This window comes from Streptomyces sp. NPDC038280 (genome assembly GCF_055600045.1).
The window spans coordinates 1-227,819 of record NZ_JBVJYZ010000007.1; the positions used below are offsets into that span (position 1 = coordinate 1).

201 protein-coding genes, 5 tRNA genes, 3 pseudogenes and 1 riboswitch (1 of these 210 running past the window's edge) are annotated in these 227,819 nt (G+C 70.9%); of the genes and pseudogenes, 60 read left to right on the forward strand and 149 right to left on the reverse strand.

What is annotated here, in order from left to right; all coding sequences use genetic code 11:
• Positions 1–96: 96 nt before the first annotated feature.
• From ACZ7J0_RS16440 to ACZ7J0_RS16465, 6 genes are all read right to left on the reverse strand, one after another.
• On the reverse strand, positions 97–1,515 hold the full coding sequence (locus tag ACZ7J0_RS16440) for an NAD(P)/FAD-dependent oxidoreductase (protein ID WP_470887911.1): 1,419 nt from the start codon (positions 1,513–1,515) through the stop codon (positions 97–99).
• 25 nt (positions 1,516–1,540) lie between these two features.
• Complete coding sequence (locus tag ACZ7J0_RS16445; protein ID WP_470887913.1) at positions 1,541–2,335, reverse strand: ABC transporter permease; 795 nt, start codon at positions 2,333–2,335, stop codon at positions 1,541–1,543.
• Positions 2,335–3,252 (reverse strand): ABC transporter permease, encoded by a 918-nt coding sequence (locus ACZ7J0_RS16450; protein WP_470887915.1) that lies wholly within the window; start codon positions 3,250–3,252, stop codon positions 2,335–2,337. Before ACZ7J0_RS16450 ends, ACZ7J0_RS16445 begins: the two co-directional genes overlap by 1 nt.
• Positions 3,249–4,403: an ABC transporter ATP-binding protein gene (locus ACZ7J0_RS16455; protein ID WP_470887917.1), complete on the reverse strand. Its 1,155-nt coding sequence runs from the start codon at positions 4,401–4,403 to the stop codon at positions 3,249–3,251. Before ACZ7J0_RS16455 ends, ACZ7J0_RS16450 begins: the two co-directional genes overlap by 4 nt.
• Before the next feature lie 80 nt (positions 4,404–4,483).
• Complete coding sequence (locus ACZ7J0_RS16460; RefSeq protein ID WP_468706418.1) at positions 4,484–5,731, reverse strand: polyamine ABC transporter substrate-binding protein; 1,248 nt, start codon at positions 5,729–5,731, stop codon at positions 4,484–4,486.
• Positions 5,732–5,778: 47 nt separating this feature from the next.
• Positions 5,779–7,293 carry a gamma-aminobutyraldehyde dehydrogenase gene (locus tag ACZ7J0_RS16465; RefSeq protein WP_470887920.1) on the reverse strand — a complete coding sequence of 505 codons (1,515 nt, stop codon included), beginning with the start codon at positions 7,291–7,293 and terminating at the stop codon, positions 5,779–5,781.
• Positions 7,294–7,468: 175 nt separating this feature from the next.
• On the opposite strand from ACZ7J0_RS16465, the gene ACZ7J0_RS16470 reads away from it, so the two are divergent.
• Positions 7,469–8,011, forward strand: a complete 543-nt coding sequence (locus ACZ7J0_RS16470; RefSeq protein ID WP_470887922.1) for an NADAR family protein — start codon at positions 7,469–7,471, stop codon at positions 8,009–8,011.
• A gap of 69 nt (positions 8,012–8,080) precedes the next feature.
• On the opposite strand, the gene ACZ7J0_RS16475 is transcribed toward ACZ7J0_RS16470, so the two are convergent.
• Positions 8,081–8,809, reverse strand: coding sequence for a DUF4190 domain-containing protein (locus ACZ7J0_RS16475; protein WP_470887923.1), 729 nt, complete (start codon positions 8,807–8,809; stop codon positions 8,081–8,083).
• An 84-nt stretch (positions 8,810–8,893) separates the two neighbouring features.
• Between ACZ7J0_RS16475 and ACZ7J0_RS16480 the strand changes: the two genes are divergently transcribed.
• The 6 genes from ACZ7J0_RS16480 (at position 8,894) to ACZ7J0_RS16505 (ending at position 14,577) form a co-directional block, all read left to right on the forward strand.
• Positions 8,894–9,919: an adenosine deaminase gene (locus ACZ7J0_RS16480; RefSeq protein WP_470887925.1), complete on the forward strand. Its 1,026-nt coding sequence runs from the start codon at positions 8,894–8,896 to the stop codon at positions 9,917–9,919.
• A gap of 39 nt (positions 9,920–9,958) precedes the next feature.
• The gene (locus tag ACZ7J0_RS16485; RefSeq protein WP_470887927.1) at positions 9,959–10,651 is read left to right on the forward strand and encodes a glycerophosphodiester phosphodiesterase; all 693 of its coding nucleotides are present in this window, start codon (positions 9,959–9,961) and stop codon (positions 10,649–10,651) included.
• Complete coding sequence (locus ACZ7J0_RS16490) at positions 10,648–11,439, forward strand: SAM-dependent methyltransferase (protein ID WP_470887929.1); 792 nt, start codon at positions 10,648–10,650, stop codon at positions 11,437–11,439. The genes ACZ7J0_RS16485 and ACZ7J0_RS16490 overlap by 4 nt, the downstream gene beginning before the upstream one ends.
• A complete protein-coding gene (locus ACZ7J0_RS16495; RefSeq protein WP_470887931.1) occupies positions 11,439–12,602 on the forward strand; it encodes a sensor histidine kinase in 1,164 nt (387 codons plus the stop codon). Before ACZ7J0_RS16490 ends, ACZ7J0_RS16495 begins: the two co-directional genes overlap by 1 nt.
• A complete protein-coding gene (locus tag ACZ7J0_RS16500; RefSeq protein ID WP_470887933.1) occupies positions 12,599–13,306 on the forward strand; it encodes a response regulator in 708 nt (235 codons plus the stop codon). The genes ACZ7J0_RS16495 and ACZ7J0_RS16500 overlap by 4 nt, the downstream gene beginning before the upstream one ends.
• Before the next feature lie 95 nt (positions 13,307–13,401).
• Entirely contained in the window at positions 13,402–14,577 is a 1,176-nt protein-coding gene (locus ACZ7J0_RS16505) for a serine hydrolase domain-containing protein (protein WP_470887935.1), read from the forward strand.
• A gap of 44 nt (positions 14,578–14,621) precedes the next feature.
• On the opposite strand, the gene ACZ7J0_RS16510 is transcribed toward ACZ7J0_RS16505, so the two are convergent.
• Genes ACZ7J0_RS16510 through ACZ7J0_RS16520 form a run of 3 tightly spaced genes read right to left on the reverse strand, consistent with a single transcriptional unit; the run spans position 14,622 to position 16,894 of the window.
• Positions 14,622–15,167, reverse strand: coding sequence for a hypothetical protein (locus tag ACZ7J0_RS16510; protein ID WP_470887937.1), 546 nt, complete (start codon positions 15,165–15,167; stop codon positions 14,622–14,624).
• A gap of 30 nt (positions 15,168–15,197) precedes the next feature.
• The gene (locus ACZ7J0_RS16515; protein ID WP_470887938.1) at positions 15,198–15,719 is read right to left on the reverse strand and encodes an HXXEE domain-containing protein; all 522 of its coding nucleotides are present in this window, start codon (positions 15,717–15,719) and stop codon (positions 15,198–15,200) included.
• An 11-nt stretch (positions 15,720–15,730) separates the two neighbouring features.
• Complete coding sequence (locus ACZ7J0_RS16520) at positions 15,731–16,894, reverse strand: ABC transporter substrate-binding protein (protein WP_470888344.1); 1,164 nt, start codon at positions 16,892–16,894, stop codon at positions 15,731–15,733.
• Positions 16,895–17,076: 182 nt separating this feature from the next.
• On the opposite strand from ACZ7J0_RS16520, the gene ACZ7J0_RS16525 reads away from it, so the two are divergent.
• A complete protein-coding gene (locus ACZ7J0_RS16525; RefSeq protein ID WP_470887940.1) occupies positions 17,077–17,439 on the forward strand; it encodes a DUF1304 domain-containing protein in 363 nt (120 codons plus the stop codon).
• Positions 17,436–18,011, forward strand: coding sequence for a TetR/AcrR family transcriptional regulator (locus ACZ7J0_RS16530; protein ID WP_470887942.1), 576 nt, complete (start codon positions 17,436–17,438; stop codon positions 18,009–18,011). Before ACZ7J0_RS16525 ends, ACZ7J0_RS16530 begins: the two co-directional genes overlap by 4 nt.
• A 143-nt stretch (positions 18,012–18,154) precedes the next feature.
• Here the strand turns inward: ACZ7J0_RS16530 and ACZ7J0_RS16535 are convergent, their stop codons facing one another.
• The gene (locus tag ACZ7J0_RS16535) at positions 18,155–19,591 is read right to left on the reverse strand and encodes a gamma-aminobutyraldehyde dehydrogenase (RefSeq protein WP_470887944.1); all 1,437 of its coding nucleotides are present in this window, start codon (positions 19,589–19,591) and stop codon (positions 18,155–18,157) included.
• A gap of 205 nt (positions 19,592–19,796) precedes the next feature.
• Between ACZ7J0_RS16535 and ACZ7J0_RS16540 the strand changes: the two genes are divergently transcribed.
• The 6 genes from ACZ7J0_RS16540 to ACZ7J0_RS16565 all read left to right on the forward strand — a co-directional run bounded on the left by ACZ7J0_RS16540 (position 19,797) and on the right by ACZ7J0_RS16565 (position 26,565).
• Positions 19,797–20,288 carry an Lrp/AsnC family transcriptional regulator gene (locus ACZ7J0_RS16540; protein WP_468706440.1) on the forward strand — a complete coding sequence of 164 codons (492 nt, stop codon included), beginning with the start codon at positions 19,797–19,799 and terminating at the stop codon, positions 20,286–20,288.
• The gene (locus ACZ7J0_RS16545) at positions 20,273–21,652 is read left to right on the forward strand and encodes an aspartate aminotransferase family protein (protein ID WP_468706443.1); all 1,380 of its coding nucleotides are present in this window, start codon (positions 20,273–20,275) and stop codon (positions 21,650–21,652) included. Before ACZ7J0_RS16540 ends, ACZ7J0_RS16545 begins: the two co-directional genes overlap by 16 nt.
• A 196-nt stretch (positions 21,653–21,848) precedes the next feature.
• Entirely contained in the window at positions 21,849–22,583 is a 735-nt protein-coding gene (locus ACZ7J0_RS16550) for an ABC transporter ATP-binding protein (protein ID WP_470887947.1), read from the forward strand.
• Positions 22,565–23,692, forward strand: coding sequence for a hypothetical protein (locus tag ACZ7J0_RS16555; RefSeq protein ID WP_470887948.1), 1,128 nt, complete (start codon positions 22,565–22,567; stop codon positions 23,690–23,692). The genes ACZ7J0_RS16550 and ACZ7J0_RS16555 overlap by 19 nt, the downstream gene beginning before the upstream one ends.
• A gap of 565 nt (positions 23,693–24,257) precedes the next feature.
• Positions 24,258–25,436, forward strand: coding sequence for an LOG family protein (locus tag ACZ7J0_RS16560; RefSeq protein ID WP_470887950.1), 1,179 nt, complete (start codon positions 24,258–24,260; stop codon positions 25,434–25,436).
• 163 nt (positions 25,437–25,599) lie between these two features.
• Positions 25,600–26,565, forward strand: coding sequence for a hypothetical protein (locus ACZ7J0_RS16565; protein ID WP_470887952.1), 966 nt, complete (start codon positions 25,600–25,602; stop codon positions 26,563–26,565).
• Between the two features lie 31 nt (positions 26,566–26,596).
• On the opposite strand, the gene ACZ7J0_RS16570 is transcribed toward ACZ7J0_RS16565, so the two are convergent.
• From ACZ7J0_RS16570 to rpsB, 10 genes are all read right to left on the reverse strand, one after another.
• Positions 26,597–27,622 (reverse strand): ABC transporter ATP-binding protein, encoded by a 1,026-nt coding sequence (locus ACZ7J0_RS16570; protein WP_470887954.1) that lies wholly within the window; start codon positions 27,620–27,622, stop codon positions 26,597–26,599.
• A complete protein-coding gene (locus ACZ7J0_RS16575) occupies positions 27,622–29,238 on the reverse strand; it encodes an ABC transporter permease (protein WP_470887956.1) in 1,617 nt (538 codons plus the stop codon). Before ACZ7J0_RS16575 ends, ACZ7J0_RS16570 begins: the two co-directional genes overlap by 1 nt.
• A gap of 56 nt (positions 29,239–29,294) precedes the next feature.
• On the reverse strand, positions 29,295–30,392 hold the full coding sequence (locus ACZ7J0_RS16580; protein WP_470887958.1) for a thiamine ABC transporter substrate-binding protein: 1,098 nt from the start codon (positions 30,390–30,392) through the stop codon (positions 29,295–29,297).
• Positions 30,393–30,621: 229 nt separating this feature from the next.
• A complete protein-coding gene (rlmN, locus tag ACZ7J0_RS16585; RefSeq protein ID WP_470887960.1) occupies positions 30,622–31,728 on the reverse strand; it encodes a dual-specificity RNA methyltransferase RlmN in 1,107 nt (368 codons plus the stop codon).
• Positions 31,729–31,930: 202 nt separating this feature from the next.
• Positions 31,931–34,126: a catalase/peroxidase HPI gene (gene katG / locus ACZ7J0_RS16590; RefSeq protein WP_470887962.1), complete on the reverse strand. Its 2,196-nt coding sequence runs from the start codon at positions 34,124–34,126 to the stop codon at positions 31,931–31,933.
• Between the two features lie 357 nt (positions 34,127–34,483).
• Positions 34,484–35,599, reverse strand: a complete 1,116-nt coding sequence (locus ACZ7J0_RS16595) for a phosphatidate cytidylyltransferase (RefSeq protein ID WP_470887964.1) — start codon at positions 35,597–35,599, stop codon at positions 34,484–34,486.
• Positions 35,599–36,156 (reverse strand): ribosome recycling factor, encoded by a 558-nt coding sequence (gene frr / locus ACZ7J0_RS16600; RefSeq protein WP_470887966.1) that lies wholly within the window; start codon positions 36,154–36,156, stop codon positions 35,599–35,601. The genes ACZ7J0_RS16595 and frr overlap by 1 nt, the downstream gene beginning before the upstream one ends.
• A gap of 157 nt (positions 36,157–36,313) precedes the next feature.
• Positions 36,314–37,078 carry a UMP kinase gene (gene pyrH, locus ACZ7J0_RS16605; RefSeq protein ID WP_470887968.1) on the reverse strand — a complete coding sequence of 255 codons (765 nt, stop codon included), beginning with the start codon at positions 37,076–37,078 and terminating at the stop codon, positions 36,314–36,316.
• A gap of 160 nt (positions 37,079–37,238) precedes the next feature.
• On the reverse strand, positions 37,239–38,075 hold the full coding sequence (tsf, locus tag ACZ7J0_RS16610) for a translation elongation factor Ts (protein WP_469119493.1): 837 nt from the start codon (positions 38,073–38,075) through the stop codon (positions 37,239–37,241).
• Between the two features lie 102 nt (positions 38,076–38,177).
• Entirely contained in the window at positions 38,178–39,113 is a 936-nt protein-coding gene (gene rpsB / locus ACZ7J0_RS16615; RefSeq protein WP_470887970.1) for a 30S ribosomal protein S2, read from the reverse strand.
• 255 nt (positions 39,114–39,368) lie between these two features.
• Here rpsB and ACZ7J0_RS16620 point away from each other — a divergent pair, with 255 nt between their 5' ends.
• A complete protein-coding gene (locus tag ACZ7J0_RS16620; RefSeq protein WP_470887972.1) occupies positions 39,369–39,938 on the forward strand; it encodes a peptidoglycan DD-metalloendopeptidase family protein in 570 nt (189 codons plus the stop codon).
• 48 nt (positions 39,939–39,986) lie between these two features.
• Here ACZ7J0_RS16620 and ACZ7J0_RS16625 read toward each other — a convergent pair whose 3' ends face one another.
• From ACZ7J0_RS16625 to ACZ7J0_RS16705, 17 genes are all read right to left on the reverse strand, one after another.
• Complete coding sequence (locus ACZ7J0_RS16625; protein ID WP_470888346.1) at positions 39,987–40,547, reverse strand: TetR/AcrR family transcriptional regulator; 561 nt, start codon at positions 40,545–40,547, stop codon at positions 39,987–39,989.
• A 53-nt stretch (positions 40,548–40,600) separates the two neighbouring features.
• Positions 40,601–41,437: an RNA polymerase sigma factor WhiG gene (gene whiG, locus ACZ7J0_RS16630; protein ID WP_470887974.1), complete on the reverse strand. Its 837-nt coding sequence runs from the start codon at positions 41,435–41,437 to the stop codon at positions 40,601–40,603.
• Positions 41,438–41,679: 242 nt separating this feature from the next.
• Positions 41,680–42,846: a DNA-processing protein DprA gene (gene dprA, locus ACZ7J0_RS16635; protein ID WP_470887976.1), complete on the reverse strand. Its 1,167-nt coding sequence runs from the start codon at positions 42,844–42,846 to the stop codon at positions 41,680–41,682.
• Positions 42,843–44,456 carry a YifB family Mg chelatase-like AAA ATPase gene (locus tag ACZ7J0_RS16640; RefSeq protein WP_470887978.1) on the reverse strand — a complete coding sequence of 538 codons (1,614 nt, stop codon included), beginning with the start codon at positions 44,454–44,456 and terminating at the stop codon, positions 42,843–42,845. Before ACZ7J0_RS16640 ends, dprA begins: the two co-directional genes overlap by 4 nt.
• A complete protein-coding gene (locus ACZ7J0_RS16645) occupies positions 44,456–44,818 on the reverse strand; it encodes a YraN family protein (protein WP_470887980.1) in 363 nt (120 codons plus the stop codon). Before ACZ7J0_RS16645 ends, ACZ7J0_RS16640 begins: the two co-directional genes overlap by 1 nt.
• 136 nt (positions 44,819–44,954) lie before the next feature.
• Positions 44,955–45,263 (reverse strand): DUF2469 domain-containing protein, encoded by a 309-nt coding sequence (locus tag ACZ7J0_RS16650; RefSeq protein WP_005311352.1) that lies wholly within the window; start codon positions 45,261–45,263, stop codon positions 44,955–44,957.
• A gap of 55 nt (positions 45,264–45,318) precedes the next feature.
• Positions 45,319–45,837 carry an NUDIX hydrolase gene (locus ACZ7J0_RS16655; protein ID WP_470887982.1) on the reverse strand — a complete coding sequence of 173 codons (519 nt, stop codon included), beginning with the start codon at positions 45,835–45,837 and terminating at the stop codon, positions 45,319–45,321.
• Entirely contained in the window at positions 45,834–46,574 is a 741-nt protein-coding gene (gene lepB / locus ACZ7J0_RS16660; RefSeq protein ID WP_470887984.1) for a signal peptidase I, read from the reverse strand. Before lepB (ACZ7J0_RS16660) ends, ACZ7J0_RS16655 begins: the two co-directional genes overlap by 4 nt.
• A 116-nt stretch (positions 46,575–46,690) precedes the next feature.
• Entirely contained in the window at positions 46,691–47,617 is a 927-nt protein-coding gene (gene lepB / locus ACZ7J0_RS16665; RefSeq protein WP_470888348.1) for a signal peptidase I, read from the reverse strand.
• Complete coding sequence (lepB, locus tag ACZ7J0_RS16670) at positions 47,523–48,596, reverse strand: signal peptidase I (RefSeq protein WP_470887986.1); 1,074 nt, start codon at positions 48,594–48,596, stop codon at positions 47,523–47,525. Before lepB (ACZ7J0_RS16670) ends, lepB (ACZ7J0_RS16665) begins: the two co-directional genes overlap by 95 nt.
• A complete protein-coding gene (gene lepB / locus ACZ7J0_RS16675) occupies positions 48,589–49,386 on the reverse strand; it encodes a signal peptidase I (RefSeq protein ID WP_470887988.1) in 798 nt (265 codons plus the stop codon). Before lepB (ACZ7J0_RS16675) ends, lepB (ACZ7J0_RS16670) begins: the two co-directional genes overlap by 8 nt.
• A 71-nt stretch (positions 49,387–49,457) precedes the next feature.
• The gene (gene rplS / locus ACZ7J0_RS16680) at positions 49,458–49,808 is read right to left on the reverse strand and encodes a 50S ribosomal protein L19 (protein WP_468706540.1); all 351 of its coding nucleotides are present in this window, start codon (positions 49,806–49,808) and stop codon (positions 49,458–49,460) included.
• A gap of 133 nt (positions 49,809–49,941) precedes the next feature.
• A complete protein-coding gene (gene trmD / locus ACZ7J0_RS16685; RefSeq protein ID WP_470887990.1) occupies positions 49,942–50,763 on the reverse strand; it encodes a tRNA (guanosine(37)-N1)-methyltransferase TrmD in 822 nt (273 codons plus the stop codon).
• A complete protein-coding gene (rimM, locus tag ACZ7J0_RS16690) occupies positions 50,763–51,317 on the reverse strand; it encodes a ribosome maturation factor RimM (protein WP_470887992.1) in 555 nt (184 codons plus the stop codon). The genes trmD and rimM overlap by 1 nt, the downstream gene beginning before the upstream one ends.
• Before the next feature lie 79 nt (positions 51,318–51,396).
• A complete protein-coding gene (locus ACZ7J0_RS16695) occupies positions 51,397–51,636 on the reverse strand; it encodes an RNA-binding protein (protein ID WP_254369541.1) in 240 nt (79 codons plus the stop codon).
• Positions 51,637–51,638: 2 nt separating this feature from the next.
• Complete coding sequence (gene rpsP, locus ACZ7J0_RS16700) at positions 51,639–52,091, reverse strand: 30S ribosomal protein S16 (RefSeq protein ID WP_470887995.1); 453 nt, start codon at positions 52,089–52,091, stop codon at positions 51,639–51,641.
• 154 nt (positions 52,092–52,245) lie between these two features.
• Positions 52,246–52,839: a hypothetical protein gene (locus ACZ7J0_RS16705; protein WP_468706552.1), complete on the reverse strand. Its 594-nt coding sequence runs from the start codon at positions 52,837–52,839 to the stop codon at positions 52,246–52,248.
• A 506-nt stretch (positions 52,840–53,345) separates the two neighbouring features.
• Here ACZ7J0_RS16705 and ACZ7J0_RS16710 point away from each other — a divergent pair.
• Positions 53,346–54,227, forward strand: a complete 882-nt coding sequence (locus ACZ7J0_RS16710) for a methyltransferase domain-containing protein (protein WP_470887997.1) — start codon at positions 53,346–53,348, stop codon at positions 54,225–54,227.
• A gap of 126 nt (positions 54,228–54,353) precedes the next feature.
• Here the strand turns inward: ACZ7J0_RS16710 and ffh are convergent, their stop codons facing one another.
• The 5 genes from ffh to nsdA all read right to left on the reverse strand — a co-directional run bounded on the left by ffh (position 54,354) and on the right by nsdA (position 62,012).
• Positions 54,354–55,904, reverse strand: coding sequence for a signal recognition particle protein (gene ffh, locus ACZ7J0_RS16715; RefSeq protein WP_470887999.1), 1,551 nt, complete (start codon positions 55,902–55,904; stop codon positions 54,354–54,356).
• A gap of 141 nt (positions 55,905–56,045) precedes the next feature.
• On the reverse strand, positions 56,046–58,505 hold the full coding sequence (locus ACZ7J0_RS16720; protein WP_470888001.1) for a [protein-PII] uridylyltransferase: 2,460 nt from the start codon (positions 58,503–58,505) through the stop codon (positions 56,046–56,048).
• A 33-nt stretch (positions 58,506–58,538) separates the two neighbouring features.
• The gene (locus tag ACZ7J0_RS16725) at positions 58,539–58,877 is read right to left on the reverse strand and encodes a P-II family nitrogen regulator (RefSeq protein ID WP_397770036.1); all 339 of its coding nucleotides are present in this window, start codon (positions 58,875–58,877) and stop codon (positions 58,539–58,541) included.
• Complete coding sequence (locus ACZ7J0_RS16730; protein WP_470888003.1) at positions 58,874–60,220, reverse strand: ammonium transporter; 1,347 nt, start codon at positions 60,218–60,220, stop codon at positions 58,874–58,876. The genes ACZ7J0_RS16725 and ACZ7J0_RS16730 overlap by 4 nt, the downstream gene beginning before the upstream one ends.
• A gap of 316 nt (positions 60,221–60,536) precedes the next feature.
• On the reverse strand, positions 60,537–62,012 hold the full coding sequence (nsdA, locus tag ACZ7J0_RS16735) for a transcriptional repressor NsdA (protein WP_470888005.1): 1,476 nt from the start codon (positions 62,010–62,012) through the stop codon (positions 60,537–60,539).
• Between the two features lie 419 nt (positions 62,013–62,431).
• On the opposite strand from nsdA, the gene ACZ7J0_RS16740 reads away from it, so the two are divergent.
• Positions 62,432–63,094 (forward strand): bifunctional DNA primase/polymerase, encoded by a 663-nt coding sequence (locus ACZ7J0_RS16740; RefSeq protein ID WP_470888007.1) that lies wholly within the window; start codon positions 62,432–62,434, stop codon positions 63,092–63,094.
• 74 nt (positions 63,095–63,168) lie between these two features.
• Here the strand turns inward: ACZ7J0_RS16740 and ftsY are convergent, their stop codons facing one another.
• Complete coding sequence (ftsY, locus tag ACZ7J0_RS16745) at positions 63,169–64,398, reverse strand: signal recognition particle-docking protein FtsY (RefSeq protein WP_470888009.1); 1,230 nt, start codon at positions 64,396–64,398, stop codon at positions 63,169–63,171.
• Between the two features lie 251 nt (positions 64,399–64,649).
• Here ftsY and ACZ7J0_RS16750 point away from each other — a divergent pair.
• A pseudogene (locus ACZ7J0_RS16750) lies at positions 64,650–64,745 on the forward strand (hypothetical protein); the annotation flags it as partial.
• A 159-nt stretch (positions 64,746–64,904) separates the two neighbouring features.
• Positions 64,905–65,876, forward strand: coding sequence for an LLM class flavin-dependent oxidoreductase (locus ACZ7J0_RS16755; RefSeq protein ID WP_470888350.1), 972 nt, complete (start codon positions 64,905–64,907; stop codon positions 65,874–65,876).
• A 40-nt stretch (positions 65,877–65,916) separates the two neighbouring features.
• Here ACZ7J0_RS16755 and ACZ7J0_RS16760 read toward each other — a convergent pair whose 3' ends face one another.
• The 4 genes from ACZ7J0_RS16760 to ACZ7J0_RS16775 form a co-directional block, all read right to left on the reverse strand.
• Complete coding sequence (locus ACZ7J0_RS16760) at positions 65,917–67,338, reverse strand: sugar porter family MFS transporter (RefSeq protein ID WP_470888011.1); 1,422 nt, start codon at positions 67,336–67,338, stop codon at positions 65,917–65,919.
• A gap of 212 nt (positions 67,339–67,550) precedes the next feature.
• A complete protein-coding gene (locus ACZ7J0_RS16765) occupies positions 67,551–71,600 on the reverse strand; it encodes an AAA family ATPase (protein ID WP_470888013.1) in 4,050 nt (1,349 codons plus the stop codon).
• A 219-nt stretch (positions 71,601–71,819) separates the two neighbouring features.
• Complete coding sequence (locus ACZ7J0_RS16770) at positions 71,820–72,035, reverse strand: hypothetical protein (RefSeq protein ID WP_468706580.1); 216 nt, start codon at positions 72,033–72,035, stop codon at positions 71,820–71,822.
• A gap of 438 nt (positions 72,036–72,473) precedes the next feature.
• The gene (locus tag ACZ7J0_RS16775) at positions 72,474–72,755 is read right to left on the reverse strand and encodes an acylphosphatase (protein ID WP_470888015.1); all 282 of its coding nucleotides are present in this window, start codon (positions 72,753–72,755) and stop codon (positions 72,474–72,476) included.
• A gap of 145 nt (positions 72,756–72,900) precedes the next feature.
• On the opposite strand from ACZ7J0_RS16775, the gene ACZ7J0_RS16780 reads away from it, so the two are divergent.
• Positions 72,901–73,797, forward strand: a complete 897-nt coding sequence (locus ACZ7J0_RS16780) for a CAP domain-containing protein (protein ID WP_470888017.1) — start codon at positions 72,901–72,903, stop codon at positions 73,795–73,797.
• 138 nt (positions 73,798–73,935) lie between these two features.
• Here ACZ7J0_RS16780 and ACZ7J0_RS16785 read toward each other — a convergent pair whose 3' ends face one another.
• Positions 73,936–74,250, reverse strand: a complete 315-nt coding sequence (locus ACZ7J0_RS16785; RefSeq protein WP_470888019.1) for a hypothetical protein — start codon at positions 74,248–74,250, stop codon at positions 73,936–73,938.
• A 149-nt stretch (positions 74,251–74,399) separates the two neighbouring features.
• Positions 74,400–74,990, reverse strand: a complete 591-nt coding sequence (locus ACZ7J0_RS16790) for a flavodoxin family protein (protein WP_470888021.1) — start codon at positions 74,988–74,990, stop codon at positions 74,400–74,402.
• A 125-nt stretch (positions 74,991–75,115) separates the two neighbouring features.
• Between ACZ7J0_RS16790 and ACZ7J0_RS16795 the strand changes: the two genes are divergently transcribed.
• Positions 75,116–75,511, forward strand: a complete 396-nt coding sequence (locus ACZ7J0_RS16795) for a winged helix-turn-helix transcriptional regulator (RefSeq protein WP_468706591.1) — start codon at positions 75,116–75,118, stop codon at positions 75,509–75,511.
• On the opposite strand, the gene mutM is transcribed toward ACZ7J0_RS16795, so the two are convergent.
• From mutM to ACZ7J0_RS16840, 9 genes are all read right to left on the reverse strand, one after another.
• Positions 75,484–76,344, reverse strand: coding sequence for a bifunctional DNA-formamidopyrimidine glycosylase/DNA-(apurinic or apyrimidinic site) lyase (gene mutM / locus ACZ7J0_RS16800; protein ID WP_470888023.1), 861 nt, complete (start codon positions 76,342–76,344; stop codon positions 75,484–75,486). The genes ACZ7J0_RS16795 and mutM overlap by 28 nt on opposite strands.
• Before the next feature lie 190 nt (positions 76,345–76,534).
• Positions 76,535–77,401 (reverse strand): ribonuclease III, encoded by an 867-nt coding sequence (gene rnc, locus ACZ7J0_RS16805; RefSeq protein ID WP_470888025.1) that lies wholly within the window; start codon positions 77,399–77,401, stop codon positions 76,535–76,537.
• Between the two features lie 19 nt (positions 77,402–77,420).
• Positions 77,421–77,594 carry a 50S ribosomal protein L32 gene (gene rpmF / locus ACZ7J0_RS16810; protein ID WP_003965982.1) on the reverse strand — a complete coding sequence of 58 codons (174 nt, stop codon included), beginning with the start codon at positions 77,592–77,594 and terminating at the stop codon, positions 77,421–77,423.
• A 2-nt stretch (positions 77,595–77,596) separates the two neighbouring features.
• Positions 77,597–78,202 (reverse strand): YceD family protein, encoded by a 606-nt coding sequence (locus ACZ7J0_RS16815; protein ID WP_470888027.1) that lies wholly within the window; start codon positions 78,200–78,202, stop codon positions 77,597–77,599.
• 174 nt (positions 78,203–78,376) lie between these two features.
• On the reverse strand, positions 78,377–79,420 hold the full coding sequence (locus ACZ7J0_RS16820) for an ATP synthase F0 subunit B (protein WP_470888029.1): 1,044 nt from the start codon (positions 79,418–79,420) through the stop codon (positions 78,377–78,379).
• Between the two features lie 98 nt (positions 79,421–79,518).
• On the reverse strand, positions 79,519–79,998 hold the full coding sequence (gene coaD / locus ACZ7J0_RS16825; RefSeq protein ID WP_470888352.1) for a pantetheine-phosphate adenylyltransferase: 480 nt from the start codon (positions 79,996–79,998) through the stop codon (positions 79,519–79,521).
• 26 nt (positions 79,999–80,024) lie between these two features.
• Entirely contained in the window at positions 80,025–80,609 is a 585-nt protein-coding gene (gene rsmD / locus ACZ7J0_RS16830; RefSeq protein WP_470888031.1) for a 16S rRNA (guanine(966)-N(2))-methyltransferase RsmD, read from the reverse strand.
• Between the two features lie 71 nt (positions 80,610–80,680).
• Positions 80,681–82,891 carry an ATP-dependent DNA helicase RecG gene (recG, locus tag ACZ7J0_RS16835; RefSeq protein ID WP_470888032.1) on the reverse strand — a complete coding sequence of 737 codons (2,211 nt, stop codon included), beginning with the start codon at positions 82,889–82,891 and terminating at the stop codon, positions 80,681–80,683.
• A gap of 72 nt (positions 82,892–82,963) precedes the next feature.
• The gene (locus ACZ7J0_RS16840) at positions 82,964–84,610 is read right to left on the reverse strand and encodes a DAK2 domain-containing protein (RefSeq protein ID WP_470888034.1); all 1,647 of its coding nucleotides are present in this window, start codon (positions 84,608–84,610) and stop codon (positions 82,964–82,966) included.
• Positions 84,611–84,870: 260 nt separating this feature from the next.
• On the opposite strand from ACZ7J0_RS16840, the gene rpmB reads away from it, so the two are divergent.
• Positions 84,871–85,056 carry a 50S ribosomal protein L28 gene (rpmB, locus tag ACZ7J0_RS16845; protein WP_003957616.1) on the forward strand — a complete coding sequence of 62 codons (186 nt, stop codon included), beginning with the start codon at positions 84,871–84,873 and terminating at the stop codon, positions 85,054–85,056.
• 81 nt (positions 85,057–85,137) lie between these two features.
• Here rpmB and thiD read toward each other — a convergent pair whose 3' ends face one another.
• Both thiD and ACZ7J0_RS16855 read right to left on the reverse strand, forming a co-directional pair.
• On the reverse strand, positions 85,138–85,953 hold the full coding sequence (gene thiD / locus ACZ7J0_RS16850) for a bifunctional hydroxymethylpyrimidine kinase/phosphomethylpyrimidine kinase (protein WP_470888036.1): 816 nt from the start codon (positions 85,951–85,953) through the stop codon (positions 85,138–85,140).
• Positions 85,950–86,912, reverse strand: coding sequence for a thiamine-phosphate kinase (locus ACZ7J0_RS16855; RefSeq protein WP_468706607.1), 963 nt, complete (start codon positions 86,910–86,912; stop codon positions 85,950–85,952). Before ACZ7J0_RS16855 ends, thiD begins: the two co-directional genes overlap by 4 nt.
• Before the next feature lie 293 nt (positions 86,913–87,205).
• On the opposite strand from ACZ7J0_RS16855, the gene ACZ7J0_RS16860 reads away from it, so the two are divergent.
• Positions 87,206–87,439, forward strand: a complete 234-nt coding sequence (locus ACZ7J0_RS16860; RefSeq protein ID WP_017947604.1) for an Lrp/AsnC family transcriptional regulator — start codon at positions 87,206–87,208, stop codon at positions 87,437–87,439.
• A gap of 20 nt (positions 87,440–87,459) precedes the next feature.
• Entirely contained in the window at positions 87,460–87,951 is a 492-nt protein-coding gene (locus tag ACZ7J0_RS16865) for a DUF3515 domain-containing protein (protein WP_470888038.1), read from the forward strand.
• Positions 87,952–87,972: 21 nt separating this feature from the next.
• Here the strand turns inward: ACZ7J0_RS16865 and ACZ7J0_RS16870 are convergent, their stop codons facing one another.
• From ACZ7J0_RS16870 to ACZ7J0_RS16880, 3 genes are all read right to left on the reverse strand, one after another.
• Positions 87,973–89,121 (reverse strand): D-alanine--D-alanine ligase family protein, encoded by a 1,149-nt coding sequence (locus tag ACZ7J0_RS16870; RefSeq protein ID WP_470888040.1) that lies wholly within the window; start codon positions 89,119–89,121, stop codon positions 87,973–87,975.
• 119 nt (positions 89,122–89,240) lie between these two features.
• The gene (locus ACZ7J0_RS16875; RefSeq protein WP_470888042.1) at positions 89,241–90,251 is read right to left on the reverse strand and encodes an NAD(P)H-dependent glycerol-3-phosphate dehydrogenase; all 1,011 of its coding nucleotides are present in this window, start codon (positions 90,249–90,251) and stop codon (positions 89,241–89,243) included.
• Positions 90,248–91,000, reverse strand: coding sequence for a lysophospholipid acyltransferase family protein (locus ACZ7J0_RS16880; RefSeq protein WP_470888044.1), 753 nt, complete (start codon positions 90,998–91,000; stop codon positions 90,248–90,250). The genes ACZ7J0_RS16875 and ACZ7J0_RS16880 overlap by 4 nt, the downstream gene beginning before the upstream one ends.
• Positions 91,001–91,137: 137 nt before the next feature.
• Here ACZ7J0_RS16880 and cofC point away from each other — a divergent pair, with 137 nt between their 5' ends.
• Entirely contained in the window at positions 91,138–91,785 is a 648-nt protein-coding gene (gene cofC, locus ACZ7J0_RS16885; protein ID WP_470888046.1) for a 2-phospho-L-lactate guanylyltransferase, read from the forward strand.
• A gap of 10 nt (positions 91,786–91,795) precedes the next feature.
• Positions 91,796–91,999 carry a hypothetical protein gene (locus tag ACZ7J0_RS16890; protein ID WP_470888048.1) on the forward strand — a complete coding sequence of 68 codons (204 nt, stop codon included), beginning with the start codon at positions 91,796–91,798 and terminating at the stop codon, positions 91,997–91,999.
• A gap of 77 nt (positions 92,000–92,076) precedes the next feature.
• Here ACZ7J0_RS16890 and ACZ7J0_RS16895 read toward each other — a convergent pair whose 3' ends face one another.
• From ACZ7J0_RS16895 to leuC, 4 genes are all read right to left on the reverse strand, one after another.
• On the reverse strand, positions 92,077–92,751 hold the full coding sequence (locus tag ACZ7J0_RS16895) for an HU family DNA-binding protein (RefSeq protein WP_470888050.1): 675 nt from the start codon (positions 92,749–92,751) through the stop codon (positions 92,077–92,079).
• 144 nt (positions 92,752–92,895) lie between these two features.
• A complete protein-coding gene (locus tag ACZ7J0_RS16900) occupies positions 92,896–93,123 on the reverse strand; it encodes an SCO5555 family protein (RefSeq protein WP_468706625.1) in 228 nt (75 codons plus the stop codon).
• A 104-nt stretch (positions 93,124–93,227) separates the two neighbouring features.
• Entirely contained in the window at positions 93,228–93,821 is a 594-nt protein-coding gene (gene leuD / locus ACZ7J0_RS16905) for a 3-isopropylmalate dehydratase small subunit (RefSeq protein WP_469119451.1), read from the reverse strand.
• 6 nt (positions 93,822–93,827) lie between these two features.
• The gene (leuC, locus tag ACZ7J0_RS16910) at positions 93,828–95,252 is read right to left on the reverse strand and encodes a 3-isopropylmalate dehydratase large subunit (RefSeq protein WP_470888052.1); all 1,425 of its coding nucleotides are present in this window, start codon (positions 95,250–95,252) and stop codon (positions 93,828–93,830) included.
• Between the two features lie 140 nt (positions 95,253–95,392).
• Between leuC and ndgR the strand changes: the two genes are divergently transcribed.
• Positions 95,393–96,109 (forward strand): IclR family transcriptional regulator NdgR, encoded by a 717-nt coding sequence (ndgR, locus tag ACZ7J0_RS16915; protein WP_005311436.1) that lies wholly within the window; start codon positions 95,393–95,395, stop codon positions 96,107–96,109.
• Positions 96,110–96,250: 141 nt separating this feature from the next.
• Here the strand turns inward: ndgR and ACZ7J0_RS16920 are convergent.
• The 6 genes from ACZ7J0_RS16920 to ACZ7J0_RS16945 form a co-directional block, all read right to left on the reverse strand.
• Positions 96,251–96,323, reverse strand: a tRNA-Glu gene (locus ACZ7J0_RS16920).
• Positions 96,324–96,344: 21 nt separating this feature from the next.
• Positions 96,345–96,416: transfer RNA gene (locus ACZ7J0_RS16925), tRNA-Gln, on the reverse strand.
• Between the two features lie 32 nt (positions 96,417–96,448).
• Positions 96,449–96,521: transfer RNA gene (locus ACZ7J0_RS16930), tRNA-Glu, on the reverse strand.
• 89 nt (positions 96,522–96,610) lie between these two features.
• Positions 96,611–96,683: transfer RNA gene (locus tag ACZ7J0_RS16935), tRNA-Glu, on the reverse strand.
• 21 nt (positions 96,684–96,704) lie between these two features.
• Positions 96,705–96,776 (reverse strand) — tRNA-Gln (locus ACZ7J0_RS16940).
• Positions 96,777–96,867: 91 nt separating this feature from the next.
• Positions 96,868–97,587 carry an HAD family hydrolase gene (locus ACZ7J0_RS16945; protein WP_470888054.1) on the reverse strand — a complete coding sequence of 240 codons (720 nt, stop codon included), beginning with the start codon at positions 97,585–97,587 and terminating at the stop codon, positions 96,868–96,870.
• A gap of 154 nt (positions 97,588–97,741) precedes the next feature.
• Here ACZ7J0_RS16945 and ACZ7J0_RS16950 point away from each other — a divergent pair, with 154 nt between their 5' ends.
• Together ACZ7J0_RS16950 and ACZ7J0_RS16955 are read left to right on the forward strand one after the other, a co-directional pair.
• Positions 97,742–98,182, forward strand: coding sequence for a peptidase inhibitor family I36 protein (locus ACZ7J0_RS16950; protein ID WP_470888056.1), 441 nt, complete (start codon positions 97,742–97,744; stop codon positions 98,180–98,182).
• Positions 98,183–98,274: 92 nt separating this feature from the next.
• Positions 98,275–99,153 carry a hypothetical protein gene (locus ACZ7J0_RS16955; RefSeq protein WP_470888058.1) on the forward strand — a complete coding sequence of 293 codons (879 nt, stop codon included), beginning with the start codon at positions 98,275–98,277 and terminating at the stop codon, positions 99,151–99,153.
• A gap of 76 nt (positions 99,154–99,229) precedes the next feature.
• Here the strand turns inward: ACZ7J0_RS16955 and gltX are convergent, their stop codons facing one another.
• The 3 genes from gltX to ACZ7J0_RS16970 form a co-directional block, all read right to left on the reverse strand.
• Complete coding sequence (gltX, locus tag ACZ7J0_RS16960) at positions 99,230–100,705, reverse strand: glutamate--tRNA ligase (RefSeq protein ID WP_470888060.1); 1,476 nt, start codon at positions 100,703–100,705, stop codon at positions 99,230–99,232.
• The gene (locus tag ACZ7J0_RS16965; protein WP_468706649.1) at positions 100,698–101,474 is read right to left on the reverse strand and encodes a fumarylacetoacetate hydrolase family protein; all 777 of its coding nucleotides are present in this window, start codon (positions 101,472–101,474) and stop codon (positions 100,698–100,700) included. Before ACZ7J0_RS16965 ends, gltX begins: the two co-directional genes overlap by 8 nt.
• An 81-nt stretch (positions 101,475–101,555) precedes the next feature.
• Entirely contained in the window at positions 101,556–101,732 is a 177-nt protein-coding gene (locus ACZ7J0_RS16970) for a hypothetical protein (protein WP_470888063.1), read from the reverse strand.
• A gap of 549 nt (positions 101,733–102,281) precedes the next feature.
• Between ACZ7J0_RS16970 and ACZ7J0_RS16975 the strand changes: the two genes are divergently transcribed.
• From ACZ7J0_RS16975 to ACZ7J0_RS17010, 8 genes are all read left to right on the forward strand, one after another.
• Positions 102,282–105,959: a sensor histidine kinase gene (locus tag ACZ7J0_RS16975; RefSeq protein ID WP_470888065.1), complete on the forward strand. Its 3,678-nt coding sequence runs from the start codon at positions 102,282–102,284 to the stop codon at positions 105,957–105,959.
• Positions 105,960–105,968: 9 nt separating this feature from the next.
• On the forward strand, positions 105,969–106,382 hold the full coding sequence (locus ACZ7J0_RS16980) for a roadblock/LC7 domain-containing protein (RefSeq protein ID WP_468707380.1): 414 nt from the start codon (positions 105,969–105,971) through the stop codon (positions 106,380–106,382).
• 141 nt (positions 106,383–106,523) lie between these two features.
• Positions 106,524–106,931 (forward strand): DUF742 domain-containing protein, encoded by a 408-nt coding sequence (locus ACZ7J0_RS16985; protein WP_470888067.1) that lies wholly within the window; start codon positions 106,524–106,526, stop codon positions 106,929–106,931.
• Positions 106,912–107,493 carry a GTP-binding protein gene (locus tag ACZ7J0_RS16990; RefSeq protein WP_468706657.1) on the forward strand — a complete coding sequence of 194 codons (582 nt, stop codon included), beginning with the start codon at positions 106,912–106,914 and terminating at the stop codon, positions 107,491–107,493. The genes ACZ7J0_RS16985 and ACZ7J0_RS16990 overlap by 20 nt, the downstream gene beginning before the upstream one ends.
• A gap of 348 nt (positions 107,494–107,841) precedes the next feature.
• Positions 107,842–111,093, forward strand: coding sequence for a nitrate- and nitrite sensing domain-containing protein (locus ACZ7J0_RS16995; protein WP_470888069.1), 3,252 nt, complete (start codon positions 107,842–107,844; stop codon positions 111,091–111,093).
• 10 nt (positions 111,094–111,103) lie between these two features.
• On the forward strand, positions 111,104–111,517 hold the full coding sequence (locus ACZ7J0_RS17000) for a roadblock/LC7 domain-containing protein (protein ID WP_468707382.1): 414 nt from the start codon (positions 111,104–111,106) through the stop codon (positions 111,515–111,517).
• Between the two features lie 111 nt (positions 111,518–111,628).
• On the forward strand, positions 111,629–112,213 hold the full coding sequence (locus ACZ7J0_RS17005; RefSeq protein WP_470888071.1) for a DUF742 domain-containing protein: 585 nt from the start codon (positions 111,629–111,631) through the stop codon (positions 112,211–112,213).
• Positions 112,194–112,775, forward strand: a complete 582-nt coding sequence (locus tag ACZ7J0_RS17010) for a GTP-binding protein (RefSeq protein ID WP_050791473.1) — start codon at positions 112,194–112,196, stop codon at positions 112,773–112,775. Before ACZ7J0_RS17005 ends, ACZ7J0_RS17010 begins: the two co-directional genes overlap by 20 nt.
• A 185-nt stretch (positions 112,776–112,960) precedes the next feature.
• Here ACZ7J0_RS17010 and ACZ7J0_RS17015 read toward each other — a convergent pair whose 3' ends face one another.
• The 5 genes from ACZ7J0_RS17015 to ACZ7J0_RS17035 all read right to left on the reverse strand — a co-directional run bounded on the left by ACZ7J0_RS17015 (position 112,961) and on the right by ACZ7J0_RS17035 (position 121,923).
• Positions 112,961–113,170, reverse strand: a complete 210-nt coding sequence (locus tag ACZ7J0_RS17015) for an acyl-CoA carboxylase subunit epsilon (RefSeq protein WP_470888073.1) — start codon at positions 113,168–113,170, stop codon at positions 112,961–112,963.
• 12 nt (positions 113,171–113,182) lie between these two features.
• Positions 113,183–114,766 (reverse strand): acyl-CoA carboxylase subunit beta, encoded by a 1,584-nt coding sequence (locus ACZ7J0_RS17020; protein ID WP_468706665.1) that lies wholly within the window; start codon positions 114,764–114,766, stop codon positions 113,183–113,185.
• A 152-nt stretch (positions 114,767–114,918) separates the two neighbouring features.
• Positions 114,919–117,267, reverse strand: coding sequence for a polysaccharide lyase 8 family protein (locus ACZ7J0_RS17025; RefSeq protein ID WP_470888075.1), 2,349 nt, complete (start codon positions 117,265–117,267; stop codon positions 114,919–114,921).
• 124 nt (positions 117,268–117,391) lie between these two features.
• On the reverse strand, positions 117,392–121,270 hold the full coding sequence (locus ACZ7J0_RS17030) for an endo-alpha-N-acetylgalactosaminidase family protein (protein WP_470888077.1): 3,879 nt from the start codon (positions 121,268–121,270) through the stop codon (positions 117,392–117,394).
• Between the two features lie 143 nt (positions 121,271–121,413).
• On the reverse strand, positions 121,414–121,923 hold the full coding sequence (locus tag ACZ7J0_RS17035; protein WP_470888079.1) for a hypothetical protein: 510 nt from the start codon (positions 121,921–121,923) through the stop codon (positions 121,414–121,416).
• A 230-nt stretch (positions 121,924–122,153) separates the two neighbouring features.
• Here ACZ7J0_RS17035 and ACZ7J0_RS17040 point away from each other — a divergent pair, with 230 nt between their 5' ends.
• A complete protein-coding gene (locus ACZ7J0_RS17040) occupies positions 122,154–122,777 on the forward strand; it encodes a YceI family protein (RefSeq protein WP_470888080.1) in 624 nt (207 codons plus the stop codon).
• A 142-nt stretch (positions 122,778–122,919) separates the two neighbouring features.
• Complete coding sequence (dnaN, locus tag ACZ7J0_RS17045; RefSeq protein WP_470888082.1) at positions 122,920–124,017, forward strand: DNA polymerase III subunit beta; 1,098 nt, start codon at positions 122,920–122,922, stop codon at positions 124,015–124,017.
• A gap of 50 nt (positions 124,018–124,067) precedes the next feature.
• On the opposite strand, the gene ACZ7J0_RS17050 is transcribed toward dnaN, so the two are convergent.
• Positions 124,068–125,426, reverse strand: coding sequence for a hypothetical protein (locus ACZ7J0_RS17050; protein ID WP_470888083.1), 1,359 nt, complete (start codon positions 125,424–125,426; stop codon positions 124,068–124,070).
• Between the two features lie 302 nt (positions 125,427–125,728).
• A complete protein-coding gene (gene cimA / locus ACZ7J0_RS17055) occupies positions 125,729–127,327 on the reverse strand; it encodes a citramalate synthase (RefSeq protein WP_470888085.1) in 1,599 nt (532 codons plus the stop codon).
• Positions 127,328–127,648: 321 nt separating this feature from the next.
• Between cimA and ACZ7J0_RS17060 the strand changes: the two genes are divergently transcribed.
• Positions 127,649–128,515, forward strand: coding sequence for a hypothetical protein (locus ACZ7J0_RS17060; RefSeq protein ID WP_470888087.1), 867 nt, complete (start codon positions 127,649–127,651; stop codon positions 128,513–128,515).
• 19 nt (positions 128,516–128,534) lie between these two features.
• Here the strand turns inward: ACZ7J0_RS17060 and ACZ7J0_RS17065 are convergent, their stop codons facing one another.
• The 6 genes from ACZ7J0_RS17065 to ureA form a co-directional block, all read right to left on the reverse strand.
• Positions 128,535–129,863, reverse strand: coding sequence for an MFS transporter (locus tag ACZ7J0_RS17065; protein ID WP_470888089.1), 1,329 nt, complete (start codon positions 129,861–129,863; stop codon positions 128,535–128,537).
• 74 nt (positions 129,864–129,937) lie between these two features.
• The gene (locus ACZ7J0_RS17070) at positions 129,938–130,546 is read right to left on the reverse strand and encodes a TetR/AcrR family transcriptional regulator (protein ID WP_468706683.1); all 609 of its coding nucleotides are present in this window, start codon (positions 130,544–130,546) and stop codon (positions 129,938–129,940) included.
• A gap of 9 nt (positions 130,547–130,555) precedes the next feature.
• On the reverse strand, positions 130,556–131,059 hold the full coding sequence (locus tag ACZ7J0_RS17075; RefSeq protein WP_470888091.1) for a hypothetical protein: 504 nt from the start codon (positions 131,057–131,059) through the stop codon (positions 130,556–130,558).
• Between the two features lie 56 nt (positions 131,060–131,115).
• On the reverse strand, positions 131,116–132,129 hold the full coding sequence (locus tag ACZ7J0_RS17080; RefSeq protein ID WP_470888093.1) for an agmatine deiminase family protein: 1,014 nt from the start codon (positions 132,127–132,129) through the stop codon (positions 131,116–131,118).
• Positions 132,130–132,138: 9 nt separating this feature from the next.
• Positions 132,139–133,821, reverse strand: a complete 1,683-nt coding sequence (locus ACZ7J0_RS17085) for an urease subunit alpha (protein ID WP_470888095.1) — start codon at positions 133,819–133,821, stop codon at positions 132,139–132,141.
• Positions 133,821–134,516 carry an urease subunit gamma gene (gene ureA, locus ACZ7J0_RS17090; RefSeq protein ID WP_470888097.1) on the reverse strand — a complete coding sequence of 232 codons (696 nt, stop codon included), beginning with the start codon at positions 134,514–134,516 and terminating at the stop codon, positions 133,821–133,823. The genes ACZ7J0_RS17085 and ureA overlap by 1 nt, the downstream gene beginning before the upstream one ends.
• Positions 134,517–134,647: 131 nt before the next feature.
• Here ureA and ACZ7J0_RS17095 point away from each other — a divergent pair, with 131 nt between their 5' ends.
• Entirely contained in the window at positions 134,648–136,099 is a 1,452-nt protein-coding gene (locus tag ACZ7J0_RS17095) for a cytosine permease (RefSeq protein ID WP_470888099.1), read from the forward strand.
• Between the two features lie 118 nt (positions 136,100–136,217).
• Here the strand turns inward: ACZ7J0_RS17095 and ACZ7J0_RS17100 are convergent, their stop codons facing one another.
• Entirely contained in the window at positions 136,218–137,327 is a 1,110-nt protein-coding gene (locus tag ACZ7J0_RS17100) for a branched-chain amino acid aminotransferase (RefSeq protein WP_470888101.1), read from the reverse strand.
• Positions 137,328–137,568: 241 nt separating this feature from the next.
• The gene (locus ACZ7J0_RS17105) at positions 137,569–138,609 is read right to left on the reverse strand and encodes a 3-isopropylmalate dehydrogenase (RefSeq protein WP_470888103.1); all 1,041 of its coding nucleotides are present in this window, start codon (positions 138,607–138,609) and stop codon (positions 137,569–137,571) included.
• A 143-nt stretch (positions 138,610–138,752) separates the two neighbouring features.
• Here ACZ7J0_RS17105 and ACZ7J0_RS17110 point away from each other — a divergent pair, with 143 nt between their 5' ends.
• Positions 138,753–140,321 carry a purple acid phosphatase family protein gene (locus ACZ7J0_RS17110; protein ID WP_470888105.1) on the forward strand — a complete coding sequence of 523 codons (1,569 nt, stop codon included), beginning with the start codon at positions 138,753–138,755 and terminating at the stop codon, positions 140,319–140,321.
• A gap of 30 nt (positions 140,322–140,351) precedes the next feature.
• Here the strand turns inward: ACZ7J0_RS17110 and ACZ7J0_RS17115 are convergent, their stop codons facing one another.
• Positions 140,352–140,480 (reverse strand): hypothetical protein, encoded by a 129-nt coding sequence (locus ACZ7J0_RS17115; RefSeq protein WP_468706700.1) that lies wholly within the window; start codon positions 140,478–140,480, stop codon positions 140,352–140,354.
• A 308-nt stretch (positions 140,481–140,788) separates the two neighbouring features.
• Here ACZ7J0_RS17115 and ACZ7J0_RS17120 point away from each other — a divergent pair, with 308 nt between their 5' ends.
• Together ACZ7J0_RS17120 and ACZ7J0_RS17125 are read left to right on the forward strand one after the other, a co-directional pair.
• The gene (locus ACZ7J0_RS17120; protein WP_470888107.1) at positions 140,789–141,127 is read left to right on the forward strand and encodes a PadR family transcriptional regulator; all 339 of its coding nucleotides are present in this window, start codon (positions 140,789–140,791) and stop codon (positions 141,125–141,127) included.
• Positions 141,124–141,867, forward strand: a complete 744-nt coding sequence (locus ACZ7J0_RS17125; RefSeq protein ID WP_470888109.1) for a hypothetical protein — start codon at positions 141,124–141,126, stop codon at positions 141,865–141,867. The genes ACZ7J0_RS17120 and ACZ7J0_RS17125 overlap by 4 nt, the downstream gene beginning before the upstream one ends.
• Positions 141,868–141,909: 42 nt before the next feature.
• Here the strand turns inward: ACZ7J0_RS17125 and ACZ7J0_RS17130 are convergent, their stop codons facing one another.
• Positions 141,910–142,455, reverse strand: coding sequence for a GNAT family N-acetyltransferase (locus ACZ7J0_RS17130; protein ID WP_470888111.1), 546 nt, complete (start codon positions 142,453–142,455; stop codon positions 141,910–141,912).
• 108 nt (positions 142,456–142,563) lie between these two features.
• On the opposite strand from ACZ7J0_RS17130, the gene ACZ7J0_RS17135 reads away from it, so the two are divergent.
• Positions 142,564–143,451, forward strand: coding sequence for an alpha/beta fold hydrolase (locus ACZ7J0_RS17135; protein WP_470888113.1), 888 nt, complete (start codon positions 142,564–142,566; stop codon positions 143,449–143,451).
• A 69-nt stretch (positions 143,452–143,520) separates the two neighbouring features.
• Positions 143,521–144,360, forward strand: coding sequence for a DUF1206 domain-containing protein (locus ACZ7J0_RS17140; protein WP_470888114.1), 840 nt, complete (start codon positions 143,521–143,523; stop codon positions 144,358–144,360).
• Positions 144,361–144,372: 12 nt separating this feature from the next.
• On the opposite strand, the gene ACZ7J0_RS17145 is transcribed toward ACZ7J0_RS17140, so the two are convergent.
• From ACZ7J0_RS17145 to ACZ7J0_RS17155, 3 genes are all read right to left on the reverse strand, one after another.
• Entirely contained in the window at positions 144,373–144,612 is a 240-nt protein-coding gene (locus tag ACZ7J0_RS17145) for a hypothetical protein (RefSeq protein WP_470888116.1), read from the reverse strand.
• Positions 144,613–144,721: 109 nt separating this feature from the next.
• On the reverse strand, positions 144,722–146,353 hold the full coding sequence (pruA, locus tag ACZ7J0_RS17150) for an L-glutamate gamma-semialdehyde dehydrogenase (protein WP_470888118.1): 1,632 nt from the start codon (positions 146,351–146,353) through the stop codon (positions 144,722–144,724).
• Positions 146,354–146,389: 36 nt separating this feature from the next.
• The gene (locus ACZ7J0_RS17155) at positions 146,390–147,370 is read right to left on the reverse strand and encodes a proline dehydrogenase family protein (RefSeq protein WP_470888120.1); all 981 of its coding nucleotides are present in this window, start codon (positions 147,368–147,370) and stop codon (positions 146,390–146,392) included.
• Positions 147,371–147,544: 174 nt separating this feature from the next.
• Here ACZ7J0_RS17155 and ACZ7J0_RS17160 point away from each other — a divergent pair, with 174 nt between their 5' ends.
• Positions 147,545–148,786 carry a PucR family transcriptional regulator gene (locus ACZ7J0_RS17160; RefSeq protein ID WP_470888122.1) on the forward strand — a complete coding sequence of 414 codons (1,242 nt, stop codon included), beginning with the start codon at positions 147,545–147,547 and terminating at the stop codon, positions 148,784–148,786.
• A gap of 54 nt (positions 148,787–148,840) precedes the next feature.
• Here the strand turns inward: ACZ7J0_RS17160 and ACZ7J0_RS17165 are convergent, their stop codons facing one another.
• From ACZ7J0_RS17165 to ACZ7J0_RS17205, 9 genes are all read right to left on the reverse strand, one after another.
• On the reverse strand, positions 148,841–150,784 hold the full coding sequence (locus ACZ7J0_RS17165) for a nucleic acid/nucleotide deaminase domain-containing protein (RefSeq protein ID WP_470888124.1): 1,944 nt from the start codon (positions 150,782–150,784) through the stop codon (positions 148,841–148,843).
• Positions 150,781–151,308 (reverse strand): SUKH-4 family immunity protein, encoded by a 528-nt coding sequence (locus ACZ7J0_RS17170; protein ID WP_470888126.1) that lies wholly within the window; start codon positions 151,306–151,308, stop codon positions 150,781–150,783. The genes ACZ7J0_RS17165 and ACZ7J0_RS17170 overlap by 4 nt, the downstream gene beginning before the upstream one ends.
• Positions 151,309–151,443: 135 nt before the next feature.
• The gene (locus ACZ7J0_RS17175) at positions 151,444–152,019 is read right to left on the reverse strand and encodes a TetR/AcrR family transcriptional regulator (RefSeq protein WP_470888128.1); all 576 of its coding nucleotides are present in this window, start codon (positions 152,017–152,019) and stop codon (positions 151,444–151,446) included.
• A gap of 91 nt (positions 152,020–152,110) precedes the next feature.
• Positions 152,111–153,703: a phosphoglycerate dehydrogenase gene (gene serA, locus ACZ7J0_RS17180; protein ID WP_470888130.1), complete on the reverse strand. Its 1,593-nt coding sequence runs from the start codon at positions 153,701–153,703 to the stop codon at positions 152,111–152,113.
• Between the two features lie 226 nt (positions 153,704–153,929).
• A complete protein-coding gene (ilvC, locus tag ACZ7J0_RS17185) occupies positions 153,930–154,931 on the reverse strand; it encodes a ketol-acid reductoisomerase (RefSeq protein ID WP_468706728.1) in 1,002 nt (333 codons plus the stop codon).
• Between the two features lie 119 nt (positions 154,932–155,050).
• Positions 155,051–155,575 (reverse strand): acetolactate synthase small subunit, encoded by a 525-nt coding sequence (gene ilvN, locus ACZ7J0_RS17190; protein ID WP_469119408.1) that lies wholly within the window; start codon positions 155,573–155,575, stop codon positions 155,051–155,053.
• Between the two features lie 26 nt (positions 155,576–155,601).
• On the reverse strand, positions 155,602–157,482 hold the full coding sequence (locus tag ACZ7J0_RS17195) for an acetolactate synthase large subunit (protein WP_470888133.1): 1,881 nt from the start codon (positions 157,480–157,482) through the stop codon (positions 155,602–155,604).
• Positions 157,483–157,703: 221 nt separating this feature from the next.
• Positions 157,704–160,556: a putative bifunctional diguanylate cyclase/phosphodiesterase gene (locus ACZ7J0_RS17200; protein ID WP_470888355.1), complete on the reverse strand. Its 2,853-nt coding sequence runs from the start codon at positions 160,554–160,556 to the stop codon at positions 157,704–157,706.
• A gap of 414 nt (positions 160,557–160,970) precedes the next feature.
• Positions 160,971–161,921, reverse strand: coding sequence for a 2-hydroxyacid dehydrogenase (locus ACZ7J0_RS17205; RefSeq protein ID WP_470888135.1), 951 nt, complete (start codon positions 161,919–161,921; stop codon positions 160,971–160,973).
• Between the two features lie 47 nt (positions 161,922–161,968).
• On the opposite strand from ACZ7J0_RS17205, the gene ACZ7J0_RS17210 reads away from it, so the two are divergent.
• From ACZ7J0_RS17210 to ACZ7J0_RS17220, 3 genes are all read left to right on the forward strand, one after another.
• Complete coding sequence (locus ACZ7J0_RS17210) at positions 161,969–162,967, forward strand: aldo/keto reductase (protein ID WP_470888137.1); 999 nt, start codon at positions 161,969–161,971, stop codon at positions 162,965–162,967.
• Between the two features lie 129 nt (positions 162,968–163,096).
• Entirely contained in the window at positions 163,097–164,251 is a 1,155-nt protein-coding gene (locus ACZ7J0_RS17215; RefSeq protein WP_470888139.1) for a PQQ-dependent sugar dehydrogenase, read from the forward strand.
• A gap of 310 nt (positions 164,252–164,561) precedes the next feature.
• Positions 164,562–165,644 carry a tetratricopeptide repeat protein gene (locus ACZ7J0_RS17220; RefSeq protein WP_470888141.1) on the forward strand — a complete coding sequence of 361 codons (1,083 nt, stop codon included), beginning with the start codon at positions 164,562–164,564 and terminating at the stop codon, positions 165,642–165,644.
• A gap of 139 nt (positions 165,645–165,783) precedes the next feature.
• On the opposite strand, the gene ACZ7J0_RS17225 is transcribed toward ACZ7J0_RS17220, so the two are convergent.
• From ACZ7J0_RS17225 to mnmA, 18 genes and pseudogenes are all read right to left on the reverse strand, one after another.
• Positions 165,784–169,317 (reverse strand): CHAT domain-containing protein, encoded by a 3,534-nt coding sequence (locus ACZ7J0_RS17225; protein ID WP_470888143.1) that lies wholly within the window; start codon positions 169,315–169,317, stop codon positions 165,784–165,786.
• A 79-nt stretch (positions 169,318–169,396) separates the two neighbouring features.
• Positions 169,397–170,353, reverse strand: a complete 957-nt coding sequence (locus ACZ7J0_RS17230; RefSeq protein WP_470888145.1) for a hypothetical protein — start codon at positions 170,351–170,353, stop codon at positions 169,397–169,399.
• A 7-nt stretch (positions 170,354–170,360) separates the two neighbouring features.
• A complete protein-coding gene (locus tag ACZ7J0_RS17235) occupies positions 170,361–170,753 on the reverse strand; it encodes a hypothetical protein (RefSeq protein WP_470888147.1) in 393 nt (130 codons plus the stop codon).
• Positions 170,754–170,774: 21 nt separating this feature from the next.
• Positions 170,775–173,840 carry a helix-turn-helix transcriptional regulator gene (locus ACZ7J0_RS17240; RefSeq protein WP_470888149.1) on the reverse strand — a complete coding sequence of 1,022 codons (3,066 nt, stop codon included), beginning with the start codon at positions 173,838–173,840 and terminating at the stop codon, positions 170,775–170,777.
• A 58-nt stretch (positions 173,841–173,898) separates the two neighbouring features.
• Positions 173,899–174,072 (reverse strand): hypothetical protein, encoded by a 174-nt coding sequence (locus ACZ7J0_RS17245; protein ID WP_470888151.1) that lies wholly within the window; start codon positions 174,070–174,072, stop codon positions 173,899–173,901.
• Positions 174,073–174,253: 181 nt separating this feature from the next.
• The gene (locus ACZ7J0_RS17250) at positions 174,254–174,802 is read right to left on the reverse strand and encodes a hypothetical protein (protein ID WP_470888153.1); all 549 of its coding nucleotides are present in this window, start codon (positions 174,800–174,802) and stop codon (positions 174,254–174,256) included.
• Positions 174,803–174,919: 117 nt separating this feature from the next.
• Positions 174,920–177,184 (reverse strand): MMPL family transporter, encoded by a 2,265-nt coding sequence (locus tag ACZ7J0_RS17255; protein ID WP_470888155.1) that lies wholly within the window; start codon positions 177,182–177,184, stop codon positions 174,920–174,922.
• A 248-nt stretch (positions 177,185–177,432) separates the two neighbouring features.
• Positions 177,433–177,726: pseudogene (locus tag ACZ7J0_RS17260) on the reverse strand (phospholipase domain-containing protein); the annotation flags it as partial.
• Between the two features lie 150 nt (positions 177,727–177,876).
• Positions 177,877–179,388 carry an Asp-tRNA(Asn)/Glu-tRNA(Gln) amidotransferase subunit GatB gene (gatB, locus tag ACZ7J0_RS17265; protein WP_470888157.1) on the reverse strand — a complete coding sequence of 504 codons (1,512 nt, stop codon included), beginning with the start codon at positions 179,386–179,388 and terminating at the stop codon, positions 177,877–177,879.
• Positions 179,389–179,404: 16 nt separating this feature from the next.
• Complete coding sequence (locus ACZ7J0_RS17270) at positions 179,405–179,638, reverse strand: hypothetical protein (RefSeq protein WP_470888357.1); 234 nt, start codon at positions 179,636–179,638, stop codon at positions 179,405–179,407.
• Between the two features lie 5 nt (positions 179,639–179,643).
• On the reverse strand, positions 179,644–181,140 hold the full coding sequence (gatA, locus tag ACZ7J0_RS17275; protein ID WP_470888159.1) for an Asp-tRNA(Asn)/Glu-tRNA(Gln) amidotransferase subunit GatA: 1,497 nt from the start codon (positions 181,138–181,140) through the stop codon (positions 179,644–179,646).
• Positions 181,141–181,145: 5 nt separating this feature from the next.
• Positions 181,146–181,442: an Asp-tRNA(Asn)/Glu-tRNA(Gln) amidotransferase subunit GatC gene (gene gatC / locus ACZ7J0_RS17280; RefSeq protein WP_126889114.1), complete on the reverse strand. Its 297-nt coding sequence runs from the start codon at positions 181,440–181,442 to the stop codon at positions 181,146–181,148.
• A 186-nt stretch (positions 181,443–181,628) separates the two neighbouring features.
• Positions 181,629–183,743 carry a putative bifunctional diguanylate cyclase/phosphodiesterase gene (locus ACZ7J0_RS17285; protein ID WP_470888161.1) on the reverse strand — a complete coding sequence of 705 codons (2,115 nt, stop codon included), beginning with the start codon at positions 183,741–183,743 and terminating at the stop codon, positions 181,629–181,631.
• Between the two features lie 225 nt (positions 183,744–183,968).
• Positions 183,969–186,152, reverse strand: coding sequence for an NAD-dependent DNA ligase LigA (ligA, locus tag ACZ7J0_RS17290; protein WP_470888163.1), 2,184 nt, complete (start codon positions 186,150–186,152; stop codon positions 183,969–183,971).
• Between the two features lie 43 nt (positions 186,153–186,195).
• A complete protein-coding gene (locus ACZ7J0_RS17295) occupies positions 186,196–187,200 on the reverse strand; it encodes a methionine synthase (protein ID WP_470888165.1) in 1,005 nt (334 codons plus the stop codon).
• A gap of 52 nt (positions 187,201–187,252) precedes the next feature.
• On the reverse strand, positions 187,253–187,942 hold the full coding sequence (locus ACZ7J0_RS17300) for an SDR family oxidoreductase (RefSeq protein ID WP_470888167.1): 690 nt from the start codon (positions 187,940–187,942) through the stop codon (positions 187,253–187,255).
• Positions 187,943–187,957: 15 nt separating this feature from the next.
• Positions 187,958–188,497 (reverse strand): LOG family protein, encoded by a 540-nt coding sequence (locus tag ACZ7J0_RS17305; RefSeq protein WP_470888169.1) that lies wholly within the window; start codon positions 188,495–188,497, stop codon positions 187,958–187,960.
• A gap of 103 nt (positions 188,498–188,600) precedes the next feature.
• Positions 188,601–189,728 (reverse strand): tRNA 2-thiouridine(34) synthase MnmA, encoded by a 1,128-nt coding sequence (gene mnmA / locus ACZ7J0_RS17310; protein WP_469119387.1) that lies wholly within the window; start codon positions 189,726–189,728, stop codon positions 188,601–188,603.
• 61 nt (positions 189,729–189,789) lie between these two features.
• Between mnmA and ACZ7J0_RS17315 the strand changes: the two genes are divergently transcribed.
• Positions 189,790–190,446 (forward strand): N-acetylmuramoyl-L-alanine amidase, encoded by a 657-nt coding sequence (locus tag ACZ7J0_RS17315; protein WP_470888172.1) that lies wholly within the window; start codon positions 189,790–189,792, stop codon positions 190,444–190,446.
• Here ACZ7J0_RS17315 and ACZ7J0_RS17320 read toward each other — a convergent pair.
• From ACZ7J0_RS17320 to ACZ7J0_RS17375, 12 genes and pseudogenes are all read right to left on the reverse strand, one after another.
• Positions 190,439–191,602, reverse strand: a complete 1,164-nt coding sequence (locus ACZ7J0_RS17320) for a cysteine desulfurase family protein (protein ID WP_470888173.1) — start codon at positions 191,600–191,602, stop codon at positions 190,439–190,441. The two genes, ACZ7J0_RS17315 and ACZ7J0_RS17320, sit on opposite strands and share 8 nt — an antisense overlap.
• Before the next feature lie 166 nt (positions 191,603–191,768).
• Positions 191,769–191,963 (reverse strand): annotated as a pseudogene (locus ACZ7J0_RS17325) (HTH domain-containing protein); the annotation flags it as partial.
• 54 nt (positions 191,964–192,017) lie between these two features.
• Positions 192,018–192,872, reverse strand: coding sequence for a thioesterase family protein (locus ACZ7J0_RS17330; RefSeq protein WP_470888175.1), 855 nt, complete (start codon positions 192,870–192,872; stop codon positions 192,018–192,020).
• Between the two features lie 25 nt (positions 192,873–192,897).
• Complete coding sequence (locus ACZ7J0_RS17335) at positions 192,898–193,572, reverse strand: trimeric intracellular cation channel family protein (RefSeq protein ID WP_470888177.1); 675 nt, start codon at positions 193,570–193,572, stop codon at positions 192,898–192,900.
• Between the two features lie 614 nt (positions 193,573–194,186).
• On the reverse strand, positions 194,187–195,314 hold the full coding sequence (locus ACZ7J0_RS17340) for an ABC transporter ATP-binding protein (RefSeq protein ID WP_470888179.1): 1,128 nt from the start codon (positions 195,312–195,314) through the stop codon (positions 194,187–194,189).
• A 5-nt stretch (positions 195,315–195,319) separates the two neighbouring features.
• Positions 195,320–196,420: an ABC transporter ATP-binding protein gene (locus tag ACZ7J0_RS17345; RefSeq protein ID WP_470888359.1), complete on the reverse strand. Its 1,101-nt coding sequence runs from the start codon at positions 196,418–196,420 to the stop codon at positions 195,320–195,322.
• A 29-nt stretch (positions 196,421–196,449) separates the two neighbouring features.
• Entirely contained in the window at positions 196,450–197,460 is a 1,011-nt protein-coding gene (locus ACZ7J0_RS17350) for an ABC transporter permease (protein WP_468706784.1), read from the reverse strand.
• Positions 197,461–197,580: 120 nt separating this feature from the next.
• Entirely contained in the window at positions 197,581–199,332 is a 1,752-nt protein-coding gene (locus tag ACZ7J0_RS17355) for an ABC transporter substrate-binding protein (RefSeq protein WP_470888182.1), read from the reverse strand.
• A gap of 26 nt (positions 199,333–199,358) precedes the next feature.
• A complete protein-coding gene (locus ACZ7J0_RS17360) occupies positions 199,359–200,357 on the reverse strand; it encodes an ABC transporter permease (protein WP_470888184.1) in 999 nt (332 codons plus the stop codon).
• Between the two features lie 366 nt (positions 200,358–200,723).
• On the reverse strand, positions 200,724–201,512 hold the full coding sequence (locus tag ACZ7J0_RS17365) for an enhanced serine sensitivity protein SseB C-terminal domain-containing protein (RefSeq protein WP_470888186.1): 789 nt from the start codon (positions 201,510–201,512) through the stop codon (positions 200,724–200,726).
• Between the two features lie 62 nt (positions 201,513–201,574).
• Entirely contained in the window at positions 201,575–202,315 is a 741-nt protein-coding gene (locus ACZ7J0_RS17370) for an enhanced serine sensitivity protein SseB (RefSeq protein ID WP_470888188.1), read from the reverse strand.
• A gap of 157 nt (positions 202,316–202,472) precedes the next feature.
• Complete coding sequence (locus tag ACZ7J0_RS17375) at positions 202,473–203,135, reverse strand: AAA family ATPase (RefSeq protein WP_470888190.1); 663 nt, start codon at positions 203,133–203,135, stop codon at positions 202,473–202,475.
• Positions 203,136–203,284: 149 nt separating this feature from the next.
• Positions 203,285–203,385: riboswitch (glycine riboswitch) on the forward strand.
• Positions 203,386–203,539: 154 nt separating this feature from the next.
• Between ACZ7J0_RS17375 and gcvT the strand changes: the two genes are divergently transcribed.
• From gcvT to ACZ7J0_RS17395, 4 genes are all read left to right on the forward strand, one after another.
• The gene (gene gcvT, locus ACZ7J0_RS17380) at positions 203,540–204,670 is read left to right on the forward strand and encodes a glycine cleavage system aminomethyltransferase GcvT (RefSeq protein ID WP_470888192.1); all 1,131 of its coding nucleotides are present in this window, start codon (positions 203,540–203,542) and stop codon (positions 204,668–204,670) included.
• A gap of 67 nt (positions 204,671–204,737) precedes the next feature.
• Entirely contained in the window at positions 204,738–205,115 is a 378-nt protein-coding gene (gene gcvH, locus ACZ7J0_RS17385; RefSeq protein ID WP_468706799.1) for a glycine cleavage system protein GcvH, read from the forward strand.
• A gap of 11 nt (positions 205,116–205,126) precedes the next feature.
• Positions 205,127–206,404 carry a serine hydroxymethyltransferase gene (glyA, locus tag ACZ7J0_RS17390; protein ID WP_470888194.1) on the forward strand — a complete coding sequence of 426 codons (1,278 nt, stop codon included), beginning with the start codon at positions 205,127–205,129 and terminating at the stop codon, positions 206,402–206,404.
• A 151-nt stretch (positions 206,405–206,555) separates the two neighbouring features.
• The gene (locus tag ACZ7J0_RS17395; RefSeq protein ID WP_470888196.1) at positions 206,556–207,926 is read left to right on the forward strand and encodes an L-serine ammonia-lyase; all 1,371 of its coding nucleotides are present in this window, start codon (positions 206,556–206,558) and stop codon (positions 207,924–207,926) included.
• Positions 207,927–207,929: 3 nt separating this feature from the next.
• On the opposite strand, the gene ACZ7J0_RS17400 is transcribed toward ACZ7J0_RS17395, so the two are convergent.
• Both ACZ7J0_RS17400 and ACZ7J0_RS17405 read right to left on the reverse strand, forming a co-directional pair.
• On the reverse strand, positions 207,930–208,859 hold the full coding sequence (locus ACZ7J0_RS17400) for a CopD family protein (RefSeq protein ID WP_470888198.1): 930 nt from the start codon (positions 208,857–208,859) through the stop codon (positions 207,930–207,932).
• Positions 208,860–208,947: 88 nt separating this feature from the next.
• Positions 208,948–209,163: an EF-hand domain-containing protein gene (locus ACZ7J0_RS17405; RefSeq protein ID WP_468707401.1), complete on the reverse strand. Its 216-nt coding sequence runs from the start codon at positions 209,161–209,163 to the stop codon at positions 208,948–208,950.
• A gap of 95 nt (positions 209,164–209,258) precedes the next feature.
• On the opposite strand from ACZ7J0_RS17405, the gene ACZ7J0_RS17410 reads away from it, so the two are divergent.
• The gene (locus ACZ7J0_RS17410) at positions 209,259–209,897 is read left to right on the forward strand and encodes a GNAT family N-acetyltransferase (protein ID WP_470888200.1); all 639 of its coding nucleotides are present in this window, start codon (positions 209,259–209,261) and stop codon (positions 209,895–209,897) included.
• 67 nt (positions 209,898–209,964) lie between these two features.
• Here the strand turns inward: ACZ7J0_RS17410 and ACZ7J0_RS17415 are convergent, their stop codons facing one another.
• The 6 genes from ACZ7J0_RS17415 to ACZ7J0_RS17440 all read right to left on the reverse strand — a co-directional run bounded on the left by ACZ7J0_RS17415 (position 209,965) and on the right by ACZ7J0_RS17440 (position 216,623).
• Positions 209,965–211,140, reverse strand: coding sequence for a YncE family protein (locus ACZ7J0_RS17415; protein ID WP_470888202.1), 1,176 nt, complete (start codon positions 211,138–211,140; stop codon positions 209,965–209,967).
• Positions 211,140–211,925: a polysaccharide deacetylase family protein gene (locus ACZ7J0_RS17420; RefSeq protein WP_470888204.1), complete on the reverse strand. Its 786-nt coding sequence runs from the start codon at positions 211,923–211,925 to the stop codon at positions 211,140–211,142. Before ACZ7J0_RS17420 ends, ACZ7J0_RS17415 begins: the two co-directional genes overlap by 1 nt.
• 376 nt (positions 211,926–212,301) lie before the next feature.
• The gene (locus ACZ7J0_RS17425; protein ID WP_470888361.1) at positions 212,302–212,910 is read right to left on the reverse strand and encodes an ATP-binding protein; all 609 of its coding nucleotides are present in this window, start codon (positions 212,908–212,910) and stop codon (positions 212,302–212,304) included.
• Between the two features lie 196 nt (positions 212,911–213,106).
• The gene (locus ACZ7J0_RS17430; RefSeq protein ID WP_470888206.1) at positions 213,107–213,874 is read right to left on the reverse strand and encodes an enoyl-CoA hydratase/isomerase family protein; all 768 of its coding nucleotides are present in this window, start codon (positions 213,872–213,874) and stop codon (positions 213,107–213,109) included.
• Positions 213,875–213,960: 86 nt separating this feature from the next.
• The gene (locus tag ACZ7J0_RS17435) at positions 213,961–215,211 is read right to left on the reverse strand and encodes a L,D-transpeptidase (protein ID WP_470888208.1); all 1,251 of its coding nucleotides are present in this window, start codon (positions 215,209–215,211) and stop codon (positions 213,961–213,963) included.
• 173 nt (positions 215,212–215,384) lie between these two features.
• Positions 215,385–216,623 carry a L,D-transpeptidase gene (locus ACZ7J0_RS17440; RefSeq protein ID WP_470888210.1) on the reverse strand — a complete coding sequence of 413 codons (1,239 nt, stop codon included), beginning with the start codon at positions 216,621–216,623 and terminating at the stop codon, positions 215,385–215,387.
• A gap of 169 nt (positions 216,624–216,792) precedes the next feature.
• On the opposite strand from ACZ7J0_RS17440, the gene glgX reads away from it, so the two are divergent.
• On the forward strand, positions 216,793–219,045 hold the full coding sequence (gene glgX, locus ACZ7J0_RS17445) for a glycogen debranching protein GlgX (protein ID WP_470888211.1): 2,253 nt from the start codon (positions 216,793–216,795) through the stop codon (positions 219,043–219,045).
• A 60-nt stretch (positions 219,046–219,105) separates the two neighbouring features.
• Here glgX and ACZ7J0_RS17450 read toward each other — a convergent pair whose 3' ends face one another.
• From ACZ7J0_RS17450 to ACZ7J0_RS17465, 4 genes are read right to left on the reverse strand one after another with little or no spacing between them, the layout of a single operon-like run.
• Complete coding sequence (locus ACZ7J0_RS17450; protein WP_470888213.1) at positions 219,106–219,750, reverse strand: response regulator; 645 nt, start codon at positions 219,748–219,750, stop codon at positions 219,106–219,108.
• Positions 219,743–220,978 carry a sensor histidine kinase gene (locus ACZ7J0_RS17455; RefSeq protein ID WP_470888215.1) on the reverse strand — a complete coding sequence of 412 codons (1,236 nt, stop codon included), beginning with the start codon at positions 220,976–220,978 and terminating at the stop codon, positions 219,743–219,745. Before ACZ7J0_RS17455 ends, ACZ7J0_RS17450 begins: the two co-directional genes overlap by 8 nt.
• Before the next feature lie 7 nt (positions 220,979–220,985).
• A complete protein-coding gene (locus ACZ7J0_RS17460; RefSeq protein WP_470888217.1) occupies positions 220,986–221,726 on the reverse strand; it encodes an ABC transporter permease in 741 nt (246 codons plus the stop codon).
• The gene (locus ACZ7J0_RS17465; RefSeq protein ID WP_470888219.1) at positions 221,723–222,628 is read right to left on the reverse strand and encodes an ABC transporter ATP-binding protein; all 906 of its coding nucleotides are present in this window, start codon (positions 222,626–222,628) and stop codon (positions 221,723–221,725) included. The genes ACZ7J0_RS17460 and ACZ7J0_RS17465 overlap by 4 nt, the downstream gene beginning before the upstream one ends.
• Before the next feature lie 163 nt (positions 222,629–222,791).
• Between ACZ7J0_RS17465 and ACZ7J0_RS17470 the strand changes: the two genes are divergently transcribed.
• Positions 222,792–224,729, forward strand: a complete 1,938-nt coding sequence (locus ACZ7J0_RS17470) for an ABC transporter ATP-binding protein (protein WP_470888221.1) — start codon at positions 222,792–222,794, stop codon at positions 224,727–224,729.
• The gene (locus ACZ7J0_RS17475; protein WP_470888223.1) at positions 224,726–226,642 is read left to right on the forward strand and encodes an ABC transporter ATP-binding protein; all 1,917 of its coding nucleotides are present in this window, start codon (positions 224,726–224,728) and stop codon (positions 226,640–226,642) included. Before ACZ7J0_RS17470 ends, ACZ7J0_RS17475 begins: the two co-directional genes overlap by 4 nt.
• A gap of 51 nt (positions 226,643–226,693) precedes the next feature.
• On the opposite strand, the gene ACZ7J0_RS17480 is transcribed toward ACZ7J0_RS17475, so the two are convergent.
• A protein-coding gene (locus tag ACZ7J0_RS17480; RefSeq protein ID WP_470888225.1) for an MFS transporter crosses the window boundary here: on the reverse strand, positions 226,694–227,819 show its 3' portion. The gene runs 419 nt beyond the window's last position; 1,126 of the gene's 1,545 nt are visible here — the last part of the coding sequence; the start codon falls outside the window, past its right edge; its stop codon occupies positions 226,694–226,696.

Sequence of the window (227,819 nt, forward strand, 5' to 3'; positions counted from 1 at the left end):
TCCGTGCGTGGTGTGTTCCTAGACAGCTCCACCACACCGGAGGTCTTCGCCATGATCAAGACCCGCGACTGTCAACAACGCTCGTGATCAATACACCTAGCTGTCGAATCCGAGACCGAAGCGGTCCATCGTCCGCAGCCAGAGGTTGCGCCGCCCGCCCCGCTCGTCGGCGCGGGCCAGCGACCACTTGGTGATCCCGATCCCGGCCCAGGCGATCGGCTCGGGCGGGAACGGCAGCGGCTTGGAGCGGACCATCTCCAGGGACGTACGCTCCGTCCGCTCCCCCGACAGCAGATCGAGCATCACATCGGCGCCGAAGCGGGTCGCGCCGACGCCGAGGCCCGTGAAGCCGGCCGCGTACGCCACCTTCCCCGCGTGCGCCGTCCCGAAGAAGGCGGAGAAGCGGGAGCAGGTGTCGATCGCGCCGCCCCAGGCGTGGCTGAAGCGGAGTCCCTCCAGCTGCGGGAAGCAGCGGAAGAAGTGCTCGGCGAGCTTCAGGTACGTCTCCGGGCGGTGGTCGAGTTCCGCGCTGAGACGGCCGCCGAAGGGATAGATCGCGTCGTAGCCGCCCCACAGGATGCGGTGGTCGGCGGTGATGCGGAAGTAGTGGAACTGGTTGGCGCTGTCGCCGAGGCCCTGGCGGTTCTTCCAGCCGATCGACGCGAGCTGCTCGGGACTGAGCGGCTCGGTCATGAGCGCGTAGTCGTAGACCGGGACGGTGTACGCGCGCACCCGCTTGACCAGCGACGGGAAGACGTTCGTGCCGAGCGCGACCCGGCGGGCGAGCACCCGGCCGTAGGGGGTGCGCACGGCCATTCCCGACCCGTTCGCCACGAGGTCGAGGCCGCGGGTGTTCTCGTAGATCCGCACGCCCAGGCCGAGACACGCCTGCTTCAGACCCCAGGCCAGCTTCGCCGGGTCGACCATGGCCACGCCCCGGCGGTCCCACAGCCCCCCGAGGAACGTCGGGGAGTCGACCTCGGCACGTACGGCCGCGGCGTCCAGGAGTTCCAGGCCGTCCGCGAGACCGAGGCGCTCGGCCTCCTCGTACATCTCGCGGAGCTCGTCGACCTGGTGCGGTTCGGTGGCGACGTCGATCTCGCCGGTCCGCTCGAACCCGCAGTCGATGCCGTAGGAAGCGACCGCCGTCTCGATGGCATCGAGATTGCGCGCGCCGAGCTCCTCCAGCTTCGCGAGCTCGCCCGGCCAGCGGGCCAGGCCGTTGCCGAAGCCGTGGGTGAGGGAGGCGGCACAGAAGCCGCCGTTGCGGCCCGAGGCGGCCCAGCCCACCTCGCGCCCCTCGATCAGTACGACGTCCCTCGCGGGGTCGCGCTCCTTGGCGAGGAGCGCGGTCCACAGTCCGCTGTAGCCGCCACCGACGACCAGGAGGTCGCAGCGCTCGGTGGTGGTGAGTGCGGGCAGGGCGCCCGGCTTGCCCGGGTCCTCCAGCCAGAAGGGGACGGGCTGGGCGTCGGAGAGCGATTGTGCAGCAGTACGCATGGCAGCTGGGGCCATGGTTTCCAACTCCTTCAGAACCTACTCAGGGTGTCGCTGTCTTCTTGCGCCGGTTGCCGGCCAGCTGACCGACGACCACCACCAGTACCGCGATGACGAACATCGCCGTACCGATGACGTTGATCTGCACGGGTGTACCGCGCTGCGCCGATCCCCACACGAACATGGGGAAGGTCACGGTCGAGCCCGCGTTGAAGTTGGTGATGATGAAGTCGTCGAACGAGAGCGCGAAGGCGAGCAGCGCACCTGCGGCGATGCCGGGCGCGGCGATGGGCAGGGTGACCCGCAGGAAGGTCTGCACCGGGCCCGCGTAGAGATCGCGCGCGGCCTCCTCCAGACGGGGGTCCATGGACATCACGCGCGCCTTGACGGCGGTGACGACGAAGCTCAGGCAGAACATGATGTGGGCGATCAGGACCGTCCAGAACCCCAGCTCGGCGCCCATGTTGAGGAAGAGCGTCAGCAGCGAGGCGGCCATGACGACCTCGGGCATCGCCATCGGCAGGAAGATGAGCGAGTTGATCGCGCCGCGCGCCCGGAAGCGGTAGCGGACCAGCGCGAAGGCGATCATCGTGCCGAGGAGGGTCGCGCCGACCGTCGCCCATGCGGCGATCTGGAGCGACAGGGTGAGCGAGCCGCACATGTCGGCGACGCCGCAGGGGTCCTTCCAGGCGTCCAGGGAGAACTCCTGCCACGCGTAGTTGAAGCGCCCCTTCGGCTTGTTGAAGGAGAACACCATCACGACGACGTTCGGCACGATCATGTACGCGAGCGTCAGCAGGCCCGCGATGACGACCAGGTTCTTTCGCAGCCAGCGCATCAGACCAGGTCCTCCGTTCCCGCTCGGCGGATGTAGACGGTGACCATGAGCAGCACGATCGCCATGAGGATGAAGGACAGCGCGGCGGCGGTCGGATAGTCCAGGACCCGCAGGAACTGCGACTGGATGACGTTGCCGACCATCTTGGTGTCGGTGGAGCCGAGGAGTTCCGCGTTGACGTAGTCGCCGCTCGCCGGGATGAAGGTGAGCAGCGTGCCCGAGACGACGCCGGGCATGGACAGCGGGAACGTCACCTTGCGGAAGGTGGTCGCGGGCGACGCGTAGAGGTCGCGCGCGGCCTCGTGCAGCCGTCCGTCGATCCGCTCCAGAGAGGTGTAGAGCGGAAGGATCATGAACGGCAGGAAGTTGTACGTCAGACCGCAGACGACCGCCATGGGGGTGGCGAGCACCCGGCTGCCCTCGGTCCATCCGAGCCAGCTGGTGACGTCCAGGATGTGCAGCGTGTCCAGGACGCCGACGACCGCGCCGCCGTCGGCGAGGATCGTCTTCCACGCCAGCGTGCGGATCAGGAAGCTGGTGAAGAACGGCGCGATGACCAGCACCAGGACGAGATTGCGCCAGCGGCCCGCCTTGAAGGCGATCATGTACGCCAGCGGATAGCCGAGGAGCAGACACAGCAGGGTGGCGGTGCCGGCGTACAGCAGGGACCGGATGAACTGCGGGTAGTACTCCTGGAAGGCGTCCCAGTACGTCTGGAAGTGCCAGGTGACCGCGAAGCCCTTCTCCAGGGAGCCGGTCTGCACGGAGGTCGAGGCCTGGTAGATCATCGGCAGCGCGAAGAAGACCAGCAGCCAGAGGATGCCGGGGAGCAGCAGCCAGTACGGAACGAGCCGCTTGCGGGTGGGCGCCTTGCGCACCGCGAGGGCCGCCTCGGGGGGTGTCTCGGTGATCGTCACGCGCCGTCCTCCACCTTTTCCACGCCCGCGTCGATGGCCTGGGCCGCGTCCAGGCCGAAGGTGTGCGTGGGGTTCCAGTGCAGGACCACTTCGGCGCCGGGGGTGAGCCGGGTGTCGCGCTCGATGTTCTGCTCGTACACCTGCAGCCCGCTGCCCGCCGGGCTGTCGACGACGTACTGCGTGGACACTCCGATGAAGGAGGAGTCGACGATCCGGCCGGTGACCCGGTTGCGTCCGTCGGAGATGGCGCTCGCGTCGTCGGCGTGAGCGAGCGAGATCTTCTCCGGGCGGACGCCCACCAGCAGCTTTCCGCCGCTGCGGGTGTCGCTGACCGACGCACATCGCTCGGCGGGCATCCGCAGCTTGCCCCCGCCCGCCGACACGATGACCTCGGCGCCGGCCTCGACGACCTCCGCCTCGATGAGGTTCGAGGTGCCGAGGAAGTTGGCGACGAAGGTGGTCTTCGGGTTCTCGTACAGATCGGCGGGGGCACCGAGCTGCTCGACGCGTCCGCCGTTCATCACCGCGACCGTGTCGGCCATGGTCATGGCCTCCTCCTGGTCGTGGGTGACATGGACGAAGGTGATGCCGACCTCGGTCTGGATGCGCTTGAGTTCCAGCTGCATCTGGCGGCGCAGCTTGAGGTCGAGGGCGCCGAGCGGCTCGTCGAGGAGGAGCACCTGGGGGTGGTTGATCAGCGCGCGGGCGACGGCGACGCGCTGCTGCTGGCCGCCGGAGAGCTGGTGCGGCTTGTTCTTGGCCTTGTCGCCGAGCTGGACGAGGTCGAGCATGTCGCCGACCTGCTTCTGCACCGACTTGACGCCGCGCCGGCGCAGGCCGAACGCGATGTTCTCGTAGATGTCGAGGTGCGGGAAGAGCGCGTACGACTGGAAGACCGTGTTGACCGGGCGCTTGTACGGGGGGAGGTTCGTGACGTCGCGGTCGCCGAGGAAGACGGTGCCGGACGTCGGCTCCTCCAGGCCCGCGATCATGCGCAGCGTGGTGGTCTTGCCGCAGCCGGAGGCGCCGAGCAGCGCGAAGAAGGAACCCTGCGGAACGGTCAGGTCGAGCGGGTGCACGGCGGTGAAGGCGCCGTACGTCTTGCTGATCCCGGTGAGACGGACATCGCCGCCGGTGTTCGTGTCAGTCATGGGTGGTGATCCCAGATTCTTGAAGGGGCTGGCTGGAAGACGGGGGCACCGCCCGCGCGGCTCGCCGCCGCGGGCGAGGCTCAGGCGCCGATGAGCTTGGCGAACTTCTCCTCGTATGCCGTCTCTTCGGCGCTGCTCAGCGAGCGGAAGGCACGGGACTTCGCGGCCATCGCCTTGTCGGGGAGGATCAGCGTGTTGTTCGCGAGTTCGGGATCGATCTTCGCGAGCTCGTCCTTCACGCCGTCCACCGGACAGACGTAGTTGATGTAGGCGGCCAGCTGCGCGGCGACCGGGAGCTCGTAGTAGTAGTCGATGAGCTTCTCCGCGTTGGCCTTGTGCCGGGCCTTGGCGGGGACCAGCAGGTTGTCGCTGGAGGTGATGTAACCGGCCGCGGGGATCGCGTACTTGATGTCCGGGTTGTCGGCCTGCAGCTGGATGACATCACCGGCCCAGGCGAGACAGGCGGCGAGGTCGCCCTTGTCCAGGTCGGAGGTGTAGTCGTTGCCGGTGAAGCGCCGGATCTGCTTCTTGTCGACGCCCTTCTGCAGCCGGCCGAGTGCCGCGTCGAAGTCGGCGTCCTTGAAGGAGCCCGGGTCCTTGCCCATGTCGATCAGCGTCATGCCGACCGAGTCGCGCATCTCGGTCAGGAAGCCGACCCGGCCCTTGAGGGTGGGGTCGTCCAGGAGCTGGCTGACGGAGTCGACCTTCTTGCCGCCGGTCGCCTTGACGTTGTAGGCGATGACCGTGGAGATGCCGGTCCAGGGGTAGGAGTAGGCGCGGCCCGGGTCCCAGTCGGGACGGCGGAACTGGGAGGACAGGTTGGCGAAGGCGTGCGGGAGGTTCGACGGGTCGAGCTTCTGCGCCCAGCCGAGCCTGATCAGGCGGGCCGCCAGCCAGTCCGTGACACAGATGAGGTCGCGTCCGGTGTCCTGGCCCGCCGCGAGCTGAGGCTTGATCTTGCCGAAGAACTCGACGTTGTCGTTGATGTCCTCGGTGTACTTGACCTTGATCCCGGTGCGTTTGGTGAACGCCTCCAGGGTGGGGCGGGACTTCTCGTCCTCGCTGACGTCCATGTACTCGGTCCAGTTGGAGAAGCTGAGCTGCTTCTCCTTGGCCGAGAAGTCCGTCGAGGAGGGGGACTCGCCCTCCCGCTTCGCGGGTGGGATGCCGCAGGCGCTCAGCCCGGCGAGAGAGCCGAGAGTGAGCGCGCCGACGCCGCCGGCACGCAGCACCGAACGGCGGCTGAGGGCGCCCCGGCCGCTCGTCAGGCTGCGCCGCATCGCGGCCAGCTGGGCCGCGGAGAGGCTGTCGGACTCGTACTGCTCCATGCGCTGTGCCCTTTCGGGATGGTTCGCCGTGGTCGGACGGCTGATGACTATCGGTCCCCGAAGATCGTGCGGTGCCAGTCCTTGCGGACCACCGCGGTGTTGTCGTACATCACGTGCTTGACCTGCGTGTACTCCTCGAAGGAGTAGACGGACATGTCCTTTCCGAACCCGGAGGCCTTGGAGCCGCCGTGGGGCATCTCGCTGATGATCGGGATGTGGTCGTTGATCCACACACAGCCCGCCTTGATCTCGCGGGTTGCGCGGTTGGCGCGGTAGACGTCGCGGCTCCAGGCGGAGGCGGCGAGGCCGTAGGGGGTGTCGTTGGCCAGCCGGATCCCCTCCTCGTCGCTGTCGAAGGGCAGCACGACCAGGACCGGCCCGAAGATCTCGGACTGGACGATCTCGCTGTCCTGCGCGGCGCCGGCGACCAGGGTCGGCCGGTAGTAGGCGCCGTTCTTCAGTTCCCCGCCGGGGGCTTCGCCGCCGGTGACGACGGTGGCGTAGGAGCGGGCCCGGTCGACGAAGCCGGCGACCCGGTCGCGCTGGGCGTGGCTGATCAGCGGCCCCAGGTCGGTGGCCGGGTCGAACGGGTCGCCCAGCCGGACGGTCTCCATGAGCGCCGCCACCCGCTCGACGAAGGCGTCGTAGAGCGGGCGCTGGACGTAGGCGCGTGTGGCGGCGGTGCAGTCCTGGCCGGTGTTGATGAGCGAGCCGGCGACGGCGCCGTTCACCGCGGCGTCCAGGTCGGCGTCGTCGAAGACGACGAAGGGCGCCTTGCCGCCCAGCTCCAGGTGGAGGCGCTTGACGGTCGAGGTGGCGATCTCGGCGACGCGCTTGCCGACCGGGGTGGAGCCGGTGAAGGAGGTCATCGCCACGTCCGGGTGCCCGACCAGGTGCTCACCGGCGGTGCGTCCGGCGCCGGTGACGATGTTGACGACGCCGTCGGGGATTCCCGCCTCGGTCGCCGCCTGGGCGAACATCAGCGAGGTGAGCGGCGTCAGTTCGGCGGGCTTGAGCACGATGGTGTTGCCCGCGGCGATCGCCGGGAGGACCTTCCAGGCGGCCATCTGGAGGGGGTAGTTCCAGGGCGCGATGGAGCCGACGACGCCGATGGGCTCGCGGCGGACGTACGAGGTGTGGTCGCCGCTGTACTCGGCCGCCGACTGGCCCTGGAGGTGCCGGGCGGCCCCCGCGAAGAAGGCGGTGTTGTCGACCGTGCCCGGCACGTCGAACTCGGTGGTCAGCTTGATGGGCTTGCCGCACTGGAGCGACTCGGCCCGGGCGAACTCCTCCGCCCGCTCGGCGAGGACCCCCGCGAAGCGGTGCATCGCGTCGGAGCGCTCGCCGGGGGTGGCGCCCGCCCAGTCGGTGAAGGCCTCGCGCGCGGCGGCGACGGCGGCGTCCACGTCGGCGGTGCCGGCGAGCTCGTAGGTGTGGACGCTCTCACCGGTCGCCGGGTCGACGACGCTGTGCTCCTGGCCCGAGGTGCCGGGCCGCAGCCGTCCGGCGATGTACTGCGCGCCGTCCGCGAAGCGGTCCTGCACCTGGAAGCGGTTGCCCATGACGCTCTCCGTTGTTCCGGCTCGAATTGAGTGCCGATCCTGACAGAGCTGGCCGAGTCCAACAAGGGATTCCGTTGTTGCCTTTTGGTTACGCGACGGAATCGGTGGACCATCTGTCGAGGCCGTCCGAATATCTCCGTACGGAGTGTCCGTGGCAGATGCCAGACTCGCGTGTATGGGGACAAGAGACGAGCTGATCGAGCAGGTCAGCAGGGGTAAGACGGTCAAGTATCTGCATTTCTGGGGGCACACGCCACGCAGGGACGGGACGCTCGGAGCGAGCTGTCTGAGCCAGTGGTGGCCGTCGCCGTTCACCGTCGACGGCGTCGTCTACGCGACGGCGGAGCACTGGATGATGGCGTCCAAGGCGCGGCTCTTCGGGGACGCGGACGCCGAGCGGGAGGCCGTCGGTGCGGCGGGCCCGGCGCAGGCCAAGAAGGCGGGGCGCCTGGTGCGCGGCTTCGACGAGACGGTGTGGAAGCGCGAGCGGTTCGCCATCGTCGTCGAGGGCAGCGTGCACAAGTTCGCGTCCCGGCCCGAGCTGCGGGACTTCCTGGTGGGCACGGGCGAGCGGGTCCTGGTGGAGGCGAGCCCGATGGACCGGATCTGGGGCATCGGACTGGCCGCCGACGACCCGCGCGCCGAGGACCCGAGCCGGTGGCGGGGGCTCAATCTGCTCGGGTTCGCGCTGATGGAGGCGAGGGAGAGGCTGAGCTAGCCGGCGCGGTGCCGGGCGGTCCACGCGGACCGGCCGGCCGTGCGGGGGCCGCTCGGCCCCCGCGCCGCGTCAGCCGCGGGCGTTCCCGACCAGTGACGTCGGGTACGCGTCGTTCACGATGCGTGACGTCGAGTACGAGTCGTAGTCGTCGTCGTCGAAGCTGTCATGCTCCACGTCCTGGACGATCGCCCAGACGAGGAACGCGAGGAACGCCGCGCTGAGCACGAAGCCGATCGCGCCCAGAATGATGCCCGCGATGGCCATCCCGCCGTTCGTGGCCTCGCCGCGCTGGACCCGCTTGCGGCCGATGATGCCGAAGATCAGCGCGAGGACGCCGAGGATGACGCCGAGGCCGTACATGCAGAAACCGGCCGTGGCGATGATCCCGAGGACCATCGCCGTGACGCCCATGCCGTTGGCGGGGCTCTGCTGCCAGCCGGTCTGACCGTATCCGGGGTACCCCGGATACCCGGGATAGCCGAAGCCCGGGCCGGGCTGCGCGGCGGCCGGGGGGTAGCCGTACGGGTCGACACCCGGACCGGGCTGGGCGGCGGCCGGGGGGTAGCCGTACGGGCCGGGGTCCGGGCCGCCCGGTGCGATCGGCGGCGGCGGGACGGCGCCGGGGTCCGGAGCGCCGAAGCCGCCCACCATCGTCGGCTGGTCGTGGACCGTCGGCTGCGCCGGCGGCGTCGGGGGCTTGCCCAGCTCGACCCTGTCCTGCGGTGTCCGGCTCTCCGGCGGCGCCCACGGGTCCACGGGCCGATGCCCACCCGGCGGCTGGTCGCTCTGCTCAGACATGTGCCTCCCCCATCGTGTTCCGCCATGCTACGACGTGGTCCCGGGCCCCGGCCTGCCCGCCCCCGCCCGGCCTACGATGATCGGATGACCGATCTCCACTCCTTCATCGCAGGGCTTCCCAAGGCCGAGCTGCATGTCCACCACGTCGGCTCCGCCTCGCCCCGGATCGTCGCCGAGCTGGCCGCCCGACACCCCGACTCGAAGGTCCCCACCGACCCCGAGGCGCTCCGTGACTACTTCACGTTCACCGACTTCGCCCACTTCGTCGAGGTCTACCTCTCGGTCGTCGATCTGGTCCGCACCCCGGAGGACGTCCGGCTGCTGACCTTCGAGGTCGCCCGTGACATGGCGCGGCAGAACATCCGCTACGCGGAGCTGACGATCACCCCGTTCAGCTCGACCCGCCGCGGCATCGACGAGCGGGCCTTCATGGAGGCGATCGAGGACGCCCGCAAGGCGGCCGAGGCCGAGCTCGGGGTCGTTCTCCGCTGGTGCTTCGACATCCCCGGCGAAGCGGGACTGGAGTCCGCCGAGGAGACCGCGCGGCTCGCCGTCGACCTGCGCCCCGAGGGCCTGGTCTCCTTCGGGCTCGGCGGTCCTGAGATCGGCGTCCCGCGTCCCCAGTTCAAGCCGTACTTCGACCGGGCCATCGCCGCCGGGCTGCACAGCGTCCCGCACGCCGGTGAGACGACGGGCCCCCAGACCATCTGGGACGCGCTGACCGATCTGCGGGCCGAGCGCATCGGCCACGGCACCAGCGCCACCCAGGACCCGGAGCTCCTCGCGCACTTGGCCGAGCACCGGATCCCGCTGGAGGTCTGCCCCACCTCCAACATCGCCACCCGCGCCGTCACCGACCTCGACCTGCACCCCATCAAGGAGATGGTGCGCGCCGGCGTCCTGGTGACCATCAACAGCGACGATCCGCCGATGTTCGGCACCGACCTCAACAACGAGTACGCGGTGGCGGCCCGGCTGCTCGACCTCGACGAGCGGGGCCTCGCCGCGCTCGCGAAGAACGCCGTCGAGGCGTCGTTCCTTGACCCGGCGGGCAAGGCGCGGATCGCCGCGGAGATCGACACCTACACCGAGGCCTTCGCGGCGCGGTAAGCACCGCGGCGCGCGCCCCCGGCGGTGACAATGGGGGCCATGCGCACCGTCACTGTCGTAGGCCACCGCGGCGACCCCTACCGGGCCCGCGAGAACACGCTCTTCTCGATCGCCTCCGCGATCGGGAAGGGCGCGGACATCGTCGAGGTCGACGTCCGGCTCACCCGCGACGGCGTGCCCGTGCTGCTGCACGACGCCACGCTCAAGCGACTGTGGGGCCACGACCGTCCGCTGGGCACGCTGACCCACGCCGAGGTGACGGGGCTGACCGGGGGCGGTGTCCCGACGCTGCGCGAGGCGCTGCTCGCCGCCGGTCCGTCGCCCCTGATGCTCGATCTGCCGGGCGCGACGGAGGCGGCGGTCCGGGACATCGTCGGCACGGTCCGCGAGTGCGGCGCCGGCGAGCGTACGTCCTACACGGGCGGCCCCACCGCGATGCTCCAGGTCCGGGCCGCCGATCCCGGCGCCGCGGTGGCGCTCACCTGGGACACCCTGGCGCCGGCGCGTCCCGCGCTGCTCGACGCGGTGAAGCCGCGCTGGCTCAACTACCGCTTCGGGCTGGTGAGTCGGGAGCTGGCCGAGCGGGTGCACCGGGACGGCCTGCTGGTCTCGGCGTGGACCGCGGACACCAAGCGCACCATGCGTAGGCTGATCGCGCACGGGGTGGACGCGATCACGACCAACCGTGTGGAAGCGCTGACCGCCGTACTACGGAAGGGATCGCCGGCGTGACGGATCCGACGAACGGCCGCATCCGCACCGACATCGCGCACAACGCCAGGGTCTGGAACTACTGGCTGGGCGGCAAGGACAACTACCCGGTGGACCGGGCGGTCGGTGACCAGGTCACCGGGATGTATCCGAGCATCGGCGAAGTCGCGCGCGCGGACCGGGCGTTCCTGGGCCGGACGGTGACGCATCTCGCGGGTGAGGCGGGGATCCGGCAGTTCCTGGACATCGGTACGGGGCTTCCCACCGTCGACAACACCCATGAGGTGGCGCAGCGCATCGCCCCCCGGGCGCGTGTCGTCTACGTCGACAACGACCCGATCGTCCTGACGCACGCGCGCGCCCTGCTGACCAGCTCCCCGGAGGGCGTCACCGAGTACCTCGACGCGGACGCCCACCAGCCACGGAAGATCCTCGAGGGGGCCGCGGCGACGCTGGACCTGGAGCAGCCGGTCGCGGTGATAATGCTGGGCATCCTCAACTTCGTCCTGGACACCGGCGAGGCGCGGGCCATCGTGCGGACGCTGATGGACGCGATGCCGTCGGGCAGCCATCTCGTCCTCACCCATCCGACGCTGGAGCCGGAGCTCGGCGGCGAGGGGAACGTGGCGGCGATGGCGTTCTGGAACGAGAACGCGACCCCGCCGATCAGGGCCCGTACCCGCGCCGAGTTCACCTCGTTCCTCGACGGTCTGGAGATCTTGGAGCCAGGCATCGTCTCCTGCGCGCGCTGGCGGTTCGCGTCGGCGTCCGAAGTGGCGCAGTTCGGCGCGGTGGGCCGCAAGCCGTAGTGGACGTCCAGAGAGAGATACGAGGGCGGTGGCGCCGGGTCCGGGCCCTGTCCGGGTCCCATCCGCGAGCCGTGGACACCGGGATCGCGCTGGTGGTGCAGGCGGCGATGACGATGCCGTTCGTGGTGCCGCGCCCGCCCGAGCTGGAGCCGGCGACCTGGCCCGCGTACGGGCTGACCACGCTCACCGTCGTGCCGCTGGTCTGGCGGCGCCGGGCCCCGCTCGCCGTCCTCTTCGCGATCCTGGCGGCGAGCGCGCTATACAAGCTGGCCCTGGAGGGCCCCGGCCAGCCCCTCCCCTACACCGGTCTGGTCATCGTCTACACGATCGCCGAGCTCTCGCCGCCCGCGAAGCGGCTCTTCACGCTGGCCCTGCTCGTGGTGGCGGTGCCCATGTCGGTCTGGCTCAACACCCGGTCGGCGAGGGAGCTGACGTTCTCCCTGTTCGTCTTCGCCGCCGCGTACGTCTTCGGCCGCCTGACCGACACGCGCCGGCGGGCGAACCGGATCGAGGCCGAGCAGGCCGCCGCGCGCGAACGCGCCCGGATCGCCCGGGAGATGCACGACATCCTGTCCCACGCCGTGAGCCTGATGATCGTGCAGGCGGAGGCGGGCCCGGTGGCCGTGCGGACGGCGCCGGATCGGGCGGAGGCCGCCTTCGACGCCATCTCGGAGGCGGGCCGGGACGCCATGGCGCAGTTGCGGCGGATCCTGGGCGTGCTGCGGGACGACCGGGCGAGCGGCGACGCCCCGCGGGCCCCGCAGCCGGACCTCGCCGCCCTGCCCGAGCTGGTGGAGCGGGTGCGGGCGAGCGGACTGCGGGTGGAGTACGACCCCCGGGGCGAGGCGCGCCCGCTGCCCGCGGCGCTGGAGGCGACGGTGCACCGGATCGTCCAGGAGTCACTGACGAACGTGGTGAAGCACGCGGACGCCCGGACCGCCCGCGTCGCTCTCACGTACGGCCCAAGGATCCTGGAGATCTCGGTGACCGACGACGGACGCGGGCCGGGCGGCGCGTCCGGTGGCGGGCACGGGCTGATCGGCGTCCGGGAACGGGCGGCCGCGCACGGCGGCACGGCGGTCACCGGGCCGGGGCCGGACGGCCGCGGGTTCGAGGTACGGGTCCGCATCCCCGTACCCTCCTCGGCGGAGGTGGGGAGTTGACGATCCGTGTGGTGGTGGCCGACGACCAGGAGCTGGTCCGCAGTGGCTTCGCGATGATCCTGGGCGCCCAGCCGGACATCGACGTGGTCGCGGAGGCGGGTGACGGCGCCGAGGCCGTGGAGGCGGTGCGCCGCCACGGTCCCGATGTGGCGCTGCTCGACATCCGGATGCCGCGCGTGGACGGCATCGAGGCCTGCCGCGCGATCAGCGCGACCGGGTGCCGCACTGTGATGCTGACGACCTTCGACTCGGACGAGTACGTCTACGAGGCGCTGCACGCGGGTGCGAGCGGCTTTCTCCTCAAGGACGTCCGCCGGGACGATCTGGTGCACGCGGTGCGGGTGGTGGCGCGGGGGGATTCGCTGCTGGCCCCGTCCGTGGCGCGCCGGCTGATCGAGGAGTACACGAGGCCGGCGCCGCGTACCTCCCGCCCCGACCCCCGGCTGGATGTGCTGACGGGCCGGGAGCGCGAGACGCTGCTGCTGCTCGCGCGGGGGCTGTCGAACGCCGAGATCGCCGTGTCCCTGGTGGTCAGCGAGCACACCGTCAAGACGCATGTGGGTCATGTGCTCGCCAAGCTGGGGTTGCGGGACCGGATCCAGGCGGTCATCTGCGCGTACGAGACGGGGCTGATCGCGGCGGGCTCTCCCCCGGCCGGGGGAGGCGGGGGACCGGCCGCCTCCCCCGCACCGGCGAGGAAGTGACCGCGGAAGACCGCCCGCCGCGGCGATTCGCGCGAAGCCGCTGGTCAACAGGATGGAGTCCGTCAGAACGACGGCTCACGTCCCAGGAGTTGACCATGAACAGCCGTACCCGCGCCCTGATCGCCGCGGCCCTCGTCCTCGGGGTCGCCGCGGGCCCCTCGGTCCTTCCGGCCGCCGCGGACCAGGCGCCGGCGGTCGTGTCCGCGCGGCAGACGGACGCCGCCCTGGAGGCCGCGATCGCCGGGCTGCCGAACGCCGGGGCGACCGCCGCGCTGGTACGGGTCGGGGGCACCGAGGGCGCCTGGCTCGGCAGCTCCGGGGTGCACGATCTGCGCAGCGGCCGGGCGGCGGACCCGCGGGCCCGCTTCCGGGCCGGCTCGGTGACGAAGGTGTTCACGGCGGCAGTGGCGCTGCAGCTGGCGACGGAGGGCAGGCTGGACCTCGACCGGTCGGCCCGCTCGTACCTTCCGGAACTGATCCCGGCGGCCTACGGCAGGGTCACCGTCCGACAGCTGCTCAACCACACGCACGGCATCCCGGCTCCGGACTTCGCCGGGAGCACGGTCGAGGAGTGGTACGCGAACCGTTTCGTCCGGCACGACCCGCGTGACATGGTCCGCTCGGCGACGGCCAAGGGGCCGGAGTTCGCCCCGGGCGAGAAGCAGCATTACCTCAACATCGGCTACACGATCGCGGGGCTGCTGATCGAGCGGGTGACCGGCGACCGGTTCGAGGACCAGGTGGCGCAGCGCGTGCTGCAGCCGCTCGGGCTGCGCGGCACGTCCTTCCCGGGCGCCGATCCCCGGATCCACGGCCCGCACAACCACGGCTACCAGACAATGCGTCTGGAAGACGGCACGACCGGGCTGCGGGACGTGTCGGTGTGGGGGACGACGGACGGCTGGGCGGCGGGTGACATCATCTCCACCACCGCGGACCTGGAGCGGTTCACGACGGCGCTGTTCCGGGGACAGGTGGTGCGCGGCCCGCTCCTCGAGGAGATGTTCACGCTGCCGGGCGCGGGCGTCCGGGACTTCACGTCCGGTGGACCGGCCGCGTTCTCCGCGGGCCTGGCCATGAAGAAGCTGGGCGGGCGGGAGGTGTGGGGCAAGACGGGCGGCCGCTGGGGCTACAACGCGGCCGTGGCGGCCACCCGCGATCTCTCCCGCACCCTCGTCTACAGCGTCAACGCGACGAGCGCGAAGGGGCAGGACACGAACGCCACGGCGCTGAACGTCATGGTGGCCACCTTCGGCAGGCCCACCGTCTGACCCCGGTCACCGGTCCCGCGGTCATGGTCCGCGCCGCCGGTGGGTCAGGCGGCCGCGGGCGCGGGCTGCCCCCCGGCAGCCCGCGTCAGCGTCTCCAGCCGCTTGATCATGCGGCGCACGACGAGCAGCGGGATCACCCCGAAGACCCCGAAGGACATGTCGATGACCGACCACCAGAAGGGGATGCCGCGGATCGGTCCGCAGATCAGGGCGAGCGGGATGATCCCCGCGCAGGCGATCATGCCGAATTCGATCACCCAGATGTTGCGGACGGGGTCGCGGTAGGGGCCGTAGAAGGCGACGGCGATGACGAGGTGCGCGAAGGCGAGCCAGTCGGTGCCGTACAGCAGGAAGGGGTGCTCGGCGTCGGTGACGTCGAGGCCGACCCGGACTCGCTCGATCCACTGCGCGAGACCCGGGAAGGTGTCGGCGGCGGGGGCGGCCCAGGAGCTCAACGCGTCTTCCACCAGCCGCAGTTCGGTGACGAGGGGGAAGGCGGTCAGCCCGCTCAGGACCAGGCAGACGATGAAGACGGCCAACCACACGCGGATGCGCCGCAGGAGGGCTCTCGGCCCGTCGGTCTCGCTCATGTCCGCAGCGTACGCCCCGCATGAACACGTTCAAAAACTGGGGTGTCCGCTGACCTTCCGGGCGATCGCGTGCGAGAACACGGTGGCGCCCGCCGCCACCGCCAGACCCGTCACGACGTCGCGCGCCCGCGCCGGCTTCAGGACGCCCTCGCGCCGCAGGCGGCCCCGCGCCCAGAGGGTGAAGGGGACGACGAGCAGCGGCGAGGTCGCCGATCCGGGGGTGTAGCCGCGGACGGCGGCGGCCTGGGCGAGATGCACCAGACCGTGCAGGCCGAAGCCGTTGAGAGCACCCTGGTAGAAGGCGGACCGGCCCCCGGAGCGGTGGCCGGCGACGGCGGCGGAGGCCACGACCGCTCCCATGACGCCGACCGCGACGGCGAACTCCCGCTCGTCCACGGCCTCCATGGCCTTCCACACCTTCTCGGGGACACCCGGGAACCGCTCGCGCAGGGCGGGGAGGTTCTCCCGCACCCAGCGCGGCCCGAAGGCGAGCTCCTCGGCGTCGTGCAGCGCCCACGCCGCCAAGAGCCCATAGGTGACAGCTGAGTTCATGCCCCGACAACTCACAGACCGGCGATCGAGTTCCATCGCTTCGCGAACCCGGCCCGCTCCTCGGACGTGATGTCCCGGGCGATCGCGAGACGTTGACGCATCGCGCCGTCGGGAAAGATCAGCGGGTCCTCGGCGAGCGCCGCGAGCTCCTTGTCCTTGGAGCCGGCGAGGACGTCGCGGGCGGCCGGGACGGGACAGACGTAGTTGACCCACGCGGCCAGCTCGGCGGCGACCTCGGGCTCGTAGTAGTAGTCCACGAGCTGTTCGGCATTGGCCTTGTGGCGTGCGAGGTTGGGGATCATCAGGCTCTCCGCCCAGAGCTCGGCTCCCTCCTCCGGGACCACGAACTCGATCTCCGGGTTGTCGGCCTGGAGCTGGATGACGTCGCCCGAGTACGCCTGGCAGGCGAGGACGTCCCCGGTCGACAGGTCCTTGATGTAGTCGTTGCCGGTGAAGCGGCGGATGTGCTTGTCGCGCACCAGCCCCTCGATCCGCTCGCACATGTCGTGGAAGTCGTCGGCGGTCCACCGGGTCACGTCGACTCCCTGGCCCTGCATCAGCAGCGCGAAGGACTCGTCGAGCCCGGACAGCAGGGTGACCTTGCCGCGCAGGTCACGGGCCCACAGGTCCTGTGTGGACTTGATCTCCCGGCCGAGCTTCTCGCGGTTGTAGGCGATTCCGGTGATCCCGGACTGCCAGGGCACGCTGTGCGTGCGCCCCCGGTCGAACGCGGGCGAGGCGAGCTGCGGGTCGAGGTACCTGGAGATGTTCGGCTGCCTGGAGCGGTCCATCTCCTGCACCCAGCCGAGGCGTACGAACCGGGCGGCCATCCAGTCGCTGATGACCACGAGATCGCGGCCGGTCTCCTGATGGTTCATCAGAGCCGGGCTGATCTTCCCGAAGAACTCGTCGTTGTCGTTGATCTCCTCGGTGTAGCGGACGGAGATCCCGGTCCGCTCCGTGAAGGCGGCGAGCGTGGGGCGCGCGGAGGTGTCGTCGTCATCGGTGTCGATGTACAGCGGCCAGTTGGCGAAGTCGAGCGCTCCGTCGTGCGCGGAGAGGTCCCGCCCGCCCCGGTCGCCCGGCTCGACGTAGGCGGCCGGCACCCCGCATCCGGCGAGAGCGACTCCGGCAGCCGAGGCGCCGAGGCCGCGCAGGAGGGACCGCCGGGACATGAGTTCATTCGGGATCGCTCGCACCTCGGAAGGATGCCGGGGCCCGTGCGGGCGCGGCAATGGACGCTGCGTCCCGGCGGGGTGCTCCCCGGACGACACCCTGTCGCCCCCTCACCCTCGCCGCGCACTCCTGGACGTGTGTCTATACTTACTGGACACCTGTCCAGAAAGGACGTACCCCGATGAACGTGGCCGCGCATGTACTGGTCGCTCTGGTCGCCGCCCTGCACGTCTACATCCTGGTGCTGGAGATGTTCCTGTGGGAGCGGGCGCCCGGGCGCGGGCTCTCCGGCTTCGACGCGGACATGGCTCGCGCCACCGCTCCCCTCGCCGCCAACCAGGGCCTCTACAACGGCTTTCTCGCCGCGGGTCTGGTCTGGGGCCTCATCGCCGCCGACCCGACCGGGTACCACGTGCGGATCTTCTTCCTCGGCTGTGTGGTGGTCGCCGGGATCTACGGCGGCGCGACCGCCAACCGGCGCATCCTCGTCGCCCAGGCCCTGCCCGGGGCGCTCGCCCTGGCCGCCGTCCTGGCGGCCGGATGAGCGCGGCGGCCGATCCGAGGGCGGCCCGCACCCGCGAGAAGCTGCGGCTCGCCCTGCTGCGGGAGTGCGCCGAACGCCCGCTCGACGAGGTCGGGGTGGCCGCCCTGGTACGCCGCGCCGGCGTCGGCCGGGCCACCTTCTATCTCCACTACCCGGACCTGCGGGCCCTGGCCGTCGACGCCTGCGCCGAGGTCGTCCGCGACGCGGTGGAGGCGCTGCACGCCTGGCGCGGGACGCCCGCCCCGGACGCACCACCGCCGGCGCTGCTCGCCTTCTTCGCCGGCGTCGCGCAGCGCGGGGCCCTCTACCGGGCGCTGCTGCTACCGGGCGGCGGCGGCCCGCTGGGTGAGCTGCTCCACCGCGAGTTGCGGGAACGCAGCCTGCGCGAGCGGCGGTTGGCGGGCTCCCCGAACGCCGAACTGATGGCCTCGGCGGTCGCCGCCACCTTCACGGGACTGCTGGCGGACTGGATCAACGGTCTTCTCGGCGAGCCGGACGGGGGTCCGGAAGACCACGCCCGGGAGATGGCGGGCCAGGTCTGGCGGGTGCTGCTGGCCCTGCACCGCGCCTGAGGCGGGCCTCGCGGGGAATCCCCGACGGCGCACGCAGGGCGGGACATCCCGGCGGGACTCGGTAGGAACGACGGGAGCGGACGGACGGGAGCGGCCCCGGCGGAGGATCGCCGGGGCCGCTTCGTCGTGCGGGTGAGGAACCGTCAGCCGAGCGACGTCATCACGTGCTTGATGCGCGTGTAGTCCTCGAAGCCGTACGCGGACAGGTCCTTGCCGTAGCCGGACTTCTTGTATCCGCCGTGCGGCATCTCGGCGACCAGCGGGATGTGGGTGTTGATCCACACACAGCCGAAGTCCAGCGACTTCGACATCCGCATCGCCCGGGCGTGGTCCTTGGTCCACACCGAGGACGCGAGGGCGAACTCGACGCCGTTCGCGTACTCCAGCGCCTGCTCCTCGTCGCGGAAGGGCTGGACGGTGATGACCGGGCCGAAGACCTCGTTCTGGATGATCTCGTCGTCCTGCTTGAGGCCGGAGACGACGGTCGGGGCGTAGAAGTAGCCCTTGTCGCCGACCCGGTGGCCGCCCGCCTCGACCTTGGCGTGCGCGGGGAGCCGCTCGATGAAGCCGGTCACCTGCGCGAGCTGGTTGGCGTTGTTGAGCGGACCGTAGAGCACGTCCTCGTCGTCCGGCTGACCGGTCTTGGTGTCGGCCGCGGCCTTGGCCAGGGCGGACACGAACTCGTCGTGGATGGACTCGTGGACCAGCACGCGGGTCGCGGCCGTACAGTCCTGGCCCGCGTTGAAGAAGCCCGCCACCGAGATGTCCTCGACGGCCTTGGCGATGTCGGTGTCCTCGAAGACGACGACCGGCGCCTTGCCGCCCAGCTCCAGGTGGACGCGCTTGACGTCCTTGGCCGCCGACTCGGCGACCTGCATGCCCGCCCGTACGGAACCGGTGATGGAGGCCATCGCCGGGGTCGGGTGCTCGACCATCGCGCGGCCCGTCTCGCGGTCGCCGCACAGGACGTTGAAGACGCCCTTGGGGACGATCTGCCCGATGATCTCGGCCATCAGGACGGTCGACGCCGGGGTCGTGTCGGACGGCTTGAGGACGACCGTGTTGCCCGCGGCGAGCGCCGGGGCGAACTTCCACACGGCCATCATCATCGGGTAGTTCCAGGGCGCCACCTGGGCGCAGACGCCGACGGGCTCGCGGCGGATGATGGAGGTCATCCCCTCCATGTACTCGCCGGCCGAACGGCCTTCGAGCATCCGGGCGGCGCCGGCGAAGAAGCGGATCTGGTCCACCATCGGCGGCAGTTCCTCGCTCGCGGTGAGGCCGGCCGGCTTGCCGGTGTTCTCGACCTCGGCGGCGACGAGTTCCTCGGCCCGCTCCTCGAAGGCGTCCGCGATCCTCAGCAGTACCTTCTGGCGCTCGGCCGGGGTGGTGTCCCGCCATGCGGGGAACGCGGCCGCGGCGGCGTCCATCGCGGCGTCGACGTCGGCCTGACCGGACAGCGGCGACGTGGCGTACACCTCGCCCGTGGCCGGGTTGACGACGTCGATCGTCCTCCCGTCGGCGGCGTCCCGGAATTCCCCGTTGATGTAGTTACGCAGCCGGCGCAGCTCGGTGGTCACGTGCCAGCCCTCCTGTCGTTCTGTCCTAGCTCGGATGCCCTCGGAGTGTCCGAGGGATGAGACATCCCACCCTAGTCGCTCAGGGGACGCTTTCGACAGTCCCGACCCCCCACAACTTCGGATTCGGTAAGATCACGATACTTCAACAACGAATTTCATCGGTTTGGGGTTGCGTGACAGACGAGTCTCGGTGCAGAGTGAAGGTGTGGCCAGTCGAAGCGCAGAATCCAGGACCGGAAACGGTTCGTCCCCGACGATCGATGCCGTCTCCCTGGCGATCATCGAACAGCTCCAGGAGGACGGTCGCCGTCCGTACGCCGCCATCGGCAAGGCCGTGGGCCTCTCCGAAGCGGCCGTGCGGCAGCGCGTCCAGAAGCTGCTCGACCAGGGAGTCATGCAGATCGTCGCCGTCACCGACCCGCTCACCGTGGGATTCCGGCGGCAGGCGATGGTCGGCATCAACGTCGAGGGTGATCTGGATCCGGTCGCCGACGCACTGACCGAGATGGCCGAGTGCGAGTACGTGGTGATGACCGCGGGCTCGTTCGACCTGATGGTGGAAATCGTCTGCGAGGACGACGACCACCTGCTGGATGTGATCAACAGGCGCATCCGCACCCTCCCCGGCGTGCGCTCCACCGAGAGCTTCGTCTACCTCAAGCTCAAGAAGCAGACCTATATGTGGGGAACCCGATAGCCGTGAGCAAGGACCTCTCCAAGACCGCCTACGACCACCTGTGGATGCACTTCACCCGCATGTCGTCGTACGAGAACTCGCCTGTCCCCACCATCGTGCGTGGTGAGGGCACCTACATCTTCGACGACAAGGGCAAGCGCTACCTCGACGGTCTGGCCGGCCTGTTCGTGGTCAACGCCGGACACGGCCGCCAGGAGCTTGCCGAGGTCGCGTACAAGCAGGCCCAGGAGCTCGCGTTCTTCCCCGTGTGGTCGTACGCGCACCCCAAGGCCGTCGAGCTCGCCGAGCGTCTGGCGCAGTACGCCCCCGGTGACCTGAACAAGGTCTTCTTCACCACCGGTGGCGGCGAGGCCGTCGAGACCGCCTGGAAGCTCGCCAAGCAGTACTTCAAGCTGCAGGGCAAGCACACCAAGTACAAGGTCATCTCGCGCGCGGTCGCCTACCACGGCACCCCGCAGGGCGCCCTGTCGATCACCGGCCTGCCGGCCCTGAAGGCCCCCTTCGAGCCGCTGGTCCCCGGCGCGCACAAGGTGCCGAACACCAACATCTACCGCGCCCCGATCCACGGCGACGACCCCGAGGCCTTCGGTCGCTGGGCCGCCGACCAGATCGAGCAGCAGATCCTCTTCGAGGGCCCCGAGACCGTCGCGGCCGTCTTCCTGGAGCCGGTGCAGAACGCCGGTGGCTGCTTCCCGCCGCCGCCCGGGTACTTCCAGCGCGTCCGCGAGATCTGCGACCAGTACGACGTGCTGCTCGTCTCGGACGAGACGATCTGCGCCTTCGGCCGCCTGGGCACGATGTTCGCCTGTGACAAGTTCGGCTACGTGCCGGACATGATCACCTGCGCCAAGGGCATGACCTCGGGCTACTCCCCGATCGGTGCATGCATCGTCTCGGACCGCCTCGCCGAGCCGTTCTACAAGGGCGACAACACCTTCCTGCACGGCTACACCTTCGGTGGCCACCCGGTCTCGTCCGCCGTGGCGATCGCCAACCTCGACATCTTCGACAAGGAGGGCCTGAACCAGCACGTGCTGGACCAGGAGGGCAACTTCTTCTCGACGCTGCAGAAGCTGCACGACCTTCCGATCGTCGGCGACGTCCGCGGCAACGGCTTCTTCTACGGCATCGAGCTCGTCAAGGACAAGGTCACCAAGGAGTCCTTCACGGACGAGGAGACCGAGCGCGTGCTCTACGGCTTCCTCTCCAAGGCGCTGTACGAGAACGGTCTGTACTGCCGTGCCGACGACCGTGGCGACCCGGTCATCCAGCTGGCTCCGCCGCTGATCGCGGACCAGTCCACCTTCGACGAGATCGAGCAGATCCTCCGGGCCACCCTCACCGAGGCCTGGACCAAGCTCTGATCTTCACGCCGACCCCCGCGGCGTGACGGCCCGAGTATGCCTCCATCCGAGTGGATGGGGCGTACCCGGGCCGCGTGCTGTCCGTACACCCGGATCTGAATCCTTACGGTGCCCAGTGACCGATCGGCCCGCCCTTCGTTCCCCCGGACGGGGGAAGACAGATCAGATCTGATACCGAGATACCGAGGTGTACGCCATGGTGGCCCCGCCTGACAACGACGTACTCTGGGCGCGTTCCCTGCACTGCTCGCTGAGCGGCTCACCCGCGCTGAGCGGTGTCTCCCTCGGCATCCGCGAGGGAGAGATCCTCGCGGTGACCGGCCCGCGCGGCTCGGGCAAGACCACACTCCTGAAGTGCCTGTCCGGCCGGCTCGTGGCCGAACAGGGCGAAGTCTGGTTCAACAGCAGCCCCGTCCACACGATGAGCCCCCTCCAGCGCGAACGGCTGCGCCGCGAGCGCTTCGGCTGGATCGGCCCGGAGCCCGAGCTCGTCCCCGAACTGAACGCCTGGGAGAACGCCGCCCTGCCCCTGCTGCTGCGCGGCTCCTCGCGGCGCGCCGCCAGGGCGACGGCCATGGAGTGGCTGGAGCGGCTGGACATCGGCGGCTGCGCGGCCAAGCGGCCGCACGCCCTGCTCCAGGCCGAGCGCCAGCGGATCTCCCTGGCCCGGGCGCTGGTCACCACTCCGTCCGTGCTGTACGCGGACGAGCCCACGGCCACGCTCCACCGGGCGGACGGGGCACAGGTCCTGCGCACCCTCACCACCGCCGCGCGCTCGCACCGCATCACCGTGGTCCTCGCCACGCACGACGCGGAGATCGCGACGCTCGGCGACCGGACGGTGGCGCTGCTCGACGGGCGGCGCGTGAACTCCACAGGCGGTCGGCCGACCGGGGCGGAGGGCATCACCGCGTGCTCGCTCTCCGTCTAGCCCGCGGCAGCCACCCCCTCGTCCTGCTGCGGCGGCTCCTGGTCGCCGCCGCCAGCGCGGGGGTCGGCTTCCTGCTGCTGTGCACCCTCGGATACGCCGTGGGCCACCCCACCGACCCGGCGATGTCCTGGGCGCGGCTGCTGTGGTGCATGGTCCCGCTCGCCACCGCCGTGTACTTCGCCGTCGCCGTGGCCCGGACGGACCCCACCACCCAGCCACGGCCGGGCTACTCCGCCGTCGGGCTCGGTCCCGGCCGGCTGACGGCCGTCGCGGCCGCGTCGACGGCCGTCTCCTGCACCCTCGGCTCCGCGGTCGCGCTGCTGTTCTACCTGCATCTGCGGGGGGACATCACCGGCTTCCCCTTCGACGGCGCGGCGGCCGAACTGCTGGCCGCGGACCAGCCCCTGCCGCTGGGCGCTGCGCTGACCCTGTTGGCGCTGGTACCGGTCCTCTCGTCGGTCGCGGCGGCGGTGGCACTGCGGCCCCGCAGGCCGCTGCCGGACGACCGACCGCCGGCCGCTCCGGCGGGCCTGCCGTGGGGCGTGGCGCTGCTGGCGGTGGGCCTGGCGGTGGAGACCTACGCGGGCCGCGACACCGGCAACGCGTCGACGCCGCTGCCCGGCGACTACGACGGCAGCCCGGCCGGCGTCCTCGCGGGGTGGGCCCTCACGGCCCTGGGTCTGGCGGTCGCGGGCCCCGGCGTCACCCACCTGTGCGGCCGCCTCCTCCAGACGATGCGCCCGGGCGCCACCCGCCTCCTCGCGGGCCGCGTCCTGATGACCGAGGCCCGCCGCATCGGCCGCCCGCTGGGCGTGGTGTGCGCGGTCGTCTCCGGCTGCCTCGCCGCGACGACCCTCCACTCCCCCTTCGGCCCCCTGACGGGCCTGGGCGGCTCGCTCGTGCTGGCCTGCACGACGGCGACCCTCCTGACGGCGGCCCTGGAATCCAAACAGGCACGCGCGGAGGCCACCGCCTCCCTCCTCCGCATGGGCGCCCCACCCGCGGCCCTCCGCACGGCGGCGACCATGCGCGCCTGCACCCTCCTTCTGGTCTTTACCCCCTTGACGTGGGCGGTGTCGGCACTGGCGGCGGTTCCTCTGAGGGGCTGAGGGTCCGGGGCGCCTCGGCGGCGCGGGGCGACGGGGACCGCGCCTCATCGGCCGGGCCGCCGCCAGGTGCAGGCCCGCGCCACCACGGGCGACCACGCATCACCGGCGCCGGGCCGCCGCCCGCCCCCGCCGATCCGGACCCACCCCGGCAGCGGACCGGCCAGGCAGGCCGGTCCCGCGTACGGGGGGCTCGAGACAGTCCCTCCCGCAGCACCAAGGCGCCCGGGCACCTGATGGTCCGCGCGACCAGCGCGGCCGCCGGGCCTGCCCCCGCTCGGCACCGCTCGCGGTTCCGCGCCCCAGTGGCGAGGACCCGACCCGCGCACCATGGTCCGGCGCCGAGGCGTCCCACCTCCACGGCCGGCCACGCAGGCCGGTCCCGCGTACGGGCGGGGGGCGCCGCTACCGGTTCCTGCCGCGCCAAGCCGCCCGGGACCGGCTCCCGCGCGGCCACGTCTCAGCGGCGCGAAGCCGGCCCACGCGCGGCCGGCCCGCCGCGCCTCCACAGCCAGAACCCGCACCGCCCCCGCCGAAGGCGGGCCCGGGCAGGGCCTATCGTGGCCGCATGGCGCACCCCTACGAACCCACCGAGCCCGCCACCCCTCACGGTCACGACCGGGAGGTGGAGACGCTGGAAGAGTTCGACGCCGTCGTCCACCGCGGCTCGCTCGTCGGGTACCGGCTGCAGTCGCTCGACCTCACCGACCGCACCTTCGCGCTGCTCTCCCGCGACACCACCGGCGCCGTCTTCCTCGGCTGCCCCATGCAGCCCGAGGCCGCCGCCAAGGTCCGGGCCGACGGCGCGCTCGTCTTCCCGCCCGTGCCGCACGTGCCGTTCGATCCGTACCGCGGGCTTCTGTACTCCCCCGCCGAGCTCTTCGCCGGTCTCGACCCCGAGGGCTACGACGCCACCCCCGACGCCCTCGCCTACGCCTGGTTCCAGCGGACCAAGGCGGACGGCGACATCTTCGCGTCGATGCTCCGCTCGATCCACGACGACGCGATCTCCGACGCCCTCGACGAACTCCTCGTCGGCGCCCGGGTGGTGGGCGTCATGGGCGGCCACGCCATGGCCCGGGGCACCGACGCGTACGCCGGCGCGGCCCGGCTCGGCCGGTCGCTCGCCCGGAGCGGGCTGACCGTCGCCACCGGCGGCGGACCGGGCGCGATGGAGGCCGCGAACCTCGGCGCGTACACCGCCCCGTACCCCGACGACGTCCTGGACGAGGCCCTCGAACTCCTCGCCAAGGCACCCTCGTTCGCCCCCTCCGTCACGGAGTGGGCCCGGGCCGCCCTCGAGGTGCGCGCCCGCTGGCCCAAGGGCGGTGACTCGGTCGGCATCCCCACCTGGTTCTACGGCCACGAGCCGCCGAACGCCTTCGCCGGCCACATCGCCAAGTACTTCGCCAACGCCACCCGCGAGGACGGCCTGCTCGCCCGCTGCAACGCCGGCGTGATCTTCCTTCCGGGCGCGGCCGGCACCGTCCAGGAGATCTTCGACAACAGCACTCCCAACTACTACGAGTCCCGGGGCGAGCCGACCCCCATGGTCCTGGTGAACCGCGCCCACTGGACCGAGCGGCTCCCCGCCTGGCCCCTGCTCCGGGCACTGGCCGCCGAACGCCCGATGGCCGCCCGGATCGCCCTCGTCGACTCGGTGGACGAGGCACCGCACGCCCTGCGGGCCCTGACGCCGAGCACGCCGAGCACACCCAGCACGCCGACCACACCGACCACGCCATGAAGCCGAACCGGCCGGACCTCTGACCCGGTACGCGCCGCTGCCCCGGAACCCCGCTGACCACGGATTTCCGCCACGGAGGCAACGCGCACGCCGAATCCCGCGTCTGCCAGTCGGAACGAACAGGGCGAACCCCTGACCGACCCCGACGTGAACGGAGCTATCGGTGCTCATTGGACTCCTGACGGCTGTCGCGGCCTCGATCTGCTACGGCACGGGATCGGTCCTGCAGGCCGTGGGCTCCCGCAGGTCAGCCCGCCGTGAGGCGGCCTCCTCAGGCGTCACCCAACACGGCGGCCCGAACCTGTCCTCCACCGCCAAAGCCGCGATGACCTGGGAGTTCATCGTCGGGACGATCCTCGACTTCATCGGCTTCGGACTCGGCGCGCTGGCCGCACGGCTGCTCCCGCTGTTCCTGTCGCAGACGGTGATCAGCGCCAACCTGGTGATCACCGCGATGCTGAGCGTGAAGCTGCTGGGGATCCGGCTGACCCGCAAGGAATGGGCGTCGATCGCCGTCGTCTGCTCGGCCCTGGTCCTGCTCGCGAGCGCGGCGGGTGCCGAGGGAAGCGGTCACACCCCGATCGCCACCCACTGGTGGCTGCTGGGGATCTCGTCGCTGCTGATGGCCGGCGGCACCCTCGCCGTACGGCTGCTGGGCGCCCGTGCGGCGATCCTCGCCGGTCTTCTGTCGGGTCTCGGCTTCGGCGCGCTGGGCGTCGGCGTGCGCGTACTGCACGGCGTCGACCCGTTCGACCTCGCCACCCTGCTGGCCGACCCGGCGCTCTACGCGATCCTGGTCGCCGGCATCGGCGGCATGTATCTGCACACGGTCGCTCTGCAACTCGGCTCGGTGAACGGCGCTACGGCGGCGCTGGTGGTCGGCGAGACCGTCCTTCCGGGCATGATCGGCGTGTGGTGGCTGGGCGACGCGTCCCGTCCCGGATTCGCCTGGCCGGCCGTCGCCGGCTTCGTCCTGGCGGTGGCGGGAGCGGTCGCGGTGGCCTGGTTCGGAGCGGCGGAGACCGCCCCGGAAGCAGCACCCGTCCCCGAGGCCCCGGAAGCCCGCGGGGCCCCCGGGTCGCCCGAGCTCACCGATCCGGCGTTCACCACCCCCGTACACCACCGGTAACCCCGGCCGTGAAGGCTCCCGCCGCGCCCCCTCACGCGTCGAGCGCCACGACCTCCTCGGCCTCGAACGTCACGCCCACCACCGCCCCTTCCCGGGGCGCGTCCCTCAGCGCGCACTCCGCCTCCAGCGGCGGCCCGTCGAGAGGACGCAGGAGTACGGCGACGTGGTTGCCCCGGAACGTGCGGGACTCGACCGCGCAGGCCAGCCCCTCCTCCCGGTCCCCCATCCGCACCCCGGCTGGGCGGACGAGGACCTTCCGCTCTCCCTGGGGGGACCCTGGCGGCACCGGGACCTTTCCCCAGACCGTGTCGGCGGCCTCACCGCTCACCGTCGCCTCGACGACATTGTCGAAGCCGAGGAAACGGGCCACGAACTCGCAGGCCGGCCGCTGCCAGACCTCCAGCGGCGACCCGGTCTGCGCGATCCGCCCGTCGCGCATGACCACGACCCGGTCCGCGAGCGCGAAGGCCTCGCCCTGGTCGTGGGTGACGGCGAGCACGGTCGTGCCCAGCCGTCCGAAGAGCTGCCGCAGTTCGACGACCAGCCGTTCGCGCAGGGTGCGGTCGAGCTGGCCGAGCGGCTCGTCGAGCATCAGCAGGGTGGGCCGGGGCGCCAGCGCCCGCGCGAGGGCGACGCGCTGCTGCTCGCCCCCGGACAGCTCGGCGACGGCCCGCCGCCCGGCGCCCGGCAGCCCGACCAGGTCCAGCAGCTCCCGTACACGCTCCGCCCGTTCGGCCCTGCCCAGGCCGCGCATCCGCAGCCCGAAGGCGACATTGCCGGCGACGTCCCGCTGCGGGAACAGCTGATGGTCCTGGAACATCAGCCCGAGCCCGCGCCGGTGGACCGGCACGCCTCGCTGGTCGGCGCCGCCCAGCAGCACCTGTCCGCCGCCCAGCGGCTGGAGCCCGGCGACGGCCCGCAGCAGCGTCGACTTTCCGCTGCCGCTCGGCCCGAGCACGCACACGATCTCGTGCTCGGCGACCTCCAGGTCGACGGCGTCGAGCACGGCCCGGTCCCCGAACCGTACGGTCACGTCCGACACATGAAGCAATGCCATCAGAACTCCCCGGACGTGCGGTCCGTACGCAGGCGCTCCAGGATGAGCAGAGCCACCGCGCACACCAGCATCAGAATGGTCGAAAGAGCCATCGCCTGCCCGTAGTTGAGCTCGCCGGGCCGCCCGATGAGCCGCGCCACGGCCACCGGCAGCGTCGGCCGGTCGGGCCGTGCGATGAAGACGGTGGCGCCGAACTCTCCCAGTGACACGGCGAACGCGAACCCGGCCGCGATCAGCACGGCCCGCCGCACCATGGGCAGGTCCACCTCGCGCCACGCCCGCAGCGGCGACGCGCCGAGCACGGCGGCGGCCTCGCGCAGCCGCCCGTCCACGGCCCGGAGCACCGGCAGCATGGTCCGTACGACGAAGGGGACGCCGACCAGCGCCTGCGCGAGCGGCACCAGGATCCACGTGGCGCGCAGATCGAGAGGCGGCTCGTCCAGCGTGATCAGGAACCCGAAGCCGACGGTGACGGCCGACACCCCGAGCGGCAGCATCAGCAGCGCGTCGAAGCCCCGCACCAGCCGCCCGGCCCTGCTGGTGAGCGCGGTCGCGGCGAGCCCTCCGACGAACACCGCGATGGCGGTGGCGACCAGGGCGTACTGGAGCGAGTTCCAGATCGCCTCCAGCGGTGGTACGAGGAAGGTGCCCCCGCTCTCGTCGACGGACTGCAGCGCCCGGTAGTAGGCGAAGCCGTACCCGTCGGGACCGGCAAGGGACCGCTCGACCAGGACGCCCAGCGGCAGCAGGATCAGCAGACCGACGGAGACCAGGACGCCTCCGAGGAGTGCCCACTGGCCGGCTCCGCGCGGGCGCCGCGCGGTCCGCTCCGGGTCGACGAGCCTCAACACGCTCTCCCGCCGCCGCACGGTCCAGGCGTGCACGCCGAGGATCGCGCCGACCGCGGCGAACTGGACCAGCGTCAGCACGGCCGCCGTGGGCAGGTCCAGCAGCTGCGCGGTCTGCCGATAGATCTCCGCTTCCAGCGTGGAGTACGCGGGTCCCCCGAGGATCTGTACGACGCCGAAGGAGGTGAAGGTGAAGAGGAAGACCATCAGCGAGGCGGCGGCGACGGCCGGGCCGAGCGCCGGCAGCGTGACCTGCCGCCAGGCGGCGAACCGGGAGGCGCCCAGGACCCGCGCGGCCTCCTCCTGGCGCGGATCGAGCTGGGACCATAGGCCGCCGACGGTCCGGACCACCACCGCGTAGTTGAAGAACACATGGGCGAGCAGGATCGCCCACACCCCCGAGTCGAGCCGTACGCCCCACAGCTCGTCGAGGAGTCCACCGCGCCCGGCCAGCGCCAGGAACGCGGTGCCGACCATCACGGTGGGCAGCACGAACGGCACCGTGACCACGGCACGCAGCAGCCGCTTGCCGGGGAAGTCGAAGCGGGCGAAGACATACGCGCCGGGCAGCGCGATCAGCAGGGTCAGCGCGGTGGAGGCGAGGGCCTGCCAGGTGGTGAACCAGAGCACGTCCAGGATGTCCGGGCGGCCGAGCGTCTCACCGGCCCGCCCGAACTGCCACTCACCGCCGCTCTTCAGCCCGCGCCCGACGATCGCGGCGACGGGCCAGGCGAAGAACACCGCGAAGAACGCGACGGGCACGGCCATCAGGCCGAGCCGCGTCGCGCTCCCCTTGGGGGACGCGGCCGAGGCCGGTGCCCTGCCTACTTCAGGACGAGCGAGGACCACGACTGGATCCACTGGTCACGGTTCTTGGCGATCTTCTCGGGGGCCATGGTCTGCGGCTTGTCGATCACCACACCGTGCTTGGTGAACAGCTCGGGCAGCTTCGCGTCCTTGACCACGGGGTTCACGAACATCTGCAGCGGCATGTCCTCCTGGAACTTCTTGCTGATCAGGAAGTCGATGAGCGCCTTGCCGCCGGCCTCGTTCCTGGCGCCGTTCAGCAGACCCGCGAACTCGGTCTGCCGGAAGCAGGTGCCGGTGGAGACGCCGGTCGGGGCGACCGTGGGCTGCGGCTCGGAGTACAGCACCTCGACCGGCGGGCTGGAGGCGTACGAGACGACCAGCGGCCGGTCGCCCTTCGCCTTCTTTCCGCCCGCGGAGCCGGAGAACTCCTGGTTGTAGGCGAGCTCCCAGCTGTCGACGGTCTTGACTCCGTTGTCCTTCAGCTTCTTCCAGTAGTCCTTCCAGCCGGAATCGCCGTACTGGGCGGCCGTGCCGAGCAGGAACCCGAGACCCGGGGAGGACCGTTCCGGGTTCTCGACGACGAGAAGGTTCTTGTACGCGGGCTTCGCGAGGTCGTCGAAGCTCTGCGGCGGGCTGAGCTTCTTGTCGGCGAAGTACTTCTTGTCGTAGTTGACGCAGATGTCGCCGGAGTCGATCGGCGTGACCCGGTGCTTGTCCTTGTCGAGCTGGAGGTCCGCCGGGACCCGGTCCAGGCCCTTGGCCGCGTACGGGACGAAGAGGCCGTTGTCGAGCGCGCGGGACAGCAGGGTGTTGTCGACGCCGAAGAAGACGTCGCCCTGCGGGGAGCCCTTGGTCAGGATCTCCTTGTTGACGGCCTCGCCGGCGTCGCCGCTCTTGAGGACCTTGACCGTGTAGCCGGTCTCCTTGGTGAACTGCGCCAGCACGTCCTTGGACGCGTTGAAGGAGTCGTGGCTGACGAGCGTGACCGTCTTGGACTTCGTACCGCCGGACGCGGCGTCCTTGTCCTTGGACGTGCCGCCGCAGGCGGCGAGCGTCGTGACGCCCAGCGCCGCGGCCAGCGTGCCGACCGCGATCTTCTTGGTGGTGCTCACTGATTCCTCCTGGGTTGACCAGGAAGAGACGCGGCCCTGCCCGCCGGGGGCTCCCGGCGAGCAGGGCGCAACAGCTCGAGTTACGACCGAACTTCCTACCCAGAATGACCTGGGCGAGGTTCAGAGGGTCTGCGGCCACGGTGCTGGTTCAAAAGCGTGTGCCGCACTCTCAGCGCTGTGGCGCTCCCCTGTCGGAATATGCGGGTGTGTTCGAGCCCAGACTACAAGGTCACCGCTCGGAAGCGGCCAGCTGTCCACACGCCCCGTCGATCTCCTGACCACGGGTGTCACGCACGGTGACCGGCACGCCGTGGGCGGCGATGGCCTCGACGAAGGCCTTCTCGTCCTCGGGACGGGACGCCGTCCACTTGGAGCCCGGCGTCGGGTTCAGCGGGATCAGGTTCACATGGACCCGCTTGCCCTTCAGCAGCCTGCCGAGCAGGTCACCCCGCCACGCCTGGTCGTTGATGTCGCGGATCAGCGCGTACTCGATGGAGATCCGGCGCCCCGACTTCTCCGCGTACTCCCAGGCGGCGTCCAGCACCTCCCGGACCTTCCAGCGGGTGTTCACGGGGACCAGGGTGTCGCGCAGCTCGTCGTCGGGGGCGTGCAGCGAGACGGCGAGACGGCACTTGAAGCCCTCGTCGGCGAAGCGCAGCATCGCCGGGACCAGGCCGACCGTGGAGACGGTGATCCCCCGCTGCGAGAGCCCCAGCCCGTCCGGCTCCGGGTCGGTCAGACGCCGGATCGCGCCGACCACGCGCTTGTAGTTGGCGAGCGGCTCACCCATGCCCATGAAGACGATGTTCGACAGCCGCGCCGGCCCGCCGGGCACCTCGCCGTCACGCAGCGCGCGCATCCCGTCGACGATCTGGTGCACGATCTCGGCGGTGGACAGATTGCGGTCGAGCCCGGCCTGGCCGGTGGCGCAGAAGGGACAGTTCATCCCGCAGCCCGCCTGCGAGGAGATGCACATGGTGACCCGGTCCGGGTAGCGCATGAGCACCGACTCGACGAGCGTGCCGTCGTGCAGCCGCCACAGGGTCTTACGGGTGGTGTCCTCGTCGCACGAGATGTGCCGGACCACGGACATCAGGTCGGGCAGCAGCTCCCCGGCGAGCTTCTCGCGGGCCGCGGCGGGAATGTCGGTCCACTCGGCGGGGTCGTGGGCGTACCGCGCGAAGTAGTGCGTCGACAGCTGCTTGGCGCGAAACGGCTTCTCGCCGATGGCGGCGACGGCTTCCTTGCGCTCGGCGGGCGTGAGGTCGGCGAGATGCCGCGGCGGCTTCTTGGCTCCGCGCGGCGCGACGAAAGTGAGTTCTCCGGGCTTGGGCATGGTCCTACCAGTGTCGCAGATCGATTCGCCCCACCCGCGGCCGCTGCGAGCGCCGAGGACGGGCGGCGCCCGCGCCGGACATGGCGGAGCCCTCCCCGGTGTCTCGGGGAGGGCTCCGTCACACGGGCGTCGCGTCCGGCCTCTCGGCCCGAGGCTCGGCCGCCGGCTCGGGCTCGTGGTCGGGCTCGGCCACCGGCTCGGGTCAGGCTCGGGCGAGATCGAACCGGTCGAGGTTCATGACCTTCTCCCACGCCGCCACGAAGTCACGCACGAACTTCCCGCCCGCGTCCTCGGAGGCGTAGACCTCCGAGACCGCTCGGAGCTGGGCGTGCGAACCGAAGACGAGGTCGACGGCGGTGGCCGTCCACTTGATCTCGCCCGTGGTGCGATCCCGGCCTTCGAAGACGTTCTCGGCGGACTCCGACGCCTTCCACTCCATGCCCATGTCGAGCAGGTTGACGAAGAAGTCGTTCGTCAACGTCTCCGGCCGGTGGGTGAAGACGCCGTGCGCGGATCCCCCGAAGCCGGTGTTCAGAGCCCGCATGCCGCCGATCAGAACCGTCATCTCCGGAGCGGTCAGGTTCAGCAGGTTGGCCCGGTCCAGCAGGAGGGTCTCCGGCGACAGCTTCTCTCCCGCCCGGAGGTAGTTGCGGAACCCGTCCGCCCTCGGCTCCAGGACGGCGAACGACTCCACGTCGGTCTGCTCCTGCGAGGCGTCCGTACGTCCCGGCGCGAACGGCACCGTGATGTCGTGCCCGGCCTTCTTCGCGGCCTGCTCGACGGCCGCGGAGCCGCCCAGGACGATCAGGTCGGCCAGCGACACCTTCTTGTCCCCGGACTGGGAGAGGTTGAAGTCCTGCCGGATCTGCTCGAGGGTCTGGATCACCTTGGCCACCTCGGGCTGGTCGTTGACCTCCCAGTCCCGCTGCGGCGCGAGGCGGATCCGCGCCCCGTTGGCCCCGCCGCGCTTGTCGGTGCCGCGGAAGCTCGCCGCCGACGCCCACGCGGTGGTGACCAGCTCGGACAGGGAGAGGCCCGAGGCGAGGATCCGGCCCTTGAGGGCGGCCACGTCCTCGTCGGTGACCAGTTCGTGGTCGACCGCCGGGACGGGGTCCTGCCACAGCTGCGGCTCGGCCACCCACGGGCCGAGGTAGCGCGAGAGGGGTCCCATGTCACGGTGCAACAGCTTGTACCAGGCCCTGGCGAAGGCGTCCGCGAGCTTGTCCGGGTTCTCGTGGAAGCTCTTCGAGATGGGCCCGTACACCGGATCGAGCTTCAGCGCGAGGTCCGTCGTCAGCATCATGGGAGCGTGCCGCCTCGACGGATCATGCGCGTCGGGCACGGTGTCCTTGGCCGAGGCGTCCGTGGGAGTCCACTGCTTCGCGCCGGCGGGGCTCGTCGTCAGCTCCCACTCGTACCGGAATAGGTTGTCCAGGTACCCGTTGTCCCACTTCGTCGGCTCGGAGGTCCACGCCCCCTCGAGCCCACTGGTGAGCGTGTGGGCGCCCTTGCCGGTGCCGTACGTGTTCCTCCAGCCGAGGCCCTGCTGCTCCATGGGGCAGGCCTCGGGCTCCGGACCGATGTACTGGGGATCGACCGCACCATGGCACTTGCCGAACGTGTGGCCGCCGACGATCAGCGCGACCGTCTCCTCGTCGTTCATCGCCATGCGCCCGAACGTCTCGCGAATGTCCCGGGCGGCAGCCAAGGGATCCGGGTTGCCGTTGGGGCCCTCCGGATTCACGTAGATCAGCCCCATCTGCACGGCGCCGAATGGACCGGAGAGTTCCCTGTCGCCGCTGTAGCGCTCATCCCCGAGCCATGTGTCCTCGGGCCCCCAGAAGATCTCCTCGGGTTCCCAGATGTCCTCTCGCCCGAATCCGAACCCGAATGTCTTGAACCCCATGGATTCCATGGCACAGTTGCCGGCGAAGACCAGAAGGTCGGCCCAGGAGATTTTCCGGCCGTACTTCTGCTTGACCGGCCAGAGCAGCCGGCGCGCCTTGTCGAGGCTCGCGTTGTCCGGCCAGCTGTTGAGGGGGGCGAAGCGCTGAGCGCCGCTGCCGCCGCCACCCCGGCCGTCGGCGATGCGGTACGTCCCCGCGGCATGCCAGCTCATCCGGATGAAGAGCGGGCCGTAGTGGCCGTAGTCGGCGGGCCACCAGTCCTGCGACGCCGTCATCACCTCGAAGACGTCCCGCTTCAGCGCGTCGAGATCGAGGGACCTGAACTCTTCCGCGTAGTCGAAGTTCTCGCCCATCGGATTGGCCCGCGGCGAGTGCTGGTGGAGAACCTGCAGATCCAGTTGATTCGGCCACCAGTCCCGGTTCGTCCTCGGCCGAGTCGGCGCGGGCTCCGGGGAGGGAATTACTGGGTTCTCGCTTTCGCTGCCGGACACGTCGGCCCCTTCTTCCTGTCTCGGTGTTCCTTCTGCTGGCTGCTTGCTCTGGACGTCGGCTGCTTTGCTGGTGTCGAACACTGCGACCCGCGGCAGTCAAAGCAGAGCTCGAGATATCCATACTCACGCAGGACACGGATAATCTCGCCAGTGTCGGCGATCTGATGGTCGCGCACCGCCGACCGCGCCGCTACGAGAACACGCAGAGCAACCCGGCGCAACAAGCGATCAAAGCCCCAAGTCGCTTTTGAGACAGATACTTCGACGGGCTGCTGGGAACGCCGAAGGGCCCGCCGTCCGGTGGACGACGAGCCCTTCGACACCACAACGCGCGGGCAGCCCGCGCCGACCGCCAGGTCAGCCGGTTCCCACGAAGAGCACCAGCAGCAGCCACACCACGGGGGCCGTCGGCAGCAGCGAGTCCAGACGGTCCATGATGCCGCCGTGGCCGGGGAGCAGCGTGCCCATGTCCTTGATCCCCAGATCCCGCTTGATCATCGACTCGCCGAGGTCACCGAGCGTCGCACTGGCCGCGACCGCCAGGCCCAGCAGCAGACCCTGCCACCACGTCCCGTCGTCGATCATGAATTCCATGCACAGCGCGCCCGCCGCCATCGCGAACGTCACCGCTCCGACCAGACCCTCACGGGTCTTCCCGGGGCTGATCCGCGGCGCCAGCTTGTGCTTCCCGAAACGCCAGCCGATCGCGTACGCGCCCGTGTCGCTGACCACCGTGAGCACCAGGAAGGTGAGCACCCGCTGCGGCCCGTCGTCGGCCGTGAGCATCAGCGCCACGAACGTCGCCAGGAACGGCACGTAGAACGCCGCGAAGACCCCGGCCGTGACGTCTTTCAGATAGCCCTCGGGCGGCTCGATCATCCGCCACACCAGCACCGCGAGCGCGGTGAGCGCCATCGCCACCCAGGCACCCTCGGCACCCCGCACATAACCGGCCACGACCATCGCGGCGCCACCCACCGCGAGCGGTACGAGAGGCGCCTTGATGCCCTTGCGCTCCTGCAGCCGGGAGGTGAGCTCCCACAGACCGACGACCACGGCGACCGCTATGACACCGACGAACGCCGCCTTCCAGATGAACAGCGAGGCGATGATCACGGCACCCAGCCCGGCACCCACCCCTATGGCCGCGCCCAGATCGCGCCCCGCGCTCTTCTTCTGCGGACGCTCGGGAGGCTGAGGGGACTCCGCAGGCTGCGGGGCCGCCTGCGGCGGGCTTGGCATGGGCTCCTGCGGCTTCTCGTCACGGAACAGGGGACCGCTCAGCCGAGCGGCCCCCCGGTCGTCATCCTGGTCTCCGGCGGCCGGAACGTCGGGCACGATGGGCATGGGCCGAGTCTGCTGTGCGTCATGCCCATCGTATGCGGGACCCGCCGGGGCGGGCCCCTGGTCGGGCGGTCGCCATTCCCCGACGTAGTCGGCTCTCGGCTGGACCCCCCAGGAAGAGTCGTTCATCAGACCTCGAGCAGCTCGGTTTCCTTGTGCTTGAGCAGCTCGTCGACCTGACCGACGTACTTCGCGGTGGTGTCGTCGAGCTCCTTCTCCGCGCGGCGACCCTCGTCCTCGCCGACCTCGCCGTCCTTGACCAGCTTGTCGATGGTCTCCTTCGCCTTGCGGCGCACGGAACGGATGGAGATCTTGGCGTCCTCGCCCTTGGTCTTGGCGACCTTGATGTACTCGCGACGGCGCTCCTCGGTCAGCTCCGGGAACACCACACGGATGATGTTGCCGTCGTTGCTCGGGTTCACACCGAGGTCGGAGTCACGGATCGCCTGCTCGATGTTGCGCAGCGCGCTCTTGTCGAACGGGGTCACCACGGCCATCCGCGGCTCGGGCACCGAGAAGGACGCCAGCTGGTTGATCGGCGTAGTGGCACCGTAGTAGTCGGCCACGATCTTGTTGAACATCGCCGGGTGCGCACGCCCGGTGCGGATCGCGGCGAAGTCATCCTTGGCGACCAGGACGGCCTTCTCCATCTTCTCCTCGGCCTCGAGGAGGGTCTCTTCGATCACCACTTGCTCCTGCGTGTCTTGAGTAGGCCCGTGCAACAGGGCCGCGGAACCTGCGTCGCGTCTTGTCCTGCACGGTGTCCGACCGGCAGGGCTTTGTCCATCCCCTCGCGGGGCGGTCCCCTCGCGGGGCAGTCCCCTTACGGGGCAAGTCCCCGGATCAGGCCCGGGTGCCCTGGTCGCTCACGAGAGTGCCGATCTTCTCACCCTTCACCGCGCGGGCGATATTGCCCTCGGCGAGCAGTTCGAAGACGAGGATCGGAAGGTTGTTGTCACGGCAGAGGGTGATGGCGGTGGCGTCGGCGACCTTGAGATCGCGGGAGATCACCTCGCCGTACTCCAGAGCGTCGAACTTCACCGCGTCCGGGTTGGCCTTCGGGTCGGAGTCGTAGACCCCGTCCACGCCGTTCTTGCCCATCAGCAGGGCCTCGGCGTCGATCTCGAGGGCACGCTGCGCCGCGGTGGTGTCGGTGGAGAAGTACGGCATGCCCATGCCCGCGCCGAAGATGACGACGCGGCCCTTCTCCAGGTGGCGCACCGCACGGAGCGGAATGTACGGCTCCGCGACCTGGCCCATGGTGATGGCGGTCTGGACCCGCGAGTCGATGCCCTCCTTCTCCAGGAAGTCCTGGAGAGCGAGGCAGTTCATGACCGTACCGAGCATGCCCATGTAGTCCGAGCGTGCCCGGTCCATGCCCCGCTGCTGGAGCTCGGCGCCGCGGAAGAAGTTGCCGCCGCCGATCACGACCGCGATCTCCGCCCCGTCGCGTACGACCGCGGCGATCTCGCGAGCGATGGCATGGACGACGTCGGGGTCGACGCCGAGAGCGCCTCCGCCGGCGAACGCCTCGCCCGACAGCTTCAGCATGAAGCGGCCGATCTTTTTGCCGTGGTTGTCTTCGCCGTGTGCGGCGCCCTGATTCATGGAGATCTCCTCGTGCACATACGAAGAAGGCCATTGCCGATGGGTGCTGGTGTCCCTCGCGGCAATGGCCTCCTCGTCAGATCTGCGGCTGTCCGGCACGTGCGCGCCCGACGTCCGCTGGGGAAACCCTAGCGGGCTCCCGTGTCGATCGCGTACCGGCTCAGATGCCGACCTTGATGCGCGAGAAGCGCTTCAGGGTGACACCGGCCTCGTCCAGGATCTGCTGGACGGACTTCTTGTTGTCGAGCGCGTACGGCTGGCCGAGGAGCGTGGCCTCCTTGAAGAAGCCGTTGACGCGACCCTCGACGATCTTCGGGAGCGCAGCCTCGGGCTTGCCCTCGGCGCGCGTGGTCTCCTCGGCGACACGACGCTCGGCCTCGACGACCTCCGCCGGAACGTCCTCGCGGGAGAGGTACTTCGGCGCGAAGGCGGCGATGTGCTGCGCGACGCCCTTGGCGACCTCGGCGTTCTCCTTGTCGAGCTCGACAAGGACACCGATCTGCGGCGGCAGGTCCGGCATCGTGCGGTGCATGTACGCCGTGACGAAACCGTCGGAGAACTGCGCGAAGCGGTCCAGGACGATCTTCTCGCCCAGGTTGGCGTTGGCCTCGTCGACGAACGCCTGGACGGTCTTGCCGGCCTCGATCTCGGAGGCGAGCAGCGCCTGGATGTCGGCCGGGGAGGTCGCGGCGACGTGCGCGGCGAGCTGGTTGGCGACGGTCTGGAACTTCTCACCCTTGGCGACGAAGTCCGTCTCGCACTTCAGCTCGACGATGACACCGGAGGTGTTGTCGTCGGCGATCAGGGAAACGACGGCACCGTTCTCGGCAGAGCGGCCCTCGCGCTTGGCGACGCCCTTCTGGCCCTTGATGCGCAGGGCCTCGACGGCCTTGTCGACGTTGCCGTCGGCCTCGTCGAGCGCCTTCTTGCAGTCCATCATGCCGGCGCCGGTGAGCTCACGGAGCTTCTTGACGTCAGCGGCGGTGTAGTTCGCCATGAGTCTGTATTTCTCTCTCGAAGTCTGAAAGATCTACGAAGATCTACGGGTGAACGGCGGGAGCCTTGTGAGCCCCCGCCGTCAACAACCGAAGTGTGAAGGTCAGGCCTGCTCGGCGTCCGCGGCCGGAGCCTCGGCGGCCGGAGCCTCGGCGGCGGGCGCCTCGGCGGCAACCTCGGCCTCGGCGGCGGGCGCCTCGGCGGCAACCTCGGCCTCGGCCGGCTTCTCGGCGTCGGCGGCCGGAGCCTCGTCAGCCTTCTTCTCGCCCTCGAGCAGGTCGCGCTCCCACTCGGCGAGCGGCTCGCCCGCGGCCTTCTCGCCCGGCTTCGAGTCACCGGTGGCGACGCCGGAACGGGCGATGAGGCCCTCGGCGACGGCGTCGGCGATCACGCGGGTGAGCAGGGTGACGGAGCGGATCGCGTCGTCGTTGCCCGGGATCTTGTAGTCGACCTCGTCGGGGTCACAGTTGGTGTCGAGGATCGCGACGACCGGGATGTGGAGCTTGCGCGCCTCACCGACGGCGATGTGCTCCTTCTTGGTGTCGACGATCCAGACGGCGCTCGGCACCTTCTGCATCTCGCGGATACCACCGAGGGTCTTCTCCAGCTTGGCCTTCTCGCGGGAGAGGACCAGGAGCTCCTTCTTGGTGAGACCGGAGGCGGCCACATCCTCGAAGTCGATCGCCTCAAGCTCCTTCAGACGCTGAAGGCGCTTGTAGACGGTGGAGAAGTTGGTGAGCATGCCGCCCAGCCAACGCTGGTTGACGTACGGCATACCAACGCGCGTCGCCTGCTCGGCGATGGCCTCCTGGGCCTGCTTCTTGGTGCCGACGAACATGATGGAGCCGCCGTGGGCGACGGTCTCCTTGACGAACTCGTAGGCGCGGTCGATGTACGACAGCGACTGGAGCAGGTCGATGATGTAGATGCCGTTGCGCTCGGTGAAGATGAAGCGCTTCATCTTCGGGTTCCAGCGACGGGTCTGGTGACCGAAGTGGACGCCGCTTTCCAGCAGCTCCCGCATCGTGACGACGGCCATGGCCGTATCTCCTTGGTGTTCTCGGTTATGTCCTGACGCCCCGGCGCGCCGTGCCACGAGGGACCGAAAGGCGCTGCCACGACCGATGAGGGTGATGGCGGGGCGTGCGAAGTCGACCCGGTGACCCGGATCGCCAGAAGAAGTGTACGGGACCCGGACAGTCCCGGGTGACGGCGCTGTCCACAAGCGGTGAGTTGTCCACAGATCCGGACCATGATCAGCGAGGCCCGCCCGATCTGCGGCAGCGTGACACCCATGAACCGCTACGCACTGTTCGCACTGGCCCTGACGCTGTTGCCGTGGACCGCACCGGCCCCCGCCCCGGCGGCCGGGCCCGCCGCGACACCGGGCCCAGGGACCCCGGGGCCCGCCGGCCCCCGGGACCGGGCCTGGCCCGTGGGGCCACCACGCCCCGCGGTCGTACGCGGCTGGGAACCACCCTCCACGCCCTACGGCCCCGGCCACCGCGGCATCGACCTCGCCGCCCCACCCGGCACACCCGTACGGGCCGCCGCCCCCGGCCGGGTCTCCTACGCCGGACAGGTCGCCGGACGCGGAGTCCTCAGCATCACCCTCACGGGCACCGGCGACCCGCCCCTGCGCACCACCTACGAACCGGTGACCCCCACCGCCACCGAAGGCGACACCGTCACCGCCGGACAAGTAGTCGCCGTGACCACTGCCCCACCGGCGCACTGCCCCACCGGCTGCCTGCACTGGGGCCTGCGGCGAGCCGACACCTATCTCGACCCGCTCACCCTGCTGCCCCCGTACCTGCTCCGCCGCCCACCGTCCCGGCTCCTGCCGGTCCTGGGCGTGCCCTAGAGCAGGGCGGGACGAGGGGGTGCGTGGCTGGGGGGAGGGGCCCCAGGGTCAGGAAGGCTGGACGCCGTGGAGCGCCATCGCGACCGCCGCCTCCGCGATCACCGCCGGATCCTCGGCCGCGCCGAGTTCGATACGGCGAACCGCCGCGTCCACGACACCCTGCAGGAGCATGGCGCCGAGCCGCGGCTCGGCCTGGCCCAGGTCACGGAGCGCTTCGACGATCATGGCGACGAGGCCGCCGTGCGCGGCGCGGATCTTCTCGCGGGCACCGTCGTCCAGTTCGCTCGCGGAGATGGCGACGACGGCCCGGTGCCGGCGGTCCCCCACGAGCTCCAGCTGCGCCCGGACATAGGCCTCGACCTTGCCGGCGGGCGAGTCGGCGCGCTCCATGGCGGCCTCGACGTCGGCGGCCCAGACGGGGAAGTCGACGGCGCAGAGCTCCTCGACGACCGCGGCGCGGGAGCGGAAGTACTCGTAGACGGAGGACCGGGCGAGGCCGGTTCGCTCGGCGAGGGCGGGGAAGGTCAGTGCTTCCGTTCCGCCTTCGGACAGCAGGGAACGCGCGGCATCCAGGAGGGCGCCGCGCTGCATGGTCCGGTGCTCGGCCACGGAGGCCGCTCGAATCCTGGGCACGGGTCCACTGTACGACCGACGTTCGGGCGTCAGCGTCCTACGTCGGCAAGCTTCGCCCGCAGCTGCAGGACGGATTTGGTGTGGATCTGGCTGACGCGGCTCTCGGTGACGCCGAGGACGTGGCCGATCTCGGCGAGGGTGAGGCCTTCGTAGTAGTAGAGGGTGACGACGGTCTTCTCGCGCTCGGGGAGGGTGTTGATCGCCCGGGCAAGGAGTCTTCGCAGTTCGCGGTCCTCGGCGACCTCGACGGGGTTGTCGGCGGCGGTGTCCTCGAGGGTGTCCATGAGGCTGAGCCGGTCGCCGTTCTCGCCGCCGACGTGCAGCAGCTCTTCGAGGGCGACCACGTTGGCGAGGGACAACTGACTGAAGACGCCGTGCAGTTCCTCGAGGGTGATGTCCATCTCGGCGGCGACTTCGCTCTCTGAGGGGGAGCGGCGCAGCTGGGCTTCGAGGGTGGCGTAGGCGCGTTCGACGGCGCGTGCCTTCTGGCGTACGGAGCGGGGGATCCAGTCCAGGGCCCGCAGTTCGTCGATCATGGCGCCGCGGATGCGGGTGATGGCGTAGGTCTCGAACTTGATCGACCGCTCGACGTCGAATTTCTCGATGGCGTCGATGAGTCCGAAGACACCGGAGGAGACGAAGTCGGCTTGTTCCACATTGGAGGGCAGTCCCACGCTGACGCGCCCCGCGACGTACTTGACCAGCGGCGAGTAGTGCAGGATCAGCTGCTCTCGCAGGCGCTCGTCGCCCGTTGACTTGTACGACCGCCACAGCTCGTCGAGTGACGTGGGCGCGGACGGCCGCGCGGTGCCCCGGGCTGCGGGGGGCACCGCGGTGCGGTCAGACCCGGAGGTGTGCTGGGGCATGCGTTGCCTTGAGCCGTTCTGCTGTGGGATGCGGGGAGGCGTGCGCCTGGGTGGGGGTTCTGGCGAGCGTAGCGTGACTGGACGGTCGCGGTGAGCGAACGTGCGGGGATCGCTCCTGGGTGGGGGGCCTGGGTCGGCCACACGCTCGAACCGTGGCCGTCGCGGTGTGCGTCGGTCGTTCGGGCGGGTCCGGGGGAGGTCCGTGAGTCATCGGGATCACTTTTTCACCCGAATGCTCCTGGTCAAGTACCGCCTCGCCGGGTGTTCGAGGCGCGTCTGGCGTGCCTTGTCAACTGCCAGTGGTCGCCCTGGCGTTGGACGAAGCCGAGGGAGTGGAGTTCGTACAGCTTGGCGAGTGTCTCGTCCGGAGGTGTGGCGGCGTGCTGGGCGATGACGCGGCCGGTGACGGTGCCGTGGCCGGGGAGTGCTTCGAGTACGCGGGTGGCGAGGGGGTCGAGGAGGTCTCTGGGGAGGACGGGGCCGCGGCGGTCGGGGGCGAGTTCGCCGATGTCTCCGATGAGCTCGATGATGTCGGCGGCGTCGGTGACGAGGGTGCCTTCGCCGCGGAGGAGTTCGTGGACGCCTGCCGAGAGGCCGCTGGTGACGGGCCCGGGGACGCCCATGGTGTGGCGGCCGAGTTGGTGGGCGTTGCGGGCGGTGACGAGTGATCCACTGCGGTATTGGGCTTCGACGACGACGGTTCCTCGGGTGAGTGCGGCGATGACGCGGTTCCGGAGGATGAACCGGCTGGGTGTGGGGTGACTGCCGGGCGGTAACTCGCCGATGACGAGGCCTTGTTCGGCGATGCGTCCGATGAGTTCGGTGTGGCCGCGGGGGTAGGCGGTGTCGACGCCGCAGGCGAGTACGGCGATGGTGGCGCCGCTGACGGCGAGGGTGCCTCGGTGTGCGGCGCCGTCGATGCCGAAGGCGGCGCCGGATACGACGACCCAGCCGCGTTCGGCGAGTGCGGAGGCGAGGTCGGCGGCGGTGTGGGCGCCGTAGGGGGTGCAGGCGCGGGCGCCGACGAGGGCGACGGAGCGCAGGGCCCAGGTGCGCAGGTCGCCGGGGCCGCGGATCCAGAGTCCGATGGGTCGGGCGGTGCCGAGGTCGTCGAGTTGGCGTGGCCATTCGGGGTCGCCGGGGATGACGAGGCGGGCGCCTGCGGCGTGGGCGGTGGCGAGGTCGCGCTCGGGGTCGGCGGCGGCTGCTCGGGTGCGCCAGGCGTGGATGCGGCGTTCGCCGGTGTCGCCGAGTGCTCCTGGGTGGTGGGTGGGGGTGGTGAGGCGGGCGAGGAGTTCTTGTGCGCCGTATTGGTGGAGGCATCGTCCGGCGTGTTCGTCGCCGGGTTCGATGGTGCGGGTGAGGGCGGCGCGGGCGAGGCGTTCGGGGTCGGGTGGGGTGGGGGTCATGGCTGTGCTCCGGCGCCGGTGGGTACGCCTCGGGCGATGCCGGTGCGCAGTTGCAGGGCGAGGGCGACGTCCTGGGGCTTCGGGCGGTCGTGGCCGGCGAGGTCGGCGATGGTCCAGGCGACCCGCAGGACGCGGTCGAGGCCGCGGGCGGTGAGCAGGCCGCGTTCCATGTCGCGTTCGGCGGCGGCGAGGGCGCCGGGGGCGACGAGGTAGCGGGTGCGCAGTTCGTGGCCGGGGATGTCGCTGTTGACGGTCCAGGGCGTGCCGTGGAGTCGGGTCGCGGCGCGGTGTCTGGCTTCTTGGACGCGGGCGGCGACGGCTGTGGTGGGTTCGCCTCTGCCGCCTTGGGCGAGGAGGTCGGAGCGGGTGACGGGTTCGACTTCGACGCGGAGGTCGACGCGGTCGAGGAGGGGTCCGGAGAGGCGGGCCTGGTAGCGGCGGATGAGGGAGGCGGGGCATTCGCATCCGGCGCCGTGGAGGGTGTGGCGTCCGCAGGGGCAGGGGTTGGCGGCGAGGGTCATGAGGAAGCGGGCGGGGAGGCGTACGACGCCTGCGCTGCGGGCGACGACGACGTGGCCGGATTCGAGGGGCTGGCGGAGGGCGTCGAGGGCCTTTCCGGAGAATTCGGGGGCTTCGTCGAGGAAGAGGACGCCTCGGTGGGCGAGGGAGACGGCGCCGGGGCGTGGGAGTCCGTTGCCGCCGCCGACGAGGGATTGCATGGTGGCGGAGTGGTGGGGTGCGCAGTAGGGCGGGCGGCGGACGAGGGGTTCGCCGGGCGGGAGGATGCCGGCGACGGAGTGGACGGCGGTGACTTCGAGGGATTCTTTTCTGGTGAGGGGTGGGAGGACGCCGGGGAGTCGTTCGGCGAGCATGGTTTTTCCGGCTCCGGGTGGGCCGGTGAGGAGGAGGTGGTGGCTGCCGGCGGCTGCTACTTCGATGGCGGTGCGGGCCGTGTGTTGTCCGGCGACGTCGGCGAGGTCGGGTCCGTCGGTGGGGTCGGGTGCGAGTCCGGTGCCGATGCCGGCGCCGGGGACGAGGAGGCCGGCGAGCATGGGGTCGGGGCGGCCGGGGTCGGTGGGTTCTTCGTCGGGGACGGGTTCGTCGGTGAGGACGGCGATGAGTTGTCGCAGGCTGCGGATGCCGAGGACGGAGATGCCGGGGACGAGTGAGGCTTCGCCGGCGGTCTGTTCGGGGACGACGACGTGTTGGTAGCCGGCTTCGGCGGCGGCGAGGACCGCGGGGAGTACCCCGCGGACGGGCCGGGCGCGGCCGTCGAGGCCGAGTTCTCCGATGAGGACGAGGTCGGCGATGACGCGGGGGTCGATGCGTTCGGCGGCGCCGAGGACGGCCGCGGCGACGGCGAGGTCGAATCCGCTGCCGCTTTTGGGGACGGATGCGGGGCTGAGTCCGACGGTGAGTTTTTTCTGGGGCCAGTCGGCGCCGGAGTTGACGATGGCGGCGCGGACGCGGTCGCGGCTTTCGGTGAGGCTTTTGTCGGGGAGTCCGACGAGGGTGAAGGCGGGTACGCCGGGTTCGAGGTCGGCCTGGACTTCGACGAGGACGCCTTCGACGCCGAGGAGGGCGACGGAGCAGGTGCGGGCGAATCCCATCAGGCCACCCCCTGGGCGTGGTCGACGACGGGGGCGCCTCGTCGTGGGAGGACGATGCCGATGAGGTCGATGCGCAGGCCGCCGGGTGGTGGTCCGCCGTGGCGGTGGAGCCAGCAGGCGGCGAGCCTTCTGAGGCGGTCGGCTTTGGTGGGTGTGATGGCGGCCATGGGGTGCTCGAAGGCGCCCTCGGTGCGGGTTTTGACTTCGCAGATGACCAGGGTGTCGCCGTGCTGGGCGACGATGTCGATTTCTCCGGTGCGTCCGCAGCGCCAGTTGCGTGCGATGACGGTCATGCCGGTTTCGGTGAGCCGGCGTGCGGCCAGCTCTTCTCCGTAGCGTCCGAGTGCCCCCGTGGCGTTCATCGGTACCACCTCCGGTACCGACTGTGACGGGCCGGCCGGAGGCTTGTGGATCTTGGTGGACAACCGGCCGGTTGTGGATAACTCCGTCACCCGATCGGGTTCTCCTGCCGCCCCGCCCGGGAGGCGGCCGACGGCGTCAGCTGCCGGGGAGCTCCAGATCGCTCTTATTGAGCTCCTCGATGTTCACGTCCTTGAATGTGAGGACGCGCACTTGCTTGACGAACCTCGCGGGCCGATACATGTCCCAGACCCAGGCGTCGGCCATCGAGACCTCGAAGAACACCTCGCCCTGGACCGAGTGGACCTGCATCTCGTAGTCATTGGTGAGGTAGAAGCGCCGCTCGGTTTCGATCACGTATTTGAACAGCCCGACGACGTCGCGGTACTCCCGGTAGAGCTTCAGCTCCATCTCGGTCTCGTACTTCTCGAGGTCCTCGGCGCTCATGGCATGTTCCCCTTCACCCGTGCGTCCCCCCATTGTGCGCCGGTCCCCCGCGCCCCTAGACGATTTCCGGGGCCAGGACCACCGGTGCACTCGGGGGTCCCTCGTCGAGCAGTGCGTGGAGCAGCTCGGCGAGTCTGGTCGGGTACACCGTCTCACGGGCCACCGACAGTTCGGCGGAGGTCCACCACCTCAGACCCGCGATACTGCGCGCTTCCAGCTCGGTGAGACCGCCGGGCAGGGTCGTGGTCTGGGTCGTCCGGGCCAGGTAGTACCACTCGTCCTGGTCCCAGCGGCGCCCGTCGAAGGGGAAGGAGCAGATCCGCTGCCACAGCACGGGTCCGAGTTCGACGTCGGTGATGCCGGTTTCCTCGGCCAGTTCCCGCAGGGCCGCCTCTTCCCGGCTCTCGTCGCCCTCCACGCCGCCGCCGGGGGTGAACCACCAGGTCAGGCTCGGGTCGTCGGGCTCGTAGCCGTGCAGCAGCAGGATGCGGTCGTCCGGGTCGAGCAGCACCACGCGCGCGACCTGCCTGAGCGCCCGCCCGTGGGCGGGGGGTTCCGCGGGTGCGCCGGTCATCGGGGAGCCGTCTGCCGGGCGGGTTGCGGGCGGCGGGTGAGGAGCCGGGCCAGCGGTCCGTACGCGGCTCCGAGGAGGATCAGTACGGCCCCGGTGACCACCGCGCCGAAGACCAGCTTCACCGGGCCCGGCCGGGACACCCCGCCGGGCAGGGAGGCGAAGCTCTCCGGCCGCTCCAGGACGGTCCCGAGGGGCCAGGCGATGGCGTCCACGCGGGCGCTGACGGCCGTACGGGGCACGGAGCCCTGGCCGGCCTCCTGGAGGTGGACACGGGAGTCGAGGGAGTTGCGGCGCTCGTCGCCGAGGAGGAACAGGTTCCCTTCGGGCACCTGGGCCGTGAAGCCCTGACCCGAGGCGGGTCCCTGCGAGTGAAGATACGGTTCCTCGATCACGGTGCCGTTGATGGTGAGGCGGCCGTCGGCATCGCAGCAGGCGACCTTGTCCCCGCCGACGCCGACGACCCGCTTGACCATCGGCATGTCGCCCCAGAGGGGGTCCTTGAAGATCACGACATCGCCGCGGCGCACGTCGCCGCCGTCGATGCGCTGGGCCAGCACACGGTCCCCCACGTTGACCGTGGGGGTCATGGAGTCGCTGGGCACGGTGTACGGCTGGTACAGCACGGCGCCCCAGACGAAGCCGCCGAGGAAGAGCACACAGCCGACGGCCACGGCCAGCCCCGACAGCACACTGCCGAGGCGGCCGCGGCCGCCGTCCGTTCGTACAGTCCCGCTCATCCCAGCGCTCCCCACCTCGGAGATCGACGATCTGGGCGGCACCCTACCCGGGCTTCCCTACTCAGCGGTATGCCGAGCGGAGGGCCCTTCGTCACTTCCTTGCCGCAGTGCCTTGATCAGCGAGCGGTCAGGCGCTTCCTGCGCCACAGCACCAGCGGCACCGCGCCGGCCAGGCCGGCCGCGCCGGGGGCGACGGCCGCGACCGCGCTCAGTCCGGGCTGGTCGAAGGTGTCCGGTACGGGCAGGGTCGCCCAGCGGTTGAGCGGCCAGGCCACCACGACCGCGCGGCCGACGACATCCTCCGTGGGGACCGTGCCGTTGCCGGGGCGGTCCTGGTGGTAGCGCGAGTCCAGCGAGTTCTGCCGGTTGTCGCCCATGACCCAGATGCTGCCCTCGGGCACGGTGATCGGACCGAAGGGGTGGTCGTCGCAGGGCGTCGAGCCGGGGTAGATGTACGCCGTCTCGTCCAGAGCCCTGCCGTTGACGGTGACCCTGCCGCCCTTGCGGCACTGGACGGTGTCGCCGCCGACCGCGATGACCCGCTTGATCAGGTCCTTCTCCTCGGCGGACGGCATCAGGCCGATGAAGCTGAGGAACTCCTGCACCGCGTTGGGCTCGGCCACGGGCTCGCCCTGCAGCCAGCCGTCCGGGTCGTGGAAGACGACGACCTCGCCGCGCTCCGGCTCGGAGCCGAACCACGGGGTCAGCTTGTCGACCAGCACCCGGTCACCGCGCTGCAGGGTGTTCATCATCGAGTCCGAGGGGATCGAGAACGCCTGCACCAGGAAGGTCTTGATCAGCAGGGCCAGGACCAGGGCGATACCGATCAGCAGCGGCAGTTCCTTCCAGAACGACCGCTGCTTCCTGCCCTCGTCATGCCCCTTGTCGCCGTCGCCGTCACCATCGCCGCCGTCACCGCCGCCGCTCCGGGCGTCGCCGTCCGGCCGGCTACCGGAGTCGTCCGTCATGGCTGCGGGTCGCTTGGCGAGCTGCTCGGGCCTCTCCTCGGGTTCGTCGTGTCCGGATCGTGCGCCGACCGCCACATCCCCCACATCCACTCCTCACTCCGTGCAATTGCCTGCTCCAAGCCAGAGACAAGCCCATCACTCCCATAACGAGCGGGAGTTCCGCAGGGGTCGGGAGCTGGATCAATCCGTTGAGATTCCGAGAGGACACACTATGCGACGGGCGGAGCGCCGTGGTCGACGCCGAGTCCCGCGCGTCCGGTACGGAGGCGTAGGTCTCCTGCTCCTCCAGCGTGCTCCAGTGGCTGAAGGGCCAGGCGATGACGACCGCGCGTCCGACGACCTCTTCCTCGGAGACCGTTCCGCGATCCTTCTCGTCGAGATGGAAGCGCGAGTCGGCCGAATTCGACCGATGGTCGCCCATGACGAAGATCCGTCCGACCGGCACCTTCACCTCGAACCTGATCTTCGATGGTTCGTTCCCCGGGTGCAGATACGGTTCGTTGAGCGGGACGCCGTTGACGGTGACCCGTCCCTCGGTGTCGCAGCACTTCACGGTGTCGCCGCCGACCGCGATGACGCGCTTGATCAGGTCCTGCTCGTCCGCGGAGGGCAGCAGGCCGATGAACGTGAGGCCCTCTTTGATCTGTTTGACGACGACGGGGTCGTCGTCCTTGGGTGCCTGTTCCTGCTGGAGCCAGCGGCCGGGGTCCTTGAAGACCACCACGTCACCGCGCTGCGGCTTGGAGCCGAACCACGGGGTCAGCTTGTCGACCAGCACCCGGTCGCTGATCCTGATCGTCTGCTCCATCGACCCGGACGGGATGACGAAGGCCTGGACCAGGAAGGTCTTCAGTACGAGCGCGATGCACAGCGCCACGACGATGAGGAGGGGTATCTCCTTGACGGCGGAGCGGCGCCTGCGGCGTTTGACCTTGCGGGCGAGCTTGCGCCGCTCCGCCCGGCCGGGCAGCGGCCGGGCGCCGTCCGTGGGGCGCGAGCCCGTGGGCAGCCTGGTGTCGGTGCGATGGTGCGCGCGCCTGCCCCGGTTACCCATGGCCCCCACCCGGGTGCGGGGCGGCGGGTGTGTGGTCGAAGGCGTGGGTCTCCTCGACGGCTGACCAGCGTCCGACGGGCCATCCGATCCATTCGGCGCGTCCGATCACCCTGTCGACGGGGACCATGCCTCCGCCCGGTTCGCCGAGATGGTCGCGGGAGTCGCGGGAGTTGGCCCGATGGTCGCCCATGACCCATAGGGTGCCCTCGGGCACGACGATGTCGAAGGGGACCTTCGACGGGGCATCGCCCAGGAAGAGGTACCACTCCTCCACCGGTATGCCGTTCACCTCGACTCTGCCCCCCTTGTCGCAGCAGACCACGCGGTCGCCGCCCACGCCCACCACGCGTTTCACGAAGTCGGTCTCGGCGGGCTCGGCGAGGCCGAGTGCCGCGCCCGCTCCGCGCACCACCCGGGTGACCGGGTTGGTCTCCGGCGCCTGCTGGACGAAGGATCCGGTGCCGTCGAAGACGACGACGTCGCCCCGTCCGGGCTCGGAACCGAAACGGTACGCCAGTTTGTTCACCAGCACCCGGTCCCCGATCCGGAGGGTGGGCTCCATGGAGCCGCTGGGGATCAGGAAGGGCTGCAGGACGAAGTGGCTCAGGAGCAGCAGGAAGACGGTGCAGATGAAGCCGGTCACGCCGGCGCCGCGCCACGAGATCCCGGGACGGCCCGGCCTCCCTGTCCGCCACGGGAGCGTGAAGCCCCCGGACATGCGCGCGGAGCGCGACCGCTCCCCCGTCTCGGAGGAGCGGTCGCGCTCCGTGTGCTGTGCTTCGGTGTCCATCAGGGGCAGAGCCTATCCGGCCGCCCTGTGACTGCCTGAGTCCGAAGTCGAGCGGACCTGTGAGCCGGGGCTCAGCGGTCGCGCTTCTCCTTGATCTTGGCAGCCTTGCCGCGCAGCTCACGCAGGTAGTAGAGCTTCGCGCGACGGACGTCACCGCGGCTGACGAGCTCGATCTTCTCGAAGATCGGGCTGTGCACCGGGAAGGTGCGCTCGACGCCGACGGAGAACGAGACCTTGCGGACCGTGAAGGTCTCGCTGACGCCCGAGCCCTGGCGGCGGATGACGACACCCTTGAACTGCTGGATACGGGAGCGGTTGCCCTCGATCACTCGGACGTGCACGTTGACGGTGTCACCGGGGCGGAAGGCCGGGAGGTCGCTGCGCAGGGTGGCGGCGTTGACGCCATCGAGCAGGTGAGACATGTTCTTCGTCTGCTTTCTTCGCACGACGCCACAGGTCGCCGGGCGGGAGTTCGGTGGAGAATTCGGGTGCTGTGTCACCTCGTCTGCGACGGTCCCCCTGTGGCAGGGGCGCATGCGGGCGTACAGCAGCGGCCTATTCTTCCATGTTCTGGGGCCTGCGCCAAAATCGGCCGCCGGGCTCGGGAGCCCAGCCCAGGATGGAGAGGGTTTCCCGGTCCTTCTTGTCGAAGGCGGACGGGTCGCAGCGTTCGATCAGATCGGGCCGGTTGAGCGCGGTGCGCCGGAAGGCCTCGTCCCGCCGCCAGCGGGCGATCTTGCCGTGGTGGCCGCTGAGCAGCACGTCGGGGATGGCGCGCCCCCGCCACTCGGGGGGTTTGGTGTAGACGGGCCCCTCCAGCAGATTCGCCATGGCGCCCGGGGCGAAGGAGTCGTCGCGGTGGGATTCGGCGTTGCCGAGGACGCCGGGGAGCAGCCGGGCGACGGCCTCGGTGATGACGAGGACCGCGGCCTCGCCGCCGGCGAGTACGTAGTCGCCGATGGAGACCTCGTAGACCGGTACGCGGGTGGCGTACTCGTCCATGACCCGGCGGTCGATGCCTTCGTAGCGCGCGGGCGTGAACACGAGCCAGGGCCGCTCGGACAGTTCGACGGCGAGTTCCTGGGTGAAGGGCCGGCCGCTGGGCGTGGGGACGACGAGTACGGGGTGGTGGGCACCGCTCTCGTAGCCGTCGGCGAGGACGTCGTCGAGGGCGTCGCCCCAGGGCTCGGTCTTCATGACCATGCCGGGACCGCCGCCGTAGGGCGTGTCGTCGACGGTGTTGTGCCGGTCGTAGGTCCACTGCCGCAGGTCGTGCACGCCCACGTCGAGGACGCCGCGCGCGCGGGCCTTGCCGACGAGGGAGACGTTCAGCGGTTCCAGGTACTCGGGGAAGATCGTGACGACGTCGAGGCGCATCAGTGCTCGTCCTCGGCGGCGTCCCGGGCGGAGGCGATCTCGGCGCGGTCGTCGATCAGGCCGGGCGGCGGGTCGATGACGGCCTTCTGCTCGTCGAGGTCGATGTCGGTGACGATCTCCTCGACGAAGGGGATCATCAGCTCGGTGCCGTCGGGGCGCTCGACGATGAAGAGGTCCTGGGACGGGAGATGGGAGATCTCGGTGATGCGGCCGATCTCGGTGCCGTCGGCGAGGACCACGTCGAGGTCGATGAGCTGGTGGTCGTAGTACTCGTCGGGCTCCTCAGGGGTCTCCTGGGGATCGACTTCGGCGATGAGAAGGGTGTTGCGCAGGGCTTCGGCGGCGGTGCGGTCGCGTACGCCCTCGAAGCGCAGCAGCAGCCTGCCGCTGTGCACGCGGCCGGTCTCGATGGTCAGCGGCCCGGTGGACGCCGGGTCGGTGAGCAGGACCGCTCCGGGGCCGAGCCGCAGTTCGGGCTCGTCCGTACGCACCTCGACGGTGACCTCGCCCTTGATCCCATGGGCGCGGCCGATCCGCGCGACTACCAGCTGCACTCTCAACTCTCCTGTCGGACGACGACGGGCCGGGGTGGGCCCGTAAGCCCTCCCCGGCCCGTGCCGGTGTTCATCTTTGTCAGCGAGCCTGGTCCACGTCGACGAGGTCGACGCGGATGCCGCGGCCGCCGATGGCGCCCACGACGGTGCGCAGTGCACGCGCGGTGCGGCCGTTGCGACCGATCACCTTGCCGAGGTCGTCGGGGTGGACCCGGACCTCCAGCACACGGCCGCGGCGCAGGTTGCGCGAGGCGACCTGCACATCGTCCGGGTTGTCGACGATGCCCTTCACGAGGTGCTCGAGAGCCTCCTCGAGCATGCTCAGGCCTCGGTCGACTCAGCGGCGGACGCCGACGAGACAGTCTCGGCCTCGTCCGCCTTCTTGTCGGCCTTCTTCGCCTTCGGGGTGATGGCCTCACCCTTCGACTCGTCGCCCTCGAGGGACTTCGCGAACTCGTCGAACGCGGCGCGCTTGTCGGCCTTCGGCTCGGCGACGAGCAGCGGCGCCGGGGCCGGCAGGCCCTTGTGCTTCTGCCAGTCACCGGTGAGCTTCAGGATCGCGAGAACCGGCTCGGTCGGCTGGGCGCCGACGGACAGCCAGTACTGCGCGCGCTCCGAGTTGACCTCGATGCGCGACGGGTTCTGCACCGGGTGGTACAGACCGATCTCCTCGATGGCCCGGCCGTCACGGCGGGTACGGGAGTCGGCGACGACGATGCGGTAGTGAGGCGAACGGATCTTGCCCAGACGCTTCAGCTTGATCTTGACTGCCACTGGAGTGGTGTCTCCTGGTCTTGACGTGGTTGGGCACATGAGATGCCACGTGGGGTTGCGGTACTCGGGTGCCCGATGGACGCGTCAGCCGGAGGAGAGAGGGGTCCTGTGCGACTGTCGAGTACAGCTAGCCATTGTGCCACACGCCTGGGCGTCAGCTCGCTGCGGCCACCGCTTCCGGGATGCGGAAGGGCTTGCCGCAGCCGCCGCAGACGATCGGTGCCTGGGCGAGGACCGAGGGAACGACCCGGACGTTGCGTCCGCAGTCGCAGACGGCCTTGACCCGGACCCCGCCGCCCGAGGAGCCGTGCCGGGCGGCCGGTCCGCGGAAGGAGCGCTTGGTGTCGGAGGCCGTCGCGACGGTGTGCGCCTTGAGGGCGCGCTGGAGCCGCTCGATCGTCGGACGGTACCGGCGCTTGGCCTCGGGGTTGAGCGTGACCAGGGAGAAGCCGCTGCTGGCGTGCGGCTCCTCGGGGTGGTCGAGGCCCATTTCCTCGGCGATCGCCAGAAATCTGCGGTTGTGATATCGGCCGGCGCGTGAGGTGTCGCGGACTCCTCGGGCGGCGGCGATGCCGTGGACTGCCTCGTGGAGCAGCCGTTCGAAGGAGAGCTCGGCGCCACAGGCGGACGACGACTCTCCGATCAGGGACTCTGGCGCGGCTAGGTCCGGCAGCTCGGGGTGGTGCCGCTGAATGTCGGCCCACGCCTGTGCCAGCTCTGCGGCGAGAACAGGTGGTGTCGTGCTCACGTCGCGTCTAACGAGCCTGGGCGCCCCCGGGTTCCATTCCGGGGCATCCCAAATATTTTGCACGTACCCGTCAGTTGCCCTTGATGCGTCCTGACGAGGGCCAGTGCGCTGATCTGCGGAGAAGGCTCTCAGCTCACACCAAGGTGGTACGTAGTGGTGCGCCGGTGCAGTGGCGCCGCGGGGCACGCTCCCCCGCGCGCGGGTGAACTGCGCGCGCCGGGGAGCCCGTTGCGCGGCAAGGGCGCGTGGCGCCGAACGGCGTCCCGGGACGTGGCCGGTGGGAGCGACAGTACCGGGGGCCCCGGCGGCGGTCCCCACCGCCCCCGAGCGCCCCGGCGGGGATGGGTGTGTACGGCAACGAACGCAAGCGTGGCGCACGACCACTGGACGCCGGGACGGATGGGGAGTTCCCTGGCATACGGGGGGAGAGCGAGCGCACGTACACGGGGGCTGTCAATCAGGGCACGGACGCACAGATGGACTCTCGGCGGATTGGGGCGCATTCCATGACACCTACGCTCGTCCGGCACCAACCTCACCCGGACCCGGCGGCCGCGGTCACGGACGCGCGGGCGCGCGCCCGGGACTGGGCGGAGATCCAGGAACGGATGCTGGTGCCGCTCTACGAGGCGGTGTACGAGCGCCTCGACACCGGCGCCGGGACACGGCTGCTGGGCCTCGGCTGCGGCTCGGGACTCGCCCTGCTGATGGCGGCCTCGCGGGGCGCGCATGTCACGGGCGTCGACACGGATGACGCGCGCGTGGAGCTGGCCCGGGAGCGGCTTCGGACGGCTCTCGCGGCCGCGGAGCGGGAGCCGGGGCCGGACGCGCCGTCCGCGCGGCTTCTCGCGGGCCGCCCGGTGGACGCGGTGGACGGGGCCTCTCCCCCGTACACGATGATCACCGCCTTTCACCCGATCGGCTGTACGGCGGGTGACTCCGAGGAGCTGGCGCCGACGCTGGCCTCCGTCGCGGCGGGGGCGGAGCGGGGCGGGGCGGTGGTGCTGACCGCCTGGGGGCCGCCGGAGCGGTGTGCCACCTCGGCGGTGCTGCGGGTGGCGACCAAGCTGGCCGACCGGATGCGGGCGCGGACGCGTGGTGCGGGCGGCTGGCGGCCGGCGCCGCGGGACGAGCTGGAGGAGATCGCGGGCGAGGCGGGTCTGAAGCCGGACGGTTCGGGGCGGGTGGCGTGCCCGTTCGGGTACGCGGACCTCGACAGCGCGCTGCGCGGGCTGATGTCGACGGGCGTGTTCGACGCGGCGGTGGCGGCGACGGACCAGGCGCAGGTGGAGAAGGAGCTCACGGAGGCGCTGCATCCGCATGTGCGGCGGGACGGCACGGTGTGGATGCCGAATGTGTTCCGGTATCTGATCGCCCGCACGAGGTGAGTCCTCGGGGGTGGGCCGGTCCGCCCCCGCTCATGGACGAGCGGCATCGGGAAGGGCCCGGAGGCGGTCTGCCTCCGGGCCCTTCCCGTACGCCCGTCGTCCGGGCCGTGGACCGTGTGCCGGCCGTCAGCCCATGAACTTCTTGAACTCGTCGGGCAGCTCGAAGTCCTTGCTCGGCTCGCCGGCCGGCAGCCCGAACGCGCCGCCCTGCTGGGCCTGTTCGCGGCGGGCGGCCGCGGCCTGCTCCTCGGCCTTGCGCTTCATCGGGTTGCCGCTCTTGCGCTTGCCCTTGGCCTGCTTGATCTGCTTCTTCTGGCGGCCCGCGCCACCACCCATGCCCGGCATCCCGGGCATCCCCGGCATGCCGCCGCCCTGGGCCATGCGGGACATCATCTTGCGGGCCTCGAAGAACCGCTCGACCAGGGACTTGACGGCGCTGACCTCGACGCCGGAGCCCTTTGCGATGCGGGCGCGGCGGGAGCCGTTGATGATCGTCGGCTCATGGCGCTCGGCCGGGGTCATCGATTTGATGATCGCGGCCGTGCGGTCGACGTCCCGCTCGTCGATGCTGTTGATCTGCTCCTTCATCTGCCCCATGCCGGGCAGCATGCCGAGCAGCTTGGAGATGGAGCCCATCTTGCGGACCTGCTCCATCTGGGCGAGGAAGTCGTCGAGCGTGAAGTCCTTGCCCTTACTGCTCGCCAGCTTGGAGGCCATTTTGGCGGCCTCTTCCTGGCTGAAGGTCTGCTCGGCCTTCTCGATGAGCGAGAGCATGTCGCCCATGCCGAGGATGCGGGACGCCATGCGGTCCGGGTGGAACGCGTCGAACTCGTCCAGCTTCTCGCCGTTGGAGGCGAACATGATCTGGCGGCCGGTGACGTGCGCGATGGAGAGCGCGGCGCCGCCTCGGGCGTCACCGTCGAGCTTGGAGAGGACGACGCCGTCGAAGCCGACGCCGTCGCGGAAGGCCTCGGCGGTGTTGACCGCGTCCTGACCGATCATGGCGTCGACGACGAACAGGACCTCGTCGGGGCTGACGGCGTCGCGGATGTCCGCGGCCTGCTGCATCAGCTCCTGGTCGATGCCGAGGCGGCCGGCGGTGTCGACGATGACGACGTCGTACTGCTTGGTCCGCGCGTACTCGATGGAGTCCTTGGCGACCTGGACCGGGTCGCCGACGCCGTTGCCGGGCTGGGGCGCGTAGACGGAGACGCCCGCGCGGTCGGCGACGACGGAGAGCTGGTTGACGGCGTTGGGGCGCTGGAGGTCGCAGGCGACGAGCAGCGGCGAGTGGCCCTGTCCCTTGAGCCAGAGGCCGAGCTTTCCGGCGAGGGTGGTCTTACCCGCACCCTGGAGACCGGCGAGCATGATCACGGTCGGGGCGGTCTTGGCGAAGCGCAGGCGCCGGGTCTCGCCGCCGAGGATGCCGATGAGCTCCTCGTTGACGATCTTGATGACCTGCTGGGCCGGGTTCAGCGCCTGGGAGACCTCGGAGCCGGCGGCCCGCTCCTTGACCTGCTTGATGAAGGCGCGGACGACGGGCAGAGCGACGTCGGCCTCGAGCAGCGCGATCCGGATCTCGCGGGCGGTGGCGTCGATGTCCGCCTCGGACAGGCGGCCCTTGCCCCGGAGGTTCTTGAAGGTCGCTGCAAGGCGGTCGGAGAGGGTATCGAACACGGCGGTCGCGGATCCTCAGCTGTCGGGGGCGGCGGATGGTCGTCCCCCAGGGTATCCGGCCGCGCGCGATGGGGTCTGCCCCCTCCTGGTACGGGGTGGGCGGGGGCGGCCCAGGGACCCCTGGGGCCGCCCGTGGGGGCGTCAGCCGCGCAGGGCCGTCTCCAGTGCCCCCGCGACCGACGCCGCCTCCTCGGGGCCGAGGGGGGCGCCCGCGGGGTCCGTCACGTAGAAGGCGTCCACGGCGTTCGCGCCGAGCGTCGAGACATGGGCGCTGCGCACCCGTACCGACGCCGATTCGAGCGCGTGGCCGATCCGGTGCAGCAGCCCGGGGGCGTCCTGGGCGCGGACCTCGATGACCGTGGCGAGGCGGGAGTCCGCGGACGCCACGGTGACCCGGGGCGGCGGGGCCTGGACGCCGCGCCTGCGGGGGTAGGCCGCTTCGCGTTCGGCGAGGCGGGAGGTGATGTCGAGGGAGCCGTCGAGCGCGCGGACGAGGTCGACGCGCAGGCGGTTGGCCTGGGGCAGGGAGCCGTAGGCGGCCGCGACGCGCCAGTTGAGGACGAGGACCGTGCCGGTGCCGAGCTCTCCCGGCAGCTCGATCGCGCGCAGGTCGGCCGCGCGGACGGTGAGCCGGTGCAGGGCGAGGACGCCGGCGACGGCCGGGAGGACTCCCGGCCGGTCGGGCAGGGCGATCAGGAGCTCGACCCCGACGGGTTCCGGTTCCGGTTCGGGGTGGGGTCCGGAGTCCGGCTGCGGGGGCTCGGTCTGGGCGTGGAGGGCGAGGACGGGTTCGCCGGTGCGCAGGGCCTCGATGGCGAGGCGTTCCTGTTCGGCGCTGGGGGCGGTGGGTTCGGGCTCGGGGGGCGCCTCCCCGGCGAGGACGCCCGCGACTCGTTTCACCAGGTCGGCGACGAGGGAGCCGCGCCAGGAGGACCAGGCGGCGGGTCCGGTGGCGAGGGCGTCGGCCTCGGTGAGGGCGTGCAGCAGCTCCAGCGTGCCGACCGTACCGACGGCGTCCGCGACGGCCGCGACGGTCGCCGGATCGTCCAGATCGCGCCTGGTCGCCGTCTCGACGAGCAGAAGATGGTGGCGCACCAGGGTGGCGACGACGGTGACGTCGGCGCGGTCGAAGCCGATCCTGGTGGCGACGTCGCGGGCGATGGTCTCGCCGGCCACCGAGTGGTCGCCGGGCCAGCCCTTGCCGATGTCGTGGAGGAGCGCGGCGACGAGCAGCAGGTCGGGGCGGCCGACACGGCGGGTGAGCGAGGAGGCGCGGACCGCGGTCTCGACGAGGTGGCGGTCGACGGTCCAGGTGTGGACGGGGTTGCGCTGGGGGCGGCAGCGGACCCGCTCCCAGTCGGGCAGGAGCCGGGTGATCAGCCCCTCGGCCTCCAGGGCTTCCCAGACGGGGACGGTGGGTTCGCCGGCGCCGAGGAGGGTGACGAGCTCTTCGCGGGCCTCGGCCGGCCAGGGCACGGGCAGCGGTTTGACCGCGGCGGCGAGGCGGCGTACGGCGTGGAGGGAGAGCGGCAGCGCCGACTGGGCGGCCGCGGCGGCGGCCCGCAGCGGCAGCACCGGGTCGCGCTCGGGCCTGGCGGTGCGGGCGAGGACGACCTCGCCGTCCATCTCGACGACGCCCTCGGCGAGCGGGGTGCGCTCGAGGGGCGGCTTGCCGCCGCCCAGGAGGGCGCGCAGCCGGGGGCGTACCGAGCGGGCCTTGAGGACCCGGTTCACCTCGCGCCAGGTCACGTCACCGGCGTACGAGACGGTCCGGGCGGCCTCGTACACCTCGCGCAGCAGGGTGTCGGCGTCCAGGAGCCCCAGCTCCTCGGCGACGGCGTCCTGCTCCTGGAGGGCGAGCCGGTCGGTGGCGCGTCCGGTGGTGAGGTGGAGCGCGTCGCGGGCGTCGAGGAGCCGGCGGCGGGCTTCGGCGAGGCCCGCGCGGGGGGCGTCGGCGAGCCAGGACGCGGCGACGGCGCGCAGGGCGGTCGCGTCGCGCAGTCCGCCGCGGGCCTCCTTGAGGTCGGGTTCGAGGAGGAACTGCAGTTCGCCCTGGCGTTCGGCGCGCTCGCGGCACAGTTCGTCGAGTTCGGGCAGCCGCTTGGGGGCCTGGTTGCGCCAGTCGGCGAGTACGGCCGTGCGGACTCCGGCGGCGAGAGCGTGGTCGCCGGCGACATGGCGGGCGTCCAGCAGCCCGAGCTGCGCCTTGAGGTCCTCGGCCGCTGTCCTGCGGGCTTCGGCGGGGGTGCGTACGGAGTGGTCGAGGGCGAGCCCGAGGTCCCACACCGGATACCAGATCCGGTCGGCGAGGGAGGCGATCTCGCCGGCGGGCGCGCTGCCGTCGTGCAGGAGCAGGAGGTCGAGGTCGCTGCGTGGGGACAGTTCGCCGCGGCCGTATCCGCCGACGGCGACGAGCGCCGTTCCCCGGGGCGGGCGGGCGGCGGTGAACAGCGCGTTCAGCCAGGTGTCGGTGAGCCGGGCCAGCGCCGCACGGCGCGGCGGCCCGGACTGCCCCTTCTCGGTGAGAAGGCGCAGCCGGGCCGCCGCGTAACCGCTGGGTCCCGAGTCTTCCGCTTCGGTACTGACTTCAAGGCTCGTCACCCAGCAGCTCCTGTCTGTTCGGCCGGCGTACGGCTAGAGGGCGTCCGGTCCGCGTTCGCCGGTGCGGACCCGTACGGCCGTGTCGACCGGGACGCTCCACACCTTCCCGTCACCGATCTTGCCGGTCCGGGCGGCCTTGACCACCACGTCGATGAGCTGTTCGGCGTCCTCGTCCTCGACCAGTACCTCGATACGAATCTTGGGTACGAGGTCGACGGTGTACTCGGCGCCCCGGTAGACCTCGGTGTGGCCGCGCTGCCGTCCGTATCCGCTGGCCTCGGTGACCGTGAGTCCATGGACTCCGAAGGCCTGCAGGGCCTCCTTGATCTCGTCGAGCCGGTGCGGCTTCACGACTGCGGTGATGAGCTTCATGCGTCCACCTTCTTGGCGTCCTGGGCGACGGGGGCGGGGGCGGCGGTGCTGCGCGAGGACGTGCCGCCGCCGGCTCCGCTGAAGTCGTACGCGGTCTCGGCGTGCTCGACCTGGTCGATGCCGGAGACCTCGTCGTCCTCGGGGACCCGCATGCCCATCGTCTTGTCGATGAGGAACGCGAGGACCGCCGAGACCACCAGAGAGTAGGCGAGGACCGCGAAGACGCCGATGGCCTGCTTGCCGAGCTGCTCGAGGCCGCCGCCGTAGAAGAGGCCCTTGGCGTCGGACTGGACGCCGCCGGTGGCGAAGAAGCCGACGAGGAGCGACCCGGCGACACCGCCGACGAGGTGGACGCCGACGACGTCGAGGGAGTCGTCGTAGCCGAACTTGTACTTCAGGCCCACGGCCATGGCGCACAGGAGACCGGCGATGGCGCCGATGGCGATCGCGCCGAGCGGGGAGCAGGAGCCGCCGGAGGGGGTGATGGCGACGAGGCCCGCGACCGCGCCGGAGGCGGCGCCGAGGGTGGTGAAGGAGCCGTGGCGGATCTTCTCGTAGGCGAGCCAGGCGAGCATGGCGGCGGCGGTGGCGACCTGGGTGTTGACGAACATCACCGCGCCGACGCCGTCGTCGTTGCCGAGCCACGAGCCGGCGTTGAAGCCGAACCAGCCGAACCAGAGCAGACCGGCGCCGAGCATGACCAGCGGCAGGCTGTGCGGCCGCATCGGGTCCTTCTTGAAGCCGACGCGCTTGCCGATGACGAGGATCACGCCGAGCGCTGCGGCGCCGGCGTTGATGTGGACGGCGGTTCCACCGGCGAAGTCGATCACGCCCATCTCGAAGAGCCAGCCGCCCGCTCCCCAGACCCAGTGGGCGACCGGGAAGTAGACGACGGTGACCCACAGGGCGATGAACAGCGCCCAGGCGGTGAACTTGACCCGGTCGGCGAGAGCGCCGCTGATCAGGGCGGGCGTGATGACCGCGAACATCAGCTGGAAGACCGCGAAGACGTACACCGGGATGGTGTAGCCGTCCCACAGCTCCGTGATGCCGATGCCGCTGAGGCCCACGTAGTCGGAGGACCAGCCGATGATCGACCCCGAGTCGGTGCCGAAGGCCAGGCTGAAGCCGAACAGGACCCACAGGATCGTGACGATCCCGAGGCTGATGAAGCTCATCATCAGCATGTTCAGGGTGGATTTGACGCGGACCATGCCTCCGTAGAAGAAGGCCAGCGCCGGGGTCATCAGCATGACCAGGGCGGAGCAGATGAGCATGAACCCGGTGTTGGCCGCAGACAGCTCGGGGGCGTCTGCGGCAAGGGTCGTGATGCCTGGGGGCATCGGCGTCTCCTCGTCGTCGGTAGGGCCTGTGCGGGGCGGGGCCGGGAATCTGCCGGACCATGAGGGGTGGCCGGTTATCGCCAGAGGTTGTCCCAGCGCCGTTTCCGCCGATGCCGCACGATGTTTCGGGGCAGTGACGAAGAGGTCGGCCGTGTTACGTGGCCATGAACTGCCGGATCACGGGATGGTCACGGTCGTACCCTCTGCTCGCGACGCGGACCGGCCGCGACAGTCACCCGTTGACCTGGCGGGGGGAGCCGAGTCGGGCTGTACGGGATGACTGTCGCGGCCGGAGTCTGGGCGGGCGGGGTGCGTCTCAGACCGCTTCGGCGGTCTCGGGCAGCTGAGCGGTGAGGATGTCGGTGAGACGGACGACCTCGGGTACGTCTCCGAAGTCCCTGGCGGCGGTGTCGACGGTCTTGCGGAGCCGGTTGTTGACCCGCTCGGAGCGGACGCTCCTGGCGACGGTGAGGGCCTTCTCCGCGAGGACCGTGGACTGCTCGGGCTCCCGCTTGAGGAGGTGCACGGTGGCCATGCCGATCAGGTTGAGTGCGTACGACCGCTGGTGCTCCTCGTCCTTGGCGAAGAGGTCCACGGCGCGCTCCATCACCGGCTCGGCGAGCGAGGCGTAGGTGGGGCTGCGGCCGGCGACATAGGCCAGGTCGCGGTAGGAGTGGCCGTTCTCGCCGTTCAGCTCGGCCTCGGAGAAGAAGCGGATCCAGTCGGGCTCCGGCTCGCCGTCGAGTCCGGCGTCGGAGAAGGTGTCCTCGGCCATCCGGACGGCCCGCTTGCACTTGCTGGGCTGCCCCATGTTGGCGTAGGCGCGGGCCTCCATCGCATACAGCATGGCCTGGGTGCGCGGGGTGGCGCAGTCGCGGCTCCCGTATTGCGCGAGGTGGATGAGCTCCAGGGCGTCGTCGGGCCGCCCGAGGTGGATCATCTGGCGGCTCATGGAGGAGAGGATGTACGACCCGAGGGGCTTGTCGCCGGCCTCCTTGGCGGCGTGCAGGGCGAGCACGAAGTACTTCTGCGCGGTGGGCTGAAGTCCCACGTCATAGCTCATCCACCCGGCCAGTTCGGCCAGTTCGGCCGCGCACTTGAACAGCCGCTGGGCGGTGTCGGCGGGCTGGGGCTCCTGGAGGAGGTCGGTGACCTCGTGGAGCTGCCCGACGACGGCCTTGCGGCGCAGTCCGCCGCCGCACTGCGCGTCCCACTGCCGGAACATCGCGGTGGTGGACTCCAGCAGGTCCAGTTCCGGCTTGGAGAGCCGGGTGGCGCGGCGGATCGGGACGGGTGGTTCGGCCCTTCCGGGTTCGGCGGCCGGGGTGGGCACCAGCCAGCGCTGCATCGGTTCGATGAGGGCGGGGCCGGCGGCGAGCGCCAGGGACGTGCCGAGGAAGCCGCGACGGGCGAGCATCAGGTCGCTGCGGGAGAACTCGCTCAGGAGCTCCACGGTCTGGGGACCGGCCCAGGGCAGGTCGACGCCGGACACCGACGGTGACTGGTGAGCGGTGCGCAGGCCGAGGTCCTCGATGGCGACGACGCTGCCGAAACGCTCCGAGAACAGCTCGGACAGGATGCGCGGGATGGGCTCGCGCGGCTGTTCGCCGTCGAGCCAGCGGCGGACCCGTGAGGTGTCCGTGCTGATGTGGTGCGCGCCCATCTGCCGTGCCCGCCGGTTCACTTGCCGCGCGAGCTCGCCCTTCGACCAGCCGCTGCGCACGAACCACGAGCTCAGCTGCTCGTTCGGGCGCTTGCCGGCATTCGTACCGTCTGCGCCACTGCCGCCCACTGGAACGCCCCCATCCGCTGATTCCGCTGCCCCGCGAACCCCTACCAGAATGCCGTGAGTTACGGCCGCCGTCTGGAGGTTGCCACCCTTCAAACAGGAAACCGGCTTGCCCCCGGCATACCCGCGCGTGCACTGCACTCCCGGTGTTCGTGTACCGAAAGTAACCCTACGATCACCGCTCCAGCGAGGGCGTTTCAAGAATCGCCACCATTCGCCACCCCTTCGAATGAACTCGCCTGCCGCTGAACACGATTCACTTGACATGTGACGGATGGAGTAGGCGCAGAGGTGCGTGGGGCGGCGCGCGACGGCCGGCCCGCACCACCTTTCACGCCTCGCCGTGCCGCCGCGGCGTGACGCCGTGTCACGGTTGGGCTCCGATTCGTAACCACCGGCGCGTTCGACCCGTTGGAGGGGGCATGGGCTTCACGATCGGCAGCACTCGCGGGATCAGGGAGATCCGGTCCGGCTCGCGGCGCCGGACCCGCTCGGCGGAGTGCACGGTGGTCGCCGAGTACACCGGACTGTGGGGCTGGGACGTGGTTCCCGGAGCACGCGCCTCCGCCGGCCGCTGCTCGTGCGGTGACCCCGCGTGTACGGCCCCGGGCGCCCACCCGCTCTCGTTCGCCGCCGAGGTCACGGCGGGCGCCGGCCTCGACGACGCGGCCAAGGCCTGGTCGGAGTTCCCCGGTGCGGCACTGATGCTCCCGGTGGGCCGCGCCTTCGACATCCTCGAGGTCGCAGAAGCGGCGGGGCGGCGGGCGCTGGTCCGGCTGGAGCGGATGGGGCTTCCGCTCGGTCCGGTCTGCGTGACCCCCTCGGGGCGGGCGCAGTTCTTCGTCGCCCCCGGGGCGGCGGCGGAGCTGCCGCACCTGCTCTACCGGATGGGCTGGGACGACGCTGCGCTCGACCTGCACTGCCTGGGCGCGGGCAGCCACATCACGGCGCCGCCGTCGGACTGCGGCGGCCTCGGGCCCTCGCGCTGGCTGCGGCCCCCGACCCTGGACACGGCGGGGGCGCCGCCGCAGGCGCGTCTGCTGCTGGGCACTCTGGCGTACATCATCCACCGCTCGGCGGCGTAGGCCTCCGGGTGGGGCGTGGGGTCGAGGCTCCCGCCGCCACCCCCGCCCGCACCCGACCGGCCTGAGCCGCCTGCCTATGCCTCGCCGATGAGCGCGTCCACGAACGCCTCCGGGTCGAACGGCGCCAGATCGTCCGGCCCCTCGCCCAGGCCCACCAGCTTCACCGGGACGCCGAGCTCGCGCTGGACCGCGATGACGATGCCGCCCTTGGCCGTGCCGTCGAGCTTGGTGAGGACGATGCCGGTGATGTCCACGACCTCCGCGAACACCCGGGCCTGGACCAGCCCGTTCTGCCCGGTGGTGGCGTCCAGGACCAGCAGGATCTCGTCCAGCGGCCCGTGCTTCTCGACGACCCGCTTGACCTTGCCGAGCTCGTCCATGAGGCCCGTCTTGGTGTGCAGCCGGCCGGCGGTGTCGATGAGAACGACGTCGGCGCCCTCCGCGATGCCCTCCTTGACCGCGTCGAAGGCGATCGACGCAGGGTCGCCGCCCTCGGGCCCGCGTACGGTACGGGCACCGACCCGCTCTCCCCAGGTCTGGAGCTGGTCGGCCGCGGCGGCACGGAAGGTGTCGGCCGCGCCGAGGACGACCGAGCGGCCGTCGGCGACCAGGACACGGGCCAGCTTGCCGGTGGTGGTGGTCTTCCCGGTGCCGTTGACACCGACGACCATGATCACGCCGGGGGTGTCCAGGCCGCTCTCGGTCTTCACCTCGCGGTCGAAGTCCGTGCCGAGCAGGGTGAGGAGCTCCTCGCGGAGCAGGGTCCGCAGCTCGTCGGGGGTGCGGGTGCCGAGGACCTTCACGCGCTCGCGCAGCCGCTCCACCAGTTCCTGGGTGGGCGCGACACCGACGTCCGCGGTGAGGAGGGTGTCCTCGATCTCCTCCCAGGTGTCCTCGTCGAGGTGCTCGCGGGACAGGAGGGTGAGCAGCCCCTTGCCGAGGGAGTTCTGCGAGCGGGCGAGCCGGGCGCGCAGCCGGACCAGGCGGCCGGCGGTCGGCTCGGGGGTTTCGATCTCGGGCGCGGGCGGCGCGGCGACGACCGGGTCCTCGACGGCGGCCGGTGCCTCGACCGCCTCCTCGGCGGTCGGGAGGCCGACCTCCTCGATCGTGCGGCGTGGTTCTTCCCGCGGTGCCTCCGCCTCGTCGCCGACGTGCGGCTCGGCGGGCGGAGCGGTGATGGTCGGCGTGGTGGACGGCGCCTCGGCCGGCGGCAGCTTCTTCTTCTTGCGACCGCTGATCACGAGCCCGCTGGTCACGGCGACCGCGACGATCAGAGCGATGACTACAGCAAGGATGATTTCCATAACCCGTCCAGTATCGGCCACGAGCCCGCCGAGGGGTCGTCCCCCGGCGGACCGGCGGGCCGGAGTCGTCTATTTGGACCTTTCGGGGATTCCATACGATGCTGGTGCACTTGGTGCGCCTTCGTGCCGCCTCTCCCCCGGAGTCCCCCACCTCTGTACGGCACGATCGCGGCGGGCGGCATCAGCTGGGTCCCCTCGGGCCCTACCTGCTCATCGCCCTGATCGGCATGCTGCTGATCAACTCGATGTCCATGTACTCGACGGACTTCACCGCCCAGACGCTCGGCATCAGGGTCCCGCGCGCGTGGGCGGTGAGTGTGAACGCGGTGATCAGCCTGGTCTTCGGTTTCCTGCCGATGGTGGTGGCGACCAGCTTCATCGGGTCGTTCATCTCTTTCCTGACGCTGCGGTCACCGAGGAGCGGGAGCCCGCACCCCTATCCATCTGACGTCACGTCAGCTACCGTCCCCCTTCGCCGGCTTCCCACCGCGGAGGGGGACGTTCCCATGCCCTTCACAGTCGTACGGTTCAACCTCGTCGATCCCCACGGCACGCCCGAGAGCCTCTCGGACCGCTATCGCGCGGCGCTGGAGATGGCGGCCTACGCCGACGACCGCGGTGTCGACACCGTGCAGACCGAGGAACACCACGGGGCCGCCAACAACTGGCTGCCGTCGCCGTTCACCTTCGCCGCCGCGGTGTTCGGGGCGACCCGCAGGATCGCGGTCACCGTTTCGGCGATCATCGGCCCGCTGCACGATCCGCTGCGGCTGGCGGAGGAGATCGCCGTACTGGACCTGCTGAGCCGGGGCCGGCTGGTGACGGTCGCGGGGATCGGGTACCGGCCGGAGGAGTACGAGGCGTTCGGCGTCGACTGGGGCAGGCGCGGCAAGTTGCAGGACCTGCTCCTGGAGACCCTGCTGAAGGCGTGGACCGGCGAGCCGTTCACGTACGAGGGCCGTACGGTACGGGTCACCCCCCGCCCGTACACGCGGCCGCATCCGCTGCTGCTGGTCGGCGGTTCGTCGCGGGCGGCCGCCCGCCGGGCGGCCCGGCTCGGGCTGCCGTTCTTCCCGAGCGCCCATCTGCCGGAGCTGGAGGCGTACTACACGGGGCTCTGCGCGGAGTACGGCACCGAGGGCTGGACGATGATGCCGGCCGAGAAGACGCCGCTGCTGCATCTGTCCGAGGACCCGGACCGGACGTGGGAGCGCTACGGCGAGCATTTCCTGCACGAGGCGCGGATGTACGCCTCCTGGCAGTCGAAGGACATCCGCTCGGCCGTGCGGTCGACGGCGACGACGGTCGAGGAGCTGCGGGCCGAGGGGGTGTACCGGATCGTCACGCCGGACGAGTGCGTGGCGCTGGGCGCCGAGAGTCTCGTGCTGCATCCGCTGTGCGGCGGGATGCCGGTCGACGAGGCGTGGCGGAGTCTGCATCTGCTGGGTGAAGGCGTACTGCCCCGGCTCAAGGGATGAGCCGGGGCAGTTCCGTGATCGAGGAGAGGGGCAGCGGGGATTAGCCCATCTCCTCCAACGCCTTGCCCTTCGTCTCCTTCACGTACCGCAGTACGAAGGGGATCGAGAGCACGGCGAAGACTGTGTAGATGATGTAGGTGCCGGAGAGGTTCCAGTCGGCGAGGGACGGGAAGCTCGCGGTGATGGCCCAGTTGGCGATCCACTGGGCGGAGGCGGCGACGCCGAGCGCGGCGGCGCGGATCCGGTTGGGGAACATCTCGCCGAGGAAGACCCAGACCACCACGCCCCACGAGAGGGCGAAGAAGAGCACGAAGACATGCGCGGCGATCAGGGCCACGATGCCCTCGGTGTGGGGCAGTTTGCCGCCCACGAGGTCGGCGGAGAAGGCCCAGGCCTCGAAGGCGAGGGCGATCGCCATACCGGCGGAACCGACGAGGGCGAGCGGCCTGCGGCCGACCCGGTCCACCAGCACCATCGCGATCACGGTGCCGACGATGTTGATGATCGACGTGGTGAACGAGTAGAAGAACGAGCCCGCCGGGTCGATGCCGACCGACTGCCACAGCGTCGCGGAGTAGTAGAACGCCACGTTGATGCCGACGAGCTGCTGGAAGACGGAGAGGCCGATGCCGACCCAGACGATCGGCAGGAAGCCGAAGCGGCTGCCGAGCAGGTCCTTGAACGTGGACTTGTGCTCGCGTCGCATGGCCAGCTCGATCTCGGTGACCCGGTGGTCCAGGTCGACCGAGTGGCCCTCGACCTCGGCCAGTACTTCCTTGGCCCGGTCGATCTTGCCCACGGAGATCAGGAAGCGCGGCGACTCGGGGATGGCGAAGGAGAGCAGGCCGTACAGGAGCGCGGGCACGACCATGACGCCGAGCATCCACTGCCAGGCCTCGAGGCCGCCGATCTCGCCGCGCTGGTCGCCGTCGGCGAGCTGGAGGATGCCGTAGTTGACCAGCTGGGAGATGGCGATGCCGATGACGATGGCGGCCTGCTGGAACGAGCCGAGGCGGCCGCGGTAGGCGGCGGGGGCGACTTCGGCGATGTACGCCGGGCCGATCACCGAGGCCATACCGATGGCGAAGCCGCCGATGACCCGCCAGAAGGCGAGGTCCCACAGGGCGAACGGGAGCGCGGAGCCGACGGCGCTGACGGTGAACAGCACCGCGGCGATCTGCATGCAGCGGATGCGGCCGATGCGGTCGGCGATCCGGCCGGCGGTCGCGGCGCCGATGGCGCAGCCGATCAGCGCGATGGCGATGACCTGGGCGAGCGTTCCGGAGCCGATGTCGTAGCGGTCCCGGATCGCCTCGACGGCTCCGTTGATCACGGAGCTGTCGTAGCCGAACAGGAAGCCGCCCATCGCGGCGGAGGCCGTGATGAAGATGACGTGGCCGAGATGGTCCGGGTGCGCCGCCCGTCCCTCGGAGGGCGGCGGCGCCTGCGCGGTGCTGGTCACATGTACTCCTGTGAGCATCCGGCAGCGTCGCCGGAGCGTGGGGGGCGAGCCCTTCAAGTGGCGCACACCTTCCTGCCGCGCACCACTTGAAGGTAAAAGCAACGCTGCAGAGACTATGCGTTCAAGTCCCGAAGTCAATACCTAGCCTCGGGCCGACTTCAAGAAGCGGCGCACCGCCAGGTGTTCAAGTGTTGAAGTGAGTTGTCCCTCACTCAGCGGAGGCGCTGGCTGATGACCTTGGACACTCCGTCGCCCTGCATGGAGACGCCGTAGAGCGCGTCGGCGACCTCCATCGTCCGCTTCTGGTGGGTGATCACGATCAGCTGCGAGGACTCCTGGAGCTCCTGCATGATCCGGATCAACCGCTGCAGATTGGTGTCGTCCAGCGCGGCCTCGACCTCGTCCATCACGTAGAACGGGCTGGGTCTGGCCTTGAAGATCGACACCAGCATCGCCACCGCCGTCAGAGACCGCTCGCCGCCGGAGAGCAGCGAGAGCCGCTTGACCTTTTTGCCCGGAGGCCTGGCCTCGACGTCGACGCCGGTGGTGAGCATGTTGTCCGGGTCGGTCAGGACGAGCCTGCCCTCGCCGCCCGGGAAGAGCCGGGAGAAGACCCCCTCGAACTCGCGGGCGGTGTCCCGGTACGCCTCGGTGAAGACCTGCTCGACACGCTCGTCCACCTCCTTCACGACCTGGAGAAGGTCGGCCCTGGTCTTCTTCAGGTCCTCCAGCTGCTCGGACAGGAACTGGTGACGCTCCTCCAGCGCCGAGAACTCCTCGAGCGCCAGCGGGTTCACCTTCCCGAGCTGCTGATACGCCCGTTCGGCCGACCTCAGTCGCTTTTCCTGTTCCGCGCGAACGAAACGCCGCGGCTGGTTGCGCGGATGCTCGGGGTCCTCGGGCAGCTCCTCGCCCTCCGCGGGCAGGGAGGGCGGTACGAGCTGATGCGGCCCGTACTCGGCGACCAGCGCGGCCGGCTCCACGCCCAGCTCCTCCAGCGCCTTCGTCTCCAGCTGCTCGATCCGCAGCCGTTTCTCGGCGCCCAGGACCTCGCCCCGGTGGACCGAGTCGGTCAGCTTGTCGAGCTCCGCCTTCAGGTCGCGGCCCTCGGCGCGGGCGGCGGTCAGCTCGCGTTCCCGGGCGGCCTTGGCCGCCTCGGCGAGGGCCCGCTCCTGTTCGGCGCGTACGAGGGACACTTCGGCGTGGGCGAGCAACTGGCGGGCGCCGGCGGCGACGGCGGAGGCGACCGCGGCCTCGTGGCGCAGCCGGGCGCGGCGCTGGTCGGCGCGCGCCCGTGCCTCGCGTTCGGCGCGGGCCCCCCGGTCGAGGGAGTCGGCCCGGCCCGCGAGGCCCTTGACCCGCTCCTCGTGGGTACGGACCTGGAGACGCGCCTCCATCTCGGTCTGGCGGGCGTTGGCGCCGTCGGCGGCGAGCCGGTCGCGTACGGACGTGTCGGGCTCCTCCTCGACGGGGGTCTCCTCCGCGACCAGGAGGCGCTCGGCCAACTCCTCGGCGTCCATGGTCGCCTTCTCCAGGGCGTCCTGGGCGCGTGCGGCGGCCGCGGCGGTCCGCTCGGCCTCCCCGGCGGCTCCACGGGCCTGGCCGGCGAGCCGCCCGAGCTGCTGGGCCACCGCCGACTTCTCCCGGTCGGCGGCCCGGCGCCGCTCCCCCAGCTCCTCGACGAGCGCGGTGGCGTCGGCGCGCCGGCCGGTCGCCTCACGCTGCCTGGCGGCGAGCTCCTCGCAGCGGACCGCCAGCTCCGCGAGCTCGGCGGCGGCCTCGTCCACGGACGCCTGCACCTCGAGGAGACTGGGCGCGCCCGCGGACCCGCCGTGCGCGAAGTGGGTGCCGAGGAGGTCTCCTTCGGCGGTGACGGCGGTCAGCTCGGGGTGCGCGTGGACGAGGTCCTCGGCGTCCTCCAGCGTGGAGACCACCACGATGTCCCGTACGAGCCGCCGCACGGCCCCCATCAGCTCCTCCGGGCCCCGCACCAGCTCCCCGACGAATCGGGGCGCGACGGAGGCGGTCCGGCCCATTGGCAGGGCGGCACCGGCCCGCACGGCGCCGTCCTCCCCACCGGATCCGGGCACATGAGCTCCCGCCGGGGCGGCCGGCTCCGTCGAGACGACCTGCCCGACCGCGTCCCCGGAGCTGCCCTGCGGGGCGGGGCCGGTCCCGGGGGCCGGGACGCGGCTGTCGCCGGCGAGCGCAGGTGGGAGGTCCTCCGAACCGACAGGTGTGTCCCACTGCTCGCCCGGGGCACCGCCCCGCGGAGCCGCTTCGCCGTCGCCGGCTGCGGAGAACGGGCCGTCCTCACCGACCGCGTCCACGCAAGCGCCCTGCCGGGCGGCTTCCCCCCCGCCGACCGGGGAAGAGGTCCGACCGGGCTCCCCGACCCGCTCCAGGGCGACAGCGCCCGCGGGGGCCGGGAGCAGCCCCTCCGGCGCCACCCGGCCCGGGGGGCGGCCCCCGGGTGTCGTCGCCCGGTCCGGGCTCGACTCGCCGGCCGGGGCGGGGACACGAGCGGTGTCCGGGGTGGTGGGGGCGCCGCCCAGGAGGAGGGACGCGCGGCCGGCGTCCTGTTTGCGGAGAAGGCGGATCGCCTCGGCGGCCGTGGCCGGGTCGGTCACCGCGACCGCGTTCGCCGCCGCCCCGAGGGCCGCCGCGACGGGGACCTCGAAGCCGGGGGTGACGGTCAGGAGTTCGGCGGCGGGGCCGAGCAGACCGCCGAGACGTTCCTGCGCGGCGAGCAGCGCGCCGGTGCCGTCCTTGCGGCGCAGGCCGAGGGCGAGGGCCTCATGGCGGGCCTGGGTCGCGGCGCGGCGGCGCTCGGCCGCGGTGGCCTCCTCGCGGGCGGCCGACAACGCCGCCTCCGCGGCGGCCAGTTCCCGCCGGGCCGCTTCGTGCCGCTCGCCCAGCGCCGAGTCGTCCGCGTCGAGCCCGTCGACCTCGGCCTTCAGCTGCTCGTACTCCTCCTGCGCGGCGACCGCCCGCCCCTGCGCCTCGTCCCGCGCGGCGGCGAGCCGCCCGATCTCGGCCTGGGCCGACGCCGCCCGCGAGCGGGCCGCGTTGACCTGACCGCTCAGCCGGGCGAGCCCCTCGCGCCGGTCGGCGATGGCGCGGGCGACGTCCTTGAGCCTGCGCTCCTCGACGGCCAGCTCGCGCTCCAGGTCGGCGCGGTGCGCGACGGTGTCCTCCAGGGCGCGCTCGGCCGCCTCCAGCGCGGCCTCCAGCTCCGCCTCCTGTTCGCGGATCCGGGCGGCCTCCCGCTCCATGTCCTCCGGGTCGCGACCGCGCCGCTCCTCGGCGGGCTGGGTGGTGGCGCTCTTCACCCGGGCGTCGGCGAGCGAGACGGTTCCGCGCACCCGCTCGGCCAGCTGGGAGAGTTCGTACCAGGTCTGCTGCGCGCGCTGGAGCCGGGGCGCGAGGCGCCGCACCTCGTCCTCCAGTTCGGTTTCGCGGGCCAGCGCGGCCCGCAGGTCCGCCTCGGCGCTCTCCTTGCGCTGCTTGAGGGCCGCCTCGTCGGCGATCTCGCTCCGCAGCGCCTCACGGAGGCGTACGAGGTCGTCGGAGAGGAGCCGGAGGCGGGCGTCGCGCAGATCGGCCTGGATGACGGCGGCGCGACGGGCCACGGCGGCCTGGCGGCCGAGCGGCTTGAGCTGGCGGCGCAGTTCGTCGGTCAGATCCTGCACGCGCGCGAGGTTGGCCTGCATCGCGTCCAGCTTCCGCAGCGCCTTCTCCTTGCGCTTGCGGTGCTTGAGGACGCCCGCGGCCTCCTCGATGAAGGCCCGCCGTCCCATCGGGTCGGCGTGCAGAACCGAGTCGAGCTGCCCCTGCCCGACGATCACGTGCATTTCCCGGCCGATACCGGAGTCGGAAAGAAGATCTTGAATGTCGAGCAGTCGGCACGTGTCGCCGTTGATCTGGTATTCGCTGCCGCCGTTGCGGAACATGATCCGCGTAATGGTGACCTCGGCGTAGTCGATCGGCAGTGCGCCGTCGGAATTGTCGATCGTCAGCGAGACCTCGGCACGCCCGAGCGGAGGCCGCCCGGTGGTACCGGCGAAGATCACGTCTTCCATCTTGCCGCCGCGCAGCGACTTGGCGCCCTGCTCGCCCATGACCCAGGACAGCGCGTCCACGACATTGGATTTGCCAGAACCGTTGGGCCCCACGACACAGGTGATACCGGGTTCGAACCGCAGCGTCGTGGCTGAGGCGAACGATTTGAACCCGCGGAGGGTCATGGCCTTGAGATGCACGCCCCCGGACTCTACCGGCACCTCCGGTTTCACTCGTGTAGGCGCAGGGCAGATCAGTCGTTAAGGATCGGCCGGCCGGCGAAGGCGACGGTAGGCGCGACGGGGGCGAGGCAGACGAGGCGGGGGCGAAAAGAAAGAAGGGACGCCTAAGCGTCCCTTGCATATCTCTTATCTCATTGAGCGAGAGTGTTTCTCACCTGTCCCCTGCAGGGGCTGACATCAGGTGAGCGCAGGCTCTGCATGCGGTACGTCGAGGTCGATGCCTTCGAGCAGCGAGTCTGCCGGGTGCTGAGCGGCGGCGTTGAGCGCGTCGTTCTCGGACTGGATCCGTACCAGCTCGGACTCGAGGTCCTGGACGCGCTGCTGAAGCCGTCGCATCTCGGCGAGGAGTCGCGGGTCGGAACCGCCGACGTAACCGAGAAGCGCCTTTGCCATGATGGATGGTCCTCCACACTGAGTGACCGACCGAAGCGGTGTGGGTCGTGAGGGATTCGCACCCGCGGTGCTCGGCAGTTGCTTGGTGCCACTGCATTCCTACTGCCAAACAGCTAGGGTGCGCGGGGCTTCCAGAGTCTCACCAAAAAGTTTGACGGTCAACACGATCACACGCCGTATCGACGGGCAGCCATGGGGGTCCGCGACCGCAGATACGTACGGCCGCGCCTCGCGCAGGGTGCCACGGGGGCGTCTGGATCATCCTTACTCGCGCAGCCTGGCACGGCAAGACCTTCTTGGCAACCATGCGGTCACTCAGCGCTAACCCACAGGTCACTCCGGTCATACGTACATCCCGGCGGCTGTCCTGCGGGCCCCTTGCGGGCCCCCCGGAAGACGGTCGGACCGGGAGGGGACGAGCGGTTGCTGACAAGATCGTCAGCGGATCGCGAAGGTCTCGTATCCGCCGCGGGGCTTGTCCCAGATCTCGGTGACTCCCTCGACCCGCCCGGGAGTGTCGTCGGAACGGAGCCAGTCCAGCAGACGGTGGCAATTCTCACTCGGCCCTTCGGCGACGACCTGCACCCTGCCGTCGTCGAGATTGAGGGCGAATCCGGTGAGGCTCCCGATCTCCAAAGCGTTTGCCCTGGTGAACCAGCGGAAGCCCACTCCCTGTACTCGGCCGCGTACCCAGGCGGTGAGCCGCACATCGTCATTCATGCGTGAACGCTAACTGGCCGATTGCTCACACGACACTTCACCCCCTCGCGCCATGGCGTACAGTCCCGACGCAAACCGACTTCACCCTTTCGGGTGTGTCAGGTTGACAGCCGCAGAATGCCGAAAGATCAGGAAGGCAGAGCAGATGGGACGCCATCGACGCTCCGGCGCCGTTCCCGCCGCTGACGCACACGCGGCCGGAACGGAAGAACGCCGGCACCGGGGGGCGCGCCGGAAGCGGGGCGCCCTGCCCCTGCGCACCGGGCTGCTCGGCGCCTCCGCGGCCATGGCAGTGGGCGCCGTAGCGGTCGCCTCCGGCTGGCTGCCGGGCGGGGACACCTACAACACGGTGAGCGGGAGCCGCACCGAGGCCGGCGAGCAGATCCGCACGGAGGGCGCGCCCCAGCTGCGGACGCAGGGCGGTGCGTCCAGCACTCCCTCGCAGCAGCCGTCCGGCTCCGCGAGCACCGCCGGCCGGACTCCGGCCGCTTCGAAGACGCCCTCGGCGACGCCCACGAAGCCCTCCTCGACCCCGTCGAAGAAGACCGAGGCTCCGCAGGCTTCCAAGAAGACGAAGTCCGCGACCCCGACGACCAGGCCGACGCCCACGGCGGAGAAGCCGTCCGAGCGGGTCTCCCGTTCGGTGAGGTCGGCGAGCGACAAGGCGAGCGCCGCCGAGGCGGCGGTGCTGAGCCTGGTGAACGCGGAGCGGGCGAAGGTGGGCTGCAGCGCGGTGAGCGCGAGCGCGCCGCTGGGCGCACTGGCCTCCGACTTCAGCCGGGACATGGCCCAGCGCGACTTCTTCGACCACACGGACCCGGACGGGGACACCCCGTGGGACCGCGCGGACCAGGCCGGCGTGCAGGGTCTGGGCGGCGAGAACATAGCCCGGGGTCAGGCGGACGCCGCCGCGGTGATGAGCGCGTGGATGAACAGCGACGGCCACCGCGCGAACATCCTCAACTGTGACTACAAGACGCTCGGCGTCGGCGTGCACTTCGCCGACGGCGGACCGTGGTGGACGCAGGACTTCGGCTTCTGAGTTTTCAGCTGATCGGCGACTTACGACGTTCGTGGGCCGCCTCGGGGCCGTCATCGGCGACCGGGGCGGCCCACACTGCGTGGTGGCCGAGGTACTCGTCAGGGCCCCCGAACCACCGCCCCACGCCTGAGGGGTGGGTCAGAAGATCGGCGTCTGCGCTTCGATCTCGGCGATACCTTCTTCCATGGTCAGCGACGGCAGCACGCGCACGCGGTTCCAGTGGGGGACACGAGCCTCCATCAGGAAGCGGTCGACATTCTCGACTTTGTCGGACTGTACGACCGTGACGATCGTGTGCTCACGGTTGACGAAGGGACCGGCCACGATGTCGACGCCTGCCTTCTGGGCGAGCTTCGCCATGTCAGGAGCGGTCTTCAACATCAGGTCACGCGTCGTCGCGTTGGCGGTCGGACAGACTGCCGGATCGTGGGTCGCGAGAAGGACGAAATGCATCTCAGGGCTCCCTTCCACTCGAGGACCCTTGATTTCAGGCTAAGCCGCGCGCGGGTGCTCCGCGACAGGTGATCACGGCCCGGCCGTCGGAGGAAGGTTCACGGGAAGGCCCCCGTCGCGGAAGCGACGGGGGCCTCTTTCACGCGTCCTTACGCGGCCGACGCGGCGCGGCCGGCGGCGAAGGTGCGGGCCGTCTCGGCGACCCGGCGGCCGAGGTGCTCGGCGGTGGCTATGTCGGCCTTGTGCACGCCCTCGGGGCCCTGGTCCTGGTGGGTCTGGGCGCCGGCACCGGTGAAGAAGCCGAGGCGGTTGAGGTCGTTCTCGGAGGCCTCGGTGGTGTTCCAGCCGGGCTTGAGGCCGAGGTTGACCCAGTGCATGCCGTGCTGGCCGGCCAGCGTCTGGAAGAACTGCAGGGTGTGCAGCTTGTCGCCGCTCTTGGACGAGGAGTTGGTGAATCCCGCGGCCAGCTTGTTCAGCCACGCGTCGCCGAACCAGCGCTTGGAGGTGTCCTGGGCGAACTGGTGGAAGGCGCCGGACGCGGTGCCCATGTAGGTCGGCGAGCCGAAGACGATCGCGTCGGAGGCGTCGAGCAGCTCCCACTCCGCCTCGGTGATCGTGTCCACCTTGACCAGGTGGACGGTGGCGCCGGTGTCCGCGGCGCCGTTGCGGACGGCCTCGGCGAGCACGGCGGTGTGTCCGTAGCCGGAGTGGTAGGCGATGGAGACGACGGGGGTGGTCACGGCGCGGGGCTCCTCTTGGTGCGGCCGGAGCGGGTGATCCGCTCCCTGGCGATGACCCGAGTGAAGCACTAACTTTTGGAAAGCGCAACCCACAGCACAGCGCTGCGCAGGAGTATGGTGAAGGGATGACTCAGGACATCGGGAACGACCAAGACCTGGCGTTCAACGTGTTCGCCCGGACCTGCCCCTCCCGCGCGACGCTGGAGCATGTCACCGGCCGGTGGGGCAGCCTGACGCTGGGCGCTCTCCACGAGGAGACCCTGCGCTTCAACGAACTCCGGCGTCGCGTGGACGGCGTGAGCGAGAAGATGCTGTCGCAGACCCTGCACGCGCTGGAGCGCGACGGCCTGGTGCACCGCGAGGCCCAGCCGACGAACCCGCCGCGCGTCGACTACCGGCTGACCCCCCTGGGCGAGGACGTGGCGGAGCGACTGCTCGGGCTCATCCAACTGGTCGAGGGGCGGATGCCGGACGTGCTCTCGGCGCGCGCGAGCTACGACGAGGCGCGCGGCGGCCTCTGACAGCGTGGGCAGAAGTAGCTGGAGCGGTTCATCCAGGGCCTGCGGCGCATCGGGGTGCCGCAGCGCCGGCACGGCTCGCCCTCGCGCCCGTACGCGTCCAGCGACCGGTCGAAGTAGCCGGACTCGCCGTTCACGTTGACGTAGAGGCTGTCGAAGCTGGTGCCGCCGGCGGCGAGGGCCGCGTTCATCACGTCCCGTACATGCCCGAGGAGTTCGGCCGAGCGCGGACGGGTCATCGTGCCGGTGGGGCGCTCGTAGTGCAGCTTCGCGCGCCACAGCGCCTCGTCGGCGTAGATGTTGCCGACCCCGCTGATCAGGGACTGGTCGAGCAGCGCCCGCTTGACCGTCGTACGCCGCAGGCGCAGCGCGCGGTGGAAGGCGTCGTCGTCGAAGGCCGGGTCGAGCGGGTCGCGGGCGATGTGCGCGATCACATCGGGCAGCCCGTCGGGTGAGTTGTCGTGCAGCGAGAGCCCACCGAAGGTCCGCTGGTCGACGAAGCGCAGCTCGGTACCCAGCTCGTCCTGGAAGCGCACGCGGATCCGCAGGTGCTTCTCGTCGGGGGCGCCCTCGGGCTGGACGAGCAGCTGACCGCTCATCCCCAGATGTCCGAGCACCGAGGCATCGGTGTCGGCCAGGGGGATCCAGAGGTACTTCCCGCGCCGCTGGGCCACCCCGAACCGGTGTCCCTTGAGCCGCGCCCCGAAGTCCTCCCCGCCCGCGAGGTGACGGCGTACCGCGCGCGGGTGCCGCACCTCGACGTCGGCCACGGTCCGCCCGGCCACCCAGCGCTCGAGTCCACGCCGGACGACTTCGACCTCGGGCAGCTCGGGCACGGGACTCCTCCGGAGAAAGGGGCGGACAGCGGGTGTGGTGAGCGTACCGGGGCCGCCCGCCACACCCCGGAGCGGGAGCCCGGACCCGAAAGCGCCGAAACCCAGAAATGCCGGAACGCGCCCGGAAATGGGGACCGCCCGCCTCCTGCCGGGGCAGGAGACGGGCGGGTGAGCCCGAAGGAAGGGTCGGTCAGACGCCGGGGGCGGCGTCGGCGGGGGTCGGCGTCCCGCCGTCCGGGACGTCGGCCTCGGCATCAGCCGGGGCTTTGACCTCGGCATCGGCCTTGGCGTCGGCCGTCGCCTTGGCCTCTGCCGCCAGGCGCTCGTCCGCCGCCGCGCGGATGGCCCGCCAGGCGGACTCCGCGGCCTGCTGTTCCGCTTCCTTCTTGCTGCGGCCGGTGCCGGTGCCGTACGAGACACCACCGACGCGGGCGGCAGCAGTGAAAGTCTTCTCGTGATCCGGACCGGTCTCGCTGACGAGGTACTCCGGAACGCCGAGACCCTCGGCCGCGGTGAGCTCCTGGAGGCTGGTCTTCCAGTCCAGTCCCGCACCGAGGTTCGAGGACTTCTCGATGAGCGGGTCGAAGAGCCGGTGCACCAGCTCGGACGCCACGTCGAGGCCCTGATCGAGGTAGACCGCGCCGATCACCGCTTCGAGGGTGTCGGCGAGGATGGACGCCTTGTCCCGGCCGCCCGTGCCCTCTTCACCCCGGCCGAGCCGGATGAAGGAGCCGAGGTCGAGCCCGCGGCCCACCTCCGCCAGCGCACGCGAATTGACCACCGCGGCCCGCAGCTTGGCCAGTTGGCCTTCGGGCAGGTCGGGGTGGGTGCGGTACAGCGTGTCCGTGACCACCAGGCCGAGCACGGAGTCCCCGAGGAACTCCAGTCGCTCGTTGGTGGGCAGACCGCCGTTCTCGTACGCGTACGAACGGTGGGTCAGCGCACGCACCAGAAGGGCGGACTCGAGCTGATACCCGAGCCGCCCTTCCAGAAGCGTGTGGGACGAGGCTGTGCTGAGGGTGTCTGCCTGCTTCTTGGCAGGGGACGGTTCAGACATCGTGCCTCTCACCGGCCGCTCAGACCTCGAGGACCTGGCGCTTGTTGTAGGTGCCGCAGCTCGGGCACGCGATGTGCTGCAGCTTCGGCTCCTGGCAACGCTCACACGAAACCAGGGTGGGGACCGCAGCCTTCCACTGCGACCGGCGGTGGCGCGTGTTGCTGCGCGACATCTTCCGCTTCGGAACAGCCACGGCTACTTCTCCTGCTTCTCGTCGACGCCAGCTTCGGCGCCGCTCATGTTGTCCTTCTCGTCGGTCCCGAGTGAACCGGCGAGTCCCTGCAGTGCCGCCCAACGCATGTCGACGGCGTCATGGTGGTGGTCCGGGTTGTCGTTCAGGCTGATCCCACACTGGGGACACAGGCCGGCACAGTCCTCCCGGCACACCGGCTGCATCGGCAGTGCGAGCACCACCGCATCACGCAGCACGGGTTCGAGGTCGAACATGCCGTCCTCGAGGGGGATGACGTCCTCGTCTTCCTCGACTTCATCGGTCGAGGCCGCTTTGCCGCGGCCCCGGTCGTCGGAGTCGGGGTACGAGAACATCTCCTGGAAGTCCGCCACAACGTCTTGGTGCAGCGGCTCCAGACACCTTACGCACTCCCCCTCGGCCGACGCACGGGCGGTGCCTGTGACAAGCACCCCTTCCATGACCGACTCAAGACGGAGATCGAGCTCCACGGGAGCGCCTTGCGGCACTCCGATGACCCCGTCGATGCCCAGGCTGGCCGGGGCTTCGACCGAGCGGGTCAGCCGCTGGAGGGCACCAGGACGCCGACCCAGCTCGTGCGTGTCGAACACGAGGGGGTTGCGGTGGTCGAGGCGCGTACTCAGGGCTTTTCCTGCTTTCGAATCGTGTGTGGGGGCGGCCCGGCATCAGAACGGAGGCCGATGCGGGCACGCGGGATCGCGGACGTACTCGCGACCGAAGAGCCAGGATACTGGACGCTTCGCTCACAGCCCAATCCGGGCCGGTCAGTGCCCCTGCCCGTGACCCTGCTCGTACCGGCGCAGCTGCTCCAGATCGATCATGCTCGTGTCGAAGAAGCTGGTCTCGTCGAGCGCCTGGGCCTGCTGGGGCTGGTACTGCGGCTGTTCCTGGGGCTGCTGATAGGCGTACGGGTCGGGCTGCTGCTGGTGCCCGTAGCCCTGGTCGTAGCCCTGCTGCTGGTAGGCGTACGGGTCCTGCTGGTAGGCGTACGTCTCCTGGGGCTGCGCCTGCGGCTGGTACGCGTACGGGTCCTGCTGCTGGGCGGGGATCTGCGGCTGCTGGGACGCGGCGGGCGCGGGGTCGGCCAGCTCGGCGAGGCCGGCGAGATAGTCCGCGTCGCTGGTGTGCCCCTGCGCTCCCGCGGCGTCCTGGGCGGCCATGTGCTCGCCGAGGGCGTCGCTGGTGGTGCGGCCGTGGAGCTTCTGCCGGCCGCGGCCGACCGCCTCGAGGGTCTTGGAGAGGACGTTCTCGAAGGCGCCCAGCTTGGCGTCGACGTACTCGTCGGCGCGCTGGATGAGGGTCTGGGGGTCCGCGCTGTACTCGGGGGCGTCGTCGTCGGCGTACCCCTGCGCGTCGAGGCCGGGGCCGCGGCCCAGCAGCTTCTCGCGGCCGCGGTCGACGGAGCCGATGGTCTTGTTGAGGACGACCTCGAAGTTGGCGAGCTTGGAGTCGACGTAGTCGTCGGCCTCGGCGCGGATCTCCTCGGCCTCCCGGCGGGCCTCGCTCAGAATCCGGTCCGCCTCGTCCTGGGACTGGCGGGCGACCTGGGTGTCGGAGATCAGCGAGCCGCGTTCGGCGTGGGCGGCCTCGATGATCCGCTCGGCCTCCTGGCGGGCCTGCTCGACCATCTGGGCCCGGCCGCCGATCAGCTCCTGGGCCTGGGCGAGCGAGCCCGGCAGCGCCTGGCGCACTTCCTCCAGCATGGCGAGCAGCTCGGCGCGGTTGACCACGCAGGAGGCCGACATGGGCATGGAGCGGGCGTTCCCGACCGCTTCGACGATCTCGTCGAGCTTCTTCTGCACGTCCACCGTGTGCTCGCCACTCTCTACAGCTGGATGGAGACGGACGGGACGACTGTAAGGGCAGTCGGCGCCCGTCCGACACCGGGTGACGGACTGTCAGCCCGTCACTGCTCGGCGAGACGGCGGGTCAGCTTCTCCAGGACCTGTTCGGGCACCAGGTGCGAGACGTCTCCGCCCCAGGCGGCGACCTCCTTGACCAGGGAGGACGACAGGAAGCTGTACGTGGGGTTGGTCGGGACGAACAGCGTCTCGACGCCCGAGAGCCCGTTGTTCATCTGGGCCATCTGGAGCTCGTAGTCGAAGTCGCTGACCGCCCGCAGGCCCTTCACGATGGCGGGGATGTCGCGCTGCTTGCAGAAGTCGACCAGGAGGCCGTGGAAGGACTCCACCTCGACGTTGCCGAAGTCGGCGGTGACTTCGCGGATCAGCTCGATCCGCTCGTCGACGCTGAACAGTCCCTTCTTGGACTGATTGATCATCACGGCGACGTGTACGACGTCGTACAGCTTGGAGGCGCGGGCAATGATGTCGAGGTGTCCATTGGTGATGGGGTCGAATGACCCCGGACAGACGGCGCGGCGCAACTGAACTCCCTCGCTCTCCGGTCCGGTCATCGTGCGTCTTCGCACGTAGAGGCGGCGCGACCGTACCAAAACGTTCCCTCGCCGTAGCGACGGGCCCGCAGTGGTTCGAATCCCTCCGGCCAGCCGAACTCGCCGCCCCTGGTGCTGCGCTCCACGGTGACGAGCGCATCGTCCGTGAGCCAGCCCTGAGAGCGGAGTGTGAGGAGGATCTCGCGAAGATCGTCGTCGGACACGGCGTACGGCGGATCGAGAAAGACCAGGTCGTACGGGGTGGTGGGGGGCGGGCCCGTGACGATCTGCTCCGCTTTGCCCGCGCGCACCTCGGCGCCGGGCAGAGCGAGGACCCGGACGTTCTCACGGACCGTACGTGCGGCCCGGGCGTCGGCCTCGACCATCAGGGCGTGCGCGGCGCCGCGCGAGAGTGCTTCCAGGCCGACGGCTCCCGATCCCGCGTAGAGGTCGGCGATCCGTATGCCGTCCAGGGTGCCGAGGAGCGACTCCCAGGTGGAGAACAGCCCCTCACGCGCCCGGTCGGACGTGGGGCGGGTGCCGTTGCCCGGCGGCACGGCCAGGCGGCGTCCGCCGGCCACGCCGGCGATCACGCGGGTCATTCGTGCGTCCTTGTCCTCAGGGGGAGACCTGTCGTCACTCCCACGATATGGGCTTGTGGGCGGGGGGCACGTCAGCCCTTCTCCAGGTACTCCTCGCGGTCCTTGTCGAGCAGCGCGTCCAGGGCCGTGCGCAGCTCCGGGAGGTGCTCGAGGTCCGGGTCGGCCCGGACGACCGCGGCCGCCTCCTCCCGGGCGGCGGCGATGACCTCCTCGTCCTCGATCACGGAGAGGACGCGCAGCGAGGAGCGGACGCCCGACTGGGCCTGTCCGAGGACGTCGCCCTCGCGGCGCTGTTCGAGGTCGATCCGGGAGAGCTCGAAGCCGTCGAGGGTGGAGGCGACCGCGGTGAGCCGCTGCCGGGCCGGGCCGGCCTCGGGCATCTCGGTGACGAGCAGGCACAGCCCGGGGGCGGAGCCGCGGCCGACGCGGCCGCGCAGCTGGTGGAGCTGCGAGACGCCGAAGCGGTCCGCGTCCATGATCACCATCGCGGTGGCGTTGGGGACGTTCACGCCGACCTCGATGACGGTGGTGGCGACGAGCACGTCGACGTCGCCCGCGGCGAAGCGGCGCATGACGTCGTCCTTGTCGTCCGGCTGCATCCTGCCGTGCAGGACTTCGACGCGGAGCCCCGCGAGGGGGCCCTTGGAGAGCCCGTCGGCGATCTCCAGCACTGCGAGCGGCGGGCGCTTCTCCGCCAGGTCCTCAGGGGTCGGCGCGGTCTCGGCCGATTTCTTCTTCCCGCCCCTGGGCTCCTCGTCGCCGTCGCCGATGCGCGGGCACACCACGTAGGCCTGGTGTCCCTTCTCCACTTCCTCGCGCACGCGCTCCCAGGCGCGCGTGAGGAAGTGCGGCTTGTCGGCCGCCGGGACGACATGGCTGGCGATGGGCGAGCGGCCGGCCGGCAGCTGGTCCAGGACCGAGGTCTCCAGGTCGCCGAAGACCGTCATGGCGACGGTGCGCGGGATGGGGGTGGCGGTCATGACCAGAAGGTGGGGCGGCTGTTTCCCCTTGCCGCGCAGGGCGTCGCGCTGCTCCACGCCGAAGCGGTGCTGCTCGTCCACGACGACCAGCCCCAGGTCGTGGAACTGCACCTTGTCCTCGATCAGCGCGTGGGTGCCGATGACGAGTCCTGCCTCGCCGGTGACGAGGTCGAGCAGTGCCTGCCGGCGGGCGGCCGTGCCCATGGAGCCGGTGAGCAGGACGACCTTGGTGGCGTTCTCGGCGCCGCCGAGCATTCCGCCCTCGGCGAGTTCGCCCATCATCTCGGTGATCGAGCGGTGGTGCTGCTGGGCGAGGACTTCGGTGGGCGCGAGCATCGCGGCCTGTCCGCCGGCGTCGACGACGGCGAGCATGGCGCGCAGCGCGACCATGGTCTTTCCGGAGCCGACCTCGCCCTGGAGCAGCCGGTGCATCGGGTGTTCGGTCGCCAGGTCGCCGAAGATCTCCTTCGTGACCTGCCGCTGGCCCTCGGTGAGGGTGAAGGGCAGCTTGGCGTCGAAGGCGTCGAGGAGTCCGCCGGGTACGGGTTTCCTTGCCACGGCGGGGAGTTGGGTGTCCGCGTACCGCCGGCGGGCGAGGGCGACCTGGAGGACGAACGCCTCGTCCCACTTCAACCGGTCCCTGGCGTCGGCGATGTCGGACCTGGTGCCGGGGCGGTGGATCCTGAGCAGCGCGTCGGGCAGATCGGTGAGTCCCCGGCCCTCCCGCAGAGAGGGCGGCAGCGGGTCGACCGCGTCCTTGGCGGCGGGCAGTACGGCGTCGACCGCCTTGGCGATCTTCCAGGACTCCAGACCCTTGCAGGCCGGGTAGATGGGGATCAGCGCGCCGGCCCAGGAGTCGACCTCGGTCTCCCCGCTGTCGGTGCCCAGCTTGGCGTACGTGGGGTGGGCGAGCTGGAGCTGCCGGTTGAACACCGACACCTTGCCGGCGAACATCGCGCGGCTGCCCGGCAGGAGTTCCTTGTGCGGCTTGTGGATGCCCCGGCCGAAGAAGACCAGCCTCAGCCGGCCGCTGCCGTCGGTGATGGTGATCTCCAGCCGCTGGCCGCGGCCGCCGTTGAAGGTGTGCACCCGGGCGTCGGCGACCTGGGCGACGACGGTGACGTCCTCGTCCAGCGGCAGCTCGGACAGCTTGGTGAGCTGACCTCGCTCCTCGTAGCGCCGGGGGTAGTGGTGCAGAAGGTCACCGACGGTCTGCAGGCCGAGGTGCTCGTCCATCACCTTCGCGGTGGCGGCTCCGAGCAGCTTCTTCAGGGGTTCGTCGAGCGCTGACACACGACCCATTGCACACCACACCACCGACAGCCGTCGCGTACCCGCGCGTCGTAGCCCGTCGGCGAGCGTCCCGGCCCGGTCTCACTCGACGCCGATCAGCAGGGTCGGCGCGCCCCTTCCCGCCCGGTAGGTCGTGGTGTCGACCGCGAGGTGGCCCTCGCGCACATGCGCCTCCAGGGCGTCCGACAGCTCCTGAGGCACCTCGTCCGCCAGGATCAGCGTGACGAGTTCGCCGCCCGCCGCCAGCATCCGGTCCAGGACGGTCGTCGCCGTCCCGGCCAGGTCGTGGCCGATGACCGCGACGTCGCCGTCGATCAGGCCGAGGACGTCGCCGGCCTGGCACACGCCCGCCGAGGTGAAGGACTGCCGTTCGGCCACGGCGAGTTCGCCATAGCGGGTGGCGCCCGCCGCCGCGGTCATGGCGACGACGTCCTCGTCGAAGCGGCGGTCCGGTTCGTGGACGGCGAGGGCGGCGATGCCCTGGACGGCGGCCCTGGTCGGGACGAGGGCGACGCGGATGCCCTCCGCCCTGGCCTGTTCGGCCGCCGCGGCGGCGGTGTGCCGCAGTTCGGGGTCGTTGGGCAGCAGCACGACCTCGCGGGCGTGTGCCCGCCGGATCGCGTCGAGGAGGGCGCCGCTCTCCGGCGTCTCCCCCGGCCTCGCGAGCACGGTCGTGGCGCCCGCGTCCTCGCACAGGCCCGCCAGGCCCTCTCCGGGCAGCACGGCGACGACGGCGCGCCTGCCCCGCTCCCCCGCCTCCGCGTCGTCCGCGGCAGAGGGGGTGACCACGGTCCCCGGGGCGTTCCCGGGGCCCTGGGCGCCGGCGCCGAAGTGGGTGATCCTGACGCGGTACGGCCTTCCGGCCTCGATGCCGGCCTCCACAGCCGCCCCCGCGTCGTCGACATGGACGTGGACGTTCCACAGGCCGTCGCCGCCCACGACGACGAGCGAGTCCCCCAGGCCGTCGAGGCGGGTCCTCAGCCCCGCGACGGCCTCGTCGTCCGCCTCCAGCAGGTAGATGACCTCGAAGGCCGGTCCGCCCTCCGCGCACGACGGGGGCGCCGCGGGGAGAGGAGCGCTCCTGGTCGCCCGTACGGAACGGGCCGGCGCCTCCCCCGAGAGGGCCTCGACCAGCGCGCCGAGGACGGTCACCAGCCCCCGTCCGCCCGCGTCCACCACACCCGCCCGCTCCAGGACGGCGAGCTGCCCGGGGGTGGCGTCGAGGGCTGCGCGGGCCCCTTCGTACGCGCTGCGGGCCACGGCCGCGAGGTCGTCCCCGGCCGCCTCGGCCGCCGCCGCCGTGGCCACGCTGAGGATCGTCCCCTCGACGGGGTGGGCGACCGCGTCGCGCGCCGAGTGCGCCGCCGTGGACAGGGCCCGTACGAGGTGATGTGCGTCACTGCCGGTCGACAGGACCTCCGCCATGCCGCGCAGCAGCTGCGACAGGATCGTCCCCGAGTTGCCGCGGGCTCCGATCAGGGCGCCGTGGGCCATGGCCCGTACGGCGTCGGCGGCGTCGGGCTCCGCGGGGCCCGTACCGGAGGCGGCGAAGAGCGCCTCGACGGCCTGGGCGGCCGATTCCACGGTCAGGTAGAGATTGGTCCCGGTGTCCCCGTCCGCGACCGGATAGACATTGATCGCGTCGATCTCCTCGCGCTCCCGGCCGAGCGCCTCCAGCGCCAGTGAGCTCCAGGTACGGACCGCTGCGGCGTCGAGGGTCTGCGGCACCTGGCGGGCCTCCTTGATCGGCTTTCGGGGGCGGGCTGCACCGCAGCGTAGACCTCAGGTGCCCCGGTCAGGACATGGGGCCGGGGCGGGAGGCGGGCAAGCCATGGTAGTTTCGTTCCATCGAAGCGGCCGTTGTATGCTGCTTCGGTTGCCCGATGAAAGTCGGGCCATTCCCCCGGCACTGCCACTTCAGTCACTTCGATCTGATTCCGGCACGCCGGATTTCACTGTAAGTGCACCTGAAGTCTTTGGAGTGACCCGTGGCTGCCAACTGCGACGTCTGCGGCAAGGGGCCGGGCTTCGGCAACAACATTTCGCACTCGCACCGCCGTACGTCTCGTCGCTGGAACCCGAACATCCAGCGTGTGCGTGCCGTGGTCGGTCGGACGCCGAAGCGGCTCAACGTCTGCACCTCGTGCATCAAGGCCGGCAAGGTCTCGCGCTAACCGCGACGTTCCGTCGTAGCGCAGCCTCTGCGGTTGCCTTGAAAAGCCGGTCCACCTCGGTGGACCGGCTTTTTGCCGTACCTACGAACGCCATCTCCACGCGTGGTCGACCGGGCCGATGCCGCCCCCCAGGGCGAACCCCGCCGCGATCGCGCCCGTCACGTACTCCTTGGCCGCCGTCACCGCTTCCGGGACCGTGAGCCCCTTCGCCAGCCCGGCCGCGATCGCCGAGGCGAGCGTGCAGCCGGTGCCGTGCGTGTGCCGGTTGTCGAGCCGCGGCGCCCGCAGCCAGTGCTCCTCCGTGCCGTCCGTGAGCAGGTCCACGGCATCGGCTCCGGTGGGCAGATGGCCGCCCTTGATCAGCGCCCAGCGCGGCCCGTACGACAGGACGGCCTCGGCGGCCACCCGCAGGTCGCCCTCGTCCACCACCCGCACACCGGTCAGCTGAGCCACCTCGTCCAGATTGGGTGTGGCCACGGTCGCGGCCGGCAGCAGCTTCGTCCGTACGGAATCGAGCGCGGACGCCGCGAGGAGGGCGTCTCCGTGCTTGGAGACGCCCACCGGATCCACGACCGCCGGGGCGTCGGTGGTGGCGAGCAGTTCGGCCACCGCCTCGACGAGGGCCGCCGACGCCAGCATGCCGGTCTTCACCGCCTGGACGCCGATGTCGTCGACGACGCTGCGGTACTGGGCCCGTACGGCCTCCACCGGGAGTTCCCACGCGCCTTGGACGCCGAGGGAGTTCTGCGCGGTGACGGCGGTGATCACGCTCATGCCGTGGGTGCCGAGCGCGAGCATGGTCTTGAGGTCGGCCTGGACGCCCGCCCCGCCGCCGGAGTCGGATCCGGCGACGGTCAGGACCCGGGGAGGCACCCGGGTCGGCGTACGGGAGGTCATTCGGATTCTCCGAAGTGGTCCCATCCGCCCGTGCTGGTCCAGGGCGCGCCGTCCACGGTCACCTGGGGCAGCGCCGAGGGGTTGAGCACCTCGCCGATGACCTTCCAGCGGGCGGGCAGCTTCACGTCCGGCGGGAAGGTCGCGACGATCGCGTGGTCCTCTCCCCCGGTCAGGACCCACTGCAGCGGGTCGACGCCGACGGCCTGCCCGATGTCGTTCATCTGGGTGGGGATGTCGATCGCGCCGGAACGCAGGTCGATGCGGACCTTGCTGGCCTCCGCGATGTGGCCGAGGTCGGCGATCAGGCCGTCGCTGACGTCGCACATGGCGGTGGCGCCGAGCCCGGCGGCCGCGGGGCCCGCGTGGTAGGGCGGCTCGGGCCGCCGGTGCGCCTCGACGAAGGCGCGGGGCGAGCGGAAGCCGCGGGACAGCACCGCGTAGCCGGCCGCGGACCAGCCGAGCCAGCCGGTGTAGGCGACGACGTCGCCGGGCTGTGCGCCGCCCCGGGTGACCGGGTCGTGGTTGCGCAGGTCCCCGAGTGCGGTGATGGCGACGGTGATGGTGTCGCCGCGTACGACGTCGCCGCCGACCACTGCCGCGCCGGCGACCTGGCATTCGTCGCGCAGGCCGTCCATGAGCTCGGTGGGCCAGGTGACGGGGAGTTCGGCCGGGACGACGAGGCCGAGGAGCAGCGCGGTCGGTACGGCTCCCATCGCGGCGATGTCGGCGAGGTTCTGCGCCGCCGCCTTGCGGCCGACGTCGTACGCCGTGGACCAGTCGCGGCGGAAGTGACGTCCTTCCAGGAGGATGTCCGTGCTGGCCACCACGCGCCGGTCGGGCGCGGACACGACCGCGGCGTCGTCGCCGGGCCCGATCCGTACCGCCGGTGTGGTGGTGAGCCGCGAGGTGAGCTCCCTGATGAGCCCGAACTCCCCCAACTCGCCGACTGTGCCCTTCACCGAGTCTCACCTCTTGTCGTCGTGCCGGCCGATCCGAGTGGTCGGCCGGTCCTGGTGCGCCCGGTGGAACCGGGCTCCCCCTCGTAACCCCGCGTCCCGCGCGCCCCAAGGGTCACGCGGTCGCGGGCCGTCGCCGCCGTGGGTACGGTCGAAGCGACCGTCAACTTCTGTCGTGCGTACGCCACGCTGCGGGCGCCTCCGGGCGCGCGGGTCTCCCCGTGGCCCGCGGCGACGCGGTACCGTGGCGTCCCTTTCTCTCCCCACAAGATCCTCGTGGCCGCCCTGGAGGTTCCGTGGTACAGGCGTACATCCTCATCCAGACCGAGGTGGGCAAGGCGTCGACCGTCGCCGACACCATCTCCAAGATCCCGGGGGTGATCCAGGCAGAGGACGTGACGGGCCCCTACGACGTGATCGTGCGCGCGCAGGCGGACACGGTCGACGAGCTGGGCCGCATGGTGGTCGCCAAGGTCCAGCAGGTGGACGGCATCACGCGAACGCTGACCTGCCCGGTCGTGCATCTGTAGCCCCCGTCTACCCTTGGCCGGTGTTCTCTTCCCACCGGCTCGTCCGCGTGCCCCTCGCCGTCGCCGCTCTGCTGCTGGCCGCTTCGGGGTGCTCCTCCACGGACGCGAAGGCGTCGGTCCCGGTTCCCAGCCCGCCGACGGAGGAGGCCGCCTTCTGCAGCGCGCTGCACAAGGAGCTTCCCGCGACCGTGGCGGGGCTCGACCGGAGCGATCCGGAGCCGGAGTCCGAGTTCACCGCCGGGTGGGGGGACGCGGCGATCGTACTGCGCTGCGGCGTCACGCGACCCGCGAAGATGAGCGATCCCCAGTCCCAGGCGGTCGAGGCGGACGGCGTCAACTGGCTGCTGGAGCGGCGGGAGGGCGACGGGCCGCGCTTCACGACGACCTATCGCAAGGCGTATGTCGAGGTGACGCTGGACAAGCGGTACGCGCATGACGTGGGCCCGCTGGTGGATCTCGCCGCCGCGGTGAAGAAGACGGTTCCCGACAGCCTCGGGGCCCCGGTCTCCTGACCGGGGCCCCGAGGCCGTCCTTCAGCGCAGGCCCGTGGAGCGGCGCAGGGCGGCCTGGATCAGCCGGTCGACCAGCTCGGGGTAGCTGACGCCGCTCTCCTGCCACATCCGCGGGTACATGGAGATCGGCGTGAAGCCGGGCATCGTGTTGATCTCGTTGATCACGAACTCTCCCTCCTCGGTGAGGAAGAAGTCCGCGCGGACCAGGCCCTCGCAGGACGCCGCCTCGAACGCGGCGACGGCGAGCCGCTGCACCTCGGCCGTCGCCTCGTCGCCGAGGGGCGCGGGGACGATCCCGGACGCCGAGTCGATGTACTTGGCCTCGAAGTCGTAGAAGTCGTGGTCCGTGACGGGCGGGATCTCGGCGGGCACGCTGGCGCGCGGTCCGTCCTCGAACTCCAGCACGCCGCACTCGATCTCGCGGCCGCGCAGCAGCGACTCGACCAGGATCTTGGGGTCGTGGCGCCGGGCCTCCTCGATCGCCTCGTCGAGCCCGGCCAGGTCGTCGACCTTGGTGATGCCCATGGAGGACCCGCCGCGGGCGGGCTTCACGAAGAGCGGCCAGCCGTGGTCGGCGGCGAACTCCACGATCTTCTTGCGGGCGGTGGCCGGGTTCGCCTCCCACTCGCGGGGGCGGATGACCACGTAGGGGCCGACGGGCAGGCCGAAGGAGACGAAGACCCGCTTCATGTACTCCTTGTCCTGGCCGACCGCCGAGGCGAGCACGCCCGCGCCGACGTAGGGGACTCCGGAGAGCTCCAGCAGGCCCTGGAGGGTGCCGTCCTCGCCGTAGGGGCCGTGCAGCATCGGGAAGACGACGTCGACGTCGCCGAGCGCTCTGGGGACGGCTCCGGGCTCGCTGTAGACGACATCGCGCCGGGCCGGGTCGACGGGCAGGACGACGCCGCCCTCCGCGGACTCGGCGAGGTCGTCGACGCTGGGCAGTGTGCGGCCGGTGATGGCCATCCGCTCCGGGTCGTCCGCGGTCAGCGCCCAGCGGCCGTCGGTGGTGATGCCGATGGGCAGCACGTCGTACTTGGTCCGGTCGATGGCGCGCAGGACGGCACCGGCCGTGACGACGGAGATGGCGTGCTCGGAGCTGCGTCCGCCGAAGACGACGGCCACGCGCGGCTTACGCCCGGGGCTGGTGGGGATGTTCTCGCTGCTCATATCGGCTTGAGACTACCCGCTCGGGGGGCCGACGGGGATTCCCGCGCCGCCCCCGGTACGGCTTGTTCCGCTTCTTCCTCTTGTTCCGCTTCCGGCCGGGCGGGCCCACCGGACACGACCTAGCGGCGTTCGGCCTTGGCGCTGCGCCCCATCAGCTCCTTGAGGGCCACCACGGGGGGCTTGCCCTCGTGGACGATGTCCACGACGGTCTCCGTGATGGGCATGTCGACGCCGTGGCGGCGCGCCAGATCGCTCACGGATTCACAGGACTTGACGCCCTCGGCGGTCTGCTTGGTGACCGCGATGGTCTCCTGCAGGGTCATGCCCCTGCCCAGGTTGGTGCCGAAGGTGTGGTTGCGGGAGAGCGGCGAGGAGCAGGTCGCGACGAGGTCGCCGAGACCGGCGAGGCCGGAGAAGGTCAGGGGGTCGGCGCCCATCGCGAGGCCGAGCCGGGTGGTTTCGGCGAGACCGCGGGTGATGAGGGAGCCCTTGGCGTTGTCGCCGAGGCCCATGCCGTCCGCGATGCCGACGGCGAGACCGATGACGTTCTTGACCGCGCCGCCGAGTTCGCAGCCGACGACATCGGTGTTGGTGTACGGCCGGAAGTACGGGGTGTGGCAGGCGGCCTGGAGACGCTGGGCGACCGCTTCGTCGCTGCAGGCGACGACGGCGGCGGCCGGCATGCGGCTGGCGATCTCCTTGGCGAGATTGGGTCCGGTGACGACGGCGACACGGTCGGCCGTGACGTCGGCGACCTCCTGGATCACCTCGCTCATCCGCTTGGCGGTGCCGAGTTCGACGCCCTTCATCAGGGACACGAGGACGGTGCCGGGGGCCAGCTCGGGCGCCCAGGCGGCGAGGTTGGCGCGCAGCGTCTGGGACGGCACGGCGAGCACGGTGAAGTCGGCGTCGCGCGCGGCCTCGGAGGGATCCGAGGTGGCGCGCAGATTCGGCGGGAGTTCGATGCCCGGCAGATAGTCGGGGTTGGTGCGGGTGGTGTTGATGGCCTCGGCGAGCTCGGGGCGGCGGCCCCAGAGGGTGACCTCGCAGCCCGCGTCGGCGAGGACCATGCCGAAGGCGGTGCCCCACGAGCCCGATCCGAAGACGGCTGCCTTGACGGGTCGTGTCACTTCATTTCCTCTTCCGCGGCCTTGAGCCGCTGCTGCGCCCGCGCCTTGCGGTGGTCGTACGGCTGGTGGGGGGCCTTCTCGCCCCGTACGCCCTCCAGCTGCACGGTGATCGCGGCCATGATGACCTCGGTGGCCTCGCGCAGTACGTCGGGCGTGGGTTCCCGGTCGTAGAACCGGGAGAGGTCGACGGGCGGCCCGGCCTGCACGATCAGCGTCTTGCGCGGGAACAGGCTGAGCTTGTTCTCCCTCGCGTACGGCGGCATGGCCAGGTTGGCGCCCCACTGGGCGACCGGGATGACGGGGGCCTTGGTGAGCAGGGCGACGCGGGCGGCGCCGGTCTTGCCGGCCATCGGCCACATCGCGGGGTCCCGGGTGAGCGTGCCCTCGGGGTAGAAGGCGACGCATTCGCCCTTCTCGATCGCGGCGACGGCGGCGCGGAAGGCGTCCAGCGCGTTGGTGGTCTCGCGGTAGACGGGGATCTGTCCGGTGCCGCGGAGCATCATGCCGACGAACGCGCCCTTGAAGAGGGCGGCTTTTGCCAGAAAGCGCGGCACGCGTCCGGTGTTGTACTGCCAGTGCGCGTAGGACAGCGGGTCCAGGTACGAGTTGTGGTTGACCGCGGTGATGAATCCGCCGTCGGCCGGAATGTGCTCCATTCCCCGCCAGTCCCGCTTGAACAGAACCACCAACGGCGGTTTTGCGATGACCGCCGCAAGGCGGTACCAGAAGCCGATTCTGCGGCGGGACACTCGGACACCTTCCTCTGGAACTGGCCTGCCGGGGGTCAAGTGTCGCCCCAGGCTCCTGGTCTGTCGAGAACACCGTACGCCCCGCCTCCGGGCCCGGCCGTCCGGGTTGTGGCGCCTCCGGGCCACAATGGGCCGCGATGAACACGGATCCGGACGACGGCTGGTCCCTGGTCGTGCCGCTGAAGCCCCTCGCGCTGGCGAAGAGCAGGCTCGCCGAGGCCGCGGGGGCGCTGCTGCGGCCGCGTCTCGCGCTGGCTTTCGCGCAGGACACGGTGGCGGCGGCGCTCGCTTGTCCGCGCGTGCGGGATGTGGTGGTCGTCACGGACGATTCGGCGGCGTCGGCGGCGCTGGTCGCGCTGGGGGCCCGGATCGTGCCCGACTCCCCGGCCGCCGGTCTCAACGCGGCGCTCGCGCACGGGGCGCGAGCGGTACGGGAGAGGAGGCCGGGCGCCCGGGTCGCGGCGCTCAATGCCGATCTTCCCGCGCTGCGGTCCGCGGAACTGACCCGGGTCCTGGACGTGGCCGGTCAATTTCCGAGGTGCTTTCTGGCTGATGCCGCAGAAATCGGCACAACATTCCTCTCGGCCGCTCCCGGGGTGGAATTGCGGCCCGCATTCGGTGGCTCTTCCCGGCATCGGCATTTGTCCTCGGGCGCGGTGGAAATCCGGCTTGCCCTGGTGGATTCCGTCCGCCGGGACGTGGACACCGGGGAGGATCTGGCCAGAGCCCTGGAACTCGGTGTCGGTCCCTGGACGGCGGCCCGCTGGCAGCGCGCGGCCGGATAGGCTGCCGTTCATGCAGGCGACCGCGTATACGTACGACTCCGAATCCCGCAGCGGAAGTGTGCTGCTCGACGACGGCACACCCGTGGACTTCGGCGCCGAGGCCTTCGACGCCGGCGGCCTGCGGCTGCTGCGGCCGGGGCAGCGGGTGCGCATCGAGACCGAGGGCGAGGGCGCGGCGCTGCGCGTCACGCTGGTGACGCTGCAGACCTTCTGAGACCGGAACGCCGCGGGCCGGGCTCCCCCGAGGGGAGCCCGGCCCGGCGCGTGAGTGGCCCTATGACCTTGTGCCGCTTACTTCTTGCGCGCGGTGGTCTTCTTGGCGGTGGTCGTGCGCGAGGTGGTCTTCTTCGCGGGCGCCTTCTTCGCCGTGGCCTTCTTCGCCGGGGCGGTCTTCTTGGCGGTGGTCTTCTTGGCGGCGCCTGCGGCGGTCTTCTTCGCCGGGGTCGCCTTCTTGGCGGCGGTCGTCGTCTTCTTCGCCGTGGTCTTCTTGGCGGTGGTCTTCTTCGCCGCGGCCGTGGTCTTCTTCGCGGCCGGCGTGGCCTTCTTCGCCGCCGTCTTCTTCGCGGCCGCGGCGGAGGTCTTCTTGGCGGCGGCCTTCTTGCCGGCGGTCTTGGAGATGGTGGGGGGCGGGCCCGAAAGGCTGCCCTTGGGGGCCTTCTTGACGGAGACCTCGCCGCCCTTGGGGAGCTTCTTCGTGCCGCTCACCAGGTCCTTGAAGCCCTGTCCCGCACGGAAGCGGGGGACGGAGGTCTTCTTGACCCGGACGCGCTCACCGGTCTGCGGGTTGCGGGCGTACCGCGCCGGACGGTCGACCTTCTCGAACGAGCCGAACCCGGTGACCGACACCCGGTCGCCGGAGACGGTGGCACGGACGATCGCGTCGAGTACCGCGTCGACAGCGTCCGCGGCCTGCTGACGGCCGCCGAGCTTGTCGGCAATCGCTTCTACGAGCTGCGCCTTGTTCACGTCTTCCCCTTCGGAGACATTGCCAGAACGAAAGTGTTCAAGCTTTTTCGCACGTTAGGCAGATATATACCGCAAATCAAACACGAAACGGTCTAATCACCCTAGTGCCGCAACGATGAGAGCGCGTTGCGGAGTTCCGGGGTGTCAGTCGCCTTCAGGGAATCGGCCCTCGTCGAGGTCCTTCATCAACCGGTCCAGACGCGTGGCCGCGTCCTCGAGATCGTGCTTCGCCGCTGCCGTCACGACCAGCAGCTTCCGGGACAGCGCCATCCTTACGCCCTCCGGGACTTGCAGTGAGCGCACTCTTGTGTGCGCTTCCTTCAATCGGGCGGCGACTGCCTCGTAGAGCTCGAGTTGGCTGTCGCGTTCCATGCACCGATTGTGCCATCTAGGGCGAGTTGTCGCCCGACGGGGTCTCAACAAGCGACTGCGCCCCCCACCGGACGGTGGGGGGCGCAGTCGTGGAAAAGCGCTGCTCAGGCCGTAATTGTACGAGGCTTGAAGGCCGGTCGGGAGGCCTCGTAAGCCGCGATGTCGGCTTCGTTCTGAAGGGTGAGGCTGATGTCGTCCAGCCCGTTCAGCAGTCGCCAGCGGGCGTTCTCGTCCAGCTCGAAGTCCGCGTCGATTCCGGCGGCCAGCACCTTGCGGCGCTCCAAGTCGACGGTGATCTCGGCCGTCGGGTCGGCGTCGGTCAGCTCCCAGAGCGCGTCGACGACTTCCTGCTCCAGCACGACGGTGAGCAGCCCGTTCTTCAGCGAGTTGCCACGGAAGATGTCGGCGAAGCGGCTGGAGATGACGGTCTTGAAGCCGTAGTTCTGCAGCGCCCAGACGGCGTGCTCACGGGACGAGCCGGTGCCGAAGTCGGGGCCGGCGACCAGGACCGTGGCGCCCTGCCGCTCGGGGCGGTTGAGCACGAAGTCGGCGTCCTTGCGCCAGGCCTCGAACAGGCCGTCCTCGAACCCGTCGCGGGTGACCTTCTTCAGCCAGTGGGCGGGGATGATCTGGTCGGTGTCGACGTTGCTGCGGCGCAGCGGAACGGCCCGGCCGGTGTGCGTGGTGAAAGCTTCCATGGTTCCTCAGACCCCCGCGGGCGTAGAGACGTCGGACAGATCGGCCGGGGAGGCCAGATGGCCCAGTACCGCGGTGGCGGCGGCGACCTGGGGCGAGACCAGGTGGGTGCGGCCACCCTTGCCCTGGCGGCCCTCGAAGTTGCGGTTGGAGGTGGACGCGGAACGCTCACCGGGCGCCAGTTGGTCGGGGTTCATTCCCAGGCACATCGAGCAGCCCGCGTGCCGCCATTCGGCGCCGGCCTCCTTGAAGACCTTGTCCAGACCCTCCTCGACCGCCTGCAGGGCCACGCGGACCGAACCGGGGACCACCAGCATCCGTACGCCGTCGGCGACTTTGCGGCCGCCGATGATGCCGGCCACCGCACGCAGGTCCTCGATCCGGCCGTTGGTGCAGGAGCCTACGAAGACGGTGTCGACCTTGATGTCGCGCAGCGGCTGGCCGGCGGCCAACCCCATGTACTCCAGGGCCTTTTCGGCGGCGTTGCGCTCCGAAGCGTCTTCGTACGAAGCCGGGTCGGGGACCGAGGCGGACAGCGGCGCGCCCTGGCCGGGGTTGGTGCCCCAGGTGACGAACGGCGCCAGCGAGGCGGCGTCGATGACGACCTCGGCGTCGAAGACCGCGTCGTCGTCGGAGCGCAGCGTCTTCCAGTACGCGACGGCGGCGTCCCAGTCCTCGCCCTCGGGGGCGTGGGCGCGGCCCTTCAGATAGGCGAAGGTCGTCTCGTCCGGAGCGATCATGCCCGCGCGGGCGCCGGCCTCGATCGACATGTTGCAGATGGTCATCCGGGCCTCCATCGAGAGCTTCTCGATGGCGGAGCCGCGGTACTCCAGGATGTAGCCCTGGCCGCCGCCGGTGCCGATCCTGGCGATGATCGCCAGGATCAGGTCCTTGGCGGTCACGTCCTCGGGCAGTTCGCCGTCGATGGTGATGGCCATGGTCTTGGGGCGGGCCAGCGGCAGCGTCTGGGTGGCCAGGACGTGCTCGACCTGGCTGGTGCCGATACCGAAGGCCAGGGCGCCGAAAGCGCCGTGGGTGGAGGTGTGCGAGTCACCGCAGACGACGGTGGTGCCGGGCTGGGTCAGGCCCAGCTGCGGTCCCACGACGTGGACGACACCCTGCTCGACATCGCCCAGCGGGTGCAGCCGCACGCCGAAGTCGGCGCAGTTCTTGCGCAGCGTCTCCAACTGCGCCCGGGAAACCGGATCCGCGATCGGCTTGTCGATGTCGATCGTGGGGGTGTTGTGGTCCTCGGTCGCGATGGTGAGGTCGAGGCGCCGCACGTGGCGGCCGTTCTGGCGGAGGCCGTCGAAGGCCTGCGGGCTGGTCACCTCGTGCAGCAGGTGCAGATCGATGAAGAGGAGGTCGGGCTCGCCCTCGGCGCGCCGGACGACATGGTCGTCCCAGACCTTCTCCGCGAGTGTCCTACCCATCGCTTTCCCTCCGGCCGGCGTCTACGCCGGCACAACTAGAGACCCGTTTCGCGGGCCGTTGTGCGGCCGCTACTCCAGGGTCGCAAGTTACCGGCGAAATTGAACTTGCGTTTCACAGAGTGAGACGCGAGTATCGTTGCATGGACAACTCTAGCGGCGTCGGCGTTCTCGACAAGGCAGCTCTGGTATTGAGCGCACTGGAGTCCGGTCCGGCCACCCTCGCCGGGCTGGTCGCGGCGACAGGGCTCGCACGACCCACGGCACATCGCCTTGCCGTGGCACTGGAACACCACCGGATGGTGGCGAGGGACATGCAGGGCCGGTTCATCCTCGGACCGCGGCTGGCGGAGCTCGCCGCCGCGGCCGGTGAGGACCGTCTGCTGGCCACGGCGGGACCGGTACTGACCCACCTCCGTGATGTGACCGGCGAGAGCGCGCAGCTCTACCGGCGCCAGGGCGACATGCGCATCTGTGTCGCCGCGGCGGAGCGGCTGTCCGGATTGCGGGACACCGTGCCGGTCGGCTCCACCCTCACGATGAAGGCCGGCTCCTCGGCGCAGATCCTGATGGCCTGGGAGGAGCCCGAGCGGCTCCACCGCGGCCTTCAGGGCGCCCGCTTCACGGCGACGGCCCTGTCGGGCGTACGGCGCCGCGGCTGGGCCCAGTCGATCGGCGAGCGGGAGCCGGGCGTCGCGTCCGTCTCCGCGCCCGTCCGCGGCCCGTCCAACCGCGTGGTGGCCGCCGTGTCGGTGTCGGGCCCGATCGAGCGCCTGACCCGCCACCCTGGCCGCATGCACGCCCAAGCGGTGATCGACGCGGCCGCCCGTCTCTCCGAGGCGCTGCGCCGCAACGGCTGACGTCCGCCGTCACTCCTTCCCCATCCGGTTCACCGCTTCAACGCCGCAGCGGTGGGCCGGAGTTGGACTCACCACGAACCTCGTCACGAACAACGAAAACGAGGAAGCCCTCCCCTGTTGGGGAGGGCTTCCTCGTACGTGTACCCCCGACCGGATTCGAACCGGCGCTACCGCCTTGAGAGGGCGGCGTGCTAGGCCGCTACACAACGGGGGCCTTGCAGATGAGCTCTGCGAGCTGGCCTACCAGGACTCGAACCTAGAATGACGGTACCAGAAACCGTAGTGTTGCCAATTACACCATAGGCCATGGTGGTTTAGACCAATATTGGTTTGAACCAGTACCCCCGACCGGATTCGAACCGGCGCTACCGCCTTGAGAGGGCGGCGTGCTAGGCCGCTACACAACGGGGGCCCTAGCGATCCCACCCGGCACCTGAAGTGCCGGGTGATGTCACCGCATGATCACCGGGTGCGACCCTGGTGTTCCGCAGGATGGATCTGTACCCCCGACCGGATTCGAACCGGCGCTACTGCCTTGAGAGGGCAGCGTGCTAGGCCGCTACACAACGGGGGCTTTGCAGATGAGCTCTGCGAGCTGGCCTACCAGGACTCGAACCTAGACTAACTGAACCAGAATCAGTCGTGCTGCCAATTACACCATAGGCCACCAAAACGCAACCCCCAGTGGGGATTTTCGTTCGGGTTGTGCGCTTCGGATTCTGGGATGGTCTCCCGCTTCCCTCGGCGCAGGAAGAACATTACCCGAAGGTGTCCGGCGCTCCAAAACGGGTTCCCGGCCAGAGCAGGCCGGGAAGCTGCTCCAGGCCCGTGATGCTGGTCAGCTCGGGACGCCCGCCGAGGCCGGCGCGGTCCAGCCAGATTCCGGTGAGGCCGGCCTCGACCGCTCCGCGCGCGTCGATGTCGGGCTGGTCGCCGACGTAGGCGACCTCGTGAGGCTCCAGGGACAGCGCCGTACAGGCCGCGCGGAAGGCTTCCGCGGCCGGCTTGGCGACCCCCAGCTCGGCCGCGCACAGGACGACCTCGAACCGGTCCCAGAGCCCCAGGGCGCGGAGCTTGCGCTCCTGGTTGAGCAGGGACGAATTGGAGAGCACCGCGTGGCGGCAGCCGTCGAGCAGGTCCAGGGCGGGCACCGCGTCCGGGAACAGCTCCCAGGCGGATTCGTAGTGCGCGAGGTAGCGGGTGAACCAGTCGTCTGCCTCGGCGTCGCTCAGCGCGGGCGCGGCCAGGAAGTCGCGCACGCGGTCGCGCCGCTGCTCCTCGAAGAGGACGCCGCCGGCCTCGAAGCGCCGCCAGTGGACGACGGTGAGCTCCTTCCAGCGGACGAGCGCCTCCTCGGCGGTGCCGTACCGCGCCAGCAGGCCCTCGGCGGCGAGATGGGCGCGCATCCCCGTGGTGTCGGCGCGGGCGTAGTCGAAGAGGGTGTCGTCGATGTCCCACAGGACCGCTCTGATGGCCATGCCTCAGACCGTACGCGAAGCCGCGACAGCCTATCCGGAATAAGTCATTCCTATCGGAATTCAGGGCTCCAGTTTATTCGTGTTGACTTATTGACTCGCCATCCGCCTACACTCCGTCCGCCACTCTGGCGATCAAGGTTCCTGGGAGGAATTCATGATTAATATTCGGCGCGCCCTGGCCATAGCCCTTCCCGCCACAGCCGCTCTGGCCTTCGGTGTGACCCCGGCCCAGGCCTCGGTCGGCATTTACTGCACCGGGGACGCCAGCTGCGGAACCTTCTGGTACAACTCCGGCCAGAACGGCTCGCGTACCACTTTCACCGGTACCGGCGGCATCAATGGCAGTGTCAAGGACCTCGCGGGCTACACCTTCCTGGGCGATGGAGCCGGTAAGGGCTCGCCGGTCAAGAATGGCGCTGCCTCTTTCTACAACGGCAGTGGCGCCCCCACCACGATCTTCTACAACAGCGGCTGGAACGGCCCCTGTGACACCATCGCGGCCTACACCGTCGCCAACCAGCTGGTGAACACGTACAACGAGAACGCCTCGTTCGCCTTCGGCGCGTCCGGTTCGAACTGCTACAAGTTCAACTGACGGGCGACCGTTCCCTCTTTGCACGTCAGCCCCGCGTGAAGGCCACGGCCCACGCGGGGCTCCGCAGTGGAAGCAGCCTGATGAGACGTTTGGTGACACCCGCGCTGGCCCTGTTCGCCCTGGTCGGATGCACGGCGCAGGGACCGCAGGGGGATGCCGGGCAGCCGCCCGGGGCGAGCCGCGCCAAGGAATCCGCCGCATCCGAGCGCGACTACACCTCGCGGCTGCCCATCGCCGCGTACAGCTATACCAATGCCGAGTACGCGTCCATCGAAGCGGCCGAGAACGCGCTGGCGAGTACCTGCATGGCACGCTATTCACTGACCTACAAGCCACCGAAGCCCTCCCCCGCGCCGCCGGTCGCAGATCGCAGGTACGGCTTGTCGGAGGAAAACAGCGCCATTCGTTTTGGCTACCATCTGGATTCCTCCGGAGCCCCGCCCCGGCGTATGCAGCTCGGCAAGGATGAACGCACCGTGCTGTTCGGAAGGCAGGGGGTCGACGGGAAGTCCGGACCCCTTGAATACCGGGGAATGAAGATTCCGGACGACGGATGCATCGGACAGGCCAAGACCGATCTCGGCAAGGACTACGCCTATCCGGAAGGCGCCGAGAAGGCAAGCAGGATCTCGGCGCTGAGCTATCAGCAATCGATGCTTCTTCCCGAGGTGCAGACCGTCTTCAAGAAGTGGTCGGCCTGCATGAAGAAAAGCGGGTTCGACTACGGCTCGCCCCGGGACCCGTTTTCCGTGGAACACTTCAGCGAAGGCCCCCTGACGGCGCAGGAAAAGGCGACCGCCAAGGCCGACGTCGCCTGCAAGCGGAACACCGGTCTGCTGGACGTGTGGTTCACCGCGGAGTCGGGCGTCCAGAAGGCGATGATCGCCAAGGACGCCGCGGCGCTCCGGAAGCTCCGCGAGCTGCACCGGGAGAAGGTCGCGGCGGCCCGGAAGATCCTCGCCGAGGGATGAGTCCCCCGCCGCGCACGGAACGCACGAGGCCCGGCCCCCTTCTCGGGGGCCGGGCCTCGTCGGCGTACCGGAGTGGCTAGGCGGCCAGCTTCGCCAGCGTCGCGTCGATGCGGGCGAGGGTCTTCTCCTTGCCCAGGATCTCCAGGGACTCGAAGAGCGGGAGGCCGACCGTGCGACCGGTGACCGCGACGCGGACCGGGGCCTGGGCCTTGCCGAGCTTCAGGCCGTGCTCCTCGCCGGCGGCCAGGACCGCGTTCTTGAGGGACTCGGGGTCGTTCCAGTCGGCCGACTCCAGCGTGGCGCGGGCCGTGGTGAGCAGCGCGGCGGGCTCGCCCTTCATCGCCTTGTCCCACGAGGGCTGGTCGAAGACCGGCTCGGGCAGGAAGAGGAAGTCGACGTTGGCGGTGATGTCCGAGAGAACGGTGACCCGGGTCTGGGCGTGCGGGGCGATCGCCTCCCAGGCCGTCCGGTCGAAGTCCTCCGGGGCCCAGTTGGCGTGCGGGGCGCGGAGCCAGGGCTCGCACGCCTCGGTGAAGGCCTTCACGTCGAGGCGGCGGATGTGGTCCGCGTTGATCGACTCGGCCTTCTTGAGGTCGAAGCGGGCCGGGTTGGCGTTGACGTCGGCGATGTCGAACGCCGACACCATCTCCTCGATGGTGAAGAGGTCCTGGTCGGCCGAGAAGGACCAGCCGAGGAGCGAGAGGTAGTTCAGCAGGCCCTCGGGGAGGAAGCCGCGCTCGCGGTAGATGTTGAGGGACGCCTGCGGGTCGCGCTTGGAGAGCTTCTTGTTGCCCTCGCCCATCACGTACGGCAGGTGGCCGAAGGAGGGGATCTCCTTGGCGATGCCCAGCTCGATCAGCGCCTTGTAGAGCGCGATCTGCCGCGGGGTGGAGGAGAGGAGGTCCTCGCCGCGCAGGACGTGGGTGATCTCCATCAGCGCGTCGTCGACCGGGTTGACCAGGGTGTACAGCGGGGCGCCGTTGGCGCGGACGATGCCGTAGTCCGGGACGTTGTCCGGGGTGAAGGTGAGTTCGCCGCGGACCAGGTCGGTGAAGGTGATCGGCTCGTCGGGCATACGGAAGCGGACGATGGCCTCGCGGCCCTCGGACTTGTACCGCTCGACGCGCTCGGCGCTGAGGTTGCGGCAGGTGCCGTCGTACCCCGAGGGCTTGCCGGCCAGGCGGGCGGCGTCGCGCCGGGCCTCCAGCTCGACGGCGGTGCAGAAGCACTCGTAGGCGTAGCCGCCGGCCATCAGCTTCTCGGCGACGTCCTTGTACAGGTCCATCCGCTGGGACTGGCGGTACGGGGCGTGGGGGCCGCCGACCTCGGGGCCCTCGTCCCAGTCGAGGCCGAGCCAGCGCAGCGAGTCGAGGAGCTGGTTGTACGACTCCTCGGAGTCGCGGGCCGCGTCGGTGTCCTCGATCCGGAAGACCATGGTGCCCTGGTTGTGCCGGGCGAAGGCCCAGTTGAAGAGGGCGGTGCGGACCAGGCCCACGTGGGGGTTGCCGGTCGGGGAGGGACAGAAACGGACGCGGATGTTCGCGTTAGCCACGCTTGATCACCTTGTTGGTGAGAGTGCCGATGCCTTCGATGGTGACGGCGACCTCGTCGCCGACGTTGAGGGGGCCGACCCCGGCGGGGGTGCCGGTGAGGATGACGTCTCCGGGGAGCAGCGTCATGGCCTCGGTGATGTGGACGACCAGGTCCTCGATGGAGCGGATCATGTCGCTCGTACGACCCAGCTGGCGCTGTTCTCCGTTGACCGTGGCCTGGATGGTGAGGTCGGCGGGGTCGAGGTCGGTCTCCACCCAGGGTCCGAGCGGGCAGGAGGTGTCGAAGCCCTTGGCCCGCGCCCACTGCTTCTCGCGCTGCTGGGCGTCGCGGGCGGTCACGTCGTTGGCGCAGGTGTAGCCGAAGATGACGTCCTTGACGCGCTCGCGCGGGACCTCGCGGCACATGCGGCCGATGACGACGGCCAGTTCGGCCTCGTGGTGCAGTTCGCTGGAGAAGGAGGGGTACTCGATCGCGTCGCCGGAGCCGATCACCGAGGTGGTGGGCTTGAAGAAGGCGACGGGGACCTCGGGCACCTCGTTCCCGAGCTCTGCCGCGTGCTCCGCGTAGTTGCGGCCGATGGCCACGACCTTGTTGGGGAGTACGGGCGGCAGGAGGCGGACCTTGCTCAGCGGAACCTTGGTGCCGGAGAGCTCGAAGTCGCCGTACGGGATGCCCTTGATGATGTCGAGGACGAGGCTGTCGGGGCCTTCGCCCTCGACCGCGCCGAAGGCGACATTGCCGTCGATGGAGAACCTGGCGATGCGCACGAGTGCTGTCGCCCCTCACTTACTGGCTGGCTGGAGTCTGACGCTCCAGGCTAACGCCCGAGGGGCGGCCCGCCTCGCGCTTTACGGTGCGACGGGGGCGTCGATCAGGGTGGTGCGGCGCGGGTTGGCGGTCTGGGTGGGAAGCTCGTCGGTGTGCTCGGGGCGTGCGCCCCGCTCCAGCTGCTCGGCGTCCTCCAGGTGCGCCAGCGTGGTGCGGCGGGGGTTGGCTATGTTGCGGAGCAGCATCGTCGTCTTCATCGCTGGTTTCAGACCTTGTCGGTAGAGGCGCGTTTGTAAAGCGTCAGGCTAAACATTCAATTCCCTTCGAATGCATGGAAGCGGCAACGATCTACGTGTGAGTTTGCTCACCACCTGGTGGACAAAACGGGCAATACGGATAGTCACTCACCGGCCCGGAATCGGACATTGCGTAGCCGAAGCCATCATTCCGCTCCTGATCATGGCGACTGGGACACCACCGTCCCCTCGATGACTCGTAGGGATACGTCCGATTCCTCCGAGAACACCCCCCACATGGGGTGACCCGATGTTCACGGGGTGTTATCGCAATGGTGGTCCGGGACACGGCCCTTGTTGGAGATCCGGCACTGTGCTGGAATTCCACGCACCGCCGCGGGTTTCAGGCCGGCGCGCAGGTGGCGCAACGCAGCGCCGAGTGAGCGGCGGGGAAGGGGGATCTGCGCCGGTCACTGACGACCACCATGGGGCGCGCGCCCGCGCTCCACGACGCCGACACCGTCCATTCCGTTTACGCGGAGGACGCCTGGTCCAGAGGTTGCGACGCTAGTGCAGGGACGTTTCAAGAGGGATGGCAGCGCTGCGGCGGAACAGGAGCCGCGCGGCGGGACCGACCGCGGCTCCTCGCCCCAGCACACCCAGAACCAGGGTCAGGGACCGGCGGCCGGCGAGAGTTCGGACCGCCCCTCGGGCGCGACGAAGGCCGGCGCGGCCGAGCCCGCCGCGCCCCCGAAGCCCCGTGGTCCGTCCGAGACCGGTTCGCGAATAGCGCTGCGCAACTGGCGCATCAGCACGCGCCTGGTCTCCCTGCTGACGCTCCCCGTGGTCGCCGCGACCACCCTGGGCGGCATCCGCATCAACGACTCCTTGAACGACATGCAGCAGCTGGAGCACATGCAGCTGCTGACGAAGATGACCAAGGAGGCGACGCAGCTCGCGCAGGCGCTCCAGACGGAGCGCGACCTTTCCGCGGGCCCGCTGTCGCACGGCGCCACGCCGTCGGACTACACCGTCTCCACGCCGCGCGACAAGACGGACAAGGCTCAGCGCGCGTTCCTCGACGCCACCGAGGAGATCGGTGATGCCCAGGGCGACGAGGCGCTGCAGTCCATCCGCGCCAACGCCAGCCAGATCGCCCAGCAGGTCGTCACGCTCGGCGAAATCCGCCAGAACGCGTACAAGAAGAACATCTCCAACTCGCAGACCGTCGAGGCGTACAGCCGGCTGATCGACTCGCTGCTGAGCCTCTCGCAGGACATGGCGCAGGCGACCAGCAACCCGGAGATGATCAAGCGGACCCGTGCGCTGGCCGCGTTCTCGGCCGCCAAGGAGTACGCCTCCATCCAGCAGGCGATCATCGCCGCCGCGCTGCCGAAGAGCCCCAGCGACGGGCAGGGCAACCTCCAGCTCCAGGACCGCCTCTACGCGGCCGCCGCGCGCTCCAGCGAGAAGGCGCAGCTGGGTGCCTTCAGCACCACGTACGAGAGCATGGGCGGCAACCCGACCGAGCTCACGGCCCCGCTGAACAGCAGCAACCCGACGATCGACTCGGCGGACAAGTACGCGGACCGGGTACTGAGCAGCCCCAAGGGCCTGGCCGACCGGGAGCCGCGCGGTTACCTGGACTGGACCGACGAGTACAGCACCAAGATCCAGGCCATGAACCGCATCGAGGCCGACCTGCTGGGCCAGATGGAGAGCAAGGCCCGTGAGCTGCGGGCGGATTCGCAGCGCGACGCGATCATCAACGGTGCGCTGATCCTCTTCGTCCTCGGTGTCTCGCTCGTCGGCGCCTTCGTCGTGGCCCGGTCCATGATCCGCTCGCTGCGGCGCCTCCAGGACACCGCGACCAAGGTCGCCCAGGACCGACTGCCCGAGCTCGTCAAGCAGCTCTCCGAGGCCGACCCGCAGGACGTCGACACCTCGGTGGAGTCCGTCGGTGTGCACTCCCGGGACGAGATCGGCCAGGTGGCCGCGGCCTTCGACGACGTGCACCGCGAGGCGGTCCGCCTCGCCGCCGAGCAGGCCCTGCTGCGGGGCAACGTCAACGCGATGTTCACCAACCTCTCGCGTCGCTCCCAGGGCCTCATCCAGCGTCAGCTCTCGCTCATCTCCGAGCTGGAGTCCCGCGAGGCCGACCCGGACCAGCTGTCCTCCCTCTTCAAGCTGGACCACCTCGCGACCCGTATGCGCCGGAACGGCGAAAACCTCCTCGTCCTCGCGGGCGAGGAGCCGGGCCGTCGCTGGACCCGGCCCGTGCCCCTGGTCGACGTGCTCCGCGCCGCCGCCTCCGAGGTGGAGCAGTACGAGCGCATCGAGCTGGCCTCCGTCCCGGCGACCGAGGTCGCCGGCCGTGTGGTCAACGACCTCGTGCACCTGCTCGCCGAGCTGCTGGAGAACGCGACGTCGTTCTCCTCGCCGCAGACCAAGGTCCGCGTGACCGGTCACGCGCTGCCCGACGGACGTGTGCTCGTCGAGATCCACGACACCGGCATCGGCCTCTCCCCCGAGGACCTCGCCGCGATCAACGAGCGGCTCGCGTCGCCGCCCACCGTGGACGTCTCGGTCTCCCGCCGCATGGGTCTGTTCGTGGTCGGCCGTCTGTCCCTGCGACACGGCATCAGGATCCAGCTGCGCCCGTCGGACTCCGGCGGCACCACCGCGCTCGTCATGCTCCCCGTCGACGTCGCCCACGGCGGCAAGAAGCCCCCGGCCATGCCGGGCGCGGGCGGTGGCCAGGCCGGTGGACCGCAGGGCGGCCCGTCGGCTCCCGGTGGACGTCTGCCGGGCGGTCCCGGAGCGGCCGGTGGCGGCCGTCCCGGTCTGCCGGGCGGCCCCGGTGGCGCGGGCGGTCCCGGCGGAGCTCCCTCCGGTGGTCTGCTCGGCGCCGGCGCCGGTGCGCCGCGCGGTCAGGTCGGCTCGGGCAACGGGCCGCGTGCCGCGCTGCCCGGCCGTGACGGCGGCGGACGCCCCGGCGGCGGACCGCAGGGCAACCCCCAGTCCGGTCCCGCGCAGGACCCGCAGCGTCAGGGCGCCGGTGTGGCCGGCGGCTTCGGCGGCGGCGTGCAGGGCGGTGCGCAGGGTGGCATCCCGACGCGCAACGACGTCTGGCAGAACCAGAACCAGAACCAGCCCGGCAACCAGGGTGGCAACCAGTCCGGCAACCAGGGTGGTCAGCCCGGCCCCGCGGGCCAGGGCCGTCCCTCCCGCGACCAGGGCTCCCGCCCCGGCCAGAACGGCTTCCAGCAGTCCGCTCCCGGTCAGGGCGACCGCGGCCGCCAGCAGCCGCTGCCGCCGGCCGGTCCGCGCGCCGAACTGCCCGGTGGACCGTCGGGAGCGCAGCGCCCGCAGACCACCAGCTGGGGCTCCGACCAGCCGGTGGCACCCCGTCGGCAGCAGTCTCAGCCGCGCCCGGTCCAGCCGCAGAACATGACGCCGCTGGACGCGCCGCGCGGTCACGAGGACCCCGACCTCGGCGCCACCGGCCAGTACCCCCGGCCGGACGTGCACACCCCGCGCTCGGCTCCCCCGTACCCGAACCAGCCGCAGCAGCAGGGTCAGCAGGACCCCGCGGCCACGGCGCAGTTCCCGCGGCCGGACTTCAACAGCCCGCAGCTGCCCGGCCCGGGTCAGGCCCCGGCGCCGCGTCAGCGCGGCCGCGACACCGCCGACTTCGGCGCGCCGCGTCCGCCGGCCGGCACCCCGGCTCCGCAGTCCCAGCCCGATGCCCTGCCTCCGGCGTCCGGCGCCGGTGACGGGCGTACGCCGCTGTACGACACGCTGGAGACCAACTGGTTCCACGGTCAGGGCGGCGGCGAGTCGGCGGCCGAACAGACCATGCGCACGCCGGTCGTTCCGCAGCCGCAGGCGGAGCGTCCCGCGGCTCCCGCGCAGCGGCGGCCCGCCCCCGAGGCGGCCAACCCCAGCACCGCCGCATGGCGCAGTTCTCCCAACGACGAGCTGGTGCGCCAGGCCGAGCGGGTCCGCAAGCCCGCGGCCGGCGGCATCACCACCTCCGGTCTGCCCAAGCGTGTGCCCCGCGCCAACCTCGTGCCGGGCACCGCTCAGGAGCAGCCCAACACGGCCGGGCCGCAGGTCTCACGTGCACCCGATGACGTACGCGGCCGTCTGACCAATCTCCGCCGGGGCATCCAACAGGGTCGCCAGGCGGGGAACTCGACCACGGGCAGCTTCAATCCGGGCCCCAGTCACCAGCAGGAGCGATAGTTGAGCCCGATGAGCCAGGCCGCGCAGAACCTGAACTGGTTGATCACCAACTTCGTGGACAACACCCCCGGGGTGTCCCACACAGTGGTGGTCTCCGCCGATGGTCTGCTGCTCGCCATGTCCGAGGGTTTCCCCCGGGACCGCGCCGACCAGTTGGCCGCCGTCGCCTCCGGGCTGACCTCGCTGACCGCGGGTGCCTCCCGGATCTTCGAGGGTGGTCCGGTCACCCAGACCGTCGTGGAGATGGAGCGCGGCTTCCTCTTCCTCATGTCCGTCTCCGACGGATCCTCGCTCGCCGTACTGGCGCACCCGGAGTGCGACATCGGCCTCGTCGGATACGAGATGGCGCTCCTGGTCGACCGCGCCGGAAGCGTCCTCACCCCGGATCTCCGAGCGGAGCTCCAGGGAACGCTGCTCCACTAGTACGCCGCAGGAACCTGCTTCATTCGGCGGTGCGCCCCTCCGCACCGCCTCCGCCCCACTGACCGTACGGCCGCCCCACGGCCCCCCACCGGCCCTCTCAGACGGCACGAAGAAGATCTTGCTGTCACGCCCGGAGGATTCATGACCCCGCCACCCGCCTCTCACGATCCGTACGGCGTCTCGCTCGACGCGTCGTACGGAAATGAGGGCGACCAGCCGCTGGTCCGCCCGTACGCGATGACGGGCGGCCGGACCCGGCCGCGTTACCAGCTCGCCATCGAGGCGCTGGTCAGCACCACGGCCGACCCGGCCCACCTCGGGTCGCTGCTCCCTGAGCACCAGCGGATCTGTCACCTCTGCCGTGAGGTGAAGTCGGTGGCCGAGGTGTCGGCGCTGTTGTCGATGCCCCTCGGCGTGGCCCGGATCCTCGTCGCCGACCTGGCGGAGGCGGGCATGGTGGCGATCCACCAGCCGGGCAATGGAGAGGCCGGCGGCACGCCGGACGTGACGCTGCTCGAAAGGGTGCTCAGTGGACTTCGGAAGATCTAGCGGCGGCGCTGCCCGGTCGACCACGAGCGCGAAGATCGTGGTGGCCGGCGGCTTCGGCGTGGGCAAGACGACATTCGTCGGTGCCGTCTCGGAGATCAACCCGCTGCGTACCGAGGCCGTGATGACCTCGGCCTCCGCGGGGATCGACGACCTGACGCACACCGGTGACAAGACCACCACCACGGTGGCGATGGACTTCGGCCGTATCACCCTGGACCAGGACCTGATCCTGTACCTCTTCGGTACGCCCGGTCAGGACCGCTTCTGGTTCATGTGGGACGACCTGGTCCGCGGCGCCATCGGCGCCGTCGTCCTCGTCGACACGCGCCGGCTGGCCGACTGCTTCCCGGCTGTCGACTACTTCGAGAACTCCGGTCTGCCGTTCGTCATCGCCCTCAACGGCTTCGACGGACACCAGCCGTACGGTCCCGACGAGGTGCGCGAGGCGCTGCAGATCGGTCCCGACGCGCCGATCATCACCACCGATGCCCGGCATCGCGGGGATGCGAAGAGCGCGCTGATCACGCTGGTGGAGCACGCGCTGATGGCCCGCCTGAAATAGTGGCCGATATACGTCAGTTGTCGTAGTTCCAGGGTGACCTGAGGGGAGCGGACTGTGTCGTTTGACACGGTCCGCCCCGGCGTTCATAACGTTTCGACAGAGAATTGAGTGCGGTCGGACACCCGACGCATCCGAGTCGTACCGCTGCGCTCACATGAGCCCCGCCTTTTGGCGGGGCTCGCTCTTTATGCCCGTTTTATCTGCGGTCTGGACCACTTGAAATGGCCATTTCCTGCTGTTTGGAAGGGGGCCGCTTCACGTGCTGCAATTCGATGAACTCCCGAGTAGTACGGCCCTGAACGAAAAACGGCACAACGTAGGTGCCGACGCCGAGAGGTTGTTGGTCGAGTGAGGCGAAGCAAGGAAAGCTCCGCGGAGCAGCAGGCGCGGGGCAACTTCACCCCGCCGCCGCGCACAGCGGTGCAGCCTGCGGACGCGCCCGGAGTATCCGAGGCCGGCGGCACCGGCAGCTCCAGCAAGCTGTCGCCGCGCAACTGGCGGGTGCCCACCCGTCTGAACGCGATCCTCCTCATACCCGTGCTGGTCGGCCTCGTGATGGGCGGCTTCCAGGTCAAGGGTGCGATCGACACCTGGCGGGAGGCACAGAACGCCGAGAAGACGGCGCTGATCGTGCGCGCCGCCTCGGAGTACGGCCAGGCCCTGCTCAACGAGCGCGACCTCACCGCCGCGCCGCTGCTCGCCGCCAAGACCGACGAGGACCGCAAGAACCCCGACGTCCTCAAGGCCTACGCGGTCACCGAGGCCGCCAAGAAGAAGTTCGACCTGGCCGTCCAGGACATGCCCGACGGGCAGGGTCTCGAGCGCCGTCTGGAGCTCTTCAGGGACGCCGAACCCCTGCTCGGCAGCCCGGACGACGAGAAGACCCTGCGGGGCCAGGCGTACATCAAGGCGACCGACCCGGTGAAGACCGAAGAGGGCTACGTCAAGGTCCAGCACTCGCTGATGGAGTTCGCCAACGAGCTGGGTCTCGGCACCGGCAACATCACCAGCTACGGCCGTACCGTCTACGCCATCCAGCTCGCCAAGGCCGCCGCGTCCCTGCAGCGTTCCATCGGTATGCACCTGCTGGTCAGGCCGAGCAAGGACGACGCCGTCTTCGCCCAGCAGTCCGTCGCCTTCAATTCGTACAACTACCTGGAGCAGATCGCCCTCGGCGAGTACCAGTCCGGTGGTACGGAGGCCGACACCGCGCGGCTCAAGGAAGTCATGAAGGGCAAGGCCGTCGAGGGCGGCAAGAGGCTCCAGGCCGCCGGTCTGAACCCGCCGCAGGACGCCCAGGGCTCCGTCTTCGGGGGCATGGCCGCCGCGATCGGTCAGACCAAGGACGCCGAGGGCATCAAGGACCTGCGCAAGCAGGACGTCACGCCCCAGACGTGGATGGGCGCGGCCACCGCCAAGTTCGACGGCTACTCCGAGGTCGAGGCCGAGCTCGTCACCAAGGCGGTGAACGAGGCCGCCGAGATCTCCGACGACGCCAAGACCGACGCCATCGTCAACGGCCTCATCGTCGTCATCGCCCTGCTCGCCGCCTTCATCCTCGCCGGGATGATGGCCCGCCAGATGAGCCGCTCGATGCGCCAGCTGCGCACCGCCGCCTTCGGCATCGCCGAGCAGCGCCTGCCGATGCTGGTCGACCAGCTGTCCCGGACCGAGCCCGGCCGCGTCGACACCCGTGTGCAGCCCATCCCGATCGACTCCCAGGACGAGATCGGCGAGGTCGCCCGCGCCTTCGACCAGGTCCACCGCGAGGCCGTCCGGCTCGCCGCCGAGCAGGCCATGCTGCGGGGCAACGTCAACGCGATCTTCACCAACCTCTCGCGCCGCAACCAGTCGCTGATCGAGGGCCAGCTGACCCTGATCACCGACCTCGAGAACAACGAGGCCGACCCCGACCAGCTGGAGAACCTCTTCAAGCTGGACCACCTGGCGACCCGTATGCGCCGCAACGGCGAGAACCTCCTGGTCCTCGCCGGCGAGGAGCCGGGCCGCCGCTGGAACCAGCCGGTGCCGCTGGTGGACGTGCTCCGTGCCGCCTCCTCCGAGGTGGAGTCCTACGAGCGCATCGAGCTCACCGGCGTCCCGGAGAGCGAGATCCACGGCCAGGCCGTGACCGACCTCGTGCACCTGCTGGCCGAGCTCCTGGAGAACGCCACCACGTTCTCCTCCCCGCAGACGAAGGTGCGGGTCACCGCGACCCGTCTGCCGGACGGCCGGGTCATGGTCGAGATCCACGACAAGGGCATCGGCCTCACCGCCGAGGACTTCGCGGACATCAACCACAAGCTGGCCAACCCGCCGACCGTGGACGCCGCCGTCTCGCAGCGCATGGGCCTGTTCGTGGTCGGCCGGCTGGCCGACCGGCACGGCATCCGCGTGCAGCTGCGCCCCTCCGGCGAGCAGGCCGGCACGACGTCGCTCGTCATGCTCCCGGACGCCATCACCCACGGTGGCGGTGGCGAGCCGCTGCCCGAGGACGACTTCACGGTCTCGCAGATCATCCCGGAGCAGCAGGTCTTCGAGCCCGCGCCGCAGCAGAACGCTCCGATGCGGACCGCCGCCGAGCTCGGCTTCGACGACTCGCGGTACGAGGAGCAGGGCGGCGAGCGCCAGCTCGACCCGGTCGGCCGCTCGCTGCAGCGCGAGGAGCGGCGTGCGGCCCTGGAGGAGCGTGCGCAGGGCGACCGTCCGCTGTACCGCGACGAGCTCGACCAGGATCAGCAGTCGTACGTACAGCAGCAGCACGAGCAGGACTACGGCCAGGAGTACGCGCAGCACGAGCAGTCCCAGGGCGCGTACGACCAGGGTGGCTACCAGCAGACCGGCTACGACCAGTACCCCGCCGAGGAGTACCGGAACGACGAGTACCGGAATGGTGAGTACCAGACCGGCGAGTACCCCGCGGGCGGCTACTCGGAGACCCCGTATGCGGAAGCTCCGTACCAGGGCCAGGAGGCCCAACAGCCGCAGTACGACTCCTCGTTCGACGCACACTCCCACCAGGGCGAGTGGGATGGACAGGGTTCGTACCAGGGTGGCTACGAGCCGGAGTACCGGACGGAATCGGAATCTGTTCCGGGCGCTCCCGCTCACGCTCCGGAGCGCGTAGGCTTCGACCGTCCGGGTCCCACCCCGAGCAACAGCCACGCGCTGACCGACGCAGGTCTTCCGCGTCGCGGCAGCTCCGCGCAGACCCCGCAGGCCCCGCAGCAGCAGGCGCCGCAGGCGAAGCCGGCGCAGCAGCCCGAGGCGGTCCGGCCGGACCGGCAGAACGAGGCGGACGGCTCCGAGGCATGGCGCTCGACGAACGACGAGCGCTGGCAGCGGGCCGAGAAGCTCAAGGACCCGAAGGCGGGCGGGGTCACCCCCTCCGGCCTTCCGCGACGGGTTCCCAAGGCCAATCTGGTCGAGGGCACGGCGGAGCAGACCCCGCAGGGCGGCCCCCAGGTCTCCCGCGCCCCGGAGGACGTGCGGGGCAGGCTGAGCAACCTGCGCCGCGGCGTCCAGCAGGGACGCAACGCGGGAACGGACACGAACGGATCGGGCCTCGGCCCGGGTAGTACCTACAACCAGGAGCGTTAGTGTGAGCCCGATGAGCCAGGCGGCGCAGAATCTCAACTGGTTGATCACCAACTTCGTGGACAACACCCCTGGGGTGTCCCACACGGTGGTGGTCTCCGCCGACGGACTCCTGCTGGCGATGTCCGAGGGTTTCCCCCGGGACCGCGCCGATCAGCTTGCCGCCGTCGCCTCCGGACTGACCTCGCTGACCGCGGGGGCGTCCCGGATCTTCGAAGGGGGTGCGGTGAACCAGTCGGTCGTGGAGATGGAGCGCGGCTTCCTCTTCCTCATGTCCATCTCGGACGGTTCGTCACTGGCCGTCCTCGCGCACCCGGACGCCGACATCGGCCTCGTCGGGTACGAGATGGCTCTGCTGGTCGACCGGGCCGGCAGCGTCCTCACTCCGGACCTTCGCGCGGAGCTCCAGGGAAGCCTGCTCAACTGAGCGCGTGTTCTCAACCAGCAGACGGACAGTGCGTTTCGCGCCATCGCACCATAGGGTGCGGTGGCGCGGTTTCAAGGGACATGGACCGCGACGGCAGTCGGAGGAGGAAACGTGGGAACACCCCCGGGCGGACGCCCTTTCAACGGTTACGACGGTGGTCACCAGCCCAACGGTGAGAACGGCCAGAACCGTTTCAACTTTCCCTCCACGCCGAGCAGACAGGGCGCGCAGCAGCCCTATCAACAGCCCCAGTCTCCGCAGCCCTACGGCCAGCCGCAGGCGCCCCGCATGCAGTCGGGGGCTCCCCGGCGGGCCCCTGAGCGCGCCGGCACCTCGGGGACGGGCGTGAACAACCACAATCCGCTGGTCCGTCCGTATGCCATGACCGGCGGCCGTACGCGGCCCCGTTACCAGCTCGCCATCGAGGCGCTGGTCAGCACGACGGCCGATCCGGCCCGGCTGCAAGGGCAGTTGCCCGAGCACCAGCGGATCTGCCGGCTCTGCTTCGAGATCAAGTCGGTCGCCGAGATCTCGGCCCTTCTCTCCATTCCCCTCGGCGTTGCCCGGATCCTCGTCGCCGACCTGGCGGAGGCCGGACTTGTCGCCATCCACCAGCCCGGCGGCGACGAGGCCGCCGGCGGCCAGCCAGACGTGACACTGCTCGAAAGGGTGCTCAGTGGACTTCGCAAGCTCTAGCGGCGGTGCTGCCCGCTCAACCACCAGCGCGAAGATCGTGGTGGCGGGCGGCTTCGGCGTGGGCAAGACCACGTTCGTCGGCGCCGTCTCGGAGATCAACCCGCTGCGTACCGAGGCCGTGATGACGTCTGCGTCGGCGGGCATCGACGACCTGACGCACACCGGCGACAAGACGACGACGACTGTCGCCATGGACTTCGGCCGTATCACCCTGGACCAGGACCTGATCCTGTACCTCTTCGGTACGCCCGGTCAGGACCGCTTCTGGTTCATGTGGGACGACCTGGTCCGGGGCGCCATCGGCGCCGTGGTGCTCGTCGACACCCGGAGGCTCGCCGACTGCTTCCCGGCTGTCGACTACTTCGAGAACTCCGGTCTGCCGTTCGTCATCGCCCTCAACGGCTTCGACGGACACCAGCCGTACAACCCGGAGGAGGTCCGTGAGGCGCTGCAGATCGGCCCGGACACTCCGATCATCACCACCGACGCCCGCCACCGCGCGGACGCGAAGAGCGCGCTGATCACGCTGGTCGAGCACGCGCTGATGGCCCGCCTGCGGTAGTTCCGTCCCTTTGGCATGAACGAGGCCCCGCACACCGAGTCGGTGTGCGGGGCCTTCGTGCCGCTCCGGCCGCGTGACACGAGGCGCGCACGCCGAGGCCCCCGCCTCGATGGAGACGGGGGCCTCGGGTGGTGCCGTGGGGCCCCTGAGGGGGCCGGAGGCGTCCTGGGGACGTCCTGTGGGCGTCAGCCCTGCCAGGAGTGGGAGGGGCGGAAGCCGGACTGGCGCTCCAGCCGGCGCCAGCCGGCCGTGGAGCGGCCCCGGTGGGCCGGGGCGGAGTCGTCCGGCTGGGCAGCCGCGCGGGCGAGCAGGACCGCGGTGATGGCGGCCAGCTCCTCGGGGTCGGCGTGGCCCTTCTCGACGCGGAGCAGGTTGGCGGTGGCAGGTGTGGTCACAGAGGGCTCCTCTTACTGAGGGGGGTTGCCGTGCTTGCGCGACGGCAGGTCGGCGTGCTTGGTGCGAAGCATCGCGAGGGACTTGATCAGGACCTCGCGGGTCTCGGCGGGGTCGATGACGTCATCGACCAGTCCGCGCTCCGCCGCGTAGTAGGGGTGCATCAGCTCGGCCTTGTACTCCTTGACCATGCGGGCCCGCATGGCCTCCGAGTCCTCGGCCTCGGCGATCTGCCTCCGGAAGATCACGTTCGCGGCGCCCTCGGCGCCCATCACCGCGATCTCGTTGGTGGGCCACGCGTACGTCAGGTCCGCGCCGATGGACTGGGAGTCCATGACGATGTACGCGCCGCCGTACGCCTTGCGGAGAATCAGGGAGATCCGGGGGACGGTGGCGTTGCAGTAGGCGTACAGCAGCTTGGCGCCGTGCCGGATGATTCCACCGTGCTCCTGGTCCACGCCCGGGAGGAAGCCAGGCACGTCCAAAAGGGTGATAATCGGGATATTGAAAGCATCGCACATCTGAACGAAACGGGCGGCCTTCTCCGACGCCTCGATGTCCAGAACACCCGCGAGGGACTGGGGCTGGTTGGCGACGATGCCGACGACCTGCCCGTCCAGCCGGGCCAGCGCACAGATGATGTTGCGGGCCCAGCGCTCGTGGATCTCGAGGTAGTCGCCGTCGTCGACGAGCTCCTCGATGACCTTGTGCATGTCGTAGGGGCGGTTGCCGTCGGCCGGGACCAGGTCCAGGAGCACGTCGGAGCGGCGGTCGGCCGGGTCCTCGGAGTGCACGGTCGGCGGGTTCTCGCGGTTGTTCTGCGGCAGCATCGAGATGAGGTAGCGGACCTCCGCGATGCAGGTCTCCTCGTCGTCGTAGGCGAAGTGCGCCACGCCCGAGGTCTCGGCGTGCACGTCCGCACCGCCCAGACCGTTCTGCGTGATCTCCTCGCCGGTGACCGCCTTGACCACGTCCGGGCCCGTGATGAACATCTGCGAGGTCTCACGGACCATGAACACGAAGTCCGTCAGCGCCGGGCTGTAGGCCGCGCCGCCCGCGCACGGGCCCAGCATCACACTGATCTGCGGGATGACACCCGACGCGCGGGTGTTGCGCTGGAAGATGCCGCCGTAGCCGGCGAGGGCGGAGACGCCCTCCTGGATACGGGCGCCCGCGCCGTCGTTCAGCGACACCAGCGGAGCACCCGCCGCGATCGCCATGTCCATGATCTTGTGGATCTTCGTGGCGTGGGCCTCGCCCAGCGCGCCGCCGAAGATCCGGAAGTCGTGTGCGTACACGAAGACCGTGCGGCCCTCCACCGTCCCCCAGCCGGTGATCACACCGTCGGTGTACGGCTTCTTCGCCTCCAGCCCGAAACCGGTCGCCCGGTGCCGGCGCAACTGCTCGACCTCACGGAAGGAGTCCGGGTCCAGCAGCAGGTCGATCCGCTCACGAGCAGTGAGCTTCCCCTTGGCGTGCTGGGCCTCGGTCGCACGGTCACTCGGGCCACGCCGGGCCTCGTCGCGCAGGGCGTGCAGCTCGGCCACACGCCCTCGGGCGTCACTCGGCTCGCTCGGGATGGTTTCGACATCGGTCATGTACCGACCCTACGAAGCCGACCAAGGGAAACCCGCAGTCGACTCTTCACAGTCTCCTGCGCCGAATCCTGGTGGGGCTGGACAGAACGCGCGGCCGTACGGCACTTCTCAACAGCTTGGAACCCCTCGTACTTGTGAGGTTCCTATAGATGTCAGCTGAGAGCCACCTCACAGCGGTGGGTGGCGCCCACCGTTCCGGGGGTGATCCTCAGCCGGAGCGTACGGCCCGTGGCGAGCACCTCGACCGCCGGACCGCGGGAGAGGACCGCGTGGACGGGCTGGTCCCAGACGACCTCCAGAGGCTGTCCGGTTCGGACCGGCTCGCTCACGCAGAGTGTCGCCGTCCGGGACCGCCGGCGCACCAGCACGCTCGCCGGAGCGGTGGTGGTGAGGCGCCCCACCGTACCGGCTCGCCAGAAGTTCGCGGCGGTCAGCCCGAGGGAGCGGACGGCGACGGCCTGCCGGTCGGCGCTGTTGTCGAGTATGTCCAGCCAGGTGAGGTCACGGGCGCGGGCGGCGACGGTGCGGCGGGACGCGCCGGGCATCAGCAGATAGGCGTACGACGCCCCCACCGGGTCCGTGCCGTGGTCCAGCCAGAGGGTCTGGTAGCGGCGGGTGCGCCGCTCGGTCGACGAGGTGGTGTTGATGTCGGACCAGGCGCCCGCGCGGTCCTCGCGCAGGGTGCGCAACTGCCCCGTGCCGCCCGGGAGTACCCAGCCGCCGTGGCCATCGAGGTGGACCCAGCGGGAGCCGGTGGTGAGGGCGTTCGTCCCGCTCTCGCCGAGGCCGCGGTTGTCGACGACCGTCTCGACCGGCACGCCATCCGTGGCGGTGATTCCGGCACCGAGACAGATCACCGTGTCGGCGGCGCAGAACCAGGACTTGCGGGCTTCGAGGGTGGAACCAAGGCCCTTCAGGTGCTGCCCCACGGCGGCGAACTCGCCGTCGCTCGCCCCGCCGACCCAGCGCACGGCGGGCTTGGGCGCGCCCCACTCGCCGCCGGCCCGGTCGGCCAGCCGCTTGGTGGAGACGGTCGTACCGGGCAGCCGATAAGGATCGACCGTGGGCCAGAACCAGTCGGTGTACTGGGCGTCCGCCCCCGGTCCCGGGCCCCACCAGTAGAGCATTCCCGCGCCGGTGTGCCAGCCGCGCGGGTTCTCGCCGTTGCCGCACTCGTAGTACGAGATCCGGTCCGAGGCCATGGAGATGTTCGCGGCCCAGCCCGGACGGCGGTGGACGGCGCGGTCCATGGAGGCGAAGAGGCGGTGGCCGACGGGCTCGGGAGCGGCGGGCACGGGTGCCGCGGCGACGGCGTGCAGCCGGGCGAGGTCGGCGACGCCGAACTGGCGGGCGGTGAGGAGGGGGGTGACGGTGTCGCGCTCGATCCAGCCCTTCACGCGCGCGTGCCAGCGGTCGCGCTCCGCCGGGCTCGCGCCGCCCGCGAGGAGGGCGATGGCGGCGATCAGTCCCTGGCCGTGGAAGTGGTCGCTGCGCATGATCCGGCGTTCGTCGCTCTTGAGGTAACCGCGGCTGATGGCCCGGCCGTTGACGCTGTCCATCATCAGACCGTTGTAGATCAGCGGGGCGTAGGCGTGCTCGACGCTGTCGAGGATGATCTGCCGGTTGGGGTCGGTGACGGCCCAACTGGAGCCGGCGAGCAGGGTGAAGAGCCGCCCGAGGCCGTCGAGCATGACCTGTCCGTACGTCCCCGAGTACGCGACCCAGGTGTGCTGGACGAACGAGCCGTCCCGGTAGAGGCCGTCTCCCTTGGTCACGTACGGGAGGACCGGCGAGAGCGCGTCGCGGGCCAGCGCGATTTTGGCGGGGTTCTCGCCGACGATGCCGCGCAGGGCGACGGAGCGGCACAGGTCGACGCGGTTGGCGCCGGTGGAGGTCCCGGTGTAGTCGCGGAGCGCGGAGTCGGGGACGAAGTGGTCGACGGCGGCGCAGGCGGCCTGGATCCGCGCGTCCGTCAGCCTGTCGCGCAGCGTGGCGACGATGTCCATGAGGAGGCGGGGGCTGCCGATCTGCCATTCCCACCAGTTGCCGTAGCGGGTGGTGGTGGGGTTGTAGACGCGGGCGGAGAGGTGGTCGAGACCGCGGACGATGTCGGCGAGCAGCGTTTCGTCGCCGGTGAGGCCGGTGCCCTGCTGGGCGTACGCCTGGGTCATCACCCAGAGCCTGCTGTAGCTCTGGGTGATTCCGGCGGGCGGATCGAAGGCGTAGCCGGGCCACAGGGAGGTGTCCGTGGGGGCCATGGAGGCGCGGAAGGTACGGGCGAGCGCGCCGGTCTCCGCGAGGCGGGAGGCGTACGGCTCGGCGGTCGGGTCGTAGCCGGCGCCGAGCTGGATCGCCAGCCACCGCTGCCGCAGCGTCTCGAACTCGCCCTCGACCGCGGCCCGCTGGGCGGAGGCGGGCGGGGCGAGGGCGAGTCCGAGGGCGGCGGAGGTGGTGGTGGCGAGGAAGGTGCGGCGGGACCAGGCGGGGACGATCGGTGGCACGTGAGCCTCCCGAGGGAAGTGGTGTAGACCGGTTGAGGAGGGTCTAGCACGCGCTTTCCCCAGCGTTCAATGGCTGTGACACGGCCGATCGAAAGCGCTTTCCGTCTTGTCCCGTCTCGTGGGGCTAACCGGCGCAGTGGAAGCGCGCGTTGCCCCAGTCGGCGTGGTCGTTCCCGTTACCGTCACCCCCGTCCCCGGCCACCAGGTCGACGTAGTCAGCGCCGGTGACGTCCGCGGTGAGCGCCCACGCCGCGTCCGTGGCCTTCAGGACCGGCGACTTCACCTTCTCCGTGCCGTCGGCCACGACGGCGAACTGCACGGTTCCGCGGGTCGTCTGGACGTCGTCCACGCCCACCTCGGCGGTGAAGGAGGCGCACCGCCCGCCGAGGTAGTAACGGACCTTCGCCGGGGCGTGGGTGCCCAGGCCCTTGGCGTACGACACGCCGCCGATCCGCAGCGGGCCGCCGTCGCCGGTACCCGTCTCCCCGTTGGAGAGATCGCGCTCGACAGGACCCCAGCCGTTCTCCGCGGACGTCCAGTCCAGGTCTCCGGCCCAGCTGTCGGCGGTGGGCGGCGGGGGCAGGGTACGGACCGCGGCGGCGGCGCCGAGCCGGCGCGGAGAGCCACCGATTTCGTACGTCGCCGCCGAACCGATCGTGTACGTCCGGTAGGGGGCGTCGACCGGCGGTGTCACCCGCCAGGCCGCGGTGGCCGTGGCGCCGGCCGCGACCGAGTCGAAGGAGACGGGGCCGGCCGGCTCCGCCTTCCAGCCCTCGGGGACGGTGAGGGCGAGCGTGACGTCCTTCGCGGCCGTGGCCTCGTCGTTGGCGAAGGCGACCTCGACCTCGTTCGCCCGGCCGGGCTCGAGGGTCTCCCCCGCGGTGACGGCGAGGGTGCCGCACGCGGCGCGGTCGGCGGCCGGGCCCAGGTCGGTGACGGTGAAGCCGTCCAGGACGAAGTCCGCCCCGTCGGGGGCGTCGGCGCGCTTGCGCAGCCCGGTCCAGGTGTCGCCGCAGCCGGCCGTGACGGTCTCGGAGAAGTGGCCGGTGGACCGCTGCTGCCCGAGCGGGGTGCGACGGGTCTCGACGGCACCGCCCTGGCCGGACGCGCGGTCGTAGCCGGTCACCCATTCGTAGGCGCCCGCGTGGCTGGACTGGTAGTCGTAGGCGACCCGGTAGCTGTGGCCGTCCTTCATCGGTACGGTCCAGGGCGCCGTGCGGTAGACGAGTCCGCTGTTCTCGTCGTGGGACTTGAGGGATTCGGCGCCGCCGAGCACGTCGTCGACGAGCTTTCCGTTCCAGCCGGCCTGGGTGAACGGGGCGTGGAGTTGGCTGATGTGGGTGCGGGGGTCGGTGGAGCCGCCCGCGTCGCCCTTGAGGAAGGGGCCCCAGCCCTGGTCGACGGCCTCGAAGTCCTCGTACACGGCGGTTCCCGAGCGGGTGGCGGGGGCGTTGGCCACGAGCCGTACGTCATCGATCCGTACGGTCGCCGCACCGCTCGCGGCGTCGACGCGGAGGGTCGCCGTGCCGTTCGCCGCCGCGGTGAAGTTCACCTTGGCCCGCTGGAAGCGCGTCCCGTGCCACTCCGAGGCGGCGACCTGGTCCGTGAGGGCCGAGCGGTCGACGGCGACGGACTGTCCGCCGATGGACAGGGTGGTCCGACGGGTCCTGCCCGGCTCGACCTCGATGAGCGCGGAGGCGGTGTACCGCTTGCCGGGCTCCAGGCCGGTGACGCGCTGAGAGAGTGACGTCGCGGTGTCACCGGTGAGCGCCGCGCTGGTCCGGCCCTGACCGTCGGTGTGACGTGTCACCGTGCCCGTCGTGGTCCACGCGGCCAGTCGGTTGTCGTTGAAGCCCGGGTCGGCGACCTTGCCGCCCTCGCCCCACTGCGGGTCGCGCGGCTCGGGGGCCCGGTCCGGGTAGAGGACATAGGGCTGCCCGGCGGTCGCGTCGAGGGTGATCCTTCCGTCGACGGGCCGTACGGTCGCGGTCTTCACGCGGCCGTTGTCGGTGAGCTTGTAGACGGTGTACGCGCCGGATCCCGGCACCGCCCAACTGCTGCTGCCACCCGCCTTGTTGTAGTGGTAGAGCTTCTTTCCGCCGTCCCACGGCAGGAGATAGCGGTCTCCGTCGAGGACCTTGCGGCCCCGGTCGTAGAAGGTGCGGCGCCCGTCCTCGAGCGTCCCCCGCACTCCCCCGGTGAAGGTGAGGTCGTTGCCGTCCCAGCGGGTGATCTTCTCCTGCTGGAGGTACTTGGCCGGCAGGTTCTTCTGCCAGATGTTGGCGTAGAAGGCGTTCCAGTCACTCTCTCCGGTCCACCCCTCGAACTCTTCGAGGGCGCTCTGACCGAGGACGGGGTGGTTGTTCCAGACGTCCTTCTCGTCGTTGCGGATGAAGCGGATGATCCGGGAGTTGAGCCCCTTGTTGGTGGCTCCGCCGTAGTTCAGGTCATTGGCCCAGTGCGACCAGAGCGAGGCCCGCTCGAACTTGTCGGACCATTCGGTGCCGACGTGCCAGCCCTGCGCCTGGACGGCCTGCGTCGTCCGGTCCGCGATCCAGCCGTGCGTGTAGTAGACGTCGATGTAGAGGAAGGAGAGGTTGCGGTCGGTCTCGTTCCTCAACTGCTGGAACCTGCGGGCGAGATCACCGCTGTTGATGTCCCGGCGCTGGTCGATGTAGTAGCTCTGGTTGAGCCAGTTCCAGCCCGGCCTGGTCTTGTCGACCAGGGTCTCGCTGAAGTTCCTGGCCTCGGGATAGGACTCGGTGGCGTTGACGTGGACGCCGAAGGTGGCGCCCCACTTCTTGCCGTTGACCAGCAGCTTGTTGAGGTCTTCGAGGCCACCGGCGCGCTTGTTGTAGTTGCCGCCGTAGTCGGGGTGGGCCGAGTCGTGCCCCTCGGAGCCGTAGCCCTTGAGGACGGCGAGCTGGCCGAGTCCGTCGGTGGCGAGGGAGACGCGCTTGACGTCGTCGAGGGTGCGCAGGAAGGGGTGGGTGGCCTGGCTGGCGAAGTTGAACGGGATGTGGGTGACGACCCGGTCCGCGGTCTCCTCGCCGCCGGGCGCCCGGACGCCGATGGCGCGGAAGGCGACGGCGGCGTCCTGCCAGTCGGTCCTGCGGTCTCCGTTGGCGTCGGGGGTGACGACGACCTTGGCCCAGGGGAGGTTGTCGCCGGTCTCGGGCCGCGGTGCGCCGGCGCCGCGGTAGGTCCACTGTCCGGACCAGACGCCGACGCGGGTACCGCCGTCGGCGGCGGCGCGGGCCTGGTGCCAGAAGCGGGCGTCGTCGCCGTTGGTCGCGCCGGAGGGCTTGTCGTAGCTGGAGTTCGACTCGACGGCGGCGGCCAGGGCGCCGGTGTTGACGAGGGCGTAGCTCGCCCCGACGGGGGCCGCGTCCACCGGGGTGGCGGCGGTGACCTTGCCGAAGACGTCGGCCGTCCTGGTCGAGTCGGCGTCGAGGCGGGTGAACGCGGTCTCGGCGCCCGCGTCGGACGAGCCCACCGAGATCAGGTCGTGGCCGGGTATGTCGAGGGTGGAGAGCCGGAAGGCCTCGGTGTCCCGGACGGCGGTGACCCTGAAGGTGGTGGTCCGGCCGGTGACGGTGAGGGAGGCGTCGATCTCGACGCCCGGCAGGTCGGGGAAGAGCAGCGTGTAGGCGGCCCGGCTCGCTGTGACCGTGGGCGCGGCCTTGGCCCGTACGGCATGCGGCGTGCCGTTCAGGACGACCTCGGTGACCGGGCGCGTACTGCCGAGGAGGCGGGCGCCGCCTGCGCGCTCGGTGTACGAGACGACGCGCGGAAAGTCCTTGGCGACGGCGACCGAGAGCTGCTGGGAACCGATCAGTGCGGTGGTGGCGGGATCGTCGGCAGCGGCGGAACCGTCCGGTCCGGCGGCCTCGGCGGCTCCGGCCGGGGGCGCGGCTGCGGCCGGCAGGGCGGGCCCGGCCAGGGCGAATACGGCGGTGGAGGCGGCGATGAGGGCGCACCCCGTACGGATTCTTCGCGACATGGGGACTGAGTAGTCCCTGGCGCGGGGCACGGTCAACGAGATCGCGCGGCAGTGGCCCCGCCAGTCCAACAACCCCCTTCGGTTAGTCCAAGTCGCCCTGGGACCGGGCCGAAGGGGGCACCGCGCGAGTGGCCGCGGGGCGGTCAGCAGCCGCCGCAGTTGTAGTACGTGACGTCCCAGTGGTTGCCCTCGTCGGCGTAGATGTTGCCCGAGCCGGACTTCCACTGCGGGGCGCCGTCACCGCGCAGCCCGATGTAGGTGAACGTGTTCTTGATGTAGTTCCCGACGCAGGTGTACTTGCTGTAGTCGAGCTTGTAGCCGTTCCAGTGCGAGTACGTGCCGCCCGCGTGGCCCGTCTCCGTGCCGCCGGTGATGTTGAGCGCGCAGCCGCTGGCGCTCCTGAGGGTCTGGGCACCCTTCGCGGTGGCGAGGTTGAGCTGCTCGAAGGACGTGCAGCTGGGGTTGTCGCGGTCGGAGCAGCCGCCGGACGAGGACCAGGTGATCCCGGACGAGCGGAACATCGAGGTCGCGGTGGCGTGGCTGATCTTGGTGACGGCATGCGCTTCTGTCGCGCCGCTGATGGCGCCGAATCCGGGGGCGAACAGGGCGCCCAGGACGAGGGCGAGCGCGCTGAGGACGGAGCGGAGCTTCATGGGGATTCCCTCCTGCTGTGAACCGTGGTGGGGCCGTGCAGGTGGAGCAGGGAGATGGTGCCCGAGTTCTACGCGCGTCCGCCAGAGGGCCCCGACGCCTTTCGGGTGAACAGAGACGAGAGAAGTTGAATTTTGAACGGAATGGACTTAGAGTCGATGTCGTTGAAGGTTCAACAAGAACCGATCAGCCGCAGCGACGCCTCCCCGGCGCCCGTCCCCAAGGAGCAGTCATGGGCCTCTTCACCCGCAAGAACGACGCCACCGGCACCACCGCGACCGCCACCGCCACGCTTCCCGCCGTGTCCCCGGACCTGGCCGCCCTGACCGGCGACTACACCATCGACCCGGCACACAGCAGCATCGGATTCACCGTCCGTCACGCCATGGTCACCAATGTGCGTGGCACCTTCGGTGAGCACGAGGGGACGCTGCGGCTCGACGGCGCCGACCCGGCCGCGTCCGCCGCGTCGATCGACGTCAGGATCGCCAGCATCGACACCGGCATCGCGGACCGCGACGGCCACCTGCGCGGCGACGACTTCTTCGACGCCGAGCGGTTCCCGCTGATGACCTTCCGCTCCACCGGCGCCGAGCAGCTGGGCGGGGACGACTACCGCATCACCGGTGACCTCACGATCAAGGACGTCACCCGACCGCTCTCCATCGACCTGGAGTTCAACGGCTCCGCCACCGATGTGTACGGCAACGAGCGCGTGGGCTTCGAGGGCAGTGCCGAGATCCTGCGCTCCGAGTGGGGCCTGACCTGGAACGCCGCGCTGGAGACCGGCGGTGTGATGGTCAGCGACAAGGTGAAGCTGAACTTCGACATCTCCGCCATCAAGTCCGCCGCCTGAGCCGAGAACCGAGCGCGCCCGCCCTCCGTCCCCCCGGACGGAAGAGCGGGCGCTCGGCGTATACGGCCACAGCCCGGCCGCGACCGGTCGCTGGTCTGCCGTCCGCGGCCGGTTGTCAGTGGTGAACCGTACGGTCGGCCCCATGGAATTCCGTATCGACAGCGGCGAGTTCGGCGATGCCGTCGCCTGGGCCGCCCGTGTACTCCCCGCCCGTTCCCCCGTCCCCGTGCTCGGCGGCCTGCTCCTGGAGGCGGGCGACGGCCTGCTGCGGATCTCGGGGCTCGACTACGAGGCCTCCGCGCGGATCGAGGTGGAGGCGGAGACCACGCGGCCCGGCAGGGTGCTGGTCATGGGGAGGCGGCTGCTCGACATCTGCCGGGTGCTGCCGAAGGCACCGGTGGAGTGCGCGGTGGAGGGCTCGCGCTTCTCGGTGGTGGGCGGCGAGGCCCGATTCGGTCTGTCCGTACTGCCGCTGGACGACTACCCGGCCCAGCCTCCGCTGCCCGGCTTCCTGGGAGTGGTGGACGGGACCGCGTTCGCCTCGGCGGTGGCGGCGGTGGCCGTCGCGGCGGGCCGTGACGACGCGCTGCCCGTACTGACCGGGATCCGGCTGGCGCTCGACGGCGACGCGATGACGCTGGCCGCGACCGACCGCTACCGCTACGCGGTCCGCACGCTCGACTGGAAGCCGGAGTCCGCGGACGCCCGCGCCGATGTGGTGGTCCCCGCCCGCCGCCTCACCGAGATCGCCCGCTCCCTGGCCGGGGCCGGGCCGCTGCACGTCGCGCTGGACGGCGGATCGATCGGCTTCGAGAGCGCCGGGATGCGCACCTCGACCCGTCTCCTCGACGGCCGGCTGCCGCGCCACGACAAGCTGTTCGCCCTCGACGGTCCGGCCACCGCCGTGACCGACCGGGCCCCGCTCGTCGAGGCGGTCAAGCGCGTCGCGGTGGTCGCCGAGGGCGACAGCCCGCTCCAACTGGCCTTCTCCGCCGACTCGGTGCGTCTGCGCGCCGGGTACGAGGACGATGTGGCCTCCGAGCGGGTGCCCGGGGCGCTGGAGGACGGCGAGGCTCTGACGGTCGCCTTCAACCCCGTGTATCTGATGGACGCGCTGGGGTCGTTCGAGTCGTCCGCCGTGCGCTTCCATCTGCTGGGGCCCGGGCAGCGCGTACTGATCACCGAGGCGTCGGGCCGGGCGCACGAGCATCTGCTCATGTCGGTGAAGCCCCTGATGTGAGCCGCGGGGGCGGCCTGCGCCGACGGCACCGGCCTCACGGGCCGTACGGCCTAGAAGCCGCCACCGCCGTCGAAGCCGCCGCCACCGCCGAAGTCGCCGCCACCGCCGAACCCGCCGGAGTCGCCGCCACCGAAGTCCCCGGCGTTGAAGTCGGCGCCGGAGTAGTCGCCGCCCTGGAAGTCCTGGTAGTCGGCGCCGCCGTAGTCCGCCGCGTAGGCGGGGGTGGAGAGCATCGAGCCGAGCATCGTGCCCACGAGCAGGCCCGGCAGCATGCCGCCGCCGAAGTAACCGCCGGCCCAGGGGCCGTAGGCGGGACCCGCCTCCCAGTACGGGCGGCGTCCGGTCTCCGTGTCGACGGTGCGGGCCACGGGATCGAGGCCGTCCTGGATCCGGACCGCGTCCGCCGCGCAGACCGGAACCTCGCGGGCCGAGCCGCCGGCCGGGGTCCAGGTGGCGTCGGCGGTGGAGGGGCCGTGGCGCGGGTCGAAGAAGCAGGGAGGACGGCGCTCCGGCAGCGGGCGGCCCTCGCGGCGGGCACCGAGGACGGCGAGGGAGAAGCGGCCGTCCTCGAGTGCCTGGGTCACGGCGCGCACATCACCGGGGTGTTGGGCGGCGCCCATCCTGGACTTGGCGGTGTCGTAGGCGTCGAGGGCGCGTTCGTAGTCGCCGCGCATGGCGTCGTCGGCGCCGGCCTCGGCGGGGTGGAAGTCGAGCCGGTCCAGCTCCTCGCCGAAGGCGGTGATGTCCTCGTCGACGACGACGCGGAGCCTGTCGAGCGCGGCACGCTCCTCGGCCTGCTTGCGGCCGCGGTTGCGGCGGACCACGGCGTAGGCGCCCGCGCCACCGGCGGCCACGACCGCGCCGAGGGTGATCAGGGCGCCGGTGGAGGCGCCGCCCTCGTCCGCGCTGCCGCCGCTCCAGGAGGCGGGGGCGGAGCCGCGGGTCTGCGGCAGGGCCTGGTCGACGAAGTTGTTCAGCTCGGTCGCGGTGTCCACGCCCGGCTGCCGCACCGCGTTCACCAGGTTGCGTACGGCCTGGTTCGACATGACCGCCGCGTCGGCGCCGGCGTTGAACCCGTCTCCGAGGCGGACGGCGTAGAGGCCGGTGATGCCGGTCTCGGTGCGCAGGTTCCGCAGCAGGTCGTTCGGCGGGAAGGCCGCGGTCGCGGGGAGCACCGCGACGAAGACCGGCTTGTCCGCGTCCTTGATCTTCTGAGCGAGGGCGTCCGCCTCGGCCCCGGAGAGCTGGGAGGACGCGCCGGGGTCGACATAGACCGGGCCCTGCTTGAAGGCCTGGGCCACGTCCGGGAGACCCGTGGCCTTGGCGGATACGCCAGGAGCCAGAGCCAGGAGCAGCAGGAGCGCCAGCCCGGCGAGGGCCGACAGAAGGGAAAGCGGCCTGGTCCTCATACTTCGACGCTACCCGAAAGCGGTCAAAGCAGACCATGGGGACGAGAGGGGCCGTGGAGGCCGCGCGCGCGGCGGGGGGCCGGTGCGGCGACGCGGCCGTGAGAGGCCCCGCGCGGCGGGGGGCCGGTGCGGCGACGGCGGTCCGACGGGCCGCGTGGACGCGAGGGGCCGCGGGGGCCGGGCGGCGACGGTGAGGCACCGGTGAGCACGACGGCGGCCGCGCCGGCCGCCGTCGTCCCGCGGTTTCCGGTCAACGCACTACCCATGTCGCCCATGCCGGGCGTACAGGGTGGTACGACGCGCTACTCGGCCGGGTCGACCCCCGCCCGCAGCAGCCCGTAGGTGTACGCGTCCTCCAGCGCCTGCCACGACGCGGCGATGACGTTCTCGCCGACACCGACCGTCGACCACTCGGCGTTGCCGTCGCCGGTGGTGATCAGGACCCGGGTGGTGGACTCGGTGCCATGGCGGCCCTCCAGGATGCGGACCTTGTAGTCGACCAGCTCGAACTTGGCCAGCTGCGGGTAGATCCGCTCCAGGGCCACCCGCATCGCCCGGTCAAGGGCGTTGACGGGGCCGTTGCCCTCGGCGGTGGCGACGATGCGCTCTCCCTTGGCCCAGAGCTTCACGGTCGCCTCGTTGGCGTGGGTGCCGTCCGGGCGGTCCTCGACGATCGCCCGCCAGGACTCCGTCCGGAAGTACCCGCGGGCGCGCCCCTCGGCCTCGGCGCGCAGCAGCAGCTCGAAGGAGGCGTCGGCGGCCTCGTAGGTGTAGCCCCGGAGCTCGCGCTCCTTGACCCGCTCGACGACCCGGCCGACCAGCTCGCGGTCATTGCCCAGGTCGACGCCGAGCTCCTTGCCCTTGAGCTCGATGGAGGCCCGGCCCGCCATGTCGGAGACGAGCATCCGCATGGTGTTGCCGACCCGCTCGGGGTCGATGTGCTGGTACAGGTCCGGGTCGACCTTGATCGCGGAGGCGTGGAGTCCGGCCTTGTGCGCGAACGCGGAGACACCGACATAGGGCTGGTGGGTGGAGGGCGTCAGGTTGACGACCTCGGCGATGGCGTGCGAGATCCGGGTCATCTCGGCCAGCGCACCGTCGGGCAGCACGCGCTTGCCGTACTTGAGCTCCAGCGCGGCGACGACCGGGAAGAGGTTGGCGTTGCCGACCCGCTCGCCGTAGCCGTTGGCGGTGCACTGGACGTGCGTGGCGCCCGCGTCGACGGCGGCGAGGGTGTTGGCGACGGCGCAGCCGGTGTCGTCCTGGGCGTGGATGCCGAGGCGGGCGCCGGTGTCGGCGAGGACGGTGGCGACGACGGCCTGGATCTGGGCGGGGAGCATGCCGCCGTTGGTGTCGCAGAGGATGACGACATCGGCGCCGGCCTCGGAGGCGGCCCGGACGACGGCCTTGGCGTACTCGGGGTTGGCCTTGTAGCCGTCGAAGAAGTGCTCGCAGTCCACGAAGACCCGGCGGCCCTGCTCGCGCAGGAAGGAGACGGTGTCGCGGACCATCTCCACGTTCTCGTCCAGGGTGGTCCGCAGCGCCAGCTCGACATGGCGGTCGTGCGACTTGGCGACCAGGGTGATGACCGGGGCCCCCGACTCCAGGAGCGCCCTGACCTGCGGGTCCTCGGCGGCCTTGCCGCCGGCCCGACGGGTGGAGCCGAACGCGACGAGCTGCGCGTGCTTGAAGTCGATCTCCTGCTGGGCGCGGGCGAAGAACTCCGTGTCACGCGGGTTGGCGCCCGGCCAGCCGCCCTCGATGAAGCCGACGCCGAAGTCGTCCAGGTGGCGGGCGATGGTCAGCTTGTCGGCGACGGTGAGGTTGATGCCCTCGCGCTGGGCTCCGTCGCGGAGCGTGGTGTCGAAGACATGGAAACTGTCGTCGGTCTCCGTGGTCATGGCTGTGTTGGCTCCTGTCGGATGTGGCTCCGGAAGGTCTGGATCCACTTGCCCCCATTTTCGCGCGCGTTCCGTGTCCGGTCTGGGTGGGTCCGGAAAATGAAAAAACCCCTCGCGGGTGCGAGAGGTCTGCGCGCGGGTCTGAGGCACGGTGTCCACTGCCGCGGGGGTCCTGCCGCGGGTCAGTGGTCACTGCGGACCGGCGCGCTACTGCCCATAATCATGGTGGTAGCAAGCACGGCGGCAGTCTGCCACATCTGTACGGGTGACGGGACCGCGGTCTCACGATGCGGGCGGGACCTCCGGTGGTAGGTCACCGGTGTGAGTACCCAGCCGCCCTCAGGGCCACCCACAGGACCACCGCGCGGACCGGTCTCCCATCCACCGGGACCCGGCCCCGAACCGCAGCCCGGAGGGGGCCCGTCGCCGGGCACCCCCGGCAGCCCGTCCGGCGGACGCTCCCCCCGCACGCTCGCCCTCGTCGTCGGCGGCGCGGTGGTGGTGCTGGGCCTGGCCGTCCTCCTGGTCTTCCTGCTCCGTGGCGGCGACGACAAGGGCACCGACCGGGCGACCGGTGACGGCTCGACGTCGGCCCCCGGCGACACCGCCTCGGCGAAGGCGGAGGCCCTGGTCCACGCCAAGCGGGTGGCGCTGACCCCCGCGGACTGGGGGCCCGGCTACGAGAAGGCCACGACGTACGAGACCACGCCCGTCGACGAGTCCGACGTGCTGACCAGCTGCGAGTGGACCAGGAAGGGAAGCCGCACCGGCACGCTGGCCTCCCTCTCCCGCACGGCCGTCCACACGCCGTCCCAGATCACGGGCTACTCCGAGGTCCGGATGTACGCCGACGAGCCCACGGCGCGGACGTACGTCGAGGAGGTCGCGGACGCCATCCACCGCTGTCCCAGCCAGCACAGCGGCAAGAGCCGCTGGACCGGCGTCCGCGAGGCGACCGCGCCCTCGGTGACCGGGTTCGACGCGATCGTGTCCGAGGAAGGACGGCTGGTGGTCGACGAGAACGGGAAGAAGGCGAACTCTCTCTACGTCCTCCTCACGGGCCGGGCCGGCGAGAACGTGCTGAGCGCGAGCACGATCGGGGACCCGAAGAAGGAGACGCAGCTGCGCGAACAGGCGGCCACCGCCCTGCAGAAGCTCCAGCAGCGGATGGCCGCCGAGGGGCAGTGACCGCCCGCGTCGACCCCCGTCACCGCGCCTCGGCGGACTCCCGGATCTCGGCGGCCCGCGCGGATACCGGCGGGGCGCCGACGCGGCCCAGGTCGATGTCCCGGGTCTCGCGCATCGTGAGGTAGACGATCAGGGAGACGGCGGCGCAGCCGGCCACGTACCAGTAGTAGCCGGACTCCAGGCCCGCGTCCTTGAACCACAGGGCGACGTACTCCGCCGTGCCGCCGAACAGCGCGTTGGCGATGGCGTACGGCAGGGCGACGCCCAGCGCGCGGATGCCCGTCGGAAACAGCTCGGCCTTCACGCACGCGTTGATCGAGGTGTAGCCGGTGATCACGACCAGGGCCAGCAGGGACAGACCCAGCGCCGGCCAGAAAGAGCCCGCGTGCCGGAGCAGCGTCATGATCGGGACGGTCAGGAGGGTCGAGCCGACGGCGAAGGTGATCAGCAGCGGGCGGCGGCCGATCCGGTCCGAGAGGCGCCCGGCGAGGGGCTGCAGACAGGCGAAGACGATCAGCGCGCAGAAGGAGACCAGGGTCGCGGTCTGCTTGGAAAGGCCGGCGGAGTTGGAGAGGTACTTCGTCAGATAGGTGGTGTACGTGTAGTAGGCGACGGTGCCGCCCATGGTCAGCGCGATGACCAGGAACGCCTCGCGCTTGTGTGCCCACAGCGCCTTCAGGGTGCCCTTGGCCTCGGCGGGGGTGTCGTCGGCGGTCTGCTCGTACACCTCCGTCTCCAGCATCGTGCGCCGCAGATAGAAGACGACGGCCGCGCCGAGCGCGCCGACGATGAACGGGATGCGCCATCCCCAGCTGTGCAGGGCGTCGGCGGACATGGTGCGCTGGAGGATGATCTGCAGGCCGAGGCCGAGGATCTGACCGGCGGTCATCGAGACGTACTGGAAGCTGGAGGCGAAACCCCGGTGCTCGGGGGCGGACGCCTCGGTGAGGTAGGTGGCGCTGGCGGCGTACTCTCCGCCGACCGACAGGCCCTGGAGCAGCCGGGCGACGAGCAGCACGGCCGCGCCGCCGTATCCCGCGACCGCGTAGGTCGGCGCGACGGCGATGAGGACGGCCGACGCGGACATGAGGGTGACGGTGAGGGTCAGCGCCGCCTTGCGGCCCCTGCGGTCGCCGACGCGTCCGAGGAGCCAGCCGCCGACGGGCCGCATGAAGAAGCCGACGGCGAAGATGCCGGCGGTGTTCATGAGCTTGGCGGTGTCATTGCCCTCGGGGAAGAAGGCTCCCGCGAAGTACGTGGCGAAGCTCGCGTAGACGAACCAGTCGAACCACTCGACCATGTTGCCGGCCGAGCCGACCCAGATCTTTTTCCAGTGCTCTCGTCCCATGGTCCGAACCGTGCCAACAGGCCCGTCGGGCGGACAAGGGTGCACTCGGCAACGATCGGGAGTACTTGCGTGCGTTACGGTCGCGGGATCAGCGTTTGCTGGAGGAACTCCCTTACATGGCCCAGGACTTGTTCGCGTCCGGTGCCCGGTATCCCCACCGCGACATGGACGCTGAAGCCGTCGAGGAGGGCGCGCAGACGGGCGGCGTAGCGGTCCGGGTCGACGTTGAGGAGCTCACCGCGCGAGATGCCCTCGGCCAGCAGGGCGACCAGGTCGCGGTGCCAGGCGCCCTCGATGGCCGCCTGGCGGCCCCGGGCGTCGGCGTCCGCGTTCTGCGAGCGGTTCCAGACCTCAAGCCAGAGCGTCCAGTGCGGGTCGCGGGGGCCGTCGGGGACGTACAGATCGACGTAGGCGGTCAGCCGCTCCCGTACCGGAGCCTGCCGGGAGAGCAGCGCGCTCCGCTCGGCGCCGAGCTGCGCCTCGCTCCACTCCAGGGTCTGCAGCAGCAGTTCGTCCTTGGTGCGGAAGTAGTAGAGCAGGTGCCCGCTGCTCATCCCCACCTCGCGCCCGAGCCCGGCCATGGTCAGCCCGTCGAGTCCGCGCTCGGCGATGGTGGCCATGGCGGCGGCGAGGAGCTCCTCGCGGGGCGGGGCGGTGTTGCGGCGGCGATGATTGCTGGTCACCCGTACGTTTTACCCGATCGTCCAGCCCCACTCGGCCATACGGCCGCGCAGGGCGGTGACCTGCTCCTCGGTGGGTTCGGCGAGTACGCCGAGGTCGGCCCCGAAGGCGCCCTCGGTCACCGCGTCGAGGTCGGCCGGCGGGAGCCGGTCACGCAGCAGCGCGAGGAGCGCCGGGAAACCGTCCTCGATCACGCCGTCCTGGTCCATCTCCCGCAATCGGCGGATCATGTCGACCAGTTCGGGGCGCAGCGCCATCCAGCCGCGGCTCACCCGGTTCTCCCGGTCCATCTCGGCCATGAACCAGCGCATGACGTCGTACGGGACGTGATGGTGGGTCTCGGCCTCGGTCAGGCAGACGGTCGGCTCGCGGTCCGGATCCTCGTCGGGCACGATCCCGATCGCGAGGATCGCGTCCCGGGCGAGGTCCGTCAGCTCCAGGTACCAGGCATCGTCCGGCAGCGCGTACATCAGCCGGATCGCGTAGGAGCCGCCGGGGTGTTCGATCAGGGGCATGGCCGCAGGCTGTCACACCGCCCGCGGCCGCCCCCACCGGATATCCGCCTCGCGGATCAGACCTTCGGCTGCTGCTGGGTGATGCAGTGGATGCCGCCACCGCCCGCGAAGATCGCCCTCGCGTCCACCAGCGTCACCGTGCGGTCCGGGAAGAGCCGGCGGAAGATGCCCGCCGCTATCTCGTCGCGCGGGTCGTCGAAACCGCACAGCACCACTCCGCCGTTGCAGATGTAGTGGTTGATGTAGGAGTAGTCGACCCACTCGCCGTCCTCCTCGAGGACAGTCGGCGCCGGGATCTCCACGACCTCCAGGCGGCGGCCCTTGGCGTCCGTCTGGGCACGCAGGATGGCCGCGTACTCCTTGGAGCGCTCGTAGTCCGGGTGCGCCGGGTCCTGCTGGGCGTGGACGACGACGACACCGGGGCGGGCGAAGGCCGCGACGATGTCGACATGACCCTGCGTGCCGTAGGTGCCGTAGTCGCCGGCCAGTCCGTGCGGCAGCCAGATCGCCTTGGTGGTGCCGAGCTTGGCGTGGATCTCCGCCTCGACCTGCTCCCGGGTCCAGTCGGGGTTGCGGCCGGCGCCGAGCTGGACCGTGTCGGTCAGCAGGACGGTGCCCTCGCCGTCGACGTGGATGGCGCCGCCCTCGTTCACGAGGTCACTGCTCAGGACCGGGACGCCGGCGAGATCGGCGACATGGCGTGCGATCTTGGAATCGTGCTCCCAGCGTGCCCAGTCCTGGCCTCCCCAGCCGTTGAACACCCAGTCCACCGCGGCGAGCCGCGTGCCGTCGGTGACGAAGGTCGGGCCGATGTCCCGCATCCAGGCGTCGTCCAGGTCCCGCTCGACCAGGTCGATGTCGTCGCCGAGGAGCGCGCGCGCGGAGTCGCCCTGACCGGGTCCGTGGACCACGGTCACCGGCTCGAAGCGGCGTACGGCGCGGGCCACGGACGCCCACGCGGCACGGGCCTCGGCCAGCTCCTCGTCGTTGGTGAAGGTGGGGTTCGGGCCGGGCCAGGCCATCCACGTGCGCTCGTGCGGCGCCCACTCGGGCGGCATACGGAAGGTCATGAAGGTTCCTCAGAGGAAGTAGAGGCGGTTGAGGGAGATGGAGTCGGCGGGCTCGGAGCGGATCGGCTCGCCGTCGAGGCTGACCAGTCCGGTCCTGCCGTCCACGGACACGTCGCCGATGCGGGAATTGAGCAGCAGGTTCCCCGGGCCGATGCCGCGGGTGCCTCGGACGGCGACCCGGCGGCGGCGCGTCGGCATGTGGTCGGAGCCCAGGTCGACGGCCGCCTGGGCCACGAAGGCGACGGAGATGTCGGCCGGGGTGGCGCCGTACGCACCGAACTGCGGGCCGAGGACGAGAGGCTCGCAGGTGTCGGTGGCCGCGTTGGGGTCGCCGACGACTCCGTACGCGGGGAAACCCGACTTGAGCACGAGCTGCGGCTTGGCGCCGAAGTACTGCGGCTGCCACAGCACGATGTCGGCCATCTTGCCGACCTCGATCGATCCGATCTCGTGCGCCAGGCCGTGGGCGATCGCGGGGTTGATCGTCAGCTTGGCCATGTAGCGCAGCACGCGGGCGTTGTCGTCGTGCGCGCCGTCGCCGTCCATCGGGCCCAGCTCGGCCTTCATCTTGCCGGCCATGGCGAAGGTCCGGCGTACGGTCTCGCCGGCCCTTCCCATGCCCTGCGCGTCCGACGACGTGATGCCGATCGCACCGAGGTCGTGCAGGACGTCCTCGGCTCCCATCGTTCCGGAGCGGATCCGGTCGCGGGCCATGGCGGCGTCGCCGGGCAGGTCCGTCTTCAGGTCGTGGACGGAGACGATCATGCCGTAGTGCTCGGCGACCGCGTCCCGGCCGAAGGGGAGGGTGGGGTTGGTGGAGGAGCCGATGACGTTCGGCACGCCCGCCATCTTCAGGACGTTCGGTACGTGACCGCCGCCGCAGCCCTCGATGTGGAAGGCGTGGATGGTCCGGCCGTCGAGGACGCGCAGGGTGTCCTCGACGGAGAGGCATTCGTTGAGGCCGTCGCTGTGCAGCGCGACCTGGACGTCGTGCTCCTCGGCGACCCGCAGGGCGGTGTCCAGGGCCCGGGTGTGGGCGCCCATGTCCTCGTGCACCTTGAAGCCGGACGCGCCGCCCTCGGCGAGCGCCTCGACCAGCGGCGCGGCGTCGGAGGACGAGCCGCGGGCGAGGAAGCCGATGTTGACGGGCCAGGCGTCGAAGGCGTTGAAGGCGTGCTTGAGCGCCCACGGAGAGTTGACGCCGACACCCCAGACCGGACCGAACTCCTGGCCGATGACCGTGGTCACACCGGAGGCGAGCGAGGCCTCCATGATCCGCGGCGAGAGCAGGTGGACATGGGTGTCGACGGCTCCGGCGGTGGCGATCAGGCCCTCGCCGGACACGATGGACGTGCCCGTGCCGACGACGACGTCCACTCCGTCGAGGGTGTCGGGGTTGCCGGCCCGGCCGATCGCGTGGATCCGGCCCTCGCGGATGCCGACGGACACCTTCCGGATGCCCTGGACGGCGTCGATGACCAGCACGTTGCTGATGACGACGTCACAGGTCTCGCGGACGGCGGCGGCCTTCAGGTGCAGGCCGTCGCGGGCGGTCTTGCCGAAGCCGGCGAGGAATTCGTCGCCGTGCTTCTGGGCGTCGGACTCGACGCGGACGACGAGTCCGGAGTCGCCGAGGACGACCCGGTCGCCCGCGCGCGGGCCGTGCACCGACGCGTACTCGTACGGGTCCATCAGTTGCCCTCCTTCTCGGGTCCCGCTCCGAGGTAGCCACAGGCCGCCGCACGCCGCAGGGCCTCCTCCTTCGCGCCCGGCGCGTCCAGCGGGCCGTCGACCAGACCGGCGAAGCCGATCGCGATCCGCTCGCCGCCGATGGGGACGAGCCCGACCTCGGACGAGCCGCCCGGGTCGAAGCGGACCGAGGAACCGGCCGGGACGCACAGCCGCATGCCGTAGGCGGCGGCGCGGTCGAAGTCGAGGCGCGGGTTGGCCTCGAAGAAATGGAAGTGGGAGGTGACGCTGACCGGCACCGTCGCCGTGTTGTGCACACGGAGGGTGACGATCGGCCGCGGTTCCTCGTGCGCGGGCGCGGGCAGCAGCGCTCCCGGCGCCTGCGCGCCGGAGCCCTCGCCGATCGGCTGCGAGACCACGGCGAGCCGCGATCCGTCGTCGAACACGGCTTCCACATGGACCTCGGTGACCACGTCGGCCACGCCGGGAAGGACGTCATCGGGGCCGAGGACGGACCGTGCCGCCTCGATCGCCTCGGCGAGCCGTCGGCCGTCACGGGCCGCCTCGCAGACCGTGTCCGCGATCAGCGCGGTCGCCTCGGGGACATTGAGCCGCAGGCCCCTGGCCCGGCGGGCCCTGGCCAGTTCGGCGGCGCCGAACAGCAGCAGCCGGTCCCGCTCCGTGGGAGTCAGTCGCACGTCACCACACCTCCTGTTTGAACACCACTCTAACCGCGAGTTTCCCGCACTCAAAGCATTGACGGACGAGGGGGGCATGGGTCACATTGAGCGTCACTCTAAATGTCGTCCGAAGAGCAGGGAGAGCGCTTATGCCGATTGAACAGCGCGGAGTCGACACGATCCCGGAGGCTGAACGCACCAGCGGGCCGCGGGACCTCATGGCGATCCTGCTGGGGTCGAACCTCTGCCTCGGCGTGATCATCTTCGGCTGGCTACCGGTCTCCTTCGGCCTCGGCCTGTGGCCCGCGGTCACCTCGGTGGTCGCCGGTACGGTCGTCGGCGTCGTCGTGACCGCACCGCTCGCCCTGGTCTCACTCCGCACCGCGACCAACCTCTCCACGTCCAGCGGCGCCTTCTTCGGCGTACGCGGCCGGCTCGTCGGCTCGATCGTCGGCCTGCTGCTCGCGCTCGGTTACACCGCGTTGACGCTGTGGATCGGCGGCGACGTCATGCTCGGCACCCTCGACAGGCTGATCGGCCTGCCCACCGGCGGGCTGCCCCATGCCCTCGTCTACACCGTGCTCGCGGCCTGCACCGTCGTCGGCGCCGTCTACGGCTACAAGCTGCTGCTGAAGCTGAGCAAGGCACTCGCCGTCGGCATGACCGTGCTGCTCGCTCTCGGCATCTTCGCCTACGCGGGCGACTTCACCACCGCGGCCCCGCCCGACGCCCCGTATCTGCTGGGCTCGTTCTGGCCCACCTGGGTGCTCTCCGCGGTGGCTGCCGGGCTCAGCGGTCCGATCGCGTTCATCACGCTGCTCGGTGACTACACCCGCTACATCTCCCCCGAGCGGTACAGCTCCCGGACCGTCTGGCGGGCCACCTGTCTGGGCCTCGTCGCGGGTCTGCTGGTCCCTCAGCTCTTCGGCACGTACACGGCACTGGCCGCGCGCGGCTCCCTCGACTACGCGGGCCCGCTGGTCGACGCCTCCCCCGTCTGGTACCTGGTGCCGCTGCTGATCGCCGCGACCGCCGGCTCGGTCGGCAACGCCGGACTGATGCTCTACTCGATGGGCCTGGACCTCGACGCGATCCTGCCGCGCGCCACCCGCGCGCGGGCCACCCTGGTCGTCGCCGTGGTCGCCACGGGGTTCGTCTTCCTGGGCCACTTCGTCTGGGACGCGCAGTCGGTGATGACGTCGTTCGTCCTGCTGCTCACCGCGATCGGCACCCCCTGGGCCGTCATCACCCTGATCGGCCACTTCCGCTGCGGCGGCGTGTACGAACCGGACGCCCTCCAGGTCTACAACCGCCGCGCGCAGGGCGGGATCTACTGGTTCCGTGCCGGCTGGCACCCGCGCGCCGTGGTCGCCTGGGCGCTCGGCGCGGTAGTGGGCCTCGCCGGCGTCTCCACCCCGATCTACGAGGGCCCGCTGCTCTCCCTGACCGGCGGGATCGACTGCAGCTTCGTCCTGTCGGGCCTCGTCGGCGGCGCCCTGTACCTGGTGCTCACGCCCGGGCGGGCCGCGACCACGGGCGACGTCACGGGCGCCGGCCCGGAGGCGGACGACTACTCGGTCGCCGAGAGGTCCTTGGCGTAGTACTCGATCGCCTTGCGGTAGCGCGCGACCTCCGTCATGGCGTGATCCTCGCACGGGGCAGGACGCCGATGGCCCCGGTCCGACGTACGGACCGGGGCCATCGGCGTGCCTCAGGGAGCTAGTGCGCCAGCGCGTGCGTCCAGCCGTGGACGTCCTCCGCCTTGCCCGTCTGGATGTCCAGGAGCGCCTTGCGGAGCTTCATCGTGACCTCGCCCGGCCGGCCGCCGGACTGCTGCCACTCGCCGCCGGCCGACTTGACCGTGCCGATCGGGGTGATCACCGCGGCCGTGCCGCAGGCGAAGACCTCCTTGAGCGTGCCGTTGGCGGCGTCGGCCTTCCACTGGTCGATGGAGACGCGGCCCTCCTCGGCGGCGTAGCCGAGGTCCTTGGCGAGGGTGAGGAGCGAGTCACGGGTGATACCGGCGAGCAGCGAACCCGTGAGCTCGGGCGTGACGATCTTGAGCGGCTCGTCGGGCCCGGTCTCGTACACGAAGTAGAGGTTCATGCCGCCCAGCTCCTCGACCCACTTGTGCTCGACGGCGTCGAGGTAGGCGACCTGGTCGCAGCCCTTGGACGCGGCCTCGGCCTGGGCGAGCAGGGACGCGGCGTAGTTGCCGCCGGTCTTGGCGTCGCCCATGCCGCCCGGGACGGCGCGGACGCGGTCCTCGGAGAGCCAGATGGAGACCGGCTTGACGCCCCCGGGGAAGTAGGCGCCGGCGGGCGAGGCGATGACCAGGAAGAGGTACTCGTTGGCGGGCCGGACGCCCAGGCCCACCTCGGTCGCGATCATGAACGGGCGCAGGTAGAGCGACTCCTCGCCGCCGTGCGCCGGGACCCATGCCCTGTCCTGCTGGACCAGGGCGTCACAGGCCGCGATGAACGTCTCGACCGGCAGCTCCGGCATGGCCAGGCGGCGGGCGGAGGCCTGGAAGCGGAGCGCGTTGGCCTCGGGGCGGAAGGTGGCGACGGAGCCGTCGGGGCGCCGGTAGGCCTTGAGCCCCTCGAAGATCTCCTGGGCGTAGTGCAGGGTCATGTTGGCCGGGTCGATCGACAGCGGCGCGTAGGGGGTGAGCTGCGCGTCGTGCCACCCGCGCCCATCGGTCCACTTGATCGTCACCATGTGGTCCGTGAAGTGGCGGCCGAATCCGGGGCTGACCAGGATCGCCTCCCGCTCCGCGTCGGACAGCGGGCTGGAGGAGGGCTTGAGCTCGATCGTGGGCGTCGTCATGAGTGCGTGTCCTTCACCGGTTGTTTGTGACGGACCGCGCTCACGCCGCTGCTGCTAGGACGTCCGAGCTTTCCCGCATGCCGCGGCCCCACGTTCGATTATCGCTCGCGTGGGCCCGTGGGTGAAACGGTGTGATTGCGGTCCAGGGTCTGATGGTGGCACCCCGCGACCGCATAGGAGAAGCCGCCGGGTGCGGATGCGACCCGGCGGCTGTGCCTCTTGGAGGTGTTCAGTCGGCGGGCTAGCTCGCTACTCGTACCGCGAGCGCGTCGCCGATTTCGCCGGTCGTCCGGGCGGAGCCGTCCCTGGCCGCGAGGTCGGCGGCGACGGCCTCCTCGATGCGGGCGGCCTCGGCGTCGAAGCCGAGGTGACGCAGGAGCAGCGCGACGGAGAGGATCGTCGCGGTGGGGTCCGCCTTGCCCTGGCCCGCGATGTCGGGCGCGGAGCCGTGGACGGGCTCGAACATGGACGGGAAGATCCGGTCCGGGTTGATGTTCGCCGACGCGGCCAGGCCGATGCCGCCGGTCACGGCGGCGGCGAGGTCGGTGAGGATGTCACCGAAGAGGTTGTCGGTGACGATGACGTCGAAGCGCTCGGGCTGGGTGACGAAGAAGATCGTCGCGGCGTCGACGTGCAGATAGTCGGTGGTGACCTCGGGGTATTCCTGGCCGACCTTGTCGAAGATGTTCTTCCACATGTGGCCGGCGTAGACGAGGACGTTGTTCTTGTGGACCAGCGTCAGCTTCTTGCGGGGGCGCGCGTTGGCCCGCTCGTACGCGTCGCGGACGACGCGCTCGACGCCGTACGCCGTGTTGAGGCTGACCTCGGTGGCGACCTCGGCGGGCGTGCCGGTGCGCAGCGAACCGCCGTTGCCGGTGTACGGACCCTCGGTGCCCTCACGGACGACGACGAAGTCGATCTCCGGGCGGCCGGCCAGCGGGGTCGCGGTGTTCGGGAAGAGCTTCGACGGACGCAGGTTGACGTAGTGGTCGAAGGCGAAGCGGAGCTTGAGGAGCAGGCCCCGCTCCAGGACGCCGGACGGCACGGACGGGTCACCGATCGCGCCGAGCAGGATGGCGTCGTGGGTCTTGAGGGAGTCGAGCTCCGCGTCGGGGAGGGTCTCTCCGGTGCGGTGCCAGCGCTGGGCGCCGAGGTCGTACTCCTTGGTCTCCAGCTTCACATCCTGCGGAAGGACAGCCGAGAGGACCTTCAGGCCCTGGGCCACGACCTCCTGGCCGATGCCGTCACCGGGGATCACTGCGAGATTGATGCTGCGAGACATGTCGGCACCCTACTCCCCGTCCCATCCGCTGACACCCGTCGTCCACCATTCGGACGCGCTACGGATTTCGCGGTCTCGTCTTTTTGAATTTCGTTCATCCCGCGTCTGGCGAACCGCCAGAAGTTACTGGCAAGTTGCCCGCCATGACTGAGGACACCCCACGCTTCGGTATACCCGAGCTCCTCGCCCGGCGCATGTCCATGCCCGAGCAGCACGAGTACCTGCGCACCAAGCTGTCCCGCCGCCGGGTGCTCGCCGGTACGGGCGCGGCCGGAGCGGGCCTCGCGCTCGGCGCCGGCCGGGCCTCCGCGGCCGCCTCCCCCACCCTGGTGGCCGCGCCCCTGTCCGCCCGGGTGGACGGCTCGCTCGTGGCGCCCTTCGGGCGTCATCTCGCCTTCGGCGCCGATCCGAAGACCCAGATGCGGATCTCCTGGCAGGTTCCGTTCGCCGTCCGGCGGCCGTACGTGCGGGTGGGGCTGCGGCCCTGGGACCTGGGCCCTCGCGTCGAGGCCGAGGTGCGGGCGCTGCACACCCCCGCGCTGTCCCGCACATCGCCCGCCGTCGACCAGTACTACCTGCACGCGGGGCTGGACGGGCTGCGGCCGGGGACGACGTACTACTACGGGGTCGGGCACGACGGGTTCGACCCGGCGGACGCCTCCCGGCTGGGCACGGTCGGCTCGTTCCGCACGGCTCCCGCGGCGCCCGAGACCTTCGTCTTCACGGCCTTCGGCGACCAGGGCGTGAGCTATCACGCCCTCGCCAACGACCAGCTGATCCTCGGCCAGAACCCGTCCTTCCATCTGCACGCCGGCGACATCTGCTACGCGGACGGCAGCGGGCAGGGCAAGGAGTCCGACACCTACGACGCGCGGGTGTGGGACCAGTTCCTGGCGCAGACCGAGAGCGTGGCGTCCCGGGTGCCGTGGATGGTGACCACCGGCAACCACGACATGGAGGCCTGGTACTCCCCCGACGGCTACGGCGGGCAGTCGGCGCGCTGGTCGCTGCCCGGGAACGGCCCGGACCCGGCCGGTGCCCCGGGGGTGTACTCGTTCGTCTACGGCAATGTCGGCGTGGTCGCGCTGGACGCCAATGACGTGTCGTACGAGATCCCCGCCAACCGGGGGTACACCGACGGGAAGCAGACCGCCTGGCTCGACCGGCGGCTCGGCGAGCTGCGCGCCCGGGCCGGGGTGGACTTCGTGGTGGTCTTCTTCCACCACTGCGCCTACTCCACGTCCACGCACGCCTCGGACGGCGGGGTGCGCGACGCCTGGGTGCCGCTGTTCGCCAAGCACCAGGTGGATCTCGTGATCAACGGGCACAACCACGTCTACGAGCGCACCGACGCCATCAAGGGCGGCGAGGTGGGAAGGCCGGTGCCCATCGGGGCGACGACCGACCCGACGCGCGACGGCATCGTCTACGTCACGGCCGGCGGCGCGGGCAAGGAGCTGTACGGCTTCGGCCTCGGCGTGAAGGACAGTTACGAGGGGCATGTGCACGACCACGAGCACATCGTGACGTTCCACTGGACGAAGCTGCGGCTGCCCGACCCGGACGCCGTGGAGTGGTCGCGGGTGCGGTACACCGGCTTCTCGTTCCTCGCGGTGGAGGCCGAGGCCGGCGCGTCGCCGGTACTGAAGGTCTCCGCGCTCGCCGAGAGCGGCGAGCGCATCGACCATTTCGAGGTCAGGCGCTCTTCCTAGCGGCCCGGGCAAGCCGGCTCGATGGCCGGCTCAGTGGCCGGTCGCGCCGCCGTTGTCCCTGCGGTCGAGAGCTCGCTGCAGGGCGGCGGCGGCATTCTTGCGGTCGGCCTCGCTCGTACGGGCGGAGTGGCGGACGCGGCGGACGGTTCCAGCGGCCATGATGATCGACTCCTTGGATCACAACCACGCGGCGGAGCCGCGTGATGTCTCGGAAGGCGCCGGAAGGGGCGGGGAGCGGTGCCGCAGGGGTTGCCTGCCTGGGGGCACTGCGCTCGCGACCGCCATTCGCTGATGGAGCGAGACGTTCGGCTTCTACCAAGCTAAGGGAGCCCGGGCTGTCTGTCTGCACAGTTACTCGGACTTCCTAGTATCTGAGACGGTCGGCGCCGCCAGCCAGATGGCACTCCGACCCAGATTGGTTCACTAGATAGGTTGCAATCCTATCTAGGTGGTGCTGGAATACAGCCATGGCCGCAGACCGCAGATCCAGTTGGCTCAAGGGAGTTCTCGATCTCCTGGTGCTCTCCTCCCTGACCGAGGGCGAGAGCTACGGGTACGAGATCTCCAAGTCGCTCGCCGAGGCGGGCCTCGGGGAGATCAAGGGGGGCACGCTCTACCCCGTACTCAACCGACTCGAGGAAGCCGGTCTCGCCGAGGGCGAGTTCCGGGCCGCCGAGCGCGGGCCAGGGCGCCGCTACTACCACCTCACCGACGAGGGGCGGCGCCATCTCGCCGCCGAGACCGACGCCTGGCTGGACTTCCACACCGCCGTCAAGACCGCACTGCACGCAGGGGGACCCCGATGAAGACGCCGCACACGCCGCACTCCGAGCAGACGACCTACTTCGAGACGCTCTCCACGGCACTCCGCACCGCCGGGGTCCCGCGGGAGCAGATCACCTCGACCGTCGCCGAGCTCACCGGCCACCTCGCCGAGACGGGCACGGACCCGGAGGACGAGTTCGGTCCGGCCGAGGCGTTCGCCGCGCAGTTGGGCGGCTCGGCAACCCCGACCGTGAAGCCGACCCAAGAGGCGCAGATCTGGACCTGGACGGCGGACATCTACAACGACCGCAAGCAGCTCGCCCACTTCGGCGACCAGGGCTGGGAGGTCGAACGGCTCGACGGTCTCGGCCGCTTCGTCTGCCGCCGGGTGCCGGGCGCGGCCCTGCGCTGGGAGTACCGCCGTGAGGTGATATCCGGCAGGCGTCGCGCCGAGGTGCTGGAGCGACTGACGCCCGAGGGCTGGGAGATCTGCGGGGAGTGGATGGTCTACGCCTACTTCAAGCGGACCAAGGCGGCCAGCGAGGGGCCGGCGGCGGCGCTCGACACCCTGCCCGAGAGGCCGAAGGGCCGGCTTTTCCTGAGCGACAAGGGACGGTGGATGCTGGCCGTCTGGGCGATCCTCACGCTGGCGCTGGTCGCGCTGTCCCTGACGGGGGCGGTCGACCTTCCCGGGTACGTCGTCGCGTGCGCGATGGCGGGCGGCATCGCCGGCGGGGTGTACGGCGTCAAGCGGGACATCGACAAGGGCTGCGAGGGCTGAGGAGCGCGGCGGGCCGGCCACCGGCCGACGTCACGCGAGGGGTCACAGCACGTCGCCGTCGCGCCAGTCGAAGAGCAGGGCTCCGGCAGCCGGCTCCGGGAGGGGGTGGCCGGCCGCCGGCCACAGGAAGGTGGAGCCCTCCTCGTCGGGGAGGCGGGTGACTCCGCCGGGCGCGAGCGTGTCGATCCGGCCGCGCCACAGGCTCCACCCCCGGGAGGCGTACATCGCGGCGCCCTGGTCCGACGCGGAAAGCGCGCCCAGGTCGTACGCCCGGTCGATGACCTTCTCCAGCTCCGCCATCACGCGACCACCCAGGCCCTGTCCGCGGCGGTCCGCACGCACCGCGACCGCCTCGACGTATCCGACGCGGTGGGAACGGCCCGCGTGCACGACCCGCCGCATGATGACGCTGCCGTGCGCGGCGAGACCGCGGTCGTCCCCGAGGTACGCATGGACGCCGCCGAGGCCGTGGTCCCAGTCCTCGTCACTGAAGTCCCCGCCGAAGGCGTCGTCGAGGAAGGCGCGGATCCCGGCGAGACGGGCGGCCGTCAGCTCGTAGGTGTGGGCGAGACGCGGGAGATCGCTCATGCGCCCATGATGCACCGGCGCTTTTCTAACCTCTCAAAATGAATTGACAGGTTAAGCGAGGCGTGGTTACCTCACCCTAACCAGTGAAGGCAATATGAGGGGTTAGCCATGACGGAACCGCAGGTCCATCACCGCACGGCCACCGTCCGCGGACACGAGATCTTCTACCGGGAGGCCGGACCGGCGGACGCTCCGGTGCTGCTCCTGCTGCACGGTTTCCCGACGAGCTCGTACATGTTCCGCGACCTGATCCCGCGGCTCGCCCGGCGGTACCGCGTCATCGCCCCCGACCACCTCGGCTTCGGCCACTCGGCGGCGCCCTCCGCACAGGACTTCCCGTACACCTTCGCCGAACTGGCCGCCCTGACAGCCGAGTTCACCGAACAGCTCGGCCTCGACCGGTTCGCGCTCTACATCCAGGACTACGGCGCCCCGATCGGCCTGCGTCTCGCCCTTGCCCACCCCGAGCGGATCACCGCGATCATCAGCCAGAACGGAAACGCCTACGAGGAGGGGCTCGGCGCCGACGCCTGGGCGCCGGTGCTCGCGCTGATCGCCGAACGGACACCCGAGACCGAGGAGCCCGTGCGGGCGATCCGCTCGCTCGACGGCATCAGATGGCAGTACGAAACGGGCGTTCCGCAGGCGTACCGCTCGCTGCTGAATCCCGACGCCTGGCACCACGACGCGGCCCTGATGGCCCGCGAGGGGCAGGACGACATCCAGCTCGGCCTGATCGCCGACTACGGCTCCAACTTCGCGCTGTACCCGGCCTTCCAGGAGTACTTCCGCGCCGGCCGGGTCCCGCTGCTCGCGGTCTGGGGAGAGGGCGATCAGGTCTTCGTCCCGGCGGGCGCCGAGGCCTTCCGCCGCGACCTGCCGGACGCGGAGATCCACCTCCTGCCGACGGGCCACTTCGCCCTGGAGACCCACGCGCCCCGGATCGCGTCACTGATCGACGACTTCCTCGGCCGGGTCGTTCCGGGCGTCTCCTGAGCCGTCTCCCGGCGGCCCTGCCGTTTCCTCCCGGAGGCCGGGGGAAACCGGGGAGGGGGAGGTACGCCGATGAACACGCACAGGATGACGCTTCGTGGACACGCCAGTGCCCGCAGGGCGGCTCACAGTTCGGCCACCCACGCGGCGGCGCGGTGCGGGTTCGCGGCGCGGGGGGTGATCTACGTACTCGTCGGGCTGCTGGCCCTGCAGATCGCCTTCGGCGACACCGGGCAACAGGCGGACCGCGGCGGGGCGCTCGCCGAGCTGGCCGAGAAGCCCATGGGCTCCGTCCTGCTGTGGGCCCTCGGGGCCGGCCTGGTCGGCATGGCCCTGTGGAGGCTCACCGAAGCCCTCTTCGGGGCCGCCGGCCCCGACGGTCACAAGACGACCAAACGGCTGGCGTCCGCGGCCCGCTGCGTCTTCTACGCCTTCGTCGCCTACTCCGTCCTGGCCTTCGCCGCCGGTGACCGCGGCAGCGGAAGCGGGTCCAGCGACCAGCAGTCGCAGGATGTGACGACGAAGGTGCTGGAGCTGCCCGCCGGACAGTGGCTCGTCGGCGCCGCGGGCGTCGGCATCGCGATCGCGGGCATCGTGATCGGCGCCCGCGCCGTGGCCCGGTCGTTCCACAAGCAACTGCGGCTGGGAGAGATGACCCGCAGGACCCGGCAGGTCGTGGACGTCACCGGCGTCGCGGGCGGCGCGGCGCGCGGCGTCGTGTTCACGGCCGTCGGGGTGTTCATCGTGCGGGCCGCCGTCACCTACCGGCCGGACGAGGCCAAGGGCGTGGACGACACCCTGCGCACCTTCGCCGACACGCCCGCCGGCCCGTGGCTGCTCGTCGCGGTCGCCGTGGGCCTCGCGCTGTTCGGCGTCTTCTCCTTCGCGATGGCGCGCTGGCGCCGGCTCTGACCGGCGGATCCGCTACGCCGACACCTTCGCGGTCAGATCCTTCGCGAGCCCGGCGACCCACTCCGTGAACTCCTGCCGTTCCCGTGGGTGCTCCGCGCACAGCGCGCCGGCCTGTGCGTCGGTGAGCCGGTCGGGGCCGTCGACCGCCAGCAGCCCGCCCAGCTGGCGAAGCACGGAAGCGAGCCGTACGGCGTCGGTGTGCTCGATCCAGTCGATGGGGTGCCCGTGGCCCAGCGTGGTGGAACCAGGCATCGCTCTCTCCTTCCCACGCCCCCTTCTCGCAGCGTAGACCCGCCGGACGTGGACCGCCCCCGTCCAGGCGTGGGGGCCGGGGCGGGGGCGGGTCTGGGGAGGGCGGAGATCAGCCCATGTGGGGGTAGCCGTAGTCGGTCGGCGGGACCAGCGTCTCCTTGATCGCGCGGGTCAGCGTCCAGCGCATCAGGTTCTGCGGGGCGCCGGCCTTGTCGTTCGTGCCGGACGCGCGGCCGCCACCGAAGGGCTGCTGGCCGACGACGGCGCCGGTCGACTTGTCGTTGATGTAGAAGTTGCCCGCCGCGTAGCGGAGCTTCTCCATCGTGTGCGCGGCCGCGGCGCGGTCGTTCGCGATGACGGCGCCGGTCAGCGCGTAGTCGGAGACCGACTCCATCTGCTCCAGCATCTCGTCGTACTTGGCGTCCTCGTAGACGTGCACCGCGAGGAACGGGCCGAAGTACTCGGTCGTGAAGACCTCGTTGGCCGGGTCGGAGCACTCGACGACCGTCGGGCGGACGAAGTAGCCCACCGAGTCGTCGTAGGTGCCGCCCGCGACGATCGTGCAGGTCGGATCCTGCTTCGCCCGGTCGATAGCGGCCTTGTTCTTGGCAAAGGCCCGCTCGTCGATGACGGCGCCGATGAAGTTCGACAGGTCGGTGACGTCACCCATCCGGATGCCGTCGACCTCGGCCGCGAACTCCTCCTTGAAGCCCGAGTTCCAGAGGGAGGCCGGGATGTACGCACGCGAGGACGCGGAGCACTTCTGGCCCTGGAACTCGAAGGAGCCGCGGGTCAGCGCGGTCTTCAGCACCGCGCGGTCGGCGCTCGGGTGCGCGACGACGAAGTCCTTGCCGCCCGTCTCGCCGACGATGCGCGGGTAGGAGCGGTACTTCTCGATGTTGTTGCCGACCGTCTTCCACAGGTGCTGGAAGGTCTTGGTCGAACCGGTGAAGTGGATACCGGCCAGGGACGGGTGGTTCAGCGCCACCTCCGAGACGGCGATGCCGTCACCCGTCACCAGGTTGATGACGCCCTTCGGCAGGCCGGCCTCCTCCAGCAGCTCCATCAGGAGCACGGCGGCGTGTGTCTGCGTCGGGGACGGCTTCCAGACCACCACGTTGCCCATGAGGGCGGGGGCGGTGGGCAGGTTGCCGGCGATGGCCGTGAAGTTGAACGGCGTGATCGCGTAGACGAAGCCCTCGAGCGGGCGGTGGTCGAGCCGGTTCCAGACGCCCGGGGAGTTCGCCGGCGGCTGCTCGGCGAGCAGGTCGCGGGCGTACTTCACGTTGAAGCGCCAGAAGTCGACGAGCTCGCACGGGGTGTCGATCTCGGCCTGCTGGGCGGTCTTCGACTGGCCCAGCATGGTGGAGGCGGCGAGCGTCTCGCGCCAGGGGCCCGCCAGCAGCTCGGCGGCGCGCAGGATGATCGCGGCGCGGTCGTCGAAGGACATCGCGCGCCACGCCGGGGCGGCGGCGAGTGCGGCGTCGATCGCGTCCTGGGCGTCCGCCTGCGTGGCGGCCGCGAAGGTACCGATGACGGCCTGGTGGTTGTGCGGCTGGACGACGTCGAAACGCTCGCCGCCACCCATGCGCTTCTCACCGTTGATGGTCATCGGGAGGTCGATGGGGTTCTCGGCCAGCTCCTTGAGCTTGGCCTCCAGACGGGCGCGCTCGGGCGAACCGGGGGCGTAACCGTGCACCGGCTCGTTGACCGGGGCGGGGACCTGGGTCACAGCGTCCATGAGTTCCGTAACTCCTTAGGGGTGTCGGGTGGGAGCTCAGCCCTTGGTGAGAATGGAGCGGGCGAAGAAGAGGAGGTTCGCGGGCTTCTCCGCGAGGCGCCGCATGAAGTAGCCGTACCAGTCGGTGCCGTACGCCGTGTAGACGCGCATCCGGTGGCCCTCGGCCGCGAGCCGGACGTGCTCCTCGCTGCGGATGCCGTACAGCATCTGGAATTCGTACTCATCCAGTTTGCGCCCGGCGCGGCGGGCGAGCTCCTGCGTGATGGAGATCAGGCGCGGGTCGTGGGACCCGATCATCGGGTAGCCCTTGCCCTCCATCAGGATCTTCAGGATGCGGACGTACGCCTTGTCGATCTCGGACTTGTCCTGGATGGCGACGGAGGCGGGCTCCTTGTAGGCGCCCTTGACGATACGGACGCGGCTGCCGGCGGCGGCGAGGCGGCGGGCGTCGTCCTCGGTGCGGAAGAGGTACGCCTGGATCACACAGCCGGTCTGCGGGAAGTCCTTCCGCAGTTCCTCGTGGATGGCGAACATCGAGTCGAGGGTGGTGTGGTCCTCGGCGTCGAGGGTGACCGTGGTGCCGATCGCGGCGGCGGCCTCGACGACCGGGCGGACGTTGGCGAGGGCGAGCTCGTGGCCGCCCGGGAATGTGGCCGCGGGCCCGGAGGGTCCTCCGTTGAGGGTGGTGGTGGGCGACGGGAGGGACTGGCCGAACATCGACAGCTTGATGGACATCTCGGCCTTGGTGCCGAGCCCGAGGTCCTTGAGGTGCTCGATGAGTTCCAGGTAGGCGTCGCGCGCGGCGAAGGCCTGCTCGCGGGTGGTGATGTCCTCGCCCACGACGTCCAGGGTGACCTCGAGGCCCTTGGCGACGGTGTCCTTCACGATCGGGATCACCTGTTCGACCGTCTCACCGGCGATGAACCGGGCGACGACCTGCTTGGTCCCCGGGGCGGCCGACACGAAACGGCGCATCTTGTCGCTGCGTGACGCGGCGAGGATCACGGGACCCAGCACGGGGCACCTCCACGGAACAGGGGTTGAAGGAGGCCGTACCCGAACAATCCGGGAACAGCACGGAGAACCACCGTGAAACCTAAGGATCGCTCCGATCCTCGGCCATCGACAGCTGTCACGCATCCGTGGACGGCATCTCAGACATCTGTCTGAAGGGGGTGCGAGAATGTCCGGGTGAAAGGCGATTACCAGGACCTGGTCGACGAGATCTCGGCGCTGCTCGGCGCCCCCGCCACCCTGGAGAACCGGGATTTCGGGCTGATCGCCTTCGGCGCCCACGACAGCGACGACGACTCGGCCATGGACCCGGTCCGCACCCGGTCGATCCTCACCAGGAAGTCCACGCCCGCGGTGCGCGCCTGGTTCGAGGGCTTCGGCATCACCCGGGCGACCGGCCCGGTCCGTATCCCGGCCGCCCCGGACGCCGGTGTCTTCCGCGGTCGGATCTGTCTGCCCGTACGCCACCGGGGCGTGGCTCTCGGCTATGTCTGGCTCCTCGACGCCGAGCCCGGCCCTCCGCCCGCCCAGCTCGCCGCGGCGATGGAGGTGGCCTCCCGGATCGGCGCGCTGCTCGCGGACGAGGAGCGCGCCGGGGCGGACCTCTCACGCGAGCTGCGGGCCGCGCTGACCGCGGAACGCGGCTGGCAGTACGACATGGCACTGGCCGCGCTGCGCACGGCGCTGGGGCCCGGAGCGGAGGGGCTGCACGCGCTGGTGTGCGTGGCTCCGTGGCCGGGCGACGAAAGCCCCTCGGTGCGTACGGCCCCGGGCGCGGCCGCGATGTGTACGGTGCCGTGGTCCTGGGCCGGCCCCGGATCGGCCCGGGACGGCGGGTCCAGGTCGCACGGCGCGGGCTCACCCGGCACAGGATCCGGCCGCGGGTCCGGGTCGAACGGGGACGGACGGCCGGGCGCTCATGCCCTCGCGGCGCTCATCCGGCTCCGCTCGCCCGGCGCCCTGTCCCCCGCCGTCACGGCGGCCGTCCGGCTGCGGGCCGCGGCGGGAGCGGCCGCCACAGCCGGTGTCGCCACACCCCGGCACGGCCTCGCCGAACTGGACGTCTCCTGGCGCGAGGCCACCGCCGCGGCCCGCGCGACCGCCGCCCAGCCCCGCCTCGGCGAGGTGGCCCAGTGGGCGGACATCGGTCCGTACCGTCTGCTCACCGCCCTCCCGACCGCACACGACGATCCGGCGGTCCGCCCTCTGCTGCAGCCGGCGCACGCGGAACTGGCCCGCACGGCCGAGGTGTTCCTCGACCACGCGGGCCAGGCGGGCCGCACGGCGGCGGCCCTGGGGATCCACCGGCAGACGCTGTACTACCGGCTGTCGCGGGTGGAACAGCTGACGGGCCTGGACCTGGACGAAGGCGAGGACCGTCTGCTGCTGCACATGGCACTCAAGGCGGCGAAGCTGTAGGGCCTAGCGTGCGTGCAGGGCGTCGCACGCCAGGCAAGACTTTCCGGACACGACCTAGATCCGCCGCCGTCTGCGGCGGCCGGCCCACAGCACCGCCACCGCCACGACCAGCGCCGCACCGGCGGCCACCGGCAGCCACGGCGGAGACGACGTGGAGGACGTCTCTTCCCCCGCCGCCTCGGGCGCGGGGGCGGCCGCGGGCGAGGAACCGAGCCAGATGCCCCCGCGACCGTCGGAGGTCGGCCGGCTCACGGAACCGTCCACCACCTTGGAGAGGTCGCCCCAGCGCTTCTGGAACGCGGTGGCGTCGACCTTGACGAACGGAACACTGCTGAAGTCGACCCCGCCGTAGACATAGGTGTGGGTGTAGATGTACTGGCCGTCCCGACGTTTACGGGTGACGTTGAACTCGCCGTTCTTGTACGAGTCGACGTACTGGTCGAACACCTGTCGCGACGACCAGGTGGCACGGGCCGGCCAGCGACGCACGTCATTGCGGTCGATCAGATGGCCGTAGGTGGTCTCCTGACGGGCGCTGCGCTGCCGGTACCACTCGGCCGCCACCCTGCTCAGATACACCCTGCGCAGGTCGGCGTAGTCCGGCGCGGTGTTCACCGCCTGCTGGACCCTCGGCAGGATCAGCGTGCGGAACACCCGCTCGTTGTTGCTCTCGATCGCCTTGTCCGGCGCGGGACAGGCTCGGCCGTTGCCGGAGATCCCGTGCTTGGCGAGATAGTCCGACTCCAGTTTCACCTCGAGCGGCGCATCCATGATGTAGAGGCTGTCGCCGTCCTGCCGGACGGTCGCCGGCGCGGGCACGATCCACTGCCGGAACGACAGGCAGATCCGGTTGCCACTGGACTTCAGCTGCCCCCAGAACTGCTTGCCCAATGTGCTGTCCGGATGGATCAGCTTGCCCACCGTCTTCTTCATCCGGAGATCCGCCTGCAACAGGATGCGTCCGGCGTCGGTACTGCCCAACTTCGGGTCGACGATCCGGTCCGGTTCCGACGGGTTGAGGTTCACCCAGAACTTGTCCGGGGTGAGCTCCAGCCACACGAAGAAGGCGTCCGAGGACTGCAGCGCCGCCGTGCGCCCGACCGCCGGATCCGGGTTTCCTCCGGGAGCCGTGCTGAAGGCGTAGCGCAGCCCTTGGCCCTCTCCGGGAGGCGCGTCCGAGAGATAACGCAACTGCAGCGCGGAGAAGTCGATGCCACCGGGCGGCGGTACACCGAGTCCTGTGAGCAGGTTGGCCAGTTCTCCTGCCGCTACCGGGTTCTTGGTGTCCCGGAACATCACCTGGAGCTCGTCGATTTCCTCGTACAAGTCCCGTACGTCCGACACCAGGTCCTTCACGCCCTGCTTTCTGGTGGCGGCGTCGTGATAGTCGTGGTTGTAACTGACGGCGGCGTTCTTGTACTTGGGGATCACCCGCACCGAGCAGTTGTTCGCACGCAGGTTGCAGGGCTCCAGCTCGGTGAAGATTTCCTTCACCCGGTCGGGGTGGATGTCCCACTTCTCCAGGACCATGTCGATGAGTTGTTCGGAATGCTTTCCGCTCACCGATTGCCGGGTGTCCTTCTCGTTCGGCCCCACCTGTTCGGTTTCGTTCTTCACCCGGAATTCGTCGCGCAGCGGGCCGTCCCCGTCGGGTAACCGCACCAGCCTTCCCTGGGCGTCCCTGACGTTGAACACCGCGACCTTGGGGCCCTTGCCCAGCGACGACACCGACGCCGCCGTCACGTAGTAGGTCTTGCCGTCCTTGGTGTACTGGAACGTGGCCACGTTCCTGGTCGGCTCGATGCGGTAGCGCGCCCGGTACATGTTGTTGATCTTGGCGATGAAGGTGCTGCCGAACGGCACCTTGGTGGTCTTTCCCGGAGCCGGCGGGGCCGAGGAGACGGGGTGGGCCACTGCCGGCAGCGCGCCTGTCGCGCCGAGCAGCGTGGCGATCAGGCCGACGAGGCCGATGAGCGCCAGGCGGGCTAATCGGCTCACAAGTACCCCTCCCTTGCTTCCGCCAACACGGTGGGCCACCAGCTGTCCGGATCGGCGAGCGCGGCGGCGTCATGCGCGGCGAACCGTGCCTCGACCGCGTCCAGCCGTGCGTCGACCTCGGCGGGTTCCCGGTCACGCAGCTCGTCGACCAGTGGCAGCAGAATGCCGACGAACAGCACCAGGAACCCCGGGTGGCTGTTGACGAACATCGGCTGGTCGCGGTCGGCGGCGCCCGGCACCCACACCTCGTCGGTGTGTGCCTGCAACGCGACCGGCCCTCCGGATTCCTCGGCCAGCGCGAGGTACTCCACGCCCGCCACCGTGACCGGCCGCAGCAGCCGTTCGTCCTGGGGGAAAGTGATCAGTTCGCTGTACCGGGTCGGCAGACCGACCTCGGTCAGCAATGCCCTGCTGGTGGGAGGGACGGTGTCGGCCGGAACCCGTTCCGGCGGTACCGGCGCCAGCCCGCCGTCGCTCCACGCCTCTTTGATCTCCTGGCGTAGCGCATCAGTCAGCACATCCATGGTCGACGTGTCCTTGTCGCCGTTTGCCGATGGTCTTTCTCAGACTGCGCGACGAACCGTTGCGGTTCCCGTACCGGAAGTATGTCGGGCCGGACGGCGTGGAGGGACGTCTTCAGGCAGACCCCGGATCAACGGTCAATTCCCCTGCCCCATCAGCACCTTCAGCCCCTCGGTGAGGTCCTCCGCCGAGGGTGCCGTCTCCGGGTCGACCATCCACTGGATCATCACGCCGGCCGAGAGCGCCTGGCACAGCAGCCCCGCGACCCGCGCCTTCTCCGGGTTCTCGGCCGGGTCCAGGCCGAGGAAGGCCTCGGCCATGCCGAGCCGTCCCTCGCGCTGGGGCTCCTTGATCGCCTCCCGCAGGCTCTCGTCCTCGTCGAGACGGGCGACGATCTCCAACTGGAGCTTCCAGACGGCGCGGCTCGCCTCGGCCGAGGCGATGACCTGCTCCCAGATGCCCTTGAACCGCTCGTACGGGTCGGCCGGGGGCGTGGGCGCGTCCTTCCCGGAGCCGCCCACCGCGTTGCCCCACTCCTCGGTCACCGCCAGGAAGGCCTGGTTGAGCAGGGCCTCCTTGGAACCGTAGTGGTAGCCGATGGAGGCGAGATTGGTACCGGACGCGGCCACGATGTCCCGGGCGGTCGTCCTGGCGTAACCCTTCTCCAGCAGACAGTGCTTGGCGCCTTCGAGCAGATCTTCACGGTGTCCCATGACAGCAGTGTACCCGGCTCTTAGACGTCCGTGTAAGACGGTTGTCTAAGGAGCCGGGTACGGATGCTGGTACGGGTACTGGTGCTCCGCGTCAGTCGGTGAGGTTCACCGAACGGGCCGAGCGGGCGCCGATCTCCTCGGAGATCTCCGAGAGCACGGCCGGCGGGACGGTGTCGTCCACGGTCAGCACGACGAGCGCCTCGCCGCCCTCCTCGGCGCGGGAGACCTGCATGCCCGCGATGTTGAGCCCGGCTTCACCGAGGATCCGGCCGACCGTGCCGACGACACCGGGACGGTCCTCGTAGCGCAGGACGACCATGTGCTCGGCGAGCGCGAGGTCCACGTCGTAGTCGCCGATGGCGACGATCTTCTGGAGGTGCTTGGGGCCGGCCAGGGTGCCGGAGACCGCGACCTCCTCGCCGCCCGAGAGCGTGCCGCGCACGGTGACGACATTGCGGTGGTCGGGCGACTCGGAGCTGGTGGTCAGCCGGACCTCCACGCCGCGCTCCTGCGCGAACAGCGGCGCGTTGACGTAGCTCACGGTCTCGTCGACCACGTCCTCGAACACGCCCTTGAGCGCGGAGAGTTCGAGCACCTTGACGTCGTGCTGCGTGATCTCGCCGTACACCTCGACGTCGAGACGGACCGCGACCTCGCCCGCGAGCGCGGTGAAGATGCGGCCGAGGCGCTCGGCCAGCGGCAGACCCGGCTTCACGTCCTCGGCGATGACGCCACCCTGGACGTTGACCGCGTCCGGGACCAGCTCACCGGCGAGCGCGAGACGCACCGAGCGGGCGACGGCGATACCGGCCTTCTCCTGGGCCTCGTCCGTGGACGCGCCGAGGTGCGGGGTGCAGACGACCTGGTCGAGCTCGAACAGCGGGGAGTCCGTGCAGGGCTCCTTCGCGTACACGTCCAGGCCGGCGCCGGCGACCCGGCCCTCCTTGAGCGCCGAGAACAGCGCGGCCTCGTCCACGATCCCGCCGCGCGCGGCGTTGACGATCCGGACGCTGGGCTTGACCTTGTGCAGCGCCTCGTCGCCGATGAGACCGACCGTCTCCGGGGTCTTCGGCAGGTGGACGGTGATGAAGTCCGCGGCCTCGAGCAGCTCGTCCAGGGACAGCAGCTTCACACCCATCTGGGCGGCGCGCGCGGGCTGCACGTAGGGGTCGTACGCCACGATCTTCATGCCGAAGGCCGACATGCGCTGGGCGACGAGGACACCGATGCGGCCGAGGCCGACGACACCGAGGGTCTTCTCGCTGAGCTCGACGCCGGTGTACTTGGAGCGCTTCCACTCGCCGTTCTTCAGGGCGGTGTTGGCCTGCGGGATGTTGCGCGCGGTGGCGACCAGCAGACCGCAGGCGAGCTCGGCGGCGGTGACGATGTTGGAGGTCGGGGCGTTCACGACCATCACGCCGGCCTTGGTGGCGGCGGAGACATCGACGTTGTCGAGGCCGACACCGGCACGGGCGACGACCCGGAGCTTGGTGGCGGCGGCGATGGCCTCGGCGTCGACCTTGGTCGCGGAACGGACCAGGATGGCGTCCACGTCGGTGATGGCCGGGAGCAGCTCGGCGCGGTCCGCGCCGTTGCAGTGCCGGATCTCGAAGTCCGGGCCCAGCGCGTCGACGGTGGCGGGCGACAGCTCTTCAGCGATGAGTACGACAGGTTTCGAGCTCACGTGAGTCCTCACAGATCCAGTGCGGACGGCCGTCCCGACGGCCGCAGGCGGTGGAGGGGCTTGCCGCGTGGAAGACGCACGACGCTGTGGGCCTGACGCGAATGTTGTTGAGCAGTCTAGTGCTGCCACCGCGTCCATCATGCGCCTCGGTGGAGGGTTCACCCACACGAGGATGGACGCGGTGGACAAGCGGGGCGGGCCCTGAAGGACCCGCCCCGCCCGAGGCTTACGCCTCTTCGTCGTTCACCCAGCTCATGAGCTTGCGCAGCTCCTTGCCGGTGGTCTCCAGCAGGTGCTCGGAGTCCTGCGTCTTGTACTCGTTGTACTTCTTCAGACCGCCGTGGTACTCGTCCATCCAGTTCTTGGCGAACGTGCCGTCCTGGATCTCGGCGAGGACCTTCTTCATCTCGGCCTTGGTGGTGTCCGTGATGACACGCGGGCCGGTGATGTAGTCGCCCCACTCGGCGGTCTCGGAGACCGACCAGCGCATCTTCTCCAGGCCGCCCTCGTACATGAGGTCCACGATCAGCTTCAGCTCGTGGAGGCACTCGAAGTAGGCGATCTCCGGCTGGTAGCCGGCCTCGACCAGGGTCTCGAAGCCCGCCTTGACCAGCGCCGAGGCGCCGCCGCAGAGCACGGCCTGCTCACCGAACAGGTCGGTCTCGGTCTCCTCGGTGAAGGTCGTCTTGATGACACCCGCGCGGGTGCCGCCGATGGCCTTGGCGTACGAGAGGGCCAGCGCGAAGGCGTTGCCGGTGGCGTCCTGCTCGACGGCGGCGATCGCCGGAACGCCGCGGCCCTCCTCGTACTGACGACGGACCAGGTGGCCCGGGCCCTTCGGGGCGACCAGGGCGACGTCGACGCCGGCCGGGGGCTTGATGAAGCCGAAGCGGATGTTGAAGCCGTGGGCGAAGAACAGCGCGTCGCCGTCCTTGAGGTTGTCCTTGATGGACTCCTCGTAGACCTGGGCCTGGATCGGGTCCGGGATGAGGATCATGATGACGTCGGCCTCGGCGGCGGCCTCGGCGGGCGTCACGACGCGCAGGCCCTGCTCCTCGGCCTTCGCCTTGGACTTGGAGCCCTCGTGCAGACCGACGCGGACGTCGACACCCGAGTCACGGAGCGACAGCGCGTGGGCGTGGCCCTGGCTGCCGTAACCGATCACCGCGACCTTGCGGCCCTGGATGATGGACAGGTCGGCGTCGTCGTCGTAGAACAGCTCGGCCACTGGGATTCTCCTTGGTTCATGCCGGTCTTGCTGGCTTTGCATCCCACCGTACGGCGGGAGGGGTGAGGGAAGTGTTCGGGTCTCGCCTGGCGGACCGCCGGACGGGCCGGCGGCCGACGTCAGGCGCTGCGGTCGAGCGACCGCAGCGAGCGGTCGGTGATCGACCGGCTGCCACGCCCTATGGCGATCGTGCCGGACTGGACGAGTTCCTTGATACCGAACTGCTCGAGCATCTTCAGCATCGCGTCGAGCTTGTCGCTCGATCCGGTGGCCTCGATGGTGACCGCCTCGGGTGAGACGTCCACGGTCTTGGCGCGGAACAGCTGGACGATCTCGACGATCTGGGAGCGGGTCTCGTTGTCGGCACGGACCTTCACCAGGACGAGTTCACGCTGGATCGCGGCGCTGGGCTCCAGCTCGACGATCTTCAGGACGTTGACCAGCTTGTTGAGCTGCTTGGTCACCTGCTCCAGCGGCAGGTCCTCGACATTGACCACGATGGTGATGCGGGAGATGTCGGGGTGTTCGGTGACACCGACCGCGAGCGAGTCGATGTTGAAGCCGCGGCGGGAGAACAGCGCGGCGATCCGGGCCAGGATGCCGGGGGTGTTCTCCACCAGGACGGAGAGCGTGTGCTTGGACATGTGCGTCGTTCCTCTTCCTACGGCTCTCAGTCGTCTTCGTTGTCGCCGAAGTCCGGGCGGACGCCACGGGCGGCCATGACCTCGTCGTTGGAGGTGCCGGCGGCGACCATCGGCCACACCTGGGCGTCCTCGTGGACGATGAAGTCGATCACGACGGGGCGGTCGTTGATCGCGTTGGCCTCGGCGATGACCTTGTCCAGGTCGTCGGGGCTCTCGCAGCGCAGGGCGACACAGCCCATGGCCTCGGAGAGCTTCACGAAGTCCGGGATGCGGGTTCCCTTGCGGGGCGCGGTGCTGGCGCCGACCTGGGAGCCGGCCGTGTGGTGGCCGGTGTCGTCGGCGTGCAGGACCGTGCTGGAGTACCGCTGGTTGTAGAAGAGGGTCTGCCACTGGCGGACCATCCCGAGCGCGCCGTTGTTGATGATGGCGACCTTGATCGGGATGTTGTTCAGCGCGCAGGTGACCAGCTCCTGATTGGTCATCTGGAAGCAGCCGTCACCGTCGATCGCCCAGACCGTACGGTCCGGCTGACCGGCCTTCGCACCCATGGCGGCCGGGACCGCGTACCCCATCGTTCCGGCGCCGCCGGAGTTCAGCCAGGTGGCCGGCTGCTCGTAGTTGATGAAGTGGGCGGCCCACATCTGGTGCTGGCCGACGCCGGCCGCGTAGATGGTGTCGGCCGGGGCGAGCTGGCCGATGCGCTGGATGACCTGCTGCGGCGAGAGGCTGCCGTCCTCCGGCTGGTCGTAGCCGAGGGGGTAGGTCTCGCGCCAGCGGTTGAGGTCCTTCCACCAGGCGGTGTAGTCGCCCTTGTTGCCCTCGCTGTACTCGGCCTGGACGGCCTGGACCAGGTCGGCGATGACCTCGCGGGCGTCACCGACGATCGGGACGTCGGCCGTGCGGTTCTTGCCGATCTCGGCCGGGTCGATGTCCGCGTGGACGATCTTCGCGAACGGCGCGAAGCTGTCCAGCTTGCCGGTGACGCGGTCGTCGAAGCGGGCTCCGAGGGCGACGATCAGGTCGGCCTTCTGCAGCGCGGTGACGGCGGTGACCGCACCGTGCATGCCGGGCATTCCCACGTGCAGCGGGTGGCTGTCGGGGAACGCGCCCAGCGCCATCAGCGTGGTGGTGACGGGGGCGCCCGTGAGCTCGGCGAGGACCTTCAGCTCCGTGGTGGCGCCGGCCTTGAGGACACCGCCGCCGACGTAGAGGACGGGGCGCTTGGCCGCGGTGATCAGCTTGGCGGCCTCGCGGATCTGCTTGGCGTGCGGCTTGGTCACCGGGCGGTAGCCGGGCAGGTCCGTCTGCGGCGGCCAGCTGAAGGTGGTCTTCGCCTGGAGCGCGTCCTTGGCGATGTCGACCAGGACCGGGCCGGGGCGGCCGGTGGAGGCGATGTGGAACGCCTCGGCGATCGTCCTCGGGATGTCCTCGGCCTTGGTGACCAGGAAGTTGTGCTTGGTGATCGGCATCGTGATGCCGCAGATGTCCGCCTCCTGGAAGGCGTCCGTGCCGATGGCCTTGGAGGCGACCTGGCCGGTGATCGCGACCAGCGGCACGGAGTCCATGTGCGCGTCGGCGATCGGGGTGACCAGGTTGGTGGCGCCGGGGCCGGAGGTGGCCATGCAGACGCCCACCTTGCCGGTGGCCTGGGCGTAGCCGGTCGCGGCGTGCCCGGCGCCCTGCTCGTGGCGGACCAGGATGTGACGGACCCGCTTCGAGTCCATCATCGGGTCGTACGCCGGAAGGATGGCGCCGCCGGGGATGCCGAAGACCGTGTCGGCCCCCACTTCCTCGAGAGAACGGATGAGGGACTGCGCACCCGTGACGTGCTCAACGGAGGCGGAGGACTGTCCGCCGTTACGGGACCGCGGCTGCGGATGGTGGGCCCCGGTGGCCTGCTCGGTCATCGGCATTCTCTTCTCGAAGCTGAGGGTTTTCGCGAGGGTTTTAGCTGGTTTTGACTGGTACCAGTGCAACAAAAAACCCCTCGTGCCGTGAGGCAAGCGAGGGGAGCGCGTCGGGTGCTTTCAAGCCGGGCCGTCGTGGCCCTGCTTCAGCCGACGCGCTTTCCAAGTACGAGAATTCGGGTGCGCATGGCAATGACCCTCCCCCCGGCGCACTACCACTGTCAAGTGGGTGGGACGGGCGTCTCAGTATTTGAGCGGATTGGGGGAAGGGATCGGCCACTCAGAACGGGCAGCGCGACACCCGCCGACGCACCCGCCGGGCCGCCTCCGGGAAGGGCCGGAGAGGCACCCGGCCGGGCCGGGCCGGGGACCGGATACTCGTCGCGGACCAGGGCCCGCCGGAGCCGGTACTCGTCGAGCGGGCCGGAGAAGGCCATGCCCTGACCGTGGGTGCACCCCATCGCACGCAGGGCCAGCACCTGCTCGGGCACGTCGACACCGTCCGCCACCGACTGCATACCGAGGTCGCAAGCGATACGGAGGAGGCCGCTCGTGATCTTGTGGAGCCGAGCGGACTCGACGACACCCTCGACCAGACCTCTGTCCAGTTTCAGTACGTCGACGGGGAGCCGCCGCAGCGCGTTGATGGCCGCGTAACCGCTGCCGAAGCCGTCCAGGGCGATGCGTACGCCGAGTCTACGCAGCGCCACCAGGCGGTGCTCCAGCTCGTCGAAGGAGGTGCGCGGGTCGCTGTCGGCCAGCTCGATGATCAGTGCGCCGGAGGGCAGACCGTGCCGGGTGAGCAGGGCCTCGACGGTGGCGAGCGGCAGGGACTTGTCCAGCAGCCGGCGGGCCGACAGGCGCACCGAGACCGGGACGTGGTGGCCGAGACCGCGCCGCTCGGCCGCTTGCTCGACGGCTTCCTCGAGCAGCCAGCGGCCGAGCTCCCCGGTGCGGTCGCCGTCCTGGGACGCCGTCTCGGCGACCCTGAGGAACTCGGCGGGAGTGAAGAGGACGCCCTGGGCGGAGCGCCAGCGGGCCTGGGCGGCGACGGAGGAGACACGGCCGGTGGCGAGGTCGACCACCGGCTGGTGGAGCAGTACGAACTCGCCGTCGTGCAGGGCGGTGCGCAGGCGGGCCGCCAGTTCGGTCCTGCGCATGACCTCTGCCTGCATCTGCGGAGCGTACATCTCGACCCGGTTCTTGCCGCCCGCTTTGGCGCGGTACATGGCCAGGTCGGCGTTGCGCAGCAGATCTCCCGCGCTCAGACCGGGGTCGGCGAACGCGACGCCGATGGACGCGGCGACCCGGACATCGTTGCCCTCGATGCGGTACGGCTGGGAGAGCGTGAGGCGCAGCCGCTCGGCGATCTCGTGGACCTGGTACTCGCGGGCGCCCCGGTCGCGGCCGCCGTCGCCGAGGATCAGCGCGGCGAACTCGTCGCCGCCGAGGCGGGCTGCCGTGTCCCCGGCCCGTACCGAGTCCTGGAGGCGGCGGGCGGCCTGGATCAGCAGCTCGTCGCCTGCCTGGTGGCCGAGGCGGTCGTTGACACCCTTGAAGCCGTCGAGGTCGATGAAGAGCACGGCGGTGCCGGGGTCACCGGCCCGCCGGCCGCCGAGCGCCTTACGGACCCGCTCGGTGAACAGGGCGCGGTTGGGCAGTGCGGTGAGCGGGTCGTGTTCGGCGTTGTGACGCAACTGGGCCTGGAGGCGGACCCGTTCGGTGACGTCCCGGCTGTTGAAGATCAGGCCGCCCTGGTGGCGGTTGACGGTGGACTCGACATTGAGCCACTCCCCCGTGCCGGACCGGAAGCGGCATTCGATGCGCGTCGTGGGCTCCTCCGAAGGAGGAGCGGCCAGAAACCGCCGCACTTCGTGGACCACGCCGCCGAGATCCTCGGGGTGGATGAGCGAGGCCAGCTCGGAGCCGACCAGGTCCTCGGCGTCGCGTCCGTAGACCCCGGAGGCCGCGGGGCTGACGTAGCGCAGTATGCCGGTGGGGGCGGCGATCATGATGACATCGCTGGAGCCCTGCACCAGGGACCTGAAGTGGTTCTCCTTCTGGGCCAGTTCGTGGGTGAGGGCGATGTTGTCGAGCAGCATGATGCCCTGCCGTACGACCAGGGCGAGCACGACCGTACAGCCGGTGAAGACCACGACGCGGTCCACTCTGCGCCCCTCGACGACGTTGTAGAGGATGCCGAGCGTGCAGACGGCGGCGGCGAGGTAGGGGGTGAGGGCGGCCAGGGAGCCCGCGATCGGGCGGCTGGTGAGGCGGGTCCCGAGGGGCGGCCCCGCGCTCTCGGCGATGCGGCGCACACCCCAGGGCGCATAGGCGAGGATCAGCGAGCCGGCGAACCAGCCGGCGTCGAGCAGCTGGCCCGACCGGTAGTTCTCGCGCAGGAGCGGCGAGGTGAAGAGGGCGTCGCACAGCACGGTCAGGGCGAGCCCCGCGATGGCGGTGTTGATCGCCGACCGGTGGTTGTTGGAGCGGCGGAAGTGCAGGGCGAGCACCATGCTGACGAGAACGATGTCAAGCAGCGGATAGGCCAGCGAGAGCGCGGCCCTGGCGACGGGTTCGCCCTGGAAGTGGGCGGTGTGCGCGAGGGCGAGGCTCCAGGAGAGCGTCAGCAGCGAGCCGCCGATCAGCCATGCGTCAAGAGCGAGGCAGACCCAGCCCGCCCGGGTCACGGGCCTCTTCGCGAGGACGAGGAGGCCGATGATGGCGGGTGGGGCGAAGAGCAGGAAGAACAGGTCGGCGACGGAGGGGCTGGGCACGGGGCGCTCGAGCACGACTTCGTACCACCCCCAGACCGCGTTTCCCGCGGCGGCCATGGCGGACGAGAACGAGAACAGCAGCCACGCGGGGACGAACCGGCTGCCTCGCGCGCGGGCGTAGAGGAGGCATGAGACGGAGGCGATGAGGGCGGCCGCGCTGAGCCCGAAGTCCCCCATGATCAGGCTCACTTGCTGGGAACCCCAGCCGAAGAGCGCCCCCAGTGCGTACCCCGCGCAGGCCAGGGCGAGCAGCAGCTGCGAGAGGGGGCCACCGAGCACACCGCCCGAGCCGCCGATCCCACCTCCGCCCCGCGCGCCCCCGCCCGGCCCGCCACTGGGGCCCGCACCGGCGCCCGGGACGCGAGGGCGGCCGATGAGCGCGCCCGGGGCGCTCACCGGAACGCCCCGGTGAGCGACTTCGGATGGCTCGATCGGCTCGCTCGCTCGCGGCGGCGCAGTGAAGCGCGGGAGGGTCGCCGACCCAGCTCCCGTCGCGTCGGATCTCCGGTCCTTCGGCCGTACTTCACCCGTCGCCCCCCTCGGAATCTGATGGCCCGTCACATCGCTCCCCGGCGTCATCCCGTACCCGACGCAGTCCCCCGTTCGGGACGATACACCAGGACCGTCACTCAGCGACAGGGCACCTCTACGCTCCGTGACCAGCAGGGGTGTTGCGCGTACGCAGCGCGCGCGGGCGGCTCCGGAGCGTGCCTACCCGGTGGTGAGCACGACGTTGCGCAGCGGCTCGTCGGCGGCGAAGGCCGAGAGCTGTCCGGCCAGCAGACGCTTGGCCCGGGGCATGAAGGCGGAGGTCGAGCCACCCACGTGCGGGCTGATGAGCACGCCGGGAGCGTGCCACAGCGGGTGGCCGGAAGGCAGCGGTTCCGGGTCGGTGACGTCCAGGGCGGCGGTCAGACGTCCACTCTCGGCCTCCGCCAGCAGCGCCTTGGTGTCGACGACCGGGCCACGCGCCACGTTCACCAGGAGGGCGCCGTCCTTCATCCGCGCCAGGAAACCGGCGTCCGCGAGGTGACGGGTGTCCGCGGTCAGTGGAGTGGAGAGCACCACCACGTCCGCCTGGGGAAGCAGGGCGGGCAGATCGGCGAGTGCGTGCACGGGACCGCGCTCCGTAGTGCGGGCGGAGCGCGCGACGCGTACCACCCGCGCGCACTCAAAGGCCGCGAGCCGGTCCTCGATGGCGGCGCCGATCGATCCGTACCCCACGATCAGTACGGACTTGTCGGCGAGCGCGGGGTAGAAGCCCGCCCGCCACTCCTCCGCGTCCTGGCCGCGCACGAAACCCGGGATGCCGCGCAACGAGGCGAGGATCAGCGCGAGGGTGAGCTCGGCGGTACTGGCCTCGTGGACGCCTCTGGCGTTGCAGAGCCGTACCCCCGCCCGGAGGGAGTCGAGCCCCGGCGTCACATGGTCCATCCCCGCAGAGAGGGTCTGCACGACCCGCACGGAGGTCATCGCGGCCAGCGGCCGGACCGCGATCTCCGATCCCTTCATGTACGGGACGACGTAGAAGACGCAGTCGGCGGGATCGGCCGGGAAGTCGGGGCCGCCGTCCCAGAACCGGTAGGTCAGCCCCGCCGCAGCGGGGTCCGGGAGCCCGGCGATCTCGTCGGCCGGAATGGGGAGCCACACATCAGCAGTCATGGTCAGGAGGTTAGTTTGGGGAACGGCACAAGGAGGGGTACGGGGAGTTGGAGCGCAGGACAATCGGGGCGACGGCGCTCGAAGTGGGAGCGATCGGCCTGGGCTGTATGCCGATGAGCTGGGGCTACAGCGGTTCGCAGCAGCGCGGCGACCGGTCTGTGCGCACGGTGCACGCCGCGCTCGACGCCGGCGCCACCCTGCTCGACACGGCCGACATGTACGGGCCGTTCACCAACGAACTACTGCTGGGCCGGGTCCTGAAGGAGCGCCGGGCGGACGCCTTCGTCGCCACCAAGTGCGGGCTGCTCGTCGGCGAGCAGCACATCGTCGCCAACGGGCGCCCCGGGTATGTGCGGCGCGCCTGCGACGCCTCCCTGCGCCGGCTCCAGACGGACGTCATCGACCTCTACCAGCTGCACCGCGCCGACCCCGAGGTGCCGGTCGAGGAGACCTGGGGGGCGATGGCCGAGCTGGTGTCCGCCGGGAAGGTGCGGGCGCTGGGGCTGTGCGCGGTCGGGGCGCGGGCCTCGCGCCGCTCGGGCGCGGGGATGCATGACGGAACGATTCGCCAGCTGGAGCGCGTACAGCAGGTCTTTCCCGTGAGCGCCGTCCAGGCAGAGCTGTCGGTGTGGGCGCCGGAAGCGCTGGACCGGCTCCTTCCCTGGTGCGAGGCGCGGGGTGTGGGCGTACTGGCCGCGATGCCGCTGGGCAACGGTTTCCTGACCGGGACCCTGACACCGGGCGGCGGCTTCGAGCCGGACGACCTGCGGGCCCGGCACCCGCGGTTCACCGCCGAGATGATGGCGGCGAACCAGCCGGTCGTGGCGGGGCTGCGGCGCGTGGCGGCGCGCCACGGGGAGCGGGTGACCCCGGCGCAGGTGGCGCTGGCGTGGGCGCTCGGGCGGGGGCGGCACGTGGTCCCGATTCCGGGGACGAAACAGGAGCGGTGGGCCGTGGAGAACGCGGCGGCGGCCGGTCTGGAGCTGACGGCCGAGGACTTGGCGGAGATCGCGGCGCTTCCGGCGGCGCGGGGGTCCTGGGACTGACACCTGGGCCGGCCGGGCGCCTGCCGGGTCCGTCGAGGAGATCGGGAACCTGATCCGGTCGAGCGGTGTATGAAGGGTAGAGGTGCGCGAGACGCAGCTCACACCGCCGCTGGGAAAGGGATCAGAACTGTGCGACGTCCTGCAGTGACGGCCTTGCTGGCCACCGCCGTGCTGGTGCTGTCGGCCGGGTGCTCGTCCGGTGACGGCCCGGCGCCGACGGGCGGTTCGAGCTCCGCGCCGCGTCCGTCCGGCTCGGTGTCGGCCGCTCCTTCGCGTACGGCTCCGCCCGCGAAGGGCTCGGTGACCGTGGTGGCCACGCTGACCGAGGGCCTGAAGTCGCCCTGGGGCCTCGCGGCCCTGCCCGACGGCGACTTCCTGGTCTCCTCGCGGGACGAGGGCACGATCACGCGCGTCGACGCGGAGAGCGGGCGGAAGACCGAGATCGGGTCGGTGCCGGGGGTGGCGCCGGCGGGCGAGGGCGGGTTGCTGGGGCTCGCGGTGTCGCCGTCGTTCGCCACCGACAACATGGTCTACGCCTACTTCACCACCGCGTCGGACAACCGCATCGCGCGGCTGCTGTACGACGAGAGGAAGCCGGCCGGCCAGCAGCTCGGGGCACCGGACACGGTGCTGCGGGGCATCCCCAAGGGGACGGTGCACAACGGCGGGCGGATCGCGTTCGGCCCCGACAAGATGCTCTACGCCGGCACGGGAGAGACCGGCGAGACGGGGCTCGCCCAGGACAAGAAGTCGCTGGGCGGGAAGATCCTGCGCATGACGCCCGACGGACAACCGGTCCATGGCAATCCCTCGGCGGACTCGGTCGTCTACTCGTACGGTCACCGGAATGTGCAGGGGCTGGCCTGGGACGCCGACAAGCGTCTGTGGGCGGCCGAGTTCGGGCAGAACACCTGGGACGAACTGAATCTGATCGAGCCGGGTGGGAACTACGGCTGGCCGGAGGTGGAGGGCAAGGGCTCCAGGGCCGGGTTCGTGGATCCGGTGGCCCAGTGGAGGACTTCCGAGGCGTCGCCGAGCGGGATCGCGTACGCCGAGGGCTCGATCTGGATGGCGGGTCTGAGGGGCGAGCGGCTCTGGCGCATCCCGCTCTCCGGGCCGCGCCGATCCGCCGATCCGCAGGCCTTTCTGGCGGGGAAGCACGGCCGGCTGAGAACCCTTCTCGCCGCCGGTGGTGACAAGGTCTGGCTGGTGACCAGCGAGACGGACACCCGGGGCACGCCCGGGCCCGGCGACGACAAGATCCTCCAGCTGCGGGTGAGGTAGCGAGCGGGCGAGGCAGCGGACGGGCGAGAGCAGGCGGGCGACGGCGAAGGAGCTGGGCATGGCCGATCGGAACACCTCGGGACGGAGCCGGTGGCCGTTCCGCAGGCGCGGGGCGACTCCCCCCACCGGGGCGACTCCCCCGAGGGCCAGCGGGCCCGGGGACGGCGCGGCCGGGGATGGCCCGCGGGAGGCGGGGGCGCCCCAGGAGGGGGCCCGACAGGAGAGGCAGGAGACGGCGGAGGAGAGAGCGCCGCAGGAAAGGGCCCCGAGGCAGCGGGCACCTCGGGAACCGATCTACAGCGAGGGCGAGTTGCCCTCCCTGGGGTCCTACCGCTCCACCGTGCGCGACGGCGAGAACGGCGTCCCCGTGGTGGAGATGCACCTGCGGCTGACGCCGTCCGGTGCCACCCGCCTGAAGCTGGAGCACCTCGCCCGCGAGCACGGCGCGCACGACCCCCGAGTGGTGGACCTCTCGTTCGAGCTGGCCCGTGAGCTGCGCGCCGAGGGGCAGTTGGAGGAGGCGGAGGAGGTGTACCGCTGGGTCCTGGCCGAACGCAGGGCCGACCTGGGGCCCGTGCACCGGGACACGCTCGCCGCGGAGCGAGCCCTCGCGGCCCTCCTGGAGGTGCGCGGGAGGCCGCAGGAGGCCGAGCGGCTGCACCGTTCCCTGCTGGCGCGGCGCGAGCGGGTGCTGGGCGCCGATCACCCGGACACCCTGGGCTCGATGGCGGACGTGGCCCGCGTCACGCAGGTGCTCGGGCGGCTCGACGAGGCCGAGGAGTTGTGGCGTGCGGTGCTCGCCGGCCGGACACGCGTCCTCGGCGCGGAGCATCCGGACACGCTCGTCGGCCGCGGGCACATGGCGGGACTGTTACGCAGCCGGGGCCGGCTGGAGGAGGCTGGGGACGCCTACCTGGCACTGCTGCGCGACGCCGAGCGCGTGCTGGGCCCCGACGCCGTGCTGACCCTGAGTTCGCGCGCCAATCACGCGGCGGTGCTGTTCCACCGCGGCCGTGTGGCCGAGGCCGCCTCGGTGATGCGGACCGTCGCGCGGCGCTGGGAGGAGATCAACGGGCCCGACCACATGGACACGCTGGAGGCACGCGCCAACCTGGGGGCCGCCCTTCAGGCGCTGGGCGAGGGCCAGGAGGCCCTGGAGCATCTGCGGGCGGCGACCGAGGGGCTCGCGCGGATCCTCGGCGCCGACCATCCCGCCGTGCTGAAGCGCAGGACCAGCCTCGCTGCCACCTTCCACCGCGCGGGCCGGCACGAGGAGGCCGAGCGGGAGTGCCGTACGGTCCTCGCCGCGTACGAGCGGCTCTACGGGCCCGGGGACGCGCGTACGGCGGAGGCTCGGGGCAACCTGCGGCTGGTCAGGGCAGCACGGGGATAGGGCGCCCGAGTGCGGTGGCTCCCAGGCGGCGGAGCCCTGGCAGGAAGGGCGGGCCGCTCGAAGGCCAGGACGCCTGATGCGGCTGCCCCGGGCCGGAGGGGCCGGGGGCCGGGCCCCCCGCAGGGCCTGGAGACGGGGATCAGGGGCCGACGTGGATGTGCGCCCCCCACAGCGAGGGCAGCAGGGGGAACTCGGCGTGGGCCTCGCGGACGGCGGCGTGCAGCGCGTGCGCGGCACCGTCCGCGAGGTCGGCGTAGAAGCGGCGGGCGATGCGCGGGGCGATCTGATCCGCGACGGGCCACAGGGTGCCCACGACATGGCGGTATCCGGCGAGTTGGAAAGCGTTGGTGATGTGGATCGCCTCGTCCGCGAGCTCGTGCCGGGTCCGGGAGGTGGAGCAGCTGGACAGATAGGCCAGGTCCGCTCCCGAGGGCCGCAGGGCCGAGATGTCGGCGACGGTGAGCGAGCGTTCCAGGTGGTCGTGGGTGAGGATCCGGGAGGCGGAGGGGTCGTCCGGGTCGGTCAGGGCGTGACAGACGAGGTGCGCGGAGGCGCTGGTGCGCAGGGCGTCCCGTACGCGCTCCCGGGTGGCCTGCTCGTCGGCCAGCAGCCGGGCGGAGGTCGCGCCCGGCAGAAGAGGCGCGACCGTTTCGGCTTCGTCCAGGGCGTTCGGCAGGGGCGCGGCGCCGGGGGTGTTCCGTATGGCCACGAGCAGCGGCGCCCCGGGCCCCTGGGAGCCGGGCTCCGATCGGCGGCGGGCGTGGTGCAGGGCGCCGATGGTCGGGGTGTAGGAGGAGACCACCAGGTCGAGCGCGCAGCGCGGACGGCCCGGGTCGGCGCGGGTGCCGTGATAGCCGGCGGCGTGCAGGGGCAGGAAGGCCAACTGGCCCTGGGGGCACCACCAGATCCGGCGTGGAGCGGTTCCCGTCGCCGCGGGTTCGGTGTAGCCGAGACGCTGGAGCACCGGTCCGGTGATCGTGTCCCAGAGCCATTCGAGGACCCCGGAGAGGGCTTCCTGCGCGGACCAGATCTCCTCCAGCGAGGCGCCCTTGCGGGAGGCGTCGCGGGTGGCGGCCAGGAAGGTGGCGACCTTCTCCGTCACGGCCGCGGAGAACGTACGCAACGGCAGGACGTCGATCGTGCCGCCGGCCACGATGAGGGCGTCGCAGCGGATGCTGATGTTGACGAGGACGACGGGGCCCTCGCCGGCCTGGCGCAGGATCTCCTCGGCCGACGGCGGGAGCAGGAAGTCGTCGAAGCCCGGCAGGGCCCGGATGTGGTGCAGCAGCCCCTGCCACTGGGCGGCCCGGGCGCGTCGGCGCTCGGCGGCCGGGGCGGGGCCGCCGGGGAGCGACGGAGCGGAGGGCGCGGCCGGCCCCTCGTCGTTCTCGTCGCGCAGCCGGAGGAAGTGGCCGGCGAGATCGGGCGCCGCGGTGCGCAGCCGTTCGACGTCGAGTTCCCGGGTGCGCAGCAGTCGGCCGAGGAGGACTCCCCGGCCGTGTTCGAGGACTTCCAGGGCCTGTTCGTACCGGCCGGCCTGGACGGCGTACGCGGCGGCTTCCGCGGCCAGACCGGGCCGCTTGGCGAGGGCGTACTGCTGGTCGCTGCGGGTGAGGCTGCGGGTCGCCAGTTCGGGCAGGAGGGCGGTCGCCGCGCGCAGTTCGCGCGCGGCGATCTCCCAGTCCTCCATCACGCCGGCCACCTGGCCCCGGGTGACGTGGGTGCGGAGCCGGTCGAGCACCGGCGCGCCGGGGACCGCCGCGGCGTCGCGGGCGGCGCCGGCCGCCTCGGTCAGCAGATCCCGGTCCCCTGTGCGCAAGGACAGCTGGTGCAGGCATTCGGCGAGGGCCAGGCAGGGGCTGATCCGGTCGGGGTGGTCCGCGGGGCGGGAGCGCACGACGGCCCGCAGCAGCTCGACGGACTCCTCGAGGTCGGTGAGGTCCTGGCCGATCTCGTAACGGGAGCGCAGGGACTGGGCGAGGTTGTAGCCGCTGGTCTCCTGGTCGGCGGGGAGCAGGGCCCGGGCGCGGCGCTGGAGTCCGATGGCCTCGTCGAGGTCGGCCGCCGCGCCGCCGGCGTGTTCGAAGCGGACGAGGAGCGCGGAGGCGAGGTTGCCCAGGAGGGCTCCCTGTTGGTCGCCCCGGTCGGTGGAGATGGCCTGCCGGTAGGCGCCGAGCGCCGCGTCCAGGGCTTCCCCGCGCCCGGTGTGGCGGTACATGGCCAGGTGGGTGTCGCCCAGGCGGACGAGCGTGGCCGCGCGGTTCACGTGTCCTTCGGGGAGGACGAGGAGGGCCTGACGGCACAGTTCGGCGCTCTGGTCGAGATCGGCCGTGTCGCCGTGGAATTCGAAGCGCTGCTTCAGACAGGCGGCCAGGCCGGCCTGGTGCGCGGCCCGGTCCAGGGCATCCGTGTCATCGGTGACCTCAGTGACGTCTGTGTCGTGGGTGACTCGGCCGGCCAGGGCCGACCGGTGCACGGCGATCGCCTCGTCCAGATCCGCCGCGCCGCCCCGTTCATGGTGCCGGTGGCGCAGCGCGTCGGCGAGCATCGCACGCAGGGCGGAGAGGTTGTGGGCGGTGGGCCGGGGGGTCTCCACGGCCGCGCGGAGCAGGGCGACGGCCCGGTCCCGGTCGCCGGGCTCCCCCGTCAGGTCGTGCCGGACGCCGTAAGCCGTCGCCAGCGCCCCCAGCAGCGCGCCGCGGTTGATGCCGTCGGGCGGCTCCGCCGCGACGGCGCCTTCGAGCAGGCCGATCGCCTGGCTCGCGCGATGGGGGTCCGCGGTCGTCCGGGCCCGGGCCAGCAGCGCTTCACCGGCCTGGTCGGCGGCCGCGGCGTGCTCGGGCGTGCCGGGGCGGGTGGCCGCGGCGGACCGCTGGAGCAGCGCGATCGCGGTGTCCAGGTCGTCGAGGCCGCCGCCGTCCTCGTACCGCTCCCGCAGCGCCGTGGCCAGCGCCTCCTGCAGGGGCAGGCGTTCGGGACGGTCGCGCGGCAGCAGGGCCAGCGCCTCCGCGTAGGCGTCGATGTGCTCGTCGCGTCGGGCCGGGTCACCGGTCAGCCCGTACTGGGCGCCCAGCGCCGAGCCCAGGTTGACCAGCCGGGCGGCGCGGTCCGGATCGTCCGCGGGGGCCAGGCGCAGGGCGTGGCGGTACAGCCGTACGCACTCCGCCAGGTCGGACGGGTCGCCTCCGACTTCGTAGCGGTCCAGTAAGGACTCGGCGAGGCCGCCGAGTTGGGTGGGCAGTTCCGCCGTCGCGTCGGACCGCTCCTCGGGCAGCGCCCGGTACTGCCAGGCGATGGCTTCGTCGAGAGGGACGGGATCGCCGGTGGCGTGGTGCAACTGCCGCAGGGCGCGCCCCAGTCCGTACGCGTACGCGGACCGGTACGCGTGCCCGGGCGGGACGGCGTCGAGGGCCCTGCGGTAGAGGACCACGGCGTCCCGGAGCGGGGCGAGCGCGCCGGAGCGCTCGTGGGTCATCACCTCGGTCAGGGCGAGGTTCCTCAGGTGCACATCGACGTGCGGGGTGGCGGGGGTCATGGCTGACACGGTCTGGCGGAAGAACGTCCGGGCGCGTTCCAGCGCGGCGGGGTCGCCGGTGCGCAGGTGGGCGTCCAGTTCGCGCATTCCGAAGGTGTGCAGGACGGTGACCCGGTCGTCGCTGGTGTGAGCGCCCATGGCGTCCACGGTAGAGCGCCGGGTGCCGCCTGGGGAGCGAGTGAGCCGAAGTGGTGGTCTCCCGTCCCGGATCCGAGCCCTAAGCGGGATCGGGGTGTTCGTAGCGGTCCGGCGGCGGCAGGCCCTGTCGCCAGGAGGCGCACAGGGCCCGGGCCAGGGTCCGCTCCTCGGCGAGGTCCGCCGGCAGCGGCAGGTGCAGGCCGCTCAGGAGATCGAAGCGGTGCAGGTCGAAGGCGGTGCGTACGGCGTCCCCATAGGCGAGGGCGGCCTGGACGGCGCCGTGGTAGGCGAGGCAGGCGACGGCCAGCGGGATCAGTGCCAGCGCCAGCCACCAGCCGCTGGAGCGCAGCAGGACCGCCGCGGTCAGCGCGGTGACGCCGCCGGTCACGCTGAGCCGTACCGCGGCGTCGAGGGAGTCGCGGGAGTCGTCGACGAGTGCCCGTGACCGCTCGCCGAGTACGAGATAGAGCCGGGGCCAGGCGATGGCCGCGTCCCAGCCGTGGTCGCGGCCCGCGGTGTCGAACGTCGCGGTGAGCACATTGCCCAGGGCCGTGGGCCTCACGAGGTGGTCGGGCAGCGGGTAGCGGCGGCGCAGCCGGGCGGCCGCGGCTCCGGCCCGCTGTACGTCCTCGGCGCTCACCGCGTCCGCCGCGCCGTCGGCCGCCGCCCCGGGCAGGCGCGTACGGCGTTCCAGCCGGGCCTTGCGCCGGCGCTGCAGGGCGAGGCCCGCGCCGGCGCCCAGGAGGCCGGGCTTGCCGCCCTCCAGAAGGCGCACCATGGCCAGTTGGAGGGGTTGGAAGACGACGGCGACGACGGTGATGCCCGCCGCGATGAGCAGGGCCTCGCCGATGCCGAGGCCGGCCGCGGTGTCCCAGGCCCGGCGCATCGAGAGCGGCCCGCCGGGGGCGCCGGCCCACACCAGCCACAACAGGCTCAACGCGCCCGCGTAGGTGGGCAGATAGGAGACCAGGAAGAACCGTCCGGAGGCGAGTCCGGACGGCGCTGCGGCGGCCGTGCCCAGGCTGATCTGGCTCACGGGTGGCTCACCGCAGATCCATGGGGCCGTGGCCGGGTGTCTCGCAGACCGGCCGGTAGCGCTCGTCGTAGAAGGCCGTGGCGGCCGACCGCTCGCACGAGGCGCAGCGGAACATCAGCAGGGTGTACTGGGTGGACTCGGCCGGCTGGTGCGCCCTGTCCTCCTCACCGGCGCTCCGCACGACTCCGAGCGCGCGCAGCGTGCGCAGGTGGTCGGGGCCGGTGGCGCCGACGGTCCGGCCGCCGACGACGAGCACCACGCCGTCCGACGGCGGCCGCGTCGCCAACAGCCCTTCCAGGGCGGCCGCCACGTCGTCCAGGGACGCGCCGTCGGGCACCTCCAGCCGGGCGGCGCCGTCCGGCACCTCCCGCCGCTGCTGGATCAGCATCGCGTACTTCATTCCAGGGCGCTCCCCGCGTCCTCAGACCGCCTCTTCCAGGAGGTGGAGGCGGTGTGCCAGGGCCGCTGCCTCGCCCCGGCCGGCGACACCCAGTTTGGCAAGGATGTTGGAGACGTGGACGCTCGCCGTCTTCGGGGAGATGAAGAGCTCCTCGGCGATCTGGCGGTTGGTGCGGCCGGCCGCGACATGGCGCAGGACGTCCTGTTCCCGGGGGGTGAGGCCGAAGCCGTCCTCGTCGGGGGCGGGGGCGGGTTCCGGGGCGGCCAGGGAGAGGCGCGCGCGGGTGGCGAGGAGTTCGAGGCTCTCGCGCAGCGGACGGGCGCCGAGGTGGACGGCTATGAGGTGGGCCTCGCGCAGCAGGGCCGCCGCCTCCTCGCGCCTGCCGCCCTCGACGAGCAGCGCGTCCGCCCAGCGGTGCCGGGCCCTGGCCAGGTCGTAGGGACGCTCCAGCGGTCCGAAGGCGACGGCGACCTCGGCCCAGCGGTCGGCCCTCTCCAGCCCTTCGGCGCGGGCCAGTTCGGCCGACACGAAGAGGGAGTGGGCCACCCACACCGCCTCGGGGGCCGCCAGGCTCTTGGCGGTCGAGCGGATGAGGGCCAGTGCCTCGGCGCGGCCCTCCGCGGCGGCCGGGAGCCCCCGGGTGTCGGCCTCGGCGGTGACGGCGGCGAGGAGCAGCGGCCAGGCGTAGCGCTGGCTGCCGGGCGGGAAGCCCGCTTCGGCGGCCTCGGCCAGTACCGCGCGGGCGTCGGCGAGCCGGCCCTCCGCGGCGGCGATGCCGAGCGCGACCCGGGCCATGGGCAGGGTGTACTGCATCATCGGGTCGTGCTTGCCGTACGTCTCGCGGGCCAGCCGCAGATACTCGGTGGCGGCGGTCAGCTCGCCGCGCGCCTCCGACAGTTGGGCCAGCCGCAGCGCCGCGGAGCCGCGCGGCTTGGCGCTGTAGGCGATGCGCTGGAGCCGGATGGCGCCGTCGTAGGCCTCGTCCCAGTGGCCCATGGACATCTGTGCCTCGGTGAGGTTGCCGAGGATCCACCCCTCGGGGTCCAGGAGACCCCAGCACTGGGCGAGTTCCAGGCCCTCACGGGCGACGACGGCCGATTCCCGGGAGCGGCCGACGCTCTCCAGGCTGGACGAGAGGTTGGTGTGGGCCCGGGCGGCCTCGCTGACCATGCCCAGTTCGACGGTCCGGTCCCGCACGGCGTACATCTCGGCGAGCCCGCGCTCGATGTCGCCGGAGTCGGTCATGAGGGCGCCGAGGGTGAGCCGGGCGTTGAGCTCCATCTCCTCGGCGTTGACCAGCCGCGCGTACTCGACGGCGCGCTCGGCGGCCGCGAGGGTCTCCAGGCCGGGGGCGTGCAGCATGCCCCAGCCGGCGGCGCTGGCCAGGACCTGGGCGTGGACGGCCGACGGCGGCAGGCCCCGGACCAGTTCCTGAGCCGTGGCGAGCTCCGCCCAGCCGTCGCCGCGGGCCAGGCCCGCGACGAGCCGTGAGCGCTCGATCCAGAACCAGGCGGCGCGCGCCGGGTCGGCATGGCCGTCCTTCTCCCGGCCGTCGCCCTCGATGAGCCGCAGGCCCGTCTTGACGATTTTCAGGGCTCGTTCGCGCTCTCCGCACAGCCGGGCGGCGACGGCCGCCTCGGCGAGCAGGTCGAGGTAGCGCAGCGGGGTGGTCTGCGGGTCGCAGCCGCACGGCGGGTAGGCGCCGGCGTAGTCCATGGGCCGCAGGGAGTCGCGCACTTCACCGGGGACCTCGTCCCACAGCTCCATGGCCCGCTCCAGCAGGCGGAGTTGCTCGGAGTAGGCGTGGCGCCGGCGGGCCTCGACGGAGGCGCGCAGCACGACGGGAAGGGCCTTGCTGGCGTCGTGTGCGTGGTACCAGTAGCTGGCGAGCCGGGTCGCGCGCTCGTCGGCGCGGACGAGCGCGGGGTCGGCCTCCAGGGCTTCGGCGTAGCGGCGGTTGAGCCGGGAGCGCTCGCCGGGCAGCAGGTCGTCGCTGACGGCCTCGCGGACCAGGGAGTGCCGGAAGCGGTATCCCTCGCCGTCGGGCACGGCGAGCAGGATGTTGGCGCCGACGGCGGCGCGCAGGGCCTCGATGAGGTCGTCGTCGGCCAGCCGGGCGACAGCGGCGAGCAGGTCGTACTCGACGGTGGAGCCGCCCTCGGCGACGATCCTGACGACCTTCTGGGCGTCCTCGGACAGCGCCTCGACCCGCACGAGCAGGAGATCGCGCAGGGAGTCGCTCATGCCCCCGGAGGAACAGCCGCTCTCGTGGCAGACGACGAGTTCCTCGACGAAGAAGGCGTTGCCGTCGGAGCGGCCGAATATCTCGTCGACGAGCGCGGGCTCGGGCTCGGCGGCCAGTATGCCGGTGAGCTGGCGGTGGACTTCGGTGCGGTTGAACCGGGGCAGCTCGATCCGCCGCACGGTCCGCAGCCGGTCGAGCTCGGCCAGCAGGGGCCGCAGTGGGTGGCGCCGGTGGATGTCGTCGGCACGGTAGGTGCCGACGACGACGAGCCGGCCGCGGCGCAGGGTGCGGAAGAGATAGGCGAGCAGATGCCGGGTGGAGGCGTCGGCCCAGTGCAGGTCCTCCAGTGCGAGGACGATCGTACGGTCCGTGGCGAGGCGCTCCAGGAGCCGGACGGTGAGCTCGAAGAGCCGGGCCGTGCTGTCCTCGTGGTAGGCCTCCTGGCGGTTGGCGTCGCCCAATTCGGGCAGCAACCGGGCCAGTTCGCCCTCCTGGCCCGCGGCGGCGGCGGCCAGTTCGTCGGGCAGCCGGCGCCGGAGAGCGCGCAGGGCGGTCGAGAACGGCGCGAAGGGCAGCCCTTCGGCGCCGATCTCGACGCAGCCGCCGACCGCCACCACGGCGCCGCGCTCGGCGGCCTCGGCGAGGAACTCCTCGACGAGGCGCGTCTTGCCCACGCCCGCCTCGCCGCCGATCAGCAGCGTCTGCGGCTCTCCCCCGGACCCCGAGGCATCGGAGGCGCCGCCGGCGGAGGCGCGGGCGAGCGCGTCGGTGAGGGTGGTCAGTTCACCGGCTCTGCCGACGAACACCGGACTGACGGACGAGTTCTCCACGTCGCCGAGCATCGCACAGACCTCCGACAATGCGGCACCCTTGATCGGAACCACCGTCGCCATCGGGAGGTCACGCGGCCCGGGCGAAGGAGTTCCGCAGTGAATTCACCGGCCCCTCCGGTGCGTTGTCACTGGACCGGCGGGCGGCGCGGCGGGCCTTGCGGGCCTCCTTGGCCAGGCGCTGGGCGGAGGCCTCGCGGATGAGCTCGGCGTGGCGCATCTGCTGGATCTCGTACTCGAACATCTTGTTCTCCCTGGGTCTTCCGGTTGAGGTATCGCCGTCTTGCGATGTCTCAACTTTCGCGTCCCAGGGGGTCTCCCCACATCGGGAGTGTGCCGCATGTTCCGGGCCGGGGGTGCCTTAGACGGCGGCCGGGGGTCTCGGGTACGGCCTAAGGCCCCCGCCCGGACCACCCGCCGGGGCCTTAGCCGGCCGCCGTCGGCATCGGTACCAGCAGGTCGAAGTACATGACGGCGGACAGGAGCAGTCCCAGGACGCCGAGTACGGTTCCGGCGACGGCGACGGCCCTGACCCAGGTCGGGCGCTGCGGGCGGGCCACCACGGCCAGGCCGGCGATCACCGCGAGGAGCCCGAAGACTCCGTTGACGAGGGCGGTGCTGTGCCAGGCGTCGCCGTAGATCGCGGAGATCTGCTGGGCGGCGGTGCCGCTCTGGGAGGTGGTGATCTGGCCGATGAGCGTCTCGCGTTCGGCGACGACCCGTCCGATCCAGGTGCCGGTGAGGGAGGCGAGGCCAAGGCCGGCCGCGACGACGGCGGAGGCTCCCGCGACGAGCCCGGAGGGGGCCGCGGCGTCCTCGTCGTCGAGGGCGGCCATGAGGTCGTCGTCGGTGACGTCGAGGGTCTCGTCGTCGGTGGCGTCGAGGGCGACGGCGACCTGGTCGGTGACCACGTCGTCGGGCCGGGAGGGGACGGCGGGGGCGTCTGCGGATGTGTCGGTCGTCGTACGGTTCATGCGTCGCACGCTAGGTGCCGAATCTGAGATTCCTCTTAACGGGACCGGCTCGGCAGGGCGCGTTCCCTCAAGTGGCCCGGCTCGCCCGGAACCCGGGTCGGATGCCCCGCTGCGGGGTCATGGGGTCCGGGTGACCCGGCTCGGGCGATCGGACCCCTGCTCGTGGATCGTCACCCGCGGCCCGACGATCCCCGCTCGGGCGGTGGCGGCCTCCCGGTACTCGGGCGGCTCGATGCTGATGCGCGGCAGACGCCGGTCGAGCCACCGCGGCAGCCACCAGTTCGCGCCGCCCAGCATGTGCATCAGGGCCGGTACGAGGAGTGTGCGCAGCACGAACGCGTCCAGTGCGACGGCGGCCGCGAGCGCGATGCCGAACATGGCGATGACACGGTCCCCGGACAGGACGAAGGCGAGGAAGACGGAGATCATGACGACCGCCGCCGAGTTGATCACCCGGCTGGTCTCGGCGAGGCCGACGCGGACCGCGCGGCGGTTGTCACCGGTCTCCAGCCACTCCTCGTACATCCTGCTGACCAGGAAGACCTGGTAGTCCATGGAGAGCCCGAAGAGCACCGAGACCATGATCACGGGGAGGAAGGGTTCGATCGGTCCCGCACTGCCGAGGCCCAGCAGCTCGCTGCCCCAGCCCCACTGGAACACCGCCACGACGATGCCGAAGGCGGAGGCGACGGCGGCGACGTTCATCAGGGCGGCCTTGAGAGGGATGCCCAGGGACCGGAAGGCGACCAGCAGCAGCAGACAGCCGAGCGCGATGACGACACCGACGAAGAGCGGCAGCTTGCCGACGATGATCTCGGCGAAGTCGTCGTAGCCGGCGGTGACACCTCCGACGTGCGTCTCCAGGGAGGTGCCCTCCTCGGCGTCCGGCAGGACGTCCTCGCGGAGCCGGTCGACGAGGGCGCTGGTGTCCTGGGACTGCGGCGAGGATTCCGGTACGACGGTGAGAACCGCGGTGTCACCGGTGCTGTTGTACGTGACCGGGCCGACGGACGCGACGCCCTTGGTGGCGCCGAGGGTGGCGGGCAGCTCGCCGAGCGCGAGCCGGTCGTCGGCACCGTCGATCTGGGCGACCAGGGTGAGCGGCCCGTTGACCCCGGGCCCGAACCCCTCGCCGAGCAGGTCGTACGCCTGGCGGGTCGTCGCGGTGGCGGGCCCGTTGCCCTGGTCCGATGTGCCGAGGTGGAGCGAGAAGGTCGGCAGCGCCAGGACCAGCATCACGACGGCCGCGACCCCGCCGAGGATCTTCGGGTGGCGCTCGACGAACACGGACCAGCGGGCCGCGAAGCCGGTGGGGAGCTCGGGCTGCGGGCCGTGCTCGGCGAGCCGGGCGCGCTCACGGCGGCTGAGTGCCCGCATCCCGATGAAGGAGAGCAGCGCGGGCAGCAGGGTCACGGACGCGGCGACGGTGAGGACGACGGTCAGGGACGCGGCGATGGCGACGCCGTTGAGGAAGCTGAGCCGCAGGATCAGCATGCCGAGCAGCGCGATGCAGACGGTGGCGCCGGCGAAGACGACGGCCCTGCCAGTGGTGGCGACGGCGTTCTGGGCTGCTTCGGGGACGCTCAGGCCGCGTTTGAGGCCCTTGCGGTGGCGGGTGACGATGAAGAGCGCGTAGTCGATGCCGACGCCGAGGCCGATGAGCAGGCCCAGCATGGGGGCGAAGTCGGCGACCGTCATGACATGGCCGAGCAGCACGATGGCGGAGTAGGCCGTGCCGACGCTGACGAGGGCGGTCGCGATGGGGAGGGCGCTGGCGGCGAGCGAGCCGAAGGCGAGGAGGAGGACGACGGCGGCGACCACGATCCCCACGACCTCGGCGAGGTGTCCGCCCGGGGCCTCGGTGAGCGCGACGGCGCTGCCGCCGAGCTCGACCTGGACGCCGTCCGTGGCGGCCGCCTTCGCGGTCCGGACGAGGGCCTCGGCCTGGGCTTCGGGGATGTCGTCGGCCTGCTGATCGAAGGTGACGGTGGCGTACGCGGTGTGTCCGTCGGCGCTGATCCGGCCCTGGTCGTGGCCGGTGGAGCCCTCGGAGCCGTAGGGGCCGACGACCGAGGCGATACCGGGCAGGCCGGCGACCACGTCGAGCATCCGGGTCATGCGCTGCTCGACCGCGTCGGCCCGGACGCTGCCCGCGGCGGGCCCGGTGTGCCAGACGATGGTGTCGCTGTCGCCGCCCTGCCCGTGGAAGCCCCGCTCGAGGAGGGCGACGGCGCGGCCGGACTCGGTGCCGGGGACCTCGTAGTCGTTGGAGTAGGCGCTGCCTGCCACGGCCGCCGCGGCGGTCACCCCACCGAGGGTGGCGAGCCAGAGGAGTACGGCGACAAGGCGGTGCCTGACGCACCACCGTGCGATAGCTGCCAACGTACGGGCTCCCTGGGTGGTTCGTGGATCTTTGTCGGGAACAGCCCGCAAAGAGCGCAAGACCTACGGAGCATCCATGGTCGCAGTCAAACGAGATCCTTTGCCCCATTCGTGGCGATACTCACAAGGATGCGGCCGGCCCGGCGCGGGGAGCCCCGGGCCCGGGACGGGGAGCCCCGGGCCCGGGACGTCCGGCGGGCCGGACGTCCCGGTGCGGCGGCCCGGCCGGGTCAGCCGGGTCAGCCGGGTCAGCCGGAGACGCTGGGGCGCCCGTTCTCGATGTGCCCCATCAGCCGTCGCCGGAAGCCGTCGGCCGCTGTCACCTCGATGTCGTACCAGCCGTGCGCGTCGGCGGCCGAGTGGACGAGGGTACGGCCGCGGCCGGGCTTGACGGTCACCCTGCGCGTCCAGTCACCGAGGTCCGCCTCGTCGACGTAACCGAGCGGCCTGACGGTGAAGGTGACCGGCTCGTTGCCGCCGTTGCGGACGGTGAGGTGCAGGTCACGGTCGTGGTGGTCGATGCGCGAGGAGACCTCCGAAGCCGCAACCGCCGAGGGACGGGGCGGGGCGCGGCGCGGCGGGGCCGGGCGGGCCCAACGGGCCAACGAGACGGCACCGCAGCCGCGACCGCCGAGGGGCGGCGGCCCGGGTTTTCCCCCGGGTCGCCGCCCCTCGTGCGGGACGCGAAAGGCTCAGCCCTCGCTCACGCCCAGCTTCTCCAGGATCAGGTCCTTGACGCGCGCCGCGTCCGCCTGGCCGCGGGTGGCCTTCATGACCGCGCCGACCAGCGCGCCCACCGCGGCCACCTTGCCGCCGCGGATCTTGTCCGCGATCGCCGCGTTGCCCGCGATGGCCTCGTCCACGGCCGCGCCGAGCGCGCCCTCGTCCGAGACGACCTTCAGGCCGCGCTTCTCGACGACCGTGTCCGGGTCGCCCTCACCCGCGAGAACGCCCTCGATGACCTGGCGCGCCAGCTTGTCGTTCAGGTCGCCGGACGCGACGAGCGCCGCCACCCGGGCGACCTGCTCCGGGCTGATGGGCAGCTCGTCCAGGCCCTTGCCCGACTCGTTGGCGTTACGGGCCAGTTCGCCCATCCACCACTTGCGGGCCTGGTCGGCCGGCGCGCCCGCCTCGGTCGTCGCGACGATCAGGTCGACGGCACCGGCGTTGAGGATCGACTGCATGTCGTGCTCGGAGATCCCCCACTCCTCGCGCAGCCGGTTGCGGCGCACGCGCGGCAGCTCGGGCAGCGTGGCGCGCAGCTCCTCGACCCACTCGCGGGACGGGGCCACCGGGACGAGGTCGGGCTCCGGGAAGTACCGGTAGTCCTCGGCGTTGTCCTTGATGCGGCCGGACGTCGTGGAGCCGTCGTCCTCGTGGAAGTGCCGGGTCTCCTGCACGATCGTGCCACCGCCGCTGAGCACGGCGGCGTGCCGCTGGATCTCGTAGCGGGCCGCACGCTCGACGCTGCGCAGGGAGTTGACGTTCTTCGTCTCCGAGCGCGTACCGAAGGTCTTGGTGCCGTTGGGGCGCAGCGACAGGTTCACGTCGCAGCGCATCTGGCCCTTGTCCATCCGGGCCTCGGAGACCCCGAGCGCCCTGATGAGCTCGCGCAGCTCGGCGACGTACGCCTTGGCGACCTCCGGCGCGCGCTCACCCGCTCCCTCGATCGGCTTCGTGACGATCTCGATCAGCGGGATGCCGGCCCGGTTGTAGTCGAGCAGCGAGTGCGAGGCGCCGTGGATTCGGCCCGTCGCACCGCCGATGTGCGTCGACTTGCCGGTGTCCTCCTCCATGTGGGCGCGCTCGATCTCCACGCGGAAGATCTCCCCGTCCTCCAGCTGGACGTCCAGATAGCCGTTGAAGGCGATCGGCTCGTCGTACTGCGAGGTCTGGAAGTTCTTGGGCATGTCCGGATAGAAGTAGTTCTTCCGGGCGAAACGGCACCACTCGGCGATCTCGCAGTGCAGCGCGAGGCCGATCTTGATGGCCGACTCGACGCCGATCGCGTTGACGACCGGGAGCGAACCGGGCAGGCCGAGACAGGTGGGGCAGGTCTGCGAGTTGGCGTCGGCGCCCAGCTCCGTGGAGCACCCGCAGAACATCTTCGTCTTCGTACCCAGCTCGACATGGACCTCGAGGCCCATGACGGGGTCGTACGCAGCGAGGGCCGCGTCGTACGACAGCAATTCAGTGACGGTCACGGTGAGACTTTCCCTCTCAGCCCAGCAGGACGTCGTCGTCGCCCAGGCGCTTGAGCTCCCGGTAAAGGATCGCAAGGCCGGTGACGATGGCGGCGGCGGACACCGCGGCGTCGATCAGCCGCAGGGTGTCGTTGTCGTTCCGGGCCAGCTTGGCCTGCTTCGCGACGCTGATGGCACCGAAGGCGGTGGTGCCCAGCGAGACGTACAGCCCGGTCTTGGACTTCTTGAAGTTCTTGGCCTTCTTTGCCATGGCACTCACAGCGACGGAGCCTCCTCGAGCAGCGGGTGGCCCCACCTTTCCACGAAGGCGGCCTCGACGGCGGCTCCGACCTTGTAGAGCCGGTCGTCCTTCATGGCGGGGGCGATGATCTGCAGTCCGACCGGCAGACCGTCCTCCGGCGCGAGACCGCAGGGCAGCGACATGGCCCCGTTGCCGGCCAGGTTGGTCGGGATGGTGCACAGGTCGGCCAGGTACATCGCCATCGGGTCGTCGGCCCGCTCGCCGATCGGGAAGGCGGTGGTCGGCGTGGTCGGCGAGACGATCACGTCGACGTCCTGGAAGGCCGCCTCGAACTCACGGGTGATGAGGGTGCGGACCTTCTGCGCCGAGCCGTAGTACGCGTCGTAGTAGCCGGAGCTGAGCGCGTACGTACCGAGGATGATGCGGCGCTTGACCTCGTCGCCGAAGCCCGCCTCACGGGTGAGGGCGGTGACGTCCTCGGCCGACTTCGTGCCGTCGTCGCCGACCCGCAGGCCGTAGCGCATGGCGTCGAAGCGGGCCAGGTTCGAGGAGCACTCGGACGGCGCGATCAGGTAGTACGCGGAGAGCGCCAGGTCGAAGGACGGGCAGTCCAGCTCGACGATCTCGGCGCCCAGCTCGCGCAGCAGCTCGACGGACTCGTTGAACCGCTGGACGACGCCGGCCTGGTAGCCCTCACCGCGGAACTGCTTGACGACGCCGACGCGCATGCCCCGCACGGAGCCGTTGCGTGCCGCCTCGACGACCGGCGGGACCGGGGCGTCGATGGAGGTCGAGTCGAGCGGGTCGTGACCGGCGATGACCTCGTGGAGCAGCGCCGCGTCCAGGACCGTACGGGCACAGGGCCCACCCTGGTCGAGGCTGCTGGAGAACGCCACCATGCCGTAGCGGGAGACGCCGCCGTAGGTCGGCTTGACGCCGACCGTGCCGGTGACGGCGGCGGGCTGGCGGATCGATCCGCCGGTGTCCGTGCCGATGGCCAGCGGGGCTTCGTACGCGGCGAGGGCGGCGGCCGAGCCACCGCCGGAGCCGCCGGGGATCCGGGTGAGGTCCCAGGGGTTGCCGGTGGGCCCGTAGGCGCTGTTCTCGGTCGACGACCCCATGGCGAACTCGTCCATGTTGGTCTTGCCGAGGATGACGACGTCGGCGGCCTTGAGCTTCTTGGTCAGCGTCGCGTCGTAGGGCGGGAGCCAGCCCTCGAGCATCTTCGAGCCGACGGTCGTCGGAACGCCCTCGGTGGTGAAGATGTCCTTCAGTGCGAGGGGGACGCCGGCGAGCGGCCCGAGCTTCTCGCCACGGGCCCTCTTCTCGTCGACGGCGCGAGCCTGCGCCAGGGCGCCTTCGCGGTCCACGTGGAGGAAGGCGTTGACCTTCTCGTCGACTGCCTCGATGCGCGCCAGGTGCGCCTCGGTGACCTCGACGGCCGTGAGCTCGCCGGACGCGATCTTCGCGGCGGTCTCGGCGGCGGTGAGCTTGATGATGCTGTCCGTCATGGTGATTAGTCCTCCCCCAGGATCTGCGGCACCTTGAAACGCTGCTGCTCCTGGGCCGGGGCGCCGGAGAGCGCCTGCGCGGGGGTGAGCGACGGACGGACCTCGTCCGCGCGCATGACATTCGTCAGCGGCAGCGGGTGGGAGGTCGGCGGAACGTCTTGGTCGGCGACCTCGGAGACGCGGGCGACCGCGCCGATGATGTCGTCGAGCTGACCGGCGAAGTGATCGAGCTCTTCGTCCTTCAGCTCCAGACGCGCCAGCCGTGCGAGGTGGGCGACCTCCTCGCGCGTGATGCCAGGCATGCAGCGATCCTCAGGGGTGAGTGTGTGTGGTTTGGGCTCAATCCTATGGGGCTCGGCCCCCTGCCCGTTAAACGGTTTGCCGGAGGCTCCTCCTTCGCGTGCCTCAGCGGCCCGGGACGCGGGGTCGCCCACCCCGCCGTCGCCCCGGGCGCGGCCTCGCCGCGCCGGACCGCACCGCCGGGTCCCCTACACCACCTGGTCCGCCTCCGACGGGCCCGGCGACTCCGCCGCCAGCAGCTCCGCCGGACGTCGCCAGCCGCCCTCGCCGCGGGCCCTGAGCCAGGCCGTCGTCTCGTCCGGCGGCATCGCCGCCGCGACCAGCCAGCCCTGGACCGCGTCGCAGCCCAGATCCCGCAGGCGCTCCCAGGTCTCGTCGTCCTCGACGCCCTCCGCGACGACGAGGAGGCCCAGCGAGTGGGCCAGGTCGACCGTGCAGCGGACGATCTCGGCGTCCTCGGTGTCCACGGCGAGGCGGGCGACGAAGGACCGGTCGATCTTCAGCTCGCTCACCGGGAGGCGGCGCAGATGGACCAGCGACGAGTACCCGGTGCCGAAGTCGTCGAGGGACATCTTCACGCCGTGCCCGGTCAGTCCGGCGAGGGTGTCGGCCGCGCGCTGCGGGTCCTCCAGGAGGACGTGTTCCGTTATTTCCAGCTGGAGGGAGCCCGCCGGGACGCCGTGCCGGGCCAGCCGCGCGGCGACCGCGCCCGCGAAACCCGGGCTGTGGACGTCCCGCGGGGAGACGTTCACGGCGACGGGCACGTACAGGCCCTGTGCGCGCCACCGCGCCACCTGCGCGAGCGCCGTCTCCAGGACGTACTCGGTCAGGTGCGGCATCAGCCCGGAGGACTCGGCGATCGCGATGAACTCGTCCGGGGAGACCCGCCCGCGCTCGGGGTGCACCCAGCGCACCAGCGCCTCCAGACCGGCCACCTGTCCGTCGAACCGGACCTTGGGCTGGTAGTGGAGTTCGACGTCTCCGGCGTCCAGCGCCCGGCGCAGGTCACCGAGGAGGCCGAGCCGGTCCGGGGTGTTGGAGTCCCGCTTGGACTCGTAGACCTCCACGCCCGTGCGGTCACGTTTCGCCTGGTACATCGCGACGTCCGCGCGGCGCAGCAGACCCTCCGCGTCCACCGCGTGGTCGGGGAAGACGGCGACGCCCGCGCTGGCCTCCAGGACGAGGGTGAGCCCGTCGAGGTCGAGCGGTGAGGAGAGCTCGGCCACCAGGTGGCGGGCGACCCGCTGGGCGCTGGTGGTGGAGTCGGCCGTCGGCAGCAGTACGGCGAACTCGTCGCCGCCGAGCCGGGCCGCCTCCGCCCCGCGCGGCAGGGCGAGTCGCAACCGGTCCGCGATCTGGAGGAGCAGCCGGTCGCCCGCGAGGTGCCCGAGCGTGTCATTGACCGATCGGAAACGGTCGAGGTCGATCAGCACCAGCGCGGCCCTGGCGCCGGCGCCCTCCGCCTCCTCCAGCGCCGTCCAGGTGCGTTCGAGAAGCCACTGCCGGTTGGGCAGGCCGGTCAACGGGTCGCGGAGCTGCTCCTCGGCGCGGGCCCTGGCGATCCAGAGCGTGGAGTCGAGGGCGATGAGCGGGACGGCGAAGAGCGGCAGCAGTATCGGCCGGGAGACCGCGACCGCGCAGATCAGCGGGGCGATGCCGAGCAGGGCGACGGCCACCAGCCCCTGTCTCAGCAGGGCCGTGCGGGCGACGGTCGGCAGGCCGCCGCCCTGGGGCGCCAGCGCGTACCAGAGCAGGATCCGGGTCACCAGGAGATACGCCCCGGCCGCAAGCGCGACTTCCGGTAGCGCGGCGAGCCCCCATCCGAGGGGCCCCCACGGTTTCTCGACGGTCGGTACGTCTCCGAAAGCGGCGAGGACCAGCGCCGCCGCGCCGATGCCCAGGATGTCCGCCGCGCCGTGCAGCAGCCCCTGCCGCCAGCGGTGCCGGCGGGCGACGCCGACCAGGACGACGACGGCCAGGCTGACGAGCCCGGCCGGCACCCATCCGTACAGCAGCAGGACGGCGAGGGTCAGGGCGGCGCCGGAGCCGGTGCCGCCCCACCAGCGGTCGCGTCCGAGGGCCACCAGATGGCCGACGATCACTCCGGTGAGGACGGCCAGCGACCAGCCCTCGGCACCGCCGGGGAAGAGGGCGTGGCCCTCGCTCAACGCCTGGTAGATCCCGGCGGTGAGCAGGACGGCGGCGAGTCCCAGCATGGTGCTGGGCAGCCCGGTGGAGATGCCCGCGAGGGCCGCGCGACCACGCGGCCGTGCGACCGGGGCGGCACTCTCGGTCGGTTTCATTCGGTCCCTCTCACAGCCGGCGGTGCCGATGCCACGATGGCCCGTTGTCATGCCACCACGACTGAGAACCACCACGCAGCCGTGCACGACAGGCGCACACCTCAACAGTAGGCCGCGGACGGCTCGGAAGGGCAGCGCTCTACAGGTCTTGCCCGAATGCGACCCGGCCACCCTTATCGGTCTGGTATGCGCTGAACGGGTGACGTCCGCTCAGTGTCCCGGCCCCTACCCGGCGATCGGGACCGCCGCCTCCCGGGCTGCCTCCGGACCCTGCTCCAGCAGGACCGCGAAGCCCTCCTCGTTCAGAACCGGAACCTTCAGCTGCATGGCTTTGTCGTACTTGGAACCAGGGTTGTCACCGACCACTACGAAGGCGGTCTTCTTCGAAACGGAACCTGTCACCTTCGCCCCGAGGCTCTGCAGCGCCTCTTTTGCGCCATCCCGGGTGTGGTTCTCCAGCGTGCCCGTCACGACCACCGTGAGTCCCTCCAGCGGACGCGGCCCCTGGTCCTCGCCCGAGCCCTCTTCCTCCATCCGGACGCCGGCGGCCTTCCACTTGCGCAGGATCTCCCTGTGCCAGTCCTCGGCGAACCACTCCTTGACCGCCTTGGCGATGGTCGCCCCGACGCCGTCGACCACGGCCAGCTCCTCCTCGGTGGCCTGGTCGATGCGGTCGATGGAGCGGAACTCCCGGGCCAGCGCCTGGGCCGCGACCGGGCCCACATGGCGGATCGAGAGGCCGTTGATGATGCGGGCGAGCGGACGCTCCTTGGCGGCGGCGATGTTCTCCAGCATGGCCAGGGCGTTCTTCTTCGGCTCGCCCTTCTGGTTGGCGAAGACCGTGACGATCTTCTCCTCGCCGGTCTTGGGGTCGCGCTTGGGCAGGCCGCTGTCCGGATCCACGACGTACGCCTTGATCGGCAGCAGCTGCTCGATGGTCAGATCGAACAGGTCGCCCTCGTCGGCCAGCGGCGCCTCGGCGGGCTCCGCGGGGCGGGTCAGTGCCGCCGCGGTCACCGCGCCGAAGGCGTCGATGTCGAGGCACGCCCGGCCGGCCAGATAGAAGAGACGTTCACGCAACTGCGCCGGGCACGTGCGGCCGTTGGGGCAACGGATGTCGATGTCGCCCTCCTTCATGGCCCGCAGCGGCGTCCCGCACTCGGGACACTCGGTCGGCATCACGAACTCCCGCTCGCTGCCGTCCCGCAGGTCCACCACCGGGCCGAGGATCTCCGGGATCACATCGCCCGCCTTGCGCAGCACGACCGTGTCACCGATCAGGACGCCCTTCGCCTTCACCACCTCCTGGTTGTGCAGGGTGGCGAACTCGACCTCCGAACCGGCCACCGTCACCGGCTCCACCTGGGCGTACGGCGTCACCCTGCCCGTACGGCCCACGCCCACGCGGATGTTCACCAGCTTGGTGTTGACCTCCTCCGGCGGGTACTTCCAGGCGATCGCCCAGCGCGGCGCGCGCGCCGTCGAGCCGAGCCGCCCCTGGAGCGGGATCTCGTCGAGCTTGACGACGACACCGTCGATCTCGTGCTCCACGGAGTGCCGGTGCTCACCGAAGTACGCGATGAACTCCCGGACCTCGTCGAGCGAACCGACCACCTTGTTGTGCCGGGCCGTCGGCAGACCCCACTCGCGCAGCAGCTCGTACGCCTCCGAGAGCCGGGCGATGTCCAGGCCCTCGCGGGCTCCGATGCCGTGGACCACCATGCGCAGCGGCAGGGTCGCGGTGACCTTGGGGTCCTTCTGGCGCAGCGAACCGGAGGCGGAGTTGCGCGGGTTGGCGTACGGCTGCTCACCCGCCTCCACCCGGCGCGCGTTGAGCTCCTCGAACGCCTCCATCGGGAAGTAGACCTCACCGCGGATCTCGACCAGGTCCGGGATCCGGTCGCCCTTCAACCGGTCCGGGATGCCCTTGATGGTCCGCGCGTTGGGCGTGATGTCCTCGCCGGTGCGGCCGTCGCCGCGGGTCGCGGCCCGGGTCAGCCGGCCCTTCTCGTACGTGAGGTTGACCGCGAGGCCGTCGACCTTCAGCTCGCACAGGAAGTGGTAGCCCGGGGTGCCCACGTCACGGGCGAGCCGCTCGGCCCAGGCGGTCAGTTCGGCCTCGTCGAAGGCGTTGTCCAGGGACAGCATCCGCTCGCGGTGGTCGACCTTCGCGAGGCCGGTCTCGTAGTCCCCCGCGACCTTCTGGGTCGGTGAGTCGGGGGTCCTCAGCTCCGGATACTCCTCCTCCAGGGCCTCCAGTGCCCGCAGCAGGATGTCGAACTCGGCGTCGCTGACGACCGGCTGGTCCTTCACGTAGTACCGGAAGCGGTGCTCCTCGATCTGCTCGGCCAGCTGCGCGTGCTTCTCCCGTGCCTCCGCCGGCACATCTGCGTGCTGTTCGACAGCCACCGTCTCGTCCTCCCGTTACTTCAGCCCGTGGTGCTTCGACCCGTTACTCAGGGTTGTCCGCGAGCGATCGCGCCGCTCGCGCGCAGTGGGCGAGGGCCGCCCGGGCGTAGGCGGGTGAGGCACCCGCGAGCCCGCACGACGGGGTGATCACCAAGGACTCGGCGAGAGTCCCCGGATTCAGCCCCAGCCTGCGCCACAGCGTTCTGACACCCATGACGCTACCGGCAGGGTCTGACAATGCCGCGTCGGTGGACGGCACCACGCCCGCGAACAGCTGCGTACCGCCTTCGACGGCCTCGCCGATCTGCTCCTCGTCACGTTCGGTGAGGAGAGCGAAATCGAACGACACACCCGCGACGCCCGCCCGGCGCAACAGCGCGAAGGGCACGTCCGGCGCGCAGCTGTGCACCGTGACCGGTCCGTCGCTGACCCCGATCACCTCGCGCAGCGCGCTCTCCACGACCTGGCGGTCGACCGCCCGATAGGTGCGGTAGCCGCTGGCCGTGCGGATCTGTCCGCGCAGGACGCCGGTGAGCGACGGTTCGTCGAGCTGGAGGATCACCCGGGCGCCCGGCACCCGGCGCCGCACGTCGGCGAGATGGTCCCGCAGCCCCTCGGCGAGGGAGGCCGCGAGGTCCCGGCAGGCGCCGGGGTCGCCCAGCGACGCCTCGCCGCCGCGCAGTTCCAGGGCCGCGGCGAGCGTCCACGGGCCCACGGCCTGCACCTTGAGCGGGCCCTCGTAGCCCTGGGTGAACTCCTCCAGCGCGTCGAGGTCCTCGCCCAGCCAGGACCGGGCGCGCCGGGTGTCGCGGCCCGGCCGGTCGCTCACCCGCCAGCCGCTGGGCTCCAGGTGCGCGTACATCTCGACGAGCATCCCGAGGGTCCGCCCGATCATGTCGGCGCCGGGCCCGCGAGCGGGCAGCTCCGGGAGGTACGGGAAGTCCTCGAAGGACCCGACGACGGTCTTGGCGGCCTCCCGGGCGTCACCCCCGGGCATGGACCCGACACCGGTGGCCGGACCCCAGCTGAACTCGTTCTTCTCGCTCACGCAGGAAGCGTACGTCCGCCCGGGAGGACGGTCGTACGGCTCCCCCCGGGCCTCAGCGCCCCGGCCGCACCGACAGGTCGTTGATCTCCGCGTCGCGCGGCAGGTCGATGGCCGTGAGGATCGCCGTGGCGACGGACTCCGGGTCGATCCAGCGGGAGGCGTCGTACTCCTTGCCCTCCTGCGAGTGCACCTTGGCCTGCATGGGACTGGCGGTGCGGCCCGGGTAGACCGAGGTGACGCGGACGCCGTTCCCGTGCTCCTCGTGGCGCAGGGAGTCGGCCAGCGCCCTCAGGCCGTGCTTGGAAGCCGCGTAAGCACCCCACTCCGCATGGGCGTTGAGCCCGGCGCCGGAGTTCACGAACAGCACCAGGCCCTGACCGGCCCGGATCTGAGGGAGGAACAGCCGGGTCAGCTCGGCGGGGGCGATCAGATTGGCGTTGAGCTGCTGGTGCCAGGTCTTGGGGCGCAGGTCCGCGATCGGCCCCAGGTCCACGATGCCGGCGATGTGCAGCAGGGAGTCCAGCCGGTCCGGCATGGCCTGCTGGCCGAGCGCCCAGGAGATGCGGTCGGGGTCGGCCAGGTCGGCGACGAGCGTACGCGCGCCGGGGTGGGCGGCGGCCAGCTCCTTCGCCCGTCCGGCGTTGCGCGCGAGGAGTACGAGGTCGTCGCCGCGCTCGTGCAGCCGGCGCGCGACGGCCGCGCCGATGCCGGACCCCGCGCCGGTGATCAGATGGGTAGCCATGCCCCCATGCTCGCACTACCGGATGCCGGCGCTCTCTTCGAGGTAGGCGAGGGCCGAGACCCCGTCCTCGGCGAAGAACACCAGCTCCGTGAGGGGCAGCGGCAGGAAGCCCTCGTCCTCCATCCGCCGGAACTGCTCCTTCAGACCGTCGTAGAACCCGGCGGTGTTGAGGAGCACGACCGGCTTGGTGTGCTTCCCGTGCTTCTTCAGCTCCAGGATCTCGGTGGCCTCGTCGAGGGTGCCGGTGCCGCCGACCATGATGACGATCGCGTCCGACTTGGCGAGCAGCAGGGCCTTGCGCTCCGCGAGGTCTCTGGCGATCACCATCTCGTCGGTGTCCGGGCGGGCCTTGTGCGCCAGGAAGTCGACGGAGACACCGACGAGCCGCCCGCCCGCCTCCTGCACTCCGTCCGCGACGACCTTCATCAGACCGACGTCGGAGCCGCCCCACACCAGGGTGTGGCCGCCCTTGCCGAGCAGCTCGGCGAATTCGCGGGCCGGTCCGGTGTAGCGCTCGTCGAGGTCGGCGGCCGAGAGGAATACGCAGATGTCCATGGGCTCCACGGTAAGCCCCGCCACCGACAGCGAGGATGCCGCGGGAAGGCAGCCGAAGACCGGTGGGTTCCGCGCGAGCGAGCGGCCCGGGGGCCGCTGCCGCTCAGACGCCCGCTTCGGCCGTACGCCGAGCCGTCGTCGCGATCGTCGCCGAACCGACCACGCGCGTGCCGTCGTAGAGAACGATCGCCTGGCCCGGAGCCACCCCGCGCACGGGCTCGGCGAAGGTCACGCGCAGCGTTCCGTCGACCAGCTCCGCCGAGACCTCCGTCTCGCCGCCGTGGGCGCGGAGCTGCGCCGTGTAGGTACCGGGGCCCTCCGGGGCCGTACCGCACCAGCGGGGCTTGATCGCGGTGAGGGCGGTGACGTCGAGCGCCTCCACCGGGCCGACCGTGACCGTGTTGTTCACCGGCGAGATGTCCAGGACGTAGCGCGGCTTGCCGTCGGCGGCCGGGTGGCCGATGCGCAGGCCCTTGCGCTGGCCGATGGTGAAGCCGTACGCGCCCTCGTGGGTGCCGAGCTTCTGGCCGGTCTCGTCGACGATGTCACCCTCGGCCGTACCGAGCCTGGACGCCAGGAAGCCCTGGGTGTCGCCGTCGGCGATGAAGCAGATGTCGTGGCTGTCGGGCTTCTTCGCCACCGCCAGCCCGCGCCGCTCCGCCTCCGCCCGGATCTCGTCCTTGGTGGTCAGCGTGTCCCCGAGCGGGAACATGGCGTGGGCGAGCTGCTTCTCGTCCAGGACGCCGAGCACGTACGACTGGTCCTTGGCCATGTCGGACGCCCGGTGCAGCTCGCGGGAGCCGTCCTCGGCGACGACCACGGTCGCGTAGTGGCCCGTGCAGACGGCGTCGAAGCCCAGCGCGAGCGCCTTGTCGAGCAGCGCCGCGAACTTGATCTTCTCGTTGCAGCGCAGACACGGGTTGGGCGTCCGGCCCGCCTCGTACTCGGCGACGAAGTCGTCGACGACGTCCTCGCGGAACCGCTCGGCGAGGTCCCAGACGTAGAAGGGGATGCCGATGACGTCCGCCGCGCGCCGCGCGTCGCGGGAGTCCTCGATGGTGCAGCAGCCGCGCGCGCCGGTGCGGAAGGACTGCGGATTCGCGGAGAGCGCGAGGTGGACCCCGGTGACGTCGTGCCCGGCCTCGGCGGCGCGGGCGGCGGCGACGGCGGAGTCCACGCCGCCCGACATGGCGGCGAGCACGCGCAGGGGGCGCTGGGGAGTCTGAGTCATAGCCCTACCAGGGTACGGGCCCGCGGGAACCAGGAGCACGTGAGTATGCGTTGGCGCTCGTATGGGGAGCGAACCGAAGCGGGGGGTCGGCCGGCGGACCGTGCTGATCGGCGGCGGAGCCGCGGTGGCGGGTGCGGCGCTGCTGGCCAGGGACGAGCTGAGGCGTGCCTGGTGGCGGCTGCCCGGTACGGAGAAGAAGCGCGTGGAGGGTGAGCTTGACCACCCGGGGGCGGAGTGGACGTCGGCGGCGCGGGCGAACTGGCGGCGGGCGGACCGCCCGGACGACTTCACGATCGACCGGGTCGTCATCCATGTCGTCCAGGGCACCTATCCGAGCGCCCTGAAGGTCTTCAAGAACCCGGGCCACGGAGCCGCGACGCACTACGTGGTCCGCAAGGACGGGCACATAGCGCAGATGATCCGCGAGCTGGACGTGGCGTTCCACGCGGGCGACCGCGACATGAACGAGCGCAGTGTCGGCATCGAGCACGAGGGGTTCGTGGACCGCCCCCAGGGCTTCACACCGCAGATGTACGCGGCGTCGGCGCGGCTGACCGCGGGGATCTGCGGGCGGTACGGCATCCCCGTCGACCGCGAGCACATCATCGGCCACGTCGAGGTGCCGGGCACGGACCACACCGACCCGGGGCCGCACTGGGACTGGGACCGCTACCTGGGGCTCGTGCGGTCCGCGTCCGTCGTGAGCGCGGCTAGCTGAGTCCTGCCGTACGGGCCCGCTCCACCGCCGGACCGATGGCCTCCGCCACGGCCGCCACGTCCTCCTTGGTGGAGGTGTGGCCGAGGGTGAAGCGCAGGGTGCCGCGCGCGAGGTCGGGGTCGGTGCCGGTGGCCAGCAGCACGTGGCTCGGCTGGGCGACGCCCGCGGTGCAGGCGGACCCGGTGGAGCACTCGATGCCCTGGGCGTCGAGGAGCAGGAGCAGGGAGTCGCCCTCGCAGCCGGGGAAGGTGAAGTGGGCGTTCGCGGGGAGCCGGTCGTCCGGGTCGCCGCCGAGGATCGCGTCGGGCACCGCGCTGCGGACCGCCGCCACGAGGTCGTCGCGGAGCGCGCCGATCTCGCGGGCGTACTCCTCGCGGCGCTCGGCGGCGAGCCGGCCCGCGACGGCGAACGCCGCGATCGCCGGGGCGTCGAGGGTGCCGGAGCGGACATGGCGCTCCTGCCCGCCGCCGTGGAGCACCGGGACGGGGCTGTACTCGCGGCCCAGCAGCAGGGCGCCGATGCCGTAGGGGCCGCCGATCTTGTGACCGGAGACGGTCATGGCGGCGAGTCCCGAGGCGGCGAAGTCGACCGGAAGCTGACCGAGGGCCTGGACCGCGTCGGCGTGCAGCGGGACGCCGAACTCACTTGCCACGTCGGCCAGTTCACGCACCGGCATGACGGTGCCGATCTCGTTGTTGGCCCACATGACGGTGGCCAGGGCCACGTCGTCGGGGTTCCGCGCGATCGCCGCCCGCAGGGCCTCGGGGCTCACCCTGCCGTACCGGTCGACCGGCAGATACTCGACCGTCGCGCCCTCGTGCTCGCCGAGCCAGTCCACGGCGTCCAGGACGGCGTGGTGCTCCACGGGGCTGGCCAGGACCCTCACGCGGCGGGGGGCGGCGTCGCGGCGTGCCCAGTACAGGCCCTTCACGGCGAGGTTGTCGGCCTCGGTGCCGCCCGAGGTGAAAACGACCTCGCTGGGCCGGGCGCCCAGTGCGGCGGCGAGCGTCTCGCGGGCCTCCTCGACGGTGCGGCGGGCCCGGCGTCCGGCGCCGTGGAGCGAGGAGGCGTTGCCGGTCACGGTGAGCTGGGCGGTCATCGCCTCGACCGCCTCCGGCAGCATGGGAGTGGTCGCGGCGTGGTCGAGGTATGCCATGGTGATCCGATTCTACGAGCCCACTGGCCCCCTCCCCGCCGGGCGTACGGCTTGGCCGGTTTACGCCATCCAGCGTGGACGCCCGGGGGACGAACCGAGGACGGCCCGAAGCGCTCAGCCGCACAGCGCGACGGCCTCGGCCGCCTCGGCCGGGGGAGGGCCCGGGCGGTGGCGGCGCGATCCCTCCGTGCCGGCCGCGCTCCGGGTACACCGGGACCCCGGACGCGGGGAGCGCCCCGACGTCCCGGTGGATCGTGCGTACGGGGACTTCGAGGCGCTCGGCGCGCTCGGTCGCGGGGACGGGACCCCGGGTCCGGAGCAGTAAGCGGTATGAGGAGGGAGAGCAGCCGGCCGGGCTCAGCCGGCCGACGCTTTCCCGCGTGTGCGCGGGCGGTCGGGCTTCAGCCGGCCGACGCTATCCCCGGGGCGCGCGGGCCAGTTGGCGGGACTGGGCGACGAGCCGGTCGGCGCTGTCCCAGACCTCGGCGTCCTCCTCCAGGAAGCCCCCGGCGAGGTTGCGGGTGGTGATGGCGACGCGCAGCGGGCCGGGCGCGGGACGGCAGCGCACATGGGTGGTGAGTTCGACGGTCGGCGTCCAGCCCTTGAGGCCGAGCTCGAAGGAGGTCGGCGGCAGCGCGTCGACGGTGAGCAGCAGCGAGAGGGGGTCGGCGTCGCGGCCGTCGGCGAGACCGAACCAGCCGCGCATCTCGCCCTTGCCGGACGGAGCCCCGACGGCCCAGCCCACGGTCGCGGGGTCGAGCTTGATGTCGAGGCGCTCGGTGATGGCGGACGACCCGGGGATCTTGGGCGCGGGGCCGTCGGAGGGGCCGAAGCAGTGGTCGCGCGGCGGGATGGCCGGCGGCGTCGCCGTGGTCCGGACCTCGTCGGCCAGCGTGTCGAGGTCTCCGTACGAGGCCAGGACCCGGATGCGCTCGACCTCGGTGCCGTCCTCGGCGTACTGGAAGAGGGACGCCTGGCCGGTGGAGAGGGTGCGGCCGGTGCGGACCACCTGGGTGCGGATGACGGCCGGACCCGGGGCGGACGGAGTGAGGTAGTGCGCGGAGACCGTGAACGGGTCGGGGTGGGGCAGGGCGTCACCGAGGGCGCGGCCGAGGAGGGCGAGGAGGTATCCGCCGTTGACGGCGTGAATGATCGTCCAGCCCGCGGAGAGGTCCGCGTCGTAGACGCCCGGTTCGCGCAGGGTGACAGCGGTGTCGCGGTCGAACTCGCTGTCCCCGATGGTTGCCTGTGCCTGTGCTGCCTGTGCCATGGCGGCACCGTACAACAAACAATTACTAAGCGGTAGCTTTTTGGGGGTCCTCGCTCGCCGAGGAGCGGCGGTTCCAGGCGCGGGGGGCCCGCCAGTGGAAGCGCATCGCCAGCAGCCGCAGCAGGAACGCGGTCACCACGGCGAGGCCGCTGGTGCCGGCGTTCAGCACGTCGAAGCGGATGCAGAGCACCACCATCGTGGATCCGACGATCGCCGGGACGGCGTAGAGATCACGGTCCCAGCGCAGCAGCGAGGGCACCTCGTTGGCGAGCACGTCCCGCAGCACACCGCCGCCGACGGCGGTGGCGAGGCCCAGCGCTGCGGAGGCGGTCAGACCGAGGCCGTACTCGTACGCCTTCGTGGTGCCGGTGACGCAGAACAGCCCGAGACCGGCGGCGTCGAACACGTTGACGGCGGTCTGGGTGCGCTCGACCTGCGGGTGGAGGAAGAAGACGAAACCCGTCGCGACGAGCGGCATGAGGAAGTAGCCGAGATCGGTGAAGGCGGCCGGGGGTACGGCGCCGATGATCAGGTCGCGGAAGAGTCCTCCGCCGAGCGCCGTGACCTCGGCGAGGACGGCGATGCCGAAGACGTCGAAGTTCTTGCGGACGGCGAGGAGGGCGCCGGAGATCGCGAAGACGAAGATGCCGACGAGATCGAGCGCGTGCTGGACGGAGGGGGTGAACAGTTCGTGGAGCACCGCGTCATTGTGCCGGGCCCGCCCACGGCCGACGGCCCCGGGCACGCGCGCGGGGCCCCACGGGGCGCGGGCGGTCGCGGCGGGGCCGTTCCTCGTGACCGCGACGGCCCCGGGCACGCGCGCGGGGCCCCACGGGGCGCGGGCGGTCGCGGCGGGGCCGTGAAGCACGGCCGCCCGGGCCTGCCCGAGTCCGGGCGAACCGCCGGCCCCGGCGCCCGGGGGCGCCGGGCGCGCGCAGGCCAAGAGCCAGGGGCGGCGCTGATACCCCCGGAGGGCCCACCGCGCGCAGGCGAAGAGCCAGGGGTCGGGCGCTGATCCCCCGAGCACAGCCCACCGCACGCAGGCCAAGAGCCAGGGGTCGGGCGCTGATCCCCCGGGCACGGCCCCCGCGCGCAGGCCGAGCCGCCGACCAGAGTGCGCTCCGGCTGGAAGGCTCACCATCCGCATGATCTACGGCACGTCGGCCGGCGAGACCGTGGCGGCGGCCGCCGAGGACCTGGCCGACGCCTGGAAGAGGATCGGCGTCGACGTACCGCTGGGGGCGCTGTCCGACGCGGCCACGCCCAGAGCCAAGGGCCGGGGCGCCGGGCCCCCGGCCCCGGCGCTTCCCCTTCTTACTTCTCCGGCTCCCGAGCCGGCTTCGCCGGCTCGGGCTCCTCTGCCGAAGGCGCCTTCGTCACCGAGACGATCTCCACCGCTTCCCGGGCGGACGGCAGCACCGTCTCCTCCGGGGCCTGGTCCGGCGCGTTCTCCGGGTGGTGGCAGGCCACCTGCTGGCCCGGCTTCAGCTGCAGCAGCGGCGGTTCCTGCGTCTTGCAGATCTCCGTCGCCTTCCAGCACCGCGTGTGGAAGCGGCAGCCGCTCGGCGGCGCGATGGGCGACGGCACGTCTCCCTTGAGCAGGATGCGCTCGCTCTTCACGCCCTTGCGCCGCGGGTCGGGCACCGGCACGGCCGACATCAGCGCCTTGGTGTACGGGTGCATCGGCGCCTCGTACAGCGACTTCCGGTCCGCCAGCTCGACGATCTTGCCGAGGTACATCACGGCGATCCGGTCCGAGACGTGACGGATCACGGACAGGTCGTGCGCGATGATCACATACGTCAGGCCCAGCTCCTCCTGGAGGTCGTCCAGCAGGTTCACGACCTGGGCCTGGATCGACACGTCCAGCGCGGAGACCGGCTCGTCCGCCACGACCAGCTTCGGGTTGAGCGCGAGTGCGCGGGCGATGCCGATGCGCTGCCGCTGGCCGCCCGAGAACTCGTGCGGGTAGCGGTTGTAGTGCTCGGGGTTGAGGCCCACCAGGCCCAGCAGCCGCTGGACCTCCTTCTTGACCCCGCCCTCGGGCTCGACGCCCTGAAGCCGGAACGGCGCGCTGACGATCGTGCCGATCGTGTGGCGCGGGTTCAGCGACGAGTACGGGTCCTGGAAGATCATCTGGATGTCGCGGCGCAGTGGCCGCATCGCGCCCGCCGACATGTGCGTGATGTCGTGGCCGTCGAACTCGACCTTTCCGCCGGTCGGTTCGAGCAGCCGCGTGATCAGCCGGCCCATCGTCGACTTGCCGCAGCCGGACTCGCCCACGACGCCCAGGGTCTCGCCCGGCAGCACGTCGAAGGAGATGCCGTCGACCGCCTTGACCGCGCCGCTCTGGCGCTGGAGCAGGCCTTTGCGGATCGGGAAGTGCTTGACCAGCCCCTCGACCTTGAGCAGCGGCTCAGCGGATGCATTCTTGTCGGTCACATCGGTCACAGCTTCGGCGCAATCTCTTCGGTCCAGATCCGGGTCCGCTCCTCCTGCGACATGTGGCAGGCCGAGAAGTGCCCGCTGCCGACGCCGCTTCCGGTCTCCGTCAGCTCGGGGCGGGTGGTCCGCGTGATGTTGTCCTTGGGGATGTCCGCGTACGGGCAGCGCGGGTTGAAGGCGCAGCCGCTGGGGACGTTGATCAGGGACGGCGGGGAGCCCTTGACCGGAATGAGGCGTTCGGTCTGATCCCGGTCGATGCGCGGCATCGAGCCCAGCAGGCCCCAGGTGTAGGGGTGCCGGGGCTCGTAGAAGACCTGCTCGGCCGTGCCGCGCTCGATGCACCGGCCGCCGTACATCACGAGCAGCTTGTCGGCCATCTCGGCGACGACACCCAGGTCGTGCGTGATCATGATGACCGCGGAGCCGAACTCCTTCTGCAGATCCCGGATCAGGTCCAGGATCTGCGCCTGGACGGTGACGTCGAGCGCCGTCGTCGGCTCGTCCGCGATGAGCAGCTGCGGGTTGTTGACCAGGGCCATCGCGATCATCGCGCGCTGGCGCATACCGCCGGAGAACTCGTGCGGGTAGGAGTCGACGCGCTTGCCCGGCTCGGGGATGCCGACGCGGTCGAGCATCTCGATCGCCCGGGTGCGGGCGGCCTTCTTGGTGACCTTGTTGTGGACCCGGTACGCCTCCACGATCTGCGCGCCGACCGTGTAGTACGGGTGCATCGCGGAGAGCGGGTCCTGGAAGATCATGGCCATCTTCTGGCCGCGCAGCTGCCGCACGTGGTCGGCGTCGGCGCCGATCAGCTCCTCGCCGTCCAGCCAGACCTCGCCGGAGATCTTCGCGTTCGGCGCGGCGCGGTGGAGTCCCATCACGCCCAGCGAGGTGACCGACTTGCCGGAGCCGGACTCGCCGACGATGCCGAGGGTCTCGCCGGCCTTGACGTCGAAGCTGACGCCGTCGACCGACTTGACCAGGCCGTCGTCGGTGGTGAAGTGGATGCGCAGATCGCGCACGGAGAGGAAGGAGTCCTCGGTGCCGGACCGCTGGGCGGGCACCGGCTCACCCAACGCGGCAGACGGCGCGGCAGACGCCATACCGGCGGTCTGCTCCTTGGAAACCTCGCTCACGAGTACCTCACCCTGGGGTCGATGGCGGCGTACACCAGGTCCACCAGCAGATTGCAGAAGACGATGAAGAAGGCGGCGGTCAGGGTCACGCCCATCACGATCGGCAGGTCGTTGTCCCGCACGCTCTTGATGGCGTACTTGCCCATGCCCTCGAAGGAGAACACCGTCTCGGTGATGACGGCGCCGCCGAGCAGCAGACCGAAGTCCATGCCGAAGATGGTGACGATCGGGGTGAGTGCGGCCCGCAGCCCGTGCTTGCCGATGACCTGGCTCTCCTTGAGGCCCTTGGCGCGGGCGGTACGGATGTAGTCCTCACCCATCGTCTCCAGCATTCCGGCCCGGGTGAGCCGTGCGTAGAGCGCGGAGTAGAGGAAGGCCAGCGAGCACCAGGGGACGAGCAGGTTCCACGCCCACTCGGCGGGGTTCTCGGTGAACGGCACGTAGTTGATGCCGTCCCAGACCGGCCACTGGACCGTGAGGACGCCCAGCGCGAGCATGCCGGTGAAGAAGATCGGGAGGGAGACGCCGGCGAGGGCGACGCCCATGAAGAAGCGGTCGAGCAGGGAGCCACGCTTCAGCGCGGAGACGACGCCGGTGGCGACACCGGTGACCAGCCAGATCACCGCCGCACCGATGGCCAGCGAGAAGGTGACCGGGACGCGGCCGATGATCTCCGGCCACACCTCGATGTGGCGCTTGAAGGAGTAGCCGAAGCACGGAGCGTCACAGTGCGAGGCGTCGGGACCGAACTTGTAGTCGGCGCCGACGAAGATCTGCCGGATGAAGTCCCAGTACTGGACGTACAGCGGCTTGTCGAGGCCGAGGTTCGCCTTGACCGCGGCCACTGTGTCGGGGTTGGCGTCCTTGCCCACGTACTGGGCCGCCAGTTGGTCCATCGTCTGGCCCGCGAGGCGGGGGACGAGGAAGAAGATCGCGAAGGTGACTGCGCTGACGATCAGCAGCAGTAGCACCGCGCCGAAGACGCGTCGGATGAAGTACGCAGCCACAGCTATCCGGCGCCGGTGCCCGCCGGCCGCCGGCCCGCTCCCTTGTGAGGAGCGGCCGGCCGGCCGGCGGACACCGGAGCCATCACCTGCCTTTCGAACTCTCGGGGTGGGACCCGCCTGCTACTTGGCGGAGCCCATCAGCAGGTAGTCGTACATGCCCAGGTAGGCCTGGGTGATGGTGACGTTGGTCGCCGACTCGGGCCGCAGAAGCAGGTTCTTGCGGTAGATCAGCGGGACCGCGGTCGCGCCCTCGATGACCGTCTTGTCGACCTCGCCCCAGACCTTCTCGCGGGCGGCGGTGTCCGTGGTGGCGATGCCCTCGTTGAGGAGCTGGTTGACCTTCGGGTCGTTCAGCTCCTGGACGTTGTTGCCACCGGCCGGCTTGATGGCCGAGCCGTTGACGATCTGGTCGAGGAAGCCGAAGCCCGTCGGCCAGTCCGCACCCCACGCGGTCATGATCATGCCGAGCTTGTTGGCGTGCACGTAGCTCGGGTTGCCCGCGAAGTTCTGGAAGTACTTACCGGCCGGGAAGGTCTTGATCTCGGCCGTGATGCCGATCTTCTTCAGCGACGCCTGGACCGCGGTGGCCATGGCCATCTCGGCCGGACGGTCCGAACGGGCCGACAGGTTGGTCTTGAAGCCGTTCGGCTGACCGCACTTCTTCAGCGACTCCTTGGCCTTGGCCATGTCGCCCTTGAAGCCCTCGGACGGGTACAGGTCGAACTTCGTGTAACCGGCCACGGTCGGCGGGATCAGCGTGGTCGCCGGGTCACCCTTGGGCGCGCCGCCCTGGGCGGCCGCGACGGACGCCTTGTCGATGCCCCACTGAACGGCCTTGCGGCACTCGATGTTGTTGAACGGGGCGACGTTGACGTTCAGGCCGATGTACGACGTGGCGCCCGCGTACGGGTTGTCCGTCTGCTTCTTCAGCTTGGCGTCGGTGAGGACCTTCGGCTGGGTGGCCGGGGCGACACCGGTGCCGGCGCCGTCGACGGTGAGGTTGTCGGAGATCAGGTTGCCGTCGATCGTCTCCTGCTTCACGCCGAAGCGCAGGGTGATCTTGTCCGGCAGGGCCTTGCGGACCGGGTCGGTCTTCGGGTCCCAGTTCTCGTTGCGGACGAGGGTGGCGCCCTTGCCCTCCTCGTACGACTGGAACTTGTACGGGCCCGAGGAGACCATCTTCTTGACGTACTCGGCGCCCTTGTCGGCCGCGCGCGGCACGGGGGCCGTCTGCGAGAAGGTCGCCAGGTAGTCGAAGTCCGCGAAGGCGTTCTTCAGCTTGAAGACGATGGTGAGGTCGTCCGGCGTCTCGATGGAGGCGAGGCCGGCCGGGTTCTTGTCCTTGTAGGGACCCTTGTAGGTGTCACCACCGATGAGGTGTGCCTTGAAGTACGTCGGACCGTTCGCCAGCGCCTCGGGGCTGAAGTTCGAGCGCTCGACGGCGTACTTGACGTCCTTCGAGGTGATCGGCGTGCCGTCCTCGAACTTCAGGCCCTTCCGGAGGGTGTACGTCCAGGTCTTCGCGCCGTCACTGGGCTTGCCCAGCGACTCCGCGAGGTCGGGGACGACCTCCAGGCCCTCCTTGTCGGCGGCCGGCTTGAAGGAGGTCAGCGTGCGGCCGTACAGGCGGGCGAAGTTCTGGATCCAGCCGTAGTACGTGTTGCCCGGGTCGAGGGAGTCCGGCTCGTCCGAGAACTCGTAGGAGACCGTGCCGCCCTTCTTGTCGGACTTGTTGACGACGGAGGTCAGCGCGGCGTCAGCCGTACCGGAACCGCCCTTGCCCTTGTCGTCCTTGGAACCACCACACGCGGACGCCCCCAGCGCCAGCACCACTGCTGTGGCGACCAGAACTGTCGCTTTTCTAGTCTTCACCTGAGGAAAGCCCCCTCATTCGTTGGTTACTTGCTGCGCGGGTCGAGGGCATCTCGCAGCCCGTCGCCCAGCAGGTTGAAGGCCAGGACCGTGATGAAGATCGCGATGCCCGGCACGAGCATGTACTGCGGATCGGCCGCGTAGGTGTCGACCGCGGTGGTGAGCATTCCGCCCCAGGAGGCCTGCGGCGGAGCGATGCCGACGCCGAGGTAGCTGAGTCCCGCCTCGAAGAGGATGTTGGTGGGGATCAGCAGCGTGGCGTAGACCAGGATCGGTGCCACCAGGTTGGGCAGCAGCTCACGGAAGAGGATGAACGGGCCACGTGCGCCGAGCGACCTGGAGGCCTCGACGAACTCGCGGTTGCGCAGCGTCATCGTCTGGGCCCGCACGATTCGGCCCATGTAGGGCCAGCTGAAGAAGCCGATCACGAAGATCAGCACACCGATCCGCAGCGGCAGACCGCTCAGGCCGAACGCGCCGTCCTGAAGGGTCGCCGAGAGGGAGATGGCGAAGAGGAGGAGCGGGAACGCCAGGAAGGTGTCCATCATCCGGCTGATCAGGGCGTCGACCCAGCCGCCGTAGAAACCGGCGACGATGCCCATGACCACGCCGATGACCACGGAGAGCACGGTGGCGCCTCCCGCGACGAGCAGCGAGACCCAGGAGCCCTCGATGACACGGGCCAGGATGTCTCGGCCGAACTGCGGGTCGACACCGAGCGGGTGGTCCCAGCTCATGCCGCCGAAGGCACCCTTCGGGGCCAGCAGGGCCGGGTCGATGAGGTCCTGGTGGAACTCATTGGGGTCGAGGCCGAAAACCGCCTGGATCGGCTTGGCCAGGACGGCCATCAGTACGAGCAGGATCACGATGATTCCGCCCGCTATCGCCATCTTGTCGCGCTTGAAGCGCGCCCAGGCGATCTGACCGAGGGAACGGCCTTCGATCTGGCTCTGTTTGACCCCCGTGAGTACTGCCTCCGGCTGAGCCTCGGCAGCCGATCCGGTGGTCTCGATCGGTGCGGTCACAGTGCCTTAGACCCCTCCCGGCCGGCGGTGACCGGCCCGTACCCGCTGCTGTCACGGCTTGTCTCGCATCAGGTGATGGCGCAAGTCATGCCGATGGTGCGGAAATTACCCATGACGCCGCATGTGATGCGACTCGTACAAAGGACCGACGGTTCTTTGTTAGCGGGGAGTCTTCAACGGGTTTGCGATCACCCGCCAGACCTGGCGGGGAATGGTTGCTCAAACGTGATGCGGGGCGTGAGGTTCCGTTATCCGGACGCGGTGATCGCGTCAGCGGACCATCTCGGTCACTATTCCACCAGATCGGACATGACGGCCAACTGCCCCAACCGCTGGCGCAATTGGGGCAGAAGGATCGTGCGGATGTCAGTACGCGCGGGGAGCGGCCGGCGGATAGCCGTAACCGGGTGCCTGCGGCTGCGGAGCCGCGTGCGCGTCCCGGTCGTAGAAGGGCCGGGCGTTGGCCCGCAGCCACATCGTCACCGGGTCGTACTCGTCGGACATGGCGACCGTCGAGACGGGCAGCCCGTCGGGCACGGCGGCGATGGACTGCTGCATCATCGCGCGGACCGCGTCGACGGACGGGCCGCTGGTGTCGTACAGATCGAGGCCGATCGCGAGGTACGGGGAGCCGAGCGCCGGCTGGACCCAGGCGCGACGCAGCGAACGGACCGCGGCGGTGCGGTGGGCGTTCTGCGTGAGCAGGGCGTAGAACTGCGGGATCTCGATGGCCGGTTCGGTCAGCCGCAGGGGTCCCGCCGGCATCCGGTCGAGGCCGGTGGCGATCCGACGCAGATCGGCCCAGGGGATGCCGAGACCGCCGCCGGGGGCATGGGGATTGAGCCAGATGCCCCACCGGTCGGGATAGAGGGCGCGGGCGACGTCGCGGCCGCTGATCACTTCATGGGCGCGGGTCCAGCCGGAAGCGGAGAGCTCCTGGGTGGAGGTGACGCAGGGCGCGTAGCCCAGGCCGTCGACCTCCATGTTCCCGTACTGCGCCTCGGGCGAGCCGGCCGTGCCGTGCCACAGCAGCATCCAGACCTGGCCGTCGGCGAGCGCGTGCAGCAGCGACTCGTACGCGTCGTAGCGTCCGGGCGTCACCTGGCGCAGCATGTGCTCGACCTGCCCGGCCGCAGCGGTGCCTGACGCGCTCACCTTGGGTTCCGCCCCTCTTCGATCCACCGAACCAGCTTATGCGTGCTTGTGCGCGGTCCCGCTTACGCGGGCACCCGCTGGTAGAAGGGGCGCACCTTCTCCAGCATCCAGTCGCCGACCGGGTCCTGGGCGACGTCCAGGAGGACGAGGTTCACCGGCCACGACACGGCGGCCCGGCCGAGCGCGCGGCCGAGGGCATCCATCGGCGCGTTGCGGTCGGCGCCCTCCCAGGAGGCGAGCTGGACACCTATGAACAGGGACGGCGCCTCGCCTTCGACGCTGGCCAGGCCGCGGCGGGCGCTGAGGACCACACCGGTGGCCTCGAACTCGGCGGAGGCGACGGCGAGGAAGTCGACGGGGTCGTCCTGCCAGTCGGGCTCGAAGAGCCGGACCCGGCCACCGCTCGCGGGACCGTCCAGGGGGGTGCGGCCGACCCGGCACAGTTCGGCCACGGCGGGCGGCGGCAGGGGGAGGCCGACGGCGCCGCCGGGGTTCACCGCGATGCCGAGCTGCGGCGGCAGACCACGGGCGAGGTCACGGGCGGGGGCGACGGTGAAGGACATGTGGCCGCCGACGCAGGCGAGGAACTGCTGCTCGGAGCTGAAGACGGGGACGTACGGAAGTCCCTCGATCTCCATGGTCGGCAGATCGAGGTCCCTGCTGTCCGGTCCTCCGCCGTTGGGCAGGGGCACCCAGACGGAGCTGCGTCCCAGTACTTCGACGAGCCGGCCTCCCGCCGAGGGGTTGCCGAGCGAGGCGGCGAGCACCTCTTCCAGCTCGTTGCCCGGCCATGCACTGTCCACTGGTCGCTTCCCCTTCTGACCCGATCCCGGCAGAACCCTAACGCCGGGGCGGCGGCGGAAGGGCGCGCTGTGTCGAAAAGGACAGTGAGGGCCGGCTTCCGGTTCCACGGTTCCCCGGAACGGGCGGGTCGGTGGAGGTGGGTCCGGGCGGGGCGGTTCAGGCGGGGGCCGCGAAGGAGATGCGCTGAAGGGCGGTCGCCGCGTCACGGTCCAGAAGCGTCACGGAGGAGCAGCCGCGCGGGAGGTGGGCCGACTCCGCGTCGCGCAGCAGCCGGGAGACGGCGCGACGGTGGCGGGCGAAGGCGTAGCCGGAGACGCCCCGGCCGCGCTCGCGCTGGCCGGCCCTGGCCGTCCCGGGCGTGACGTCCAGCAGGAGCAGGTGCAGCGCGCCGCCGCGGCGCCGCGCCTCGCGGGCGAGCAGGCGCCTGACCCAGGTCTGGGTGCCGCAGTCGTGGACGACGACGCTCTCGCCGGAGCGCAGCGCCCGCCACAGGCCCGCGTAGTGGGCGATCCGGGCCGCCGGGCGGTAGACGGCATAGGGAAGGAAGGACGGCATCCGCGCCTCCCAGCGTTCGCGGGCGTCCTGCGAGTCGATCCCGCACTCCTGGGCCGTGCGCCGGATCAGCGTCGACTTTCCGCTGCCGGGCAGCCCGGAGACGACCACGATGTCCCCGGCCGCGAAGGTGAGGGCCCTGGGTCCCCGGCCGCCGCGCTCCCGCAGGTCGCGCGGGACCGGCGCGGCGGCCGCCGCGCGCACCCGCCCGCGCGGCGTGGGCAGCCCCGCCGTCGTCGCGTACGCACCTGTCCGCTGCAACGTCATCGCTTCTCCCCTGTCGGGTCGTCGGACCCTTGCCCATGGAGTGTAAAGAAACAGTAATGAGGCACAAGCGATTTGCCGATGAGATCCCTCGTGCAATGATGTGCGCGCCAAGCGCACACGCGTGCGCAGACAACCTCATACCGGCCGCTTGAATCCGCGCGGGAGAGTCCCGGGGGCGCAGTGACACCCCGGGCGCCGAAGGAGCAAGTTCCTCCCTTGAATCTCTCAGGCCCCGTACCGCGTGGATGAGGCAGATCTGAAAAGCGAGCCGCCTGGCGGCTCCACCCAAGGTGCAAGTCATGACCCGATGTACGTAAGGGTCGTGGTGAACCTCTCAGGTTCCGATGACAGATGGGGAGGATTGTCCTCGCCATCTCATGCCCTGGGACCCGGGAGCCACATCCATGAGCACTGCCCCCCGCCTGACAGCCCTCGATGCCCTGCATCGTTCGCTGGGCGCGACCATGACCGACTTCGCGGGCTGGGACATGCCGCTGCGGTACGGGAGCGAGCGCGACGAGCACAACGCCGTACGGACCAGGGCGGGTCTCTTCGACCTGTCCCACATGGGCGAGATCGCCGTCACCGGCCCGCAGGCCGTGGACCTGCTGAACTACGCGCTGGTCGGCAACATCGGCACCGTGGGCCCCGGCCGCGCCCGCTACACGATGATCTGCCAGGAGGACGGCGGCATCCTCGACGACCTGATCGTGTACCGGCTCCAGGAGCAGGAGGCCGCACCGGCCGAATATCTGGTCGTCGCGAACGCCTCCAACGCGCAGGTCGTCCTCGACGCCCTCACCGAGCGCGCCGCGGGCTTCGACGCCGAGGTACGGGACGACCGTGACGCCTACGCGCTGATCGCCGTCCAGGGCCCCGAGTCCCCCGGCATCCTCGCCTCGCTCACCGACGCCGACCTGGACGGGCTGAAGTACTACGCCGGCCTGCCGGGCACGGTCGCCGGGGTCCCCGCGCTGATCGCCCGTACCGGCTACACCGGCGAGGACGGCTTCGAGCTCTTCGTGGCCCCCGAGCACGCCGTGGAGCTGTGGCAGGCCCTGACCAAGGCCGGCGAGGGCGCCGGTCTGGTCCCGGCCGGTCTCTCCTGCCGCGACACGCTGCGCCTGGAGGCGGGCATGCCGCTGTACGGGCACGAGCTGACCACCGCCCTGACCCCCTTCGACGCCGGTCTCGGGCGCGTGGTCAAGTTCGAGAAGGAGGGTGACTTCGTCGGCCGCGCGGCCCTGGAGGCGTCCGCCGAGCGCGCCGCCACCAACCCGCCGCGCAAGCTGGTCGGCCTCGTCGCCGAAGGCCGCCGGGTCCCCCGTGCGGGCATGGCCGTCGTCGCGGGCGGAAAGGTGATCGGTGAGGTCACCTCCGGGGCCCCCTCGCCGACGCTGGGCAAGCCGATCGCCATGGCCTATGTGGACGCGGCGCACGCCGAGCCGGGCACGCCCGGTGTCGGTGTCGACATCCGCGGTGCCCACGAGCCGTACGAGGTCGTGGCGCTGCCGTTCTACAAGCGCCAGAAGTGACACTCGGTACCTCCCGTATCTCTCCCCCGTTCATCAGCACTCCCCCGCGTACAGGAGAATTCAGGTCATGAGCAACCCCCAGCAGCTGCGCTACACCAAGGAGCACGAGTGGCTGTCGGACGCCGAGGACGGCGTGTCGACGGTCGGCATCACGGAGTTCGCGGCGAACGCGCTCGGTGACGTCGTCTACGCCCAGCTCCCCGAGGTCGGGGACACGGTCGCCGCGGGCGAGACCTGCGGTGAGCTGGAGTCGACCAAGTCGGTCAGCGACCTGTACTCGCCGGTGTCCGGCGAGGTCGTCGCGGCCAACCAGGACGTGGTGGACGACCCGTCCCTGGTGAACTCCGCTCCCTTCGAGGGCGGCTGGCTGTTCAAGGTACGGGTGAGCGAGGAGCCGAACGACCTGCTCTCCGCCGACGAGTACACCGCGTTCTCCGGCAACTAAGGATGTCCCCGATGTCGCTTCTGAACACCCCTCTCCATGAGCTGGACCCGGATGTCGCCGCCGCCGTCGACGCCGAGCTGCACCGCCAGCAGTCCACCCTCGAGATGATCGCCTCGGAGAACTTCGCTCCGGTCGCCGTCATGGAGGCCCAGGGCTCGGTCCTCACCAACAAGTACGCCGAGGGCTACCCCGGCCGCCGCTACTACGGCGGCTGTGAGCACGTCGACGTGGTCGAGCAGATCGCGATCGACCGCATCAAGGAGCTGTTCGGCGCCGAGCACGCCAACGTCCAGCCCCACTCGGGCGCGCAGGCCAACGCCGCCGCGATGTTCGCGCTGCTCAAGCCAGGCGACACGATCATGGGCCTGAACCTGGCCCACGGCGGTCACCTGACCCACGGAATGAAGATCAACTTCTCCGGCAAGCTCTACAACGTGGTCGCGTACCACGTCGACGACGCCACCGGTGAGGTCGACATGGCCGAGGTCGAGCGCCTCGCCAAGGAATCCAAGCCGAAGCTGATCATCGCCGGCTGGTCCGCCTACCCGCGTCAGCTCGACTTCGCCGCCTTCCGCCGGATCGCCGACGAGGTCGGCGCGTACCTGATGGTCGACATGGCGCACTTCGCCGGCCTGGTCGCCGCGGGTCTGCACCCCTCGCCGGTGCCGCACGCGCATGTCGTCACCACGACCACGCACAAGACGCTGGGCGGCCCCCGCGGCGGTGTCATCCTGTCGACCGCCGAGCTCGCCAAGAAGATCAACTCGTCGGTCTTCCCCGGTCAGCAGGGTGGCCCGCTGGAGCACGTGATCGCGGCCAAGGCCGTCTCCTTCAAGATCGCCGCCTCCGAGGAGTTCAAGGAGCGCCAGCAGCGCACGCTGGAGGGTGCCCGCATCCTCGCCGAGCGCCTGGTCCAGGCCGACGTCACCGAGCACGGCGTCTCGGTCCTGTCCGGCGGCACCGATGTGCACCTGGTCCTGGTGGACCTGCGCAACAGCGAGCTGGACGGCCAGCAGGCCGAGGACCGTCTCCACGAGGTCGGCATCACGGTCAACCGGAACGCGATCCCGAACGACCCGCGTCCGCCGATGGTCACCTCGGGTCTGCGCATCGGTACGCCGGCGCTGGCCACGCGCGGTTTCCAGGCCGACGACTTCGCCGAGGTGGCGGACATCATCGCCGAGACCCTGAAGGCCGCCTCTCCCTTTGGGGCTGCCGAAGCGGACGCCCTCAAGGCACGGGTCTCGGCCCTCGCCGACAAGCACCCGCTGTACCCCGGTCTGAAGTAGTTTCGACCCTTTCTGTTGTAGTTTCGTTCGTACGAGCATCCGGGGCACCGCGCACACTGGACAGTGAGCGCGGTGCCCCATCCCTTCTCCGCGCTTTCTGCTCCACCCCGGCAGACAACGGCGTCTACCCACCCCCACAAGGAGTTCCCCCGTGGCCATCTCGGTCTTCGACCTGTTCTCGATCGGCATAGGCCCGTCCAGCTCCCACACGGTGGGCCCGATGCGGGCGGCGCGGATGTTCGCCCGTCGCCTGAAGAACGAGGGCCTGCTGGCCCACACCGCCTCCATACGGGCCGAGCTGTACGGCTCGCTCGGCGCGACCGGCCACGGCCACGGCACGCCCAAGGCCGTCCTGCTGGGCCTGGAGGGCAATTCCCCCGGCACGGTCGACGTGGAGAGCGCCGACGAGCAGGTCGAGCGGATCAAGTCCGCCAAGCGGCTCAGCGTCCTCGGGGTGCACGAGATCGGCTTCGACTTCGACGAGGATCTGATCCTGCACCGCCGCAAGGCCCTGCCTTACCACGCCAACGGCATGACGATCTTCGCCTACGACGCCGAGGGCGCCCTGATCCTGGAGAAGACGTACTACTCGGTCGGCGGCGGCTTCGTCGTCGACGAGGCCGCGGTCCAGGGGGAGAACCCGATCGTCCCGGACGACACCGTGCTGAAGTACCCCTTCCGCACCGGTGACGAGCTGCTGCGGCTCTCCCGCGAGACGGGTCTGTCGATCTCCGCGATGATGCTGGAGAACGAGAAGGCCTGGCGCTCCGAGGAGGAGATCCGCGCGGGTCTGCTGGAGATCTGGCGCGTCATGCAGGCCTGCGTCTCGCGCGGCATGTCCCGTGAGGGGATCCTGCCCGGCGGCCTGAAGGTCCGCCGGCGCGCCGCGAACTCGGCCCGCAAGCTGCGCTCCGAGGGGGACCCGGCCGCGCTCGCCATGGAGTGGATCACCCTCTACGCCATGGCCGTGAACGAGGAGAACGCGGCGGGTGGCCGGGTCGTCACCGCGCCCACGAACGGCGCGGCGGGCATCATCCCGGCGGTCCTGCACTACTACATGAACTTCGTGCCCGGCGCCGACGAGGACGGTGTGGTCCGCTTCCTCCTCGCCGCGGGCGCCGTCGGCATGCTCTTCAAGGAGAACGCCTCGATCTCCGGCGCCGAGGTCGGCTGCCAGGGCGAGGTCGGCTCGGCCTGCTCGATGGCGGCCGGCGCGCTCGCCGAGGTGCTGGGCGGCAGCCCGGAGCAGGTGGAGAACGCGGCCGAGATCGGGATGGAGCACAACCTCGGCCTGACCTGCGACCCGGTCGGCGGTCTGGTCCAGATCCCGTGCATCGAGCGCAACGGCATGGCGGCGGTGAAGGCGGTCACGGCCGCGAAGATGGCGATGCGCGGCGACGGCAGCCACCTGGTCTCCCTCGACAAGGTCATCAAGACCATGAAGGAGACCGGCGCGGACATGTCGGTCAAGTACAAGGAGACCGCGCGCGGCGGTCTCGCGGTGAACATCATCGAGTGCTGAGGCTCATCCCGCGCCGATCCAGTGGGGGTCGGGAACGACGGTCAGGACGGCCGACAGGAGCATGACCCCCATGAGCGCGGCCAGCTCGATCCGGGCGGGCGGCCCCGGGTCCCCTCCGCCCACCATCCGGCGGCGGGCGACGAGCGCGAGGCCGCTGGCCGCGCCGACCACCACGAGTTTGGCTATCAGGACCCTGCCGTAGGCCGTGGTGAACACGGCCTCCAGCGGAAGCTTGCGCAGCGTGGAGCAGATGCCGGTGCCCACGACGGCGGCGAAGGCCCATGCCGCCATCCTGGCGTATCCGGCCAGTACGTCCCGGCCGCCGCGGCGCAGGGCCATGGTGCGCAGCACGCGCAGCAGCGTGCCGGACCACAGGGACGCGGCCGTCAGGTGGACGACGGTCAGCGCGGTGCCGATGGCGGGCCAGTAGGTCTCGGGGTGCGCGCGAACCGCCTCCGCCGCGATCACGACCACGAGCGGCACCACCGCCCATCGGGGCTGCCCGAGTGCCAGACAGCCGGCCGCGACCGCGAAGCCGTTGATGGTGAACAGCAGCAGGCGGCCCTCGCGCAGTCCGTGGACGGCGGCCAGGTCCAGACCGCTGACGGCGGACAGGAGCGCGATCTGGCCGGTCGACGCGACGACGCCGGCGAGGGCGGCGGGCAGGGCCCACGAGCCGGGGCGGGGTCCACGGCCGGCCAGGTGCTCGCCGGCCAGGTCGCCGATCGTCACGGCGAGCCCGGCGAAGACCACCACGCGCAGGACGGATGTGATCCCGGCGGCGGGGACGGGGAGCTCCCCGGTGCCGCGGGCGGCGAGCCGGGCTCCGAGCAGGGCGATGCCGAACCCGGTGAGCGCGGCGCCGGTGAGCAGCAGGGCACGCGCCGTCGACCGAGTGCGGAGCTGGGTGCCGTCAGGTCCGGAGAGGGTCACCGGACGATCGTCACCGAGCCGCCGTGGGGCGGCAACCGGAGACGAGGCGGGCGGCGTCGGCGTGGAGCGCGACGCCGCCCCCGCGAGGTCAGGCCTTGTTGATGTGGGCCCAGAACTCGTCGAAGGACAGCTTGCCGTCGCCGTTGCCGTCCTGGGCGTTGATGACCGCCTGGGCGACCGGCTCGGTGACGTTGAAGTCACCCAGCTGCGCCATGACGCTCTTGTACTCGGCGGCGGTGATCATTCCGTCCCCGTCCACGTCGAACCGCTCGAATGCCGTGCGCGCCGACTCGATGTCCGCCACTGCTTCCACCCCATTCTTGGTGCCTAACTGACGGGGGTCAGATTATCGGCAGCGCCCGGTGCGTCCGGCCTCGGCCCATGGCGGATCATGGGCGTATGAGTGAGTACGTAGCGCGGATCCTGGCGGCGGCCGCGCGGGGGCGGTTCCCGCCGGCGGACGGGGCGACGGCGGTGGTGCCGCAGCCGAACCGGCGCGACGCCGGGGTCCTGGCGTTCACCGCGCACACGGTGGTGTTCACCGACGAGGACCCGGCCTGGGTGCGCGCGGCGCTGGCCGCCACGTCGGGCGATCCGCTCGCCGCGTCGATGAACCCCGGTTTCCTCGGCGCGCTGATGGCCAGGACCGGCCGGCACATGAACACGATCGATCTGCTGACGGTCGCGGACGCCCTGCCCGGGGGGCCGGAGATCGCGCTGCGGGAGATCGAGGACCCGGCGCACCCGCGCGTCGCACGGGCGATGAAGTACCGCGACGACGTCCGGGTGTGGTCGGCGCCGGGCGGCGTACTGATCCTCGGCCGTGGCGTCGCGGGCCGCTGGGAGGCCGCGATCGAGGTCGACGAGACGGCGCGCGGCGGGGGCCTGGGCCGGGCCCTGGCGGTCGCGGCCCGGCATCTCGTCCCGGACACGGTGGTGTGGGCGCAGCAGTCGCCCGGCAACGCACGGAGCGTGCGGACGTTCCAGGCGGCGGGCTACCGCCCGGTGGGGTCCGAGGCGCTGCTCATCGCCGACTGACCGCCCTCGGTGTGCGCTGCGGGCCCCCGCGACCGTGCCGGGGGGCGCGCGGCGTCGTTCACACCGGTCAGCGGAAGATGCCGGTGTGGCCGAGCGAGTAGCGGCCGGGCTGCGGATAGACCGCGAGTCCGTGCGGTCCCCCGCCGACCGGGATCCGGGCGAGCTGCCGACCGGTCTTGGTGTCGATGGCGTACACCTCGGAGTTGTACCGGCCCGACAGCCACAGCACCTTGCCGTCGGCCGAGACCCCGCCCATGTCCGGGGAGCCGCCGTCCGGCAGCACCCACTTCTTCGTCAGCTTGTTCTGCGGGAAGTCGAAGACGGAGATGGTGCCCTCGCCGCGGTTGGAGACGTACATCTCCTTGGAGTCCCGGGAGACGTAGAGACCGTGGCAGCCCTTGCCGGTCGGCAGGAGCGTCGGGGTGGTGAACTTCTCGCCGTCCAGGACCCACATCCCGTGCGCCATCATGTCGGCGATGTAGAAGGTCTTGCCGTCCGGGGAGATCTTGACGTCCTGCGGCATGGCGCCCCCGAAGGGCAGCTTCTGCTGGCCGACGACCTTCATCTTCTCCGTGTCGACCTTGAGCAGCTCGCCGGAGAACTCGCAGGAGACGATGAAGTACCGGCCGTCCGCCGAGAAGTCGGCGTGGTTGACGCCGTAGCAGCTGACCGGTTCGGTGTGCACCCTGTCCATGGTGTGGGGGTCGCGGAAGACCAGCTCGCGGTCCATGGAGGCCATGACGACGGCGTACTTGCCGTTGGGCGTGAAGTACAGGTTGTACGGGTCGTGCACCTCCACCGGCTTGCCCGCGACACCGGTGGCCGGGTCGATCGGGGTGAGCGTGTGGCCGCGGTTGTTGTTGACCCAGAGGGTCTTCATGTCCCAGGACGGGACGACGTGCTGGGGCTGGACGCCGACCGGGATGGTCTCGACGACCTTGTACGTGGCGGGGTCGATGACCGAGACGGTGTTGGAGTTGGTGTTGGGTACGTAGACCCGGGAGGGGAAGCCCTTGACCGCGGGCGAGAGCTTGCCCGGCCGGTCGGCCGCGTAGATGTCCTTGGGGTCGAGGACCGGCGGCATCCCGGGCAGCCCCTCCGAACGCACGGGCTTCTTCTTGACGACGGGGGGCGCGGCGGCTTCGGTGCCGTGGCTCGTCTGCTGGGTTGCGGTGGTTCCACAGCCGGCGAGCGCGGTGAGCAGCGCGGCGGCGACGAGACTCTTGGTCAGCTTCGTGGGCATCAGGTCAGCAGCTCCGTGGTGGTCACCGCGCGCAGGCCGCGGCGGTCGAGGTCGTCGAGGAGGGCGGGCAGCGCGCCGACCGTGTCCGCGTAGCCGAAGTGCAGGCTCACCACGGACCCGCCGCGGACCTGCCCGGTGACGGTACGGACGACGGTCGGGGCGCCGGGCGAGGTGAAGTCGAGCGAGTCGACGTCGTAGGACAGGACGTGCGGGTAGCCGGCCCGCTGGGCGAGCTTCTGGACGAGCGGGGTCGCGCTCTGGGTGCGGGACGGGCGGAACCAGGTGCCGATGGAGCCGGTGAGCCGTCGCAGCCGGGTCGCGCACCCGGTGATCTCTGCGTAGGCCTCGGCCTCGGGCATCGCGTTGATGTCGAGGTGGCGCTGGGTGTGGTTGCCGAGGTCATGGCCACCGTCGAGGATCCGGCGGGCCATGTCGGGGTACTGGTCGAGCCAGTCGCCGACGGCAAGGACGGTGACATGGGCGCCGGCCCGCTCGGCCTCGCCGAGCAGCGCGCGGGCGATGGCGGGATCGCCTTGTCCGTGGAAGGTGAGGGCGATCCCGGGGCGGTCCCGGGGGCCGTTGCTGATCTGGGTGGGCCGGCCGGGAAAGCGCCGGGGGGCGGGGGCGGCGGGCGCGGCGGCCGGCCGGGTGGCTGCGGGGGCGGCGGGCGGTGCGGGAGGGGGCGACGGGGCGGGACCACTGTCCGTACAGGCGGTGGTGAAGGCTCCCACGGCGGCTGCCGCTGTCCCCGCGCGCAGTACGCCGCGGCGGTCGGTCAGGGTCACTCGACCATTTAAGGGGTGGTAGGACCGAAAGGTAATGATTGACCCAATTGACGCCCTTTGCGGGTCGTCTTGGAGCAGCCGCCCCACCATGGCTCCATTCAGTGAAGCACGCAGTAGATCCCATATTTATTCATGCTTTACGAGGCGAGTGACCCATCCCACCTACGATTCACCGGCGATCTGTCCGTGTTTGTAGATTTTCGACCCGCTATGGCCTTTTGGCGGCATGGCCCCCGTCTGCCATAGTCGGTGACACGACCCCCATTGACCCGGGCCAGGTCGTTCACAGCGGCCGTGGATACACCCCCTTGTCCACGGCGCTCCACACAGAAGCCCCCAGGCTGCCGCACCACGGCATACGGGGGCTTCTGTGCGTTCAGCGGTCGGAGACCCGCATCTCGAACCAGGTGGTCTTGCCCCGGGGCAGCAGATCCACGCCCCACCGGTCGGAGAGCTTGTCCACGAGGAAGAGCCCGCGGCCGCTGGTGTCCATCTCGTGCACCGGCATCAGACAGGGCAGCCCGCGGGAGGGGTCGCGCACCTCGATCCGGATCCAGCCACGGCGGCGCAACATCCGCAGCCCGAAGACGCGGGCCCCGGTGTGCCGGACCGCGTTGCCGACGAGCTCGGAGACCAGGAGGACGGCGTGTTCGGCCACCTGGGGGCCGAGCGCCCACTGACGCAGGATCACGCACTGGGCGAGCCGGCGCGCGGTGGCGGCGGATTCGGGGCGGGACGGAAGCCGCACTTCCTCCTCGACCGGATTCCCGAACAACTCGAGTGCCTCGAGCGCCTGTTCGTCCTCGACGGCCGGCGCCCACCGGGCGGCGGTCGCGCCGCCGCGCTGCCGCGGTTGATCCATGTCCTCCAGGCCCGCCATGCCCCCATCATGGCCGCCCCGCGCGGCCTCCGGGGCCGTTCCGGGGGAATCGGCCCCCCGGACTCGGTCATTCCGGGGGAACCGTCGGGCATATGCCAGAGGCAGTCTGCGAGCCGAAAACCTGGCCCCACCTGCGGTGACACCCTGTGCACGTATGATCGCCGAGCGCAGCGCGACCGCCGCGCTTAAGACTGCCTTAAGGCTGCGCTAAACCACCCACATGGTTGACGCCGACTCACCCGGACATGACGCCGGGGCTACTCGGCACGACTCGAATCGGCAGGGGTCAACCCGGCGTGGCTCAGAGGAACTTGGCCTTGCCCGGACCCTCCTCCACGAAGCTGCGCATCCCCCGCTCGCGGTCCTCGGTCGCGAACAGGCCCGCGAACCAGTTGCGTTCGATGGTGAGCCCGGTGTCGATGTCGGTCTCGAGACCGGCGTCGACGGACTCCTTGGCCGCGCGCAGGGCCAGCGCCGGACCCTGGGCGAGCTTCGCGGCCCAGGCGAGCGCCTGCTCGTACACCTCGGCCGCGGGGACGACCCGGTCCACCAGGCCGATCGCCAGGGCCTCGTCGGCCTTGACCATACGGCCGGTGAAGATCAGGTCCTTGGCCTTGGACGGACCGACGAGCCGGGCGAGGCGCTGGGTACCGCCGGCGCCCGGGATCAGGCCCAGCAGGATCTCCGGCTGGCCGAGCTTGGCGTTGTCGGCGGCGATCCGGAAGTCGGCGCACAGGGCCAGCTCGCAACCTCCCCCGAGGGCATAGCCGGTGACGGCCGCGACGACGGGCTTGGGGATCCGGGCCACGGCGGTGAAGGAGTCCTGGAGCGCCTTGGACCGCAGAACCATGGCCGCGTGGTCCATGGCCTGCATCTCCTTGATGTCCGCGCCGGCCGCGAACACCTTCTCGCCGCCGTAGAGGATCACGGCGCGTACGTCGTCCCGGCGGGTGGCCTCCTCGGCGAGCTCGCGGAGCCGGTCCTGGGTGGCGATGTCCAGGGCGTTCATCGGGGGGCGCTCCAGGCGGATGGTGCCGACGCCTTCGGAGACTTCGAGAGAAACGGTCATGGGAGGAAGGTTAGTGGCCGTTAACGCGCCGGGGCCCGGTGCCGTTGGTCACAGCACCGGGCCCCGCGCGTTCCGCACCGGGCGGACTACTTGATCCACTCCGACCAGGACATGTTCCAGCCGTTCAGACCGTTGTCCGGCCTGATCTGCTTGTCCTTGGAGTTCTTCACGATGACCACGTCACCGATGATGGAGTTGTTGTACATCCAGGCCGCCGGGGTCGAGTCGTCGCCGGCGCCGCGGGCGTCCCGCAGACCCACACAGCCATGGCTGACGTTCGAGGAGCCGAAGGTCCCCGGCGGGGCCCAGTAGTTGCCGTGCATGAACGTGCCCGAACTGGACAGGCGCATCGCGTGCGGCACGTCCTTGATGTCGTACTCGCCGCCGAAGCCCACGGTGGCGCCGTTCATCCGGGTCACCTTGTACTTCTCGCTGATGACCATCTCGCCGTTGTACGTCGTCGTGGACGGCGCGCCGGCGGTGATCGGGATGCTGCGGATCTGCTTGCCGTCCCGCACGACCTTCATGGTGTGCGCGCTGGCGTCCACGGTGGAGACCTGGCTGCGGCCGATGGTGAACGTCACCGTCTTGGTCTGCTTGCCGTAGACACCCGGGCGGCCCTCGACGCCGTCCAGGTTGAGCTGCAGCGTCACCTTGGTGCCGGAGGCCCAGTACTTCTCGGGGCGGAAGTCGAGGCGGTCGTTGCCGAACCAGTGACCCTCGATCGGCACCGACGGCTCGGCCGTCACCTTGATGGCGTTCTCCACGGCCTTCGGGTCGGTGATGCCCCGGGTGAAGTTGATGGAGACCGGCATGCCCACGCCGACGGTCGCGCCGTCCTCGGGGGTGTAGTGGCCGACGAAGGTGTTCTTCGGGACGAGGGTGGTGAAGGTGGTGTCCTTCGCCGACTCGCGGCCCTCGGCGTCCTTGGCGATCGCGTGGACCTTGTACTTGGTGGCGGCGGAGAGGTGCCGCGTGGGCTCCCAGCTCGCGCCGCCGGCCGCGATCTTCCCCTCGACGGGGGTGCCCTTGTCATCGGCGACGGTGACCGTGGTCAGCGTGCCCTGAGCGGCGGTCACCTTCAGCACGCCACTGGTGGCGACCGAGTCGGCGCCGTCCTTGGGACTGACCGTCACCACCGCCTGCGAGGCGGTGTTCTCGGCCTTGCCGCCGTCCTTCTTCCCCGCGTCGTCCTTGCCGCCGCCGGAGGCGCCGCCTCCGCACGCCGTCACCAGGAGCAGGAGCGCCCCCAGTACCAGAGCCAGCAGACCGGTCCCCCCACGGTTCCGCCTGCCGGCCACCCCTGCCGATTCGCCCGATATCGGCTGCCCGTTCACGATGCTGTTCTCCCCTCGCACGGCCTGGCACCGCCACGGCCCGCACCCCCGCGCGCTCCTCAGCGCGCACGGCGTTAGATAATCACACCGAAGGCGGCGAGAGTTGCTCGGGAATGTCACCGTTCAGTAGCAACTTGTCCGTGACGGGGGCGGACCATGCAGGTCAGCACGTGTCAGCGCACGGCGGAACCGGCCTTCCACTGGTTCCAGTCGAGGTTCCAGCCTCCGAGGCCGTTGTCGGGAGCGACGCTCCGGTCCTGGCTGTTGACGACCTCCACCACATCGCCGATGAGGGTCCGGTCGAAGAACCAGCCCGCCGGGGAGTCGGGGCTGCCGCCCTTCACATCACGCAACCCGACGCAGCCGTGGCTGACGTTCGCGGAGCCGAAGGTGTCCGACGAGGCCCAGTAGTTGCCGTGCAGGAAGGTCCCCGAGGTGGTGAGCCGTACCGCGTGCGGCACGTCCTTGATGTCGTACTCACCACCGAAGCCGACCGTCCGGCCGTCCATCCTGGTCACGTCGAACAGCTCGGTGACGACCATCTTCCCGTTGTACGTCGTCGTCTTGGGCGCCCCCGCCGTGATGGGCAGGGTGGAGACCAGCTCGCCGTCCCGGCGCACCTCCATGGTGTGCTCCTCCGCGTCGACGAGGGAGACCTGGGAGCGGCCGATCGTGAATCCGACGGTCTTCTGCTGGATGCCGTAGACGCCCTTGGCGGCCTCTACGTCGCGCAGCCGCAGGTCCACCGTGACTCGGGTGCCGGGCTTCCAGTACTCGCTGGGGCGGAAGTCGAGCCGTTCCTTGCCGAACCAGTGGCCGACCACCTCCACCGGCGGCACCGAGGTGATCCGGATGGCGCGCTCCACGGCCGCGCGGTTCTCGATGGCGCGGTTGAAGGAGAAGGACACGATCATGCCGGTGCCGACCGTGGAGCGGTTCTCCGGCTTGAAGTAGCCGATGAACCGTTCCGCGGGCACATAGGTGGTGAAGGTGGTGTGCCGGGCGGAGCGGCGGCCGTGACCGTCGAGGGCGACGGCGTCCACGCTGTACTTGGCGGCCAGCGTGAGGCGCGTGCCATCGGCGGGCTGCCAGCTGAGACCGTCCTCCGAGACGTTGCCGAGCACCTCCGTCCGCTGCGCGTCCTCGACCTGCGTCACACGGACCCGCTCCAGGCGGCCATTGGGGACCCTGACCTCGAGGGGCGCGTCGGCCGGGACGCTCCTCGCGCCGTCCTCGGGGGTGATCCGGATGATGTCCCCGGGGGCCCGGGCCTTGCCGGGGATGGGCAGTCCGCCCAGACCGCCGCCTCCCGAGCCGCCGGTTCCAGTGCAGCCGGCGAGACCGGCCACGAGTCCTGCCGCCGCGAGGGCGAGGGCCAGTCCGGCGCGCGTCCGCTTCAGTACGTCTCTCACGACTGGCCCAACGACCACCACCCTCCAGGGGAAACGTGCGTGCGGGTCATGTTGGGAGGTGACCGCGCCGGGAAGAACAGGTGGGAGGACCAACGTGCGGGGAGCCGCGGCCGGGACGCCGTTCGCTTCCTCTGGGCACAGGGCCCGACGAGCCGCGGGAGGCCGACAGGTGTCGAGCGCAGCCGAGCAGGAGGCAGTACGGGAGCCGGTGACGGATCCCGTACGGGAAAGGGTGCGGGAGCCGGCGCGGGGCGGGCCTTCGGGGCTGCCCCGTGGCCCGCAGGTGTGGCCGGGGGCGCCGACGCCGCTCGGGGCGCGGTTTCGCGTCGGCCCCGACGGCACGTCGGGGACCAATTTCGCGCTGTGGGCGGGTGGGGCGGAGGCCGTGGAGCTCTGTCTCTTCGACGAGTCCGGGACGGAGACGAGGCTGCCGCTGGTCGAGCTGACCCATGAGATCTGGCACGGGTTCGTGCCCGGCGTGCGGCCGGGCCGGCGGTACGGCTTCCGGGTGCACGGCCGGTGGGACCCGTGGACGGGCGCCCGCTGGAACCCGGCGAAGCTGTTGCTGGACCCGTACGCCCGGGCCGTGGACGGGGACTTCACGCTTCCCCCCGAGGTCTACGGGCACGTCCGGGACTGGCCGCAGCAGCATGTCGCCGACACCGTCCGCGACGACCGGGACTCGGCGCCGTACGTCCCCAAGGGAGTCGTCGTCCATGACGACGACGACTGGGCCGACGACCGCAGGCCGAAGACGCCATGGGCGGACTCGGTCATCTACGAGCTCCATGTGCGGGGGTTCACCAAACTGCATCCGGGGATCCCCGAGGAGCTGCGCGGCACGTACGCGGGGCTGGCGCACCCCGCGGCCGTCGAGCACCTCGTGGGGCTCGGGGTGACCGCGGTCGAACTGCTGCCGGTGCACCAGTTCGCTCACGAGGACCACCTGCTGCGGCGCGGGCTGAGGAACTACTGGGGGTACAACTCCATCGGCTACTTCGCGCCGCACGCCGGGTACAGCGCGTCGGGCACGACCGGTCAGCAGGTCGGCGAGTTCAAGCGGATGGTGCGGGCACTGCACGAGGCGGGCATCGAGGTCATCCTCGACGTCGTCTACAACCACACGGCGGAGGCGGGCGAGCTGGGCCCGACGCTGTCGCTGCGCGGCATCGACAACCGCGGCTACTACCGCCTCCAGCCCGACTCCCGCCGCTACGCCGACTACACGGGCTGCGGCAACACCCTGCACGTGGTGCGGCCGCAGGTGCTGCGGCTGATCACCGACAGCCTGCGCTACTGGGTCACCGAGATGGGCGTCGACGGATTCCGCTTCGACCTGGCGGCCGCCCTGGCCCGTTCGATGCACGACGTCGACATGCTCTCCCCCTTCCTGGCCGTGATCGCCCAGGACCCGGTGCTGCGCCGGGTGAAGCTGATCGCCGAGCCGTGGGACGTGGGCAACGGGGGCTATCAGGTGGGGGCGTTCCCGCCGCTGTGGACCGAGTGGAACGACCGGTACCGCGACGCCGTACGGGACTTCTGGCGCGGGGCGCTGCCGGACGTGCGCGACCTCGGCTACCGGCTGTCGGGGTCGAGCGATCTGTACGCCTGGGGCGGACGCCGCCCGTACGCGTCCATCAACTTCATCACCGCGCACGACGGATTCACCCTGCGCGACCTGGTGTCCTACGAGCACAAGCACAACGAGGCCAACGGCGAGGGCAACCGGGACGGTACGAACGACAACCGGGCCTGGAACTGCGGCGCCGAGGGCGAGACCGACGACGAGCGGATCAACGCGCTGCGGCGCCGCCAGATCCGCAACCTGCTCACCACGCTGCTGCTGTCGACCGGGGTGCCGATGCTGGTCTCGGGCGACGAGATGGGCCGTACACAGGGCGGCAACAACAACGCGTACTGCCAGGACAACGAGATCGGCTGGCTGGACTGGTCCCTCCTGGAGGAGCCGGGTCCGAGCGGGCTGCTGGAGCTGACCTCCCGGCTGCTCACCCTGCGGCAGACCCATCCGGTGCTGCGCCGCCGCGCCTTCTTCGACGGCCGTCCGCAGGGCGCCGACGGCTTGCGGGACCTGGCGTGGTTCACCAGCGACGGCAAGGAGATGACGGAGCCCGACTGGTACGCCCCGAGGGCCACGCTCGGCCTCTACCTGTCGGGCCGTGACATCCCGGGCCGTGACGCCCGTGGGGTCCAGATCACCGACGACAGCTTTCTGACGGTCCTGCACGCCGGGGACGGGCCGGTGGAGTACCGCCTGCCGGGGCCGCCCTGGGCGGAGGCGTACGAGCTGATCGTGGACACCTCCCTGGAGGACCAGTCACAGGCCCCGGGCACGGTGCATCCGGGCGGCGAGGTGCTGACGGTGCCGGCGCGGTCGGCGCTGCTGCTGAGGGTGCGTACGTAGGGCATGGGGACGGGACCCGGGCGCGCGCTTGCGCTCCCGGGGACCGCCGGGCCGGGCGGGTCAGCCCAGGATCCCGCGCTCGTAGGCGACGGCCACCGCGGCGGCCCGGTCCCTGGCGCCGAGCTTCCCGTAGACGTGGGTGAGATGGGTCTTCACGGTGGCCTCGCTGATGAACAGCTCGGCGGCGATCTCCCGGTTGGACGTGCCCTTGGCGACCAGTTCGAGCACTTCGCGCTCCCGGGCGGAGAGCCCCTCGTGCGCCGGTCCGGCGGCGGGCGCCCGCACGGCGGAGACGAGCCGGGAGGCAACGGCCGGCGAGAGGACCGTACGACCGTCGGCTGCCGCGCGGACCGCCGCGAACAGCTCCTCGCGGGGCGCGTCCTTGAGGAGGTAGCCGGTGGCGCCCGCCTCGATCGCGGGGAGCGTGTCGGAGTCGGTGTCGTACGTGGTGAGGACGAGGACCTTGGAGCGGGCGCCGCGACGGGCCAGTTCGGCGATCGCGTCGACTCCGCCGCCGCCCGGCATCCGCAGGTCCATCAGGACCACGTCAGGGTCGAGGCGCAGGGCGAGTTCCACGGCCTCGACCCCGTCGCCGGCCTCGCCGAGGACGGCGAAGCCGGGGCCGGCGCGGAACATGCCGCGCAGGCCGTCCCGTACGACGGGATGGTCGTCGACGATCAGCAGGGTGATGGGGGTGTCAGCCATGGCGCACCAACGGTACGCGAGCGGAGACGGCCGTGCCGCCCTCCGGTTCGGTCTCCACCGAGACGGAACCCGCGATGCGGGCGGCGCGGGACCGCATGCCGTCGAGGCCGAAGCCGCCGCTGCGGGAGCGCGGCGGCAGCGCCGGCGGGTCGAAGCCGCGTCCGTCGTCGCGGACGTCCAGGGTCACTTCGTCGCCCATGTAGGACAGGGTGACGCCGGTGCGGGTCGCGCCCGCGTGCTTGGCGGTGTTCGCGAGCGCTTCCTGCGCGATGCGCAGGAGGGTGGCGGCGACCTCGTCGTGCAGCGGTTCCTCGGTGCCGGTGACGGTGAACCGGGCGGGCACACCGGTGCGTTGGGTCCATTCCGTGACGGTCTTGCGCAGCGCCTCCGGGAGCGTGTCGTGCTCCAGCGCGACCGGGGAGAGGTTGTGCACCGAGCGACGGGCCTCGCCCAGCGAGTGTCGGGCGAGGGCCTGGGCGCGCTCCAGGTGGGTGCGGGCGAGGCCGGGGTCGGAGGTGGCGGTGACCACCTGGAGCTGGGCGATGATGCCGGTCAGTCCCTGGGCGATGGTGTCGTGGATCTCCGCGGCGAGCCGGCGGCGCTCGTCGGCGACGCCCGCCTCCCGTGCCTGGACGAGGAGTTGGGCGTGCAGCGCCGCGTTCTCCTGGAGGGCGTGCTCGAGGGCGGTGATGGTGGCGGCCTTCTGCACGGCGTTCTCGGCCTCCTTGGCGCCGATCCGGGCGAAGATCACGGCAAGGCCGCCGTTGATGACGACCAGCCCGGCGAACAGGAGCCATTGGAGGGGCGAGCGGGGCGGCAGTCCGCCGGACTGGGAGCCCGCGAGGGTGACGGCGACGACGAGCACGGCCGGGTGGGTCCAGCGCCGGGGCACGAGATGGCCGGCGTCGAAGTAGCCGACTGAGGCGTAGACCGCGAAGAGGGGGTTCAGCCAGGTGAGCGCGAAGGCGAGGCCGGTGCGCACGCCGTAGTACAGCGTGCCCCGCCCGGACGGTTCCGGCAGCCCGTCCGGGGAGGTCAGCCGCCACCAGAGCTGGAGGGCGAGCGCCGCCGCGAGCAGGACGCCCGTCGCGTACATCTCCCCGGTGCTCATGAGGGAGCCGGCGGTCGCGGACGCGAGGACGGTCGCGACGGCGAGGAGGACGAAGGGTCCGTCGCGGAAGAACTGCGCCCAGCGCTCGTCGGTCGTCTTCGCGGTCGTCGTTGTCATCGGCCTTCTACTCCCACCTGAACCAGCGCCGGGCCGCGGCGATCAGGAGGACCGCCCACAGGGCTGTCACCCCCAGATGCGTCCAGCTCGGCCACGCTCCGGTGGCGGCCTGGTCGAGAGCCTGCGCCGCCGCTCCGAGGGGGGTGAGGCTCACGATGTCCTGGAGGATGTCCGGCATGGCGGCGACCGGCAGCCAGACTCCCGAGGTGAACATCGCGGGGAAGAATACAGCGGACCCGACCGCCTGGGTGATCTTGGTGGTGCGGCCGACGGCGGAGACGGTCGCGCCCATCGCGAGGGTGGCGAGCACGGCGAGCACCAGGGCGATCAGATAGCCGGCGAACTGGCGGGGCAGCGCCACGTCGAACGCGAGCCGCCCGACGGCCAGGACGATCAGCGCGGAGACGACGACGGCGGCGGCGTGCAGCGCGATCTGAGCGCCGATGAGGGAGCCGGGTTTCATGGGGGTGGTGGACATCCGGCGCAGGATGCCGCGTTCGCGGTAGCCGGCGAGGACCGGGGGCATCGCCTGGATGCCCGCCATGATCACGGCCAGGAGTACGGCGATGGGGACGTAGAAATCGATGATCCTGCGTCCGCCGAGGTCGTCGGACACCTCTCGGAACGACGGGATCGCGCCGAGGATGACGAGCAGGACGGTCGGGAAGGCCAGGATCCAGAAGAGGGCGGCGGGCTCGCGGGTGAAGAGACGGGCCTCGGCCTTCAGTACGGCGGTGCTGGTGCTCATGCGTCGACTCCGGTGAGATCGAGGAACGCGTCGTCCAGGGACGCCTGGGATACGCGGAGTTGGTGGGCGGTGACGCCGCGGCCCGCGAGCAGCGAGAGCAGGGCGTTGACGGTCTCGTCGGCGCCCCGCACGACGATCCGGCCGTCCTTCGCCTGCTCGACGGAGGCCAGGGACGGCAGCGCGGACAGCTCGCGGCTGTCCAGAGGGGCGGAGGGGACGAACGAGGCGACGGTGTGGGCCGCGGCACGCCCGATCAGACCGGAGGGGGTGTCGAGGGCGGTGACCCGGCCCTGGTCGATCACGGCGATCCGGTCGCAGAGGCGCTGGGCCTCCTCCATGAAGTGGGTGACCAGGAGGACTGTGACGCCGCTGTCGCGGACGTCCTCGATGAGCTGCCAGGTGTCGCGGCGGGCCCGGGGGTCGAGACCGGTGGTGAGTTCGTCGAGCACGACGACACGGGGGTTCCCGATGAGGGCCAGCGCGATGAAGAGGCGCTGCTTCTGTCCACCGGAGAGCTTGCCGAAGCGGCTACCGAGCTTCTGGGTGAGTCCGAGCCGCTCCGCGAGCGCCCGCCAGTCGGCCGGCGCCTCGCAGCAGGCCGCATGGAGCTCCAGCGCCTCGCGCACGGTGAGCTTGGCCTGCAGTTCGCTCTCCTGGAGCTGCGCCCCGAGGATCCTCGTCACCTGGTCGTGGTCGGCGACGGGGTCGTACCCGGCGACCCTGACGGATCCGGAGTCGGGCACCCGCAGGCCCTCGACGCACTCGACCGTGGTGGTCTTGCCCGCGCCGTTGGGGCCGAGGATCCCGAAAATCTCCCCCTCGTCGACGGAGAAGGACACATCCGCGACGGCCGGCCTGTCTCCATAGGCCTTGCGCAGCCCGCTGACTTCGATGATTGCCATGCCCATGAGACTGCCGGTCCGGGCGGGGGCGGCACATCGGCCATCGCGCTCGGACCGGCATCAGCCGATCGGTTGACGGGCGGTACGGCGACCGGGGGCCGGAAGGCGCCGCGGCCGGAAAGCCCCGTGAGCGTTGTCAGCGGGGAACCGTAGGCTCGGCTCGATGTGTCAGACACGTGTAGCCGCCGAGGACCGTTCCACCGTGCGTGCGTTGCTGCGCCTGTGGCCCTACGTACGCCCCGTGCGGGCGCGGCTGTCCCTCGCCGCCCTCGTCGCCGTCGTCGCCTCCTGTCTCGGGCTGGTCATCCCCCTCATACTGAAGTGGCTCGTGGACGGCCCGGTCGCCGACGGGAATCCGGGCGGGGTCTGGCTCGGGGCGCTGTACGTGCTGCTGCTCGGCATCGCGGAGGCCGGGCTGTTCGGGATAAGACGCTGGCTGGTGGCGCGGCCGCTGGCGGGGGTCGAGGCGTCGATGCGCGCCGGGCTCTACCGTCATCTGCAGCGGCTCCCGATCGCCTTCCACGACCGCTGGCCGTCGGGGCAGCTGTTGTCGCGCGGCACGACGGATCTGATGCTGGTGCGGATGTTCCTCGCCTTTCCGCTGACCTTCCTGCTGGTCAACGGCGTGACGATCCTGGTCGGTTGTGTGATTCTGCTCGACCAGGAATGGACACTCGGACTGGTGCTGCTCACGCCGGTCGTGCCGCTGGTCGTCCTCTGCTCGGTCTTCGAGACGAAGTACGCGCTGGTCGCGCGGCGCGCCCAGGACCAGGTCGGGGATCTGACGACGGTCGTCGAGGAGAGCGTCCTCGGGATCCGGATCATCAAGGGCTTCGGCCGCCACCGCAGCCAGGCGCGCGCGTTCCGTGAGCTGTCGCAGCGGCTGCGCGGGACGGAGCTGGGCAAGGCCCGTCTGCTGGCGGGCATCTGGGCGCTGATCACGACGGTGCCGGAGCTGGCGGTGGGCGCGGCGCTGGTGCTGGGGACGCTCCAGGTCGCGGACGGGGCGCTGTCGGCCGGCACGCTGGTGGCGTTCCTGTCGACGGCGCTGGCGCTGCGGTGGCCGATCGAGTCGGTCGGGTTCCTGCTGGCGATGAGCCAGGAGGCGGCGACGGCGACCGAGCGGTTCTTCGAGGTGATGGACGAGCCGGAGGAGAGCTCCGGGCCCGGGACCGTGCCGTCCGGGCAGCCGGCGGCGGGCGGGGACGCTCGGCGATCCGACGGCGAGCGGTCCGACGGCGAGCGGTCCGACGGCGTGCGGTTCGAGGGCGTGGAGTTCCGGTACCCGGACGCGCCCGAGGCCAGCCCGCCCGTCCTCGCCCGTGTCGATCTGCACATCCGGCCCGGCGAGACGATGGCCCTGGTCGGCGCGACGGGCTGCGGGAAGACCACGCTGACGGCGCTCGTGCCCCGGCTGCACGAGGTCACCGGCGGGCGGATCCTGCTCGACGGCGAGGACATCGCGGCGATGGACCGCGAGCGGCTGCGCGGACTGGTCTCCGTGGCCTTCGAGGAACCCACTCTCTTCTCGGCGAGCGTCGGGGAGAACGTCCTGATGGCTGTGGGACCGGGCGCGCCACCGGGTGCGGAGAGCGGGGGCTCGGGCGCGGACGCGGGCGTTCTGCGGCGCGCCCTGGACGTCGCCCAGGCGGGGTTCGTGGACGCGCTGCCGCAGGGCGCGGACACCCAGGTGGGCGAGCAGGGCCTCAGTCTCTCGGGCGGTCAGCGGCAGCGGCTGGCGCTCGCCCGGGCCGTCGTCGGCACACCCAGGTTCCTGGTGCTGGACGACCCGTTGTCCGCGCTGGACGTGCATACGGAGGCGCTGGTGGAGGCGGCCCTGCGGCAGGTGTTGCGGGACACGACCGCGCTGGTCGTGGCGCACCGGCCGTCCACGGTCATGCTCGCGGACCGGGTGGCGCTGCTGTCGGAGGGCCGGATCGCGGCGGTGGGCACCCATCAGGAGCTGCTGCGGGGCAACGCGGAGTACGCCTGGCTGATGTCGGGAGCGGGCTCCTTCGACGAGGAGGCCGGGGACGGGTCCGGCGACAGGGTGGACGAGCGGGCTCCGGCCCTCGCCGCCGAGGAGGACGGGAAGCGATGACGAGCATGACGACGGGTTCGGACAGGCCCGCGGGCGACCACACCGGCGACACCCCGCAGGAGCGGCTCGCCGGCGACGCGCACGGCGGGCCCGGCACCGAGCCCCGACCGGCCGACGGCGACGGCGACGACCCGTTCGACCGGGACGCCCTCCCCACGCCCGAGGGGGCCACCGGCGCCCTCCTGCGCTCGCTGCTCGCCACGCACCGCGTCCGCGTGGCCCTCGCCGCCCTTCTGCTGCTCCTTCAGCAGGCCGCCGTGCAAGCGGGCCCGCTTCTCGTCGCGTTCGCCATCGACCGGGGCGTGCCCGCCCTGCGGCACGACGACTACGGGCCGCTGGTCGCCGTCGCGGCGGGGTACGTGCTCTGCGCGCTGGGCGGCGGACTCTTCCAGTACGCGTTCGTCCGCACCTCCGCCCGGGTCAACCAGGACGTGCTGCTCGATCTGCGCGGCCGGATCTTCCGTCACGCGCAGGCGCTCAGCGTGGACTTCCACGAGCGGTACACGTCCGGCCGGCTGATCTCCCGCTCGACCACGGACGTCGAGTCGCTGCGGGAGCTGCTCAGCGAGGGGCTCCAGGAGCTGATCGGTGTCATCCTCGCCCTCGTCTACATCTCGGCGTTGCTGCTGTGGCTGGATCTCGGCATCGGCACGGTCGCGGTGGTCTCGTTCGGGCCGCTGTATCTGCTGGTGCGGAGATACCGGCGGCGGGCGGCCGTCGTCTTCGCCGTGCGGTCCACGGCGATCGCGGCCGTGATCGTGAAGTTCGCGGAGACGATGAACGGGATCCGGCCGGTACGGGCGTTCCGGCGGGAGCGGATGAACGACGAGCAGTTCCGTGCCCTCAACGAGAGTCATGCGCGCAGCAACGGCGACGCGCTGCTCGAGATGGCCCGCTATGTCGTCGGCTCCCGGCTCGTCGCGAACACGGCGGTCGCCGGGATGGTGCTGTGGGGGGCGTACCGGGTCGCGGGCGGGACGCTGGCGCTGGGGGTGCTGGCGGCGGCCGTGCTGTACATGCGACGGCTGTACGACCCCATCGACCGGCTGGGGATGTTCCTCAACTCCTACCAGTCCGCGGCCGCCTCGCTGGAGAAGATCGCCGGACTGCTGGCACAGACGCCGTCCGTCCCCGAGCCGCCGTCGCCGCGTGAACTGCCGCCGCGCGACGGGAATCCGGGCCGGGAGGTCGTCTTCGAGGACGTGAGGTTCGCCTACCGGACGGGCGGCGAGGTGCTGCCGTCGTTCGGGCTGACGATCCCGGCGGGCCAGACGGTGGCGGTCGTCGGCTCGACGGGCGCGGGCAAGTCGACCCTGGCGAAGCTGCTGGCCCGCTTCTACGATCCGACCGAGGGCCGGGTGCTGCTGGACGGTGTCGACCTGCGTGAGCTGGCCGTTCCGGAGCTGCGGCGCGGGGTGGTGATGGTGACCCAGGAGGCGTTCCTGTTCTCCGGGACGGTCGCCGAGAACATCGCGATCGGGCGGCCGGAGGCGACGCGCGAGGAGATCGAGCGGGCGGCGAAGGCGATCGGCGCGCACGACTTCATCAGCGGCCTGCCGGACGGCTATGACACGGACGTACGCAAGCGGGGTGGCCGGATCTCGGCGGGGCAGCGGCAGTTGGTCGCGTTCGCGCGGGCTCTGCTGGCGGACCCGGCGGTCCTGATCCTGGACGAGGCGACGAGTTCGCTGGACATTCCCGGTGAGCGTGCCGTGCAGCGGGCGATGAACACCGTCCTGCACGGGCGCACGGCGGTGGTGATCGCCCACCGTCTCTCCACGGTGGAGATCGCGGACCGGGTGCTGGTGATGGAGTCCGGCCGGATCGTGGAGGACGGGCCGCCCGCCGAACTGATCGGCGGGCGGGGCAGGTTCGCCGTACTGCACCGGGCGTCGCGCGAAAGCCTGGTCTGAGGGGGTGGGCGCAGGGGGCCTCGCCCGCTGTTTCCACGGGCCGGCCCCGGCTCATACCTGTTCCGCCGCCACGCGGCTCCGGGGTTCCGGGGACCCCGGAAACACGGGGGGCACCGGGGACGCGGACGAACGCGCGCCACGCAGCAGCCACAGGGCGAGGATCGCCGCGGCCGCCATCGTCAGGGCCGCGCCCCACGCGGCGAAGGTCAGACCACGGGTGAACGCCTCGCGGGCGGCGGTCAGCAGGGCGTCGTCCCCCCGGACCGTGGCGAGCGCCCCCGCCAGGGTCTCGCGGGCGGCGGCGGGCGCCGCGTCCGGCATGGCGTGACCGTAGACCGCCGCGCCGAGGGAACCCAGGACGGCCATGCCCAGGGCGCCACCGAGTTCCTGGCCGGATTCGAGGACGGCGGCGGCCGATCCGGCGCGCTCGGGCGGGGCCGCGCCGAGGGCGAGTTCATTCGCGAGGGTCATCGCGGAGACGAGGCCGGCCGCGTAGACGGCGCAGGCGGTGAGCATGAACCAGAAGGGGGTGGCGGTGGTGGCCCGGGTGAGGAGGGTGAAGCCCGCGGCCGAGACGAGGAAGCCGCCGCACATCACGTACGCGGGGTCGACGCGTCCGGCGAGGGCCGCACCGAGCGGGGCGGCGGCCATCACGCCCACCGACGGCACCAGGCTCCACAGGGCGGCCTCGAAGGGGCTCTGGCCCAGTACCGACTGGAGGTACTGGGTGAAGAAGACCGCGAAGCCGACGGTCGCCGCCATCGCCAGGAGGTTGACCAGGACCGCTCCCCCGTACCCCCGCTGCCGTACCAGCGCCAGGTCGACCATGGGATGGGCGAGGCGGGCCTGGCGGCGGACGAAGAGCAGTCCGAGGACGAGGCCGGCCGCGATACCGAGGAACGGCCGTGGCGCGAGGCCGTCCTTGGCGAGCTCCTTGATTCCGTGGATGACGGGCAGCAGCGCGGCGAGCGACAGGACCGCGCTCAGCAGGTCGAAGCGGCCGGGCGTCGCGACCCTGAACTCGGGGAGCAGAAACGGCGCGAGGGCCAGCAGCAGGGCCATCGCGGGCAGGTTGATCAGGAAGACCGAGCCCCACCAGAAGTGTTCGAGGAGCGCGCCGCTGACGACCGGGCCGAGCGAGATGCCGCAGGCCATGACCGTGGTCCACAGGGTGACG

Excerpts from the sequence above, each read along its gene's own strand:
- ACZ7J0_RS16440 (WP_470887911.1), bottom strand. The coding sequence starts at position 1,515 with ATGGCCCCAGCTGCCATGCGTACTGCTGCACAATCGCTCTCCGACGCC.
- ACZ7J0_RS16445 (WP_470887913.1), bottom strand. The coding sequence starts at position 2,335 with ATGCGCTGGCTGCGAAAGAACCTGGTCGTCATCGCGGGCCTGCTGACG.
- ACZ7J0_RS16455 (WP_470887917.1), bottom strand. The coding sequence starts at position 4,403 with ATGACTGACACGAACACCGGCGGCGATGTCCGTCTCACCGGGATCAGC.
- ACZ7J0_RS16460 (WP_468706418.1), bottom strand. The coding sequence starts at position 5,731 with ATGGAGCAGTACGAGTCCGACAGCCTCTCCGCGGCCCAGCTGGCCGCG.
- ACZ7J0_RS16465 (WP_470887920.1), bottom strand. The coding sequence starts at position 7,293 with ATGGGCAACCGCTTCCAGGTGCAGGACCGCTTCGCGGACGGCGCGCAG.
- ACZ7J0_RS16470 (WP_470887922.1), top strand. The coding sequence starts at position 7,469 with ATGGGGACAAGAGACGAGCTGATCGAGCAGGTCAGCAGGGGTAAGACG.
- ACZ7J0_RS16475 (WP_470887923.1), bottom strand. The coding sequence starts at position 8,809 with ATGTCTGAGCAGAGCGACCAGCCGCCGGGTGGGCATCGGCCCGTGGAC.
- ACZ7J0_RS16480 (WP_470887925.1), top strand. The coding sequence starts at position 8,894 with ATGACCGATCTCCACTCCTTCATCGCAGGGCTTCCCAAGGCCGAGCTG.
- ACZ7J0_RS16485 (WP_470887927.1), top strand. The coding sequence starts at position 9,959 with ATGCGCACCGTCACTGTCGTAGGCCACCGCGGCGACCCCTACCGGGCC.
- ACZ7J0_RS16505 (WP_470887935.1), top strand. The coding sequence starts at position 13,402 with ATGAACAGCCGTACCCGCGCCCTGATCGCCGCGGCCCTCGTCCTCGGG.
- ACZ7J0_RS16510 (WP_470887937.1), bottom strand. The coding sequence starts at position 15,167 with ATGAGCGAGACCGACGGGCCGAGAGCCCTCCTGCGGCGCATCCGCGTG.
- ACZ7J0_RS16515 (WP_470887938.1), bottom strand. The coding sequence starts at position 15,719 with ATGAACTCAGCTGTCACCTATGGGCTCTTGGCGGCGTGGGCGCTGCAC.
- ACZ7J0_RS16520 (WP_470888344.1), bottom strand. The coding sequence starts at position 16,894 with ATGTCCCGGCGGTCCCTCCTGCGCGGCCTCGGCGCCTCGGCTGCCGGA.
- ACZ7J0_RS16525 (WP_470887940.1), top strand. The coding sequence starts at position 17,077 with ATGAACGTGGCCGCGCATGTACTGGTCGCTCTGGTCGCCGCCCTGCAC.
- ACZ7J0_RS16530 (WP_470887942.1), top strand. The coding sequence starts at position 17,436 with ATGAGCGCGGCGGCCGATCCGAGGGCGGCCCGCACCCGCGAGAAGCTG.
- ACZ7J0_RS16550 (WP_470887947.1), top strand. The coding sequence starts at position 21,849 with ATGGTGGCCCCGCCTGACAACGACGTACTCTGGGCGCGTTCCCTGCAC.
- ACZ7J0_RS16560 (WP_470887950.1), top strand. The coding sequence starts at position 24,258 with ATGGCGCACCCCTACGAACCCACCGAGCCCGCCACCCCTCACGGTCAC.
- ACZ7J0_RS16570 (WP_470887954.1), bottom strand. The coding sequence starts at position 27,622 with ATGGCATTGCTTCATGTGTCGGACGTGACCGTACGGTTCGGGGACCGG.
- ACZ7J0_RS16575 (WP_470887956.1), bottom strand. The coding sequence starts at position 29,238 with ATGGCCGTGCCCGTCGCGTTCTTCGCGGTGTTCTTCGCCTGGCCCGTC.
- rlmN (WP_470887960.1), bottom strand. The coding sequence starts at position 31,728 with ATGCCCAAGCCCGGAGAACTCACTTTCGTCGCGCCGCGCGGAGCCAAG.
- ACZ7J0_RS16595 (WP_470887964.1), bottom strand. The coding sequence starts at position 35,599 with ATGAACGACTCTTCCTGGGGGGTCCAGCCGAGAGCCGACTACGTCGGG.
- pyrH (WP_470887968.1), bottom strand. The coding sequence starts at position 37,078 with ATGAATCAGGGCGCCGCACACGGCGAAGACAACCACGGCAAAAAGATC.
- tsf (WP_469119493.1), bottom strand. The coding sequence starts at position 38,075 with ATGGCGAACTACACCGCCGCTGACGTCAAGAAGCTCCGTGAGCTCACC.
- rpsB (WP_470887970.1), bottom strand. The coding sequence starts at position 39,113 with ATGGCCGTCGTCACGATGCGGGAGCTGCTGGAAAGCGGCGTCCACTTC.
- ACZ7J0_RS16620 (WP_470887972.1), top strand. The coding sequence starts at position 39,369 with ATGAACCGCTACGCACTGTTCGCACTGGCCCTGACGCTGTTGCCGTGG.
- whiG (WP_470887974.1), bottom strand. The coding sequence starts at position 41,437 with ATGCCCCAGCACACCTCCGGGTCTGACCGCACCGCGGTGCCCCCCGCA.
- dprA (WP_470887976.1), bottom strand. The coding sequence starts at position 42,846 with ATGACCCCCACCCCACCCGACCCCGAACGCCTCGCCCGCGCCGCCCTC.
- ACZ7J0_RS16640 (WP_470887978.1), bottom strand. The coding sequence starts at position 44,456 with ATGGGATTCGCCCGCACCTGCTCCGTCGCCCTCCTCGGCGTCGAAGGC.
- ACZ7J0_RS16645 (WP_470887980.1), bottom strand. The coding sequence starts at position 44,818 with ATGAACGCCACGGGGGCACTCGGACGCTACGGAGAAGAGCTGGCCGCA.
- ACZ7J0_RS16650 (WP_005311352.1), bottom strand. The coding sequence starts at position 45,263 with ATGAGCGCCGAGGACCTCGAGAAGTACGAGACCGAGATGGAGCTGAAG.
- ACZ7J0_RS16655 (WP_470887982.1), bottom strand. The coding sequence starts at position 45,837 with ATGACCGGCGCACCCGCGGAACCCCCCGCCCACGGGCGGGCGCTCAGG.
- lepB (WP_470887984.1), bottom strand. The coding sequence starts at position 46,574 with ATGAGCGGGACTGTACGAACGGACGGCGGCCGCGGCCGCCTCGGCAGT.
- lepB (WP_470887986.1), bottom strand. The coding sequence starts at position 48,596 with ATGGGTAACCGGGGCAGGCGCGCGCACCATCGCACCGACACCAGGCTG.
- lepB (WP_470887988.1), bottom strand. The coding sequence starts at position 49,386 with ATGGACACCGAAGCACAGCACACGGAGCGCGACCGCTCCTCCGAGACG.
- rplS (WP_468706540.1), bottom strand. The coding sequence starts at position 49,808 with ATGTCTCACCTGCTCGATGGCGTCAACGCCGCCACCCTGCGCAGCGAC.
- trmD (WP_470887990.1), bottom strand. The coding sequence starts at position 50,763 with ATGCGCCTCGACGTCGTCACGATCTTCCCCGAGTACCTGGAACCGCTG.
- ACZ7J0_RS16695 (WP_254369541.1), bottom strand. The coding sequence starts at position 51,636 with ATGCTCGAGGAGGCTCTCGAGCACCTCGTGAAGGGCATCGTCGACAAC.
- ACZ7J0_RS16710 (WP_470887997.1), top strand. The coding sequence starts at position 53,346 with ATGACACCTACGCTCGTCCGGCACCAACCTCACCCGGACCCGGCGGCC.
- ACZ7J0_RS16725 (WP_397770036.1), bottom strand. The coding sequence starts at position 58,877 with ATGAAGCTCATCACCGCAGTCGTGAAGCCGCACCGGCTCGACGAGATC.
- ACZ7J0_RS16730 (WP_470888003.1), bottom strand. The coding sequence starts at position 60,220 with ATGCCCCCAGGCATCACGACCCTTGCCGCAGACGCCCCCGAGCTGTCT.
- ACZ7J0_RS16740 (WP_470888007.1), top strand. The coding sequence starts at position 62,432 with ATGGGCTTCACGATCGGCAGCACTCGCGGGATCAGGGAGATCCGGTCC.
- ftsY (WP_470888009.1), bottom strand. The coding sequence starts at position 64,398 with ATGGAAATCATCCTTGCTGTAGTCATCGCTCTGATCGTCGCGGTCGCC.
- ACZ7J0_RS16755 (WP_470888350.1), top strand. The coding sequence starts at position 64,905 with ATGCCCTTCACAGTCGTACGGTTCAACCTCGTCGATCCCCACGGCACG.
- ACZ7J0_RS16770 (WP_468706580.1), bottom strand. The coding sequence starts at position 72,035 with ATGGCAAAGGCGCTTCTCGGTTACGTCGGCGGTTCCGACCCGCGACTC.
- ACZ7J0_RS16775 (WP_470888015.1), bottom strand. The coding sequence starts at position 72,755 with ATGAATGACGATGTGCGGCTCACCGCCTGGGTACGCGGCCGAGTACAG.
- ACZ7J0_RS16780 (WP_470888017.1), top strand. The coding sequence starts at position 72,901 with ATGGGACGCCATCGACGCTCCGGCGCCGTTCCCGCCGCTGACGCACAC.
- ACZ7J0_RS16785 (WP_470888019.1), bottom strand. The coding sequence starts at position 74,250 with ATGCATTTCGTCCTTCTCGCGACCCACGATCCGGCAGTCTGTCCGACC.
- ACZ7J0_RS16795 (WP_468706591.1), top strand. The coding sequence starts at position 75,116 with ATGACTCAGGACATCGGGAACGACCAAGACCTGGCGTTCAACGTGTTC.
- rnc (WP_470888025.1), bottom strand. The coding sequence starts at position 77,401 with ATGTCTGAACCGTCCCCTGCCAAGAAGCAGGCAGACACCCTCAGCACA.
- rsmD (WP_470888031.1), bottom strand. The coding sequence starts at position 80,609 with ATGACCCGCGTGATCGCCGGCGTGGCCGGCGGACGCCGCCTGGCCGTG.
- recG (WP_470888032.1), bottom strand. The coding sequence starts at position 82,891 with ATGGGTCGTGTGTCAGCGCTCGACGAACCCCTGAAGAAGCTGCTCGGA.
- thiD (WP_470888036.1), bottom strand. The coding sequence starts at position 85,953 with ATGACCTCCCGTACGCCGACCCGGGTGCCTCCCCGGGTCCTGACCGTC.
- ACZ7J0_RS16870 (WP_470888040.1), bottom strand. The coding sequence starts at position 89,121 with ATGAGCAGCGAGAACATCCCCACCAGCCCCGGGCGTAAGCCGCGCGTG.
- cofC (WP_470888046.1), top strand. The coding sequence starts at position 91,138 with ATGAACACGGATCCGGACGACGGCTGGTCCCTGGTCGTGCCGCTGAAG.
- ACZ7J0_RS16890 (WP_470888048.1), top strand. The coding sequence starts at position 91,796 with ATGCAGGCGACCGCGTATACGTACGACTCCGAATCCCGCAGCGGAAGT.
- ACZ7J0_RS16900 (WP_468706625.1), bottom strand. The coding sequence starts at position 93,123 with ATGGAACGCGACAGCCAACTCGAGCTCTACGAGGCAGTCGCCGCCCGA.
- leuD (WP_469119451.1), bottom strand. The coding sequence starts at position 93,821 with ATGGAAGCTTTCACCACGCACACCGGCCGGGCCGTTCCGCTGCGCCGC.
- leuC (WP_470888052.1), bottom strand. The coding sequence starts at position 95,252 with ATGGGTAGGACACTCGCGGAGAAGGTCTGGGACGACCATGTCGTCCGG.
- ndgR (WP_005311436.1), top strand. The coding sequence starts at position 95,393 with ATGGACAACTCTAGCGGCGTCGGCGTTCTCGACAAGGCAGCTCTGGTA.
- ACZ7J0_RS16945 (WP_470888054.1), bottom strand. The coding sequence starts at position 97,587 with ATGGCCATCAGAGCGGTCCTGTGGGACATCGACGACACCCTCTTCGAC.
- ACZ7J0_RS16950 (WP_470888056.1), top strand. The coding sequence starts at position 97,742 with ATGATTAATATTCGGCGCGCCCTGGCCATAGCCCTTCCCGCCACAGCC.
- ACZ7J0_RS16970 (WP_470888063.1), bottom strand. The coding sequence starts at position 101,732 with ATGAAGACGACGATGCTGCTCCGCAACATAGCCAACCCCCGCCGCACC.
- ACZ7J0_RS16980 (WP_468707380.1), top strand. The coding sequence starts at position 105,969 with ATGAGCCAGGCCGCGCAGAACCTGAACTGGTTGATCACCAACTTCGTG.
- ACZ7J0_RS16985 (WP_470888067.1), top strand. The coding sequence starts at position 106,524 with ATGACCCCGCCACCCGCCTCTCACGATCCGTACGGCGTCTCGCTCGAC.
- ACZ7J0_RS17000 (WP_468707382.1), top strand. The coding sequence starts at position 111,104 with ATGAGCCAGGCGGCGCAGAATCTCAACTGGTTGATCACCAACTTCGTG.
- ACZ7J0_RS17020 (WP_468706665.1), bottom strand. The coding sequence starts at position 114,766 with ATGACCGATGTCGAAACCATCCCGAGCGAGCCGAGTGACGCCCGAGGG.
- ACZ7J0_RS17030 (WP_470888077.1), bottom strand. The coding sequence starts at position 121,270 with ATGTCGCGAAGAATCCGTACGGGGTGCGCCCTCATCGCCGCCTCCACC.
- ACZ7J0_RS17035 (WP_470888079.1), bottom strand. The coding sequence starts at position 121,923 with ATGAAGCTCCGCTCCGTCCTCAGCGCGCTCGCCCTCGTCCTGGGCGCC.
- ACZ7J0_RS17040 (WP_470888080.1), top strand. The coding sequence starts at position 122,154 with ATGGGCCTCTTCACCCGCAAGAACGACGCCACCGGCACCACCGCGACC.
- dnaN (WP_470888082.1), top strand. The coding sequence starts at position 122,920 with ATGGAATTCCGTATCGACAGCGGCGAGTTCGGCGATGCCGTCGCCTGG.
- ACZ7J0_RS17050 (WP_470888083.1), bottom strand. The coding sequence starts at position 125,426 with ATGAGGACCAGGCCGCTTTCCCTTCTGTCGGCCCTCGCCGGGCTGGCG.
- cimA (WP_470888085.1), bottom strand. The coding sequence starts at position 127,327 with ATGACCACGGAGACCGACGACAGTTTCCATGTCTTCGACACCACGCTC.
- ACZ7J0_RS17065 (WP_470888089.1), bottom strand. The coding sequence starts at position 129,863 with ATGGGACGAGAGCACTGGAAAAAGATCTGGGTCGGCTCGGCCGGCAAC.
- ACZ7J0_RS17075 (WP_470888091.1), bottom strand. The coding sequence starts at position 131,059 with ATGCCCCTGATCGAACACCCCGGCGGCTCCTACGCGATCCGGCTGATG.
- ACZ7J0_RS17080 (WP_470888093.1), bottom strand. The coding sequence starts at position 132,129 with ATGACCTTCCGTATGCCGCCCGAGTGGGCGCCGCACGAGCGCACGTGG.
- ACZ7J0_RS17085 (WP_470888095.1), bottom strand. The coding sequence starts at position 133,821 with ATGGACCCGTACGAGTACGCGTCGGTGCACGGCCCGCGCGCGGGCGAC.
- ACZ7J0_RS17095 (WP_470888099.1), top strand. The coding sequence starts at position 134,648 with ATGCCGATTGAACAGCGCGGAGTCGACACGATCCCGGAGGCTGAACGC.
- ACZ7J0_RS17100 (WP_470888101.1), bottom strand. The coding sequence starts at position 137,327 with ATGACGACGCCCACGATCGAGCTCAAGCCCTCCTCCAGCCCGCTGTCC.
- ACZ7J0_RS17105 (WP_470888103.1), bottom strand. The coding sequence starts at position 138,609 with ATGTCTCGCAGCATCAATCTCGCAGTGATCCCCGGTGACGGCATCGGC.
- ACZ7J0_RS17110 (WP_470888105.1), top strand. The coding sequence starts at position 138,753 with ATGACTGAGGACACCCCACGCTTCGGTATACCCGAGCTCCTCGCCCGG.
- ACZ7J0_RS17115 (WP_468706700.1), bottom strand. The coding sequence starts at position 140,480 with ATGGCCGCTGGAACCGTCCGCCGCGTCCGCCACTCCGCCCGTACGAGC.
- ACZ7J0_RS17120 (WP_470888107.1), top strand. The coding sequence starts at position 140,789 with ATGGCCGCAGACCGCAGATCCAGTTGGCTCAAGGGAGTTCTCGATCTC.
- ACZ7J0_RS17125 (WP_470888109.1), top strand. The coding sequence starts at position 141,124 with ATGAAGACGCCGCACACGCCGCACTCCGAGCAGACGACCTACTTCGAG.
- ACZ7J0_RS17130 (WP_470888111.1), bottom strand. The coding sequence starts at position 142,455 with ATGAGCGATCTCCCGCGTCTCGCCCACACCTACGAGCTGACGGCCGCC.
- ACZ7J0_RS17135 (WP_470888113.1), top strand. The coding sequence starts at position 142,564 with ATGACGGAACCGCAGGTCCATCACCGCACGGCCACCGTCCGCGGACAC.
- ACZ7J0_RS17140 (WP_470888114.1), top strand. The coding sequence starts at position 143,521 with ATGAACACGCACAGGATGACGCTTCGTGGACACGCCAGTGCCCGCAGG.
- ACZ7J0_RS17145 (WP_470888116.1), bottom strand. The coding sequence starts at position 144,612 with ATGCCTGGTTCCACCACGCTGGGCCACGGGCACCCCATCGACTGGATC.
- pruA (WP_470888118.1), bottom strand. The coding sequence starts at position 146,353 with ATGGACGCTGTGACCCAGGTCCCCGCCCCGGTCAACGAGCCGGTGCAC.
- ACZ7J0_RS17170 (WP_470888126.1), bottom strand. The coding sequence starts at position 151,308 with ATGGATGTGCTGACTGATGCGCTACGCCAGGAGATCAAAGAGGCGTGG.
- ACZ7J0_RS17175 (WP_470888128.1), bottom strand. The coding sequence starts at position 152,019 with ATGGGACACCGTGAAGATCTGCTCGAAGGCGCCAAGCACTGTCTGCTG.
- ilvN (WP_469119408.1), bottom strand. The coding sequence starts at position 155,575 with ATGTCCAAGCACACGCTCTCCGTCCTGGTGGAGAACACCCCCGGCATC.
- ACZ7J0_RS17195 (WP_470888133.1), bottom strand. The coding sequence starts at position 157,482 with ATGACCGAGCAGGCCACCGGGGCCCACCATCCGCAGCCGCGGTCCCGT.
- ACZ7J0_RS17205 (WP_470888135.1), bottom strand. The coding sequence starts at position 161,921 with ATGACTGCTGATGTGTGGCTCCCCATTCCGGCCGACGAGATCGCCGGG.
- ACZ7J0_RS17225 (WP_470888143.1), bottom strand. The coding sequence starts at position 169,317 with ATGGGCGCTCACACCAGCGACGACCGGGTCACCGTCCTGCACACCTTC.
- ACZ7J0_RS17235 (WP_470888147.1), bottom strand. The coding sequence starts at position 170,753 with ATGAAGTACGCGATGCTGATCCAGCAGCGGCGGGAGGTGCCGGACGGC.
- ACZ7J0_RS17240 (WP_470888149.1), bottom strand. The coding sequence starts at position 173,840 with ATGCTCGGCGACGTGGAGAACTCGTCCGTCAGTCCGGTGTTCGTCGGC.
- ACZ7J0_RS17245 (WP_470888151.1), bottom strand. The coding sequence starts at position 174,072 with ATGTTCGAGTACGAGATCCAGCAGATGCGCCACGCCGAGCTCATCCGC.
- ACZ7J0_RS17250 (WP_470888153.1), bottom strand. The coding sequence starts at position 174,802 with ATGAACCGTACGACGACCGACACATCCGCAGACGCCCCCGCCGTCCCC.
- ACZ7J0_RS17270 (WP_470888357.1), bottom strand. The coding sequence starts at position 179,638 with ATGGCAAAGAAGGCCAAGAACTTCAAGAAGTCCAAGACCGGGCTGTAC.
- gatA (WP_470888159.1), bottom strand. The coding sequence starts at position 181,140 with ATGACGGACAGCATCATCAAGCTCACCGCCGCCGAGACCGCCGCGAAG.
- gatC (WP_126889114.1), bottom strand. The coding sequence starts at position 181,442 with ATGCCTGGCATCACGCGCGAGGAGGTCGCCCACCTCGCACGGCTGGCG.
- ACZ7J0_RS17285 (WP_470888161.1), bottom strand. The coding sequence starts at position 183,743 with ATGAAACCGACCGAGAGTGCCGCCCCGGTCGCACGGCCGCGTGGTCGC.
- ACZ7J0_RS17300 (WP_470888167.1), bottom strand. The coding sequence starts at position 187,942 with ATGGCTACCCATCTGATCACCGGCGCGGGGTCCGGCATCGGCGCGGCC.
- ACZ7J0_RS17305 (WP_470888169.1), bottom strand. The coding sequence starts at position 188,497 with ATGGACATCTGCGTATTCCTCTCGGCCGCCGACCTCGACGAGCGCTAC.
- mnmA (WP_469119387.1), bottom strand. The coding sequence starts at position 189,728 with ATGACTCAGACTCCCCAGCGCCCCCTGCGCGTGCTCGCCGCCATGTCG.
- ACZ7J0_RS17315 (WP_470888172.1), top strand. The coding sequence starts at position 189,790 with ATGGGGAGCGAACCGAAGCGGGGGGTCGGCCGGCGGACCGTGCTGATC.
- ACZ7J0_RS17320 (WP_470888173.1), bottom strand. The coding sequence starts at position 191,602 with ATGGCATACCTCGACCACGCCGCGACCACTCCCATGCTGCCGGAGGCG.
- ACZ7J0_RS17330 (WP_470888175.1), bottom strand. The coding sequence starts at position 192,872 with ATGGCACAGGCAGCACAGGCACAGGCAACCATCGGGGACAGCGAGTTC.
- ACZ7J0_RS17345 (WP_470888359.1), bottom strand. The coding sequence starts at position 196,420 with ATGGCGTCTGCCGCGCCGTCTGCCGCGTTGGGTGAGCCGGTGCCCGCC.
- ACZ7J0_RS17375 (WP_470888190.1), bottom strand. The coding sequence starts at position 203,135 with ATGACGTTGCAGCGGACAGGTGCGTACGCGACGACGGCGGGGCTGCCC.
- gcvT (WP_470888192.1), top strand. The coding sequence starts at position 203,540 with ATGAGCACTGCCCCCCGCCTGACAGCCCTCGATGCCCTGCATCGTTCG.
- gcvH (WP_468706799.1), top strand. The coding sequence starts at position 204,738 with ATGAGCAACCCCCAGCAGCTGCGCTACACCAAGGAGCACGAGTGGCTG.
- glyA (WP_470888194.1), top strand. The coding sequence starts at position 205,127 with ATGTCGCTTCTGAACACCCCTCTCCATGAGCTGGACCCGGATGTCGCC.
- ACZ7J0_RS17410 (WP_470888200.1), top strand. The coding sequence starts at position 209,259 with ATGAGTGAGTACGTAGCGCGGATCCTGGCGGCGGCCGCGCGGGGGCGG.
- ACZ7J0_RS17415 (WP_470888202.1), bottom strand. The coding sequence starts at position 211,140 with ATGCCCACGAAGCTGACCAAGAGTCTCGTCGCCGCCGCGCTGCTCACC.
- ACZ7J0_RS17430 (WP_470888206.1), bottom strand. The coding sequence starts at position 213,874 with ATGACCGTTTCTCTCGAAGTCTCCGAAGGCGTCGGCACCATCCGCCTG.
- ACZ7J0_RS17450 (WP_470888213.1), bottom strand. The coding sequence starts at position 219,750 with ATGGCTGACACCCCCATCACCCTGCTGATCGTCGACGACCATCCCGTC.
- ACZ7J0_RS17455 (WP_470888215.1), bottom strand. The coding sequence starts at position 220,978 with ATGACAACGACGACCGCGAAGACGACCGACGAGCGCTGGGCGCAGTTC.
- ACZ7J0_RS17460 (WP_470888217.1), bottom strand. The coding sequence starts at position 221,726 with ATGAGCACCAGCACCGCCGTACTGAAGGCCGAGGCCCGTCTCTTCACC.
- ACZ7J0_RS17465 (WP_470888219.1), bottom strand. The coding sequence starts at position 222,628 with ATGGCAATCATCGAAGTCAGCGGGCTGCGCAAGGCCTATGGAGACAGG.
- ACZ7J0_RS17470 (WP_470888221.1), top strand. The coding sequence starts at position 222,792 with ATGTGTCAGACACGTGTAGCCGCCGAGGACCGTTCCACCGTGCGTGCG.
- ACZ7J0_RS17475 (WP_470888223.1), top strand. The coding sequence starts at position 224,726 with ATGACGAGCATGACGACGGGTTCGGACAGGCCCGCGGGCGACCACACC.